At 39.0% G+C, this 230,686-nt stretch carries 207 protein-coding genes, 1 tRNA gene, 2 pseudogenes and 1 riboswitch (2 of these 211 only partly in view); of the genes and pseudogenes, 85 read left to right on the forward strand and 125 right to left on the reverse strand.

The window, feature by feature from the left end:
- Positions 1-305, forward strand: the 3' end of a protein-coding gene (locus J678_RS08415) for a helix-turn-helix domain-containing protein (RefSeq protein WP_032027252.1). It extends 598 nt beyond the left edge of the window; the window shows 305 of its 903 coding nt (coding positions 599-903); its start codon lies beyond the left edge, outside the window; its stop codon occupies positions 303-305.
- A 111-nt stretch (positions 306-416) separates the two neighbouring features.
- Positions 417-1,418: an aldo/keto reductase gene (locus J678_RS08420; RefSeq protein ID WP_006580866.1), complete on the forward strand. Its 1,002-nt coding sequence runs from the start codon at positions 417-419 to the stop codon at positions 1,416-1,418.
- A 47-nt stretch (positions 1,419-1,465) separates the two neighbouring features.
- Here J678_RS08420 and J678_RS08425 read toward each other — a convergent pair whose 3' ends face one another.
- Both J678_RS08425 and J678_RS08430 read right to left on the reverse strand, forming a co-directional pair.
- The gene (locus J678_RS08425; RefSeq protein WP_031955634.1) at positions 1,466-1,861 is read right to left on the reverse strand and encodes a hypothetical protein; all 396 of its coding nucleotides are present in this window, start codon (positions 1,859-1,861) and stop codon (positions 1,466-1,468) included.
- Between the two features lie 25 nt (positions 1,862-1,886).
- Positions 1,887-2,630, reverse strand: a complete 744-nt coding sequence (locus J678_RS08430; RefSeq protein ID WP_031955632.1) for a hypothetical protein — start codon at positions 2,628-2,630, stop codon at positions 1,887-1,889.
- A gap of 229 nt (positions 2,631-2,859) precedes the next feature.
- Here J678_RS08430 and J678_RS08435 point away from each other — a divergent pair, with 229 nt between their 5' ends.
- Positions 2,860-3,747 (forward strand): DMT family transporter, encoded by an 888-nt coding sequence (locus J678_RS08435; protein ID WP_031955631.1) that lies wholly within the window; start codon positions 2,860-2,862, stop codon positions 3,745-3,747.
- Here the strand turns inward: J678_RS08435 and sxtR are convergent.
- Positions 3,744-4,664, reverse strand: coding sequence for a multidrug efflux pump transcriptional activator SxtR (gene sxtR / locus J678_RS08440; protein WP_031955629.1), 921 nt, complete (start codon positions 4,662-4,664; stop codon positions 3,744-3,746). The two genes, J678_RS08435 and sxtR, sit on opposite strands and share 4 nt — an antisense overlap.
- Before the next feature lie 138 nt (positions 4,665-4,802).
- Here sxtR and sxtP point away from each other — a divergent pair, with 138 nt between their 5' ends.
- The 3 genes from sxtP to J678_RS08455 all read left to right on the forward strand — a co-directional run bounded on the left by sxtP (position 4,803) and on the right by J678_RS08455 (position 6,584).
- Positions 4,803-6,047 carry a multidrug efflux MFS transporter SxtP gene (gene sxtP / locus J678_RS08445; RefSeq protein ID WP_031955628.1) on the forward strand — a complete coding sequence of 415 codons (1,245 nt, stop codon included), beginning with the start codon at positions 4,803-4,805 and terminating at the stop codon, positions 6,045-6,047.
- 23 nt (positions 6,048-6,070) lie between these two features.
- Positions 6,071-6,397 carry a gamma-glutamylcyclotransferase family protein gene (locus J678_RS08450; RefSeq protein WP_004711548.1) on the forward strand — a complete coding sequence of 109 codons (327 nt, stop codon included), beginning with the start codon at positions 6,071-6,073 and terminating at the stop codon, positions 6,395-6,397.
- Positions 6,398-6,508: 111 nt separating this feature from the next.
- Positions 6,509-6,584: transfer RNA gene (locus tag J678_RS08455), tRNA-Thr, on the forward strand.
- Between the two features lie 641 nt (positions 6,585-7,225).
- On the opposite strand, the gene J678_RS08460 is transcribed toward J678_RS08455, so the two are convergent.
- The 4 genes from J678_RS08460 to J678_RS08475 form a co-directional block, all read right to left on the reverse strand.
- Positions 7,226-7,648 (reverse strand): GFA family protein, encoded by a 423-nt coding sequence (locus J678_RS08460; RefSeq protein ID WP_031955626.1) that lies wholly within the window; start codon positions 7,646-7,648, stop codon positions 7,226-7,228.
- 8 nt (positions 7,649-7,656) lie between these two features.
- Complete coding sequence (locus tag J678_RS08465) at positions 7,657-8,484, reverse strand: SAM-dependent methyltransferase (RefSeq protein ID WP_031955625.1); 828 nt, start codon at positions 8,482-8,484, stop codon at positions 7,657-7,659.
- Positions 8,485-8,488: 4 nt separating this feature from the next.
- Entirely contained in the window at positions 8,489-9,787 is a 1,299-nt protein-coding gene (locus tag J678_RS08470; protein ID WP_002052191.1) for an NAD(P)/FAD-dependent oxidoreductase, read from the reverse strand.
- A gap of 439 nt (positions 9,788-10,226) precedes the next feature.
- Positions 10,227-11,099 (reverse strand): pirin family protein, encoded by an 873-nt coding sequence (locus tag J678_RS08475; RefSeq protein WP_031955622.1) that lies wholly within the window; start codon positions 11,097-11,099, stop codon positions 10,227-10,229.
- A gap of 275 nt (positions 11,100-11,374) precedes the next feature.
- On the opposite strand from J678_RS08475, the gene ycaC reads away from it, so the two are divergent.
- Both ycaC and J678_RS08485 read left to right on the forward strand, forming a co-directional pair.
- Positions 11,375-12,001 carry an isochorismate family cysteine hydrolase YcaC gene (gene ycaC / locus J678_RS08480; RefSeq protein ID WP_031953499.1) on the forward strand — a complete coding sequence of 209 codons (627 nt, stop codon included), beginning with the start codon at positions 11,375-11,377 and terminating at the stop codon, positions 11,999-12,001.
- 20 nt (positions 12,002-12,021) lie between these two features.
- Positions 12,022-12,996: a LysR substrate-binding domain-containing protein gene (locus J678_RS08485; protein ID WP_031955620.1), complete on the forward strand. Its 975-nt coding sequence runs from the start codon at positions 12,022-12,024 to the stop codon at positions 12,994-12,996.
- Between the two features lie 105 nt (positions 12,997-13,101).
- Here the strand turns inward: J678_RS08485 and J678_RS08490 are convergent, their stop codons facing one another.
- Positions 13,102-14,550, reverse strand: coding sequence for an NAD-dependent succinate-semialdehyde dehydrogenase (locus tag J678_RS08490; protein ID WP_002052182.1), 1,449 nt, complete (start codon positions 14,548-14,550; stop codon positions 13,102-13,104).
- The gene (gabT, locus tag J678_RS08495; protein ID WP_031955618.1) at positions 14,547-15,839 is read right to left on the reverse strand and encodes a 4-aminobutyrate--2-oxoglutarate transaminase; all 1,293 of its coding nucleotides are present in this window, start codon (positions 15,837-15,839) and stop codon (positions 14,547-14,549) included. Before gabT ends, J678_RS08490 begins: the two co-directional genes overlap by 4 nt.
- Before the next feature lie 156 nt (positions 15,840-15,995).
- On the opposite strand from gabT, the gene J678_RS08500 reads away from it, so the two are divergent.
- Positions 15,996-17,495, forward strand: a complete 1,500-nt coding sequence (locus J678_RS08500) for a PLP-dependent aminotransferase family protein (protein WP_031953500.1) — start codon at positions 15,996-15,998, stop codon at positions 17,493-17,495.
- Between the two features lie 65 nt (positions 17,496-17,560).
- On the opposite strand, the gene J678_RS08505 is transcribed toward J678_RS08500, so the two are convergent.
- Both J678_RS08505 and J678_RS08510 read right to left on the reverse strand, forming a co-directional pair.
- Positions 17,561-19,003, reverse strand: a complete 1,443-nt coding sequence (locus tag J678_RS08505; protein WP_004884864.1) for an amino acid permease — start codon at positions 19,001-19,003, stop codon at positions 17,561-17,563.
- A gap of 305 nt (positions 19,004-19,308) precedes the next feature.
- Complete coding sequence (locus tag J678_RS08510) at positions 19,309-19,857, reverse strand: helix-turn-helix domain-containing protein (protein WP_002117406.1); 549 nt, start codon at positions 19,855-19,857, stop codon at positions 19,309-19,311.
- A 68-nt stretch (positions 19,858-19,925) separates the two neighbouring features.
- On the opposite strand from J678_RS08510, the gene J678_RS08515 reads away from it, so the two are divergent.
- Together J678_RS08515 and J678_RS08520 are read left to right on the forward strand one after the other, a co-directional pair.
- Positions 19,926-20,621 (forward strand): AzlC family ABC transporter permease, encoded by a 696-nt coding sequence (locus J678_RS08515; protein ID WP_031955615.1) that lies wholly within the window; start codon positions 19,926-19,928, stop codon positions 20,619-20,621.
- Positions 20,618-20,941 (forward strand): AzlD domain-containing protein, encoded by a 324-nt coding sequence (locus tag J678_RS08520; protein WP_031955613.1) that lies wholly within the window; start codon positions 20,618-20,620, stop codon positions 20,939-20,941. Before J678_RS08515 ends, J678_RS08520 begins: the two co-directional genes overlap by 4 nt.
- A gap of 127 nt (positions 20,942-21,068) precedes the next feature.
- Here J678_RS08520 and J678_RS0103985 read toward each other — a convergent pair whose 3' ends face one another.
- From J678_RS0103985 to J678_RS08555, 8 genes are all read right to left on the reverse strand, one after another.
- On the reverse strand, positions 21,069-21,434 hold the full coding sequence (locus J678_RS0103985) for a hypothetical protein (protein ID WP_031955612.1): 366 nt from the start codon (positions 21,432-21,434) through the stop codon (positions 21,069-21,071).
- A gap of 71 nt (positions 21,435-21,505) precedes the next feature.
- Complete coding sequence (locus tag J678_RS08525) at positions 21,506-21,787, reverse strand: hypothetical protein (protein ID WP_031955610.1); 282 nt, start codon at positions 21,785-21,787, stop codon at positions 21,506-21,508.
- Between the two features lie 47 nt (positions 21,788-21,834).
- Positions 21,835-22,998 (reverse strand): JmjC domain-containing protein, encoded by a 1,164-nt coding sequence (locus J678_RS08530; RefSeq protein WP_068791448.1) that lies wholly within the window; start codon positions 22,996-22,998, stop codon positions 21,835-21,837.
- Between the two features lie 49 nt (positions 22,999-23,047).
- Positions 23,048-25,162 carry a peptidase domain-containing ABC transporter gene (locus J678_RS08535; protein ID WP_031955606.1) on the reverse strand — a complete coding sequence of 705 codons (2,115 nt, stop codon included), beginning with the start codon at positions 25,160-25,162 and terminating at the stop codon, positions 23,048-23,050.
- 1 nt (position 25,163) lies between these two features.
- Positions 25,164-26,339 (reverse strand): HlyD family secretion protein, encoded by a 1,176-nt coding sequence (locus J678_RS08540; RefSeq protein WP_228132394.1) that lies wholly within the window; start codon positions 26,337-26,339, stop codon positions 25,164-25,166.
- Between the two features lie 797 nt (positions 26,340-27,136).
- Positions 27,137-28,069 (reverse strand): IS5-like element ISAba13 family transposase, encoded by a 933-nt coding sequence (locus J678_RS08545; RefSeq protein WP_031955603.1) that lies wholly within the window; start codon positions 28,067-28,069, stop codon positions 27,137-27,139.
- Between the two features lie 164 nt (positions 28,070-28,233).
- Positions 28,234-30,186, reverse strand: a complete 1,953-nt coding sequence (locus tag J678_RS08550; protein ID WP_031955602.1) for a phospholipase D-like domain-containing protein — start codon at positions 30,184-30,186, stop codon at positions 28,234-28,236.
- Positions 30,187-30,188: 2 nt separating this feature from the next.
- Complete coding sequence (locus tag J678_RS08555) at positions 30,189-33,755, reverse strand: AAA domain-containing protein (RefSeq protein ID WP_228130764.1); 3,567 nt, start codon at positions 33,753-33,755, stop codon at positions 30,189-30,191.
- A 304-nt stretch (positions 33,756-34,059) separates the two neighbouring features.
- On the opposite strand from J678_RS08555, the gene J678_RS08560 reads away from it, so the two are divergent.
- A complete protein-coding gene (locus J678_RS08560; protein ID WP_023188076.1) occupies positions 34,060-34,374 on the forward strand; it encodes a type II toxin-antitoxin system Phd/YefM family antitoxin in 315 nt (104 codons plus the stop codon).
- An 87-nt stretch (positions 34,375-34,461) separates the two neighbouring features.
- On the opposite strand, the gene J678_RS08565 is transcribed toward J678_RS08560, so the two are convergent.
- The 7 genes from J678_RS08565 to J678_RS08595 all read right to left on the reverse strand — a co-directional run bounded on the left by J678_RS08565 (position 34,462) and on the right by J678_RS08595 (position 43,159).
- A complete protein-coding gene (locus tag J678_RS08565) occupies positions 34,462-34,881 on the reverse strand; it encodes a hypothetical protein (RefSeq protein WP_031944190.1) in 420 nt (139 codons plus the stop codon).
- A gap of 1 nt (position 34,882) precedes the next feature.
- Positions 34,883-37,006: an integrase gene (locus J678_RS08570; RefSeq protein WP_031955598.1), complete on the reverse strand. Its 2,124-nt coding sequence runs from the start codon at positions 37,004-37,006 to the stop codon at positions 34,883-34,885.
- Positions 36,999-38,555 (reverse strand): site-specific integrase, encoded by a 1,557-nt coding sequence (locus J678_RS08575; RefSeq protein WP_031944189.1) that lies wholly within the window; start codon positions 38,553-38,555, stop codon positions 36,999-37,001. The genes J678_RS08570 and J678_RS08575 overlap by 8 nt, the downstream gene beginning before the upstream one ends.
- Positions 38,548-39,774 carry a site-specific integrase gene (locus J678_RS08580; RefSeq protein WP_023188070.1) on the reverse strand — a complete coding sequence of 409 codons (1,227 nt, stop codon included), beginning with the start codon at positions 39,772-39,774 and terminating at the stop codon, positions 38,548-38,550. Before J678_RS08580 ends, J678_RS08575 begins: the two co-directional genes overlap by 8 nt.
- A 155-nt stretch (positions 39,775-39,929) precedes the next feature.
- Positions 39,930-40,514 (reverse strand): single-stranded DNA-binding protein, encoded by a 585-nt coding sequence (gene ssb, locus J678_RS08585; protein WP_002053972.1) that lies wholly within the window; start codon positions 40,512-40,514, stop codon positions 39,930-39,932.
- Positions 40,515-40,565: 51 nt separating this feature from the next.
- A complete protein-coding gene (locus J678_RS08590) occupies positions 40,566-41,930 on the reverse strand; it encodes an MFS transporter (protein ID WP_032027255.1) in 1,365 nt (454 codons plus the stop codon).
- Between the two features lie 146 nt (positions 41,931-42,076).
- The gene (locus tag J678_RS08595; RefSeq protein WP_002054048.1) at positions 42,077-43,159 is read right to left on the reverse strand and encodes a DUF475 domain-containing protein; all 1,083 of its coding nucleotides are present in this window, start codon (positions 43,157-43,159) and stop codon (positions 42,077-42,079) included.
- Between the two features lie 262 nt (positions 43,160-43,421).
- Here J678_RS08595 and tenA point away from each other — a divergent pair, with 262 nt between their 5' ends.
- Positions 43,422-44,096 carry a thiaminase II gene (gene tenA / locus J678_RS08600; protein WP_023188069.1) on the forward strand — a complete coding sequence of 225 codons (675 nt, stop codon included), beginning with the start codon at positions 43,422-43,424 and terminating at the stop codon, positions 44,094-44,096.
- 50 nt (positions 44,097-44,146) lie between these two features.
- Here the strand turns inward: tenA and J678_RS08605 are convergent, their stop codons facing one another.
- From J678_RS08605 to J678_RS08620, 4 genes are all read right to left on the reverse strand, one after another.
- Complete coding sequence (locus J678_RS08605) at positions 44,147-44,488, reverse strand: GlpM family protein (RefSeq protein WP_002053924.1); 342 nt, start codon at positions 44,486-44,488, stop codon at positions 44,147-44,149.
- Between the two features lie 52 nt (positions 44,489-44,540).
- Positions 44,541-44,894: a DUF1304 domain-containing protein gene (locus J678_RS08610; protein WP_000580161.1), complete on the reverse strand. Its 354-nt coding sequence runs from the start codon at positions 44,892-44,894 to the stop codon at positions 44,541-44,543.
- A gap of 66 nt (positions 44,895-44,960) precedes the next feature.
- Positions 44,961-45,938: a zinc-binding dehydrogenase gene (locus J678_RS08615; RefSeq protein ID WP_017393053.1), complete on the reverse strand. Its 978-nt coding sequence runs from the start codon at positions 45,936-45,938 to the stop codon at positions 44,961-44,963.
- 3 nt (positions 45,939-45,941) lie between these two features.
- A complete protein-coding gene (locus J678_RS08620; protein WP_032027256.1) occupies positions 45,942-46,544 on the reverse strand; it encodes a TetR/AcrR family transcriptional regulator in 603 nt (200 codons plus the stop codon).
- Between the two features lie 294 nt (positions 46,545-46,838).
- Between J678_RS08620 and uvrA the strand changes: the two genes are divergently transcribed.
- Complete coding sequence (gene uvrA / locus J678_RS08625; protein ID WP_031955596.1) at positions 46,839-49,670, forward strand: excinuclease ABC subunit UvrA; 2,832 nt, start codon at positions 46,839-46,841, stop codon at positions 49,668-49,670.
- A 36-nt stretch (positions 49,671-49,706) separates the two neighbouring features.
- On the opposite strand, the gene J678_RS08630 is transcribed toward uvrA, so the two are convergent.
- A complete protein-coding gene (locus J678_RS08630; RefSeq protein WP_004711523.1) occupies positions 49,707-51,413 on the reverse strand; it encodes a GGDEF domain-containing protein in 1,707 nt (568 codons plus the stop codon).
- A gap of 992 nt (positions 51,414-52,405) precedes the next feature.
- On the opposite strand from J678_RS08630, the gene omp33-36 reads away from it, so the two are divergent.
- The gene (gene omp33-36, locus J678_RS08635) at positions 52,406-53,308 is read left to right on the forward strand and encodes a porin Omp33-36 (RefSeq protein ID WP_006582474.1); all 903 of its coding nucleotides are present in this window, start codon (positions 52,406-52,408) and stop codon (positions 53,306-53,308) included.
- A gap of 58 nt (positions 53,309-53,366) precedes the next feature.
- Here omp33-36 and J678_RS08640 read toward each other — a convergent pair.
- The 4 genes and pseudogenes from J678_RS08640 to J678_RS08655 form a co-directional block, all read right to left on the reverse strand.
- Positions 53,367-55,334: pseudogene (locus J678_RS08640) on the reverse strand (BCCT family transporter).
- Positions 55,335-55,500: 166 nt separating this feature from the next.
- Entirely contained in the window at positions 55,501-56,193 is a 693-nt protein-coding gene (locus tag J678_RS08645) for an ion channel (protein WP_004884878.1), read from the reverse strand.
- A gap of 169 nt (positions 56,194-56,362) precedes the next feature.
- Entirely contained in the window at positions 56,363-58,078 is a 1,716-nt protein-coding gene (locus tag J678_RS08650) for a cation acetate symporter (RefSeq protein WP_032027258.1), read from the reverse strand.
- Between the two features lies 1 nt (position 58,079).
- Positions 58,080-58,412, reverse strand: a complete 333-nt coding sequence (locus J678_RS08655; RefSeq protein WP_002053967.1) for a DUF485 domain-containing protein — start codon at positions 58,410-58,412, stop codon at positions 58,080-58,082.
- Between the two features lie 183 nt (positions 58,413-58,595).
- Between J678_RS08655 and J678_RS08660 the strand changes: the two genes are divergently transcribed.
- Positions 58,596-62,093, forward strand: a complete 3,498-nt coding sequence (locus J678_RS08660; RefSeq protein ID WP_031955591.1) for a PAS domain-containing hybrid sensor histidine kinase/response regulator — start codon at positions 58,596-58,598, stop codon at positions 62,091-62,093.
- A gap of 379 nt (positions 62,094-62,472) precedes the next feature.
- Positions 62,473-63,240, forward strand: a complete 768-nt coding sequence (locus J678_RS08665) for a hypothetical protein (protein ID WP_031955590.1) — start codon at positions 62,473-62,475, stop codon at positions 63,238-63,240.
- Between the two features lie 44 nt (positions 63,241-63,284).
- On the opposite strand, the gene J678_RS08670 is transcribed toward J678_RS08665, so the two are convergent.
- On the reverse strand, positions 63,285-63,935 hold the full coding sequence (locus J678_RS08670) for a response regulator (protein ID WP_031955588.1): 651 nt from the start codon (positions 63,933-63,935) through the stop codon (positions 63,285-63,287).
- A gap of 375 nt (positions 63,936-64,310) precedes the next feature.
- Here J678_RS08670 and msuE point away from each other — a divergent pair, with 375 nt between their 5' ends.
- Both msuE and sfnG read left to right on the forward strand, forming a co-directional pair.
- Positions 64,311-65,048 (forward strand): FMN reductase, encoded by a 738-nt coding sequence (msuE, locus tag J678_RS08675; RefSeq protein ID WP_031955587.1) that lies wholly within the window; start codon positions 64,311-64,313, stop codon positions 65,046-65,048.
- A 44-nt stretch (positions 65,049-65,092) separates the two neighbouring features.
- Positions 65,093-66,205: a dimethylsulfone monooxygenase SfnG gene (gene sfnG / locus J678_RS08680; RefSeq protein WP_031955585.1), complete on the forward strand. Its 1,113-nt coding sequence runs from the start codon at positions 65,093-65,095 to the stop codon at positions 66,203-66,205.
- Between the two features lie 92 nt (positions 66,206-66,297).
- Here sfnG and J678_RS08685 read toward each other — a convergent pair whose 3' ends face one another.
- Entirely contained in the window at positions 66,298-66,711 is a 414-nt protein-coding gene (locus J678_RS08685) for an Lrp/AsnC family transcriptional regulator (protein WP_022576051.1), read from the reverse strand.
- 105 nt (positions 66,712-66,816) lie between these two features.
- Here J678_RS08685 and J678_RS08690 point away from each other — a divergent pair, with 105 nt between their 5' ends.
- Positions 66,817-67,359 (forward strand): cysteine hydrolase family protein, encoded by a 543-nt coding sequence (locus tag J678_RS08690; protein ID WP_031955584.1) that lies wholly within the window; start codon positions 66,817-66,819, stop codon positions 67,357-67,359.
- A 43-nt stretch (positions 67,360-67,402) separates the two neighbouring features.
- Here the strand turns inward: J678_RS08690 and acs are convergent, their stop codons facing one another.
- Positions 67,403-69,352, reverse strand: a complete 1,950-nt coding sequence (gene acs / locus J678_RS08695) for an acetate--CoA ligase (RefSeq protein WP_031955583.1) — start codon at positions 69,350-69,352, stop codon at positions 67,403-67,405.
- 294 nt (positions 69,353-69,646) lie between these two features.
- Here acs and J678_RS08700 point away from each other — a divergent pair, with 294 nt between their 5' ends.
- Together J678_RS08700 and J678_RS08705 are read left to right on the forward strand one after the other, a co-directional pair.
- On the forward strand, positions 69,647-70,222 hold the full coding sequence (locus tag J678_RS08700; RefSeq protein WP_002053807.1) for a DUF805 domain-containing protein: 576 nt from the start codon (positions 69,647-69,649) through the stop codon (positions 70,220-70,222).
- 113 nt (positions 70,223-70,335) lie between these two features.
- Positions 70,336-71,307, forward strand: a complete 972-nt coding sequence (locus tag J678_RS08705; RefSeq protein ID WP_002053811.1) for a mechanosensitive ion channel family protein — start codon at positions 70,336-70,338, stop codon at positions 71,305-71,307.
- On the opposite strand, the gene J678_RS08710 is transcribed toward J678_RS08705, so the two are convergent.
- The 5 genes from J678_RS08710 to prfB form a co-directional block, all read right to left on the reverse strand.
- Entirely contained in the window at positions 71,296-72,003 is a 708-nt protein-coding gene (locus J678_RS08710; RefSeq protein WP_031955582.1) for a 16S rRNA (uracil(1498)-N(3))-methyltransferase, read from the reverse strand. The genes J678_RS08705 and J678_RS08710 overlap by 12 nt on opposite strands.
- The gene (locus J678_RS08715; protein ID WP_031955581.1) at positions 72,000-73,292 is read right to left on the reverse strand and encodes a 3-deoxy-D-manno-octulosonic acid transferase; all 1,293 of its coding nucleotides are present in this window, start codon (positions 73,290-73,292) and stop codon (positions 72,000-72,002) included. Before J678_RS08715 ends, J678_RS08710 begins: the two co-directional genes overlap by 4 nt.
- Before the next feature lie 168 nt (positions 73,293-73,460).
- Positions 73,461-74,519 carry an alkene reductase gene (locus J678_RS08720; protein WP_004711502.1) on the reverse strand — a complete coding sequence of 353 codons (1,059 nt, stop codon included), beginning with the start codon at positions 74,517-74,519 and terminating at the stop codon, positions 73,461-73,463.
- A 28-nt stretch (positions 74,520-74,547) separates the two neighbouring features.
- Positions 74,548-74,850 carry an ArsR/SmtB family transcription factor gene (locus J678_RS08725; RefSeq protein ID WP_002053977.1) on the reverse strand — a complete coding sequence of 101 codons (303 nt, stop codon included), beginning with the start codon at positions 74,848-74,850 and terminating at the stop codon, positions 74,548-74,550.
- A gap of 198 nt (positions 74,851-75,048) precedes the next feature.
- Positions 75,049-76,144, reverse strand: a protein-coding gene (gene prfB, locus J678_RS08730; RefSeq protein ID WP_099143691.1) for a peptide chain release factor 2 whose coding sequence is annotated in 2 segments (ribosomal slippage) — positions 75,049-76,071 and positions 76,073-76,144 — 1,095 coding nt in all. Because the reading frame shifts where the segments join, the coding sequence is not laid out codon by codon here.
- Positions 76,145-76,536: 392 nt separating this feature from the next.
- Between prfB and J678_RS08735 the strand changes: the two genes are divergently transcribed.
- Positions 76,537-77,304, forward strand: coding sequence for a putative porin (locus J678_RS08735; RefSeq protein WP_002053751.1), 768 nt, complete (start codon positions 76,537-76,539; stop codon positions 77,302-77,304).
- A 44-nt stretch (positions 77,305-77,348) separates the two neighbouring features.
- Here the strand turns inward: J678_RS08735 and recJ are convergent, their stop codons facing one another.
- The 11 genes from recJ to J678_RS08790 all read right to left on the reverse strand — a co-directional run bounded on the left by recJ (position 77,349) and on the right by J678_RS08790 (position 91,217).
- Positions 77,349-79,049 (reverse strand): single-stranded-DNA-specific exonuclease RecJ, encoded by a 1,701-nt coding sequence (gene recJ, locus J678_RS08740; protein WP_031955579.1) that lies wholly within the window; start codon positions 79,047-79,049, stop codon positions 77,349-77,351.
- The gene (gene pdxH, locus J678_RS08745) at positions 79,050-79,706 is read right to left on the reverse strand and encodes a pyridoxamine 5'-phosphate oxidase (RefSeq protein ID WP_031955578.1); all 657 of its coding nucleotides are present in this window, start codon (positions 79,704-79,706) and stop codon (positions 79,050-79,052) included.
- Positions 79,707-79,716: 10 nt separating this feature from the next.
- On the reverse strand, positions 79,717-81,054 hold the full coding sequence (gene glmM / locus J678_RS08750; protein WP_002053874.1) for a phosphoglucosamine mutase: 1,338 nt from the start codon (positions 81,052-81,054) through the stop codon (positions 79,717-79,719).
- 148 nt (positions 81,055-81,202) lie between these two features.
- Positions 81,203-82,669, reverse strand: a complete 1,467-nt coding sequence (gene guaB, locus J678_RS08755; RefSeq protein WP_002053986.1) for an IMP dehydrogenase — start codon at positions 82,667-82,669, stop codon at positions 81,203-81,205.
- A gap of 135 nt (positions 82,670-82,804) precedes the next feature.
- Positions 82,805-83,170: a YkgJ family cysteine cluster protein gene (locus J678_RS08760; RefSeq protein ID WP_002053785.1), complete on the reverse strand. Its 366-nt coding sequence runs from the start codon at positions 83,168-83,170 to the stop codon at positions 82,805-82,807.
- Between the two features lie 92 nt (positions 83,171-83,262).
- Positions 83,263-84,060, reverse strand: a complete 798-nt coding sequence (locus J678_RS08765) for an MBL fold metallo-hydrolase (protein ID WP_031953547.1) — start codon at positions 84,058-84,060, stop codon at positions 83,263-83,265.
- Between the two features lie 269 nt (positions 84,061-84,329).
- Complete coding sequence (locus tag J678_RS08770) at positions 84,330-84,905, reverse strand: TMEM165/GDT1 family protein (RefSeq protein WP_004711493.1); 576 nt, start codon at positions 84,903-84,905, stop codon at positions 84,330-84,332.
- A 15-nt stretch (positions 84,906-84,920) separates the two neighbouring features.
- A riboswitch (yybP-ykoY riboswitch) is annotated at positions 84,921-85,117 on the reverse strand.
- Between the two features lie 36 nt (positions 85,118-85,153).
- Positions 85,154-85,426, reverse strand: coding sequence for a hypothetical protein (locus J678_RS08775; protein ID WP_031955574.1), 273 nt, complete (start codon positions 85,424-85,426; stop codon positions 85,154-85,156).
- 148 nt (positions 85,427-85,574) lie between these two features.
- Entirely contained in the window at positions 85,575-87,554 is a 1,980-nt protein-coding gene (locus J678_RS08780; RefSeq protein ID WP_031955572.1) for a 2-oxo acid dehydrogenase subunit E2, read from the reverse strand.
- A gap of 2 nt (positions 87,555-87,556) precedes the next feature.
- A complete protein-coding gene (aceE, locus tag J678_RS08785; protein ID WP_002053926.1) occupies positions 87,557-90,274 on the reverse strand; it encodes a pyruvate dehydrogenase (acetyl-transferring), homodimeric type in 2,718 nt (905 codons plus the stop codon).
- 250 nt (positions 90,275-90,524) lie between these two features.
- A complete protein-coding gene (locus tag J678_RS08790; RefSeq protein WP_002053809.1) occupies positions 90,525-91,217 on the reverse strand; it encodes a M23 family metallopeptidase in 693 nt (230 codons plus the stop codon).
- A gap of 107 nt (positions 91,218-91,324) precedes the next feature.
- On the opposite strand from J678_RS08790, the gene J678_RS0103990 reads away from it, so the two are divergent.
- Positions 91,325-91,765 carry a DciA family protein gene (locus tag J678_RS0103990; RefSeq protein ID WP_004711488.1) on the forward strand — a complete coding sequence of 147 codons (441 nt, stop codon included), beginning with the start codon at positions 91,325-91,327 and terminating at the stop codon, positions 91,763-91,765.
- A gap of 97 nt (positions 91,766-91,862) precedes the next feature.
- Here the strand turns inward: J678_RS0103990 and lpxC are convergent, their stop codons facing one another.
- The 8 genes from lpxC to gshB all read right to left on the reverse strand — a co-directional run bounded on the left by lpxC (position 91,863) and on the right by gshB (position 101,099).
- On the reverse strand, positions 91,863-92,765 hold the full coding sequence (gene lpxC, locus J678_RS08795; RefSeq protein ID WP_002053908.1) for a UDP-3-O-acyl-N-acetylglucosamine deacetylase: 903 nt from the start codon (positions 92,763-92,765) through the stop codon (positions 91,863-91,865).
- A 110-nt stretch (positions 92,766-92,875) separates the two neighbouring features.
- Positions 92,876-94,051, reverse strand: coding sequence for a cell division protein FtsZ (ftsZ, locus tag J678_RS08800; protein ID WP_002053783.1), 1,176 nt, complete (start codon positions 94,049-94,051; stop codon positions 92,876-92,878).
- Between the two features lie 164 nt (positions 94,052-94,215).
- Positions 94,216-95,478, reverse strand: a complete 1,263-nt coding sequence (gene ftsA / locus J678_RS08805) for a cell division protein FtsA (protein ID WP_031955568.1) — start codon at positions 95,476-95,478, stop codon at positions 94,216-94,218.
- Between the two features lie 60 nt (positions 95,479-95,538).
- Positions 95,539-96,393, reverse strand: coding sequence for a cell division protein FtsQ/DivIB (locus tag J678_RS08810; RefSeq protein WP_031955566.1), 855 nt, complete (start codon positions 96,391-96,393; stop codon positions 95,539-95,541).
- Between the two features lie 2 nt (positions 96,394-96,395).
- Positions 96,396-97,322, reverse strand: coding sequence for a D-alanine--D-alanine ligase (locus J678_RS08815; RefSeq protein WP_031955565.1), 927 nt, complete (start codon positions 97,320-97,322; stop codon positions 96,396-96,398).
- A 37-nt stretch (positions 97,323-97,359) separates the two neighbouring features.
- Entirely contained in the window at positions 97,360-98,808 is a 1,449-nt protein-coding gene (gene murC / locus J678_RS08820; RefSeq protein ID WP_004884918.1) for a UDP-N-acetylmuramate--L-alanine ligase, read from the reverse strand.
- Positions 98,809-98,819: 11 nt separating this feature from the next.
- Positions 98,820-99,917: an undecaprenyldiphospho-muramoylpentapeptide beta-N-acetylglucosaminyltransferase gene (gene murG, locus J678_RS08825; RefSeq protein WP_000132437.1), complete on the reverse strand. Its 1,098-nt coding sequence runs from the start codon at positions 99,915-99,917 to the stop codon at positions 98,820-98,822.
- 234 nt (positions 99,918-100,151) lie between these two features.
- Positions 100,152-101,099, reverse strand: coding sequence for a glutathione synthase (gene gshB / locus J678_RS08830; RefSeq protein ID WP_017393064.1), 948 nt, complete (start codon positions 101,097-101,099; stop codon positions 100,152-100,154).
- A 161-nt stretch (positions 101,100-101,260) separates the two neighbouring features.
- On the opposite strand from gshB, the gene J678_RS08835 reads away from it, so the two are divergent.
- Positions 101,261-101,473, forward strand: a complete 213-nt coding sequence (locus J678_RS08835) for a DUF1737 domain-containing protein (protein WP_004711478.1) — start codon at positions 101,261-101,263, stop codon at positions 101,471-101,473.
- 226 nt (positions 101,474-101,699) lie between these two features.
- Positions 101,700-103,892, forward strand: coding sequence for a TonB-dependent receptor (locus J678_RS08840; protein ID WP_031955563.1), 2,193 nt, complete (start codon positions 101,700-101,702; stop codon positions 103,890-103,892).
- A gap of 52 nt (positions 103,893-103,944) precedes the next feature.
- On the opposite strand, the gene pyrE is transcribed toward J678_RS08840, so the two are convergent.
- Positions 103,945-104,595: an orotate phosphoribosyltransferase gene (gene pyrE, locus J678_RS08845; RefSeq protein WP_031955561.1), complete on the reverse strand. Its 651-nt coding sequence runs from the start codon at positions 104,593-104,595 to the stop codon at positions 103,945-103,947.
- 38 nt (positions 104,596-104,633) lie between these two features.
- Here pyrE and J678_RS08850 point away from each other — a divergent pair, with 38 nt between their 5' ends.
- Positions 104,634-105,458, forward strand: coding sequence for an exodeoxyribonuclease III (locus J678_RS08850; RefSeq protein WP_006582457.1), 825 nt, complete (start codon positions 104,634-104,636; stop codon positions 105,456-105,458).
- Between the two features lie 456 nt (positions 105,459-105,914).
- Positions 105,915-106,265, forward strand: a complete 351-nt coding sequence (locus J678_RS08855; RefSeq protein ID WP_002053925.1) for an arsenate reductase — start codon at positions 105,915-105,917, stop codon at positions 106,263-106,265.
- A gap of 38 nt (positions 106,266-106,303) precedes the next feature.
- Here J678_RS08855 and J678_RS08860 read toward each other — a convergent pair whose 3' ends face one another.
- The gene (locus J678_RS08860) at positions 106,304-106,741 is read right to left on the reverse strand and encodes a DUF2147 domain-containing protein (protein WP_002053814.1); all 438 of its coding nucleotides are present in this window, start codon (positions 106,739-106,741) and stop codon (positions 106,304-106,306) included.
- 149 nt (positions 106,742-106,890) lie between these two features.
- Between J678_RS08860 and J678_RS08865 the strand changes: the two genes are divergently transcribed.
- Together J678_RS08865 and J678_RS08870 are read left to right on the forward strand one after the other, a co-directional pair.
- Positions 106,891-107,802, forward strand: a complete 912-nt coding sequence (locus J678_RS08865) for an alpha/beta hydrolase (protein ID WP_002053915.1) — start codon at positions 106,891-106,893, stop codon at positions 107,800-107,802.
- Positions 107,803-107,980: 178 nt separating this feature from the next.
- Complete coding sequence (locus J678_RS08870; RefSeq protein ID WP_031955560.1) at positions 107,981-109,174, forward strand: GGDEF domain-containing protein; 1,194 nt, start codon at positions 107,981-107,983, stop codon at positions 109,172-109,174.
- On the opposite strand, the gene dsbD is transcribed toward J678_RS08870, so the two are convergent.
- The 4 genes from dsbD to J678_RS08890 all read right to left on the reverse strand — a co-directional run bounded on the left by dsbD (position 109,175) and on the right by J678_RS08890 (position 112,836).
- On the reverse strand, positions 109,175-110,983 hold the full coding sequence (gene dsbD, locus J678_RS08875) for a protein-disulfide reductase DsbD (protein ID WP_031955559.1): 1,809 nt from the start codon (positions 110,981-110,983) through the stop codon (positions 109,175-109,177). It abuts the gene before it with no gap.
- A gap of 18 nt (positions 110,984-111,001) precedes the next feature.
- Positions 111,002-111,769, reverse strand: a complete 768-nt coding sequence (locus J678_RS08880; RefSeq protein ID WP_002053755.1) for a transporter — start codon at positions 111,767-111,769, stop codon at positions 111,002-111,004.
- Between the two features lie 12 nt (positions 111,770-111,781).
- Positions 111,782-112,327 carry an ankyrin repeat domain-containing protein gene (locus J678_RS08885; protein WP_004711466.1) on the reverse strand — a complete coding sequence of 182 codons (546 nt, stop codon included), beginning with the start codon at positions 112,325-112,327 and terminating at the stop codon, positions 111,782-111,784.
- A 158-nt stretch (positions 112,328-112,485) separates the two neighbouring features.
- Positions 112,486-112,836, reverse strand: a complete 351-nt coding sequence (locus tag J678_RS08890; RefSeq protein WP_002053923.1) for an HPF/RaiA family ribosome-associated protein — start codon at positions 112,834-112,836, stop codon at positions 112,486-112,488.
- 252 nt (positions 112,837-113,088) lie between these two features.
- On the opposite strand from J678_RS08890, the gene puuE reads away from it, so the two are divergent.
- The 5 genes from puuE (at position 113,089) to J678_RS08915 (ending at position 117,216) form a co-directional block, all read left to right on the forward strand.
- The gene (gene puuE / locus J678_RS08895; RefSeq protein WP_032027263.1) at positions 113,089-114,054 is read left to right on the forward strand and encodes an allantoinase PuuE; all 966 of its coding nucleotides are present in this window, start codon (positions 113,089-113,091) and stop codon (positions 114,052-114,054) included.
- A 99-nt stretch (positions 114,055-114,153) separates the two neighbouring features.
- Positions 114,154-114,657, forward strand: a complete 504-nt coding sequence (gene uraD / locus J678_RS08900; RefSeq protein ID WP_004711460.1) for a 2-oxo-4-hydroxy-4-carboxy-5-ureidoimidazoline decarboxylase — start codon at positions 114,154-114,156, stop codon at positions 114,655-114,657.
- On the forward strand, positions 114,654-114,977 hold the full coding sequence (gene uraH, locus J678_RS08905; protein WP_031955557.1) for a hydroxyisourate hydrolase: 324 nt from the start codon (positions 114,654-114,656) through the stop codon (positions 114,975-114,977). Before uraD ends, uraH begins: the two co-directional genes overlap by 4 nt.
- 24 nt (positions 114,978-115,001) lie before the next feature.
- Positions 115,002-116,369, forward strand: a complete 1,368-nt coding sequence (locus J678_RS08910) for a nucleobase:cation symporter-2 family protein (protein ID WP_031955556.1) — start codon at positions 115,002-115,004, stop codon at positions 116,367-116,369.
- 121 nt (positions 116,370-116,490) lie between these two features.
- On the forward strand, positions 116,491-117,216 hold the full coding sequence (locus J678_RS08915; RefSeq protein ID WP_002053945.1) for an outer membrane protein OmpK: 726 nt from the start codon (positions 116,491-116,493) through the stop codon (positions 117,214-117,216).
- Between the two features lie 55 nt (positions 117,217-117,271).
- Here J678_RS08915 and hpxO read toward each other — a convergent pair whose 3' ends face one another.
- Entirely contained in the window at positions 117,272-118,429 is a 1,158-nt protein-coding gene (gene hpxO / locus J678_RS08920) for an FAD-dependent urate hydroxylase HpxO (RefSeq protein WP_009505337.1), read from the reverse strand.
- 199 nt (positions 118,430-118,628) lie between these two features.
- Here hpxO and alc point away from each other — a divergent pair, with 199 nt between their 5' ends.
- Entirely contained in the window at positions 118,629-119,639 is a 1,011-nt protein-coding gene (gene alc / locus J678_RS08925) for an allantoicase (RefSeq protein ID WP_032027264.1), read from the forward strand.
- Positions 119,636-120,139 (forward strand): ureidoglycolate lyase, encoded by a 504-nt coding sequence (locus J678_RS08930; protein ID WP_031955554.1) that lies wholly within the window; start codon positions 119,636-119,638, stop codon positions 120,137-120,139. Before alc ends, J678_RS08930 begins: the two co-directional genes overlap by 4 nt.
- Before the next feature lie 124 nt (positions 120,140-120,263).
- Here J678_RS08930 and parE read toward each other — a convergent pair whose 3' ends face one another.
- Both parE and J678_RS08940 read right to left on the reverse strand, forming a co-directional pair.
- Positions 120,264-122,147: a DNA topoisomerase IV subunit B gene (gene parE / locus J678_RS08935; RefSeq protein WP_032027266.1), complete on the reverse strand. Its 1,884-nt coding sequence runs from the start codon at positions 122,145-122,147 to the stop codon at positions 120,264-120,266.
- A 14-nt stretch (positions 122,148-122,161) separates the two neighbouring features.
- Entirely contained in the window at positions 122,162-122,743 is a 582-nt protein-coding gene (locus tag J678_RS08940) for a YqiA/YcfP family alpha/beta fold hydrolase (RefSeq protein WP_031955550.1), read from the reverse strand.
- 211 nt (positions 122,744-122,954) lie between these two features.
- Between J678_RS08940 and J678_RS08945 the strand changes: the two genes are divergently transcribed.
- Entirely contained in the window at positions 122,955-124,298 is a 1,344-nt protein-coding gene (locus J678_RS08945; protein WP_032027268.1) for an alpha/beta fold hydrolase, read from the forward strand.
- A gap of 96 nt (positions 124,299-124,394) precedes the next feature.
- Here J678_RS08945 and J678_RS08950 read toward each other — a convergent pair whose 3' ends face one another.
- The 13 genes from J678_RS08950 to gshA all read right to left on the reverse strand — a co-directional run bounded on the left by J678_RS08950 (position 124,395) and on the right by gshA (position 137,620).
- Positions 124,395-124,853 (reverse strand): hypothetical protein, encoded by a 459-nt coding sequence (locus J678_RS08950; RefSeq protein ID WP_228132395.1) that lies wholly within the window; start codon positions 124,851-124,853, stop codon positions 124,395-124,397.
- A 153-nt stretch (positions 124,854-125,006) separates the two neighbouring features.
- Complete coding sequence (locus J678_RS08955) at positions 125,007-125,630, reverse strand: hypothetical protein (protein WP_031955546.1); 624 nt, start codon at positions 125,628-125,630, stop codon at positions 125,007-125,009.
- A gap of 271 nt (positions 125,631-125,901) precedes the next feature.
- Positions 125,902-126,573, reverse strand: a complete 672-nt coding sequence (locus J678_RS22950; RefSeq protein ID WP_080754094.1) for a hypothetical protein — start codon at positions 126,571-126,573, stop codon at positions 125,902-125,904.
- A gap of 69 nt (positions 126,574-126,642) precedes the next feature.
- A complete protein-coding gene (locus tag J678_RS08960; RefSeq protein WP_031955545.1) occupies positions 126,643-127,368 on the reverse strand; it encodes an SH3 domain-containing protein in 726 nt (241 codons plus the stop codon).
- Positions 127,369-127,477: 109 nt separating this feature from the next.
- Positions 127,478-128,278 (reverse strand): hypothetical protein, encoded by an 801-nt coding sequence (locus tag J678_RS08965; protein WP_031955544.1) that lies wholly within the window; start codon positions 128,276-128,278, stop codon positions 127,478-127,480.
- A 124-nt stretch (positions 128,279-128,402) separates the two neighbouring features.
- A complete protein-coding gene (locus J678_RS08970) occupies positions 128,403-128,918 on the reverse strand; it encodes a hypothetical protein (protein ID WP_227555439.1) in 516 nt (171 codons plus the stop codon).
- A 26-nt stretch (positions 128,919-128,944) separates the two neighbouring features.
- Positions 128,945-129,298, reverse strand: a complete 354-nt coding sequence (locus J678_RS08975; RefSeq protein WP_031955542.1) for a hypothetical protein — start codon at positions 129,296-129,298, stop codon at positions 128,945-128,947.
- Positions 129,299-129,438: 140 nt separating this feature from the next.
- Entirely contained in the window at positions 129,439-129,795 is a 357-nt protein-coding gene (locus tag J678_RS0104005) for a hypothetical protein (protein WP_004711439.1), read from the reverse strand.
- A gap of 1 nt (position 129,796) precedes the next feature.
- Complete coding sequence (locus J678_RS08980) at positions 129,797-130,255, reverse strand: hypothetical protein (RefSeq protein ID WP_031955541.1); 459 nt, start codon at positions 130,253-130,255, stop codon at positions 129,797-129,799.
- 21 nt (positions 130,256-130,276) lie between these two features.
- Positions 130,277-132,028: a muramidase family protein gene (locus J678_RS08985; protein WP_031955540.1), complete on the reverse strand. Its 1,752-nt coding sequence runs from the start codon at positions 132,026-132,028 to the stop codon at positions 130,277-130,279.
- A gap of 11 nt (positions 132,029-132,039) precedes the next feature.
- Positions 132,040-135,345 carry a type VI secretion system Vgr family protein gene (locus tag J678_RS08990; RefSeq protein ID WP_031955538.1) on the reverse strand — a complete coding sequence of 1,102 codons (3,306 nt, stop codon included), beginning with the start codon at positions 135,343-135,345 and terminating at the stop codon, positions 132,040-132,042.
- A 167-nt stretch (positions 135,346-135,512) separates the two neighbouring features.
- A complete protein-coding gene (locus tag J678_RS08995; RefSeq protein ID WP_002053747.1) occupies positions 135,513-136,028 on the reverse strand; it encodes a disulfide bond formation protein B in 516 nt (171 codons plus the stop codon).
- A 14-nt stretch (positions 136,029-136,042) separates the two neighbouring features.
- Complete coding sequence (gshA, locus tag J678_RS09000) at positions 136,043-137,620, reverse strand: glutamate--cysteine ligase (RefSeq protein WP_031955537.1); 1,578 nt, start codon at positions 137,618-137,620, stop codon at positions 136,043-136,045.
- 168 nt (positions 137,621-137,788) lie between these two features.
- Between gshA and J678_RS09005 the strand changes: the two genes are divergently transcribed.
- The 5 genes from J678_RS09005 to J678_RS09025 all read left to right on the forward strand — a co-directional run bounded on the left by J678_RS09005 (position 137,789) and on the right by J678_RS09025 (position 142,929).
- Positions 137,789-138,328, forward strand: a complete 540-nt coding sequence (locus J678_RS09005) for a DUF924 family protein (RefSeq protein ID WP_009503942.1) — start codon at positions 137,789-137,791, stop codon at positions 138,326-138,328.
- Positions 138,329-138,386: 58 nt separating this feature from the next.
- Positions 138,387-138,950, forward strand: a complete 564-nt coding sequence (locus J678_RS09010) for a CC0125/CC1285 family lipoprotein (protein WP_004884951.1) — start codon at positions 138,387-138,389, stop codon at positions 138,948-138,950.
- A gap of 13 nt (positions 138,951-138,963) precedes the next feature.
- Positions 138,964-140,274: a DUF445 domain-containing protein gene (locus tag J678_RS09015; protein WP_031955536.1), complete on the forward strand. Its 1,311-nt coding sequence runs from the start codon at positions 138,964-138,966 to the stop codon at positions 140,272-140,274.
- A gap of 27 nt (positions 140,275-140,301) precedes the next feature.
- Entirely contained in the window at positions 140,302-141,456 is a 1,155-nt protein-coding gene (locus tag J678_RS09020) for a pyridoxal phosphate-dependent aminotransferase (protein WP_032027271.1), read from the forward strand.
- Positions 141,457-141,561: 105 nt separating this feature from the next.
- Positions 141,562-142,929, forward strand: a complete 1,368-nt coding sequence (locus tag J678_RS09025) for an MATE family efflux transporter (RefSeq protein ID WP_031955532.1) — start codon at positions 141,562-141,564, stop codon at positions 142,927-142,929.
- 56 nt (positions 142,930-142,985) lie between these two features.
- On the opposite strand, the gene J678_RS09030 is transcribed toward J678_RS09025, so the two are convergent.
- Positions 142,986-143,819 carry an SDR family NAD(P)-dependent oxidoreductase gene (locus J678_RS09030; protein WP_002053911.1) on the reverse strand — a complete coding sequence of 278 codons (834 nt, stop codon included), beginning with the start codon at positions 143,817-143,819 and terminating at the stop codon, positions 142,986-142,988.
- A 196-nt stretch (positions 143,820-144,015) separates the two neighbouring features.
- Here J678_RS09030 and J678_RS09035 point away from each other — a divergent pair, with 196 nt between their 5' ends.
- The 3 genes from J678_RS09035 to phoR all read left to right on the forward strand — a co-directional run bounded on the left by J678_RS09035 (position 144,016) and on the right by phoR (position 147,021).
- Positions 144,016-144,687, forward strand: coding sequence for a TetR/AcrR family transcriptional regulator (locus J678_RS09035; protein WP_002053829.1), 672 nt, complete (start codon positions 144,016-144,018; stop codon positions 144,685-144,687).
- A gap of 255 nt (positions 144,688-144,942) precedes the next feature.
- Positions 144,943-145,653 carry a phosphate regulon transcriptional regulator PhoB gene (phoB, locus tag J678_RS09040; protein ID WP_000650776.1) on the forward strand — a complete coding sequence of 237 codons (711 nt, stop codon included), beginning with the start codon at positions 144,943-144,945 and terminating at the stop codon, positions 145,651-145,653.
- Positions 145,654-145,662: 9 nt separating this feature from the next.
- On the forward strand, positions 145,663-147,021 hold the full coding sequence (phoR, locus tag J678_RS09045) for a phosphate regulon sensor histidine kinase PhoR (protein ID WP_002053999.1): 1,359 nt from the start codon (positions 145,663-145,665) through the stop codon (positions 147,019-147,021).
- A gap of 67 nt (positions 147,022-147,088) precedes the next feature.
- Here the strand turns inward: phoR and J678_RS09050 are convergent, their stop codons facing one another.
- The 5 genes from J678_RS09050 to pncB form a co-directional block, all read right to left on the reverse strand.
- Complete coding sequence (locus J678_RS09050) at positions 147,089-148,285, reverse strand: alpha/beta fold hydrolase (protein WP_031955530.1); 1,197 nt, start codon at positions 148,283-148,285, stop codon at positions 147,089-147,091.
- Between the two features lie 42 nt (positions 148,286-148,327).
- Complete coding sequence (locus J678_RS09055) at positions 148,328-148,747, reverse strand: hypothetical protein (protein ID WP_004711417.1); 420 nt, start codon at positions 148,745-148,747, stop codon at positions 148,328-148,330.
- Between the two features lie 137 nt (positions 148,748-148,884).
- Positions 148,885-149,736, reverse strand: a complete 852-nt coding sequence (gene asd, locus J678_RS09060) for an archaetidylserine decarboxylase (protein WP_004884964.1) — start codon at positions 149,734-149,736, stop codon at positions 148,885-148,887.
- On the reverse strand, positions 149,733-150,581 hold the full coding sequence (locus J678_RS09065) for a sulfurtransferase (protein ID WP_016805735.1): 849 nt from the start codon (positions 150,579-150,581) through the stop codon (positions 149,733-149,735). The genes asd and J678_RS09065 overlap by 4 nt, the downstream gene beginning before the upstream one ends.
- A gap of 150 nt (positions 150,582-150,731) precedes the next feature.
- A complete protein-coding gene (gene pncB, locus J678_RS09070; RefSeq protein WP_004711411.1) occupies positions 150,732-151,946 on the reverse strand; it encodes a nicotinate phosphoribosyltransferase in 1,215 nt (404 codons plus the stop codon).
- Positions 151,947-152,114: 168 nt separating this feature from the next.
- Between pncB and dtd the strand changes: the two genes are divergently transcribed.
- Complete coding sequence (dtd, locus tag J678_RS09075) at positions 152,115-152,558, forward strand: D-aminoacyl-tRNA deacylase (protein ID WP_001202028.1); 444 nt, start codon at positions 152,115-152,117, stop codon at positions 152,556-152,558.
- A gap of 40 nt (positions 152,559-152,598) precedes the next feature.
- On the opposite strand, the gene J678_RS09080 is transcribed toward dtd, so the two are convergent.
- The 3 genes from J678_RS09080 to serB all read right to left on the reverse strand — a co-directional run bounded on the left by J678_RS09080 (position 152,599) and on the right by serB (position 155,300).
- Positions 152,599-153,078, reverse strand: a complete 480-nt coding sequence (locus tag J678_RS09080) for a hypothetical protein (protein WP_002053983.1) — start codon at positions 153,076-153,078, stop codon at positions 152,599-152,601.
- Between the two features lie 253 nt (positions 153,079-153,331).
- Entirely contained in the window at positions 153,332-153,667 is a 336-nt protein-coding gene (gene aciT / locus J678_RS09085) for a ciprofloxacin tolerance protein AciT (RefSeq protein WP_002054010.1), read from the reverse strand.
- Between the two features lie 409 nt (positions 153,668-154,076).
- A complete protein-coding gene (gene serB / locus J678_RS09090; protein ID WP_004711408.1) occupies positions 154,077-155,300 on the reverse strand; it encodes a phosphoserine phosphatase SerB in 1,224 nt (407 codons plus the stop codon).
- 59 nt (positions 155,301-155,359) lie between these two features.
- On the opposite strand from serB, the gene J678_RS09095 reads away from it, so the two are divergent.
- The 8 genes from J678_RS09095 (at position 155,360) to glmS (ending at position 163,631) form a co-directional block, all read left to right on the forward strand.
- Complete coding sequence (locus J678_RS09095; protein WP_081402341.1) at positions 155,360-156,667, forward strand: hypothetical protein; 1,308 nt, start codon at positions 155,360-155,362, stop codon at positions 156,665-156,667.
- A gap of 239 nt (positions 156,668-156,906) precedes the next feature.
- Positions 156,907-158,028 (forward strand): bifunctional 3,4-dihydroxy-2-butanone-4-phosphate synthase/GTP cyclohydrolase II, encoded by a 1,122-nt coding sequence (gene ribBA, locus J678_RS09100; protein ID WP_002053756.1) that lies wholly within the window; start codon positions 156,907-156,909, stop codon positions 158,026-158,028.
- Between the two features lie 11 nt (positions 158,029-158,039).
- Positions 158,040-158,510: a 6,7-dimethyl-8-ribityllumazine synthase gene (gene ribE, locus J678_RS09105; RefSeq protein ID WP_001007829.1), complete on the forward strand. Its 471-nt coding sequence runs from the start codon at positions 158,040-158,042 to the stop codon at positions 158,508-158,510.
- Between the two features lie 3 nt (positions 158,511-158,513).
- On the forward strand, positions 158,514-158,963 hold the full coding sequence (nusB, locus tag J678_RS09110; RefSeq protein ID WP_002053850.1) for a transcription antitermination factor NusB: 450 nt from the start codon (positions 158,514-158,516) through the stop codon (positions 158,961-158,963).
- A 15-nt stretch (positions 158,964-158,978) separates the two neighbouring features.
- Complete coding sequence (gene thiL, locus J678_RS09115) at positions 158,979-159,896, forward strand: thiamine-phosphate kinase (protein WP_004711406.1); 918 nt, start codon at positions 158,979-158,981, stop codon at positions 159,894-159,896.
- Positions 159,874-160,407, forward strand: a complete 534-nt coding sequence (locus J678_RS0104015; protein ID WP_004711405.1) for a phosphatidylglycerophosphatase A — start codon at positions 159,874-159,876, stop codon at positions 160,405-160,407. Before thiL ends, J678_RS0104015 begins: the two co-directional genes overlap by 23 nt.
- An 8-nt stretch (positions 160,408-160,415) precedes the next feature.
- Positions 160,416-161,780 carry a bifunctional UDP-N-acetylglucosamine diphosphorylase/glucosamine-1-phosphate N-acetyltransferase GlmU gene (gene glmU / locus J678_RS09120; RefSeq protein WP_004711404.1) on the forward strand — a complete coding sequence of 455 codons (1,365 nt, stop codon included), beginning with the start codon at positions 160,416-160,418 and terminating at the stop codon, positions 161,778-161,780.
- Positions 161,781-161,792: 12 nt separating this feature from the next.
- A complete protein-coding gene (gene glmS / locus J678_RS09125) occupies positions 161,793-163,631 on the forward strand; it encodes a glutamine--fructose-6-phosphate transaminase (isomerizing) (RefSeq protein ID WP_002053990.1) in 1,839 nt (612 codons plus the stop codon).
- Between the two features lie 200 nt (positions 163,632-163,831).
- On the opposite strand, the pseudogene J678_RS09130 reads toward glmS, so the two are convergent.
- Positions 163,832-164,126: pseudogene (locus J678_RS09130) on the reverse strand (hypothetical protein).
- An 899-nt stretch (positions 164,127-165,025) separates the two neighbouring features.
- Here J678_RS09130 and J678_RS09135 point away from each other — a divergent pair.
- Positions 165,026-165,649, forward strand: coding sequence for a LysE family translocator (locus J678_RS09135; RefSeq protein WP_031955524.1), 624 nt, complete (start codon positions 165,026-165,028; stop codon positions 165,647-165,649).
- Here J678_RS09135 and murI read toward each other — a convergent pair.
- The 10 genes from murI to hutC form a co-directional block, all read right to left on the reverse strand.
- Positions 165,636-166,436 (reverse strand): glutamate racemase, encoded by an 801-nt coding sequence (gene murI / locus J678_RS09140; RefSeq protein WP_031955522.1) that lies wholly within the window; start codon positions 166,434-166,436, stop codon positions 165,636-165,638. The two genes, J678_RS09135 and murI, sit on opposite strands and share 14 nt — an antisense overlap.
- 23 nt (positions 166,437-166,459) lie before the next feature.
- Positions 166,460-167,098 carry an HAD family hydrolase gene (locus J678_RS09145; RefSeq protein ID WP_031955520.1) on the reverse strand — a complete coding sequence of 213 codons (639 nt, stop codon included), beginning with the start codon at positions 167,096-167,098 and terminating at the stop codon, positions 166,460-166,462.
- A 99-nt stretch (positions 167,099-167,197) separates the two neighbouring features.
- Complete coding sequence (locus J678_RS09150; RefSeq protein WP_031955517.1) at positions 167,198-169,024, reverse strand: DUF885 domain-containing protein; 1,827 nt, start codon at positions 169,022-169,024, stop codon at positions 167,198-167,200.
- 253 nt (positions 169,025-169,277) lie between these two features.
- A complete protein-coding gene (gene hutG, locus J678_RS09155; RefSeq protein WP_031955515.1) occupies positions 169,278-170,198 on the reverse strand; it encodes a formimidoylglutamase in 921 nt (306 codons plus the stop codon).
- A 10-nt stretch (positions 170,199-170,208) separates the two neighbouring features.
- Positions 170,209-171,414 carry an imidazolonepropionase gene (gene hutI, locus J678_RS09160; RefSeq protein WP_031955514.1) on the reverse strand — a complete coding sequence of 402 codons (1,206 nt, stop codon included), beginning with the start codon at positions 171,412-171,414 and terminating at the stop codon, positions 170,209-170,211.
- A 51-nt stretch (positions 171,415-171,465) separates the two neighbouring features.
- Positions 171,466-172,878, reverse strand: coding sequence for an amino acid permease (locus J678_RS09165; RefSeq protein ID WP_006581437.1), 1,413 nt, complete (start codon positions 172,876-172,878; stop codon positions 171,466-171,468).
- A 64-nt stretch (positions 172,879-172,942) separates the two neighbouring features.
- Positions 172,943-174,481, reverse strand: a complete 1,539-nt coding sequence (gene hutH, locus J678_RS09170) for a histidine ammonia-lyase (RefSeq protein WP_004704779.1) — start codon at positions 174,479-174,481, stop codon at positions 172,943-172,945.
- Positions 174,482-174,568: 87 nt separating this feature from the next.
- Positions 174,569-176,245, reverse strand: a complete 1,677-nt coding sequence (gene hutU / locus J678_RS09175) for a urocanate hydratase (RefSeq protein ID WP_006582422.1) — start codon at positions 176,243-176,245, stop codon at positions 174,569-174,571.
- A gap of 250 nt (positions 176,246-176,495) precedes the next feature.
- Positions 176,496-177,071 carry a HutD family protein gene (locus J678_RS09180; protein ID WP_002132439.1) on the reverse strand — a complete coding sequence of 192 codons (576 nt, stop codon included), beginning with the start codon at positions 177,069-177,071 and terminating at the stop codon, positions 176,496-176,498.
- Positions 177,068-177,820 carry a histidine utilization repressor gene (hutC, locus tag J678_RS09185; protein WP_002132315.1) on the reverse strand — a complete coding sequence of 251 codons (753 nt, stop codon included), beginning with the start codon at positions 177,818-177,820 and terminating at the stop codon, positions 177,068-177,070. The genes J678_RS09180 and hutC overlap by 4 nt, the downstream gene beginning before the upstream one ends.
- Positions 177,821-178,174: 354 nt before the next feature.
- Between hutC and J678_RS09190 the strand changes: the two genes are divergently transcribed.
- Entirely contained in the window at positions 178,175-179,287 is a 1,113-nt protein-coding gene (locus tag J678_RS09190; protein ID WP_031955509.1) for an acyltransferase family protein, read from the forward strand.
- Positions 179,288-179,321: 34 nt separating this feature from the next.
- Here the strand turns inward: J678_RS09190 and zigA are convergent, their stop codons facing one another.
- The 3 genes from zigA to J678_RS09205 all read right to left on the reverse strand — a co-directional run bounded on the left by zigA (position 179,322) and on the right by J678_RS09205 (position 182,963).
- A complete protein-coding gene (zigA, locus tag J678_RS09195) occupies positions 179,322-180,587 on the reverse strand; it encodes a zinc metallochaperone GTPase ZigA (protein WP_079377354.1) in 1,266 nt (421 codons plus the stop codon).
- 148 nt (positions 180,588-180,735) lie between these two features.
- A complete protein-coding gene (locus tag J678_RS09200) occupies positions 180,736-181,416 on the reverse strand; it encodes a YcbK family protein (protein WP_004711365.1) in 681 nt (226 codons plus the stop codon).
- Between the two features lie 158 nt (positions 181,417-181,574).
- The gene (locus J678_RS09205; RefSeq protein ID WP_031955502.1) at positions 181,575-182,963 is read right to left on the reverse strand and encodes an amino acid permease; all 1,389 of its coding nucleotides are present in this window, start codon (positions 182,961-182,963) and stop codon (positions 181,575-181,577) included.
- Between the two features lie 357 nt (positions 182,964-183,320).
- On the opposite strand from J678_RS09205, the gene fahA reads away from it, so the two are divergent.
- The 4 genes from fahA (at position 183,321) to J678_RS09225 (ending at position 186,890) form a co-directional block, all read left to right on the forward strand.
- Positions 183,321-184,628: a fumarylacetoacetase gene (gene fahA / locus J678_RS09210; protein ID WP_031955501.1), complete on the forward strand. Its 1,308-nt coding sequence runs from the start codon at positions 183,321-183,323 to the stop codon at positions 184,626-184,628.
- Positions 184,615-185,247: a maleylacetoacetate isomerase gene (gene maiA, locus J678_RS09215; protein ID WP_006581446.1), complete on the forward strand. Its 633-nt coding sequence runs from the start codon at positions 184,615-184,617 to the stop codon at positions 185,245-185,247. The genes fahA and maiA overlap by 14 nt, the downstream gene beginning before the upstream one ends.
- Before the next feature lie 16 nt (positions 185,248-185,263).
- A complete protein-coding gene (locus tag J678_RS09220) occupies positions 185,264-185,812 on the forward strand; it encodes a VOC family protein (protein ID WP_004711359.1) in 549 nt (182 codons plus the stop codon).
- 298 nt (positions 185,813-186,110) lie between these two features.
- A complete protein-coding gene (locus tag J678_RS09225; RefSeq protein WP_004885016.1) occupies positions 186,111-186,890 on the forward strand; it encodes an IclR family transcriptional regulator in 780 nt (259 codons plus the stop codon).
- Between the two features lie 65 nt (positions 186,891-186,955).
- Here the strand turns inward: J678_RS09225 and hppD are convergent, their stop codons facing one another.
- Positions 186,956-188,011 carry a 4-hydroxyphenylpyruvate dioxygenase gene (hppD, locus tag J678_RS09230; protein WP_002053927.1) on the reverse strand — a complete coding sequence of 352 codons (1,056 nt, stop codon included), beginning with the start codon at positions 188,009-188,011 and terminating at the stop codon, positions 186,956-186,958.
- 522 nt (positions 188,012-188,533) lie between these two features.
- Here hppD and J678_RS09235 point away from each other — a divergent pair.
- The gene (locus J678_RS09235) at positions 188,534-189,004 is read left to right on the forward strand and encodes a DUF523 domain-containing protein (protein ID WP_002053740.1); all 471 of its coding nucleotides are present in this window, start codon (positions 188,534-188,536) and stop codon (positions 189,002-189,004) included.
- A gap of 20 nt (positions 189,005-189,024) precedes the next feature.
- Here J678_RS09235 and J678_RS09240 read toward each other — a convergent pair whose 3' ends face one another.
- The 3 genes from J678_RS09240 to pncA all read right to left on the reverse strand — a co-directional run bounded on the left by J678_RS09240 (position 189,025) and on the right by pncA (position 192,180).
- Entirely contained in the window at positions 189,025-190,368 is a 1,344-nt protein-coding gene (locus J678_RS09240) for an MATE family efflux transporter (protein ID WP_031955500.1), read from the reverse strand.
- Positions 190,369-190,542: 174 nt separating this feature from the next.
- A complete protein-coding gene (locus J678_RS09245) occupies positions 190,543-191,481 on the reverse strand; it encodes a bile acid:sodium symporter family protein (protein WP_031955498.1) in 939 nt (312 codons plus the stop codon).
- 54 nt (positions 191,482-191,535) lie between these two features.
- A complete protein-coding gene (pncA, locus tag J678_RS09250; protein ID WP_006581544.1) occupies positions 191,536-192,180 on the reverse strand; it encodes a bifunctional nicotinamidase/pyrazinamidase in 645 nt (214 codons plus the stop codon).
- Positions 192,181-192,509: 329 nt separating this feature from the next.
- On the opposite strand from pncA, the gene dapA reads away from it, so the two are divergent.
- The 5 genes from dapA (at position 192,510) to J678_RS09275 (ending at position 196,306) form a co-directional block, all read left to right on the forward strand.
- Entirely contained in the window at positions 192,510-193,403 is an 894-nt protein-coding gene (dapA, locus tag J678_RS09255; RefSeq protein ID WP_031955497.1) for a 4-hydroxy-tetrahydrodipicolinate synthase, read from the forward strand.
- 15 nt (positions 193,404-193,418) lie between these two features.
- A complete protein-coding gene (locus J678_RS09260) occupies positions 193,419-194,018 on the forward strand; it encodes a hypothetical protein (RefSeq protein ID WP_002053789.1) in 600 nt (199 codons plus the stop codon).
- A gap of 36 nt (positions 194,019-194,054) precedes the next feature.
- Positions 194,055-194,774, forward strand: a complete 720-nt coding sequence (gene purC / locus J678_RS09265) for a phosphoribosylaminoimidazolesuccinocarboxamide synthase (RefSeq protein WP_000917863.1) — start codon at positions 194,055-194,057, stop codon at positions 194,772-194,774.
- Between the two features lie 193 nt (positions 194,775-194,967).
- Positions 194,968-195,171, forward strand: a complete 204-nt coding sequence (locus J678_RS09270; RefSeq protein WP_002053827.1) for a hypothetical protein — start codon at positions 194,968-194,970, stop codon at positions 195,169-195,171.
- A gap of 298 nt (positions 195,172-195,469) precedes the next feature.
- Positions 195,470-196,306, forward strand: coding sequence for a formate/nitrite transporter family protein (locus tag J678_RS09275; protein ID WP_031955495.1), 837 nt, complete (start codon positions 195,470-195,472; stop codon positions 196,304-196,306).
- Positions 196,307-196,323: 17 nt separating this feature from the next.
- Here the strand turns inward: J678_RS09275 and J678_RS09280 are convergent, their stop codons facing one another.
- The 3 genes from J678_RS09280 to J678_RS09290 form a co-directional block, all read right to left on the reverse strand.
- Positions 196,324-197,589 (reverse strand): replication-associated recombination protein A, encoded by a 1,266-nt coding sequence (locus J678_RS09280; protein ID WP_001285409.1) that lies wholly within the window; start codon positions 197,587-197,589, stop codon positions 196,324-196,326.
- Positions 197,590-197,694: 105 nt separating this feature from the next.
- Positions 197,695-198,867 carry a PQQ-dependent sugar dehydrogenase gene (locus tag J678_RS09285; protein WP_031955493.1) on the reverse strand — a complete coding sequence of 391 codons (1,173 nt, stop codon included), beginning with the start codon at positions 198,865-198,867 and terminating at the stop codon, positions 197,695-197,697.
- Positions 198,868-198,976: 109 nt separating this feature from the next.
- A complete protein-coding gene (locus J678_RS09290; RefSeq protein WP_006581539.1) occupies positions 198,977-199,435 on the reverse strand; it encodes a YcgN family cysteine cluster protein in 459 nt (152 codons plus the stop codon).
- Between the two features lie 193 nt (positions 199,436-199,628).
- Here J678_RS09290 and J678_RS09295 point away from each other — a divergent pair, with 193 nt between their 5' ends.
- The 8 genes from J678_RS09295 to ahr all read left to right on the forward strand — a co-directional run bounded on the left by J678_RS09295 (position 199,629) and on the right by ahr (position 204,918).
- A complete protein-coding gene (locus J678_RS09295; protein WP_002053759.1) occupies positions 199,629-199,787 on the forward strand; it encodes a DUF1328 domain-containing protein in 159 nt (52 codons plus the stop codon).
- A gap of 170 nt (positions 199,788-199,957) precedes the next feature.
- Positions 199,958-200,695, forward strand: coding sequence for a dienelactone hydrolase family protein (locus J678_RS09300; RefSeq protein ID WP_002053958.1), 738 nt, complete (start codon positions 199,958-199,960; stop codon positions 200,693-200,695).
- A 187-nt stretch (positions 200,696-200,882) separates the two neighbouring features.
- Complete coding sequence (locus tag J678_RS09305) at positions 200,883-201,245, forward strand: HIT family protein (protein WP_002053765.1); 363 nt, start codon at positions 200,883-200,885, stop codon at positions 201,243-201,245.
- Positions 201,246-201,386: 141 nt separating this feature from the next.
- Positions 201,387-202,421, forward strand: coding sequence for an A/G-specific adenine glycosylase (mutY, locus tag J678_RS09310; protein ID WP_006582411.1), 1,035 nt, complete (start codon positions 201,387-201,389; stop codon positions 202,419-202,421).
- Positions 202,422-202,468: 47 nt separating this feature from the next.
- Positions 202,469-203,005 carry a M23 family metallopeptidase gene (locus J678_RS09315; protein ID WP_004711329.1) on the forward strand — a complete coding sequence of 179 codons (537 nt, stop codon included), beginning with the start codon at positions 202,469-202,471 and terminating at the stop codon, positions 203,003-203,005.
- A 9-nt stretch (positions 203,006-203,014) separates the two neighbouring features.
- Positions 203,015-203,260, forward strand: a complete 246-nt coding sequence (locus J678_RS09320) for a hypothetical protein (RefSeq protein WP_001287365.1) — start codon at positions 203,015-203,017, stop codon at positions 203,258-203,260.
- 30 nt (positions 203,261-203,290) lie between these two features.
- On the forward strand, positions 203,291-203,851 hold the full coding sequence (locus tag J678_RS09325; protein WP_006581536.1) for a DNA-3-methyladenine glycosylase I: 561 nt from the start codon (positions 203,291-203,293) through the stop codon (positions 203,849-203,851).
- A gap of 38 nt (positions 203,852-203,889) precedes the next feature.
- Positions 203,890-204,918, forward strand: a complete 1,029-nt coding sequence (gene ahr, locus J678_RS09330; protein WP_004885048.1) for an NADPH-dependent aldehyde reductase Ahr — start codon at positions 203,890-203,892, stop codon at positions 204,916-204,918.
- 2 nt (positions 204,919-204,920) lie between these two features.
- Here the strand turns inward: ahr and J678_RS09335 are convergent, their stop codons facing one another.
- Entirely contained in the window at positions 204,921-206,345 is a 1,425-nt protein-coding gene (locus J678_RS09335; RefSeq protein WP_006582410.1) for a PLP-dependent aminotransferase family protein, read from the reverse strand.
- Positions 206,346-206,435: 90 nt separating this feature from the next.
- On the opposite strand from J678_RS09335, the gene J678_RS09340 reads away from it, so the two are divergent.
- Positions 206,436-206,810, forward strand: coding sequence for a hypothetical protein (locus tag J678_RS09340; RefSeq protein WP_006582409.1), 375 nt, complete (start codon positions 206,436-206,438; stop codon positions 206,808-206,810).
- Here J678_RS09340 and J678_RS09345 read toward each other — a convergent pair.
- Positions 206,794-207,696 (reverse strand): LysR family transcriptional regulator, encoded by a 903-nt coding sequence (locus tag J678_RS09345; RefSeq protein ID WP_006582408.1) that lies wholly within the window; start codon positions 207,694-207,696, stop codon positions 206,794-206,796. The two genes, J678_RS09340 and J678_RS09345, sit on opposite strands and share 17 nt — an antisense overlap.
- A gap of 120 nt (positions 207,697-207,816) precedes the next feature.
- On the opposite strand from J678_RS09345, the gene dkgB reads away from it, so the two are divergent.
- Both dkgB and J678_RS09355 read left to right on the forward strand, forming a co-directional pair.
- Positions 207,817-208,620, forward strand: coding sequence for a 2,5-didehydrogluconate reductase DkgB (gene dkgB, locus J678_RS09350; protein ID WP_031955490.1), 804 nt, complete (start codon positions 207,817-207,819; stop codon positions 208,618-208,620).
- 4 nt (positions 208,621-208,624) lie between these two features.
- The gene (locus J678_RS09355) at positions 208,625-209,815 is read left to right on the forward strand and encodes an MFS transporter (RefSeq protein WP_009504365.1); all 1,191 of its coding nucleotides are present in this window, start codon (positions 208,625-208,627) and stop codon (positions 209,813-209,815) included.
- Positions 209,816-209,855: 40 nt separating this feature from the next.
- On the opposite strand, the gene J678_RS09360 is transcribed toward J678_RS09355, so the two are convergent.
- On the reverse strand, positions 209,856-210,509 hold the full coding sequence (locus tag J678_RS09360; protein ID WP_006582406.1) for an START domain-containing protein: 654 nt from the start codon (positions 210,507-210,509) through the stop codon (positions 209,856-209,858).
- Between the two features lie 51 nt (positions 210,510-210,560).
- A complete protein-coding gene (gene dapB / locus J678_RS09365) occupies positions 210,561-211,382 on the reverse strand; it encodes a 4-hydroxy-tetrahydrodipicolinate reductase (protein ID WP_002053870.1) in 822 nt (273 codons plus the stop codon).
- A gap of 184 nt (positions 211,383-211,566) precedes the next feature.
- Between dapB and J678_RS09370 the strand changes: the two genes are divergently transcribed.
- On the forward strand, positions 211,567-211,932 hold the full coding sequence (locus J678_RS09370; RefSeq protein WP_031955488.1) for a hypothetical protein: 366 nt from the start codon (positions 211,567-211,569) through the stop codon (positions 211,930-211,932).
- 114 nt (positions 211,933-212,046) lie between these two features.
- Here J678_RS09370 and dnaJ read toward each other — a convergent pair whose 3' ends face one another.
- The 4 genes from dnaJ to J678_RS09390 all read right to left on the reverse strand — a co-directional run bounded on the left by dnaJ (position 212,047) and on the right by J678_RS09390 (position 218,009).
- Positions 212,047-213,159, reverse strand: a complete 1,113-nt coding sequence (dnaJ, locus tag J678_RS09375) for a molecular chaperone DnaJ (protein WP_001119029.1) — start codon at positions 213,157-213,159, stop codon at positions 212,047-212,049.
- A 104-nt stretch (positions 213,160-213,263) separates the two neighbouring features.
- Complete coding sequence (locus J678_RS09380) at positions 213,264-213,641, reverse strand: hypothetical protein (protein WP_002053984.1); 378 nt, start codon at positions 213,639-213,641, stop codon at positions 213,264-213,266.
- A gap of 139 nt (positions 213,642-213,780) precedes the next feature.
- Positions 213,781-216,906: an efflux RND transporter permease subunit gene (locus J678_RS09385; RefSeq protein ID WP_031955487.1), complete on the reverse strand. Its 3,126-nt coding sequence runs from the start codon at positions 216,904-216,906 to the stop codon at positions 213,781-213,783.
- On the reverse strand, positions 216,903-218,009 hold the full coding sequence (locus J678_RS09390) for an efflux RND transporter periplasmic adaptor subunit (protein WP_006582404.1): 1,107 nt from the start codon (positions 218,007-218,009) through the stop codon (positions 216,903-216,905). The genes J678_RS09385 and J678_RS09390 overlap by 4 nt, the downstream gene beginning before the upstream one ends.
- A gap of 148 nt (positions 218,010-218,157) precedes the next feature.
- On the opposite strand from J678_RS09390, the gene J678_RS09395 reads away from it, so the two are divergent.
- The 4 genes from J678_RS09395 (at position 218,158) to J678_RS09410 (ending at position 224,200) form a co-directional block, all read left to right on the forward strand.
- The gene (locus tag J678_RS09395) at positions 218,158-218,781 is read left to right on the forward strand and encodes a TetR/AcrR family transcriptional regulator (RefSeq protein WP_032027277.1); all 624 of its coding nucleotides are present in this window, start codon (positions 218,158-218,160) and stop codon (positions 218,779-218,781) included.
- Between the two features lie 170 nt (positions 218,782-218,951).
- A complete protein-coding gene (gene ppc, locus J678_RS09400) occupies positions 218,952-221,636 on the forward strand; it encodes a phosphoenolpyruvate carboxylase (RefSeq protein WP_002054002.1) in 2,685 nt (894 codons plus the stop codon).
- 298 nt (positions 221,637-221,934) lie between these two features.
- On the forward strand, positions 221,935-223,230 hold the full coding sequence (locus J678_RS09405; protein ID WP_006582402.1) for a solute carrier family 23 protein: 1,296 nt from the start codon (positions 221,935-221,937) through the stop codon (positions 223,228-223,230).
- Positions 223,231-223,309: 79 nt separating this feature from the next.
- The gene (locus J678_RS09410; protein WP_006582401.1) at positions 223,310-224,200 is read left to right on the forward strand and encodes a LysR family transcriptional regulator; all 891 of its coding nucleotides are present in this window, start codon (positions 223,310-223,312) and stop codon (positions 224,198-224,200) included.
- A gap of 9 nt (positions 224,201-224,209) precedes the next feature.
- Here J678_RS09410 and J678_RS09415 read toward each other — a convergent pair whose 3' ends face one another.
- The 3 genes from J678_RS09415 to ilvD form a co-directional block, all read right to left on the reverse strand.
- Positions 224,210-224,941 carry a sulfite exporter TauE/SafE family protein gene (locus tag J678_RS09415; RefSeq protein WP_006582400.1) on the reverse strand — a complete coding sequence of 244 codons (732 nt, stop codon included), beginning with the start codon at positions 224,939-224,941 and terminating at the stop codon, positions 224,210-224,212.
- Positions 224,942-225,019: 78 nt separating this feature from the next.
- Positions 225,020-226,309 (reverse strand): hypothetical protein, encoded by a 1,290-nt coding sequence (locus tag J678_RS09420; protein ID WP_006582399.1) that lies wholly within the window; start codon positions 226,307-226,309, stop codon positions 225,020-225,022.
- 313 nt (positions 226,310-226,622) lie between these two features.
- Positions 226,623-228,452 carry a dihydroxy-acid dehydratase gene (ilvD, locus tag J678_RS09425; RefSeq protein WP_004711295.1) on the reverse strand — a complete coding sequence of 610 codons (1,830 nt, stop codon included), beginning with the start codon at positions 228,450-228,452 and terminating at the stop codon, positions 226,623-226,625.
- 348 nt (positions 228,453-228,800) lie between these two features.
- On the opposite strand from ilvD, the gene fmt reads away from it, so the two are divergent.
- Positions 228,801-229,763: a methionyl-tRNA formyltransferase gene (gene fmt / locus J678_RS09430; RefSeq protein ID WP_006582398.1), complete on the forward strand. Its 963-nt coding sequence runs from the start codon at positions 228,801-228,803 to the stop codon at positions 229,761-229,763.
- Positions 229,760-230,686: the 5' portion of a 16S rRNA (cytosine(967)-C(5))-methyltransferase RsmB gene (gene rsmB, locus J678_RS09435; protein WP_006582397.1), read on the forward strand. 378 nt of this gene lie beyond the right edge of the window; only the first 927 of its 1,305 coding nucleotides appear in the window; the start codon lies at positions 229,760-229,762; the stop codon falls past the right edge of the window. The genes fmt and rsmB overlap by 4 nt, the downstream gene beginning before the upstream one ends.

Genomic DNA, 230,686 nt, shown 5'->3' on the forward strand with positions numbered 1-230,686 from the left:
AGTTCCCCATCGACTCGCCACATTTTCAGCTTAAACTAAAAACGGCAAATGACTATGCCTATGGCTTGTCGGTACATGTAAACCATTTAAACCGCGCTGTAAAAGAAGCCACAGGTAAAACTACGTCTGAGCATATTAGCTCGCGCATTACGCAAGAAGCCAAAGCGCTGCTACAACACACCAGTTGGAATATTTCCGAAATTGCCTATAGCTTAGGCTTTGAATATTCAGCGTATTTCACCAACTTCTTTAAGAAAAATACCGGCTTTTCGCCTAAAAAGTTCCGCGAAGACTGTGTAGCCTAAAATCAGATTGTTTGAATTTTATAATTATTGGTTTGAATGTTATACGTCAGTTTGAGCCAAAGCATTTTATAGTTTTTCTACTCAAGTGATTTTGCAAAAAGAGTGTGAAAAATGAAATATAGAACTTTAGGACAAACAGGCGAAAAAGTATCAGCACTTGGTTTAGGTTGCATGGGAATGAGCTTTGCCTATGGTGCCTCAGACGACACACAAAGCATTGCCACTCTAGAAAAAGCATTAGACCTCGGCATTAACTTTTGGGACACCGCCGACATGTACGGCAACGGCGCAAATGAAGTTTTGCTCTCAAAAGTTTTAGAAAAACACCGCGACAAAGTATTTTTGGCAACCAAATTTGGCTTTCGCTATAAAGAAGACAACCTTAACCCGCAAAACTCTTTAGAGTCTTATATCGACGGTTCTCCAGAGTGGATTAAAGTTGCGGTCGAAAACAGTTTAAGACGCTTAAATACAGACGTGATTGATTTGTATTATGCGCACCGCATAGACCCAAATGTTCCAGTTGAAGATACCATTGGCGCAATGGCGGACTTGGTCAAACAAGGTAAAGTTCGTTATTTAGGACTCAGTGAAGCGTCGGCTGAAACCATTCGTAAAGCACATGCAATTCATCCGATTGCAGCGGTTCAACATGAATACTCGCTACTTACTCGTGAGTTCGAGCAAACCCATTTGCAAACCATTCGTGAGTTAGGCATTAGCCTTGTACCGTATTCACCACTTTCGCGTGGTTTAATCACCAATACACTTGATGTGGGCAGCCTAGACGAAAACGATTTCCGTCGCCAGTTACCACGCTACCAAGGCGATAACTGGAAAAATAACCAAAGCTTGGCGCAAGCATTTAGCGAGTTTGCCCAAAGCAAAAATGCGACAGCGGCTCAACTGGCTTTGGCTTGGATTTTGGCGCAAGGTGACGACATTATTCCAATTCCGGGTACGCGTAAAATCGAACGTCTTGTGGAAAATGCTGGCGCTGTAGACCTTCATTTAACAGCGGCAGATTTAGCAGAAATTGAAGCCATTATTGCGAGATACCCAAATATGGGCGCACGCTATAACGCTCAGCAACTTGCTGCAGTGAACCACTAATATATAAGTCATAAAAAAAGTCCGACTTAGTGTCGGACTTTTTTAGTTTAGTCTTTGCTATATGTGCCTTGCTGGCGCCCACCCTGCCAGACTGCATCTAAGGATTTATCCGAAATCGTTAGGCTCTCAGGGAAAATACTTAAATCCTTTTTAAATTTAGCCTCTGGTTTTAAACCAATACAGTCACCGTTTTTCCACCACGTACCTTCGGCATATTGGTCTAACGCACCCACTGCAAGCATCCATTTAAACTTGCCATCTGGTTGAAGTAAAAGTTCCGAACCGACTTCCATCACGCCATGTAAATAATAGTGCCCACTCCACGCCTGATCGGCTTTTTGGAATTTCACTTCTTTACATGAGCTATTTGCCACCTCTGCATACACCTGTGCAGACAAAATAACCGTCGAAAGAAGTAGTAAACGTGCAAATATATTTTTCATTATTTAGTTCCTATAATTTTTAAGATTATTTTCCCGACTCAACTTTTAAATAAGTGCCATCGGCATAAACGTTATGTCCAAAGCCACAACCCGACTCACCTTCGCTTTGTTTGACCTGAATATAATTGCCTAATTTCGCGTTGGTTTTAAAGTCGAGTTGAATGCGACAGTCCTGATCTTTATAAATAGTTTGTTTGGCATTGGTCGGCATTTTGGTGTCAAACTCACCCATATTTGGGCCATAAATTAAACTTCTTATGCCCATATAGACACCCGAATAGCCAATGGCATATTGGCCCTGCTTACGACTTACCGTAATGTGATCCCACTCACCAAAACCTGAGTAACGTACATACTCACCCGACAGGTCATTTGAGGTTTTAGGTGCAGGCAATTGCTGAAGGTTAAACTGGCTAGATTTTGATTTTTCATCGAGCATAAACCATGCTCTTGCCCAAAGTGGCTGACCCAATTTGGCATAGGCCAAGCCTACGTTATTGTTGGCAACTTCAATATCACGGTCGGTAAATTTTACTGTGGTTTCATCTTCATTGGCTTTACAAAAAGCAGTCCAAGAGGCTTGGTTATGAAAGTTTTCGAGCGCTTTTTTATATTGTTTTTGGTCGTAGTTTTTCTTACCTAAGCTTGCGTATTGCTTCACTTTATTACAGCCTTGTTGTAATTCTTGTTCATAAGAAAACTCAGCATGAGTTACCGTTAAAGCCGAAAGTGTAAGAACCGCGCAACCTGTCATAATCGATTTAATCATTTTTAAAATTCTTTAATAATTAACTAATTATATAATATGAGTTAGCGCTATAAATCACAATTATTTGAAACAAAAGTCTATGAGAAGTGTTTAGTTTTTTTATAAAACTGGTTAAATCCATACAGAAGAAACCGTCGAAAATATTCAACCTTAACTGGTTATTTTAATTGAATATTCATCCAAAAAATCCTGTAGACTGCATGCGTAAAATTTAGGAAGAATTATAAGAGTGAATAATTTAATTATTGGAACCCTATTTGCACTGTGTGCAGCGGCTTTAAATGCATCGATTGGTGTAATTAGTAAATTACTCATGCACAGTGGTTTAAACCCACAAGACATTGCCTTTTTAAAAACCATTATCGCCTTTTTCTTTTTAAGTGTTTTTTTATTTAAAGTACCTGTCAGCCAAAAGATTGCGTACATTAGCAGCACTCCAAGTAAGCTCAGCGTTTTTACTCAAATTGCTATATGCGCTTTTTTAGGAATTTTCTCGCTATTCTTTTTTGAGACTATTGCCTATAACCACGGCGCTGCGGCCAATGTTGTGGTGGTACTCATGGCTTCAGCTGCTATTTCTGCCCTATTTTTTGGTCGGTTCATTTTAAAAGAAAGCATCTACATTCATTCGCTTATTGGAACATTATTGGCAGTTGCTGGGATTAGCATTATTTCGTGGAAAGGTGAAAATAGCCTTTTAATGCTGATTAATGCCTCAATTGCCGGTACGGGTTATGGCCTATTTTCAGTTTTAGTGAAAAAGTTCAAATTAAACGGCGGGCTGTTTCTAACTAAGTATTTATTGCTATTTGGTAGTGTTTATCTTGCAGTTCCGTTTTTAATAAATTTACACAGCATCAATTTTAATAGTGACATTGTTTTAGGTTTGATTGGTTTAGCTGTTCTACCAACCATACTCGGCTTTTTCTGCACCACCAAAGCGTTGTCTTATATGAGTGCCGCAAAGGTGCAAGTGACCGAGCTTTCCGAACCTATTTTTGCAGCGCTCATGGCTTGGGTTTTCATTCATGAACAGCCGACTTTATCCTTTTTATATGGCGCAATCTTCATTATTTCAGGCATCTTTTTAATGAATAAAGCACCGAAATCAAACTAGCCAATTTCATCAATTTCGTTGGCGTGGTGGCAAGCCACTTGCACCACACTGGCAAAGTTAATCGCCATTTGTGAAGGGGCATGTTTCTTATAGGCAAGCCCTAAACCCACCGTAGGGATAGGTGCTTTCAAAGAGCGATAAGCCACACCCTGTATTTGCAATTGTTTGGTCGACTCGGGAACCAAAGACACCCCTAAGTTTGCAGACACCAACGATAAAATTGACACAATTTGCGGGGCGTTTTGTCCAATTTTTGGTTCAAAGCCGCGCTCATGGCAGGCCTGTTTAATCGCATCAAAAAGCCCTGCACTTACTGACGGTGGCGAGACAATAAAATCAAGCTCACGCAGTACGGTTAAATCAATTTCTTGTGATGAATCATCGAGACTCAAAGACTCGGAAGGTAAAGCCGCAATGAGTGGTTCTGCTAATAATTCTTGAAGAATGAGGCTATCTGGAATGTTGCGGGGTGAGCGAATAATTGCTACATCTAATCGGTCTTCAAGCAATAGGTCGATGAGCAATAAGGTATTGGCTTCTTCAAGCTTTAAATCTACTTTCGGATATTGCTGCTGAAAATAGCGAACACATTTAGGAATGAGAGGGTTCAGCATTGAAGTACCTGTAAACCCTAATCGTAGTTGACCTACTTCTCCATTTGCCACTTGTTTAACAAGGTTGGCTGCATCTTCTACACGCTGCTGTACTGGCTGTATCGCATTTAAAAAGGCAAGCCCAGCTTCGGTCAGCTCCACTCCATGTGGTGACCGAATAAATAAATCTGCACCGAGTTCTTCTTCTAAGTCGCGTATTTGCATACTTAAAGGCGGCTGACTCATGTTTAAACGCTGCGCAGCTTTGGTAAAGTTTTTTTCTTCTGCTACTGCTAAAAAGTAGCGTATATGTCTGAGTTCCATCGCTATATATAAAACATATCATGACCTATTGTTAAATATATTAGAAAAATACCCTCTAAATTGCTAATTTTAATTTATCGAATTTTCTCGATGCAGCATGCCCAAAGCACTGCTCTTTCTTTCTGTCATGGTCATGATATGAACTCTTCATCTACACCCAGTACCTTAAACACTGAGGCAACGTCCGTTCTTTCCCGCGAGTGGATTCACAAAGGGACTAAAGCCTATAAACACGCAGGATTTGCTTTATTCCTCGTAGGTTTTGCCAGCTTCTCCCTCATTTATTGTGTACAGCCACTGTTACCTGCATTTAGCCAAAGTTTCCAGATTAGCCCTGCAAGTAGTTCTTTGGCACTGTCATTAACGACAGCCTTTTTAGCCATTTCGATTGTGCTATCGAGTGCCTTTTCACAAGCGATTGGCCGTCGCGGTGTGATCTTTACGTCCATGCTGTGTGCAGCAATTTTAAATATTGTCTCGATGTTTACACCGAACTGGCACAGTTTACTGATGGCACGTGCGTTAGAAGGTTTATTGCTTGGTGGTGTACCCGCAGTGACAATGGCTTGGATTGCCGAAGAAATTGCACCTGAGCACCTCGGTAAAACTATGGGGTTGTATATTGCAGGGACAGCCTTTGGTGGCATGATGGGCCGTGTCGGCATGGGTATTTTGGTTGAATATTTTTCATGGCGCACCGCTTTAGGCTTGCTTGGCGCAATCTGTTTTATTTGCTCAATTGCCTTTTTAAACTTTCTGCCTGCTTCGCGTAATTTTGTGCAGAAAAAAGGACTAAATTTAGGCTTTCACATGCAAATGTGGCGTGCTCATTTAAGCAATACTAAATTATTACGCCTTTTTGCGATTGGCTTCTTGCTCACCAGTGTGTTTGTGACCTTATTTAACTACGCGACTTTCCGTTTAAGCGGCGCGCCTTATTCACTGAGCCAAACACAAATTAGCCTTATTTTCTTGTCGTATAGCTTCGGTATGGTGTCTTCATCGTTGGCAGGTAGCTTAGCCGATCGCTTTGGTAAAAAAACCATGATGATGAGTGGTTTCGCGCTCATGATTGTGGGTAGTCTCATGACCCTGCTCAGCTCGCTTTTTGGCATTATTATTGGGATTGCCTTTATTACCACGGGTTTCTTTATTACCCACTCACTCACCAGTAGTTCAGTGGGTGCTGAAAGTAAACAAGCCAAAGCCCATGCGAGTTCTCTGTATTTACTTTTTTACTATATGGGTTCAAGTATTGTCGGTTCGGCAGGTGGTTGGTTCTGGTTACACGGTGGCTGGAGTGCGATTGTCACTTTGGCGGTTGTATTGTCATTATTGGGAATATTTTTAGTGGTTTATACCGCACACGCAAAAGCACATTAATGAGTAATTTAAAGGAAAATTACATGTCGAGTTTATTTGTTTATGGCACTTTAGGCCCTGGTCGCCCTAATGCCCATATACTTGAAAATATTGGCGGACAATGGTCGGAAGGCTGGGTAAACGGAACCCTACGTCATGAAGGTTGGGGAGCAGATTTAGGCTATCCGGGAATTGTACTCGATGATAGTGCTAACCAAGTGCAAGGTTTTGTTTTTAGCTCGGAACATCTAGATGCAAACTGGAAATTACTGGATGACTTTGAAGGCGAAGAGTACGAAAGAGTACCTGTTCGCGTCACTTTAAATAGTGGTGAACATGTTGATTCTTTTATTTATATGTTGAAGCCTTAGGCCATTTTTAACGCTCAAACGCATAAGCGCTTAAAAATTGATAGAAAAAATCCAAATGCTCATTTTTTGGCTTGTATTTTTTTTAAGAAACTGTAAAATTCACTCCACATCGCCGGCATAGCTCAGTTGGTAGAGCAACTGACTTGTAATCAGTAGGTCCACAGTTCGAATCCGTGTGCCGGCACCATCATTAAACCTCATGAATATTTGATTTATGGGGTTTTTTGTTGTCTGTAGGTTTTGAAATATAGCTTTTAGGTGTGTTGCCTTAGACGAAAAAGAGATTCATTAATAAGAAATGAAAAAAGCCCAACTTCCTGTTGGGCTTTTTTCGTATTTCGTTACTAGGTATACATCCTGTAATACCTCACGTCCTGGTGCTTAAACTTATTATTGTTGTTTTACGTTTTGGAACTTCCTGTTCCTGATGAGTTCATCATAGGCAATTCGTGAGGCCATAGAAAGACGTCAATTTCCTGAATGGATGTAGGAAAAAGCGTACATGGTTCTTTTAAATTTAAAACTTGATTTGCCCATTATGAAATAAAAAATATGAATTTATAAAGAATTTCTGTTCGTCAATTAAATAAGAAAACAATATAATGAGTTTATTACTTTATTTCTAAAATAAATTTAAAAACAACAAGGAACAAGATGTTTACTCTACCATCAAATGTTTTTCAACCTTTAGTGATCATACTTGCATGCCTTATTATCATTATAAGTAAAATGCCTCAGCTAAAATTTAGAAAAACCATATTATTTTTAGCTCTTGGCAGTTTTACTTTAATCTGTGCTTTGGCAATATTTGGCTTCTTTAATTAAGCCTTATTTCTTGCTCTTCTCTATCATTTTTTCAAAGTGTTTAAGGTTTGGGTTCAACATGTCCCAAGCATAGGCCTGACTCACAAAAACCTCCGCTTTAGGATGATAGAGACTTGGGTCATCCAAAGTACCTGCACGTATTGAAATCATTTCAGGAACAAGTTCAGGTAAGCCAAAAAGCTGAGAACCGCAAGTCGGGCAAAAAGCTCTTTTAATAGGACGGCCAGAAGAACCGACGGTCTCAAAATATTTAAGTTCGCCAGTTATTTTCAATTCAGATTGGTGAAAAAAAGCGATGGGCGCATAGGCCGAACCTGTGGCTTTTTGGCAATCTCGACAATGGCAATTAAAACTATAACGTGGCTCTGCATCGCTTTGATAGCTTACAGCTCCACATAAACATGATCCTTGATATTTAACTGACATGGCACATCCTATTTTTTTATTGCTGTTATTTGAATATAACGGACATATCCATATTGATAGAGTTGTTGGCACAACTTTGCAGTCATTTGAATTTTAAACTTTGCCAACCCTCGACTATGGCTTTGTCCTTGTTGATTTCGAATATATTGTGAAAAACCTAATAATACCTGTTCTGACAAGTCTTCGATTTTAATATCTGTAAAACCTTGTTGTTCCAAGGTAGTTTTCAGTATGTCTTCGGTTGGCACAGCATCCCAAGTGACATCGGCTGCCTTAAGTAAATAACGGTGCTTTTGTTCTTGAAAGGCTGTCATGTTCTGACATGAGTCGGCACGCATCAAGTAATGAAAACCTAATCGTCCTTTTGAATTTAAAACTGGCGTAACCGAATCAAGAAATGAATTTAAATGACTGTGATAAGCCGCATCAATACAGAGCACCACATCGAAAGGTTGTTTAAATTCAAATTGTTTTAAATTTAAAAATGAACCACAGAAAATCTGGCTTATTTCAGGAATAAGTTTTTGAATTTTATTAACACACGAGGCCTGTAGTTCGACTGCACTGAGGCTTTTGGGGTGATAGTACTGTAACCAGTGCAACAAACTTGCGCCCTGCCCACAGCCTAAATCAAGTAAATGATCTTTTGAATTTAAATTGACAGCTTGAGCCAAATGGTCGGCTAGTTGGCGACAAGCTTCACGGTAGGTTTGGGTATTTTTCCAAAAACCCAAATTTGTCCAAGCAAGCTCTTCACTATCCCCCAAACTTGATGCATCAATTGCATATTTATGGGGAACGAGGCGAGAAAGAGCTGCTCGAACTTTTGTTTTCACAATTTTAGTAACCGAGTTCTGGGGCAACTTCAACCTTAGGCTTTAATCCTACAAATGGTAAAGGTGCACCTAAGATTTCAGCAATATGCATTGCTGAAGTCACGGCTGATTCTAAAATTGGCAAACCATCACATGACCATGAACCACAGTAGAATACTTTACGATTTGGTTCTAAGTGACGTTGCTGTAGCTCTTTGTTTAAGGCAATGGTTTGTGAGTCTACAACTGCACGCGTTAAGGTCACTTTTGAAATGATTTTTTTAGGGTCAATATCAGTCACTGGACGCCAAGTCTGGAATACAGGATTTTTACCCACAAGCGATGGCTCTACCGCGTTCATCCAAACCGTAAACTGCTGACGAGTAAACTTACGGTCCATCATATAGCTGAGCACTGACCAGTCTTTACGGCGTGGCGGCATCACTGTTGCGTCTGTATGAATAACCAAATCACCTTGTTCGAAACGGAACTGTTTAAGCAGATTCATATCTTCTGCAAACTGTTCAGGATTTAAGAACTCTTCAAGTTTTGAAGTTGGTGTCGCCACAATAACGCGGTCAAATGTACCTTGGTCACCTTTCTCATTTTCGACCAGAACCTTTTCACCTTGTAGCTCAACTTTTTTAATTGCCGAACCGCTATGGATATCAATGCCTTTAATTAAGCTGTCTACAAATGCAGGTGTACCACCTTTCATACGCAACAACATGTCGCCATCAGTTAAATGACGCAAAAACTCAAGAAGGTTTTTCGCAGGCCAGTCACCAATTGTTTTTGGGTTACATGTACAAATGGTATAAAGCACCGGCATTACTACACCATGCCAGAATACTTCTTCAATATCGTTCTGATTAATAAATTCAGCGAGAGTAATATCTTGATTTTTAGATTTGAAAAACTGGTGAATCGCAGTTTTTAATTGCAACATTCCTTTAACAAGACGCCAGCCATATTGCTGAATGCCTTTACGGTTATTGATAATTGGGAAATTACCAATACGACTACGAGATGTGGTTAACCATGTTTCCGTACGATCTTCGAATAACCAGCTACAAGACATGTAGGTACGTACTGGAAAAGTTTTAATACCTAAGTGTGCAGCAAGGCTAAGTGTATTTTTCCATAGATGCGGGTTCATAACACGCAATGGTGCATCAATAATCCCACCATCGAACTCAATGCTATGACTGTCCATTCCCCGGCCAGGAAGTGCTTCAAATATCGTGATTGTATGTCCTGCATCTTTCAGGATTCTTGCTGCTGCAAGTCCTGCCATTCCACTGCCAATAATTGCGATATCCAAAATGATGTCCCATTTTTCGAGAATTTTTTTGATTATCACTCATACCCTAAAAAAACACCGTATTAAAAACTACCAGATTTTTATTTTTTGCATCAATTTATATAGAAGAATTTAAACGAATTAGAGAAGCTGTCATTCATAAAATTTTACAAAAGAAGATGAGTGCATAAAAACCTATATTTTTTAAAAATTTAAAAAAATTCTTTTAAATAAAATGAGATAATTTAACTATATTTATATCATTCGTTTTACAAGCAATCCTTTTTGCGATATCATGGCATCATAATAATGAGAACTAAATCACACAAAACAATGCCGACACAATAATGATATCCATCATAAAAATAGAAACTTTACAGCGAAAAAGCCCGCTATTCACACTTGATAGCGGGCTTTTTATTACTTTGCTTTTAAAGATTTTTAAGAACAGCTTAGCAATTTATGCTTCTTGCATGATTGAACCGAATTTTCCACGATTAAAATCATCAATCGCTTCCATAATCTCAGCTTTGGTATTCATCACAAATGGTCCATAGCCTTCGATTGGTTCATTCAGTGGTTGACCAGTTAACACTAAGAATTTAGTGTCTTCTTCAGCATTTAAGCTAAACTCAACTCCCTCACGAGATAAAATCGCAACAGTTTTACCTTCAAGACGGTTTGTATCATTAATGACAACCGCACCCTCTAATATCACCACAAGTGTGGTATGCCCTTCAGGCACATAAAGGGTGTGTTTTTGGCCTTTGACTAACTTACCATCCCATACGTTTAATGGACTAAACGTCGTTGCTGCACCTTTTGCCTCTGCATATTCACCTGCAATCACACGCAAATGGCTACCGTGCTCGTCTAGCGCAATGTCTGGAATATCTTTAGCTTCAATCGCTTGATATTTTCCAGGGGTCATTTTTGAATGTGAAGGTAAATTTACCCACAATTGCACCATTTCAAACAAGCCGCCATGCTCTGCAAATTCAGGAGAATGGAACTCTTCGTGTAACACTCCTGCACCCGCAGTCATCCATTGCACGTCACCGGTTTTAATGGTTCCACCACCACCACTTGAGTCTTTATGTGTCACTTCACCTTGGTAGGCAATCGTCACGGTTTCGAAGCCACGGTGAGGATGTGACCCTACACCTTGTTGTTCGGTGGTTGGTGAGAAGTTATAAGGCGCTGCATAATCCAGTAACAAAAATGGGCTTAGGGTTTGGCCTAAACGGTCATAAGAGAACAGGTTATATACAGGGAAACCATCACCAACCCAATGCATGTGGTTATTTTGATATGCACCAAGAAATTTCTTCATCTGATCTCTCCTATATATGTAGGATTTTCTTGAACTGAGATTGATTTTACGCCTCAATAATTGCAGTTTATAGATCAGGATTAGCAACACATTATTTCATATATGAGACAATCATAAAGTTTGCGGGATTCTTTAAAAGATCGTCCTATTTTTAAAATTCTTAATCCTATTTTTTAGACTTAATCACGACAATAAACTCAACTAGCATAATTTTAGGCACGAATGACCTACTTAATAATTTTGATTATTTATTTTGATAACATGAGGATATAAAAATGGCTCAAGATTACGCACGTTTAGACAAGGATAATGCTGCGGTTCTTTTAGTTGACCACCAAGCAGGTTTACTTTCTTTAGTTCGAGATATCGATCCTGATAAATTTAAAAATAATGTATTAGCGCTTGCAGATGCAGCAAAATATTTTAACTTACCGACTATTTTAACGACCAGTTTTGAAAATGGTCCAAACGGTCCTTTAGTTCCAGAACTAAAAGAACTTTTTCCAGATGCACCATTTATTCCACGCCCTGGTCAAATTAATGCATGGGACAATGAAGACTTCGTAAAAGCAGTTAAAGCGACAGGTAAAAAACAGCTAATTATTGCAGGTGTGGTGACCGAAGTTTGTGTGGCATTTCCTGCACTATCTGCACTCGCAGAAGGCTTCGAAGTATTTGTGATTACTGATGCTTCTGGTACTTTCAATGAATTAACCCGTGATGCTGCTTGGGACCGTATGTCAAAAGCAGGTGCTCAGCTGATGACTTGGTTTGGTATGGCATGTGAGTTACACCGTGACTGGCGTAATGATGTAGAAGGCTTAGGTGCTCTCTTCTCAAATCATATTCCAGATTACCGCAACCTAATGACAAGCTATAGCTTTAATACATCGCAAAAATAAGCTGAATTGATAAGATTAGAGTGCTTAAGCGCTCTAATCTTAAATTTAAATGGATTGATCTGAAATTGATAAGCTCTTTTGATGACTTTTATTATTTCTATTTAGTCGTAAAACACGGCGGCTTTAGTGCGGCCAGTGAAGCTGAAAATATAAGTAAATCCAAGCTCAGCCGACGCATTATTGACCTTGAAAATAAATTTAATGTCAGCCTGATTCAAAGAACAACCCGCCATTTTAAAGTGACCGATTTGGGCCAAGAATTTTATGAAGAATGCTGCAAAGTTATTGCTCAAGTTGAATGTGCAGAAAACGTGTTATTAAGGCAAAAAAGTGAGCCTCAGGGTCTGGTAAAAGTCAGCTGCCCGCCTTTAATGATGCATTTTCAAATTAGAAAAATTTTAAATCAGTTTCTAAAAACTTACCCTAAAGTTGAAATATCTCTTGAGCTAACGAGCCGCCGAGTTGATATCTTGCATGATGACATCGACCTCGCGATTCGGACCAATTTCGAACCGAATGAAGATTCGAATTTAATTGTTCGTGATGTGATTAAAACCGATCACTGTCTAGTGGCTTCGCCTGAATTACTACAAGGCCGCACTATTGAACATTATTCTGAATTACAAGAGTTTCCAAGTATTAGCTTAGGTACTCAAAAGCAAAACTATATTTGGCATTTATGCAATATTCGAAATGGTGAATCAGTTGATGTGCCTTATCAACCACGAATCAAAAGTAATGATTTGGCTGGTGTTTATTATTCTGTGATGGATGGTTTAGGTATTGCTGACCTGCCCTTTTTAACCGTTGAATCGGAAATTCGTAAAGGCACACTGGTTCATATTCTTCCTGAATGGAAGTCGAATATTGGCATGTTACAACTGGTTTATGTGTCCCGAAAAGGCCAACGTCTGGTGGTCGAAAAACTCATTGAAACGCTAATTGAAGAACTCAGACGTTTACCTGAAAGCCATGAAGGGTATTTGCCAACTTAAATAAAAAAACCGGTCATGAATGGGCATGTCCGGTTTTTTTGTGAAACATCACATACAGCATAGCTGCATGTTTTCGTTCAGAACAAAACGAACTTGTTTTGTTCCTTACTCAGATAAGTCTACGCAGAGATATTTCATTTCGACATATTCTTCGATGCCAAATTTTGAACCTTCACGGCCTAGACCTGACTGTTTTACGCCACCAAACGGAGCAACTTCGTTTGAAATCGCGCCCGTGTTAATGCCGACCATACCGTACTCAAGTGCCTCACCCACGCGCCATTGACGAGCTGTGCTTTGAGTAAATAAATAAGCAGCTAAACCGAACTCGGTATCGTTCGCCATTGCCACTGCTTCATCTTCAGTTTTAAAGCGGAACAGTGGTGCAAGCGGACCAAAAGTTTCTTCTTTAGACACTTTCATGTCTTGTGTTACGCCAGTTAACACAGTCGGTTCAAAGAATGTACCGCCAAGTGCTGAACGCTGCCCACCGATACGAACTGTTGCACCTTTCTCAGTTGCATCTGCAATATGAGACTGAACTTTTGCAACTGCATCTTCATCAATTAAAGGGCCTTGAGTTGAACCTTCTTGACGGCCATCACCAACTTTAAGCTTAGATACGGCTTCAACCAAACGCTCTGCTAACGCATCATAAATACCGTCTTGAACATAAATACGGTTAGCACACACACAGGTTTGACCACTGTTGCGATATTTACTTGCCATAATGCCCTGAACTGCTTGTTCAAGGTTAGCATCGTCAAATACCACAACTGGTGCATTACCACCGAGTTCAAGCGAAAGTTTCTTAATGGTTGGCGCACATTGTTGCATCAAGATACGGCCAACTTGTGTTGAACCTGTAAAGCTTAACTTACGAACAATATCGCTTTCGCATAGGGTTTTACCGACTTCAACCGCATCACCACTAATGTTAATTAAAACATCGGCTGGTAAGCCTGCCTGTAAAGCCAATACTTCAAGTGCATAAGCGGTTAACGGCGTTTGTTCTGCTGGTTTAACCAACATAGAACAGCCCGCAGCAATCGCTGGGCCTGCTTTACGCGTAATCATAGCAGCCGGGAAGTTCCACGGTGTAATCGCGGCAGTAACACCAATTGCTTGTTTAATTACGAGCAGACGTTGATTTGGTTGAGTAGGTGTTAACACTTCACCATCAATACGACGTGCTTGCTCGGCAAACCAGCGAATAAATGATGCTGCATAACCAATTTCCCCACGTGCTTCTGCCAACGGCTTACCTTGCTCAGCCGTTAAAATCTGTGCCAGATTTTCTTTGTGCTCAAGCATGAGGTTGTACCATGCCAATAACACATCAGCACGCGCCAAGGCAGTTTGCTTTTTCCAAGCAGCTTGCGCTTTTGCCGAACGGTTAATTGCAGCTTCAACCCCTGCGCGGTCATAGGTTTTTACCCATGCCAAAGTTTCACCTGTAGCAGCATCATTCACCTCGATATAGTCATTTGATGCAGGTGCTTCTAATGAAATATCAGGATGTTTTAATAAATACTGCAAATTATTTTGAATCATGCAGATTGCTCCATTGCTTTTGCACTACCTGCTTTTAGCATTGCAAAACCTTGTTTCAAGATATCAAGACCTTGACGGAATTGCTCAGCAGGAATGGTTAATGGATATAAGAAACGAATTACATTACCGTATTTACCACAAGTAAGAAGTAACAACCCGTTTTCCATTGCATAGTTTTGTACAACTTTTGCTTGTTCAGCAGTTTCAAGTTCTACTGCAACCATTGAACCTAATGCACGAATATCAGTGACCACGTCACCTGTTGCTTGCTGAATATCTTTAAGCGTAGCAACTAACTCAGCGCCTAATTCATTTGCACGGTCGCATAGGTTTTCTTCTTCAATCGCGTCAATCACAGCATGCGCAGCTGCAACTGCAATTGGGCTACCTGCATAAGTACCGCCTAGACCACCCGGGTTTGGCGCATCCATGACTTCTGCACGGCCCACAACACCCGAAATAGGGAAACCACCGCCCAAGCTTTTCGCCATCGTGATGAGGTCTGCTTTAGTTTCATAATGGTTCATCGCAAACAATTTACCAGTACGGGCAAAACCAGATTGAACTTCATCAGCAACAAGTAAAATACCGTGCTTGTCACAAATTGCGCGTAAACGTTTTAAGAACTCGGCTGGCACAACATTGAAACCGCCCTCACCTTGTACTGGCTCAAGTACAATTGCTGCAACGTCATGTGGTGCAATATCTTCACTGAAAATATCTTCAACGCTTTCAATTGCCGCATCTACTGAAATACCTTTAGCAGGTACAGGGTAACGTGCGTGGAACACACCCGCTGGCATAACACCGAAATCACGTTTGTAAGGTGCAGTTTTACCTGTCATTGCCATAGTCATAAATGAACGGCCGTGGAAACCGTTACCAAACGTGATAATGCCGTGACGACCTGTATAAGAACGGGCAATCTTCACAGCATTTTCAACTGCTTCTGCACCTGTTGTGAAAAAAGCTGCCTTCGCAGGACCTGCAATTGGCGCGCGTTCATTAATACGTTCAGCTAAAGCCACATAGCTTTCATATGGCGTAACTTGATAGGCAGTATGCGTAAATTTAGTGAGTTGTTCAGTCACCGCTGCAATTACTTTAGGGTGGCGATGGCCTGTATTTAAAACCGCGATACCACCAGCAAAGTCGATAAATTGGTTGCCTTCCTTGTCCCAAAGCGTGGCATTTTCAGCTTTTTCCGCATACCACTGACACATCACGCCTACACCACGTGGAGTTGCTTGCTGTTTACGTGCGTTAAGTGCAGAATGTTGATTATCCATTTGATTCCCTCATATTTTCATCATCAGTTGCAGCTTTGGTTTCTTGCATCCTGTGCTTAATTTTCAGGGTGCTTTACAACGACTGCCTATGCATGTAATTTCGCTCGTCTGACGCCAACTGACGAGAGCCACTTTTTAACTGTAGGAGAGAGCCAATTGCGTAGTTTACTTGGAGATCATTTGCTGCAACGACTCCAACAGGACACTGAAGGGAAACTACATCAACGCCTTTTCCGTTGCCTGCGTGGTGCCATTATTGATGGAGTCATCCAGCCGAAGACTCGTCTACCTGCATCACGCGACTTAGCCAGTGAAATTCATGTTTCAAGAAATACGGTGCTGAGCGCCTACGAACAACTACAGGCTGAAGGCTACTTAGAAGCACGGACAGGACATGGCACTTGGGTTGCCGAAAAGTTACCAGAGAGTTTTTTAAATACACAAAATAAGAAAAAAGTCGTTTCTAGTCCAAGTGTTCAAAGTTCTTATGCCCTCTCACAGCGTGGTTCAAACTTATTAGGCTATGCTGCGGCCTCACCACATCAATGGGGCGCTTTTGTTCCGGGTGCGCCCGATGTTACCGAGTTCCCTCATCATATTTTTAGCCGTATTCAAGCACGCTTAAGCCGCGAACCGGACATTAACCGCCTGATTTATAGCAACGCTGGTGGCTGTATAGAGCTTCGAAGTGCGTTGGCAGATTACTTACGTGTTGCACGTTCAGTTCAGTGCGATGCAGACCAGATTATTATTACCGAAGGCATTCATCAAGCGATTGATTTAGTCTCACGTGCACTCAGCGATATGGGAGATAAAGTCTGGATTGAAGATCCCGCTTATTGGGGAATGCGTAATACATTACGAATTAATGGCCTCGATATTCAGCCCATGCCTGTCGATGCTGAAGGTATTATTCCTGAAGAAAATCCGGCAAAGCCGCCTAAACTCATTTTTGTCACCCCTTCACACCAATATCCGCTTGGTTCTCATTTAAGCCTTGATCGACGCAGACAATTGATTCAAATCGCACGTCAGCACAATAGCTGGATTGTAGAAGATGACTATGACAGTGAGTTCCGTTTCTCGGGCCAGCCTTATCCATCTTTGCAAGGCTTAGAAAATAACGCACCTGTTTTATATATGGGCACGTTTAGTAAAACCATTTATCCATCTTTAAGAATTGGATATTTGGTCGTCCCTAAGCCGCTATTTTCACCGCTACGTATTGTCGCAGCTGAGCTTTACCGTGGTGGGCATTTGCTTGAGCAAAAGGCTCTCGCTGAATTTATTCGTGAAGGCCATTATGAAGCGCATATTCGCCGTATGCGCCTGCTCTATGGTAAACGCCGTGACTACTTGGTGAGTTTAATTCAACGCTACCTTGGCCCCGAATTTATTCATGAATATGACGAAGCAGCAGGGTTACATCTGGTTTTAAAACTGCCGAACACTTGTGATGATGTCGCGATTGCGGCGACTGCGCTTGAACGTGGCGTTAAAGTTCGTCCACTGTCTCAGTACTACATGCAGTCGCATGCACATGCCGAACGTGGACTGCTGATGGGCTTTGCCTGTGTAAATGAAAAAGACATGGTGATGGCTTTTGGCGTTTTGCTCCAATGCTTACGTGAAGCAGGCGTACCTACGCTGAATTAGTTGTTTTCTCGTACTAAGCCAAATAAAAAAGAGCCTCACAGTGAGGCTCTTTTTTATTTAAAAATTTAAACTAATTTTTCTTCATGGCTATGAGTTAAATGAGTCGCTCTACGCTCTTTACCCCAACCTAGCTTTTCAGACAACAATCCAAAGAACACAATAATGCCGAATAGCGCTGTAGTGTAAATCACTTCTTTAAAATAGGTGCCTTCAATCAACATGGTAAGAATTGCACCAATAATTGCAAAGATCACCACGTAAGTTAAGTAAGGGAACATCCACATTTTAAAGTCAATTTTCACGCCTTCAGCTTCTAACTTTTTACGCATACGAAGCTGAGAATAAGCAATGGTTAAGTACACATATAGTGTTGCTGCACCTGTTGTTAGCATGAAAAAGTCATACACATCCATACTCTTAGTTGCAGTTAAAACCACGGCAATTACAGAGAAGAAGCATGACACAATCACGCCCACCCACGGACTACTTTTACTGTTTACAGAGCCAAAACTTTTCGGTGCATCACCACGTTTAGACAACGAGAATAACATTCGTGAACATGTGTAAAGCGCCGAGTTAAAGCAGCTACATACCGACGTTAACACTACAAAATTTACGATATGGCGCGCGCCCGGAATACCAAGAGCAGACAACGTAACGCTATAAGTACCCCAAGTTGAATCTTTCAAAAGTTCATTGTTGTGAGGAATTAAACATACCGCAACGAACATTGAACCAACGTAGAATAAAATAATTCGCCAAACCACAGAGTTTGAAGCTTTACGAATTTCTTTAGATGGATTTGCCGACTCTGCTGCTGCTACAGTCACAATTTCAGCGCCAATATAGGCGAACATCACCCCAAGCAAGGCGGTAATCACTGATGAACCGCCATTTGGCATAAAGCCTTGAGAAGTTAAGTTACTAATACCAGATGCAGCCGGATTGCCCCAAGGCCATAAATGCATGATCGCTAAGCTACCAATCACAAGGAAAACAACAATCGCGATAACTTTGATGAGTGCAAACCAGAACTCGAATTCACCATAGTTCTTGACGTTTTGTAAATTAACAGCAACTAGTGCACCAATCACCACGGTCATATAGACCCAGATCGGTATAAACGGGAACCAGTTATTTAAAATTTTTCCTGCTACATAAGCTTCCCAGCCCATGAGCATTGCCAGCGTACACCAGTACAACCAACCAATTGAAAACCCTGCCCAACGACCAATCGCACGATCCGCATAAGTTGAAAAAGAGCCACTGTCGGGATTTAAAACGGCCATCTCGCCTAACATACGCATGATGAACCAAACGAGTAAACCACCTAAAGCATAAGTTAGAAAAACCACCGGACCGGTGTTGTAGATAATACTGCCTGAGCCAACAAAGAGAGAGCCACCAATAACCCCAGCAATCGAGATCATGGTTAAGTGGCGTGATTTAAGTCCATGTTTTAAACTTTGGGAGTGATTGGCTTCAGAACCATTTTGATGAGCTGCCATATCATTTTCCTTAATATATGGAGGATATCGGCTAGTCTCGGAAATCCTCCGAAGCCAAAAAATATCCCCTAAAAATTTAGCCGTTCTGCTCAACTCCTAAAACAGAAAATTCACTGAGCTTATCCGGCGCTTCCGTATGCATACTTCCAATGGCTTTAATTTGTCGTTTCGGCTCTCAAGAAACGAGAGCCATTTTTGTAATAAAAGAGAGAGCCAATTGCAAAATTTATACGCAAAATTGGCCCTTTTTGTATTAAGTGAGGCTAAATAGCTTTTAATTTTTATTTTAAGCAGTTTGAAATACTTTAGTTTTGTTCAGAAATTAATAACGCTTTTGTGCCTGTTTCCAAGGCTCTAAATATATGTTTTTGATCAGCTGGATAACAAATATAATCTCCGACGCCAAGCTCAACCGCTTCATCAATTAAACCCACCAAAGCTTTACCTTCAACCACGATAATATGTTCTACAGAACCGACCGGATGTGGTTCTGAAAGTCGATCTTCACCCGGTTCAACAATCAATAAATACACATCTCGGCGCGCATGAGGAGGACAGGTTGCCAACAAAATTGCTTTGTAATTGGCAATCTCAGAGCTGACAGTTGGTCCATCGCCACAGCGAATGACTTGCACTTGATTGCTCGGTTCTTCCATTAAACGTGCAAATGGAATATTGAGTGCAACACAAAGTGCCCATAAAGTTTCAATGCTAGGGTTACCTTGCCCTGCCTCTAATTGAGAAAGTGTAGATTTGGCAACCCCTGCACGGCGCGCAACCTCTGCCAATGAAAGACCTGCTCTTTGGCGTTCACGCGTTAAACCTTTGGCAATAATTTCAATTGGCTGAGACATTCACCACACCCGTTCTATAAAAAAAACGATCGTTCGTTTTGACAAAACAATCAGACTTATTCATTATAATGGAAAATCGTTCGTTATATCATGCTATGTCTACATACTCTCTGATTAAAAAACTTAGTAAAGACACTACTCGCTCGATTTTCTTTGTGTGTCTAGCAACCAGCGTGGTTGGTATGTCTTTAGGTTCACTCGCTGCAAGTTATGGCTTAGCACTCTGGATTCCACTTTGCCTGTCCGTATTTGTGCTCGCAGGAACTGCTGAATTTATCTTTATTGGATTCTTGGCGGTAGGTGGTAGTCCAATTGCGGCTGCAATTGCAGGACTACTCGTCAATTTAAGACATCTACCTTTTGGTATTGCGGTCAATGAACTAATCCGAGGCAAATTCTCTCAGTATTTTGGGTCTCACATCATGAACGATGAAAGCGTTTTGTTTGGCATGGCACAACCTGACTTCGAGACAAAAAAAGCTGCTTATTGGTTGTGTGGTATAGGCATTATGCTGACTTGGCCACTGGGTGTCACGGCTGGCTATTTTATTGGCAGTGCTATTCCAGACCCAAAAACATTTGGTTTAGATACCATTTTTCCTACCATTTTAATTGCTCTTACTTTTAATGCTTTAAAGAATAAATCGACTCGAAAAGCTGCATTTGCCGGATCAACTTTAGCACTGATGACTACACCTTTTTTGGCCTCAGGGCTTCCAATTCTGATTTCGCTTTTTGGCTTAATATGGGGTAGAAAAAAATGAGTCAACAGTTACTTATTATTGTAGGAATAGCCCTACTTGCACTTGGAACGTATGGTATTCGTTTTGCTGGCTTTCACTTAGGTGCCAAGTTTTCGTTTTCTGAAAAATACCAAGTTCTACTCTCAAATGGCGCAACCGTTTTGCTCTGTGCCATTGCGGTGACCACTACATTTTTTGAAGGCCAACATTTCGCAGGTTTCGCGCGTATATTTGGGGTGGCACTAGCACTGTTCTTGGTTTGGAAAAAAGTTCCGCTTTTATTGGTGATTTGTTTGGCCGCTGTTGGCACGGCACTTCTACGTTTGCTAGGAATTGAATAATAAAAAAGGCGAGATAAACTCGCCTTTTTGAAACTTTGATTAAAATGGATATATACAACAAAAACAAATAAATATTTAAAGTTAAGTGTTAGTGAACTCGATTATTTTAATAAATCTTAATTTCCTATTATTTCAAAAACTTGGTCTTAATAAAAAATATTAATGATCCAAGTTGCATTAAAAATAAATATAATAGTAAAGAGCGAAAAGCGCCTTTTAGATCAAAATAACCAAAAGCAACACAAATTATAATAAATATTGAAATTACTAAAAAAGATAAAAACAAAGAGTTTAAATATCTTAAACCCTTAGCATTTTTAGTATATATATATCCTAAATAGATAAAAAGTATATAAGTTAGATAAGTACCAATTTCTATTGAATTATTATTATCAAAACTAAAAACAAAGCGAAGTAAGAGAGAAAATAAACTAACTATTAGAAAAACAATAATAAATCTAGTAACACCAAAACCAAAATAATCCAAATTCATAATATAAATTCTCTATACAAAATACTTAACAACTACTCTATAAAAGAGTAGTTGCCTTATCCATTTATAAATTAACTGTAATCTGTACTACCACCACAATAATCAGTTCCTCCATTTAATGCTTCACCAATCATTGAAGTAGCACCAATTATTGCTTCAAATGCTGGAGTTTCAACAATTACGCTAGTCATCCCGCCTCTATCATAGGCATCGATATACTCTTGTGTTTTATCAGCCATTTCACCGATAGCCCATCCAACAACACCATCAGTAATAGTCCCTTTTGCAGAAGAACCAGATTCACCTGCACCGCCACCAATAGTTTCAAGTTCTTCTATATTTAAAGTTCGCATTTAAAGCCTCATTTTAGAATAAAATTATAATTTAAAAGTATAAAATATTATTCAAAGCGAATAATATCAAAACAAGCTAATTTAAAAAGCATATTTTTGATATACTTTTTGTCAAGATTTGGCATTTTTTTAAGCAATGTATAAGTAGAAATACCTGGATGATCAAGTATACATTGTAAAACTTTTCCCATTTCAGGCCTACTTTCAATTTTTAAAAAAGTACCATTAGCAATAATATCTTTTTCTAAATCCTCCACGCAATGAAATAAATTAATATATAGTGATTTTTCTTCAGGTATTTCTTCAATATTAGGATCACATAAACTATTTAAATTTAATGTATCATTAGTTCTATAGTGCTCAACAGCATGTAAGCGATGAAAATTTCTTAATAATTCCGGATCAGTTAATTTCTCATGAATAAGATTTGCATATGCAGTCAAGTCATCAATAGAATTATATGAATCTAAATGCATTCTAGCTTCAGAATAACTTGGCAAGATATTTTGAATAATCCAATGTAAATAATCGTTTCTATAAATGGCATATGTACCTACACTTAAATGAACTGTGCGCTCTCCACATGGTACTGGATCATGCCACCATCCTCTAGGAACATATAATAAATCACCTTCCTCTAAAATAACTTCCATATAAGGTTCAGTTGTTGGACATTTTACCACGTGTTCCATATCTTTACTTTGTTGGCTTGGTAAAGGATATTCAAAATTTGGCTCATGTAATATCCATTTTTTTCGCCCTACTAATTGTAAAACAAATACATCACGTGTATCCCAATGAGCACGGAAGGAGCTATCATCTTCATTCCCATAACTGATATATAGGCTTGATAATGCAGGTCGATTTGCTATTTCTTCAATTTGTTTATGATAATTATATATTAAAGGCTCATTATATAATTTATTAGCAATAAGAGTCGCACCACGTCTCATATAATCAACTAGTGCTGCTTTTATAAACCGATGCCGTACTTTTCCTACATCTTGAAAACTTTCAACATATTTATTTTTTGGTAGAACTTTTCCTTCAAAATTAAGTTTAAAGTCATCTTGAATAATATCTGCGCGCAGCACTATTTCATCAATTTGTCGATCTGTTATTTGAGAGACAAAAGATTTTCTAACAAGAAATGGTTTTTTACTTTGGAATTCATTCCGAAATTTATTAAGTGAGATATCAAGTTTAATCATAAAAATAATTCTTAAAAGTATAAAGTTTCAAAGCTTAAAATTTGAGAGATCATTTGATCTTATCAAAGCATATTTTTCCCTCCTTAAGTGAAATTATACGATCAGCAGACATAATTGTTTCTTTTCTATGGGCAATAATAACTCTGGTAATTTTTAACTCAGAAATCATTTGATTAATTTCTTTTTCTTTTCGTATATCTAAATGACTTGTGGCTTCATCCATAAAGAGTATTTTAGGTTTTTGATAAAGAGCACGTGCAATTAGTATTCTTTGTTTCTGCCCTCCCGACAAACTACTTCCCATATCACCCACCAAACTCCAATATCCCATAGGCATCTTAATTATTTCATTATGAATACCTGCCATTTCAGCACATCGCTCAACCCATTCAAGATTTACATTAGAATCAAAAAAACTAATATTCTCAATAATATTACCAGCAAATAAAGTATCATTTTGGTCGACACAGGCTATTAACGACCTTAAGTTTTTTGTACCTAATTGTGAAAATGGAATATTATCAAGAAAGATTTCACCCGAGGTTGGTTCTAAAGATGCATTAAGTAAATTTAAAAATGTTGTTTTTCCACATCCGCTCGGTCCTGTAAGTGCAATACTCTGACCTGCGTCAATTGTTAAATTCAGCTCTTGAATAATTTCAGCTTCGAAATCTCCATATTTAAAACTAATATTCTCTGCTTTAATCTGACCTTTAATTTCCTGTTTTACATTTGGCGTTAATTCAAAAGCTGTTACATCTTCTTGATCTGTTAAAACGATATCACTCAATCTTTCACCATGAAGACTCAACATTTTTATCTGAAAATAGCTATCAATAAGGCTTGAAAACCTAGTTGAAAACTGAGTTTTATATGCAATAAATGCTGTAAGAAAACCAATAGTAAATGTTTTATCAATTACAAGATTTGCACCAAACCATATAATTAATAAATTCTCAACTCCAAATATAAATTTATTAATTATTGAAATTACTATACTTAATTTTTGACTTGATAAGGAGTTATTTGTCTGATTAACAAACAAACTAAGCCAATTGTTAGAGCGCTCATCTTGTTTATTATATTGCTTTATTGCTCTGATTCCACGTATAGTTTCCATTAAATAACTATTTTGTGAAGCACCCAGAATAATTCCTTTTTCAGCCAAACTTCGCAAAGGTAAGTATGTGATTATTTTTAATAATAGATAAAGTACCATTGCAATTAAAGTTATTAGTGCTAATTGAGCACTAAAATAAAACATTAAGCAAAGTGTAAATATCGCTAAACAAGCATTTAAAAGTGTTATTATAAAAGTTGAAGTTAGAGTAGATTGTATAGGATCAATTGAATTAAATCGACTAATAATGTCCCCTAAATGCCTTTTAAAAAAGTATTCATTAGGAATATTAACTAAATGATTAAGTACATTTGATTTCCACTGTACATTTAATGTGGTAGAAACAAACATACCTATTAGTGTTTGTGTTGTGGTAATAATTATATTAAAAATCATTAACATAAAAAAAGCTATTGTCAGAGTTAACAATAACTGTCTATCACCTTCCGGAATAACATTATCTAGAACAAATTGCATATATAGAGGTGAAACTAAACCTAAAATCTCTAAAACAACTGCCAGTATTAATATGTAACTAAATGAAGGTAATAAACTTTTTAAATCATGTAAAAGGTGGAAAAAATTAAATATTTCTTTTTTTTCATTCTTCTCAAATTTTGAATTTGGCCATATTTCTAAAGCAATACCCGTAAAGATATCAGAAAATTCATCGATTGAATAAAACCTTTTCCCCAAAGAGGGATCAATCACTTCAATTTTTTTATTAACAGAAACTAATACAACAAAATGATCCATGTTAATATGAGTAATACAAGGAAGTCTAAGCTTAGAGAGCTCATCCATCTCTAATCTTAAAGGTCTTGAATTTAAATTTATTTGTCCAGCAATTTTAATTAAATCACTTAAACTACTACCTTTTATTGAAACGGAATATTTTTGCCTTAAAGTAAAGATTGTTTCATAATGGCCATAATAGCTTGAAATCATTGCTAAACAAGCTAAGCCACATTCACTGCTTTCCGTTTGTAGGATTACTGGGACCTTTGATCTAAATGTAAATACCAAGTTTTGAATATAAGACATTTTAAATATTACCAGTTACTGTATACAAAGGTTCAAGTATCCATTCATAAATTTTTCTTTTCTCAAGCTTTATATCTGCTTCAAGTAACATTCCTATCTTTAAGTTTACTTCTTCTCCATAAGCGGTAATAGTCTGCTTATCTAATGAGGCTTTTATAATATATACAGGTTCATTTGAAGTAATGCCTTGCATAGGTATCAGTCCTAATGAATTTAAATCTTGATAAGGAATTGGAGTTTCAGATATGCTCAATACTTTTGCTTTAGCTAATCCGAATTTTTGATATGGAAATGCAAAATATCTAATTGAAACTTCTGTGTTAGGTTTTATAAAACCTATAGCATTAGATGGAACATATAAAAAGCATACTAACTTAGTGTTTGTTGGTACTATAGACATCAGTATTTTATTGAGTTCGATCGTTTGTCCCTTCTCTATATTAATAATTGAAATTTTTCCATCAATTGGGCTCTTTAATATTTGATCACTATTCGACTGACTCTGAATTTTTTCTTGATTAATTTCAGATTCTTCTCTTTTCAATTGTGTCAAATGTTTAAGATGTTCTTGTTCTAAAAATAAGATTTCAAATTTTTTATTTCTTAAATTTTCTTTTAAACTGTCTAGTTCACTCTCAATTTGTTTAAGTTGATTCTTAAGATCCAAAGTTTGACTTTCTTTTATTTGGACTTCATCCAAACTAGCCGCATTATTTCTATGGGCTATTTTATAACGTGCGTATACATCATTAGCTACACTTAACTTATATTTTGTAGTATAAAAAAGTTGATTTGCATTACTTATTTCTTTATTTATATAATCTAGCTCCTTAATCGTATTTTGTTTTTTATTTTCATAAATTGTTTTCTCTTTAGCAATTTCTTTTGAAAACAACTCTGTTCGCTGATTAGATTCGTAATTAATTGAATCATACAAGTCTTTATTATCTTCTAAGAAAAATGAATTATTTATATGTAAAAGATTCTGTCCAACTTTTACAAAATCATTTTCTTTGACATAAATATCCTTCACAATACTAGTTCTTGTACTATATATTTTTACAAACCCATCATTCGGCATAATTTGGCCTGAAACTCTAACTTTTTTAGTAAATTCACCTGAAAAAATAAAAATGAGCAAAGCAAGTCCCATTAAACCAAAAATAAGAGCTAACATCTTAAATGTGATTGGAACTGAAACAATTACATTCCCAACGAATCTGTTTTTCCGTGAATCAAAGACTTCTTTTCGGAAAAGTCCATTATTTTTAAGCATGATAGTTAAATTTACACTAGAAACTTAGGCTGAAATTATTTTAAAGTTAACTCACTTTTATCTTAATATGAGTTTTTAAGCGGCGTAATTTATAACATTTTTCTTTTATTGTCGATATTTTTGTAAGGAATGACTAAAAAATGAAATAGTAGTTTTTCTTATTTGGCTAATAAAATCCACAAATAAGTCATATAAAGAGATTATGAAAACCATGAAGACTTATTTATGTAAACTAAAAAATAGATCCAAAATAATTATCAATAAACTTTATAATATTAATTATTAAAGTCAACTAAATATTAATAACATTTTGAATATAGCGTATTTATTACTATAGTAATAAATAGTCTTTCTATAAATACATTGTGAATATTATTAAGAATTTTCTTTATATTTCAAAACCTAGTTAAATTTATTTATTAAGTTTTATAATAATCTTCCTTATGTGTGAGTATTTTACATTCACTAGGAATTGAATAATAAAAAAGGCGAGATAAACTCGCCTTTTTTGAAACTTTGATTAAAACGGATATATACATCAAAAAATAAAAAAAGATTAAAATACAATAAGTTAAAATATTATGTTAAGTATTTTGTTAAATTACAACTTATAATTTAACAAAATTCATGTTTTTGTCTTTTAACCGGCTTTGTTGCACAAAGATTTAAAAGTTAAGACTTCTCATATCTACTCAAATTTAAGTGACAACTCGGGTATGTGGTCTGCCTAAGTCCGTAAATTTATTTAATACTGCCATACGTGCATGAATCTCATTGACTTGGCTTTGAAAATTTCTCGCACTGAGTTTATCCCCTAATAATTTGATGCAATGCATCTTGGTTTCAACCAAACTTCGCCGATGATAGCCTGACCATTTCTTCCAAATAGTTCTTCCTAAACATTTAACTGTTCGAAGCAACTCATTGCGTTCTAGCGAGCCCATCTTTTTATCTTTCCATGGCTTCGCATTTTTTCTTGGTGGAATCACTGCATGTGCTTGCCGATCCGCAATGACCTGTCGGCACTGTTTGGTATCATAAGCTCCATCGGTATAGACGGAGTCAACTCTCTCATCTTGTGGAATCTGATCGAGTAAATCACCAAGTACCTGTGAATCACTCACATTGTTGGTTGTGAGCTGAACAGCGCGTATTTGTAAGGTTTTAGCATCTATACCCATATGTAATTTACGCCATTGGCGACGATATTCAGGCTGATGTTTTTTACGCTTCCATTCACCCTCACCTAAGAATTTCAGACCTGTAGAGTCAACGATTAGATACAGTCCATCACAACTTTTTTGATAGCTAATCACAATATCAATATGCTGTTGTCGTCTACAAATTGTAGTGTAGTCTGGCGCTATCCAATTTAACCCACAAAGATGGATGAGACTTTGAACAAAGCCAGTGACCATGCGTAAAGACAATCGAAAGAGAGATTTAATCATTAGGCAGCATTGGATAGCTGCGTCGGAGTAAGTTTGATTTCGTCCTTGTTTGCCTTTTGATGGGGCATACCATTGCGTAGCAGGATCAAACCAAATGGCAATATTTCCACGATTAATGAGAGCTCGGTTATATGAAGACCAATTGATTGTGCGATAAATTTTAGGTGTCGACTTATTCATTTGAAAATTATATTGTGGAATAAGCCTTTAGAGATAGGTTTGTGCAACAAAGCCCTTTTAACCCAATACTTTCATCTACACGTGAGTCAACCTATAAGCAGATGAAAATCTGCTCCATAAACACATAAATAAATTTCTTAGCTATAATTTCATTTAAATAAATATTATTTTAATGAATCTTGAAAAGCTATTTGGAAATCTTCGGCTATATTGTCCGCCTGAATATAAATACCAATTTCATGGTAAGGATCTGCTGCATTATTAGGCGAAGCATTAGATGACAACCAATTAAGGCTAGTAATAACAATATCATCTTTATCCCAAGCTAAAACCTTAGAATGATTTTTTTTTCGAGGATTAGTCTTAGGAGTATGTAACTGGATATCAATTTTATATTCTGCCTGTTTAAGTAATTTCCTTAATTCCAACTCATCTTTATGAGTAAAGATTTCAGATTTCTCTGAAAAGAATACAGTCTTTTTAGCATTTTGATTATTTTTAATAGCCTCAAAAACTGGCTTTCTGGAAATATTGCTTAGCTTATCACTTGTGATCAGAATTAATTTTCTGGCATTTACTTTAGCTTTGTCAATTAAACTATAATGCTGATTTTTAAAAACAATTGCTAAATTAACAAACCTAGAACTACTATCAAACTCTTTATTTCTTAATAAAGTTTCTTTTGCTAAATCAGAAAAATAGTTATATAAATCGTTAGAATGAAAGTCCTTAGCACTACACAAAATACTTGATATCTTTAGAAAGTCATGCACTATTTGATTACTGTTAATTATTACAGAAGCTTCAAATCTATCGAAATTACTATAGAAAAAATTACATGAACCTATCAGAACGGTTGGCCCCCATTCAGAATGATGAGTAATTATATATTTAGAATGGGAACCTGTTTTTTTATGGTCGTTTAATTGTAGAGGTGTGATATTTTCTAAAATACATTCTTCATTAAATTTATCAAATAATTTTTCAATCTTATAAATTTCATCTAATGATTTAACTAGTCTATTCTTGACTTTTTCATCCTCATCTTCCGCCAAATCATCAGGATCTGGCTTATCTTTACCAAATAAAATTGTAATTTCTACTCCTCTTTTAAGCGCTGCCTTCAATTCTAAAGTAATCTCTGACCATTTATCTAAATTCTTATTATATAATGCACGTTCAGATATAAATGTAGAGTGAATTATTAAATATTTAGTAGAATTTCTTATTAAATTTAATAAAGATTGCCTATGATCAAGTCCACCATATATAGTTTTAATATTTTCGGCAGGAATCTTGTAAAAATTTAACAATGGCTCTTTAGAGTTCAAAATAAACTGATTTATATTTGAATCAGCACTAGAAATAATATTTTTCTCTTTATTATTTTCTAAATCTTCAAGAACTTGATCAACTAAAAAATTAAACTTATGCTTTACTGCATTTAATAACTCAACAGTTAAAACATTAGAATAATCTTCATTAAATTCAATACTTTTTTTCTTTGTATCTAAAACAGTATCTAATAAAATATATCTAGTTTCATTTAGTGAAATATTCCCATTAATAAATTCTATATCTTCAATATGTTCATCAAAATAAGCCACACACTTTTTGATCTCTTCTGTATTAGGAATATATGATTTATTAGAAATATTCATAACTTTAATTCTAACACCATCTTTCATTAATTCTTGAATTCTTAAATAAGATTCAACCTTTAATGGATTGTTTTTAAGTAATCCATAATATCTACCACCAACAGGATCAAATACATAATCTCTAGTTCTAAAATAAGATTCAGAAAACTGAGGAATACTATCAAATTCAGAAATATATTGACCTAACGCAGTAATCGAAAACACATACGTATTTTCAACAGGTAAAATTTCAACCCAATTATTTGAGACAAAAGGAAGAACAATTTGAATCACTATTTGGCGTTTTAGATTAGAATAGTTTTCTAATTTTTCCATTGATATTGGTAATTCAACAATTTTTCTTAAAAATAATAAATCTAATACCGACCATTCAGATTTCCTTGTAATAGTAAATTTGTTCTTCCCATAAAAAAAAGGAACAGCTATTTTTAAATCATAATATCTTTTAGTTCCCATTATTAATTCCCTTTATTACTTAAAAAATCTTCCATGCTTACAAAATCACAATAAGCTGGACGAAAACTGTTTAATAAATTACTAAATCTTTTAATAAATTTTTTATCTTCAAGACTGGTATCAGTAGATAACTTTTCTTGTACTTCTGATTCTGTATATTCAATATTATCAGCCCAACTTTTAAATAACCCAAAAGTTCCAACAATTATTAATTTAAATTTAGCCCTACTTAACAATACATTCATCCTTCTTTGATCAAGTAAAAAGCCTAAACTTTCTCTAATAGTGGGAGCATTATTATGTCTTACCAAACTTACAATAATTATATCAGCCTCATCCCCTTGAAAAGAATCAACAGACTTACAAATTTCATCAGAATTTTTTAATTCAAAACCTTCAGGTAATATATTTTTAGGAATCCTTGCATTAATAAAATTCACTTGTTTCAAATATGGACTTAAAATTTGAATAGTTAAGTTCTTTTCTTTATATTTTTCAATATCGTTATTCTTTTTTAAAACTGAAAAAATTACCTTTATTATATTTACCTCTTGCAAATTTATATAATCTTTATCAAATTGTCCCTCTAATTTTTGATGATCATTTTTATATGGTACATCTAACCAGACAACACCTTTAGTACTATTGGATAGATCGAACTCACTTGAATATTCAAAATAAAAAGGAGTAGGTTCCAAAAATTTAGATTGGACCTCATGATATGTACTTAATTCAGAATTATAAATAGTTTTTGAAACAATATTTGCAATATCAGGGTGCATTCTATGCTGCATACTTATTCTTTTACCAAAGCTGGGTTGATTTCTATTATTTAATTCTTCAGCTTTTATTGAAAGAAACTTGAATAAGCTAAAATAGTCTCTAGAATTTTTTTGAAGCTTTAATTTTAAATCTCCAATCACATCTTGATCTTGATTAATATCACCTAATATCTGATTAAATAAAGGAAATTTAAATTCACCATTTCTAATTTCATCAACAACGTTTCTAATATTTGAAGTATCAGAATTCAAAATTTTATTTATGGATCTTTCTAAGAAGGGAGGAAGTTGCATATGATCACCAATTAATATTCTTCTATGTGATAGCATTAGTGGACTAATAATTTCTAATCCAGATGACTTGCCTGCTTCTTCAAGAATAGTAAAATCGAACTGTAGGTTATTATCTAATAGATTTTCAACGATTTTAGAATTTGAAGTAGTAAATAAAATATTAGCAGACTTTAAAATTTGTTCAAAAAAGCTTCCCCAATCACCACTTTCATTTATAAAATTATTTAATTTTTCATTAATTTCATCAGAGTATTTTTCTATACCATGCTTAAACATTTGACTATTCTTAAAATCATTAATATAAGGTTTAGTTACACGCTGTCTAATTTTAAGATCCTCATCCTCCTGATTGACTTTTTTATTATTAAAAGCATCAATTATAATTAATTCCTTTTCAAATTTAAGTTTACTAACTTCATTATATAGAACACTAACTGTTGAATGACTTTGGGCAGTTAATAATATTTTACTATATGCTTCATCTTTAAAAATTTGATTAATTAATGCAGTAACAAGATATGTTTTTCCAACCCCAGGTGGTCCTTGAACTAGAAAATTTGGTTGTGTTTCCAATATTCTTTTAAATATTTCTTTCTTTATATAGTCAAGCTCTTCAAAAGAATTATGAAACTCATGTGTATAATTGATTTTAGTAAGACTATTAATAGGATTTACAAGACTATTAACTAGAAGAGTTTGATCTATAAGTTTTACTAATGCCTTACTTTTTCTTTTAAAGTTTACTTTATCACCATGAATATCTCCAGCCATAAGAGTCATTGAACCTGACAAAATATTTTTAAGATTATAAGAATTTTTAGCCCGAAATATATAAGCCTTCGTACTATAGTCGATTTTTATAAATTCCAGCTCAATCGGTGTTGATAGATCATCTATAGTTTGATCTTTTTTATTTTTCACTAAGATCCATTTTTGAATCTTTTCATCCTTAATCAGATCTTTAAATCTATCTTGGTATGGTTTAATTTTCAGTTTCTTAGATAAGATTTTATTATTAGTATCTTCATTTAATTTTATGAGTATATCTATATAACCTGATTTACTATCTTTTATACTTTCAGATCTGACTTGAAATAAATTAGATTTATATAAACCAACCTCAACAGCATATGTAAATAATAGTCCTTGATAGAGTTCATTTAAATTATCTGAATATTTCTCTTTACTAGCGAAAAGTTCAATAATATTTATCCATGACTCTGCATTCTCAAAATTTGCTCTTCTTGAGTAGAAACCATTTCCCACTTCAACCTTTATATTTACAAAAACTTCTAGCCTATCATCTTTTACGAAATGAGGAAGTACCGGAAAAACATTTTCTATATATGCATAATCCCATGTAAAATTTTCTTCCTCATTTGCAAAGAATCTAAACTTACCTACTTGATATATTAGTTTTTTTCCAACTATTAAATAAAAATTATTGTTATTATTACATCTATAAACGATCAAGTTTTTTAAATTTAAATCATTTCTTACAAAAGTTAAAATTTCATCTTTACTTGGCTCATAATTAAACTCACTTATTATATGTTCTCTGATAATTTTATCTTTAGAATTTTCATTTTCAAATTGAAGTAATAATATATAATCTTTATTTTTTGTTATACTTTTATCTAAGGAGGACAATTCTTTAATTATTGAAGCTATAATAGTTTCAACTCTTCCTATGCTAAAAAGATTTTCATTCGACTGATTATTTATTAAAAGATTTATAAAATTTTTCTCTTTACTAATAAGGTAACTTTCCTCAACCTTATCAATACCGATATATAATAGTTTACAAATAAGATATCCTAATTCCAACCAATCCGATCTAAAACTTGCAAATGGAGAAAGCTCTTTCCCAAATAGTAATGGTTCTTGTTTTTTGAATTGATACAAACATAAGGTCCATTCAAAACCCGAAAGTTTAAAACGCTCCGAATCATTCTGCGCACTTAAATCATAAATTATACTTTCAAGAGTAATATTCCGATGAATAATATTTTGATCATGTAATATTTGTATAGCTCTTGATATTCTTAGTATATTTTTCCAGAATATTATCCTATTATGATTGGACTTTAAGCTTGTTTGATGTAACCAATGTTTATTTCTTGATATTTGCCTAATATCATGATTTATAAAGTTTACTTTACTTTTTAAATATTCAGATAAAACTCTTGAAGTATTTGCATCTTCATAGTAGATATAAAAAGCTTTATCATCATAATGTGCACTTTGTAATAATTCTAAATAATTATTAGCTTTCGGATAGTTCTGTATTTTTAAGATTTGTCTAATTTCATGAAGCCACATATCTCTTAAGGCATCACTTTTTCCATTTTTTAATTCCCATTTTTTCACCCTTTTGACTTCATCACCATCCATGTATTCTATTAGGCTTACTCTTCCCGCTTGAGTATCACTTGAATAAATTTCAAATTTATCTTCTATGTTATGCAATCCCATAATATTTTGATTATCCAAAAAAATTATAAATCTCTATGAATTTAATTCTAAGAAATTATTTTCCATCAAGCAACTTTATATGTTCATTTCAACTAATACTTTAGCGTAAAGCACTATATTTAATTTTTAAAATACTTGCATATTCCCTATATAATCCTATCACTGACTCATGTACACACTCTAATACCTATATCTATTCCAAGTCGGCCATCAAGAATTAATTTACATCCCTAATGCTTAGCGAATATTTGAAATATGGTTAAACTGTACTGCATAGCAAAAATAATATAATTTTATTACTCTATACTATAAGGTCTTAGATATGGACAAATTAACTTTTATAAACGGTGCAATTGTTTCTGCGACTGACATTCGCAAATCTTGGAGCAAAATTGTTCAATGTATCAAAGATAGCCATAAACCTGTTTTTGTTTGTACGGACAATATGCCCGAAGCTGTTGTTTTGAGCTTTGAAGAATTTCAAAACATGCAGAAAATCATTGAAGCTGCTCGGCGTGAACAGTTAGGGCAACAAATGACTTGTGATCTTTTGTATATTGCTCAGTTAACTGGTCAACCGATCAAACAGATGCTTTTAAACCCCAAAGGTGTGTTTGAAGAAGCAAAAGAGCAATAAATATGGCTACTGATGATATTTATCGTATTTTTGTAAGATTTGGTTCAGGTACCACTTGTAAGCGGTGTAATAATTTACTTTTTAAAATCAATCTGAACTTTTTTTGTTCATCGGCTCATTCAATTTAGCAATACTTAGCCCATACTTATGAGCATTGTATTGCCACACTACAAACTGTTCCAACAACATAGCGTTTTCTTTTTCCAATCTGGCATTCTTGGCTTCCAAACTCTCAATTCTAGCTTGAGCAATTTTCAAGCTTGCAGGAAGCTTTTGCTGTTTTGATTTCAATATTCTTAAAGCTGTTGGAGATTTTTTTCCTAGATCATAAGCGGTCTTAATTCTTGCAAATTTCTGTAATGTTTGACGAGTTGGTGCAGGTATAAGTTCTAGTTGCACTTCAATCGCTTTGCATAATCGTTCCCACGTTAACTTTTCATTTGGTGACCAATAATCCAGAATTTCAACAATATCTTGTACATTCTGGTCTGTTAGATGCTGTGCCATTTTAACTCCATAAATCCAACGATAAAGAGTCATGCAAAACTTGCTGCTCTTTATGCTTTTTACGTTGGGTATTCTCAATAGTAGGAAGACGCTTATGACCTGCTTTTTGATATGCCAAATCAAGATGCGTCACATCTTCAAAAGGAGGGAGGCTCAAAGGTGTACCATCAGGAATGTTTGGATCGTTCAATAGTGCAATCATCTGTTCACAACGTTTAATCGTTAATTCTCTCATCTCCAGCCAGACTGTTGCACCAGTAACATTCTTACTAACTGCCTCCTTATCCTTGACTCGTAGGATTTTTTCTTTTTTTAGTCGATCTTGAAGCCGCTTTTTCTTTTCTGCATCACCTTTGATACATACATGTTCGGTACAGTTGAGACAGTTTCTATACTTTAGGCAGGGTTCATCAATATAAGAATGTGTACAAAGCCCAAACTCAGTAGTATGCATGGACAACGTAGTTTTGGTATTTAACTCCTGTAGGGTACGAGGTATAGCAATTTGGAATGTAAACGTACTATCAGCATCTACGCTACCGACCTCATTTTTCTGCATCTCAATTAAGCCATAATTACGATCTTCAACCGTGGTATGGTCATATACTCGATTTTGCTTCATATCAGCTCGTCCCGACCATTTAGCAAGTAACAAGCTATCCATTCCATTCGTATTTGCTATGGTATTCAATAAATGTCGGAATTGATGAGTTGTCATACTATAATTACCATGTCCCCACCGCTGAAAAATAGATTTCATATTACATAATTGGCGTTTTCCTTTTAAATTTCTTCTTGTGGGCGATAAATCTTCATTTAAGTTATTAATTGTTGGAATCCATAATTCTGAAAAGATAGTTATCTTATTTGAATGAAATTGATTATGAAAAGATGCAAATAGAGCTTCTGACCACTTAATCTGAACTCCATTACCAGTTCTAAAAGGTATATAAGGAAAGCCCTGAGGCAGTCTATTACGCAGAATAATATTTAAATCATTCAGGCAGACTGCGTAATCACTAATAGGAATCTCACGAGTTATTAAAAAACTTTTGCCACTATTTTTTTCTTTACTAGTCTCATCATATAGCGACACATCAAATCCCATTGCCGACAATACTTCACTACGTTTTAATAATTGATCATCAGGCACTTTAGGACAGAACTTATGTCTCGGAAACTTATCGCTTGTCTCAAGCAAATATGCTAAATGTCTAGGCTGTTCTGATATCTTAATCAAACGTTCAATAGCCCGTTTAACCGTTGGAATCATGACACTCGGAATATATTTAATATCATACCCATAATTTTTCTGTGCATACCATCTAATACCTAATACTTTCTCAATATTCGAACCATCTTCTGCAAGCTCTAAACTGCTCTTAGAACGCCTTGGGACTTCTTCCTCGTAGATACAATTATGCTTTAAGAAAAACAGCTCTGATGCACGTTCAGGCGCAGCTAGAAGCAAACTCACAGCACTGGTGACAAAAATATCTCTATTTGACAACTCTGAATCTTTTCGTGAGAAAATATCAGCCAATGCAAAAATAGCATCTTCATCTGGAAGCTTAGATGATCTATATTCTTCTGACTCTTTATCTAGCAGAATTACCTTATCAGCAGGCTTTTTAATTGGATTTTTCCACTCTGGTAAATTCACTATTTTTAATTGGCGAATAAAATCCAAGAGAATCTTTAATTGTCTTCCCACATGATAAGCAGAACTTGCTTTATAACTTTTCTTTGCATTCTCAGCCGCTAAATCAAAATCAGCAATAACTAATTTAGATAAATCCACTTCACCATATCGATCTAAGCATATTTGTTCTATTGCCCGAATTGAAAGAATTGTATCTTGGGTTTTTAACTTGCTATTAATTCTTTGATACTTAACATACGCCTTAGCAAACTCCAGAATTGAATGATGCAACAGATTTTCTGGTAATCTATCTTTGGATGAAATACCAGTTTTGATAAAGTTTACTTCGCCTTTCCAATAATTCTCATCAAATCTAATATCTTCATTTAATTCTGATAACTGTTTAACAAAATCAATAAACCGCTTTATTTCGGAGTAAGGAGATTGGATTTTGTCAGATGGAAAATATATTAAATTATCCATGATTGAACTCCTTACAAGCATCAATAACTTGCTGAACGGCAATAATTGTTCGGTCATTCACGGCAGCGACTTCAAGACTACAACCCATCGTAATTAGATCATCTCGTTCTTTAATTAATTGCTCTAGAACTAGATGATGAGGGGCATTTGCCCAAGGCATAAACTTGCTACACAGATAACATGCGATTGGTGCATAATCGTTACAGTATTGATGTGTACCACATGAGCCGACATCACAATTCTGTTCTACACAAGAAATTCGATTAGCATCTTTAATTTGTGATTGAGCCTCAATCTCATCCTTTACAACTTTTCCCTGAAAAGCATCTGCATATTTGCGTAAGCTTTCATCCATGATGGATGAAATTTGTTGTGCAATTTCAGGAACACTTTGTACATAGCAATGGGCATTCTGGGTGTCATGATGATCTAACAGCTTTGCAATGACATTTACGCCTGCTTTCTGGCGAGCAGCATTTGTTCCAAGCGTGTAACGAAACCGATATGCATTAATGTATATTGGTTGACCAGTTTCCCTAGAGCGGATACCAAGCTTGCTTACCGCCCCTTTTAATAACTGGGTTAATTCATTGGTCGGCATATGAATGATTTCATTTGTCAAAATTTCTAAAATTTCATTTTGATTTCCCCAATCCAGATTAGTTAATTTCTCAAAATCATAGAATAGGGGTAGCTCTGCAAGCTCCTGTTCAGATAACTCTCGCTTTATCTGTTTAGTTAGTCTCTGCTTTAGAATTTGAATATGCTCAAATAAAATTTTCGCAATACTTTCACGAATTCCTACTTCACTAAAAGTAAATCGGAAGCCACTAGCGCCTCTAACTTTAGCTTTTGGGATATTAAGTATATGAACTTCTTTTTTATCACTAAAATTATACTTATCAGTCATGTATAGGTCTTTAACCTTTAATCCAGCAATTTGGATTGGTCGTCTACCAGTCGCACAGAAAATACGAATTAAAGCAGCCTCATAATAAGAAATCTTTTTTTCTGCTAAATATTCGTTGGTTCTAGTGATAATTGCTTGAAATTCAAATGGACTAAATGGGCCTTCATCTGGATCAAGGGAAAGAACTGCTGCTCCTTTTTCATTGCCACTTAATCTCCATGAATCCATTAAATCGTAAATTTCATCATCTACTGAGGAATAACCCAAATCATATAGTTTTTTCAAAAAAACTCGTAGCATTGCTACTTTGTACTCATCTTTTTTTGACGAATAAAAATTTTTATAATTTAAAAGGCCTTCAACTGAGAAATGATCTTGCTGTGTAATCTCAACATACTTTGCAATATATTTATTCATATTAGCAGTATGAAAACTTGAGGAATACTGAGCAAAATTACTTAGAGTTAATAGAACATCGTATTTCACATCTTCTTTCAAGAAGTTTACATAATTTAAGTTTAAAGTTGCATTAATATCTAAAAACCATTTGTTATCAAAAATATGAAATTCATATCCTTTGAATGAGATAAAGGTATTTTTTGATTTATCGAAACTATCGACTAGAAGTGATTTATTCATTTCCATCCTCAAATTTTTCTTGGATAATTAAACCAACTTCTATAGCTCTTTTATTTTCTGCACGTCTAGAATATCTTCTCGCACTTTGAGAATTTGGTATCCAACCCATCAGATAAGCACGATCATTTTCAACTTGAGATTCAGTAGTTCTACCTGATGACACTAGATTTTGCGATTTCTCAGAAAATTTATCATTCCAAGTATGTCTAAATGCATGTGCATGTACATTAAATAAAACGGTTCTCGAAATTTGAGAGAAAATTTTATCTAGAGCAGTGATCGAGAGTGGCTGTGCTTTGTGTGATAAGATCAAATAGTCCGTAAGTTCTGCATTCGACACGGTTGATCTATAACTTAAAATATAAGTTTCTAATTTCTTCTTTAGGTTTTGATTAACTGCAATTGACCTACTTCTAGTTTTAACCAATGGTTGATACAATCTAGAATCACTCTCATCGTGAGCATTACGTCTTATAGTAAGATATACAGTGCCATCTTGATGAGATGTTATATCTGTAATTTTTAAATTCAATAATTCACCTTTACGGCATCCAAGATATAAAAATAAATAGATAATCAGCTCATTTCTATAATTAATGTAATCTGAAACCCAAATGCGATTCTGAGTATTAGGATCAACTGCCTTTAAAATTTTATGTAATTGCTCACTATCAAAGGACTTATATTCAGACTGAGTATCCATGGACTTTTGAGGTCTACGAGATGTTAAAAAACGTTTTGTACTTGTTATTGCTGATGAATGAAAATACGTCTCTAACCATCCAATATATTCAGCAAAATTAGTTAAACGCCTATATATTAATTGTTTGGACACATAATCCTGAGTAACAACCAGTTTTGCTCTAGATCGCTCTCTGTTATTACTTTTGCGAAAATTTATAATTTTTTTATTTGAAGCCATTCCATCTAATCGACTACGACTGAAACTAGCTAAATTTGCTATAGTTTCGATTTCATTTAATTTCAAAAAATCTTTACTTTTTACCCTTTGTTCCAAGTCAATTCCTAAATTATCTAACAACTGGATAAGCAACTTAATATCTTCTAAAAGAGCTGAAATTGTATTGATTGATTGACCACGATTTCTTAAATGAATGATCGTATATAAATTTGGGTAAGTCATAGGAACACCATTGCTATCCAAAAGAACAGCAAATCGCTCACCACTACTCATTACAAATCTTTTAACAAACATCATGGTTAAATTTAACAAAAAGTCTAAGTATTAAATATAATAAATTAGAAGTAAAAAAATTTACAGAACCATTTCTAGTATCTGTAAATTTCCTTCATAACCATCTATTAATAAAGAATAATTTTATAAAATTTACAAAACTATATCTCTAGTGTATCTCAGAACGGTAAATCGTCGTCTAAATCAGCTGGTGCAGACGCTGGTTGTTGCGGCGCTTTAGGAGCAAAACCACCACCTTGCGGGCTGTTGCCACCATTACCGAAACCACCTTGGCCACCATAACCACCGCCATTGTTTTGACCGTAGCCGCCACCTTGGTTGTTATTTTGATAACCGCCACCTTGTTGAGGTGCGTTAAAACGTGGTTGGTTAAAATCATTACCGCCAGCGAAACCTTGTTCACCTTGTTGACGAGCATCTAACATTTGCATCTGGTCGCCACGGATTTCTGTAGTGTAACGTTCCTGACCATTTTGGTCTGTCCACTGACGCGTACGTAATGAACCTTCGATATAAACCTTAGAACCTTTACGTAAAAACTGCTGAGCAATTTCCCCTAAACGGTTATGCAAAACAATACGGTGCCATTCTGTTTGTTCTTTACGTTCACCTGACGTTTTATCGGTCCAAACTTCACTTGTCGCGATTGAAAACTGGGTTAACGAGCCCCCATTTGGAAAAGTTTTTGTTTCAGGATCACGACCCAAAGTACCAACCAAAATAACCTTATTTACACCACGCATTAGCTGTCTTCATCCTATTCATTTCTATGTTTTACTTTATAAGAGTTATGCTTAAATGGCTACCTCTTTACCAAACAACTGCGTTAAATCACGTCGTGCAGCATCATCAAGAGACTGTTTATCGACTTTAATATAAGCAACTTGCTGGTCAGGCATCACCACAACTTCTTCAATACCACGAATTGCCAATAGCTGTGTGGTCCACTCATTCACCTGTTGCACTTGCGGCAATGGCAACACAATCGATGACAAATACCGCGGCTGAGCTAAACCAAAACTAATTAGCAGCCATATTATAGCAATCCCTGCTAAGACACTCCATCCAATCGCAGTATTATGTAACATCAATAATTGACCACCTAGTGTGCCACCAAAAAAAGCACCTAAGAACTGGCTACTGGCATTTACACCCATAGCGGTGGCTTTCGACTGAATTGGAGCAGACTTTGATAACCAAGATGGTAATAATGCTTCCATCACATTAAAAGCGATAAAGAAAATACCTAAGCCTGCAAGCAAGACATATTTGGACTGATAACCAAATATCAGTAATAGTAAACCTGCAATAATGCCTGTAATTGCGGTTAAGAAAATGCCGCGCATTTTGCGGTATTTCTCAGCGATGATAATGCTCGGAAATGCAAAAAATAAACTAATCACCAAGAGTGGCAAATACACTAAACCATGGCTCGCCAAAGGAATATGCGCAAACTCGATAAGCTGTGAAGGCACATAAATAAACATGGCTGTCAGTAATAAATGCAATGCGAAAACTGACACATGTAAACGGTTTAAATCACCCATTTGAATGACTTGTTTAAGCTGTGCCATATAGCCTTGCTGATAATTACGATGATGGCGGGGCACTTTAGGCACCAGCAATAACATCAAAATCGCAATTAAGCCCATAATGGTTGTCACAAAGAACAAACCAGAAATACCAACAAGACTGGTGAGCCAAGGCCCTAGACTAAATGCCACCACAAAAGACAGACCAATACTCATGCCCATGGCAGCCATGGCTTTAGTACGCTGCTCTTCACGTGTCACATCGGCTAAAAGCGCCATGACCACTGCCGAAACTGCACCCGCCCCAGCGATAGCACGGCCAATAATTACGCCATAGATGGTGTCTGATAAACCCGCAATTGCTCCACCAATAGCAAAGAGTAGCAGACCAAATACTACAAGTGGTTTACGGCTAAAACGGTCAGCTAGTAAGCTAAAAGGAATTTGTAAAATAGCCTGACTTAAGCCATATATACCCACAGCCAAACCTATGAGTGCTGGAGTCGCATATTGATATGACTGCCCGACTACAGAAAAAACCGGAATAATCATGAACAGACCCAACATGCGTAGTGCAAAAATACTACTTAAAGCAAAAGTTGAGCGGCGTTCCAAAGCATTCATCATATCAATACACGTTATCAAACTAGGCAAATTATAAGCCGATTCGTTTCTAAAAATACGGGAGAGATGATTTAAAATAACGATTTCGGCTTAAAAAAATAAAGAGGCATTTAGCCTCTTTATTCTATCGAACTTTACTGAAAATTAGCTTAAGACGATTCTTGTTCACGTTTTGCATATTGGATAGATGCAATTACTGCCCATGCAATAAATGCAACACCAATGAGGCCTGTCACGACTTCTGGTATATGTAAACCTGTACCACTTGCAATCATAATGAAAGCCAATGCACCAATCGCATAATGTGCACCATGTTCTAAAAACACATAAGCGTCTAATGTGCCCTTTTCAACAAGATAAACCGTCATTGAACGAACGAACATTGCACCAATTGCAAGACCTAGCATAATCACGACAACGTCGCTGGTAATGGCAAATGCACCAATTACACCATCGAAACTGAATGATGCATCTAACACTTCAAGGTATAAGAAACCACCCAAACCGGCTTTAATCACACCAGAAGCAGCGCCTGAACCGTCTTGCATGACTGCATTACCATCTTCATCAATTTCAGGTTCGCCGCCCAATAAATGACTAAGAACTTGTACACCAATGTAAACCACAATGCCCCAAACCCCAGCCATTGTTACAGCTAAACGCTCATGATCTTCAACATAGCCCGCCATTACAATTAATGCGATGAGTGCAATAAAAACCGACATTGCTGGTACATTGGCTAGGTCAGATAATTTAACTTCAAGCCATCTAAACCAATGGGTTTCTTTCTCTTCATCAAAGAAGAAGTTTAAGAAAACCAACAATAAGAATGTTCCACCAAATGCAGAAATTTCCGCATGGTGAGCCATTAAACGTTCAGAATAGGTTTTTGGATCATTGAGTGCCATTTTAGCAACTTCAATAAAGCCCATGTCGGCAGTCATAGAAACAATCAAGACAGGGAAAATCAATCGCATACCAAAAACGGCGATGAGAATACCGACTGTCAAAAAGATCATTTTCCAAAAATGATCCCATCCACGAAGTACCGATGCATTTACGACAGCATTGTCAAAAGATAATGAAACCTCCATTACAGCTAAAATTGCAGTAATAGTTAAAGCTTTAAACATGGTCGACACGCCAGCTTCAGGTCCATGGGTAAAACCCCAGTAAGCGGCGAGTGCTAAACACACCACCGTAAAAAATATCGAAAATCGGAAATGCTTCATGGATCAGACCTATACCAAGAACTAAATGTAATCTTTCTTAAAACCACGGCTATTATATCGATAATTAACCACAAAACGATGTTGTTTTATGCCGTTATTACCTTTACTTTATCTTCATGTTTAATAAAGAAATTTATAATATTTAATTAACTTGTTAATCGTATTAAATATTTTCTTGCGATATATCTATCATTATTATTTTTGTATTTTAAAATTGATTTAAAATCGAGGTTAGCTATCTTATTTTAAATGGAATGATTTTATGCTTTTTTCTCAAGAACTCTGGCAACGTAATTTAAATTTATATCAAAAAATTCTCGACCTGCCTTTTAATCAGGAACTTGCTAACGGTACTTTAGATAAAGAAGCTTTTTGTCATTATGTCATTCAAGATGCTCAATACTTAGTGGCCTATGGTCGCGTACTGGCTGTTGCAGCAGCAAAAGCCTTTGATGCTGACGATATTATGCAGTTTTCAGATGCAGCTAAAATTGCAATTGTGGTTGAGCGCAGTTTGCATGATGACTTTATGAAAAATTTTGGTGTCACCAAAGAAGAATTTCAAAATACACCACTGACCTTGGCAGGCCATCATTACACTTCATTTTTAACAGCAACGGCTTGGTCTGAAAGCTACCCTGTTGTACTTGCTGCACTTTTACCTTGCTTCTGGATTTATGCCGAAGTCGGTAAAGACATTGTGAATAAGTCTGTCCCGAACAATCCTTATCAGGCATGGATTGATACCTACGCAGGTGAAGAATTCCATACCGCCGTTCGTAATGTGATTGCCACTATAGACAAAGTTGCTGCACGTTGTGATGCAGATACTTTAGAGAAAATGCATGCTGCTTACACAATGGGTGCAAAACTTGAATGGTTATTTTGGGATAGTGCCTACCATCAAAGACAATGGTTAGGTTTAGATCAGATCTAAAATAAGATGAGGCTCTGACCATTTACTTCGTTAAATGGTCAGTCTTTCATTTAACTTTGGAACAACTGCCAACCATAAATTAACCCTGCCGCAGCGACCACCCAACATAAGGTTGCCAAGCCCAGACACGACCACATCGACACGCGTGTTGCCAGCATGTAAACCGCAACTAAATAAATGGCATAAGGAATAAGTGACCATAGACCAAACAGAGCCGTTTTTTGTAACGCTTCGGCTCCTTTTTGCTGAAAAACAATCACATGAGCAATTAAAGCAAAGGTAGGAAAAAGCGGGACTAAACCTGCAATATAAAATGCCTTACTTTTCGATAAAATCGAAATAATAAGGACAACCCCAGCCCCCAACATACACTTTAAAAATAACGCCCACATGCGCTGATCCTATTTGGTCATTTCCATTTCAAAACGCTGTATTTTGCGCTTTTTAAAGAAAATTAACAGCGGCTAATGCAATCAATGCAGGAACTGCCTGAATATAAATAATCTTTTTACTTGCAGTCAGCCCACCATAAATACCCGCAATCAGTACACAGCCTAAAAAGAAGTTAGCAATTGATGTGGCAAATGGCGCATCAGCCAATAAAGACCAGAATAAACCTGCTGCTAAAAAGCCATTATAAAGACCTTGGTTCTGTGCCATGACTTTGGTGAGTTTTGCTTTTTCGGCATTATTTCCAAAGGCTTTCATGCCATAAGGTTTGTCCCACAAAAACATCTCTAACACTAAAATATAGACATGTAATATTGCGATAAGCGCAATGAATATTTGTCCGATCATACGTTTTTCCTTTTTATTTTAAAGATATGAAAAAAGATCAGTCTCTCGACTGATCTTTTTTATGTTTTACGGCTTTAGTAATACCTTGCCTTGACGAGCACCCTGCGTTGCTTTTTGAGCGGCAGTTTTAATCTCATCAAAACTAAATACACCTTCTACAGGCAAGATTAATTTTTTCTGAGTCGCTAATGTTAGCAGCTCAACAATCAGTTCCTTTTTACGCGCGGCTGGCATTTCTTTATTGACCACACTCGCCCAGAAACCTTTTACTGTCGCTTGTTTAAAAATCAAATCGCCCGATGAAATCTGCATGGTTTCGCCAGTCATACTACCAAACGAAACGAGTAGGCTATTTTCACTAAGTAAATTCAGCATTTCACCACTTGCGCTACCACCAATCGAGTCCACACCAGCAATAAGAGGTTGGTCACCATGAATCTGTTTAACTTGCTCTTTCCAATTCGGCTGATCAGTCGCAACCACATGTTGGATGCCTAATGCTTGCATCTCGGCAATTGCATCAGTACGACGAACCAGATTAATCACAGGTAAACCACGTGCCTGTGCAATCATCGCAACCGTTTTACCTACTGCACCATTTGCCGTGTTTTGGATTAACCATTGACCCGGTTGAACGTTAACAAAGTCTAATAGCATGAGAGCACTAATTGGCATACCAATCAGTTGCGCTGCTGTTTCATCATCAATTTCATTATTTAAAGGAATAAGGCCTTGAGCTGGTGCAATAAAGTATTCAGCCCAACTTCCATGCACAGCTGCCACAGCAATACGCTGGCCTACCTGTACATGAGTAACGCCTTCGCCCAAGGCATCAACAATACCAACACCTTCACTACCACCAATCGCAGGTAGAGTTGGCTTATAGCCATAGCTTCCGCGTACTGTCCATACATCATGATTATGGATAGGAGACATAATGGTTTTAATACGCACTTCGCCTGCTTTCGGCTCTGGCTTTGGCATATCCGCCTGCTCTAAAACGTCTACAGGTTCGCCAAAATTACGATGGATAATACTTCGCATGCTTTATTCCTCTATCGGTTTTAAGAGTTGTTGGGTGGTTTCTAAGGCTAGGTATAAATGTGCTTTGTCTTGCGACAGTTTTGTGAGTAAAGCAGCACCTAACCATAACTGATACATGACTTGCGCAGTTTTTAAAGGCTCAATATGTTTTGGAATTGAACCTTCTTGTTGACCTTCTTTAATTAGCAAAGCCAAACGTTGCGTTAGTTTGTGTACGCCTTCATTGAGAATCTGGCGCATATCTTCTGATAAGTCCGAAACCTCGGCTGCCAGTTTCACAATTAGACAGTTTTCAGCCCAGCTACCATTTACTGGATCATCAATCCACGCCTGCCATAAGGCCATTAAACGGGCATGGGCGCTTTGCTCACTGTGCTGCCAAAGTTGTTCCATACGAACTTTATAGTCCGCCATGTATTGCTCGAGCAACGCACAGCCGAAAGCCTCTTTCGAAGCAAAGTAGTGATAGAACGACCCTTTAGGTACGTCACAAGCCTTTAAGATTTCTTGCAAACCAACACCGACGAACCCTTTACGTAGTACTAGCTCAAAGCTGGTATCTAGAATGTGTTGTCGTGTAGTTTCGCTTTTGTTTAATCGTTTCATACATTCATCATAAATAACTATTAGACCAGTCGTCTAGTAAAATTATGTTGCTTGTGAAAATAGGCTAAGAGTAGAAATGTAGAGTGAGGAATGTTAAAAATACAATCTGCTTATTTAAACAAATTTTGTCGATTGTCGTTTAACCGTCACAATTTGTCGCTTTAAATCATTTTGTAGCACTTGAACAATTTTAAATCGTTATCATATAGGGTCTGTTGTTTATAAATAGCCATATCTCCCTGTGACTAATCAAACAACACCTAAATTTTCATCAATACATAATTGAGATGTTTTATGAGCCAAAGTCATATCCGTATTCGAGGCGCACGTACCCATAACTTAAAAAATGTGTCTCTCGATATTCCACGCGACAAATTTGTGGTGATTACGGGGCTATCAGGTTCAGGAAAATCTTCTCTTGCCTTTGATACCTTGTATGCTGAAGGACAGCGCCGTTACGTCGAATCACTTTCGGCCTATGCCCGTCAGTTTTTATCGCAAATGGAAAAACCTGAAGTTGACTCGATTGAAGGTTTATCACCAGCGATTGCAATTGAGCAAAAGTCTACCAGTCATAACCCACGTTCAACCGTCGGTACCATTACCGAAATTTATGACTATTTACGTTTGCTTTATGCCCGTGTCGGTACGCCTTATTGCCCTGAACACGACTTGCCTATGGTTGCGCAAACCGTTTCTGAAATGGTCGATGCGGTAAAAACGCTTGAGGAAGGTACAGCACTTATGTTGCTTGCCCCAGTGGTACGTGAGCGTAAAGGTGAATACAGCAACCTGTTCGAACAACTGCAAGGTCAAGGTTTTGTTCGTGCCCGTGTAGATGGCGAAATTATTGATATTGATACGCCACCGGAACTCGACAAAAAGAAAAAACATACCATTGAAGTCGTTGTTGACCGCTTCAAAGTACGTGATGACTTAGGCAACCGTATTGCTGAATCATTTGAGACCGCACTACGTTTAGGTGGTGATATTGCAGTTTTATCGTGGATGAATGGCGAACACCCAGATCGCATTTTTTCTGCAAAACACTCATGCCCTGAGTGTGATCGCGCAGTTGCTGAACTTGAGCCACGTTTATTTTCATTTAACAATCCGTTCGGTGCCTGCCCTGTTTGTGATGGCTTAGGTACACGTAGCCATTTTAGTTCTGAGAAACTGATTCCAAATCCTGATCTTGCGATTAGCGAAGGTGCGATCCGTGGTTGGGATCGTCAACGTCCTTATTACTATTCAATGCTACAAAAAGTTGCCGACCACTTCGGTTTTCAACTTGATACGCCTTGGAACCAGTTAGATAAAGACACGCAAAAGAAATTTCTACAAGGTACTGGCAAAGAAAAAATCGACTTAAGTTATATCGATGAACGCGGCCGCAAACATACACGCGTACAACCTTTTGAAGGAATTTTGCCACACCTTGAGCGTCGCTACCGTGAAACTGAAAGTAACTATGTACGTGATGATTTAGCACAGTATTTATCTAATGCAGCATGTGATGCATGTGGTGGTTCACGTCTAAATGAAATTTCACGTCATGTTCGTGTAAAAGATAAAACCATTGCAGACATTACCCGCATGTCGATTGGCGATGCAGAAAGCTATTATCAAGATTTAAATCTTGAAGGTGCTAAAGGCGAAATTGCCGATAAAATCTTTAAAGAGATTCGTGAGCGTCTGCACTTCTTGGTGAGTGTTGGTCTGAACTATTTAAGTCTGGCTCGTTCTGCCGAAACACTATCGGGTGGTGAAGCTCAGCGTATCCGTTTAGCCTCGCAAATTGGTGCAGGTTTAATGGGTGTCATGTATGTCCTTGATGAACCATCAATTGGTCTCCATCAACGCGATAATGATCGTTTATTACAAACGCTAATTCGCTTACGTGATTTAGGTAACACGGTATTAGTCGTTGAACACGATGAAGATGCAATCCGTGCAGCTGACCATATTATTGATATCGGCCCGGGTGCTGGGGTACATGGTGGCGTTGTCATTGCTGAAGGAACTTATGAGGAGCTGGCTAAACATGCCGACTCTCTTACAGGTCAATACCTTTCAGGCAAGCTTAAAATTGAGGTGCCAAAAAAACGTACTCAATCGCCACGTCCAGATGAATTCATCAAGCTTTCAGGTGCATCAGGCCATAACTTAAAAAATGTCGATTTGACTATTCCACTTGGCATTATGACTTGTGTGACTGGGGTTTCAGGTTCGGGTAAATCAACACTGATTAACCGTACGTTACTTCCACTGGCTGCAACACAGCTTAATGGTGCAACAACCTTAACAGCTGAAAAGTTCGACTCGATTGATGGTCTACAACACCTTGATAAAGTCGTTGATATTGACCAAAGCCCGATTGGACGTACACCACGTTCTAACCCAGCAACGTACACAGGGCTATTTACACCAATCCGTGAGTTATTTGCTCAAACTCCAGAGGCGAAAGCCCGTGGTTATAGTGCAGGTCGTTTCTCGTTTAACGTGAAAGGCGGACGCTGCGAAGCATGCGAAGGCGACGGCATGATTAAAGTCGCAATGCACTTCTTACCAGACATGTATGTACCTTGCGATGCTTGTCATGGTAAACGCTATAACCGTGAAACACTTGAAGTCGGTTATAAAGGCAAAAACATTTCTGATGTTTTAGAAATGACGGTTGAAGATGCTGCTGAGTTCTTTAGTGCTATTCCAGTCATTCACCGCCGCTTAGAAACCTTAACTCAGGTTGGCTTAGGCTATATTCGTTTAGGTCAGGCGGCTACTACACTCTCTGGTGGTGAAGCTCAACGTGTAAAACTGGCGCGTGAGTTAGCAAAACGTGATACGGGTAAAACACTTTATATCTTGGATGAACCGACAACAGGTCTGCACTTCCATGATATTGCTAAGTTACTCGATATTTTGCATGAGCTACGTAACAAGGGTAATACCATTGTGGTGATTGAACATAACCTTGACGTTATTAAAACAGCGGACTGGGTTGTGGACTTAGGCCCTGAAGGTGGCTCAGGTGGTGGGCAAATTATTGCTGAAGGTACACCTGAACAAGTCGCTGAGGTCAAGATTTCCCATACGGGTCGTTTCTTGAAACCAATGTTGAAGTAATAAAACAAAAAAGCCGGAAAGTGATTTCCGGCTTTTTTATCCCTCTACAACATTTCGTCCCCGAGCTTTAGCTCTTAAGAGTGAACGATCTGCTTTTTCTAACAACTCCATCCAGCTGGTCGCTCCAATCGCAAACCCTATACTGACTGATACATGTAATTTTTCATTTGAGCCAGATAAATTAATTTCTTCTAAAGCAATCGCAATACGAATTTTTTCCGCCAATAGACGCGCATCTAAAAACGGCACCTGTTCTAATAAAATTAAAAACTCATCACCACCATAACGTACAATTAGATCAGAAGCGCGTACATTCGCTTTCAATTGATCGGTAATACGCTTAATCACTTGGTCACCAACAATATGACCATATTGATCATTCACATCTTTAAAGCGATCTATATCAATAATCATTAAACAAGTTTGTGAAAACTTTTGAGGATAGCTCTCAACAATTTTTAAATACTCAGATAAAGCTAAACGGTTGGATACACCAGTTAACGGGTCTGTATTGGCAATATTTTTAAGTTGGAATTCAAACGCATCTCGCTGCTTAAGCATTCTTTGCAAACGGTCAATCGCTTCAAACAGTGAAATGAACTCACCTTTTTTAGGGTTCAATTCATCTACTGGATAATCTTTGCTATGAGACAAATCAAGAATTAAGGTACGGGCCTGAATAAGAGGCTCAAATACCCGCCTCTTTGCATAAATTAAGGTAAGTAAAGCAGCTGCTAACGATATGCTAGAAATAAGCAAAGTAAGAAAGAATTTCTTTTTTGCCAAATAGTTTTCTTGAGATGCAATCAAGACACTTTTATTAAGTAGAAAATTTTGTAAATCAATAACTGTTGTAAATTTATCAACGATTTGGTCTGTAAGTTCAGTTCCATTTAAATGGTAAGCCTCATGCTTCTGGCTTTCTTCTAAAAGTTGGCCAACAATAGGCACACCTTTATCTAAAAATTCAGTTTTAACTCTTGCATAAAGGCGATGATATTCAGGAGTTTTGGCCTGCTCAGACTGTAGCGTATCTACAAGTGCCCATAAGTACCGAGCTTGTTGCTGAGTCTGCAAAGAGCGCGCCCGATTATCATTGGGTATGGTTTCTTTAAACGTCACTGGCGCAATAACATTAGATGCGGTACGACCGGCCTGATCACGCATGTCAGTTAAAACCACAATCAAAGTAAAATAGTTATTAATTTGGCTATCTTTACTTTTTAGCTGCAACATAAGCTTTTGCAAAATTTCCCGACAACTATCCCAAGCACCAAACATACCCAAAATGGCATTATCAAATTGCACAGAGGTTCTTGCCTGTTCAGGTGTTGCGGCATAATAGTCGACTACAGCCCGCGCCTGTTTCAAATCATCTTTAAATTTAGTATCTAAAATACGTGCTAAATCGGAATAACCCTCTTCTTCTAAAATACGAATAGTTTCATTAATTTGCTGATCGACAGTAAGCCGATACTCTAATAACTTCTTCTGATTTTTTAAAAAGTCGGCAGCGTTACTCGACATTAATTTATTTGCTGGCGCACGTTCTTTAGATACCTTATTTGCAACTTCAGCAATCGACCTTAAGCTTTTGATTTCAACCAACGCTTGTTTAGTTTTTAAATATTCTTGATAACTGCTGACAATAAGAGGCACAGCCATAAACAGTAAGGACAGAATAATGACCAACATAAAGAAAAATAGTCGATTACTGATATGTTCTGAACGTAATCCTGACATTTCTAGCTGGTACTCCGTAAATGCCCTACCATCATCACTACTATAAAATGAAGTAATTAACCCGCATCCTAGCACTTTAATGAGCAGAAGTTCAGCAACAAAGTTTGAATAACGCAATATAGGTCTTCATCGTTTGTATTTCATGAAAATCTGATCGAAAGAGCAAATGATGGCTATAGCAAAACTCCATTTTACAGCTGAAGTAAATTTCGCAATTCTATAGTTAGCTTCTTTTTCCTCTTGGATGCCTCTCCCAGCATCCGAAACCCAGCGCTAAGCTGGGTTCTTTTTTATACAGATCAAAAAGAAGAAATTTCATGTAATTTTTTTAATAAATGTTAATGTTTTCTTATAGATAAAAAAAAGCTCAACCTTGGGGAAAGCTGAGCTCGTAAAGTCTGATGTGATAACACATCGTATCTGGGAAAGTACTACCAACTATAAAAATGTTAGATAGTGAACTTTGCAATTGAATTGTGTGACTTATCTCTAATTTTGTAAAGTTGATTAAATTGATCAGAATTAATTTTTTAATCGTTTTTTTGATTTAAAAATGTTTTTTTTTAGCCTTATTCAATTATATAATTATTTTAAATAGATGGATTATTTAGATAAACTTATCAAAATAATGATAACTATTCCTCAAAATATATGAAAATTGAAACAGGAATAATATTCGAACGACTATTTATTAAACGAATCGACAAATTTATGAACGTTAAATCCGATCAATAAAATCATTTTTTCCAATTATAAATGTAATTATTTTGAAACTATTTCAAGCCAAATCCCTATGAATCTTAAGGTTTAGCTTCTTGTTAATGTTCATTTTTTTAGCAGGTTGACATAAGACACTCTGATTGTTTATTTTTTAAACATTTTTAACATAAGTGTCAAATTTCCTTAACATTACGTTTCATCTATTATTGACTTCATAAATTGTTACAATACAATGACCCCAGCTTTATCTCTTGTTAATGCTGGAAATGATTATGAAAAAACTTGGTTTAGCCACTGCTGTATTATTAGCCATGACCGGTGCTCATGCTTATCAATTTGAAGTTCAAGGTCAATCTGAATATGTTGACACAACTGCAAACGATAAGAACTACACTGGTGACGTTGCTGGTACATTCTATTTGAAAAATGTTGATACAGCTAAGGGTCCTTTAGCTGAAGCAGCTTTCTTAAACCAAGCTTCTAGCGTGTCTTTAGGTTACAGCTATCAACAATATGACCAAAACAACGGTTTAAACTACCGTGTAGGTACATACGGCGTTAAAGGTGAGGCTTACGTTCCAACTCCTTACCTTCCTGTATACGCTAGCGCTACTTATAACCACACTGACGTTGACGGTAAAAACGCGATTTCTCGTGATGACCAAGGCGACCGTTATGCTTTAGAAGTTGGTGCAATGTTGTTACCTAACTTCTTGATGGCTGTTGGTTATACAAGCGTAGCTAACCAATTTGCTTTAGATAACTTCGGTATCATGAGCAACGGTATCTACTCTGCTGTTAACCAAACTGCTGCAATCCAAAACGATCAAGATGCTGTTACAGCTCGTGCTAAATATGTAGGTCCAATCGACGGAACTAACATGGCAATCGGTTTTGAAGCTGCTGGTGCTTTCGGTCAAGAAAACCAATACGGTTTAAAAACTGACCTTTACTTAACTCCTAAGTTAAGCGTTGGTGCTGCATTCATCGGTAACGACGGCGTAGCAAACATCAAAGGTAATGACCTTGGTGAATTCCGCCAAGCTTGGGGTGGTAACGTAAACTACTTCATCACTCCTGCTCTTGCAGTTGGTGCGTCTTACATGAAAGCTGACGTTAAAAAGTCTAGCTACGACACACAAACTATCGGCTTAAATGCTAAATTCCGTTTCTAATTTAATTTAGAAATTGAATTAAAAAAAAGGACTCAATTGAGTCCTTTTTTTATGGCTATTAACTCCGTACGATATTTAAGAAATGTAAATGACGTTCGTACTGATCAATAATATCCTGAATCAAATCTTCCTGAGTCCAGTCCATTACATCGTAATTCTGCCCACCCTCTCTCAAAAATACTTCGGCTTGGAAATATTGGCCATCTTCTGCTTCTGTACGACCAATTAAAAAACTTGGTGGTACTGTTTCACGTGAAACAACTTTATAAATAAAATTAATTTCATGATGATGATCGACTCGAAGCTGCATACCATCTTCAACTTCACTAATTGAAACTTCAAGATGACGACGTCTAAACTCATGCTGAATATTTTCAAAAGCTCGTGAAACCTGCTTTTCAATATATTGCTTCACCTCTTCTTCACTATGAGGTTAATGCATGATCAAACCTAATCGTTGTTGCCAACTTCTCGGGTTATGAATGGCACGTGGGGTAATACGAGCTTCCTGAATTGCTTGCATTTTCGTGACATCAAGATGCAAAGCTTTTATTAACCCCCAACTCATCAAGAGCATGACTACAGTAAACGGCAACGCACTCATAATAATTGAAGACTGGAGTGCAGCAAGACCGCCAACCAAGAGTAAAATAATAGCCAGCACTGCCATCAATACTGTCCAGAACAGACGCTGCCAAGTTGGTGAATTTTCAGTTTTTGCTGTTAAGTAGTCAGTAACGAGTGCTCCTGAGTCCGCTGAAGTCACAAAAAATAAAACCACCAAAATAGTCGCCAGAATATTCATGACACCTGACCATGGCAAGTGTCCTAAAAACTCAAATAGAGCAACTGACGAGTCTTGCTGGACAGCCTGAATGAGAGTGGTTTGATGTTCATGAATAATGCTAAATAAAGCGGCATTTCCTAAAAAGCCCATCCAAATGATGGTAAAGCCTGTCGGAATAAGAAGAACACCTACAATAAACTCTCGAATGGTACGACCACGGGAAACCCTTGCGATAAACATACCCACAAATGGTGACCATGAAATCCACCAAGCCCAATATAAAATGGTCCATCCCCCAATCCATCCATTTGGCTGATAAGCATATAAATTGAATGTCATGGTGAAAAGGTTAGATATATATTGCCCAGTATTTTGAATAGTGGTCTGAAGTAAATAAATACTAGGGCCAGCGATAAAAACAAATACTAATAATATTAAAGCTAAGACTAAGTTTAGCTCTGATAAGCGTTTAACCCCTTTATCTAAACCTAAGAACACAGATAATGAGGCTAAAATACTCACAAAAATAATAAGTAGAACTTGAATATTGGTACTTTGCTCGACACCAAATAAATAATGTAAACCAGAGTTAATTTGGGTAACACCAAATCCCAGAGAAGTCGCTACACCAAATACCGTACCAATGGTCGCAAATATATCGATACTGTCGCCCCACGGCCCATAAATCTTTTTACCAATGAGCGGGTAAAGGGCTGAGCGGGTCTTTAACGGTAAATTATGACGATAAGCAAAATAAGCTAATGCTAAACCGACCACAGCATAAATTGCCCATGCGTGTAAGCCCCAGTGGAAAAAAGTCACACGTAGAGCTTGCTGAGCTGCATCAATTGTCTGCGCATCTCCACTTGGTGGATTGACATAGTGCATGACAGGTTCAGCAACACCGAAGAACATTAAGCCGATACCCATACCGGCAGTAAACAGCATGGCAAACCATGAACCGTTACTATATTCGGGCTGGCTATGGTCAGGACCTAATTTAATCCGACCTATCGCAGAACAGGCAATATAAATGAGTAAAATAAGAAAGAATGCAACTGATAGAACATAGAACCAGCTAAATGAATCGGTGATCCACTGCTTTAACTGTTGCGTTAAAAGTTCAAAAGAACTCGGAGCGATCACGACAACTGCTAGGAACAAAGCAATAATAATGACCGTACCCAAAAAGACATTGGGATTAACATTTGCGAACCAACTCGTTTGTTTGGAAGGCATAAATCCTCCATGTTATTTTAATGAAAAGTGACAGGCATGAAGCCAATAAAGACATTCAGGAATGAACAAAGTTATATCTTTCAATAGAGAAAGCCGATCATACTGTAAACAAACTTAATTAATATTGCAGTTACAAAGGTGTAAATAAATTAAAACACCTCCTTCTTTATTTATCAGAATTCTTTTTAGGGGCGTGTGAAATATACTGTAAAGCGATCAAACGCGTAACAATTAATGCCAAGTACATAACACCACAAAACATTTGTAACATCGCTAGAACACGTGCTGGTGGACTAAGGGGCATGAGGTCAGACAACCCTGTCGCTGACTGCAAACTAAAGCTTAAAAATAATAAATCTAGCCAAGTTTGTAAGTGATAAATATGGTTTGGATTTTGGAAGCTATTTGGAATTAACAACTGACAAATGTTGTATAAAAAAGCAAATCCCCAAGCAATTAAGGTAAAAACAGCTGCTGCTGCAAACAGCTCATCTCGTGTCAAATATCGGTCAGCAAACATATAACGAAATAACCCATAAGCTGCCGAGAAGTAAGCTAAAGCTTCACAGCTGTGAGCAAAAATCTGGATGGTTAAATTGCTGTAGCCTAATAAAATAAACACTGACGATATAATTGCGCCACTTACAAAGGTAAGTCCTAAAAAGGTAAACATAGGTGTTTGACGAATCACTTTAGCAATAATGAGTAAAGCAAGTACTCCTAATGCCCAAGTTAAGGTTCTATAAACCTCATTATCAAAAGTCAGCATAGCCAGAATAAGTAAAATGAATTGCACAAACAGCAACCATGCAGAAGGCAATAATCGAAAGCTCGCCCAGAACTCGATAATAGATCGCATTTAATTATTTTCCATTTTTTCATTATGTTTTGAATTATAGAAAATCATACTGTACAAAAAATAGGATAAACAAGTTGTTCTTTATTAAGGAGCTTCTTTTCAATAACCTTTAGGAGAAAAACAAAAAAAGCCCCGTAGGGCTTTTTATGACATGTTTAATACATTCTGATTAGTGGTCTGATGCACCAGAAGCACCAATACCTGTCATTGAACGTACATATTGTGCGTCGAAAGCAGCACGTTCTTTTTTCGCACGTGCTGAGTTATCAGTCACTGAGAAGAACCAACAGCAAAGGAACGACAATGGCATCGCAAACAATGCAGGACCATTGAACGGGTTAATTGGTGTATCTGAGATTTTTAAAGTATCAACCCATACCGCTTTAGATAAGATGATCAGTACAACAGCTGTTACCAAACCAACCACCCCACCAATCACAGCGCCACGTGTGGTTAAACCCTTCCAGAACATTGAAAGAACAAGTACCGGGAAGTTCGCACAACAAGCTACAGAGAACGCTAAACCTACCATGAATGCTACGTTTTGCTTTTCAAACAAAATACCCAAGATCATGGCAAAAACTGCTAAACCAAGCGTCGCGATTTTTGACATACGAAGTTCAGAAGCTGGAGTCGTTTGACCCTTTTTAAATACGTTAGCGTATAAGTCGTGTGAAATTGCAGATGCACCTGAAAGTGTTAAACCAGCAACAACAGCAAGAATCGTTGCGAACGCTACTGCTGAAATGAAGCCCATGAACAAGTCACCGCCTAAAGCGTCACTTAAATGCACAGCTGCCATGTTGTTACCGCCAACCAGCTCAAGCTTTCCTGTCATTGCCATTTTCGCAACATCAAGGAATTGCGGGTTGTTTGATACAAAAAGGATCGCACCGAAACCAATAATGAAAGTTAAAAGGTAGAAGTAACCAATAAAACCTGTTGCAACGACTACAGATTTACGTGCTTCTTTTGCGTCTTTTACAGTGAAGAAACGCATAAGAATGTGTGGAAGACCCGCTGTACCAAACATGAGTGCTAAACCAAGAGATAAAGCATCAATTGGGTTTGCAGCAAGTTTACCAGGACCCATAATTTTTGCAGCGTCGGCAAGGCTTATGTTATGGACTTTACTGAACACTTCAATAGATTGGGTGAACATATTGCTGAAACTGAAACCTACAGCTTTCATGACCATAAATGCCATAAAGGTTGCACCGCTCAGTAACATGACCGCTTTAATGATTTGTACCCATGTGGTTGCCAACATGCCACCAAAAATTACGTATGCCATCATTAATAGACCAACGATGACTACAGCAATATTGTAGTTCAAACCAAATAGCAATTTAATCAGCTGACCTGCACCCACCATTTGCGCAATTAAATAAAATGCAACAACTACAAGTGAGCTAAAAGCAGCTAAAGTACGAACTGGTTTTTCTTCAAGACGGAATGACACTACGTCGGAAAGGTTATATTTACCGAGGTTACGTAAACGCTCTGCTACCAAGAATAAAACGATTGGCCAACCGACCATGAACCCCAGAGAATAAAGTAAGCCATCAAAACCAGAGCTAAACACCATTGCAGAAATACCAAGGAATGACGCCGCTGACATAAAGTCACCCGCAATTGCCAAACCATTTTGGAAACCACTAATTCCGCCACCAGCCGTATAGAAATCTTGTGCTGATTGAGTTTGTTTTGCAGCCCATTTAGTAATAAACAATGTAAAACCAACAAAGATGACAAACATGATGATGGCATGCCAGTTGGTTGCTTGCTGCTCAGCTTCACCTAAATCCGGGCCTGCCATAGCAACTGTTGAATATAGCGATGCTACCGCCAATAAGGCTTTCGCTTTTAATGAATTCCATTTCATATTAGTGTAATCCTTTCTCGTGCGTGATGGCCTCGACTTCCTTCAACGCTTCTTCACTCAACTGATCAAGGGTGTTATTCGCGATGTAGGAATACACGCCACAAAGTACGAAAGATAAAATGATAATTCCTATTCCAAGAGGAATCCCCCATGTAGTTACACCGCCACTAAATGAACTCATCAAAAATTCTTTGTTGTAGCCTACAAGTAGCATAAAGCCCACGTAGAGGATTAACATGATGATGGTGAGGGTCCAACTTAATGCACTTTTTGTCTTGACCATTTTTTGAAACTTTGGATTGCGTAGAATCTGTTCCACTTGGCTTTGATCCATAACCAAACTCCTTACATAGTGCCCAACCTTGGTCACTTTTTTTTAATGTATTTTTTCATTATTAAAGTTAGCAAGATTACCTCTAAGTCGTAACTTAGACTTTGGTCGTTAAAATTTAATCAATTTATAGCTTTGTATCGGCATAGGTTATGATAGACACACGGTTTCACTTATGTAGGTCATATGAACAGCTGGCTGATTATTGGGGTGCTCACTCTTTATATTGCGCTTTTATTTGTCTGTGCTTTTTTTGGTGAGAAGCATGCCAGTCGTCTTGGCACACGTGGCCGCATGTTTTTATTTAGTTTAACTTTAGGTGTCTATTGCTCATCATGGACATTTTATGGGGCAACCGGTGCAGCCGTACGTGAAGGCGTCATTTTCTTGCCTATTTATTTAGGCCCACTGCTATTTGTCTGGTTTGGTTACGACATCTGGCGGCGTTTAGGTCGAGTACGTCAGCATCATGCGATTTCATCAATCGCTGACTTCGTCGCAGCGCGCTATGGTAAAAGTGGTGTGCTGGCCTCTCTAGTCACTATTCTTGCCGTTATCGCGATTATCCCCTACCTCGCGTTACAGCTCCGTGCAATCGCTTTAAGTACCTCGGTCATTATGGAGCAAAGCTCGCATATTCATACAACGACCAACAGTGTGTTATTGCTCACCAGTGTGCTTGCGATTTTAGCCATGATCTTTGGCACCAGACAGATCGCAAACACGGAACAGCACGGCGGCCTCATGCTTGCAGTTGCATTTGAGTCATTTGTGAAGTTATTTGCCTTACTTTGCGTTGCTTTATTTTTTATTTTTGAATCACCAGCTAACCTCAGCCAAATGACCTCTGATGTAAACCAGACTTTTCAGGAGGTTCAGCTCTTTGGTGTACCTGAAACTTTCTGGATTCAAACTTTACTGGCAGGCTTAGCTATTATTTGTTTACCACGCCAGTTCCACGTGGCGGTAGTCGAGCTACGCGATGAAAAGCATATTCGCGGTGCCCGTAAATGGTTCGCGGTTTATCTCATTTTAACTATTTTAGCTATTATCCCAATCGCAAGCTGGGCTTTGCATGCCGCACCGAAATTCCTAACTGTACCCGATGTGGCTGTACTGTCACTGCCGTTAAGTTACAACCAAGAATGGCTCGCTTTACTAGCCTTTTTAGGTGGCTTTTCAGCTTCGACAGGTATGTTACTGGTTTCATCAGTTGCATTGTCTATCATGCTCAGTAACGACTTGATTATGCCTGCCTTATGGCGTTTTAAATTGCTGTCGCGTCATGATAAACATTTACCTAAAGTTCTTAAATTTAGCCGTCGTATCAGTATTGTTGCGGTGATGCTACTTGGCTTTTTATTTTTCCACTTCTTTAATGATATTAACCAACTTTCAGTATTTGGATTATTAGCGTTTAGTGCGGTAGCTCAATTTGCACCTGCACTTATTGGGGGGTTGTATTGGCGAGGTGGAAGCCGCCAAGGTGTTTATGCAGGACTCATCATTGGATTTTTAATGTGGAGTTATACTTTACTATTTCCAACGATTTTACGTAGCTTGCCTGAAGCCTATCAGGATGCTGCTCAAAGTATTTTGCTTTTTGGTCCTTTTGGCATTAATGCCTTACGTCCAGAGTCTCTATTTGGTTTTGAGTCATTTGCACCTTTAACACACGGAGTGATTTGGTCGCTCGGTTTAAATATTCTTTTATATATCTGGATTTCTAAGCTTTACCGACCAAGTGTGGCCGAACAAATTCAGGCAGAAAGCTTTTTCTATTATGAAACCAAGCCTCTACCTTCACCACATACATCTACCGATTTAACCTACCTCCCCCATGACGCGGCTCGCTTAAAAGTAGGTGATTTATTTGCCTTAGCCAAAAGAATTACGGGTGAGCAACCCACTACACAAGCGTTCGAAAACTTTTGTGAGCAAAACCACCTCACCCTTAACCCGAATAGTATTGCCAACGGCATGTGGTGGCGTTTTACCGAGCAATATCTGGCAGGTATTATTGGTGCCGCTTCTGCACGTACATTGCTGACTACAGCAATGATTAATAACGGTCTCGCTTTGGGTCAAGTCGCTAATATTTTAGACCAAGCCTCGCAGTGGCAACGTTTTAATCAGAACCTGCTCATGACCATGATTGACCACATGACCCAAGGGGTAAGTGTGGTTGATAAAAATATGTGTCTGGTCGCATGGAACAATCAATATTTAAAATTGTTTGGCTATCCAAAAGACTTAGTTTATGTCGGCTGCCCAATTGCCGACCTGATTCGTTATAACGCTGAACGTGGCGAATGCGGTCCCGGTTCAGTCGAAGAGCATGTACGCAAACGTCTTCACTGGATGAAAGTCGGAAGCGCCCACGAATTTGAACGTATTCGTAAAGATGGTCGTGTGATTCAAATGCGAGGCAACCCTATTTCTGGGGGTGGCTTTGTGACGACATTTGCTGACATTACCGCTTTCCGTGCGAACGAGGCCGTACTGGAAGCTCGTGTAAAAGATCGAACTCAACAGCTTGCCGATGCCTTAACAGAACAACAGCTTGCACGTGAACAAGCTGATATGGCCAATATGTCTAAGAGCCGATTTATTGCCGCGGCAAGTCACGACTTATTGCAACCTATGCATGCGGCTCGTCTGTTTAGTACTGTGCTTGAGCAAAGTATTTCGACAGAAGAAGACCGCCAAACCTTACAACAACTTGACCGAGCACTCTATGGTGCCGAAAGTATGCTGTCTGCCCTACTCGATATCGCTCGTTTAGAAGGCGGCAGTATTCAACCGAAAAGACAGCCTTATCCTCTACACGATTTATTAAGCGATCTCGAACTACAGTTTAAGTCGATCGCTGCTCAGCGAAATATCTCACTAAAAGTTCATGATGTGTCATTCTGGATTGATACCGACCCACAGTGGATTCGTCGTATTATTCAAAACTTTGTCAGCAATGCTTTACGCTATACCGCCAAAGGTCGAGTGGTGGTTGGTGTACTCCGTTCCGCACAACAGCCGAATCATATTCGAATTGGCGTTTGGGATACCGGACCAGGTATTGCTGAAGAACAACGAATTAAGCTTTTCCAAGAATTTGAACGTTGTGGGCATTTATCACCTTGGGGTGAACAAGGTTTAGGGTTAGGACTTGCCATCGTCCAACGTATGACAGGTTTGCTCAATTACCCTGTTCATGTGTACTCAGAGTTGGGCAAAGGCTCATGCTTTATGATTGAAGTGCCTATTGTCGAGCCACCAAAAGTTGCAACTCCGACTGTACAAGCAGTGCCTTTAAAAACTAAAGCGTACCGTATTTTGTGCTTAGACAATGACGAAACCATTTTAGAGGGTATGAGTAGTTTATTAGGCCGATGGGGTTATCAGGTGTTCAAAGCTACCGAACCTGAGCAGGCTTTAGAAATTATTCAAAAAGAAAATATTCAGGTTTGGCTCATTGACCAACACTTGAATAACAACCAGCTAGGCGTTGATTTTATTAATCAAAATCGTCAAGAAGATGTTCCAGTTGCTTTAATTACAGCAGACTCTCACCCAGAATTACCGCAGCAACTCAAAGAGCTAAATATTGTTTTACTTAAAAAACCGCTTAAACCTGCCTCATTAAGAGCTTGGTTATCTGGGCTTAAAATTGCCAGCACAGCAGACTAATCTTTTTTCGCTCCTCAACCTTTTATAGGTTTGGGAGCGATTCTTGGCAAAAACGTTTGGCTAAATTTAAGCCAATAGGCAGAACTGCTCAAAAAGTCTACTTTTACCCAATAAATTATTGACCAAAATTTCCAAAGACTCTTTTTCTATGGCAAAGCCCACCTTTTTTGTAAGTGAACACGTGTACACCTAGTTACAATTTAATAAACCATTGTTTTTATAATCATTTATTTACTAAAAACCACCATATACGACTTTAGTCGTATTCTACTTGCTTTCTGCATGACACATAAATATTCAAAACGCATTTTATTTGTCTGAAAATTTATTTTGCCTTATCGCACCCCCTGCTCATGAATTAACGCAAAGGACCACTGCCATGAATATTTCGGATAACAACCCGCAAGGGCAACTTTCATCTCAACAATTTTATCGTCAATACAGTGCCAATGCCTTACTTCCAGAATTAGATTGGCAGAGTATTTTCCCACATAGCAAGCTAAGCGAAGCACATATGAAAGCACATAACACAATTTATCAGTGTGCAGTCCCACTCGCGCTTAATGTATTTCACGATCTAAATTTTGATGTATTTGCACCTGCTGCTTATCATCCACAAGGCTTGGGCTTATTCGACAAGTTAGCGCAACAAGAAGAAAACTTCTTAAAAGTCCTTACTGCTGAGAGTGAAAATCTTGATCACGACACACGCCATCAAATCTGGAGCATGCTACTCCGTGGCGGCGCTGTTCTGGTTTTCAAAGCTTGGCTTGGCCATGTCAAACTTGGAGAAAATCATTTAGATATGACTCAGTTTGATGAGCTTTCTGACTTGCTCTTTATTAAGACACCTCCGCATCAACTTGCTGAACGTTTGCATGTAGATGAAAAAGCAAAACTTGACCATATCTTCTTAATGTATGGCAATGACATTTTCCTTGATCGCTTCAACAGTCTGGAAACTGCTGCTCTGTTCGTTGATTTAGGTGTTTATGATGCAGCTTTCTTAAGCTTGCGTGATGACCGTGTGGCTGAATATTTAAAAAGCAAAGGCTATGTGACTCAAGAACAAATTGATGATTTGCAATGTGCGCTTAACCCACTGTACTGCGACAGCCTAACACCAAAGCAAGATTGCCTTGCCTAAGTGGAACATATAAAAAAGACCTCAATTGAGGTCTTTTTTTATTTTTAGATTTTCTTATCTTCAATATTTAATGCACTAATTGCCAATACAGCCTGAGTACGATTTTGCACACCTAATTTTCTAAAAATGGCAGTTACATGCGCTTTAATGGTGGCTTCTGAAACATCAAGCTCATAAGCGATTTGTTTATTTAACAGACCTTCTGCAACCATCATCAAAACACGGAATTGCTGAGGCGTTAAAGACTGAATACGTTCAGCCAAAGCAGTTTCATCTGCCGCTCGCGGGTCAAGATTAATATTTGATGGTAGGTTTGGTGGTAACCAGATTTCGCCATCTAGAACTTGACGAATCGCTTCACCAATATGACTTGGATGAGCCGATTTAGGAATATAACCCATTGCACCATGTGCAATTGCACGTTGAATAATTGAAGCTTCTTCGTGTGCAGAAACCACAATAATAGGAATAGCTGGATATTGTGCTCTTACATAGACCAGAGCCGAAAAGCCTGAAGCACCCGGTAAATTTAAATCGAGTAATACCAGATCAGGTTCTGCCCCATTTTCCAAACGCTCATAAAACTCATCAACCGAAGCTGTTTCATGAATTTGTGCCTGTGGCAGGCTATAACGTACTGCTTGAATTAAAGCATGACGAAACAAAGGATGATCATCAACGATTAAAATATTCATAAGCGATTAAAGTAATCTTGAGCATAAGTATGGCCTATTGTAACCCTACTATTTAGATGAAAGATATGCTCATCTTATCCATTTTTATGCAAAATGTTGATAAATGCTGAACTTAGCCTCAATTTTTAGATGTTTTTACCTTTTAATCAAAATTAATCTGTTTTTTATATAAGCTTACTTTTTATTATAAAAAATATATCACCTATAATTATATGAAATAAAAACAGCAACTTAAACAAATTACAAAGTATAAAAATCAACTATTTAGGTTTTATATTTAAAACTGATAAGGTTGACCAATTTCGTTATTTTACAGTTTGCCGTCATTGTTGATTAATAAGTCCAATGTTGTTTTTTAGGCTTAGGAACCAAATCATGACTGGTATCGCATCATCAAAACCTTTAAATATTGTTGCCGTTTCTGGTGGTTTGAATACGCCATCTAAAACCGAAAGTCTGGTTCAGGCCATTCTTGATGAGTTATCTGAAGCAATTGATATTAAAGTTCACTTTATTAAATTAAGTGAAATTGGACCATTATTAGGCGGTGCATTTTATCGCAACCAACTTCCACAGCGTGTACAAGATGACCTTGCAGCAGTTGAAGCAGCAGATGCCTTAATTGTTGGTACACCTGTCTATCGTGCTTCTTTCACAGGTCTTTTCAAACACTTTTTCGACTTTGTTGAACAAACTGCATTAGTTGATGTGCCTGTACTTTTAGCTGCATCAGGCGGTAGTGATCGTCATGCACTAGTACTCGAGCACCAACTCCGCCCATTGTTTAGCTTCTTCCAAGCGCAAACTTTACCAATTGGCGTATACGCGACAGATCGTGACTTTACCCCTGAATATACAGTGAAAAGTGAGCAATTAGCTGACCGTATCACCCTAGCAGTAGCTCGTGCATTACCAATTTTAGAATGGGCGCCAGCAAAAGGTAAACGTGCCGAGGTGATCAAATCTAAGACCCAGCAAGCGAATCAAGAGCTAGGTATTAACAAGCAAATTGAGCAAGAAGAAGTATTACCTTCAGCGGCTGTACCAAACCTTGATGCAGCAGAGTCTCGTTTGCATCACAAGTCTGGCAAATCATTAACGCATGTTGCCTAAGTTCAACATGGCTAAATAAAAATAACGAATGGGGAGAGCGCACCATGACGCAATTACAACAACCGATTAAATTTGCTTATTGGGTACCAAATGTAAGCGGTGGCCTTGTCGTAAGTAACATCGAACAGCGTACAGACTGGAGTTATGACTACAATGTTCGACTTGCACAGGCAGCCGAAAACAATGGTTTTGAATATGCGCTCACTCAAATTCGTTTTACGGCGGGCTATGGGGCAGAAAACCAGCATGAATCTGTGAGTTTCAGTCATGCATTACTGGCAAAAACTGAGAAACTTAAAGTGATTGCAGCTATTCTGCCCGGCCCTTGGAAACCGGCACTTGCGGCTAAACAGCTGGCTACAATTGACTATTTAACTCAAGGCCGTATTGCAATTAACGTGGTGAGTGGCTGGTTCAGAGGCGAGTTTGATGCGATTGGTGAAGAGTGGCCTGAGCATGATGAACGTTATGTCCGCTCCGAAGAATTTATTCGCACGCTAAAAGGCATCTGGACCACCGACAACTATAGTTTCGATGGTAAATACTACCAGTTCCAAAACTACACGCTTAAACCGAAACCTTTGCAAAAGCCTTATATTGAAATTTTCCAAGGTGGTAGCTCACGTGCTGCACGTGATATGGCTTCTCGCGTTTCTGACTGGTATTTCACTAACGGCAATACCGTCGAAGAAATTCAAAAACAAGTAGAAGACATTCGTACCAAAGCAAAAGCCAATAACCATCAAGTTAAAATTGGGGTGAACGCTTTCATTATTGCTAGAGATACCGAAGAAGAAGCAAAAGCGGTACTGCAAGAAATTATTGATAAAGCCAACACTGAAGCCGTAAATGCCTTTGGCGATGCAACTCGTGAAGCAGGTGCAGCTTCTCCAGAGCAACAAGGTAACTGGGCAAAATCAACTTTTGAAGATTTAGTGCAATACAACGATGGCTTTAAAACCAATTTAATTGGTACACCTCAGCAAATTGCAGAGCGTATTGTGGCGCTTAAAAATGTAGGTGTCGATTTGGTACTTTCCGGATTCTTACACTTTATTGAAGAGGTGGAATATTTCGGAGAAAAAGTGCTGCCGCTCGTTCGTCAGTTAGAACTTCAACAGGAAAAGGAGGTAGAAATCCAAGCGAAATCAGCCTAAAAAACTCCAGTTAAAACAGCGCAAGATAATAAAAACAACAAATTAAAATAAAGTTTTATTGGCTCCAAGACTCGGCTTGGAGCTTTTATTTTTTAAGGTTTCTCAACTTCTCGAACGACTGTTTCAACCGAATATCGGCACCATTTTGAAAGAACCTCAATAAATTCATTTAATGCTGCAGGTTCAAAATGACTGACAATCATATAACAAGCATTGCCCATGACTTTAAAGCATTCATCGATTTGTTCGTATTGCTTCACTAAATTTTCAATTTCTTCAAAAGCGCGTTGTTCATTTAAATGTAAATGAATAAATTGTTTATACGAATATTGCACGGCAATCGTATAATTTTTGATGACACCAGCATCCATTAACTGAGCAATTCGAGCACCCACTGCCTGCCCCGTCCGGTGAACACGCTGCCCGATTTCTTTATTTGTCAGACGAGAATCCTGTTTAAGCAATGCAATAATTTTTAGATCAATCGGGTCTAATTCAATATTCATTTTTCATGGCGAAAGAAAACTGGCGGTAATGCTTTCATCTGACTATAGCCGATTTTACTGACAGAGAATAACCTTGTTTTATCTTATATGAACAAGAGTGTTCTCATGAAACAAGCACTGTTAGTTATCGATGTTCAAAATGATTATTTTAAAAATGGCAAAATGGAATTGGTTGGGCCAGATCAAGCGCTCGATAAAATAAAGCAGCTTGAACAATATTTTAACGAGAAAAATTTACCGATTATTTATGTGCAACATATTAACCCACCACAAGCGAGTTTCTTCCAAGAAAATACAGATGGGGTTTTACTTCATCCTGAACTTAGTGTCGGTAGTGATTCATTAATCGTAACAAAGCACTATCCAAACAGTTTTTTAGAAACCAATTTAGATGAACGTTTAAAAGCACATCAAATTGAGCAACTCGTGATTACAGGCATGATGACTCATATGTGTATTGATTCAGGCACACGCGCAGCCAAAGAACTGGGCTATCAACCCATCTTAATTGCAGATGCAACGGCAACTCGTGATTTAAGCTATGCTGGGAAGACTGCAAAAGCAGAAGACGTACAAACAGCTTTTTTAACTGCGCTGAGTACATTCGCGAATGTACAAAATACTGCTGACTTTTTAGCAAGCTCTTAATCGAGCTCAATAGAAAAGCCCCAAATGGGGCTTTTCTTAGAGATTATTTTTGCTTATCAGGATAAACCGTTGCAATTAACTGATCTACTACAGCAGGTTCAGCCAAAGTTGAAGTGTCACCTAAACTATCCAGCTCATTGGCCGCAATCTTTCTTAAAATACGGCGCATGATTTTACCAGAACGCGTTTTCGGTAATGCTGGTGCCCAATGCAGTGCATCGGGTGAAGCCACTGGACCAAGCACTTTACGTACCCAGTTAATTAACTCTTTACGCAGTTCTTCCGACTCTGGAACACCCGCCTGTAAGGTCACAAAAGTACAAATACCTTGCCCTTTAATATCATGCGGCATACCCACCACCGCAGCTTCTGCCACCGATTCATGTGAAACAAGAGCACTTTCAATTTCAGCCGTACCTAAACGGTGACCTGAAACGTTTAAGACATCGTCAACACGACCTGTAATCCAGTAATAACCATCTTGATCACGGCGAGCACCATCACCTGTAAAATAAGTATTTTTAAAGGTTGAGAAGTACGCCTCGATAAAGCGATCAGGATCGCCCCAAATGGTACGCATCTGACCCGGCCATGAATCTTTAATGACTAGATTACCTTCAGCGGCACCTTCTAGCTCATTGCCCTCGCCATCTACAATTGCGGGTTGAATACCAAATAACGGACGCGTTGCCGAACCCGGTTTTAATGCTGTTGCACCCGGTAATGGAGCAATCAAAATACCGCCTGTTTCGGTTTGCCACCATGTATCAACAATCGGACAGCGGCCTTCACCAACAACGTTGTAGTACCAGTTCCAAGCCTCAGGGTTAATAGGTTCACCGACCGAACCGAGTAAACGTAAACTGCTACGATTACTTTCGCGTACATACGAATCGCCTTCTCGCATCATGGCACGAATCGCGGTTGGCGCTGTATACAAGATAGAAACTTTATGTTTATCGACCACATGACCAAGACGTGCCCATGTTGGATATTGAGGTACACCTTCGAACATTAAGGTGGTCGTACCATTTGCCAACGGACCATAAATCAGATAACTATGCCCTGTAATCCAACCAATATCGGCTGTACACCAATACACATCGTCTTGTTTTAAATCGAAGACTTCTTTGAAAGTACTGGTTACATAGACCAGATAACCGCCTGTGGTATGCAACACACCTTTGGGTTTACCTGTTGAGCCTGAGGTATAAAGAATAAATAAAGGGTCTTCTGCCTTCATTGGTTCTGGAGGACAGTCAGCATCCACCTCCATAATAATAAGGTGATACCACAAATCACGGCCTGGCTTCATTTCGATTGGGTTTGCATTACGGTAAACCACAATCACATTTTCAACACATTCGGTACCCGGCAATGCTAAAGCCAAATCGACATTTTCTTTAAGTGGTAACAGCTTACCGGCACGTAGGCTTGAGTCTGCGGTAATTACAAGTTTAGCTTGGCTGTCTTCAATACGGCTTGCCAAAGAGTCTGGCGAGAAGCCACCAAATACCACACAGTGAACTGCACCAATACGGGCACAGGCTAACATGGCAATTGCAGCCTCAGTCACCATTGGCATATACAGCACAACGCGGTCACCTTTACCAATGCCATATTTCTTCAAAACGTTGGCAAAGCGGCAGACTTCATCGTGTAATTCTTTATAAGAAACGATTTTATGACGAGAAGGATGGTCACCTTCCCAAATAATGGCAGGGTTATGTGGATGTTCTTTAAGATGCCTGTCCAAACAGTTTGCTGAAACGTTCAACTCACCATCAGCAAACCACTCAATTTTGAAATTGTCTTTGTCAAAACTGGTATTTTTAACTTGGGTAAATGGCTTTATCCAATCGACAATTTTAGCTTGCTCTGCCCAGAATTCATCTGGGTTCTCGATAGAGTGTTGATAACGTTTAAAGTAGTCTGCTTCAACAGTACGAGCTGTTTTTTTAAATTCCTCTGGTACTGGATAGATCTCATTCATACGCAACTTCCTTGATCTTGTGCATCCCATCTCGAGACTGTGGCTATTATTTTACTGGATCTTATTTGTATGCCTTTTCAGTATGATGACTCTCTCAAAGTCAAAACAATCCGACTTTGGTCATATATTAACCACTTACTCAAACATACGAAATTGTGAACATTTTTATAAAATTAAGTTGATTTAAAACATTTGTCTATAGCTTTTACTTTTATAATTTTTTTAAGTTTTGATGGTTTTGACCATCAACAAAGTTTATTTTAGCTTTTAGAAGCAGTGCAGGAATAAAATAAGATGTTTGCCGAAACTCCCTCTTCACGACCACCAGAGCTTCCGTTTAAAGATAGTCCTTTTTCAATTCATGGTCGCTTTAACCGCATGAGTTATTTAGGTGGATATGGCCTAATTTATTTAATTACACTTATAGGTTATTTCATTTTAGCTTCCTTTCTTGGAAGTTTTCAGCTTTCAAGCGATCTATTTAATTTTGAGTTTTATAGCTCTCTTTCCGGCGTAAGTGCCTTAGTAGTATGGGCTTTTTGGCTATTTTTGATCTACCTCAATATTATTCTGGTCGTTCGGCGCTTACACGATTTAAATAAAAGTGGCTGGATGGGCCTGTTGTTATTTATTCCGGTGGTTCAGTTCTTTTTTATGATCTATTTATTACTTGCTTCTGGTACTGCAGGCCCAAATCAGTATGGCCCTGTTCGGCCTTCAACCTTTATCGAGAAACTGATGGCTTGGCTTATTTTAATCGCTATTTTAATTAGCCTTATTTCTACCGCAGGCTTTTTTTACTACTTCTCTGGTACCGATACTATCCAAACCCCAACACAAATTTTACAAAAAGGAACGCAATACTTTTAATTAAAAAACACTTTATTATTTAGATGAACTCATTATAGTAGGCGCACATTTTATCTCCTACTATGATGAAAGCTAAAAAGGCTTTCATGAATTTATTTAATTAGAGACTTGTCGTGGCTGATGAACAAAAATCCTTAACGGATGTTGCAAAAAATACAGGCGAACTTTTGCAAGAAGCAGGTACTAAAACCACACAAACGGTTTTAGCACATACCGAGAAATACCATGATGCCTATACTACTATCGACAAAATCGTAGATAGTTTTTGGGAACGTGTACCTTATATCTGTATTGCGATTACCGTTTTTATTATTTTTTGGCTACTGACCAAATTATTTAAATTCTTCGTGCGTAAAACTTTAGAAAATCGTTCTTATACTCGCCAAAATTTGGTTCTTGTTTTAAACCGTGTCGGTAGTACAGCAATCTTATTCTTTGGTTTCTTAATTGCTTTAGTCATTATGATTCCAGGGTTTACGCCAGGCCAACTCATGAGTGCATTGGGTATTGGTTCGGTCGCAATTGGTTTTGCATTTAAAGATATTTTCCAAAACCTGCTTTCAGGTATTTTGATTTTATTGAGCGAGCCATTCCGTATTGGCGATTCGATTGTAGTGAATTCACTTGAAGGAACTGTAGAAGATATTCAGATTCGTGCAACGTTCCTGCGCTCACCGGATGGCCGTCGTATCGTTATTCCAAATGCAACCGTTTATACGAGTGCTTTAACGGTAAATACGGCTTACCAACAACGTCGCTGTGAGTTCGTAGTCGGTATTGGTTATGATGACGATGAGCAAAAAGCGAAACAAATTATTTTAGATATTCTCAATAATGACCGTAATGTACTCAGCCAACCTGCTTTCTCGGTTAACGTGACAGCTCTAGCAGACTTCTCGGTTAACCTTACGGTACGTTGGTGGATTAATACCACTGAGACAGATATTTCGTCATCTACAAGCACTATTCAAGCTGAAGTAAAACAAGCCTTCAATGCAAATGGCATTAATATTCCTTACCCTATTCAGGAATTAAAAATGGCCGCTAATCATTCGCCATTGAATGCTGAGAACTCAGCTAAATAAACGCCCTAAAATATAAGAAATAGACGTTTCGGTTCTTAAAATACGGTTGCCTAAGCTCATCGCTTGGCAGCCGTTTTTTATAAGTAAATCAACTTCATAGGGAATAAATCCCCCTTCCGGCCCGACCACTACACTACAAGCATGGCTAATATTAATTGGCATACTCTGCTCGGCATAAGGGTGAGCCACGTAGGCAGGAGATTCTTCTGAAATTAGGGTTGGCAAAACGTCTTCAACAAAAGGTTTAAAACGTTTATACATTTGAATTTCAGGAACAATTGTGTCGCCTGCTTGCTCAAGTCCAAGCGTAACGTATTGATCAATTTGCTGTAAAAATGGCGTTTGCCAATAGCTTTTATCAACGCGATAACTATGAATTAGGCTTATCTTTTCAACACCTAAAGTCACACTGTCCATAATTAGGCGACGTAAGACTTTAGGCCGTGGCAAAGCCACAATTAAATGAACCGGAAGTTTTGCTGGTACTGCTTCTTCACGAATAGGCCGTATACGGACTTCGTGCTCATTCATTGAAACAATTTCAGTGATATAACGGACGCCGTTGCGAATACCAACTTTTAGGTTCTGGCCGACCGTGATATCAAGATGTTCACGTAAATGCTGTAATTGACGTTTTGAATGGATAGACCATGTATCCGATTGAACATCTTCAGGCTCTAGTAAAACAATATTCATGATTTTTCGGCCAGATAGCGATTAATCACCCCAATATGTTTTTGTAATGAACCTTGATTACGATGCAATACTTTATGCGCCTGTGCCACTAGCTGTTCAGTCGCCTCAGGTTCTGCCAGACACGCTAGCCAGATATCAACGACCTGCTGTGCATCTTGAGCGATAAGCACAGCATTTTCATCAATAAATTCATCAACAATCGTTTGAAAGTTAAAGTAACGGGGTCCAACCACTGTAGGTACATTTAAAACCATCGGTTCTAAAATATTATGTCCGCCACCCGGCTCATTTAAAGAACCACCTACAAAGCACACCTGACTTAAGGCATACCATAACCAAAGCTCCCCCATGCTGTCGGCTAAATAAACCTGTGTGCTCGCATGGATACTCTGTCCCATACTTCTACGATGCGTAACTAAATTTAAATTTTGGCAAATTTCAAACACTTCGTCGAAACGTTCAGGATGACGAGGCACCACAATACACACCAAATCACGGTCTGAATTTAAATGAGGCGCAAGTGCTTCTAAAATTTGTTGTTCTTCAGGTGCATGTGTACTGGCAATCGTCACAACCTGACGGTTTTCCAAATACCACTGCTGATGCAATTGGGCAGCTTGCTTAATAAAAGCCTCAGGTGCATGAATATCAAATTTAATATTTCCAACAACCTGACTTTTATGCTCGTCTAAACCAAGTTCGACATAACGCTGACGGGTTGCACTATCTTGTGCTAATACCCAATCGATTTGCTTTAACATACCGGCAGTTAAACTTGAGACTTTACTATAGCCTTTTGCTGACTTTTCAGATAAACGAGCATTAAGTAATAAACATGGTACATGCTGTAATTTGGCTTGATCAATTAAATTTGGCCAAAGCTCAGTTTCAACTAATGCTAAAAGTCTCGGTTTGTATGATTCGAAGAATTGTTTTAAAAGAGGCTTTTGATCTACAGGCAAATAAACTGCTTGGAATAAATCTAGATATGGCTCTTTTAAAAAAAGTGACTTAGCGCGTGCCTGACCAGTTTTTGTAGTATTGGTCACTAAAACTGGCTGGCCTAGTTTGAGATAGTGCTCAATAAGTGGCTGCGCAGCATTGGTTTCTCCAACTGAAACCGCATGAAACCAGATGGCTTTTATATTTTTCGGATCTTCAAACGGCCCAAATCGTTCCAGACATTCCTGATGATATAATTCCAGACTTTCTGCACGTCTTTTTATCCGCCAACGATAAAACGGTTTTAATAAATGGAGTGCTGTGTTGTACCAAAAAGGGGTCGCCAAGCGGTTTGCCTCAAATAGTCAAAATTTAAAAACTGGGGAAAATATAACATAGATAAAAAAAATGGCAGAGTTTCGATACCTAAACTCTACCATATACAAGAAAAGTCATTGACTGAACTCACAAAAGAGCAAGTTCAGTAAATAGTAAATCTAAATAAAATAATGATTTTAAGAAGCTTCTAAAGCAGGATAGTCCGTATAACCTTCAGCGCCTTTAGCATATAAAGTCGTTGGTTGAAGCTCATTTAATGGCAGACCTTGCTCTAAACGTTGTAATAGATCAGGGTTAGCAATATAAGCCTTACCAAAAGATACAGCATCTGCCTGACCTTCACGCAAAATACGTTTTGCTGACTCTGGTGTCAGGTTTTCATTGGCAATCCACACGCCATTAAATTTTTGACGTAATTGTGGACCGATACTATCGGCTGCTTCATATTCACGAGAGAAAATGAAAGCAACATTACGTTGACTTAATTGTTCAACCACATAACCGAATGTCGCTAGCGGATTTTCATCACCCATATCATGAGAGTCGCCACGCGGTGCAATATGTACACCTACTCGGCCAGCGCCCCACACCTCAATAAATGCATCAACCACTTCCAATAACAAGCGGGCGCGGTTTTCAACTGGACCGCCATACTCATCATCACGTTGGTTGGTATTACTTTGAAGGAACTGGTCAATTAAATAACCATTTGCAGCATGTAATTCAACACCATCAAAACCTGCTGCTTTAGCTAGTTCTGCTGAATGTTTATATTGAGCAACAACTTCTTTAATTTCTTCAATCGAAAGCGCACGTGGTTTTACATATGGGCGTTTAGGGCGTAATAAACTCACTTCACCCGCAGGTTGAATTGCACTTGGAGCAACAGGAATATCACCATCCAAGAGTTCAGGATCGGAAATACGACCCACATGCCAAAGTTGAACTACAATTTTTGAACCTTGTGCATGAACTGCTTCAATAATCTTATTCCACGCTTGTGCCTGCTCTTGTGACCATAGTCCAGGGGTGTCTGCATAACCCACAGTTTTTGAACCAATCACTGTTGCTTCAGTGAGAATGAGACCAGCATTTGCACGTTGCTGATAATATTCCACCATTAAGTCGTTTGGAACACGACTTTCTCCACTACGTGCACGTGTTAATGGGGCCATTACCAGTCGATTTTTAATTTCAAAATCACCAACTGTTAAGGGAGTATTGAGTTCAGCCATGATCGCCTCGACTTACACTTTATTTGTTTTAAAGTGTTTGTTTTAAATGTTCGATATATTGCTGAATCAAAGCTTCGTTACGTGAAAAATAAGACCATTGTCCATATTTTTGGACCTGAATGAGACCAGCCTGCTGTAATACAGACAAATGATTGGACATTGTAGACTGAGCTACTTTACCCAAACGTTCAATATGACCTGCGCAAACCCCTTTTTCAAAACTACCACCACATTCTTCTACCGGTAAATAATGCGCAGGTTCCTTTAACCATTGCAGAATCTGCCGACGAAGAGGATTGGCTAGGGCTTTGCTAATTGCATCAATATCCATAGGCTCAACACGTCTTTTAAACGAACAAAGCTTTGTTCAGCATTTCGAAAACATAATATCGCATTTTTTCGATATTCATATCCATTTTTTTCGATATTCATATCGTATTTTTCCGATTAACTTCCGATCACTGAACTGCTTTGCCGTTTTAATCGCTAAAAATTTAAGAGTTTAAAGAACTAAAAGTTCAAAAGACTCTTATAACCCCTGCTTTAAACTCGCTTCAATGAAGCGATCAAGATCACCGTCAAGAACTGCACCAGTATTTGAGTTTTCAACACCTGTACGTAAGTCCTTAATACGAGAGTCATCAAGTACATAAGAACGAATTTGGCTACCCCAACCAATATCAGACTTCGAGTCTTCAAGTGCTTGAGCTGCTTCATTACGTTTTTGCATTTCTAGTTCATACAATTTTGCACGTAACTGTTTCCATGCATGATCACGGTTCGCATGTTGTGAACGTTGGTTCTGACATGCAACCACAATACCTGATGGAATGTGCGTCAAACGAACTGCTGAATCTGTTTTGTTAATGTGCTGACCACCTGCACCAGATGCACGGTAAGTATCGGTACGAACATCAGAAGGATTAATATCGATTTCGATATTGTCATCAACTTCTGGTGAAATAAATACCGCAGAGAATGACGTATGACGGCGGTTACCACTGTCAAATGGTGACTTACGCACTAAACGGTGTACACCAGATTCTGTACGTAACCAGCCATATGCATATTCACCTTCAACGCGAATCGTTGCAGATTTGATACCTGCTACATCACCATCAGATACTTCCATAAGTTCTGCTTTAAAACCGTGACGTTCAATCCAGCGCATATACATACGTAATAACATTGAAGCCCAATCTTGTGCTTCTGTACCGCCTGAACCTGCTTGAATCTCGACATAGCAAGGATTCGGATCCATTGGGTTGCTAAACATACGGCGGAATTCAAGTTTTGCTAATTCTTCTTCGGCAGCGCCAAGCTCAGATTGTACATCTACCAGCAAGCTTTCATCATCAGCTTCAACAGCTAAATCCAGCATTGCTTTTGCATCTTCAAGCTGTGTAGATAAACCATCTAAAACGTTAATAACGTTTTCTAGTTCGCCCTTTTCTTTTGCCATTGCCTGAGCACGGTTTTGATCATTCCAGATCGCAGGGTCTTCTAACTCACGTAAAACTTCTTCTAAACGTTCTTTTTTCAGATCGTAGTCAAAGATACCCCCGTAGTGTTTGGCTACGATCAGTTAAGTCTTTCAATTGGTTTAGATAAGGATTAATTTCCACGCGAGTGTTCCCATAAAAACAGATAAACAATCGAATATTTTATCATAGCTATGGTTATCTTCGAACCTGCTTTAATTTATAACTGTCATTTCAATTTATAAATTTTTTAATTTTCTTTCAGAAGATTTTAAGCTTAATTCGTAACATCCCCATACAAAATTGGGTACTTTTCCAGCACTTTTGAATTTCTACACAAAATCTCCTCAATTTTAATAAAATAAAACATTATGTTTTTATTTTTTAAAATCAATATCTTAAATTAAATATAGTTACAGAAAAAGCACATGGTTACAGTCCGGTTACTTGCCCAAGATTGACGGTAAATGATTTTGCTCTAGACTAAAAGTTGTAACAAAACATTTATAAAATCGTTTTTAGAGGGGAGAGATTCCATGAAAAAACTAGCAATTGCATCAGCTCTTTTATCTGCACTTGCAGTAAGTGGCGCAGCAAACGCTTACCAAGCTGAAGTTGGTGGTTCTTACACTTATCTTGATCCAGATAACGGCAGCAGCGTAAGTAAATTTGGTGTTGATGGGACTTATTATTTCAACCCTGTTCAAACACGTAATGCACCGCTTGCTGAAGCAGCATTCTTAAACCGTGCAAGCAACGTTAACGCACACGTTAACTATGGCGATAACAGCGGTACTAAAGATACTCAATATGGCGTAGGCGTTGAATACTATGTTCCTAACACTGACTTCTACCTTAGCGGTGATGTAGGCAGAAATGAACGTGAAATCGACAACACAAACTACGACCAAAAAGTTACAACTTATGCTGCTGAAGTAGGTTACTTACCAGCACCAGGTTTGTTACTTGCTTTGGGTGTTAAAGGTTATGACGAAAAAGACGGTAAAGACGGCGCAGATCCTACCGTTCGTGCGAAATACGTAACTCAAGTTGGTCAACATGACGTAAACCTTGAAGCGTATGGTGCGTTTGGTGACCTTGACGAATATAAAGTGCGTGGTGACTACTACATCGATAAAACTTTAAGTTTAGGTGTGGACTACTACAACAATGACTTAACTGATAAAGACGAATGGGGCATTAATGCTAAAAAATTCTTAAATCAGCAAGTAAGTCTTGAAGGTCGTATTGGTTTCGGTGATAACGACAACACTTATGGTGTTCGTGCAGCATACCGCTTCTAATCTTACCTAGATTTAAAAAATCCGCTCAATTGAGCGGATTTTTTTTATTGATTTAAATGCACAATTCGTAGCTGTAAGCTCACATTGCCATTAAAAACATTACGGTCTATTTCATAAACTAAATGTACATGGTCACGCATTGGATCAAACTCGAAGCGGCCTGCTGCGTTAAAAGCAATCGCATCGAAACTGTATTGATCTATCGCTAGTCTAAGTTTCAGGTGTGTCTCTTTGAGCCAACGGAAATCGATAACTTTAAAATTTCCCTCAAATTGAGGCAGTGGAAATTTTTGTCCCCATGGCCCTAACTGCTCAATCCAGTTCAAGGTATCTAACTGCAAAGCAGAGACAGGTAACTCACCATCAGTCCATAATGTCGCTTGAAAGATTGATTCATCCATCGCAGCGACACAATCATTAAATACTGTCTTAAAAGCTTCAAAGTTTTCTTTACGAATCGTAAGGCCGGCTGCCGCAGCATGTCCACCAAAATGGCTGACCAACTCAGGATGTTGTTCAGCAACTTGCTCAATAGTATCTCGAATGTGAACACCATCGATTGAACGTGCTGAGCCCTTAATATGAATGCCATCCTCATCGGGTGCAAAAACAATCGTTGGCCGATGGAATTGCTCTTTCAAACGCCCCGCGACAATCCCGATGACACCTTGGTGCCAGTTTTCTTCAAACAGAACAAGCGCTGCTGGGATATCTTGCTGTGAAAGCTGCAAATTATCTAAAGCCGATAAAGCTTGTTGCTTCATCTCCCCTTCAACTTGACGGCGATCTATATTTAGCTGATTTAATTGTTGAGCAATTGGATAAGCAGTTTCCATCGAATCTGCTAATAAACACTCGATCCCAATGCGCATGCTCTCCATACGTCCAGCAGCATTAATGCGTGGTCCAAGCACAAAACCTAAGTCTTGCGCACGTATTGAAGTTGCTTCCCGACCAGCAATATCGAGTAAAGCTAAAATCCCTACTCGACAATGATGTTGCTGAATACGTTTTACACCGGCATCAACCAAAATACGGTTGTTATAATCCAAAACAGCAACATCGGCATAAGTTCCCAAAGCGACTAAATCTAAATATTGAGTCACCTTACTTGTGCTTTTGCCTTGTCTATTGCGTAGACTCGCCAAATTGGCAAGTACATAAAAAGCAACGCCAACACCGGCAAGCGCCTTACTTGGAAACTCACATCCTAATTGGTTCGGGTTTACTACCGCCTCAGCAAGCGGGGTTTCTTTGGTCGTTAAATGATGATCGGTAATAATTACTTGCATGCCTAAGGCATGTGCTGCATCAACACCAGCATGGCTGGAAATTCCATTATCTACCGTAATTAATAGATCGGGTTTATAAGTTTGATAAGCAAGCTCAGCAATGGCTGGAGTAAGGCCATAACCATATTTGAAACGATCTGGTACCAGATAGTCGACTTTTGCTCCCATATCGCGAAGCACGAGCATCATTAAAGCAGTGCTAGTTGCACCATCAGCATCATAGTCCCCTACAATAACTATTTTTTTCTGCTCATCGATGGCTTGGTCCATTAATGCGACAGCAGCGTCCAACCCTTTGAGCTCTGGAGCAAGCAGGTTCTTAAGTTTTAGCTCTAATTCTTGTTCAGATTGCACCCCACGTCTTGCCAAAATCTCGGCAATAAACGGAGGCACGCCCTGAAACTGTTCAGGGCGCGTCAATAAAGGTCTTTGTTTAATTTGTATTTTTGTCATTTAAGGCATCAGTCGGTGCAATGTCCATTGACCGTCGATTTTTTCATAACTCAAGCGGTCATGTAAACGATTTGGTCGTCCTTGCCAGAATTCATAATAGTCCGGTTGCAGACGATATCCGCCCCAAAACTCTGGCTTATCGAGTACTTCACGGCTTTGAACTTGTTGTTGCAAATCTAGAAAACGCTGTTGCAACAACTCTCGGCTTTCTATCTTACCGCTTTGAGGTGTACTGATATGAGCTGCAATCTGGCTATCACGTGGACGCTTATGGTAATAGTCCGTAGATTCCTGTTCAGGAATTTTGACGACATAACCACCTACTCGCACCTGACGCTCTAAACTAGGCCAATAAAATAACAGTTCAGCATATGGATTTTCTGCCAAATCTGCCCCTTTCTGGCTGTCATAGTTGGTATAAAAATCATAACCTGCTTCTGTCGCACCGCGTAACAATACAGTTCTGACATGCGGACGACCGCTAGCGCTCGCAGTTGCTAAAGACATCGCATATGGTTCGTGCAAGTTGGCGGCTAAGGCATGATTAAACCAACCTAAGAATTGTTCATGCGGATGACTCGCGACTTGTGTTTCGTACAATTCACCTTGTTCATAGCTTAAACGTAATTCGCTTAAGTCTTTAATGACATCACTCATGCCATACACCTTATGCAACTTGCGCTTGTGAACGGACTGCATTTGCCAAATGTTCAGCCAAAGCATTCACTTCTTGTTCGTCATCACCTTCAACCATGACACGAATGACTGGCTCAGTTCCAGACTTACGAACTAAAATACGTCCACGTCCTTTAAGCTGTTCTTCTGCTTTATTGAACTCAGTCACTAATGCTGGAATAGAGTATGGATCAAGCATTTGTTCTAAACGTATATTTACAAGCACTTGTGGGAATAATTTAAAGTCCTGAACCAATTCATGGAGCGCTTTATTTTGCTCAACCATTACAGTTAACACTTGAAGTGCTGCAATAATCGCATCACCTGTTGTGCTCTTATCTAACGTTAAAATATGTCCAGATGGTTCTCCACCTGTGACCCATCCATTTTCATCTAATGCTTGTAATACATAGCGGTCACCAACTTTTGCACGAACAAAGCCAACGTTTGCTTTTTCAAGTGCAATTTCAAGCGCCATATTACTCATAACAGTACCAACAATACCTACTGGCTTGTTTTTCGCTTGAGTCGCCAAAATATATAAGATGTGGTCACCATCAATTAAGTTCCCAAACTTATCAACCATCACGACACGGTCGGCATCGCCATCAAAGGCAATTCCTAGATCAGCTTCTTGCTCAACTACTGCTTTTTGTAAACTTTCTGGGTGAGTCGAACCACAGTTTTCATTAATATTTAAACCATCTGGTTCGTTGTACAGAGCAACAACTTTGGCACCTAACTCACGGAAAACTGATGGACCAACGCTATAAGCTGCACCATGTGCACAATCCACAACAATTTTTAAATTATTTAAATCGAAGTGATATGGAAATGTAGACTTACAAAATTCAATGTAACGACCATTTGCATCATTTACACGAACACTTTTACCTAAGTTCGCAGTGTCATCAATAAATAACTCTTTTTCTAATTCTTTATTAATTTCTTCCTGTAATGAATCTGGTAATTTTTTACCTTCACTTGAGAAAAATTTAATTCCGTTATCAAAATAAGGATTATGTGATGCAGAAATAACAATACCTGCATGCGCATGTAAGGCACGGGTAAGATGTGCAATAGCCGGTGTCGGCAATGGTCCAAGTAAGTGAACATATACGCCAGCAGCGTTTAATCCCGCCTGCAAAGCAGACTCTAAAATATAGCCAGATAAACGTGTATCTTTTCCTAATACCACAAGCGGTTTATTTTTTGGACTCGTTCGTTTTAATACCTTCCCTGCGGCGAACCCGAGTTTTAAAGCAAACTCTGGTGTAATCGGCATTTGCCCAAATTTTCCACGAATACCATCCGTTCCAAAATAACTCATAGCTTATCTCATTTTACGCCACTTCAGCCGTGGCTCATTTCATATATGGCTATTCTGCCATATCTATTTTCATCAGATTTACTTTACACCAAAAACAAAAAGCCGTCAGTGTACTGACGGCTTTCTTATTTGATTTGGTTACTAAAATCTAACCAACACGATAGTTCGGAGCTTCTTTAGTAATCGTTACATCATGAACATGTGACTCAGACATACCCGCTGAAGTAATTTTCACAAATTTTGCATTTTGGCGAAGGTCTTCAATCACTGATGAACCTGTATAACCCATAGATGAACGTAAACCACCCATCATTTGATGAACGATGTTACCCATTGGGCCTTTATATGGAACACGACCTTCAATTCCTTCTGGTACTAACTTTTCAGCACCTGCTTTTGAATCCTGGAAGTAGCGGTCAGCAGAACCTGTCGCTCCAGCCATTGCACCTAATGAGCCCATACCACGATATGCTTTGTAGTAACGGCCTTGGAAGAATTCAACCTCACCAGGTGCTTCTTCTGTACCTGCTAGAAGTGAACCAACCATGATTGTGCTTGCACCCGCACCGATCGCTTTTGCCATATCGCCAGAGAAACGGATACCGCCATCTGCAATTAGAGGAATTTGATCTTTCAATGCATTAGCAACGCTGTCAATCGCAGAAATTTGCGGCATACCAATACCTGCCACAATACGTGTCGTACAGATAGAACCAGGACCAATACCTACTTTTACAGCATCTGCACCTGCATCTAATAATGCCAATGCCGCATCACCAGTTGCGATATTACCGCCAATCACTTGGACTTGAGGGAAGTTTTGTTTTACCCAACGTACACGTTCAATAACTCCAGCAGAGTGGCCGTGTGCTGTATCAACAACAATGACGTCAACACCAGCTTCAACCAATGCTTCTACACGACTTGGTGTTTCAACGCCTGTACCTACCGCAGCACCAACACGTAAACGACCAAGATCATCTTTACAACTATTTGGATAACTCTCAGCTTTACGGAAGTCAGTTACCGTAATTAAACCTTTAAGTTCGTTGTTTTCGCCAACAACCAAAACTTTTTCAATACGATGCTTTTGCAATAATGCTTGAATATTTTCTTTAGACTCGCCTTCACGCACAGTCACCAAACGATCTTGGCCTGTCATGATGTTGCTAACAGGTTGTTCCAAGTTAGTTTCAAAACGTGTATCACGGCCTGTCACAATACCAACAACCTTGCCGTCTTTAACAACAGGTACACCGCTAATGTTATTAGCGCTGGTAATTGCAATAAGTTCACGTACTGTGGTTTCTGGGGTTACAGTGATTGGATCTTTCACCATACCCGCTTCGAATTTTTTCACACGGCGTACTTCTGCAGCTTGAGCAGCAATATCCATGTTTTTGTGCAAAATCCCGATACCACCATTTTGCGCCATTGCAATCGCCATACGTGACTCAGTCACCGTATCCATTGCAGCTGAAACTAATGGGATATTTAAATGAATGCCGCGAGTTAAACGTGTCTTTAAAGAGACATCTTTTGGGAGAACAGTAGAGTAGGCAGGAAGTAATAAGACATCATCGAAGGTTAGCGCTTCTTGAACGATGGTCAGCATAACAATCTCACTGGTAAATTCCGTGAGCTATTATAAACAAATTTCAATGCAATTTTCATATTATCTTTGCCTTTTTCAGCAATAGATATTTACCTACTCTAAATATTTCTCACTTATTATCGTGTTAGCTCATATTTAACTCACCTGATCATAATCATGATCATTTTCTGAATCTGCTGGGCTTACCTCAATCAAAGGAATCAATTGGTGCGCCAAGCGTGCTTTATTACACTGTTCATCTGCAATCTGTACTTCTTTACAGGTAGAACTACGCACAGCATAAATAGAACAACCTACCTCTTTACCAATTTCACCTGTTAAAGCCTGACATCGTGGCTGAGCTTGATTGGTTCCACGCATACACGAATAAACGGGTGTTAAAGGTTCAACGAGATGTTCATCCATTAACTCGGCCTCAGCCCAATAAAATGAAACCCGAAAATGTGCACAACACGCCCCACAGCGTAGGCACTCATCTGGAGTCGCAACTTGAGATAACATTTTTATTCAAATTCTCGTCATCAAAAATTTTTTCTATGGCGCAAAATCCTAAAAAAATTTCAAATTGGACTCAAGATATTGAAGATAACTTTTTATGTCGGACAGCTAAAAATTTGCTCAGTCATTAAATCTACGCCGCATGGTAAGGTCTCAATCCAGTCTAAAAACTGATTAATTATTTCTTTACCAATAAATGGAGTACCATGCTGAGGTACAATCATCTCAATATCCATTTGACGGACCATGTTGACCCATAAACGAATAACTTTATTGGAGCACATATAGCGCTGATGAAAAGCCTTCATTTTCATCACATGGGCATCAAAATCTTTCAGAGGCTGACTTGCATCCTCCACAATAGAAGCCCCCATATCACCAGAAAATAAAATCTTGGCAACTGGATCATAAAACTGAAAATTACCTACCGAATGTAGGAAATGGGCCGGAACCATGACAAGCTTTGATTCGCCTAGTTGAATCACTTGACCACGATCTGGTAGCTCAATCAGACGATCTTCCCAATTTCCTTTCATACGCTCACTCATAAATGATGAATTTAAGTGAGGTAAAAATCGTGCCCACAATTTAGAGGCCACCACCTTAGCATCGGTATAAACCAGCCAACGAGGCATTGAAGTAATAATATCTGGGTCCTGATGTGAAGCGATTACATAGTCCAAATTTTTAAGACGAGTATATTTATTAAGTTCCATCGTCAATGGAACGTAGGTCAAGTCACCACCTGGGTCAATAACGGCTGCTCGTTCATGATCAATAATTAAAAATTGATTGGCTTGTATGCCTTCCCCTTTGACCAAACTGGTAAAACTAATACATTTATGTACGCCATTATCAAATAATATCTGTGATGTTGTTTTTTCAAACCCCATACAATTCCCCAAAAAAATTTTAAATATTAGATATTTTTATATCCCTACTAAAATAAAGGGATTCTAAAATGCTTGCAATGAATTAATTGATATTTCTCATAATATTTTAAAATAGATTTTACTTTTCTTATTCTAGAAATGAATCATCAAGAAATTGAGTAATCCTCTAACATTTTCTTAAATAAGCTATATCGTAAAGTTTAACTTCTTCAAAGCTTAAAAAAAAACGCACTCTTCATGAATGCGTTTTTATACAAATTGAAAATAACTTAGAAGAAATAATGTTGTACTAGCGTAGAAACACCTACAATGAAGAAAATAGCTGCACCAATTTTATGAATCAGTGAGATAGAGAGACGTTCAGCTAATTTATTACCAATAAATACAGCTGGTGCATTGGCAATCATCATACCTAATGTTGTACCTAGCATCACCCAGAAAATACTGTCATAGCGTGCAGCTAAAGCGACTGTCGCAATTTGGGTTTTATCACCAATTTCTGCTAAGAAAAATAAAATAAAGGTTGCCCCAAAAACACCAAATTTTTGCCATTTATTAATACTATCGGTTTCATCATCGAGCTTATCCGGAATAAGCATCCAGAATGCCATACCAATGAAACCAACAGCGAGTACCCAGACTAAAATTTCAGGGCTTAGAACTGTGGTAATCCACTGTCCAAGCACAGCAGAAATACCATGATTAATAAGTGTTGCTAAAAGAATCGCAATTAAAATAGGAATTGGCTTACGGAAACGCGCAGATAGTAAAAGTGCCAACAATTGAGTTTTATCGCCCATTTCAGCAAGGGCAACAATCGAAGTAGAAATCAGAAATTCTTGCATGTCGGTTCTCTGGCTAGCATAAATGCCTATGACCTACCCCTCCTGCTAGCCAAATATCATAAAATGATTGCAGAGTGGTAAATCAAAGGTCTTGCCAACTCAGAAACGATGAGACGTTTAAGCTATGATGACCATGTTCTGTTGAACAATTATGTTGACCATCACCTATTCACCTTTGCTGTGAATAGCGGCTACTCCCCAATGAAGTATGCGTTTATTATATTCAAGTCACTCGATTTTTCAAACTTTCAAGTAACAAATTTTACCCACGCCCACACGACTAATCGTGCAATACCTAATATCACTGCAAAATAAGCACTTATATGAATAAAACCAATAAGGCTACTGCTCGTTCCAGCCTGATATTCAAAGGGCAAAATCAAAGTAGCAACAAACACCTCAAAACCCATCACCACATAAGTCATCCATTCCCATGGGAAGTGTAAAATACTGACCCATATTCCCATCAATAAAAACACAATCAATAGTAAGGGCAACATAATTTTCAGAAAACCTAACATTTACTATTTCTCCTTTATGTAATAACGAGAAATTTCTCCTCACTCTCGATAAATCCTGCTTAATCTGTAGATTAACCTAAAAATTAAGTCAAATAGACATTAAAACAAACCCCCGCCGAAGCGAGGTTTAGTATGTTCTTTCAAAGCATTAGATTAATAAAGTACGAATATCTTTAAGAAGTTTCGTAAGTTTATTTGTAAAGCGAGCTGCATCCGCACCATTAATTACGCGGTGGTCATAAGACAATGACAACGGCAACATTAAGCGTGGATCAAAGTCTTTACCATTCCATACAGGCTGCATCGTTGCAGGTGAAATACCCAAAATTGCAACTTGTGGCCAGTTAACTAGTGGGGTAAATGCTGTACCGCCAATTGAACCTAAGCTTGTAATCGTGAAGTTAGCACCTTGTAAATCTTTCGGTGTTAATTTCTTATCACGCGCTTTTTTACTGAGCTCACCCAATTCAACAGCAATTTGCTTAATTGATTTTTGGTCAGGATTACGTAGTACAGGCACTGTCAAACCATCTGGAGTTGCAACAGCAATACCCATATGGATTTCATTACGGAGCAATACAGATTTCTGATCATCTGCCAAGTGACCCGCGAAATAAGGCTCTTCTTTCAACAAGTGTGCTACAGCTTTTGCAATAAATGCCAAAATTGTTAGGCTTACACCTTGTTTCTTAAAGCCGTCTTTCAACTCACCACGCCAAGCTTCTAACTCAGTAATATCCGCAAGGTCAAACTGAGTTACTTGTGGAATGTAGTTGTTTAAAGACAACTGCGGAATTGATACTTGCTGCAAACGCGTCAGTACTTTTTCTTCCACGCCACCAAATGCAGTAAAGTCAGGAAGCTTTGGTAAACCCGAAACTGCTGGTGCAGCCGCAGCAACTGGTGCCGCTTGTGGTGCCGTTAAACGACTCTTCACATAAGCAAAGATATCTTCTTTAACAACACGGCCATGCTCACCAGAAGTTTTAACTTGTGACAAAATCACGCCAAGTTCACGAGCAAGCTTACGAACAGCAGGACCTGCATATACTTTAGCGTTTTCTGCTTCTTGCTCTTTCGTTAACTTATCAGTGCCAGATGTAGGCGCCGCAGGTGCAGACTTTGTTGTAGCAGGAGCAGCTGCTTTAGGTGCTGCTGCCTGTGGAGCTGGGGCTGCTTCTGCTTTTGCCGCTGGTGCAGCAGCAGGTGCTTGGCCTTCAGCTTCAATTGTTGCAAGCAATATACCTTGTGAAACTTGTTGGCCTGCTTGCAAGTGAATTGCTTTTACAACACCAGCAACGGTACTTGGAACTTCCACAGTTGCTTTATCTGATTCAACTACAACAAGGCTTTGGTCTACATCAACTTTATCGCCAACTTGAACCAAGATTTCAGCAACAACTGCTTTATCTACGCCCAAGTCAGGAACATTGATATCAACTGGACCAGATTGAGTAGCAGCTGCCGCAACAGTTTCTTGCTTTGCAGCAACCGGTTCAGCTGCCGCAGCTGGAGCTGGTGTAGTAGCAGGAGCTTCTGCTTGCGCATTAGATGCAGCTGCTGTTTTCACTTGAATAAGAACAACACCTTCTTTAACGGTATCGCCTTCTTTCACTTGAATACTTTCTACAGTACCAGCAACGCTACTTGGAACTTCCACAGTTGCTTTATCTGACTCTACAACAACAATACTTTGTTCAACATCGATCTGGTCACCCACTTTAACGAGGATTTCACCAACCAATGCTTTTTCAACGCCAATGTCAGGTACAGTCACGTCAACAGTTGCAGTTGATGTAGCAGCAGGTTGAGCTGAAGCTTGAGTTTGCTGTGCAGGTGCTGGAGCAGCTGGCTTTTCAGCCGCAGGAGCTGGTGTTGGTTCCGGAGCTGCTTGTGCCGCACCTTCTGCTTCGATTTCAATCAAAGCAACACCTTCAGTCACGTCATCACCTTGATTAATCAAGATGCTTTTTACGACACCTGCTGAAGTGCTAGGCACTTCAACAGTTGCTTTATCAGACTCAAGCACAACGATACTGTCGTCAACTTCAACACGGTCGCCAACTTTTACTAAAATTTCAGCGACGTTTGCTTTATCTACACCAATATCAGGGGTCTTAATTTGCATGCTTAGTTCCCCTCACCTGTTTGCGTTTCATTGTATTCAGCAACTGGCTGAACTTCCGGATGTGCTTGTGGAGCCCATGCAACCGGACGGTCAGTATCTAACTCAAAGTTAGAAATTGCATCTTTCACTAAACGTGCGTCTACTTCACCTTCGTCAGCTAATTTTTTCAAAGTAGCAACAACAATGTGTGCAGCATCAACACCAAAGAAACTACGTAAGTTCGCGCGTGTATCTGAACGGCCGTAACCATCTGTACCTAATGCAACAAATGGGCGACCATCTGGAAGATACGCACGGATTTGTTCGCTATAAGCACGCATATGGTCGGTAGCAGAAACTACGATACCTTCCGTACCACGTAATTGTTTAGATACCCATGATTCTTTAACTTCTTCAGCAAGTGGGTGTAGACGGTTGTATTCTTCACATGCCATACCATCACGTGCCAATTCATTAAAGCTTGTTACACTCCAAACGTTTGAATGGATTTGGTATTCATCACGTAAGATTTTCGCAGCTTTAATCACTTCGCGAAGGATTACACCTGAACCAAGTAACTGGACAGTTGCTTTTTCATCTTTCTCGAATAAATACATACCACGTTTAATGCCTTCTTCAACGCCCTCTGGCATTTCAGGATGCTCGTAGTTCTCATTCATTACTGTTAAGTAATAGAACACACGCTCTTGGTTCACATACATGCGTTGTAAGCCATCATGTACGATTACCGCTAACTCATAACCAAAACATGGGTCATAAGACACGCAGTTTGGAATCGTGTTTGCCAAGATATGTGAATGACCGTCTTGGTGCTGTAAACCTTCACCGTTCAATGTCGTACGGCCTGCAGTCGCGCCTAACAAGAAACCTTGAGCTTGTGCGTCACCCGCAGCCCATGCAATATCACCAATACGTTGGAAACCAAACATTGAGTAATACATGTACATTGGAATCATTGGCAAGTTATTAGTTGAATAACTTGTCGCTAACGCAGCCCATGCACTCATCGCACCTGCTTCGTTGATCCCTTCTTGTAACATGTGACCGTCTTTTGCTTCACGGTAATGCATTAACTGTTCTTGGTCTTCTGGCGTGTATTTTTGGCCGTGAGCAGCATAAATACCAAGCTGACGGAACATACCTTCTAAACCAAAAGTACGTGCTTCATCTGGAACGATTGGCACTACGCGGTCTTTAATCGCTTTTTCTTTAAGTAAAGCAGCAATTAAACGAACCATCACCATAGTAGTTGATTGCTCTTTGCCACCCGAACCTTTCAACACTGCATCAAATACAGATAATTCAGGAATTGCTAAAGATTCACTCTCACGACGACGTGCAGGCAGGTATCCACCTAAAGCTTCACGACGTGCTTTCATATATTTCATTTCTGGAGAGTTTTCACTTGGGCGATAGAATGGAAGCTCTTCTAATTGCTCATCTGAAAATGGAAGATTGAAACGGTCACGTACATATCTTAAAGAGTCAATTTGCATCTTTTTGATTTGGTGTGTTTTGTTTACCGCTTCAATTTCTTCAGACAAACCATAACCTTTAATGGTTTTCGCCAAGATCACTGTTGGTTGGCCTTTCGCTTTCATCGCTTCTGCATATGCAGCAAAAACTTTGTAAGGGTCATGACCACCACGGTTTAACGCATCAATATCTTCATCGCTTAAATCTTTTACAAGTTCCGCAGCTTCTGGGTACTTACCAAAGAATTTTTCACGTGTATACGCGCCACCTTTTACTTGATAACGCTGATAGTCACCATCAACAGCTTCTTCCATACGTGCTTTTAATGCACCGCTTGTATCTTTAGCAAGTAGTGGATCCCAATGACGGCCCCATACTACTTTAATGACACGCCAGCCTGCGCCACGGAAGATCGATTCAAGTTCTTGAATAATTTTACCGTTACCACGTACAGGGCCATCTAGACGCTGTAAGTTACAGTTAACTACCCAAATTAAGTTATCAAGCTTCTCACGACCAGCAAGTGAGATCGCACCTAAGCTTTCTGGCTCATCCATCTCGCCATCGCCGAGGTATGCCCAAACTTTACGATCTTCTTCTTTGATCAGGCCACGGTTCATCAAATATTTTTGAATGTGCGCTTGATAAATCGACATGATTGGACCAAGACCCATTGATACAGTTGGGAACTGCCAATAGTCCGGCATTAAATACGGATGTGGATAGCTTGGTAAACCGTTACCGCCAACTTCACGGCGGAAATTACTTAACTGTTCTTCAGTTAAACGTCCTTCAAGGAATGAACGTGCATAAATACCAGGAGCACAGTGTCCTTGGTAATAAATCATATCTCCGCCAAAGTTATCGCTGTTTGCGCGGAAGAAATGGTTAAAACCTACGTCATATAATGTTGCACTTGATGCGAAGCTCGCCAAGTGACCACCTAAATCATCACCTGTTTTATTCGCGCGAAGTACCATTGCTAAGGCATTCCAACGAATCAATGCACGAATACGGCGTTCCATATCTTGGTCGCCTGGCATTGCAGGTTGTTCTTCAACAGAAATTGTATTTAAGTAAGGTGTATTGAGACGTTGAATTGGAACATGCTTAGCAATTGCTTGTTGGTAAAGTTTTTCCAACAAGAATGCCGCTCGCTCAGTTCCCATATGTTGTAAAACTGAATCGAATGCATCTTGCCATTCTTGGGTTTCTTGTGCGTCGGAGTCACCGTAAAACGCCATAATTCACCTGTTCCTTGTTCTCTAATCTACTTTGTATTTTTACCACGTTTTGCCCCTCTCAAGTTATTGCCACGGGTGAATGTGAGGGGGCTCTATTATTTTCTGAATGAATAGTCATTGACCGAGCAGTAAACAAAATAACAAAAAAACGCCAATATTGGCGTTTTTTTATACGATCATTGCGTTAAGAAAGGTTTATGTTCATTTCAGATTCATAAATTTAATAACCTTGAACTTTTATGAAACTCTATTAAGGCAACATTGCTAAGTAAGTTGATGGATTCTTACGTTGACCATCTTTAACTACTTCATAATGTAAATGTGGTCCTGTACAACGACCTGTACAGCCCACGTTAGCAATATGATCACCAGCAGAAACCTGGTCACCTACACGAACTAATAAACGTGAAGCGTGTGCATAGCGTGTTAAATAACCATTACCGTGGTTGATTTCAACATATTGTCCATAACCTGTACCCCAACCTGATTTAGTTACAATACCAGGGCCAGTTGCATAGATCGGTGTACCACTTGGTGCCGACATGTCTAAACCACCATGATGCTCTGCACGACCACCCATGGTACGACCACCAAAGTTAGAAGAAACACGTACGCTATCTGGAAGAGGATGAGAAACTAACCAAGAATAAGGATTTGAAGAAGAGGCATTAAAAGAATTTTTTGCAGTCGTATGGCCATATTTTTTTGCCAGTGAGTCATTATTGAGCTCAACTGTTTTAGGACGTAAAGTGACTGAAACTTTAGCACTCGCCGGAAGATCTAAATCATCAGGATGTGTATATGAACCTTGAGATAATGTTTTTGATAACTGTTCCAATCGATCTGAATCAGTAGATTGGTTAATATTTTGATAATCTGCAAAAGCAACCGATGCAGCCGAAGCGGCAAGTGAAAACGCTAATAAAATACGACGCGTGTGCATAAAAACCTCTTGAAACTGTTCTTACTCAAGTTCCTTATGATCTCTTCCTTGATATCAGTTGAAATGAACGCTTAAGATTAGGACAAGAAATCATTCGAGAACGATCAATGTCTAAACCCGATAACGTTTTTCAACAATCCGGAAAACACATAAAAACAGGAAACCTTACGTTTCTAACAACGCAAGTCGCGCAATGGCAAAGACTTACGAAAATAATCCAACCCTTATTGCCCCAACCGGAACAATGGCAGGTTGTGTGTTATCAAAATGGCACTTTAATTATTACTGGTGAAAATCAGGCAATGATTAGTCAACTCAGCTATTTACAGAGCCAATATATATCTAAATTATCTCAACTCGAAGGACTAAAAGACCTACAAAGAATTCAAGTTCGCTTAAGAAATAAAACTATTCCTACAGCGCCCCCATCTGAGCCTTCTAAATCCATCCCCCCGGAAACACAAGAAATGTTACGTAGTGCTGCCGACTTCGTGAGCGACCCTAAGCTTAGCCAAGCTTTACTACGTTTGGCAAGCAATAAAAAATGATGAGCTTTCTATTCCTTAATTAGAATCGTTCTTATTATGTGATTAAAATCACAGTTTTTATTGTTACATTATAACATAGCTAAATAAAGACAATGACTTATGTCACACTCACGTATGGAATTGGACAGTCTTTCTCGTCATTAAATGTTACAATTTCATAATTACTCGGATCACTTTGAACATTGCGTAATAGCTGATTATTTAAAGCATGTCCTGATTTATAGCCATCGAACTTGGCAATAATTTGATGACCAAGTAAATACAAATCACCTACTGCATCTAATATTTTATGTCGAACAAACTCATCGGCAAATCGTAGGCCTTCTTCGTTCACAACACCTGTATCATCTACACCAATGGCATTGTCTAGACTTGCCCCTAAAGCTAAATTATTTGCTTTGAGGTAATCTAAATCCTTCATAAAACCAAAAGTACGTGCCTCACTGACTTCATACACAAAGGTTTCAGTAGAAAAATCGATAGTCGCAGATTGATATTCTTTTGCAAAGGCAGGATGATCAAAATCAATCGTAAAGTTGAGTTGAAAACCATTATGTGGTCTAAAAATCGCTTTTTTATCATCAATTAAAGCTTCAACTGGCTTTAATATTCTTATAAATTTTTTCGGTGCATCTTGTTCACGCAAGCCACCTTGCATTAACAAATAAATAAATGGTCCAGCACTACCATCCATAATGGGGACTTCAGATGCTGACACTTCTACAATTAAATTATCAATTCCTAAACCCGCAATCGCACTCATCACATGCTCAATTGTCCCTACCTTAATATCACCAGTGACAAGGTTTGAACACATAAATGCTTCTTGAATGAGCAATGCATTGGCAGGAATATCGACAGGTGGATTTAAATCGATACGGCGAAATACAATACCTCCATCCACGGTATGTGGAATGAAATTGATCATCACTTTTTGACCGCTATGAAGACCTATTCCACTCGCTTTTACCACACGACTGAGAGTACGTTGTTTCACCATGCTTTGTAACTTCTTTTTTAAAACCGCTATACGTTAGCATATTTAGTCATTGATCAAAAATAAAAAAAGGCAGTGTTTATACACTGCCTTTTAATAGATTGAACGCTATATTACTTACGTTGCTGATTTTTCAAGTAATCTTGAATGCTCATTGGAGAAGAACGCGGTGATGAACTTGGTGCATTATTCACATCATTTTCAGCATTTTGACGCTTATTAATTGCTGGAACGTCATCTTCATCTACAGATTGTGCAGATTGAGTTGCTGTATGACTTACAGTATTACGCTTTCTTGGTTCTGCATCAGCTGCATTACGTGTTAAACCAGTTGCAATCACAGTTACACGTAATTCATCACGCGCATCTGGATCAAATACTGTACCGTAGAAAATCTCGCCTTCATCAAGGTCAACAATTTGGTTAACCACATCAGTAATGATTTCAGTTTCACGTAACGTAATGTCATCACCACCTGTAATGTTAATTAACACGCCTTTTGCATTAATAATATTCACATTATCAAGTAGTGGACTACGGATGGCTTGTTCAGCAGCTTGACGAGCACGGTCTTCACCACGGCCTAAACCAGCACCCATCATTGCATAACCGCGAGTACTCATTGCAGTTTTCAAATCGGCGAAGTCAAGGTTAATGTGACCACGGTTAACCACAAGGTCAAAGATACTACGTACAGCGTTTAACAATACATCATCTGCCTTTTTATAGGCATCTTTCATTGAAATATCACCATACACGCTTAATAAGCGTTGATTAGGAATAATAATCAATGAATCAACATGTGCTTCAAGCGCTTCAATACCACGCTCAGCAGATTTTTGACGACGACGACCTTCAAAGTTAAATGGCGTTGTTACAACACCAACAGTCAAAATCCCCATTTCTTTAGCAACTTCGGCAACAACCGGAGCTGCACCAGTACCTGTACCACCACCCATACCAGCGGTTACAAATACCATGTCAGTTCCTTCAAGGTGCTGACGAATAATTTCACGGCTTTCTTCTGCGGCAACCTGACCTACTTCAGGGTTAGCACCAGCACCTAGACCACGTGTACTTTGCTCACCTAACTGAATTTTGAAAGGGGCATTCATACAGTCAAGTGCTTGTTTATCTGTATTGGCACAAACGAATTTAACACCCTGAATATCAGACTGTACCATGTGCTGAACGGCATTACCGCCACCGCCACCTACACCAAATACAGTGAAACGGGCTTGACCGTTGCCATCGTTTAGTTCATCTTCTATAAATTCAAATGAGGCCATGACCTTTAGGGTTCCTAATACATTATGGCAGTCACTTCAGCCCGTATACTGCCTTGATTTTCAAAAATAACTAATTTTAAGAATGCTGTGCAATACAAACCTTGTCAAGTACAGTGGTTTTCTCTTACAACTTCCTAACAATTCTACCAATAAATCCATACATCCTAAAAAATGGCTTTAAGTTTGCTATTAAACGCATTCCAGCCATTCACCATTCGTTCCCATACCGAACGGTCATTCCCCTCTTCAGGTTCCTCAACAGCTTCTTGTAATTCGCTTTGGCTAAACATAAGCAAACCAGCTGCTGTCGCATACATTGATCGGCGTAATGCAGCCTGATGCTGATCATCAGCATACACCTGTAATGGTGGATTACCTAAATGAGCAGACACACCCAGCATACGACGAGCCAAACTTACCATACCTTCGATTTGACAAGCATCGCCTGTCAACACTACACCATGATACAGACCATGGATTGCACCGCTTTGTTCGAGTTCTTCACGAATCTGGCTGAAAATCTCTTCATAACGAGCAATAATAATTTCCGCTAACTCAATTCGGCTAATCGTTTGCGGACCATCAATACCCTGTACTTGAATCATATGGTCAGGCTTAACAGCACTTAGATCAACACAGCCATGCAGAATTTTAATGCGTTCAGCTTCTTCAGTAGTTGTTTGCAACACAGCAGCAATGTCACGTGTCACATGCTCACCACCACGTTGTAATGTACGTGCTAAAGCCAAACGGCCATCTAAATAAACTGCCAGATTGGTAATACCTGCACCAATATCAACTAAACAAACGCCATATTCTTTTTCATCTTTCAGCAAACTTGCTTCAGCCGTAGCCAAGCAAGAGACCACCATTTTCTCAACACCAATGTTCGCACCTTTCATAGCACGATCAAGGTTTTGCATAGTGGCAATCGGCATCATCATGAGCTGATAGTGGCCAGTCATGCTGTGAGCAGTCATATTGATTGGGTTTTGGACCCATTCTGCAGAATCACCTAACTCAAACCCGAGTGGCACTGCACTCGCTAGATAGTAGTCTGAAGTCACATGACTTGCTTTTGCTAACTCTAATGCACGGACAACTTCATTGGTTGTAATCACATGTGCTGGGTTAGCAACAGGTGTGCGTCCAGAAGCATAGAAACTTTGCAACTCGGTACTCGGAATAGATACCCACGCACTATGAATGCGACATTCGGCCATATTTTCCGCTTCAGCAACGGCGTTTTTAATCGCAGCAATGACTTTATCGAGACTTACAATTTTTCCTTTGTTCATGCCTCGATTGCGAGCAGTTGCCATACCGATAACCTGAATGTTATCCGGCGCATGAATTTTTCCAATCAAAACTGAAACTTTATGCGTCCCAATGTCAATCGCAACAACTGAGGGAACAGCTTCACTCATCACTCATACCATTTCTTTGTTGTCTAATACCAGGCAAATTGCCTATTTTAAAGCCACGTATTATGGCTTTGCTTTTGCACCACCTGCAATGCTTGTGTCATCACTCGTTACAACAAACTGACCATTCACAATTTTAGGTGGGGTTGCATTCTTCCATTGAATAGATAATCCATTACGATATCGCAAATCAATGGCTGAGATTTTCGTCCACACAGGTTTTACGTCAGATTGTGCCAAATGACTTAAACGTTGCAATTTATTCATTGTTTGATCTTGGTCAACAATAATTCGTAAACCAGAATCAAACTGCATAAACCAAGTCATTCGCTCTGTTAGATATAACTCTTTTAAACGCAAATTAACAGGATGGAATAACTGATTAATTTCATTATAGCGTCGCATCATCATTTTAGACTGGCTTACCGGACCATGTAACAGCGGAAGCTCAGGATGAAGTCTCGGTTCTGCCTCACTAAATACGTCACCACCATCGCTTAATAAGCGACCTGTTCCCCAACGGGCGATCGCATGGCGAGGCATCACACGAACACGAATACCATTTGGCCAGGCACGAGATACGACAACTCGGTCTACCCATGAAATTTCTAATGCTTTATCACGAATCTGCTCTAAGTCAGACGTAAAGTAATTATCTTTTACAATCGGCTGCACATATCGCATCACTTGCTGATTCTCAACCGGAGTTGTTGAACCTACCACCTCAAGCTTTGCGACAGTTGCATCAGTAATAACTTTATATAGACCGTAAATTCCGACCGCCAAGACTAAAAAGGCAATAACCAACAGCACCCATCCGCCAGCATTGGCAAGCTTTTGCTTGCGCGTAGGCGGTTTTTCATGAATGGAGGTAATCGCCGCACGTTTACGGCGCATGGAAGCCGGAAGTTGTGCCATATTTAAGCCGTACCTTCCAATGTTTGCTCAAGAATTGCAACACACAATTCATCAAAGCTATAGCCCACGGCTTTAGCAGCTTTTGGCACAAGTGAATGGCTGGTCATACCCGGCACAGTATTTACTTCTAGAAGCCAGAAATTACCTTGCTCATCCTGCATTGCATCAATACGGCCCCAACCTTCTGCACCTACAGCCTGAAAAGCGCGTAAGCATAAGGCTTGTAGTTTTTTCTCTTCGGTTTCGCTAAGACCGCAAGGAATGCCATATTCGACATCATTGCGTTGATATTTTGCTTCATAATCATAAAAAGCAACATCTGCTGGTGGCTGCAAACGAATAACAGGTAACGGCTGGCCATTTAAGAATGAAATCGTAAATTCGCGTCCCGTAATCCATTTTTCTGCCATGACAACAGCGTCGTGCTGAGTTGCCTTTTCAATTGCTGCTGCAAAGTCTTCAGCCTTTTCAACCTTACTCATGCCTACACTTGAACCTTCATGTACAGGCTTGATAATGACAGGTAAACCTAATTCAGCAATGACTGAGCCTAGATCTGTTTCTTTAGTAATAATGCGATACGGTGCAGTTGGTAAGTCACTACCTTGCCAGATTTGCTTGGTTTTGACCTTATCCATGCCTATTGCAGAACCTTGTACACCCGTTCCTGTATAAGGGATGTTTAACCACTCAAGCACACCTTGGATTTGACCGTCTTCGCCACCACGACCATGCAATACAATAAATGCACGGTCATAGTTTACAAGTTCAGTCACGCTACGGTCTTGCGGATCAAATGCCTCAGCCTGAACACCTGAACGTAACAAAGCGTCCAGAACTGCCTGACCACTATCTAAAGACACAGCACGCTCAGCCGATTTCCCACCAAGTAACACAGCAACTTTGCCGAATTTTGTAGCATTTGACACGTTTAAATCCTTAACCCGATAATTCAATACTTTTTGTTTATTTCACATACAAATGGTGCTGTGCAAGTTCTACTGAAATTGCTCCCACGTTACCTGCACCTTGCGTTAATAACAAGTCATTTGGTTGTAACACATTTTGCATGATGTTTTGCAAATTACCTTCAACCGGATCAATTAAAATCGGCTCAACCTGACCACGCAAGCGAATACTACGCGCCAAAGTACGGCTATCTGCGCCAACAATTGGTTTTTCTCCAGCCGGATAAACTTCTAGTAATAATAATTGGTCGACTTGAGATAAAACTTCAATAAAGTCATCAAAACAATCACGAGTACGAGAGTAACGATGTGGTTGGAAAAGCATCACTAAACGACGGTCAGGATGACTTTGACGAGCAGCTTTAATCGTAGCTTCCACTTCTTTAGGGTGATGTCCATAGTCATCGACTAATTTCACATTACCTTCACCAAGCTCAAATTCACCTTGTACTTGGAAGCGACGTCCAACACCACTAAAGCCTTTTAATGCACGGCTAATTGCTTCATCGGAAACACCTTCATCAGTTGCAACACCAATCGCAGCCAAAGCATTTAAAACATTATGCAAACCAGGCTGATTAATGGTTAAACGCAACGGCTCACGGCCTTTACGCAATACCGTAAAGTGCGAACGCATGCCATCTTGTTCTACATCAATTGCACGGATGTCATTATCTTCGTTAAAACCATAAGTAATAACTGGACGGCCTACACGCGGCAAAATCTCACGAATATTTGCGTCATCACCACAAACTACAGCTAAGCCATAGAATGGCAAGTTATGAAGGAACTGTACGAAAGTATCTTTTAATTTATCAAAACTGCCTTCATAGGTGTCCATATGGTCAGCATCGATGTTGGTCACAATCGCTGCCATTGGCTGCAAATAAAGGAAAGATGCATCCGATTCGTCAGCCTCAGCAACAATAAAACGGCTTTCACCAAGTGCCGCATTTACGCCTGTACTGTTAAGTAAACCACCAATCACATAAGTTGGATCAAGATTTTCTTCAGCCAACATTGTAGTTAACAAACTCGTTGTCGTGGTTTTACCGTGTGTGCCTGCTACCGCAATACCATGACGGTAACGCATAAGCTCACCGAGCATTTCTGCACGGCGTACGATTGGGGTACGTTGCTCAATTGCGGCTTTCACTTCCGGGTTTTCTGGATCAATAGCCGTTGACACAACAAGCACATTGGCGTTTTTAATATTTTCTGCTTCGTGTCCAATATAGACCTTAATGCCATTTTCTTCTAATTGTTGTGTGGTTTTTGAAGCTTTAATATCTGAACCGGAAATTTTATATCCTTGGTTAGCTAACACCTCAGCAATACCACACATACCTGCACCGCCAATACCCACAAAATGAATATGTTTGATACGGCGCATTTCAGGCACTTTAATCAATTTTTTTGCTTGGTTTGCAGCTGTTGTTGGAGACATAGTAAATCCGATTACATTTTTTGAATAAGATCAACCACATGCTGAGTTGCATTTGGTTGGGCATGTTGACGCGCTTTCACTGCCATTTCTGTAAGCAATTGGCGGTTCATCAACGTAGTAAACAATTGATTTAAAACTTCTGGTGTCATGGTCGATTGCTGGCAAATTTTTGCAGCTCCGACATCGGCCAGAAATTTGGCATTTGCAGTTTGGTGGTCATCTACCGCAATTGGAAGCGGCACAAAAACTGCTGCAACTCCAGCGGTAGCAACTTCTGTCACAGTTAAAGCGCCCGCACGGCAAATAATCAGGTCTGCTTCGCTATAGGCTTTTGCCATATCTTCAATAAAAGGCAAAACCTGTACAGTTAAATTTGCTGGCGCATCTGCGTACAAAGCTTGAGTTGCCTCAACCTGTTGCTGACCACATTGATGGAAAATATTCAGTGGCACTTGAAGTTGTTTTAATGCCGGAGGTAAACGTTCATTAAGTGCTTTTGCACCTAAAGACCCACCCACAATTAAAATATTTAACGGCTTACCCGCTTGCTCACGCTCATCGTAGCGCCATTTGGGGCTTAAAATATCTGTAATTTCGCGGCGTACCGGATTTCCGGTAGTGACCACTTTTTCGCTCGCAGGAAAAGTATTTGGGAATGCTTCGCATACTACTTTAGCTACACGTGACAACTGTGCATTGGTAAAACCGGCAACTGCATTTTGCTCATGAATGAGAACAGGAATACCTAATAAGCGAGCAGCCAGACCACCCGGTCCTGCAACATAGCCACCAAAGCCAGCTACTGCATCAACTTTAAGCTGTTTCATATAGCGCATCGCGCTAAAAGTTGCTTTTAAAATTTTAAAAGGCGCAGCAAGTTTACGGATGACCCCGTTGCCACGTACACCTTGAATATCAATTTGATATATTGGAATATTTTGATCTTTTAATAACCGATTTTCCATACCTGTTGGCGTGGCTAACCATGAAACTTGACAACCTTGCTGTTGAAGTTGTTTGGCTACGGCGAGGGCTGGAAAAACATGTCCACCAGTACCGGCAGCCATCATCATGACATGTTTAGGTTTGCTTTGCTGTGAATCTGTCACGGTCTAATTCTTCAACTCAAAAAACAATGGAAATTGTCATCTATTTTTGTAGCCGTTTATTTTAATCCTAAAGCTTCATTAACGAAAAGCGAATTTCACTCGTTTATAACAGAAAGATGTGCTTTTTTGAAAATATGCCTACAAAGCGCTAGCGTATTTCATATTGTGGTTTTATTAATTGATATATTTTTAGGTGATTTCCCAGCATTCGCTTAGGAAATCACTCAAACTGGATTATTGAGCAGGACGACCCGCTTCTAATACGTCAAATAGATCATCGGCAATTGATGTACCAAATTGAGCATCAATTTCACGAATACAGGTTGGGCTAGTCACATTAATTTCAGTCACATAATTACCAATCACATCAAGCCCAACAAATACCAATCCTTTTTCACGTAAGAAAGGCCCGATTTTCGCTGCAATGAGTTTGTCATTTTCAGTAAGTGGACGCGCTTGGCCTAAACCACCTGCTGCCAAGTTACCGCGCACTTCACCATTTTGTGGAATACGAGCTAGACAGTACGGAACAGGTTCACCATTCACCATTAGAATTCGTTTATCCCCTTCTACAATTTCAGGAATATAACGCTGAGCCATAATTGGACGAGTGCCTAATTCTGTCAACATTTCCAATGTAGAACCAATATTTACACCGTCTTGGTATAAACGGAAAATACCCATCCCGCCCATACCATCAAGTGGCTTAACAATCACATCGCCATGTTCTTTAATAAATTCACGAATCAGGCTCTGCTGTGATGTCACAAGTGTAGGCACTTGTAGCTCTGGAAACTGCGTAGCAAAAAGTTTTTCATTGCAATCACGCAGTGATTGAGGCTTGTTAATAATCCATGCGCCTTCACGCTCAGCTTGCTCAAGCACATAAGTCGTGTAGACAAAGTTCATGTCAAAAGGCGGATCTTTACGCATGAGTACAACATCATAAGCCGCGATTGATTCTTTTTTCTTTTCGCCTAACTCATAATAATGGCTGTAATCTTCAAAAACTTTTAACGGAGAGATGAGACCGTAAGCCTTACCTTGATCGATATATAAATCTTGTTGTAATGCATAACCTAACTCATGTCCACGACGGCTCGCCGCCCACAACATTGCCATGGTTGAATCCTTTTTCAGATTTACGGTTTCAATCGGATCCATGACGACAAGTACACGCATGCTCAAGCTCTTCTTAAAATTTAAATTAGCATGAGTATAGCTGAGATTTTTCACTCGTTTTTCTTAATTTTAGTAAAACCTTATCGGTTATTTCTTTATCTTGAATTCAGATAAATTCAGTTAAACTAAGGTCATAAAATATTATTTTTTAAAGGCTAAAGATGAAACTTTATCGCTATTTAACAGGCCCTGATGACTCTGCTTTTTGCGCACGAGTGACTAAAGCGCTCAATCATGGCTGGGAATTATATGAAGCACCCACCATGACCTTTAATGGCACTCAAGTGATAGTGGGCCAAGCAATTTGCAAAACGATTGATGAAAACTATGATCCAGAAATGGATATTGTAGATGTGCTCAAAAACAATGCTTAACTCTAAGGGTGTTTTTTAATAATGAAGCACCCTCTTCAAACCTCTATTCATAAATAAAACTAATCATTTCAATCAAGCAATTATTCATCACATAAATTATTTTTTTAAAATCAACAATTAAAAATCTATCACGATAATTTTATAAGCAATAGTTCTTTTATTCTAAACAATTAAATGATTATAATTATCATTTATACTTTTATTTTTGTTAATTGACTTTATTTTTATGTTAAAAATTTCTATCTCATCTCCCCAAATTAAAAGCTCGTTCCCACTTAGCCTACTCAGTTTAATGATCTTGAATATTCAAGGTGCCTACGTAGAGGAATTAGCTGACTCAGCTTCAAAAGTTGCAGCAGTCATGCCAACTATAAAAATTGAAGCGATGAGTGAACTCGATCCCATCAAAAGTTATATCGACTACGACAAAGCCAATGTCACTCGTAATGGTTTAGATAAAAAAGATATTCCGCAAACCGTTGATACCATTGATGTTCAGAAATATAAAATTTATGGATCAAATGATTTAAGCGTCATGCTGCAAGGTACACCAGGCGTATCAACCAGTTACGATATGCGCGGCGATGGGATCACGATTCGTGGTTTTGGTGCAGACACAGGCGATATTTACCGCGACGGTATACGTGAAAGCGGACAAGTACGCCGCAGTACAGCCAATATTGAACGTATTGAAATTTTAAAAGGCCCTGCTTCGGTTTTGTATGGACGTAGCGCTGGTGGTGGGGTTGTGAATATGGTGAGTAAGTTTGCCAATTTTGACTCTAAAAGTTCAGTTGGTGCATATGCGGGTTCATACGATAATTACGGTACAACGGCTGACATCAACCAAGTACTTAATGACAATTTAGCAGTACGTTTGACTGGAGAATATGGCGAGTCAGGCAGCTTCCGCTCAGGTATTAAAAATAAAATTGAGATGTTTTCCCCAAGCTTTACCTATAAAAATGACGATGGAACACTCACTTGGACCACACAATATACCTATGACAAATTAGGTCGAGTTCCTGACCGTGGGCCAACGCGTGACAATCTACCTGCAGGTACATCTATCAAAACAGGATTTGCCCAAGATGGCGATTATGTTGATGATATTTTGCAAGTGGTCCGTACCGATGTAAATTATGAATATGCACCTGACTGGAACTTCCACTGGGCAGCGAGTTACCGTCAAGCAGAACAGAACTTTGACCACTTTTATTTTGGGACTTATTGTGGGTTAGATGGCAAAGATTTAAAAGGCAAAATCTGTACAACAAAAAAAGGCTATATCAATCAAATTTACTATTGGCAACAAACTAGCAATAAGACCACAACCAATACCTTTGATATTAAGGGTAAATTCAAAACAGGCTCGCTTGAGCACCAAATTATGGTCGGTACAGACTGGACCTATGAGCAACGAGAACCACGTCTAGCCAATAAGACTCAAAACGGTTCAGCCATTTATGGTTATGTTAATCCGCTCACTGGTGAACGTGAATATAGTCGTGGCAATGGCCCTCTTTTAATTAGCCAACATAACTACAATGAAGGTACCACTTATGGTGTATTTGTTCAGGATTTAATTGGTCTAAATGACCAACTTAAACTCATGATGGGCCTACGTTATGATTACTTTGACTTTTCAACTACCAATAAACTTAATAATGATCATCGTAATGTAAAAGACAGTAGTCTTAGTCCAAATTTGGGTTTAGTCTGGCAACCCGTTCCAGAACATAGCTTTTATACGTCTTACTCTAAGAGTTTTGCACCATTTGGCGGACAAATGGGTGTTAACCAAGTTACTGGGAGCACCGATGTCACAAAAATGGATAAAGAGCCTCAATATAATGAGCAATATGAAGTGGGTGTAAAAAGTGAATGGTTAGATAATCGGTTAAATACTCAATTTTCTGTCTTTGATATTCGTAAAAATAATATTCGCTATAAACCAAACCCAGACAGTGAGCCAGATGTATGGGCAACTGCCGGTCAGCATCAATCTCGTGGTCTCGAATTTAGCTTTATTGGGCGTGTACTTGATAATGTCTTTGTTCGCGGTGGGTATGGCTACACAGATGCAAAAGTAAAAGAAGACAAGCAAAATCCTGAACGTGAAGGCAACTATTTAGCAAACACATCTAAGAACACAGGTAATTTATTTGTTCGTTATTTACCAACCGAGCAGTGGTATACCGAAGTGGGCGTGACCTATGTCGGTTCTTATTATCCAAATATTAATAATCAAGTAAAAATGGAAGGCTTCAATCGTGTTGATGCAGCAATTGGCTATAGTGCCGACCCTTGGAATGTCACACTTGCGGTGAACAATTTAACCAATAAAGAGTACTGGCGTTCAGACAGCATGCCAGGCACACCACGTAATGTGTTATTGCGTTTAAATTATCAGTTTTAAGTAAAAATATTAAAAAGGCACACCCCTACTTTAGAGGTATGCCTTTTTATTTTTAGATACCGTATTTTTCACGGTAAGCTTGCATATTAGCTAGCGCTTCTTTTTCGCCTTTCGCTTCTAAATAATCCATTAAGTCCTTCATAGTAATCAGTGCATGCACAGGAATTTCTAATTCTTTTTGAACTTCTTGAATTGCAGAAAGTTCACCTTGACCACGTTCTTGACGATCTAGCGCAACCAAAACACCCGCAATAGTTGCACCGGCACTTTTCAAAATCGTTACCACTTCGCGAATCGCTGTACCTGCGGTAATCACGTCATCAATAATCCAGACTTTTTTACCTTCAACCGCAGCACCAACTAAAACACCACCTTCGCCATGATCTTTCGCTTCTTTACGGTTAAAACCCCATGGCACGCTCTTGTTATGTGTTTGCGACAAAGCAACAGCAGTCGCAGCTACAAATGGAATACCTTTGTAAGCTGGGCCAAAAATCACATCAACATTTTCGCATTGTGTTAATTTATCGGCATAGCCTTGCGCTAAAAGAGATAAAGCTTCACCATCGTTGAGTAGGCCTGCATTAAAAAAATAAGGACTCACGCGTCCAGATTTTAAAGTAAACTCACCAAATTTAAGCACACCGCGTGATAATGCGAGTTCGATAAATGCTTGCGGGTGAAATGACACAGGCGTTGTCATGAGGTGCTCCAAATTCACAATTGAGGTTAAATTTTCGCATGATACCAAAGGATCAGTATCCAAGTGATGTAAAAATTCTTCGAGTCGTTTCCATTAACGTAAATGGCTTACGTTCTTCAGTGACGAAAGGCTTACTTGAATGGTTAGAACAATCCGATGCCGATGTCGTATGCATGCAGGAAAGCCGCATTACCCATGAACAATGGACTGAGAAATTTAGACCCGAGGGATGGCATACCCATCTCTTTCCAGCAGAGCGTGCAGGCTACGCAGGTACTGCAATTTATAGCCGCTTACCCTTTGTCTCTATTAAAGATGGTTTAGGGTTTGAATTGGCCGATAGTCAAGGCCGCTTCATTTCTGCCGAATTTGATTTGGGTTTGTCACATCCCGTACATATTGCATCATTATACTTACCTTCGGGCTCAAGTGGTGAAGAAGCGCAGGCACGTAAAGATTTATTTTTGGGTGAATACGCAAAAATCTTAAAACAATGGCGTGATGAGAATAAGTCCATCATTATTTGTGGCGATTACAACATTGTTCATAAACGAATTGATATTAAAAACTGGTCGGGCAACCAGAAGTCGTCTGGCTGTTTACCACATGAGCGTGCTTGGCTTGATCATATTTATGATGAACTTGGCTATGTAGACACCTTCCGTGTGGTAAGAACAGAAGCCGAATTGTACTCATGGTGGTCAAATCGCGGACAAGCTCGTGCGAAAAACGTAGGGTGGCGTATTGACTACCAAGCATGTTCACCAGACTGGAAAGCACGCACAGTAAATGCATGGGTTTATAAAGATCAATGGTTTAGCGATCATGCTCCAGTTATTATCGACTATAAAATTCAAGATTAAGTGAACAAGTGTTCACTTGCATTGTCGTTTTTGCTTACAACACATGTCGTTTTTGAGTATTTTTCTTACACACGTTTAACGGCATTATAGCCCCACGGCACAGGGAAGCAGTCAGGATGACGCAAAAGGATAGGACGCCGTAGGAAGATAAAATAAACTTAAGATAAGTTTATTTGCAAGGATGTGACAATGGACGTTGAAATGAGACCCGCATGATCAGGATGATTAAATGCGGGTTTTCTCTTTTCTATCTCTTATTTTTTGCGCTAAGTTCTTTTAGTTTTCTAGATTCTTCTTATTGAGTTCATTATTACCTTGTCTTATGACAATAACATGACATTCTTTATTGTTTTAATCATTATTTTTCATTTGTTTTAAAAGTATCGGTATAAAGTAGTGCCCAAATGCATTTTGGGTTAGGCTGTGTGTTCTTTCTTTTTGACATGGTCCGATAAAATGTTAAAAATTTATGGTATTAAAAACTGTAATTCAATGAAAAAAGCATTTGATGCCTTACAAGCAAAAGGTTTGAGTTACGAATTTCACGATTATAAAAAACAAGGAATTGATGCCGATACCTTGAAAATCTGGTTAAAAGAAATTGGACAAGATACCGTTCTCAACAAGAAAGGTACTACGTGGAAAAAACTATCTGAAGATGAACAAACTCGTGCTTTAAGCAGCGAAGATCATCTTATTGAAGCGCTAATTGCTCAGCCAAGCTTAATCAAGCGCCCAGTTCTACAGACCTCTAAAGGTTTTCTGGTCGGTTTTGATGAAACTGCCTATCAAAACTTAAATGCATAAAAAAACGAGCCAAATGGCTCGTTTTTTTATTCACAGATTTAGTTGGCACGAATCCACGTTTGGTTACGGCCCAATGCTGAAACACCAATATAGCCGCGTAATTTAAGCTTTTTACCACCCTCAGCCAACTCACCTTTTAATTTGTAAGTTTTGCCAGATTTAGGGTCTAAAATTGTACCGTTTTCATAACTGGTACCACCTACATTTTTTAGATTATGTACAATGGTGACACCTTTAAGCGGTTTGTTTTTATACGGACCTTCACATTTTGTACAAGAGTTTTCTTCACCTGGTGTCAAAATGCTTTGAATGGTTGCAGTTAAGGTTCCATCCTTCTGTTCCGTAAACTTTACTACGGCTTTGGGCTTATTGGTTTGGTCATCAATCGTTTTCCATACCGTTCCGTTTAGTGGGTCAGCCGCATTGGCAAATGCAGCCATACCAACAAGTCCTAAAGCTAAAGCAATCTTTTTCATTTTTGTAATATCCTTGGGTCTTTCAAGACTTCAGTATTCAAAACTCGCAACGATATTGCAATTTTTGAATGTGACTGTTTCGTGTAACCTTGTAACCTTGAAAAATAAAATTTATAGGGAAACAAGTTATTAACATAAGCGGATACTATATGAATATACCAAACGTTTTAAAATATTATTTAACAGAAACATTTCTTAAAACAGCAATTCGCAAACCAAGTCAGTTGAATTTACCTCCAACTGCTTTACGCCCTATGCTTGAACAACTTTGCCGAGCATTTCCAAAACAAAAAAATGTAACTGTTCGTCCGATTCGGCTTGCTGGTGTAAAAGGTGAGGAAATTAAAGCTCAGGATTCAGCAACCCAGCTTATTTTTCATATTCACGGCGGCGCTTTTTTTCTGGGTAGTGTAAAAACCCATCATGCATTTATGACGGATTTAGCTGCCCGCACCCAAATGCAAATCATTCATGTGGACTATCCACTTGCTCCGGAACATCCATATCCTGAAGCGATTGAAGCATTATATGACGTATATCAATCATTATTAGTTCAAGGTATTCAGCCCAAAGATATTATTTTATCGGGCGATTCATGCGGGGCTAATTTAGCTTTAGCACTTTGCTTGCGTTTAAAAGAACAACCCGAACTCATGCCAAGTGGTCTAATTTTATTGTCACCTTTCTTAGATTTGACCTTAACCAGTGAATCTTTAAGATTTAACCAAAAACATGATGCATTGCTTTCTCTTGAAGCCCTGCAAATAGGTATTCAACATTATATTGGCAACCATATTGCAGCAGATGACCCACGTGTTTCGCCTATTTTTGATAACTTAGAAGGTTTGCCACCGACTTTAGTACAGGTGGGTTCTAAAGAAATTTTATTAGACGATGCAAAACGCTTTAGAGAAAAAGCTGAAGAAGCAGGTGTCAAAGTACATTTTAAACTTTATACAGGCATGTGGCATAACTTCCAGATGTTTAATGCTTGGTTCGACGAAGCAAAACATGCGATGGCAGATATTGCCGAATTTGCTCATGAACTTGATAAAACTTAATTAAAATGAATGAAGTGATGAGCTTGAAATACCTCTCACTTCATCTTATTTATAAAAACTTTAATCTTAAGGTTTAATGAGTGAATCATGGTATGTTTAGGTTATGAATCATTCAAACTCTCCCATTTTAGGATGATCTGAAGAAGAGATATCTCTATTTAGGAGTTCCTTTATTATTATGAAAATTCGTTTAATCACTCATCCTATAAATAAAATAAAACAGGTGATTCTCGAATTCATCCATAACAATCATATTATTAATTGGACCCCGTTACAAAAAAGTGCACTGATGCTGACCCTCGCCTGTGCAATGAATTTCAGTTGGATTTTATGGAAAGGCTATATCTTAATAACGCCTGGTGTCTGGCAATGGTCAAATTTACCTTTAGTCGAATCACAGCTCTGGCTCAACTTATTGACCTTATTTTTATTAGCTTTGCTGATTATTCCGTGTTACCGCTATAAAGACCAAGACTGGGCTCAAAAAATTGTTCCTCTTATTAGCGTGCAAGCCTTTATGCTCATGCTGTGTCACGATGGTTATTTAATAGGAAGTATCAGCCCAGCCACAATGGTCGGTTATGTAGGTACGATTGGCGTAGGTTTAGTTTTATTTGAAAGAAAAATTGTTTATAGCGCTTTTATACCAGCAACAATTATTTTAGCCGTGTGTACTTATTTAAGTATGAATGGGGTTATACCCTACGCTCCACTATTTAACTTCACGGCTATCCGACATGCTCAAACCAATCCATTTTGGTTAGGGAGTATGCTGTTTTTTATTATGCCGATTTTAGTGGCGTGCTTTATTTTATTTGAAATTCTACTAACTCAATGGCGCCAAAGAGAAACTTATATTCAACGCTTAAGCCAGATCGACCCATTAACTAATGTATTAAATAGACGCAGTTTAAATGCACATCTTGAAACACTGCACGAACAACAATTCGATTATGCTTTAGTCCTTCTCGACATAGACCATTTTAAAAAAATTAATGATGTATATGGACATCATCAGGGCGATCAGGTCCTGATTAAAATTGCTCAATGTCTTTCTGAAAATTTACGTAATGAAGACATCATTGGTCGATTTGGTGGAGAAGAATTTATTTTATTACTCCCTCATACCGACATTATTCAAGCGGAAAAAATTGCGGAACGTTGCCGACTTGCCTTACAAGGGTTATCTATTTTCAATAATCAGAATATTCAGATTCATGTAAGTGCAAGCTTTGGAATTAGCTGTTCCGCTTTTGCAAACGATCCCTACCTTGTCATTCGGCAGGCAGATGAAGCACTTTATGCAGTAAAGGCTTCAGGGCGTAATCAAGTCCGCACTTTTCAACAAATACCACATATAAAATCAATTTGACTATTTAACTTTCGATAAGCTTGCAAGCTGTTGCAAAAGCTCTTGCTGACTAAAGGCACCTGTTAAACGCAAAGAACGAATTTCTTGTTGTTGCTTATTTAAAAAGAGATACGTTGGTGGCCCAAGAATATTCCACTGCTTGAGTAGAGCTTCATGTGAATGATCATAATGGCTTAAATCAAGCTTAATGAGATAGTAAGGCGCAAGAGCTGACTGAACTTCTGGCGCTTTTAAAATACGATGTTCAATAGGCTGACAAGCCACACACCAGTCTGCATAGACATCAACGACAATAGCCCGATCAGCAGGCGCTGCTGCTAAAATTTTCTGAAAGTCTGCGGCTGTAGTTGCAACATGCCATTCAGCCATATGGTCGGAACTTTGCAAACTTCGATTTTGAAAATGCTGATACTGGTTATAAGCAACAAATGGCGTTACCAATAAAAGTAGTAAGGCATATAGCCACTGTAACTGCCCTTTTTTCCAAAAGAACTGATACAGCGCATAAATAATAAAAGCCAGCCCTAGCAATAAACTAAGCACTTGCATGCCCCAATCTGGCAATAAAGGGCGAATAAAATAAAGACTTAATCCTAACATCAGAAAAGCAAAAATTACTTTAATCTGATGCATCCAGTCACCTGCTTTAGGTAAGAACTTTGCACCTAAAACACTGGCAATGAGTAAAGGAATTCCCATCCCAAAACCTAGACAGAATAAAAGCAAAGCACCTTGCCATTGGTTCTGGGTTTGAGAAATAAATAATAAGGTTCCAGCTAAAGGTGCAGTCATACATGGACCAACCAAGAGCGCAGAAACTACGCCCATGACCCCGGCACCAACCAAAGTACCACCTTGTTGCATAGACTGAATACGATCAAGCCGATTTAACCACGTTTGCGGTAAACGAAGCTCAAACAATCCAAATAGATTCAGCGCAAAAACTACAAACAGTAAACTAAACGCGATAAGCGTAGCAGGCTGTTGTAACCAGCGTTGGAAATTTAGCCCTGCTGAAGAAGCAATTAAACCTAGACCTGCATAAACCAATGCCATACTACACACAAAGGTAAGCGCAATGGTCCAAGCCTTTAAACCCTTATGCTCTCGAATAATCAGTGAGGTTAAAATTGGCAACATTGGTAAAGAACATGGCGTAAATGCAAGCAGCATGCCTAAACCTAAAAACAATAAAACACCATACCAAAGTGAGTGTTCAATTAATTTAGCTGACCAAATCTGGTCTTGTGCAATTTGGGGAGCGGCCGCTTCAGCTTTATTTTCTGAACTTGTCGGATCTTCTAAAGGTTCTTGAAATACTGGTTTATTTGCCAAATCTAATAAGCGTTTCTGTGCTGTTCCTGCTTGATTTTGTACACCAACCAGACCATCTGCATCGGTTTGAAACTCAATAGTTTGTGGTGGATAACAAATACGGTCTTTGGCACAGCCTTGCCAAGTTACAGTGTAGTGCTCTGAAGGTTTAGTCTTAATCTGGAAGTTGACTTGATGGTAATAAACCTGACTTTGCCCATAGTTCTCATCATATTGAGAAACGGCTTTAGGCAAATTTAAAGCTAAAGGTTGATTACCCTGCTGGACAGTAAATTTATGCTGATACAAATAATAATTTGGCTGAATCTGCCACGATAACTTTGCGGTATGCGATTGTGGCGATTCAACCGAAAATGAAAAAGCCTGTTCGGGTGAAAGTAGCTTATCTTCTGCAAAAACAAACTGGCTCAATACAAAACTAGCAGCTGCTAGAAAATAAATAATTCCCTGAGAAATAAGCTTTTTCATTAACATCAATTCAAGTTGGTTTTATCAAAATAAGAATGCCATGCCCAAGCCACCATGGTAGCCTTTATCTTGACCCTCTAAATCGACACCTACACTTGCATCAAGTTGAGTACGTTTATTAACTGCATACACTAAGCCTGTACCTAAACCATATTGGTAGTCTTGGCTTTCAGCTTTACGGTAAACAAATTCAGAATAGCCAGAAAGTTTGCCAGCAATTTTATAATTGATTGTTGGAATAGCTGTTACAGCCCAGTTGCTGTTTTGCACTTCGTAACGCATCGTAATTGCAGTATTGATTAAATCATTATACTGATAAGCCACTGCCGAACTTAAACTATAAATATCGTCATGTTCAGTAAACTCATCATTACCCGTTGCAATAAGCGCTTGAGCCAACACAGCCATTGTTAAATTTTCATCATTTAAATCAATCGCTTTTTTTAAGCCGATGCTTACATCACCTAAACCAGAAGTATCTGTCTTTTTACCAGCGCGCTTGGTTTGAGTCCAACCCGGACCTTGCCAACCCAATTGTAATTCTAAGTCTTTCGCCAAACCTGTACGGAATAACATATCGCCATGTACAGTTACGGTTTTTTCTTTCACGCCATCAACAGTTGCTTCTGTATAAGTTGCACTTGGCAAACCTTGTTCCCAAGCTAACTGCCCCACTGGAGTGATACCTGTCCCGAAGCCCGAACCTGGACGGTCAAACGAGAACTCTGCGGCAAAACTACTTCCTGCGGCAACAGTGGTCAGAGCAAAAGTTAAAATTTGAAATGTTCTCATTCTATATTCCAATCAAGTAGTTAGTTCTTTTGACATTTTTGCTCCATGATGGCGCAATAACTCTAGTGTTTCACGCTCTTCTTGAAGCGCTTCTGACCAATCTATTTCATCAAAATCACAATCAAAGAACAACTGACTGATTGAAGATAAAATGGTGAGTCCTTCTTCATCACGTGTGTTTGGATCAACTTTTTCATCAAGTAAACGTTGAACCGCTGGTGCGCATGCCGAACTTGCTGCATCCCATAGTGGACCATAAAATTCTTCTGCATCCCAAAGATGAACATTTGCCTTTGCCTGAATTAAGGCTTCAAGGATATCGAGATAAACTTGTAATGCTTGATCTTTTTCTTCTTTTGATAAGGGAGTGCCTGCTTCATACGCTTCCGAAACATCTTCCCACCATTTAAAAATTCCATCACAAATAATTGATACAGGTGGCCCTTGTTCCGGATCAATGAAATTCGGATCAAGCCCCTCAGCAAGTAATTTTTGTACTTGCGTAAGTTCTAATTCTTCTATGGCTTTAATTAAAGCCTGCTGCTGGGTGGTTAACATGACCATCTCTCAAAAATATATTAGGGCTATTATGCCTAATCTCTGATGAAGATTTTAGAGGTCAATGCTATTGCATTGCAAACCAAAAGTTGTGAAGAGTTTTTATCCGTCTTTTTTATTTTTCATAAAAAAAGCCCCGAAGGGCTTTTTAGCAATTTTTAAACTTCATCATCAATGAATTCTGGTTGACCACCTCTCGGGTGTTCCTTTTTCTCAAAAGTATGTTCAAGGCTACGTTTTAGTTTTTCAATCGCACCGTGAATTGAGGCATCAATATTTCCTGCTTTATGGTGCACTGCCACTGGTTTCAAGCCAGCAGGACGTGCTTCGATCATACAGTGGATATCTTTATCGCCACCTTTGTCCCCATTTTCATCACTAAAATGAACCGAGAAATGTGTAATACGTTCGCTATGACGTTGGAATTCTTGAGTAAGTTCTGCACGTACATAAGTAATTAAACGTTCACTATTATGGATGTTTTTATCTGTGCGGATTTCAATATTCATAAATACCATCCTCTCTTTCTTACTGTGGATCTTTTCTATGCAAAACTTTTTTATGTTGGCATGTTTTAAGCATGCATGAACTGACTTTAATTGTACATTTTGATGGTGTAATGGTTTGTTATCTCCTGACTTAAACGTACTGCTTTTAATTTATTTTGAAGATCTTCATACCTTCAATATCAGTCCATCTATGAAAATATGCAAGCTGATTTTTTAAATTTTTATGAAAAATTGAACAAAAGGAGAGCAATTGTGACCGAATCTTATCTATCTGGAGCAGAACTCATTGAGCAGATTCAAAAGTCTCCTTATTCACGTGATTTAATCGGTTATCACGGACAGCCTCCAGAGGTGAAATGGCCCAACAATGCTAAGATTGCCGTGCAATTTGTGTTGAATTATGAAGAAGGTGGCGAAAAGCATATTGAACACGGCGACGCAGGTTCGGAGCAATTTTTATCAGAAATTATTGGTGCTGCAAGCTATCCAGCTAAGCATATGTCGATGGACTCTATGTACGAATATGGTTCACGTGCTGGTTTTTGGCGCATCCATAGTGAGTTCCAACGGCGCAAGCTTCCAATGACTATCTTCGGCGTTGCCATGGCGCTGGCCCGTAACCCTTATATTGTCGAAGCCATTAAAGAAGCTGATTATGATGTCGTTTCTCATGGCTACCGCTGGCTTCACTATCAAGATACCGACATTGAAGTCGAAAAACAGCACATAGAACAAGCCTTATCAGTTTTAGAAAACTTGTTTGGAAATAAGACTATAGGTTGGTATACCGGACGTGATAGTCCTAATACCCGTCAGTTACTCGCAGAGTTTCCACAAATACAATACGACTCTGATTATTATGGTGATGACCTGCCTTTTTGGACCACACTAACCGATACGGCTGGGGCATCACGTCCTCATCTCCTTATTCCTTATACGCTCGAATGTAACGACATGAAATTCTGCTCACCGGGCGGATTTAATAGCTCAGAGCAGTTTTTCCAATATTTAAAAGATAGTTTTGATGTGCTGTATGCAGAAGGTGAAACTGCACCAAAAATGATGTCTATTGGAATGCACTGCCGTATTTTAGGGCGTCCGGGTCGCTTTAAAGCCTTACAAAGATTCCTCGACTATATTCAAATGCACGATCGTGTCTGGGTGTGTCGTCGTCAGGATATTGCAGAATATTGGTTTAAAAATCACATAACTCGTTAGTTGATTATTAATTTTCCAAATTCATTAGTGAAAGATTAACCACTCTTGGCACTGTTATTGCTAAAACTCTATATCATGATAACGAGTTTAGGAATAACAGTGTTTTTAGCCGAGTTTAATCAAGCCCCATCCGAGCAACTCAAGACTCTGTTAAACAACTGCGTCCATATTCCTGCTTGGGCCGAAAAAATTATTTCAGAACGTCCCTACTCTTCAACATCAGTTCTTTTAGGGTATGCAGAACAATTAAGCCACACATGGTCATGGCAAGAAATTCAGGCCGCTTTAGCAACCCATCCAAAAATTGGGGAACGACAGGCAAAAAAACAACTCAATGCAAAAGAGCAAGATTTTTCAGCTAAAGAACAAGCTGGTATCTCGTTGGATGAACAAACACAACAAGCTCTGCTGCAAGGTAATCTTGAGTATGAACAGAAGTTTGGTTTTATTTTTTTAATTAAAGCAGCCGGCCTCAGTAGCGAAGATATTTTAAAAAAACTTCATCAACGTCTTCAAAACAACTTAGCTATAGAAAAAGTCATTGTGCATGAGCAACTCGCAGCAATTGCTCTATTACGTCTATCACAGGAAGTACAAACATGATCAGCACTCATATTTTAGATACGAATTTAGGTAAACCGGCTGCACAGGTCGAAGTGAAATTGTTTCATGCAGCAACTCACGAACTAATTGCGACCGCAACCACTAAACAAGATGGGCGAGTGAGTGATTTTGAAATAAACGACTTGAGTGAAGGTGCTTATCAACTTGAATTTGAAATTGCTCCTTATTTTGCCTCCCAAGAAGTCAAAACTTTTTTCCCGCGTGTTTGTATTCAATTTTTTATAGAAGACATCAATCAGCATTATCACATTCCATTACTAATCAGCCCCTTCGCCTACTCCACTTATCGCGGCAGCTAATTCAAATATAAATAGGAGAAAAATATGAATCATCGACAAAAGAATGCGATTTCTCCAGAGCATGAGTATTTAGGAATTTCGAAAAGTTTTGCTTATGGCTTACAGCATGTACTCACCATGTATGGCGGCATTGTAGCACCGCCACTTATTATTGGAATGTCAGCTGGTTTAAGCTCGGCACAAGTCGGAATGCTCATTGCAGCAGCGCTATTTGTAGGCGGATTGGCAACTCTCATACAAACCATGGGAACAAAATATCTAGGGGCAAAACTACCTTTAGTTCAGGGGGTGTCTTTTGCAGGTGTGGCGACCATGGTTGCCATTATCACCACAGGCGGTGGTCTACCTGCAGTTTACGGGGCAGTCATTGTAGCCTCTCTAGTTGGGCTTTGCCTTGCGCCCTACTTTTCAAAAATCATTCGTTTTTTCCCACCTGTTGTAACCGGATGCGTCATCACGATTATTGGGCTATCTCTATTACCTGTTGCAATTCGTTGGATGATGGGTGGTAACGAGAAAGCACCCAACTGGGGAAGTGTAGAAAATATTTCTTTGGCACTACTGACCTTAGGTATTGTGATTGTTCTGAATATGCTACCTCAAGCCGGTATTCGTCGCTTATCCATATTATTGGCGATCATGGCTGGTAGTATATTGGCCTACTTCATGGGTTTTGGTGATTTTAGTCACGTGAGCTCAGGTGCATGGCTGCAATTCCCTCATCTATTTGCATTTGGTTTACCGACTTTTGAGCTCAGTGCGATCTTATCGATGCTGATTGTTACCTTAGTAATTATGACGGAAACCACTGCTGATATTATTGCGGTCGGAGACATTGTAGGAACTGAAGTCGATTCAAAACGTATTGCCAATGGCGTTCGTGCAGATATGTTCTCGAGTGCTATTGCACCTATTTTTGGTTCATTCATGCAAAGTGCTTTTGCACAAAATGTAGGATTGGTAGCAATTACAGGGATTAAGAGCCGTTTTGTCGTAGCGGCTGGGGGGGTTATTCTCATCATTTTAGGTCTATTGCCTGTTATGGGTCGCCTTATTGCAGCAATTCCTATGCCTGTACTTGGTGGTGCAGGTCTGGTCTTGTTTGGATCAGTTGCAGCGAGCGGAATCCGTACTTTGGCAAAAATTAATTATAACGATCAGAAAAATTTGATTATTGTCGCGACTGCTTTATCAGCAGGGATGATTCCTATTATTAACCATGAATTCTATGCTCACTTTCCAGTTTGGGTACAAACTTTGTTCCATTCGGGTATTAGTTCAACTTGTATCTTTGCTATCTTATTGAATTTGTTATTTAATCATTTACCTTCATTTCGTAGCTCATCCGCCCCTCAATTGAGCCAAACCATAAATACACGAAATACACATTAATGAATTCGTTTTTAGCGCCCCACTTCGGTGGGCTTTTTTTTAACCGTTGATCAAATTTGGCTTCATTTTTGCTTAAGACCCTGTATCCTTAGCGTGCTTTATTTGGGGGGAGATCATTTAAATGCAATTAAAGCAACTTGCGGCTACTTGTGCCTTGTTATCTGCAACAGCCATGGTTCAGGCAAAACCAATTTGGCAAGATTTTAGCGTGACTGGTCTTTATGGTGAAAACTATGAAGTTGTAGACGCAAAAGAAACCACCATCACTTTGGAATATGCAGCAAAAGTTAAATATGCTGATGTGTTCTTCTTCATGGACCGTATGCGCGGTGAAGATGATCATAAAAGTACATATTTTGAGTTATCACCACGTTTAAGCTTAGGTGAAATATCTGGCAAAAAATTGGCTTATGGCCCAATTAAAGATGTGCTCATTAGTACCACTTGGGAAAGTAACAGCGAAAACGGCAACAATTTCGATAACTTCTTATATGGTTTTGCTGTTGATTTAGATATTCCATATTTTAAATATGCGAATTTAAACTTCTACCGTGCAAACAACGAGAAAACTGATGACGATTATCAAATGACATTCGTCTATGGAATTCCATTTAATATTGCATCTGAAGAATTTTTGGTTGATGGTTTCCTAGATTGGTCAACTGCTGAAGGCGACCATGCCAGTGAGCTGAACTGGACAACTCAATGGAAATGGAATGTAGGTAAACACATTTCTCCTGACACACGCCTATACCTTGGTATTGAGCATTCTGTGTGGAATAATAAATTTGGTCTACAAGGCCGAGACGAAAATAACGTCAGTGCTTTGGTTAAATACCACTTCTAAAATTTTTTATTTAGAAGCATAAAACAGCAAGGAAAAATTCCTTGCTGTTTTTGTTTTAGTCGAGTGGATTACCGACAATATTACTAATAATACCCTGCATAATATGTCCGCCTTGTTCACGGCGTAATTCTGCATACCAAGCTTGGGTAACCGTTTCATCTTTCATATGGGTTACATCACAACGTTTGCGTGCACGAAGCACCAATTCATTGGCACGTTCATTACGTTTGTTTTGATAGCGGCGTAAAGCATCTTCTAGTCCCAAAGTATTAATTTGCAAAGAGCGCGCTAGATAAATCGCATCTTCCATGGCTTGGCAACCGCCCTGTCCAATATCAGGTGTGGTGCTATGAGCGGCATCACCTAAAATTACCACGCGACCTTTATAAAATTGGCTAAACGGTTCAATATCATGTATTTCTACCCGATTGGTCTTTTGCGGGTCTAAGCGTTCAATGAGCTGCTGTACAGGCTGGCACCAATCAGCAAAATATAGTTTTAAGAGCTTTTTATATTCATCACGATTATTTTCTAAGCCTGCTGGCAAAGGTACATCTAAAAAGAAATAAAAACGTCCATCCGCAACTGGCATCAGAGATGCACGTTTACCCTCTCCTACATAAGTCGTCCATTGTTGAGCTGGCGCTAAATCTTCAGAGATTTCAACCAAACCATTCCAGTTCACATAACCTGCATAACGGCGCTGTACCTGCTGACCTAACACATAGGCACGAGTCATTGAATGCGTACCATCGGCCCCAATTAGTAAGTCAGCTTGTGTTGAACTACCATCTGCAAAATGCACTTCAACATAATCAGCTTTATCCTCAAGGCTTACCATTTTTTTGCCTAAATAAATCTGATCTCGACCAAATTCATCCATCAGCATATTTTGTAAATCGGCACGTGCGACCGGATAAGGGCGTTGTCCCACTTCTTCAATTAATGGCCGTAAACTGAATTGTGTCATCACATCTCCAGTTAAACCATCTACATAGGCCAAGTCATCCATTTGCCCACCAAGTTTGGCGATTTTCTCTGTTAATCCCAGATAATTTAGACATTTCACACCATTCGACCACAGCGAAATTGCAGCGCCGACTGGAAGAATCTTTTCAGTTTGCTCAAAAATACGAACTTGGTGACCAAATTTCTTTAATGCAATGCCTGTGGTTAGACCTCCCATTCCCGCACCAATAATCACCACATTCATAACACGCTCCTATAGATATTCACCTATAGGGTGCTTATGCTAAAAACATGCCATCGTTCAAAATTTATTAAGCTTTTCCACCAAACTGGCATGCACCATGCTTATATATTTAAGTATAGAACTGGTCTCAACACGCTCAGTGTGAGTGCAGTTTTAAATGAAAAATCATGTTTTTAACAAGAAATACGGATACTCCATTATGGCAACATTGCACGCTCCAGCTTTTGAACTTCCTGAGATTTTGAATACTAAAACTAATTTGGCGGATGCCCGAATTGGTGCACAAGTGATTGAGTGTTCAGATGATTTCTTTGCAGAAGCAAAGCGTATGCTGCAATTTGAAGCACCTATTTTTGTTGAAGATAAATTCGATGATAACGGCAAATGGATGGACGGTTGGGAGACCCGCCGTAAGCGTCATGCAGGCTATGACTGGTGTATTGTGAAGTTAGGAGTGAGTGGAAAAATCAGTGCACTTGATATCGACACCACGTTTTTCACAGGAAATTATCCTGCATCTGCCTCATTAGAAGCATGTTATGCACCAAATGGTGACCTTGCTGGGGCAAAGTGGCAGAGTATTTTGAAAAATACAGAGCTAGGGCCGAGTCAACATCATATTTTCATGGTCAATAATGATGCAATTTTCACGCATATACGTCTCAATATTTTCCCAGACGGTGGTATTGCCCGTTTACGTGTTTATGGTGATGTTCATATTCAAGTGTCTGATACAGAGCAGACTCTCGATTTATTGGCCTTAGAAAATGGCGGTCGTGTAATTGCTTATAGCGATGCGCACTTTGGACACCCGCGTAATTTGATTAACCCCGGCCGTGGCGTCAATATGGGCGATGGATGGGAAACCAAACGCCGCCGCGCACCAGGTTATGACTGGTGTATTCTTGCATTGGGTAAAAGCGGAAAAATTGAAAAAATTGAAATTGATACGGCGCATTTTAAAGGTAACTTTCCTGCTGAAGTTTCTATTCAGGCGGTCTACCTTGAAAATGCAACCGATGCACAGCTGATTCCACAAAGTATGTTTTGGTCTTACTTACTTGAAGCCCAACCTATGCAAATGGACCATATTCATGAATATGTGAATGAGATTTTACAGCATGAAAAAATCTCACATATCCGTATTAATATGATTCCGGATGGTGGTATTAGCCGTGTCCGTTTATGGGGGAAAATTGCTAAGTCATGATCGTAGATACTGTTCAAATTCAGCCCTTAACTATTGAGAACTTTCAGCCCTTCGGAGAAGTTATTTGTTGTGATGGGCATGATTTTTTTCATATTAATGATGCACACACCGAGCGCTACCATGCGCTCGTTGAAACTGAAATTGAAGGTGAAGCAAAAGCAGGGATCAGTATTTTCCGTAACATCAAGGCCAGTGTCTTGCCTATGGAAATTTCCATGCTAGAGCGACATCCGAAAGGTTCTCAAGCATTTATTCCATTACAGCAACAAAAGTTTTTAATTATTGTCGCACCCGCTTTAGATGAAAATACTCCCGATATTTCCAAGCTCTGTGCTTTCATCTCGAATGGTAAGCAAAGTATTAATTATCGGGCAGGCACATGGCATCATCCGTTGCTTACCTTTGAAGCGCCGAGTGATTTTGCAGTGGTGGATCGAATTGGAGGTGGTGCAAATTGCGATGTTTTTCAATTTCCCCATCCGATAAAAATTACTTTTTAAATTAAAATATACAGATCTGTCTATTTTTTTTAATTTAATAGTAGAACCCGTTGTGGTGATTTCCAACAATTTAAGTCTACATAAAAAATCCCCGCCAATTGAGCGGGGATTTTTTCATTCATTTTTAAACCGTAATATCAGCTAAGTTACCCTTCTGCTCAAGCCATTGCTTACGGTCTGCTGCACGTTTTTTTGAAAGAAGCTTGTCGAGTAACCCTGCCGTTAAATGTGCATCATCTAGATCGAGCTGAACCAAACGACGGGTGTTCGGATCCATTGTTGTTTCACGTAGTTGAATTGCATTCATCTCGCCCAACCCTTTGAATCGGGTAATTTGCGGGTTCTTATTACCTTTAACATTTTTCAAAATGGTTTCAAGCTCTTCATCATCTAGTGCGTAATGAACATCTTTACCAATGTCGATACGGAACAATGGTGGCATTGCTACATACAAATGCCCTTCTTCAACCAATGCTGGAAAATGTTTAACGAATAAAGCGCAAAGCAAAGTCGCAATGTGTAAACCGTCCGAGTCGGCATCGGCCAAAATACAGATTTTGCCATAGCGCAGTTCTGATAAATCATCACTGCCCGGATCTACACCAATCGCAATGGCAATATCGTGAACTTCCTGAGAAGCAAGTACTTCATCTGAAGAAACTTCCCATGTATTTAAGATTTTTCCACGAATTGGCATGATAGCCTGAAAGTTCTTGTCGCGCGCCTGTTTGGCACTACCACCAGCCGAGTCACCCTCGACAATAAATAACTCACTTTCTTCACGTGTTTGGCCCACGCAGTCTGCCAATTTACCCGGTAAAGCCGGACCAGAAACAATCTTTTTACGCTCAACTTTTTTCGCAGCTTTTAAACGTCGACCTGCTTTAGAAATTGCCATTTCGGCAAGTTGCATAGCAATTTCAGCATGTTGGTTGAGCCAGAGCGCAAAGGCATCTTTAGCAATATTTAAAACAATATTTGATGCTTCACGACTTGAAAGACGCTCTTTGGTTTGACCAGAAAATTGTGGCTCTTGGAACTTGAGCGATAAAATGTAATTCACGCCATCCCAAACATCTTCAGCCGAAAGTTTAAGATTACGTGGTAATAAATTACGTAACTCACAGAATTCACGTAATGCCTCGGTCACTCCCGAACGTAATCCATTTACATGTGTGCCGCCTTGTGCAGTCGGAATCAGGTTGACGTAGCTTTCTTGAACCTGTTCGCCACCCTCTACATTCCAGCAAATCGCAAACTCACACGCGGCACGGTCTGCTTGTCCACTGCTTACAAATGCAGGATTTGGCAAAATTTCACGATCTTGTAATTCATCCATCAAATAATCGACAAGGCCATTTTCAAATTGCCATTCGATTTTTTCATCATTAATTTGATCGATATAAGTAATTTTTAAACCAGCTGCTAAAACAGCTTTGGCTTTTAAATTATGTTTGAGTGCTTTTAACGCAAATTTTGGACTATCAAAATATTTAGCTTCAGGCCAGAAACGTACCGTCGTTCCTGTCGCACGTTTTGGTGCTTTACCTTCTAACACCGCTAAAGGAGCAACAGGTTCACCTTGCTCAAATGCCATCTGGTATAAATTACCCTGACGCTGAACTTCTACCTCAACACGTGTAGATAAAGCGTTTACAACTGAAATCCCCACACCATGTAAACCACCTGAAAACTGATAGTTATCAGTACTAAACTTACCACCAGCATGCAGCTTGGTTAAAATGATTTCGATACCACTTTGGCCATATTCAGGATGAATATCAACTGGCATACCACGGCCATTATCTTCAACTGACAATGAACCATCTTTATAAACCGTGACACAGATTTTGTCGGCATGACCGGCTAATGCTTCATCGACAGCATTATCAATAACTTCTTGGGCTAAATGGTTAGGACGAGAAGTATCGGTATACATCCCCGGACGACGACGAACAGGGTCTAAACCGGAAAGAACTTCAAGCGATTGAGCCGTATATTGTGTCACGTTGTACGTTTTCCTTATTTGATGGTGTGCGCAAAGAATTCGATCACTAAGGGTAATTTTTCTTCAAAATCTTCCATGGCATGATTGCCATGAGCATCCGTCAAAATCAATGAGGATGGTGTTGCAGCACTATAATAGCGTTGTGCTTGACGATAATCCAAAATTTCGTCGCCTTGTTGCAATAAGACGAGTATTTTGTCAGCATTTTCAGGTTGTTTCAGTTCCAGTTGTTCTAACTGTCGTAACTGAACATGATCAATTGACCATTGATCATTCACCTTATAAGGCATGCTTTCAACTTGGAAGAGCTCATCAAACAGCTTCCATGGTTGCATAGCAGGGTTAATCAGTACAGCCGGAACATTATATTTCGCGACAAAATATGTCGCAAAAAACCCGCCGAGGCTACTGCCGACTAACGCCACATCTTGTAAAGACTCTATCAGCTCTGAAACTTGTGCTACGACCTGATCTGGAGATCTATTTAAATCTGGTAAATGCACATTTATGCCCAATTCGCTACAATATTGCTTAAGGCTCAGCCCTTTAATCGAAGAAGAGCTGCTATTAAAGCCATGGAGGTAGATAATATTCATATATTTCCCTCTTAAATTGAGAATAAACTCACATTTTTGTTCTCAGTTTGTATATAAAAACCCTGTTGTCAGACAAGAAAAACGTCTCAACTTACCATTCATCAGTATTTTAAAAACATGTGTTATTTAAACTACTAAGATGGAAACGTTAGCTGCCGTTCATAAAAAGTACAGCTTAAAACGTCGGTTATAACGTAAATGGGGAAAAGATATGCCGAGCTTAACACCGTTACATGAAACTTATTGTAAATGGGATCGTACGCCACCAAGTCAGGCCGACGTACTAGAGGGTTTAGCTCAACTGTTCAGCACCAGCTTAAATGGTGTACATGAATTAATACAAGTCATTAATATTGAAGTGTTAAAAAATGCTTTTGGTATTAGTGCTCAAAATGCTAATAATTTTCAAAAACGCCCATCTGTGCAAAAGGTCTACCAGTTTTCCTATGGGGCCTTACAAAAATATGGTCGTTATTTTTTAGCGCCGGGTTTACGTCGTATTATTGAAAAATTTCCGACCCTTCATGAAAAGCCATTAACACCCACACTTCATTTTTTGGTGGGTGTTTTAAATGGTATTTTTGGAGACTATTTACTTAAACAACATAGTCCACTTGCTTTGCCGATGGTGCTATACGACCACTACGGTGCAATCCAACAAGGCGAACTTGCAGGGCGTATCGTAATTTTAGTTCATGGTTTGTGTATGAACCATCTTACTTGGTCAAATGCACACTATGGTGGCATTGGTGAGCGTCTGTTAGCACAGCGTGACCATAACACCATGCTATATTTAAATTACAACACAGGTCGCCGCATTTCAGCCAATGGGCGCAGTTTTTCAAACTTATTAGAAGATTTAGTACAGCGCAATCCAAGAATTACTAGCATTGATCTAATTGGTCACAGTATGGGTGGCCTGGTTTCCCGTAGCGCACTGTTTTACGGTAAACAAAATATGTACCAATGGATTCATATGGTCGAAAACTTCGTCTGTATTGGTTCTCCGCACCATGGGGCAGTACTTGAGCGTTTTGGATTTGCTATACAAGATAAGCTCGGAGCTTTCCCATTTGTTGGGTTACTGGGTCAGCTAGTTAATATCCGTAGTAATGGCATTCTAGACTTACGCCATGGCAGCGTTCGTGATGATGACTGGGAATATATGGATGCCCGTATCGGCATGATGGATGACAACCGTGCGCCAGCTCCACTACCCTCCCATATCAATACCTTTTTAGTGGCAGGAACACTCGAGTTTGAAAAGGTGCGTAATAAAGCACTTACCGTAATTGGCGATTACTTAGTGAGTGTGAAAAGCGCACTTGGCGAACATCCAAATCCACGTTTTCAGCTTAAAGTTCCAGACTCACATAAAGCCGTTTTTTATGGCTTAAACCATTTTGAAATTCAGTATCACTCAAGTGTTGCTGAACAGATTACTCGCTGGCTATATCCTCATGTGAATGATTATGTGCAAGACGGTATTCAAACCCATATTATTGATATGCCGAACTATACGCTAGAAGATTTAGAAGGAATTGTAGAGACGTAAAAGAAGCCCAATTTATGAATATAAAAACTATTTAAAATAATCTATCACTAATTTGTACCTGATCTTATCAACACATAAAATCAGGTATAAGTAATATTACTCACAATCAGATAGATCAAATCCTTTTTTCCCTAAATGTATTCCTTGTATTTTCCCATGTACAACATCAAAAATTAAACTATTATTTTTCTGTAAATTATCAGTCACTATGTAAGTATAGTCATCTTGTGAATCTCCAGCTCCATCACTTTTCATTTTTTTAATATTATAACCCTTATAGTTTTTGTATATATTTTCAACACCCATACCATTTCGTATATTTTTTGATGTATATATAATTTTATTTTCACTTCCAATTAATACTTCAACCAACTTCTGATTATTAAGAGTATATGAAATACTATTATTAAAATCTGAAAAAGTTGTACAGCTTCCCATTTGATCTTTTGCTATACCTTCTGACGAAAAATTAATATCAGAGTATTTATTATCAATAATATAAGATTTATCTTTTAAATTTATTGAGTTAAAGTCTAAATAATTATTTCTATCCAAATTTACAGCACAATAACTGTACATACTTATACAGCCGAATATAATGATAAATGTTAGTTTCATATCAAAAGCTTATATTATCTAATTTACAAAGGCTAAAACTTATGACTCTTGACATAGAGTTAAAGAATTAATATTACAGAAAAATCTAAATTATAATCCTGGAATTTCTTTAAAATAAACTTTTTCCTTATCGGAACATACTCCATAAAAAACTCCATAAGATTCATTCTTTACAGATGGATTACTCAAATAACTATTACAGTCCAACACTAAATCTCCAGTATTTCTCTTAAAACCTATTTTTTGTTTTTGATAATATGGAGCACCCGTATAATTATCAGCTAAATAATAGATTCCCGATTTAAAATTCTTTGATTCAGCCTGTTTAGTTGCATATCCATTTTTTATAAAATCAATCCCACCCAAGGCTAGGTTAACTTTATCAATATTTAAACTCAACTCACTACTATTATTTTTATCCGCTTTAGCTTCTGCCCATCCAACTTGAACATCTTCACTATAAACATTTTTATAATATAAGGTAAAATTACCATTATTATCTTTTATATAAAATTCATCATATGCAGGATCAAGTCTTTTAAAGAGATAATTATCCACCTTTTTTGTAGGTGTAAAATTCTTACACTTTCCTGACTTTTCACAGATTCGATATGAAAAATAAAGTTTTGTGTTACTTGATTTAGGCTGATCCGCCTCAGTTGTACATGCATACATTAAACTAATTACAAATAAAAGAAATAATCTGCTCATCATTGTATAATCTCTATATAGTTTTTCAATCAATACATTAGCTTAAATAAGTTCTAAAAACTTCGATATTTTAAATTTCATGGAAATAAAAAATCAAATGGGCTCTATAGTTTCTAGGGTTAACACCCTTTACATAAGAAGTTCAACAACAGGACAAATAAAAATATTATAAAATCAATTAAATAAAACTAATATAGGCACTTTTAGTAATAAAAGTACCTATACTATCTAAATTAAATTTTCATTTATCGTGAATATTATCAGATACTTTTCATTAATTTTCTCTATATTTATTTCTCAAATCCAACAAACCTTTACTATATATTTCTTCATTTTCAGTACATGAGGCTTGTAAGTTCATATCTAGGTAAGTATAACGATGTAACAATTTTTCTTCATTATTATACCCTCCAAAAATATTAAAATGTGCACCTTGATTTGAAAAACATTCAGTCATAATATTGGGAATTCCATCCTCTATCAAATCAATTCCTCTAATTTTATTATTTTTATATAGAATCTGATCCTTATTTAATTCAAAACCATAACCACGAACTAACTCCTTACTTTTTTTATTAATATTATAAAAATAATTAGGCTCATCTGTAACAAAAGCTAATTCTGAAACACAATCACTACTATCTTTTTTCAATATTGGATTCACAATATCATATTTAAATTTTTCGTCCTCTTTATAGATAATTACGATATCCTTATTAAGAGGTTTTTCACTTACTATACAGCCCTCATCAGAATCTAATAATAAATAAATTTTATTATCTAAACTCTTTTTTATTTTTCTAATTTTTTCATTAGATTCAATAAATTGGCTATTATTTACTTTCTTTATTTCAAAAGAATTTGCATAAGCTCCTTCAATCAGATATTGAATAGTACATACGTTTAAACCTAATAAACATACAAAAATTAATTTTTTATAAATCACTCGTATTTTCTCGCATCACTAATAAAATTAATATTTATAGCCATTCATAACTTTACTATATGAATTTTATCAAACTTCAACCTTCCAAGCTTTATTGGCAATTACTTTTCCATTTTTTATATTTAAAACAATATTGTAAGCTGCTGCACCACCATTATTAAAAGTATTTAAAATATAAATATTATTATTTAAATAATATATTTTAAAATCAGCAAGCTCGTTCTTGTCACCATCTATACCATTTTTAGGAAAAAAGTATTGCTCTATATCATTTTTACCAATTTCTATTTTCTTATCTTTATTATTAATTATGATTTTATCAAGTTGTAAAAAATCATTATTAGGTAAAGTACCATCCGTACCAAAGAATTGTTTATTATTAAAATACTTATATTCACCTTTAAAAGTTTTATAAAATTTAGGATCTAAAATAGCTTTTTTTGCATACACTTCTACTATTATGTTTTTATCATTATAAACAGCTTTTTCTCTAGAATATTGAGATAGCTTAATAGAAGTGTAACCACTAAAATTATTTATTCTATTTTTATAGATAAATCCAGTTACACCATTGCTTGCATTAACTAAACAAAAATTATTTGTCCCTTCATTCATCACACAAGAAACAATTTCATTATTATTTAATTTGGACGTAACTTTAGAATTTAAACTTGAATTTCCTCGTACATTAACGTACCCATCCTTATCTTGAATAAAACCAAAATCAGCATATGAAGTCTCAATAAATCCAATCATGAAAGAGGTAAAAACTATAAATTTAAGATATTTAGTCATTCGATATTAACCTTTATTAATAAGAAAATATTTTCAATATTACCAATTACTTATAAGCATTAAAAAATTATATTAATGCTTATAAAAATACATTTATATTAAAATATTTCTATTTTAAAAAATATGAATACATATCATTATTTTCAATTTTCGAAACAATATTTTTATCACCCTTTCTCTTTTCAATAATATCTTTAATTAAAAAAGGTTTATTTTTATCAGGAATCAAGGAAAAAGAATATTGAATTGGAAACTTCTCATAATTAACTTTTCCAGTTGAAGTAAAATCTTCAGTTACTTCTTGAAAGTCATATACTATTTGATAGGACTTATCGTTTTTATTATACTTTATTGATGATAATTTTGTAAATTTCATTGAAGCATCGTTTAAACTTCTTAATTTAACATTTATTGATAAAAATGATGGATTATATATTCCTAAATTTTTTTTATTAAATACATATATATCACTTTTAAATTTTTTTGAATTATTATTGGACACAGGATTTGTATAACTTTCAATTGTAAAAATAGAAATATTATTATCATTATAAATAATACTAGTACCAATTGCTCCAACATCTGAAATAACAAATGGAAGCCTATACTGACTTCCCCCTAATAGAATTTTAGGTTGATAGCTTATAAAGTAATAATCCTTTCCTTTTATCTCATTATTATTATTCAAAACTGGATTTAGTAATAGTGTAACTTCGCCATATGGAACAGTAACGATATTTTTTTTCAAATCTACATTTTTGCTGACATCAGTATATATAGAGGAAGAATTTAAAACACTCCGATACCCTAATTTGATATTTACTGGCTGATCTTGATTATTTTCTATATTAAACTCAGCATTAGCAGCATTAGTCCAAGCTAACATACCAATTAAAAAAAATTTAAACATGCAGTTTTCTCAGTCTAAAAAAAATATTAGGTTTTAAATTTAAAATTTACATCAGTCAACTGAATATACTAGTTTCATCTCTTTAAGATTATTATCTGCTGTATAATTAATTGCTCTATTTATTTTAGAATGGTTTTTTTGACTCTAATATCTCACCCTTCTCACTTACTTTAAAGTATTTATAAAAAATATTTTTTCCATGATAATACTTTACTTTTATATTATATTTTTCATCAATCCAAAACTCTGAACCAGTTCCAAAATTGACAGACTTCCCTGCACCATTCTTAAATACATTTAAAGCATAATTAATATTCTCCCCCTCATCTACAAAATAACTAATAAATACGACTTTATCGCAAATATTTGGTAATTTTATAATTACACCTGATTCTGTTACATCACCACCTTTTCTATCAATATATTCAAAAAAATTACTAGAAAAACTAGAAATAGCTTTACTATTTATATTTTTCACCTTACTTTTTGATGAAAAAGGTAACTGAACTGCACTAACTTTATTTAACTCATTTGATACGATCTCATTTTTTATATAGCATTTATCAGCTATATTATTAGCTGCATAAGCAGCACTAATATTAAAACATACAATTATTAATAAAATTATTTTCTTAATCACAAACATACTCACAAAAATTTAATTAATTAAAGACATTTTCTTATATAATCTTTTTTATCCAAAAGATTCATTGGAATATTATTTTCTTCATCATATGTAATGTCATATAATTTATTATACTTCCTATCAATTCTTATCCAACCAAAAGTCACACCACCATTAACTCCACTTTTACTGTTAACAAAAATTTTTATAAAATCTTTTTCAGAATAATCAAAAATTATATCATCCTTATTAATCTTATTAAAATCAAAATTCTTAGATGCTATTAACATCAGATCATTCTTACATTGCTTTTTTTGATCATAAGCAATTTTAGAAATTTCTGCATTACATCCCGAAATTAGAAATAATGTAAATAAAAAGCAACCAACTCTCACTATACAACCTCTATAAAATCAAGAAAATCACTATTATTATTTTAAATTTCTAATAAAATATTAAAATTAAATAAGCCCAAAAGTAAGTTAGGCTTATTTGATACAACTAAAAATATTTAATAAAGATCAAATAATAACCATTACTTATCCTTAAAGAAAAAGTTTTTTCTACCATCTATAACATAATGGGAATAAAGATAATAATTTCCTTTTCTAAAGATAATTTTTCCAAATTTCTCATGGCTATTAGCATCAAATATGTATAGAACATTATTTTTTTCTTCTACCTTACATGAATAAGTTTTATCCATTTGAAAACCAAAAATAGAGAAAACACAATTTTCTGATGTTAGTGTTAAAATCACCTCCCTAGTTGCAACATTATCTCCTAAAAGTTTTTCTGAGCCATAATAATGATAGGTACCATTCCATATATCTGTATTTGCAAATGTATGGTTAGCAAATAGTAAAATTAAGAATAATATTGAATATTTCATATTATTTCCGCAGCATTTTAATTAAATCACTTCTATCATCATATTTTATATTTCCTATTTTTTTACAAGAAGATTCTTTATTAATAACAAAGTTAATAAATTCTGAGTATTGATGATATTCAACTTTAACTGTTACTAAATTATCCGTATCCTGTAATATCTTATATTTATTGGGTGTATCTTGAGAATGAATTAAAATATTAAAATCAATATTACAAACCCCATTATTTCTTTTACTACATTCTTGATCTTTTATAAGTAAATTTGTAAGATTTTTATCAAAAAAATTACTTAAGGTTTTTCTATTTTTATTTTCAACAACCTCATCGCCATTAATAGGAAATTTATCATATAAATCTGTAATTAGAGCTTTTGAAGTATTGTAACATTCAGCTTCTTTTGCGGAAACACAACCAGATAAAAGGCTTAAACATAAAAGTTCTAAAATTAAAATTTTCATTAAAATCTCCTATTTAACACATTATATTCTAAAATATCTGTAGTTAACATGATCGCTATAAATCCTATGACTTTTTTGTTTAAAATCAGAAATCCATTGGCTACCATCATAGCCTGCAATATGGCCATATTTATGCTTATCCGTTTTTGTGATGATATAAATATCACCTAATTGGGGCTTACTAAACTCTTCAGGTATTTCTTTATAACCTATTTTTTTGAGAGTTGGCCCCCAATCTGATGCAGGGACAGGATGTCCTGAAGTATCTGCTCCCCCTGCCTCTAATGCAATTCTTACATATTTTGCGCATTCATGTTGGCTTTCTTTTTTAGCCCTCTTTCTTAAAATTTCAGCAAATTTTTCCAAATTAATTTTCTGATTATTTTTTATCTCAGCATTATTTATGTATGCACAGGTATAATTTTTCTCTAAATTTTGACTTTTTATACCTTCGGTTAAATGTTTTTTAATTTCTTGTTCAACCTCCCAAACTTTAGTTGAACCATTTTTAAATCCTTGTCTAATAACTTTTTTGCCATCCCGTTTATATTCATCATTCTCTTTCATAAAACTAGGATTTTGATGATATGGGCTTTCTAAAAATTTTTTAGAAGTTACTTCTGCATCTTTGGGTGCTGCATACACAATATCTTCATCTTCTAATCGATTTTCTTTGACATTTTTAGGATAATTAACCCATAAATATAATCCAGTTAGAGTTTTAATCTTTGTATGAGCAGAGTTTAGTTTATAGTATTTTTCCACATAATCTAATTGTTGTACGGCTGACATTTTTGCTAAATCAGATCTTTTAACTTTTAAATCAATTGAAGCAAATTTTCCGAATTGGATAAGACCAACATAACCACCTTTAGCATCATCTGTTAATTTTTTGCTGACAAAAGTTCCAATTTTTGGGCTAAAAGTTCCGGCAGACTCTAAATGCATAACAGCCATTAATTGGCTTGCCATATTCTCTGAGTCATTAGGCCACAAATTTTGTGCTATTTTTATAACTCTTTTCCTAAATTCACAACTAACTTTAGATCCCCAAGCCAAATTATATTGTTTACAAATACATGGAGACGTTGCATTAGTAGCAACTTTCATTGGTTTTCCTGACTCTTTTGTATATTCATCAGTTATATCTTTTGACTCTATTCTTTTTTGTGGTTTATCTGAAGTATTTTTATTATTATTATTTTCATGTGAATTTACTTTCTGAGGAGAAGATGATTTATTACTTTCATGCTTAGATTGATTGTTATCATGATTTTTTTTAGTATTACTCGACGCACTTTTATATGGAACTTTAATAATTTGTCCAATATCAATATGATCAGGATTTTTTAATTTATTTAAATGTACAATTTCATTAATTTTACAATTAAATTGATGAGAAATTGAAGATAAACTTTCTCCTTTTTTTACTTTATGCGTTAAATATCTATAATTACCAGGTTTATTCGTTGATTTTGCCAAGGTAATATTATCTAATAAGATTTTTGATGATGTTACTCTTACTATCTCTTTTTTATAAATAACAGTGTGTCTAACTTTTTCTTTCAAATCTCCTGTTATAATATTTTTTAAATATACATAAAGAGTATCACCTACATCTCTACTTATCATTACTGTTAAGCCATTACTATTCGTCATTCCGGAAGCAATAGTTGTGCCCTTTTCATTCTTAATAACATGATATAAATTAGGTATATTATTACCAGTAAATAATTCAACAAACCTAAACTGAATTAAACCTTTCTTATTCATTTTCTTTCCCCTTAATTAAAATTATTATTTAAATTAGAATCATTATGGGTTTCATAGTCTTCAAAATCCTCAAACTCTTCTGTTTCTTTATGCCATTTATCAGCACTATATCCCACTAAAACCTTCATTTTGTCAGGGGTACTACTCTTGAATCTTTCTGTTCTTCCTAATTCATCTAAATTACCTTGCGTAACTCTTTGATTTTCAAAAATTGCACTATATTTAACATTTTCGAAATCACTCCATTGAAACATCTTATATAAATCAATTCTATTACTATAATCAAAAGAACTAGGCATCTTAGGAACCTCATAAGAAACCTTAGCTCCACTCGTAAACAAATGCTGCCCAGCTTTACTTTCAAACTTACCACCTGTTGTTGAAAATACACCATTGGCATTAATTTTGAGCTGTGACCCACCTGCGGTTAATACAATTTCTTTTGGACTGGTAAGCTCGATTTTATCTTCAGTAGAAATTAGCTTAATCACCTTCTTCGCAATTGCTTCAATAGCATCATCTTGTGCTTGTAGTTCGAGCTTTCCTTTTGCTGCATAAGCACGCAAACCTTTTTGAGCAGCAAACAAACTGATTTTGTCTTGTGCATGCCCAATAATATTTTTCTGTGCACTTAAATTAATTGAACCGCTGGCACTTTCAGCAATATCTTGCGATGCTTGCAGGATAATATTTTCAGGTGTGGTCAAGGCAATGCCATTTGGTGAAGCTAATAGCATTAAGGCTTGTCTAAAGATTTTGCCTTGTTCTTGCTGTTTAGTATCGGAACTGCTTTCTAAACCTTGGGTATAACCCTCCATAAAGCCTTGTAAAGAACTCAATGCTTTAGAAGGTGACACTTCCAATTTACTGCCTTTACTAAAAGTGCCACATACACTCATCATGTCAAAGTCTTTAGTCTCAACATTGGCTAAGACCTTTCCAACCTCTTTAATACTCTCAAATGGATTTTTATGAATACGATCTTTAATGCTTGCAAGTTTACCTTTAACGAGGTCGGCACCATGTTCTTCAACATTTTCGATGAATGCTTTTAAGTTTTCCACCGCATCTTTGGCATCGCTAAAGAAAGCATTAAATTCATCTACAACGCCTTTTGCATTACCGCCTAGAGCACCAATATCCTCAATAAAGCCGCCACAGCTTTTGAGTGCATGTATAGGGTCGTTATTAATGCCTTCCTTAAACAGATTTACCGTACTATTTAATGCTTGTCCTGTGGTTTTTAGCTCAAGCGACTGGATGAATTTGGGTAAGCGATTAATCACGTTTAAAGCATCAGTTTGTTGCTTGGCTGCAACTTCACTGAGCATTTTCATACTTTCATAGCCTTGTGAAAGTAAAGATTGTGCTTGTGCAGCCTCTAAATGGTCGGCAATCGCCTGCTCTTGTGCATAGGTACTAATGAGCATGCCTTTACCCGCACGCACAGCTCCCCAAGCATCTGTTCTGAGCTCAAAGCCTTCACCACGGCCTTGGCTCGTCTCTTGTTCTTTTGGATGACTTAAATTACCTAAATTCAGCTGTGTTGCTGCATGACTACTTTGGAGTTGGGTACTGATTTGCCCGGTTGTGTCATCAAAACGTAATTGGTTAAAGCCACTGCCATTGATTTCCTGACTGCGAATCCCGCTCAGTTTTTTAGTTGCAGGAAGTTGCCCTTTTACATCGAACTTAGTGGGTGAACGCTGCGCTTCATGGATGCGCCCAGTCACAAATGGACGGTCAATATTGCCGTCAAAGAAGTCAATGACAACCACTTCACCAATACGCGGCAAGAAACGTGCCCCATAGCCTTCTCCTGCCCAAGGAGTCAGTACATCCACCCATGCCGAGTCGGTATCATTGTCATTGCTTCCAGCACCACCGTCATGGCCATGATCATCACTACGGGTAAATAGAAAACGTACTTTAATGCGTCCCCATTCATCGACATGAATGGTTTCTCCCTCTGGTCCCACGACTTTTGCTCGTTGTGGATAGGCAATTGGGCGATGCTGTTCTGGATTATATTCAGGCGCAGTTTTGATTTGACGGCGTATGAGAGTCAGCTCATTAGCTTGACGTTCGATGTCATCATAACCATGTTGATCCCAACGACTTTGGGTTAATAACTGGCTAACCTGCTGGTGTAAATCTTTAGGTAAGTTATTTTGATTATAGAAGTTTTTAGCAATGATTAAGAACTCTTGATCTGCCCCTTCATGCTGATCAATTTCAGGGTGCTCGCGTAGATTAAACCAATACCCGACTTGGCTATCGCGGACACTACTATAGGCTTTAAAGTATTTAGCCCGACTCGCATACATATCGGTGAAGTGCTGATTTAGTTTTTCTAATTGACTACTGCCTGAAGCCGTTGCCTGATCTTCACCTTTTAAATCTTGCATCCAAGCAGGGCTTACGTGCCAAGCCTGCTCAAGACTTAAAGTGGCTGAGTCGAAGTTGTCTGAATGTGTATGCGTGGTAATAACCGAACCATTACCCTCTTCTTGTGCAAGGGCATCGGGTTGCCAGCGCTGCACATGTACCGCTGTCGGTTGCAAACTCCGTACTGCAACAAAGCCAGTAATACTATCTTGATATTCAGTTGCGCTACTTCTGTGATAGCGAATACTACGACGCTCTAAAGCCTGATACTGGCTATTGTCATCAATTAATCTTAGTTTTTGAGTTTGTATTGGCGCAGTAAAATGCGGAACAAAAAGCTCTGTTTCATCAATGAGCCAACTAATACCTTCACTTCGCCATAAGCGTGTAAGAAAGTCATAGTCAGACTCATTATGCTGCATAGTAAAAGGTCGAATATCATAGTTTTGACCTAAGCCGCTCAAGTCAAGACTTAAACTCGCAGCAAACAGTGGACTTTTTTCTTGCCACTCTTTAAATAAAACTTCGGTAATTTCTACGATACTTTTATTCATAAAAACACGACTATTACGGCGTTTGTGCCATAAATTTGTCGCATCTTCTATAGTCAGCTTATAAAGTGTTAAAGCACCATCACTTTGTCCATAACTGGCTTCAGTCACAATACCTGTGGTTCGGAACAATTGGCCCGAATCTGTGACTTGATCAACAGCGACCTGAACACCAATAAATTGCTTCAATGCAATTTGAGCATTGGTTGAAAGGCAGATCAATTCCGCCATTAGGCCACCATTCAGCTGATGTTGGCCTTCTATACGTTGTAAGAATATTTGGTTATTGAGTAGTTCATTAGAAAATTGTACATGGATAGCACGTTTCTGAGCATTTAGCCCTATTTTTTCCAAGACACTAAATATATTAAAAACCATTTTTTTATAATCATTAGGATATATAAACGGCTGCACTTTATAAAAAACAGAACTATCTGTCTACAAAATTATGCGTTATTTCTATCAATTTTTCTTATATTTTCACTTGTTCGAATATGATTAAAAAAAGCCCAACTTAAGTTGGGCTTTTTTTAATCATATTAAATTCACTTTTTAGCAGTCTTAAATGCCGGATAAAAACGGAATAACTGCCATAAACAGACCAGTAAAAGTAAAAGGAAATAAACCAAAGACCATACTGGTAAAGACTGACCTAAAAAAGTCCAGTCAATTGCAGCACACTCACCTGAACCAGAAAGCACTTCTTGTAAAACTGCTTTCATGGGTAATGCATCGATTAAATAATTTAAACCTGGTCCACAACTTGGTACTTGGTCTGGTGGTAAATGCTGTAGCCAAACATGACGGCCTGCCACGCCCACTGACCATAAAATTGCAATGCCTGCTAAAAATGCATAGAAGCGTTTAATCGCATTAGAAACTGGGTTATGCAAAAATGCAATGAGCGCCACAAACCCCATTGCCATTAAGCCAACACGTTGAAAAATACAGAGCGGACATGGCTCTAACCCTTTTACATGTTCCAAATATAACGCAAAAGACATGCCGACAATGCTTGCCAGTACAAGCAGTCCACTCACCAAACGGTAACTTAATCGCATGTAAAACCTCATTTTTATCTATATTGTTCAAGATATTGATCAAAACTGATCTGACTATCTTGTTCAAGTTGTTCTTGCTGCTGTAAAGATTGTGCAGCCAATTGTTCAAAATATTGCAAAGTCTCTGCACTGATTTCATGCTTTTCATAACTTTCAGCATGCATCTGTGCCATATGACTGCCAAAGCTCCAGGTTCCACCATGCTTTAACGTGTCATCAATCACATGCGCAGATAGTGTTTCATCTACTTCATCAATACGTTCTTGCATCACGGCCAAAGCCGAGCTGTACAGATCTGTCGCATAGGTCTGATCAAGTAACTTGGCACAATCCTGCATATTAGAAATGTGCTGACGTGCCCAATCTTCAATATGGTAAGACCCGTTTAAATCAATAATCGTCGCATTTGGCGCTCGGCCACGATTGACCACTTCTGTCTGGTTCTTCTCAATCAAATCTTGCTCGGGACATAACAACTCAGGGCTATCACTGAGTAAGCAATAAAGCGCCAGTGCCTCAAGGAAACCAGCCGTTGTTTCATTTACACCAATTGGCGAATATGGATTTACATCCACTGCACGAAGTTCAACATAACCCACTCCTCGATTTTGCAAGGCTTGAGAAGGTGTTTCTCCCGCGTGTGGGACCTGTTTTGGACGCACGAGACTGTAATATTCATTCTCGATCTGTAAAACATGATCATTAATTTGCAACGGTTCACCAGAGGCATCATTTAACCCTAAACGGCTAAATGGCGGGTAAGGAGAATGTACTGCTTTTTGTAAACCAGCCAGATAACCAGATAAGTTGTTGTAATGGATACCTAAACTTTTTTGTGCCGAGTTCTGGTAGCCTAAACGTCCCATCCGTAATGCTGTAGCATACGGTAAATAGTATGACCCTTTGATTAAAGGCAACAAATGATGTTCATGTCCGGTCAAGAAACAACGACAAACCGATGGACTCGCCCCGACTAAGAACATAACCAGTGGGGTCAGACGAATAAAGTTACGAATAAGCCCAAAATAGCGATGGCTACGATAATCTTGCAGACTGAGTGCTTTTAATTTTTCGTCAGTTTCATGTTCCTGCAAGGCAGAAAAAAGAGAATCGGGAAAAGATAAATTATAGTGGACGCCTGAAATGGTCTGCATACGGCGACCATAACGAATACCCAAACCACGGCGATAAAGTGTCTTAAAACGACCAATATTAGAAGTACCGTATTGAGCTAATCGAATTCGTTCTTCATTGTCATCTAGCATACATGGCATAGACAAGGGCCAAAGCTTTTCGCCATTTTCTAAATGACGATGCACAACTGCATGAATATCGGTGAGCTCATGTAGGGCATCCTCAATGGTTGGCTGTGGTGAGGTAATAAACTCCATTAACGCTTCAGAATAATCTGTGGTGATTTTCGGATGTGTTAAAGCTGAACCTAAAGCCTTTGGATGTAACTCTTGTGATAAGAACCCATTACTTTGCATACGTAGGCTTTCACGTTCTATTCCACGTAACATGCCTTGTAGTAGCGACGAATCCACCCAAGCAGGAATAACTGATTGAGATGGTGTAGTGGGTTGACTCATGCATTTGCTCGCTTATAAAAGATCACTATATACAAAATCGTGACATGATATGGATATTGATATGATCACATCATTTCGGTTTGGCAATTTTTATCACAATCTTGTTATTTAAGACACGAAAGAATTGTGATTTTATTGAAGAATAATTGCTAAAGAGTTGTCAATATCATGAACGATCAAGACATTTTAAACTTCTGGTTTTCACCTGAACACCGTTCACTTTGGTTTGCAAAAAGTGATGATTTTGACAAAAAAATCCGTGATCAATTTGCAGATATTCATCAGCAGGCAACTCGAGCAGAACTTTGGTCTTGGCGGAAAACCCCAGAAGGTCGTCTTGCAGAGATTATTGTGCTAGATCAGTTTTCTCGCAACATTTATCGTGATCAACCTGAATCTTTTGCATATGACAGCCTCGCTTTAGCTCTGTCACAAGAAGCAATTAGCTTACAACTCGATGCACAGCTTAATCCTGACCAGCGCTCATTTTTGTATATGCCATTTATGCATAGTGAATCAAAATTGATCCATGAGTTTGCTTTAAAGTTATTTCAACGCCTCGGCAATGAAATTAATTTAAGCTTTGAGAAAAAGCATAAAGTGATTATTGATCGCTTTGGACGTTATCCTCATCGCAATGCCATCCTTGGACGTGTTTCAACACCAGAGGAAACCGAATTTTTACTAGAACCGAACAGTAGTTTTTAAGACTTCTCTTTTTTAATGCTGAGTCATCCATTCTTCCATGCTCAGCTGGGAGTTCACCATGAAATATCTCTCTCTTTGTTTAGCTTTAGGCACTGCCTTAACTCTAAGTGCTTGTTCAACTATACCAAGCAAACCAAAAACCTTCGATCAGCTTGGCCAGTTTTCAGCCTATCCGTTAAATGCTCAAACGTTTCGAATCAGTTTTCAAGCTGACTCAAACATGAGCTATGGAACAGCTGAAGAAATTACCTTGGTGAAATCAGCACAAACGACCGTACAAAAAGGTTTCCGCTTTTTTAAAGTACAAAATGACCCAAGTAATCAAAGCCAAAAACCACCTCGTCAGGCTGTGGTTTATCCAGCTGCACCGAGTTTTTATCCGTATGGTTATGGGCGTCGTTATCCGGGTTTCTGGCATGATCCGTTCTATGATTTCCCACAAGTGGTCAATATCGACCCTGTTCAAGTGTCGTATACTATTGAATGTTATCGGGATCAAAAGCAGGCTCCACAGGACGCTTTTGATGCAACGTTAATTCTCAAATCTATCGGACAAAAATATGGCTTAAGTCCGACAGGAGAGTTGTTGCCACCGCCTGAGCCGCCAGTAAAACAAAAATGAATAGGATGACTGTATGAATATGGCAGAAGAAGTACACCATGCACCCAATCTGAAGCGCAGCAAATATTTCGCTACCATGGCGCTTGTTATTGTAGTAGTGCTGTGGATTGGGTTATTGATTGCCAATCGCTTTCTGCCTGAGTATACAAACTTAATTCATATTTTGATGTTAGGTGCGGAAGCTGGCGTAGTGGGTGGACTAGCAGACTGGTATGCGATTACCGTTTTGTTTCGAAACCCATTTGGTAAGCTTCCTATCCCTAAATTTTTGCGTGATCATACCGAAATTATTCCACGTAATAAGGCCCGTATTGCAGAATCAATGGGCCGATTTGTGCAGGAAAACTTCCTGTCGCCTCAGGTGGTCGAACGAAGCCTAGAAAAAACCGATTTAAGTCTTGCGATTGGCCAATGGCTTGCCAGTCCACAAAACAATACGCAAGTGGTACAACTCATTCAGCAAACTGTACCTAAAGTTTTTGAATTTGTTAGCCAAGAACAAATTGCCAATTTCGTGCAAAACAACAGTGTGCAGTGGGTGCGTAACACTCAAGTCAATAAACTTGCGAGTGAAATGCTGCGTGCAGTATTGGAAAATGATTTCCACCAAGATGTACTGCAACGTGGCCTCGATATCGCGCATGAGTGGGTGGTACAAAACCCAGATAAAACTCGTGAATTAACCAGAAAAATGTTTAAAGCGCTGGGCGTCTGGTCTCTTGCAAAAGGTGCAAGCTGGATTGGTATTGATGTTCAGCAGCGCACCATCGATTCACTGGTTGAAAAAGTAGAATCCATGCTGGCTGACCATGAACACCCTTGGCGACAGGAAATTGAAACTATTGCACACTCGCTCATGCTGGAGTTAGCAAACCCTGAGAGTATTGCCAGTCAACGTCTAAATAGTGGCAAAGATGCACTGCTAGATAGTCCTCAAGTCCTAAATTTCATTAGTGGTGCTGTCACTATTTTATGTGATGCCATTAAAGAAGATTTAATGAAAGAAGACTCTGGTATTGCAATGAACCTCAGAGCTGCGATTCAGCAGTTGGGTGAAAACCTTGTCCAAAATGTAAAAGTACGTGAAGTTCTCAACAAAGAAATGACAGGACTTGCCATGAACTTTACGGACCAATATAGCCATAAAATCATACGCTATGTGAGTGAGCGCATTCATGAATGGGACTCACGTGAAATGATTGGAAAAATTGAAAACGAAGTCGGTGGTGACTTACACATGATTCGTGTCAACGGTGTTGTGGTCGGTGCATTTATCGGTTTAACTCTAGGTGTAATTCGCGCAGCGATTGAATCGATTTTATAACGTTAATAATTATCTTAAGAGAATAACATGCTACAGCTTCAGTCAAAATTGCCCGCACAAGGGGTAACTATTTTTAGTACCATGACGGCAATGGCACAGCGCTTAGGTGCACTTAACCTTTCACAAGGTTTCCCGGATTTTCCTGCACCGCCTGCTTTGCTCGAAGCTTTAGCTCAGGCAACTTTGGCTGGACATAACCAGTACCCACCTGGTGATGGCATTCTCGCGCTACGTGAACAGCTCGCTTTACAGTTTCAGCAACGTGATCAAATTCAACTTGACCCTATCACAGAAATCACAATCACCCCTGGCGCGACCATAGCAATTTTCTGTGCCATACAAGCCTGCATCAATGCAGGTGATGAAGTCATTATTTTTGATCCGAGTTATGACAGCTATGGACCTTCTGTCGAGTTAGCAGGCGGTAAAGCTGTTCGTATTGCTCTACAAGCACCTGACTTTAAAGTGAACTGGCAACAAGTTAAAGATTTGATTAACGATAAAACCCGTATGATTGTGGTGAATACACCCCACAATCCAACTGGCACCATTTGGGAAAAACAGGACTGGTTAGAACTCATTGAACTGATTCAAGATAAAAATATTTTGGTTTTATCCGACGAAGTCTATGAACACTTAGTTTTTGATGGTCAACAGCACTTTAGCGCGTTGCATTTTCCAGAGCTTAGAGAACGTAGTTTTGTGATTGGCTCTTTTGGAAAAACCTTTCATGTGACAGGCTGGAAAACCGGTTACTGTGTTGCTGCACCTGAATTAATGCTTCTATTCCGGCAAATTTATCAATATGCAAATTTCTGTGGTACGACCCCTTGTCAGATTGCGCTTGCGCAATATATGCAGCAACATCCAGAACATATTCAGGAACTTTCACAGTTTTATCAGACTAAACGAGATCGTTTTAATCAGGCAATTCACAATAGTCGTTTTTTATTTAAACCATCTCAAGGGACTTATTTCCAAAACCTTGATTACAGTCAGATTAGACCCGACTTAAACGATGTTGAAATGTGCCAGTTTCTTGCCGAGCAACATAAAATTGTGGCTATTCCTGTTTCAGTGTTTTACCAACAAGCACCTGAGTCTTTACGTCTGATTCGTTTCTGCTTTGCTAAAAATGATGAAACATTGCAAAAAGCAGGAGAAATCTTGAATGAATGTTAATAAATTTAGAAACTTAGCATAGTAAAACACTACAAGAAATTTCAACTAAATATGCTAAGTTGAATGTCCGCCCCGCTCATCAAAGAGATGGGCGATGGAGAACACATGCCACCAAGACAGTCTTTAATACATCAGCAAAATCTATGGAAAACATTTTTTGTTTTCTTATTGCCGCTCATTGCTACCAATATCTTGCAAAATTTATCTGGCACCATTAATACCATCTTCGTTGGACAAATGATGGGTGTCGATGCAATTGCCGCAGTCTCTGTTTTTTTCCCTATTTTATTCTTGCTGCTCGCTTTTATTATCGGAATTTCGACAGGTACCACCGTTTTAGTAGGGCAAGCATGGGGTGCTCAAAATATTGAAAAAGTTCAAAGTGTGGTGGGTTCTACTCTTTTTATGACCATCATTGGTGGAATCATTACAGCGATTATTGGTGTATTTTTTGCCCATGATATTTTAGAGCTTTTAGGCACTGATCCAAAGGTAATGCATCTGTCTTTACCTTATGTGCAATGGATGCTCGCAGGTAGTCCACTTCTATTTGTTTATATTATCTATACCTCAATTTTACGTGGTGTAGGTGACAGCACTACCCCTTTACTGGCGCTGGCTTTAACCAGTGTAATTGGTTTAGTGATTACACCGATCTTACTTAAAGGTTATTTTGGTTTACCCGCTCTAGGAATTATTGCTCCAGCAATCGCAACAATTACAGGTTATGTAGCTATCTTAATTTTTCTTGCGATTTATCTAAATAAGAAAAAGCACCCACTTCGACCAAACCGCCAGCTTTTGCAGCATATCCGCCACAACCCAGAACTGAGCAAAATCATTTTACGTCTGGGTGTGCCAACTGGTATTCAAATGATTACCACCTCTATGGCGGGACTCGTGATTGTAGGTTTAGTTAACCGCTTTGGCGCTCATGCCACAGCTGCCTATGGTGCCGTTAACCAAGTACTCAACTATATTCAGTTCCCTGCTTTGTCTATCTCAATTGCAGCTTCAATTTTTGCAGCTCAAGCAATTGGTGCGGGTAAGTCAGACTTACTCGCACGTGTTACCCGCACAGCTTTAGGCATGAACTTTTTATTCACAGGTGTGTTAATTGCACTTGGCTATCTATTTTCAAAATATTTGATGGCCTTATTCATTACCGACCCAACTGTGGTGGTATTAGGACAGCAGCTCTTATTTATTGTACTTTGGGCAATTTTATTTTTTGGTGCAGGTGCTATTTTTGCATCAATCATGCGGGCCAGCGGTACAGTTACCGTCCCAATGCTGTTAAATATCTCGGCTATTTTGTTAATTGAAATCCCATGCGCTTACTGGTTTAGCTTCATGTGGGGGCTTAAAGGGATCTGGATTGCTTATGCCTTGGCATTTGTGAGCCTTTGTATCGTTCAAGGCTTGTATTACCAGTTTATCTGGAAGAAAAAGAAGATCAAAGTTCTTATTTAAAACAGCTTAAGCCTTATAAAAAAAGCCATCAATTGATGGCTTTTTTTATTTAAATCTTATTTCATCCATTTGGTTACAACGGTTGAAGCACGTTGATATCCAGTTGGGAACAAACGCTGAAGTGCATCAAGAAATTTTGCATCACTACCAATCAATAAACGGCGTTTATTTTTCAAAACGGCATCTAGAATTTGACGAGCTGCTTCTTCTGGTGGAGTACGTAGGAATTTATCAAAGTTTTGAATAGATTTAGCTGGGTCCATACCCAAACTACTCAAACTGTCATTCATTTTTGCAGCTTTAGCAATATTGGTGCGAATGCCGCCAGGATGTACACATAGCGAACTTACGCCACATTTTTCAATGTCTAACTCTTGGCGTAACGATTCGGTAAATCCACGCACCGCAAATTTGGTTGCATTATAGCCAGACTGAGTTGGCTGAGCTGTTAAACCAAATAAGCTCGAAATGTTAATAATGTGCCCATCTTGAGTTTGCTTAATGAACGGTAAAAATTCTTTGGTACCGTAAACCACGCCCCAAAAATTAATTCCAACAATCCACTCTAAATCTTCGTAGCTTGCGCCTTCTACAGTTGAACCTAAAGCGACACCAGCATTGTTAAAAATGAGATTAACAGAGCCATGATCTTGAACGGTTTCCTGTGCCCACTGCTTTACCGCTTCACGATCAGAAACATCCAACTTTTTAGTTGTTACAGTAATATTACTGTACGGTTTTAATAGCTCAACAGTTTTCTCTAAACCCTTTTCATTAATATCACTTAATGAAAGATGGCAGCCTTGTTTCGCCAACAGAATTGCTAATTGTTGCCCAATGCCAGAACCTGCACCTGTGATTGCAGCGACTTTGTTTTTAAAATTTTTCATTGTCCATCCTTTGTTTTTCGATTTGCACAACCGGTTCATTGCATGTGCACTTTAGACTCTTTTAATATAATTTTGACAATATTCATTGTCAATATAGTACACTGTAATTTCAGATAGATTGGCACAATTCTGCTGACGGCTTTATCATAAGCCTCGTACTTGCTGAAAAACCGATAAATCAGGAAACCATTTATTTATGGCGACAAACGACTCAACCAATAAAAAGAAAACAAAAACTGCGGGTAAAGAACGCCAGTTCAAAGGATTATCTCTTTCTGAACGTAAAGAGGCACGCCGCGAAAAACTCATTGAAGCCGGTATTGCGACTTATGGAACCCTTGGCTTTTTTTCAGTGACGGTAAAAGATGTCTGCCAAGAAGCAAAACTCACTGAACGTTATTTTTATGAATCATTTAAAAAGAGTGAGGATTTATTCCAAACTATCTTTTTAAAAATGATTGAAGAATTACAGCAAAACTTAATGCAAGCTGTGATTAAGGCTGCACCCGATCCAGAAAAAATGGTCGATGCAGGGTTAAGAGCGCTACTGACGACCTTAAAAGATGACCCTCGTTTAGCTCGTATCGTCTACGTTGATGCCGTTTTGGTTCAGGAATTACATAATCAGGCAACGATTCAAGAAACCCTTGCCCAGTTTGACCGTATGATTCAAGCGTTCGTTATGCTGACCATGCCGCAAATACAGCACAAGGAAAATGAACTCTCTTTAATTGCAACGGGCTTAAACGGATATGTGACTCAAATTGCGATTCGATGGGTCATGGGTGGCTTTGAGCAGTCTCTTGAACAAGTTTTAACAGCCTGCCGTATTGTTTTCTTGTCTTTGTTGGCACAAGTTTCAAAATAATATTAAAGTTTTTTGACACTGCTTTAAGGCTAAAAACCTAGCTGGAAGCAAACTGTTAACATATTGAATGGCTTTAAGAAAATTTATGCATCCCTGTCATCATTCGGTCATGTGCTTGCCGTATTTTTGTCACAAATTATTGCTAAATTCGATTTTATAGACTTTTCTGCAATGAAATTGTCATAATTAATCTTTGTAATAAGCCTGTCATAACTACAAAACGGTTCACCGTTAAAATCTACAAGGTATTACGCTGTGAAAGATGACTATATTTTAATTGTCGATGATGAGCTTCCTATTCGTGAAATGATCCATACTTCTTTGGATATGGCAGGCTTTCAATGTTTACAGGCTGAAGATGCCAAACAGGCCCATCAAATTATCGTCGACCAACGTCCAGCACTTATCTTGCTTGATTGGATGTTACCTGGAGGCGTAAGTGGTGTGGATTTATGCCGCCGCTTAAAACGCGATGAAAACCTAGCAGAAATTCCAGTCATTATGCTGACTGCACGCGGTGAGGAAGACCACAAGGTACAAGGTCTAGATGCCGGTGCAGACGATTATATGACTAAGCCATTTTCAACACGTGAACTGGTTTCTCGTATTAAAGCTGTTTTACGCCGTGCAAATGCGCTAAGCGGTGAAAAAACAATTGATGCCAATGGTTTAATTCTTGATCCTGTAAGCCAACGCGTAAGCTTTGGTAACAGCATTTTAGATATGGGACCAACAGAATATCGCTTGCTTGCATTTTTTATGACCCATCCAGAACGTGCATATACACGTGCCCAGTTGCTCGATCAGGTGTGGGGCGGTAATGTATACATCGAAGACCGTACCATCGATGTACATATCCGTCGTTTGCGTAAAGTGTTAGAACCTTTTGGTGTTGACCGATTTGTTCAAACCGTACGTGGTACAGGTTATCGTTTCTCTACACGTGCAGATTTAGCCGCAGGTTAACCAAAATTTATGTATGAACCCTACCCCGTCCCTGAACAGGTACGTGAACAAAAGCTTTCCCGTTACAGTAGTTTGTGGACGTTTGCTAAACAAGATTTACGACTTTTATTATTTTTCCTGATTATTGCAGGTTTAGTCGGTTTAGGGGTTGGGTATTTCTGGAGCTGTATTTTTATCGCCTTCGTGGTGTTTTTTGCGCTCCAGTTACGTTCTTTATATTTGGTGAATGACTGGATTGCCAACAATCCTTACGATGTTCCTCCCAACCTAAGTGGTATTTGGGGGGCATTATTATTTAATGTGTATCGTGCTCAGCGTCAGGAACGAATTGTTCAGGCCGAAATGGTTGGGCTGATTGACCGTGCCCAATCTTCTTTAGTTGCCCTAGCTGAGGCAGTTGTTTTAATTGATGATCAACATCAAATCGAATGGTGGAACCCAGCCGCAGAGCGTTTACTGGGAATTAGTCCACTTGACCGTGGTCGCAACTTATTAACTATTTTGCGTCAGCCTACTTTTATTGAATATTTTAACAATATTGATCAAGCGCCCGATGGGATTAAACTCCATTCGAATCTTGATGATGACCGTTATGTGCAAGTCAAACTCACACGGTTTGGTGGTGAAAGCCGCTTACTTGTCGCTTATGACGTGACTCGTATGCATAACCTTGAGCAAATGCGTAAAGACTTCGTCGACAATATTTCGCATGAACTACGTACCCCCTTAACTGTACTGAGCGGCTACATCGAAACATTTACCGATCAAGAAGATATTAGTCCACGCTGGAAACGTGCATTTGACCAAATGCAATCACAAACAAAACGTATGAATGCGTTAGTGAATGATTTATTGCTGTTATCAAATTTAGAAAACAACAAAAAAATTGCAAAAAATCAGATTATTGAAATGCCGAGCTTAATGAATCAACTGTTTGATGATGCTCAGGCCTACAATGCCGATTATGGACACACACTCAATTTACATATTGATAGCCACTGTGACCTGATTGGTTCCGACATGGAAATTGCCAGCGCATTTAGTAATTTAATTACCAATGCCATTAAATACACACCCAAAGGTGGAACCATTACCATTGGCTGGCATGATGACGGTGAACATGCTTACTTTAGCGTACAAGATACCGGTATCGGGATTAACCCAAAACATTTACCGCGTCTGACCGAACGCTTTTATCGCGTAGATAGTGACCGTAGTCGCCAAACAGGTGGAACGGGTTTAGGCCTTGCGATTGTAAAACATGTACTGATGCAGCACGGTGCTTATTTAGATGTGCAATCTAAAGAAAATGAAGGGTCAACCTTTACCGCAGTTTTTCCAAAAGAAAGACTATATAACATGACCTAAAGTTGCCTTCTCACATATAAAAAGCCGACTCTTGAAAAGTCGGCTTTTTTGTCACATTTCAAACTATTTATTTAAAATTAGAGCAATAAGATTTAGTCTGATTTTTCTCTATAACATTTAAAAAGTTGGTGACAAAAGTACTACTCTGACGCAGTGCATCGCGATGATCTCCCCCATCAATTGTTTGATAAATAGTTGGCTTTTTTGATTTGCATAGCTGTTGGTAATAAGCATATGTCCCTCTCGGGTCAACCAAATGATCTTTAGAACCTTGTACGATCATTAATGGTACGGTAGGCACCATATTTTCAATGGACTGCTGCTTCAGATAAGTCAAAAGAGGTCTTAAATCTGCATTAGCTTTAAATATGCTCGAAGGTGATTTCTTCAAGTCAGATTGAAGTTCAGATAAACAGCGGCTACGTGCTTGCGTTAGCACAGTGTTCATTTCTGGACTGACTAAGTTTTCAGGAACAATGCTTGGTTCTGCTGCTTGCGCTCCCAATAACACAATCGGGAAGAAAGCTGCCACACTAGGTTCTGGGTTCGGATTAGTTTTCACATATTCTGCAATACCTTCATATTGATAACCGCCTGGCGCAAGCGCAATCGCTCCTTTTAAATCTAGTTCAGGTGCATCTTTTTGCCCATAAGCCGCCACGGCAATAGCAGCAGCTCCGCCTTGGCTATGGCCCATCACTAGCCATTGTTTATTAAAATCTTTTGGCTTAACTGCATGTAACGCTCGTACGGCATCTACCACCGTGTGCAGTTGGCTCTTGGCATTCATATAAGGATGTGCACCTAGCGTACCTAATCCCTGATAATCGGGCGCAACGACCGCATAGCCGCGTGCGAGCCAAGAATCTAAAGCTTTGGAAGCAACTTCTTGATAAGAATGAACAGGACCACCTACATAGTCACTAGAAGGTGCACAGGTGTCAGCAACTCCGGTCGTGCCATGCGCCCAAGCCAGTATAGGCCAGCCATTTTTTGGAGGCGTTCCTTTTGGTAATAAAATAAATGCTGAGGCAACGATAGGTTCACCATTCACACCTCGACTACGATAATTGACCAGCAAACGTTGATCTGCATGAGGAAATAAACTCGTCACATCTTGTTGTTCGATGGACAGTATAGAACCCGGTTTTTCACTCACTATTTGCTTACTCAAATCTGTCATTGGAGTAGCCATAGCAGAACCGGATGCCAAAAAAATACTGCTCAATAAAAATTTTAATAAAGAATTACTTTTTTTAATCAAGGGATTACTCCTCTACTTTCTAATCATCATTTCAAATTGAATTTATAAAAAATATGCCCCTATTGCATATAACGAACCCAACAAGAGGCAAATGAAAGAACTCACATACCAAAATAGATCACTATTTCCACTAAATCTAGCCTTTAACCATGGAAATGCCAAACCACGCAAAATAAATGGAATGGCAACTAGAGAAATAATCATTTTTTCAAATGGTAAATTCATAAAACGAGTTGCTGCGCAAAAAGCGTAAAAAGAAAAAATACAAAGAATAAAACCTACAGCTATAGCCATAAAATTCGGGTACCAATGCCCTTTTTCGACCATCTGAACAATACTTTTCCCAGCCCCTAAAAACCGAAAACCATTTGCTCCCCAAAACACACAAATAAAATGAAGTAATGCGGCCACAAAAGTCAAAACCGAAGCAAAATATAGGCTAATGATAGGAGTTGGGGACATTTTATTCTCTTAGTAAGTATTTATAATGAGTTGAAAGTTTATTTACTGATAAACATTATATTTAAAAATAGAGTTAATTATAAAAATGTGAATAAAAAAAGAGAGCAAATGCTCTCTTTTTTAATATTATTTATGGGTTAAATCGTGTGGCCCATACGTTCACCCATGACAACAACTGACTCGGCTTTAAAACGTTTTTCCCACTCGATTTTATCTTTTTCAAATAAAATAATAGCAGTAGAACCTAAATAAAAACGACCAAGCTCCGCACCTTTCTCTAGCTTCAACTGATGATGTTGTAATTCGATACGACCCGATGGTTTTACTTTACCTGTTGCCACAGTTTCAATACCTGCAACAATCATAGCGCCTACTAAAACAACGGCCATACGACCAAGCTCAGTATCAAACAAGCAAACCATACGCTCATTACGGGCAAATAAACCCGGTACATTTTCAGCAGTCACCTGATTTACTGAAAATAACTCACCCGGTACATATAAAGTTTCAGTTAATGTGCCTGAAAATGGCATATGAACACGGTGATAATCACGTGGAGACAAATAAACCGTTGCAAACTCGCCTTCTTGGAAAGGTTGAGCAAGTTGTGGGTCACCAATTAATTTTTCTACAGAGAAACTTTGGCCTTTTGCCTGAAAAACTTCGCCAGCAGTAATTTTACCAATTTGAGAAATTGCGCCATCTGCTGGTGAAACAATACTATCTGGGTTTTCATCAACCAGTCGTACGCCATCTTTCAATGCACGAGTAAAGAAATCATTAAAAGATTTATATTTAAGTGCATTGCCTTGTTCAGCAATCGACAAGTCAATACCGTATTTGGTTTTAAATGCATGAATAACCGCAGCTTTTAATACCGGATTTTCACTTGCAGCAACTTTACCCACCACACGGCTTAACTGATGCTGAGGAACAAGATTTTGTGCCTTAATAAATAATTCTTTTTTTAAGCGAGATGTAAAACTCAAGACGGCGATTCTCCAGTAATGATAGGACTATCGAGGCGATTGCCCCATTCACTCCACGCACCATCATAGGCTTTTGCTTCCCAACCCAAAAGTCTAGCCAAAATATAGGCCAAACCAGAACGGTGATGTGACTGGCAGTATACGACTACAGGTTGTTTTAAATCGAACCCAAGTTGTTCAAGACGCTGCCGCGTGCGTTCAAGCGGATGCAATTTTAGATGATTTTGTCGATTAAGTGCAGTACTCCATTCAAAATGGAGTGCATTTGGGATGTGACCACCGCGTCGCGCTGCTAAACGAACACCGCTGTACTCATCAATCGTTCTGCAATCCCACAATTGAATGCTTTCTTGTTCAACCTGTTTACGTAATTCTTCATAGTTCACTCGGAACTGTGCAGCATGTGATAAATCAATCTGGATTAAATCATCAACTCGAGGCAGTTCTTCAACCTCAGCTGTAGTCGGTAAACCTGCCCCAAGCCATGCATGAATACCGCCATTAATTAAACTCGTACGTGTAAATCCTAAGCAATGCAAATTCCAGATTAAACGCCCAGCCCATGCTCCACCTTCATCATCGTAGACCACCACATGGTGATTTGGTGAAATATTTAATTTTTCAATGAGAGCTTGTAAACCTGCTTCATCTGGCAAAATACCAGTGGCTTCTTCATGCTGAGCGACCAACCATTTAGGCTGTAAATGAATTGCATGTGGAATATGGAGCTGCTCATAAACTGATGCACGACTCAAATCTACAATACGGATATATTCATTGCCTAAATAAGGCACTAACTCTTCTGCTTCTATTAATAAATCGAGTTTAAAATCAGGGAGTGTCATCGTCATGGTTACTTTTTATACCAGCTTAATTTCATCTTAGCATAAGCTTATATCTATCAAACTCTGATTTTCTGCTACCGTTTAGCAGAAAATCAGATATAAACATTCACAAGCGTTAAGTAGCTGCCAAACTGTCAGACTACATTGTGATTAAACAGCTTCATCAAGTTCTTCAATTTGGAAAACCTGACGTAAATAAGCCAAGAACGTATCGTTATCAGTCATGGTTTTGCCAGGGCTATCCGAAATTTTGGCAACCGACTGACCATTACACTCAACCAGTTTCAATACAATATTGAGCGGTGTTTGGCCCATGTCATTGGTCAAATTAGTACCAATACCGAAACTCACCTGAAAACGGTCTTTGAAATATTGATGTAGCTCCCAAGCCTTTGGCAAATTAAGGCCATCACTAAAGGTCAACATTTTGGTTTTAGTGTCAATTTTTAATTTACGGTAGTGCGCATAAGCCTTATCACCCCATTCATATGGGTCACCACTATCATGACGTAAGCCATCAAATAGTTTGGCAAAATACAGGTCAAAATCTCTTAAGAAAGCGTCCATACCAACAACGTCAGTCAAAGCAATTCCCAAGTCTCCACGATATTCTTGAACCCATGTTTCTAAAGCAGCTTTTTGAAAATCACGTAAACGGACATCAAGCGCCTGAAACGCCTGCAAGAATTCATGTGCCATGGTTCCAATTGGCGTGATATTTAATTCTTTAGCCAGCAAAACATTACTTGTTCCACGAAATACATTTGGCACAGTTTTATGAAATGCAGCAACTACATGTTTTTGCCATTCAAAACTATAGCGACGGCGTGTACCAAAATCAGAAACTAAAAATGGAGGGTCATTCGGCTGTTGAGATTTTTCGTACTGCTGAATCAATTCAAGCTTTGCTTGTAAACGTCGTTCGCCTTCCGCCCAAACTTCGTCTGTTTTAATGCGGCTAAAATATAATTCATTTACAATCGCTAGGACAAAAATCTCGAACATCATGGCCTGAACCATTGGCCCTTCAATCCGAATATCTAGTCGACCTTCATTATCAATACTGGCCTGAATAAAACGTCGTTTAAGTTGGAATAATTCTAAATAATCGACAAAGTCGCTTTTAATAAAACGTAACTTTCTTAAATATTGTAGTTCGTCTTCTTTATATTTGAGATTACATAAATGGTCGAGTTGCTCGTTTAAGTCATCCAAAATATCCACTAATGGATAAACAGTATCTTCTAAATTTCTGCAACGAAAATGGTAGACACTATGTGTTTGCGGGAATTTATGCAAAACCACTTGTAGCATCGTAAATTTGTACAAGTCTGTATCAAGTAAAGAATGGATAATTGGAGACATAGTCAATGATTATTCGCTTGCTTCTTAGCATTAAAGCATATTTTTATAGATGAATTATGAGCTTTTATACCATTGTTGCAACTCCATGAAATTTCCTTTTAAAAATCATTTAAATTAATTTCTGCTAAACTGCATCAATTCAAATAATTGTAGAAACTCTCTCTAACAATGCGCGCTTTAATACAACGAGTTCTTGAAGCTAAAGTGGTGGTAGACGGTGAAACGACCGGTGAAATCCAGAATGGCTTATTGGTTTTTTTAGGAATTGGCCGAGACGATACTTTAGCCATAGGTCAGAAGCTTATCGATAAGATTTTGAAATATCGTATTTTTGATGATGAGCAAGGCAAAATGGGCTGGAATGTATCTCAAGCAAATGGCGGAGTCCTGCTTGTATCTCAGTTCACGCTCATGGCACAAACCCAAAAAGGCTTACGTCCAGACTTTGGTCCAGCCATGCCACCGAGCGACGCAAAAGCGCTCTATGAACAGTTGGTTGAATATACCCGTTCACAGTTTGAAAATGTTCAAACAGGTATTTTTGCTGCTGATATGAAAGTACACCTCATTAATGATGGGCCAGTCACTTTCAATTTAGAAGTTGAAGCATAGATATAAAAAAAACTCCCGATCGGGAGTTTTTTATTAGGTCTTAACGACCAGTCTTTTCTTTAATAAAGGCACGTGCCTGACGTACTTTATCTTTTACTGGTTTAGGTAATTTTGGTGGAATCAATTTAGCTGCCTGATTAAACCAAACAAGTAGGCTGAAATCACCTTCCATTTTGATACTACCCTCTTGCATACCCGTCATGAATGCAGTTGGGTCGCCTTTGAGTAAGGTTTTTACACCTTGTTCACTATCTGCAAACTGCAAAATAAAGTCAGCTTTTTCAGGTGAACCAGCGACTGTATCGATATGGCCATGGTTAATAATAATTTGGCGAGCCACACCTAAATCAGTACCAATTTGAATGCGGAATGCGCGGTCATGCACTAGCTCAATAAACTTAGGACTTGTACGTGCCAACTGTTTCATACGCAGTGCCAAACCTGCTACCAATAAATCTAACGGGTCTGTACTGACATCAACAAGTGGTAACTTGACTACAGGTATAGAAGAAAGTTTCATGAACATTCACGCCTATTGTATTTTTATGAAAACCTTGGGGCAAAACTCAGCAAGGGCTCCCCATTGCCTGTTTTGTGCATCGACTGATGATATTCTAATTGGCAACGCAATCTATATATGAAACGTCAACAGACCAGCCTATCGTAGCATAACTGGCTATTTTTTAATAAATGCTTTGTATAATAAAAATCATGTTTTCGTAAATAAAAAAGGCATGCTGTGCATACCTTTTTACCGTTAGATAACAATTTAATTATCGGCTAGAACATTGCTGCTGATCATCTTCATATACTGGCGTATGTTCTATATATTGGCGATTTGCCAAAGCCTTCTGTGCCTGTTTATCCTCACGTAATAAAATAAATGTGACCATTACCATCGCTAGACTTAGTGCAGTTAAATAACTATATGTGACTGGCATTTCAAAAGTGACTTGAACTCCAAAACGGACCACTTCCAATAGCCCCCAAAAAAACATCCCTGCAAGCATAAAACCAAGCCAACGACGGTAAGGAGAAAAGAACACAGCAACAAGCGCGACAGCAATTAAGCTGAGTCCGGCGATAGCGGCAAAATTCGCTGTTACCATAGAAACCTCCGTCTTAATGAAAACGTCTAAAAACATTCGGTCTGAACACCAGACCTCATTCCAAAAACAACTTTAATTCATGATTTGTGTTGAAGCTTAGAAAGCATTATGGATGTTTTTTTTTAGAAAAAAAGACCTGTTATTTGTCGAAGCGACATACTTTGTCGCAACATTCTTTTGTCATTACATTTTTGCAAATTTAAAAAAGTTCTACTTCCTATATGGCGTCAATTCTGGCGTGTCATTACAAAAAACTATGCTGTTTTTTTGCCTCAAAATAAGTTTTTTTCAGTTTTTTTTATTGCCTTTTTTCTGTGCATCATTTTGTCATAACTTGCTTGTTTTTATGACTATTCTGCATAAAAAAAGCGCTACTCTTGAGCAGCGCTTAATGATTGTTCAGTATTATTTAGGCACGGCTTAAATCTTTGTCATGCATACCGAGTAAATACAAGACACCATCTAAACCAACGCTTGAAATCGCCTGATTGGCATTTTGACGAACAAGCGGTTTAGCACGATATGCGACACCAAGACCCGCAATCGCAAGCATCGGTAAATCATTTGCGCCATCGCCGACAGCCATTGCCTGTTCTAGTGAAATACCAAGTTTGTTGGCAAGCTCACGCAGCAACTCTGCTTTACGCGCACCATCAACAATTACACCTTTTACTTCACCTGTTACAACGCCATCTTGAACATCTAAAACGTTGGCATGAACTTCATCAATACCTAATTTAGCTTGTAAGTATTCAGCAAAATACTGGAAACCACCAGATAAAATTGCCGTTTTATATCCAAGTGCTTTTAAAGTCGAAATAAGGCGTTCCGCACCTTCGGTAATGGTCAAACGCTCAGCAATTTTAGGTAAAACAGATGCATCAAGACCTTTTAATAATGCAACACGTGCACGGAAACTTTGTTGGAAGTCCAACTCACCTTGCATTGCTCTTTCAGTAATTTCAGCTACTTGCGCGCCTACCCCTGCTTCAAGCGCCAATTCATCAATCACTTCTTGTTCAATTAAAGTTGAATCCATATCGAAACACACTAAACGGCGATTACGTCGATAAGCGTTGTCTTCTTGAACAGCGACATCAATATTTAATTCGCTTGAAAGAAGTAAACAAGCAGCACGCATCGCTTGTGCATCTAAAGTTGGACCACTACTTAAACCAAACTGAACACAGGCACGACGAGGCAAGGTACTGTCTTTTTCAAGGTCTACACGGCCCGATAAACGGGTGACAGTTTCAATGTTAAAGCCTTGTGTAGACACAATTTGTGTAACTGCTTGTAAATGTGCAGCAGTCAGTTCTGGCGCTAAAGCAGTGACGATATAACGGGTTCGCCCACCTTCGCTTACCCATTGATCGTATTCTGTGCCCGAGATTGGTTTAAAGCGCACTGTTAAGCCAATATCATGTGCTAAAATCAAAATCTCTTTCATTGCCAACGCTGTCGCAGTTTCATTTTCAGAGGCGACCACGATGCCCAATGTCAGTTGATTATGAATAACGGCCTGACCTACATCCAGTATTTGCAATGAATGTACGGATAGTACTTGCATTAATCGGGTAAACTGGTTTGGTTGGTCCGGTCCTAAAAAGGATATAAGAATGATTTCTCGCATGAATTGACTCTAGTCTGAGTGACAACTATTGTAAGAATCATAATCGAATTTCAATATAATTGCCTTGGAAGTTTAACTTGATTGCGCCTAGACAAGGGCTATTTGCTAGCCTACTGATCATTAGTTTTGCATTGCATACCTTTTTATTGGTGATTGCAACGACACACCAGCTCAATGAAAACCGTGCGAGTCAAGGTCAGCTCATGACCAGTCAACTCGTAGCAGACAGCTTATCTGAGCTTGAGCCTGCCAATACGGTATCTTTGGCGCTTATTGCCAATCGCTATGCGACCAATCCAAGTGTGGCATCTATCCGTATTCTTGATGCCAATAAACAAGTTTTGGCAACAAGCGGCATGTCAAAAACTCGCGAAGGTGAAATTTTTGTTCGTGATGCTCTTCAAAACGAGAAGAAAGTCGGTTCTATTGAAATTACGCTTATTCAACCAAGTATTGGGGAAATTCTTCGTACCCAATGGCTTGCGATTTTAGCTTCACTGTTCCTACATATTTTATTATGGCTTGCTTACCGTGCTATCGCTCGTCCAACCCGTAGCGAATACTTGGCCCGTATTAACGAAGAAAATCGTTTAAAACATGAGATTCAAGAGTTAACTCAAGCACTCGCACTAGAAAAGCAAAATACAGTGACCTTGGTCGCACAAGCTCAGCAGCAAGCTAAAGCTAAACCACTGGTTCGTACACAACCAGAAAAAAGCGCTGAGTCTCCAGATCAAGATACCTTAGCACTTAATATTCAGTTTTATGACCCTAAACAGTTGTTAAGTAGCGTTAACCAGTCTGTTTCTGTTCCTTACTTTAAACTTTGTCAGCTCTTTTTAAATAAAAGTATTGAGCTATGCACGAAGCATTATCATTTAAAGTCTACAGTTATTGAGGTAGTAGATGAGTTCCATGCCGAAGGCGCAACACTCGCAATCTCAACTTCACATGCACACGCTGTAGAGTGCCTACTTATGGTAGGTACAGTGTTCCAATTACTGTCAGACGTTTTATATAAGCGTTACCGTGAAGATAAACGCTTTGCACTGCAAACCCGTAGTGCCGTGTGTCATGCTGTAGAAGCAATGCAAATTGACGCCAAAGAAGCTGCTCAGCGTTTAGCACAACATCTTCACGCGAAAGAATCTGCACTTTATCTTGATAATGATCAGCTTAAAGCGATTCAAGACAGCTATCAGCTTGTTGCTATGCCAAACCCAAGTAATGTTATGACTCGCCATGCATTTATGATTAACGGCATGAATGCTGAATGTGCAGAGCTTGCGCAAAATATTCGAACTGAAATTTTGATGGGCAAAAAATCAATTCCACAAAATGATAGCCCAAGTAGTGCAGCTTCTTAAAAGTCTTTGTGCGCATTTAAACCTAGCCTTTTGGCTAGGTTTTTTTTATTTAAATTCATGGTATTTAGTTTAAATAATTTTATTCTCTTATGATTTATTCAGATAAATAAATCCAGATCTATTATGTCTCGTTATAAATTTGGATAAATCAGAATCATAGGCAAAATTCTATAAACAGCGTAAACTATGCGAAATTTATTCAATAGAAATTGTCTTACGACAAAAAAAGGTGAAAGCGAATGCCGCTGAGTCGTGTTGAAGATCTTGTCGCCGATATTCGTGCAGGCAAAATGGTTATTTTGATGGATGACGAAGATCGCGAAAATGAAGGTGATCTTGTCATGGCAGCAACGCATGTTCGTCCTGAAGATATTAACTTCATGATTACACATGCACGTGGTCTAGTTTGCCTAACGTTAAGCCGTGAGCGCTGTAAACAGTTAAATCTTCCTTTGATGGTTGATCAGAATGGTGCTCAGCATAGTACAAACTTTACGTTATCGATCGAAGCAGCTGAAGGTATTACAACGGGTATTTCAGCAGCAGAGCGTGCACATACAATTCAAACGGCTGTCGCAGCGCATGCAAAACCAAGCGATATCGTACAACCGGGCCACATTTTCCCACTCATGGCTCAGCCAGGTGGTGTTTTACACCGTGCAGGTCATACCGAAGCAGGCTGTGATTTAACACGTCTAGCGGGCTTTGAACCTGCATCTGTGATTTGTGAAATCATCAATGAAGATGGCACAATGGCACGCCGTGCAGATTTAGAAATTTTTGCCGAGAAGCATGGCCTAAAAATTGGTACAATTGCCGACTTAATTCACTACCGTATGACGAATGAGCAAACTGTAGAACGTCTGGATCAAAAAACGATTCAAACAGAATACGGATCATTTGAGCTCTATCGCTATCGCGAGATCGGTAACCCGGACATTCATTTGGCTTTAGTTAAAGGCGAGCCAAAAGAAGGGGTTACAACGGTACGTGTACACGGTTTCAGCCCAATTCGTGATTTGCTTAAGCTGAATAAGGCTGACGGCGAACCTGCTTGGAATCTTGACCGTGCACTACAGACGATCGCAGCAAGTGACCGCGGCGTTTTAGTCTGGATCGGGCAAGATCATTTGCAAGACTTGGGACCAGCGTTGGATGATTTAAACAAGCCAAAACCGGTGAAATCCAATGCAGCACTTTCACATCAATATCAAACGATTGGTGTAGGTGCTCAAATTTTGCGTGATTTAGGTGTTGAAAAAATGAAGCTTCTTAGCTCACCATTACGTTTCAATGCCTTATCTGGCTTTAATTTAGAAGTAGTGGAATATGTCACTGCTGATCAAATCACAACGAAATAATCGAGGTTGCTATGGCAATTCGCCGTATTGAAGGTTTATTACATCTCGCAAGCGAAGGTCGTTATGCGATTTTAGTGGGTCGTTTCAACAGCTTTGTTGTTGAACACTTATTGGAAGGCGCGATCGACACATTAAAACGTCACGGCGTAAATGAAGATAACATTACTGTTATTCACGCTCCTGGCGCTTGGGAACTCCCGATCGTTGCTAAAAAATTAGCTACATCAAACCAGTTTGACGCCATCATTGCTCTTGGTGCAGTGATTCGCGGTAGCACGCCTCACTTTGACTTTGTTGCTGGTGAATGTGCAAAAGGTTTAGGTGTAGTTGCGTTAGAAAGCAGCTTGCCTGTTATCAATGGTGTATTAACTACTGACAGCATCGAGCAAGCAATCGAACGCTCAGGTACAAAAGCAGGAAACAAAGGTAGCGAAGCTGCTTTAACTGCAATTGAAATGGTTAATTTATTAAAGGCAATTTAAAGCATGTCTCAAACACTGCAAGCCGCTTATGCAGCAAAACGCAAAGCACGTCGTTTTGCTGTACAAGGTATTTATGAATGGCAAATGAGTCACAACCCTGTACACGAAATTGAAGCACGTACCCGTGCTGAAAATGCAATGCACAAGGTCGACTTAAGCTATTATCACGAACTACTTACTCAAGTCATCGCTCAACACGAAGACCTTGATGCGTTACTTATTCCGGTACTTGACCGTGAAATTGACGCACTTGATGGTGTAGAGCTTGCGACTTTACGTTTAGGTGCTTACGAGTTACGTGATCATTTAGAAATTCCATATCGTGTGGTACTTGATGAAGCAATCGAACTCGCTAAACATTTTGGCGGAGCAGACAGTCATAAATACATCAATGGTGTATTAGACCGCCTAAGTTCGACACTGCGTAGCGCAGAAAAACAACAAGCAAACTAATAGGCTTGGTGTTCTATGGCTGAGTTTTCAATTATTGACCAGTACTTTAATCGGCAGTCAAACTCCGATGTCGCGCTTGGTATTGGTGATGACTCAGCCTTAATTACTCCCCCTCCAAATCAACAACTGGTGATCTGTGCAGATACACTTGTTGCTGGACGTCATTTCCCTCTTGAAACCTCACCTCATGCGATTGGCTGGAAAAGTGTTGCTGTAAATCTTTCAGATATTGCCGCAATGGGTGCCAAACCGCACAGTATTTTACTAGCAATCAGCTTGCCTCAAGTTGACCATGAGTGGCTTAAAGGGTTTAGTCAGGGAATCTATGACTGTTGTAATCAATTTGGTGTTGCCTTAATTGGTGGAGATACCACTCAAGGCCCACATCTCACCATTACCGTTACCGCAATGGGCTGGATTGAAACCGGAAAAGCCGTGTTACGTTCAGGCGCAAAAGTTGGTGATTATGTATGTGTGAGCGGACAGGTAGGTGATGCAGCCTACGGTTTACAGCACTTGGGCCATCCTCTACAGCAAAGACTCGACTATCCGACACCACGCTGTCAGCTTGGACAAGAGCTAAAAGGCCTTGCCTCTAGCATGATTGATGTGTCAGATGGCTTAGCGCAAGATTTAGGACATATTTTAAAAGCATCCAAGGTTGGAGCCCGACTCGTCTTGGAAGAATTACCTGTTGACCCTGTATTGCAACAACTAAAAGAACAACAACGTTGGCAATATGCGCTTGCAGGTGGTGATGACTACGAATTATGTTTTACAATAACACCGCAAAATTATGAAAAACTTTTGCAAAAACAACTGGACGTTAAGATTACAATGATCGGACAGATCGTTGAGCAAACAAAACTAACTTTTGAGCATTTGGGTTCAGATTACCCATTGCAAATTCATGGATACCAACACTTTGCATAAACCGCCGATTCATTTTAAGAACATGTCTTGGTTCAACCGCTGCATCGTTTTCTGTGGGGTTGGTTTTGGATCTGGTCTCGCTCCTAAAGCACCCGGTACTTTTGGTTCTGCTTTTGCCTTACTTTTCATTCCTATCTGGTTATCTCTCGGATTTACCTTAAGTTTAATCGCTATTCTCATCATGTCCTTGGTGGGAATTTATATTTGTGGTCAAACGGCAAAAGTCCTTGATGTTCATGATGATGGGCGAATTGTTTGGGATGAATTTGCAGGACAATCAATTACTCTTCTGCCTTTAATATTTTTTAATATAATGTCGTTACAATGGGCACTAATTGGTTTTTGCTTATTCCGCCTGTTTGATGTTTGGAAACCTTGGCCAATCCGTGTTGCCGACCAGAAAGTTGCTGGCGGTTTCGGAATTATGCTGGACGACATCATTGCAGGGCTTTGGGCGGCACTCTGTATCATCATATTTATTACTTTCTGGGGCGTAACGCCATTTAAGTAGGTTTACTCATGTCAACTACCGTCATTATCCTAGCTGCAGGCAAAGGAACGCGAATGCGTTCACAACTACCTAAAGTATTGCAACCTTTAGCTGGTCGCCCACTCCTAGGACATGTTATTAAGACAGCAAAACAACTATTAGCAGAAAATATCATTACCATTTATGGACATGGCGGCGATCACGTAAAACAGACGTTTGCACAAGAAAACATTCAATGGGTTGAACAAGCAGAACAATTAGGTACAGGTCATGCTGTACAAATGACTTTACCGGTACTTCCTAAAGACGGTATTTCATTAATTTTATACGGTGATGTTCCTTTAGTCCGTCAAACAACGCTAGAGCAACTTGTTGAAGTATCAAGTAAAACCGGTATTGGGATGATTACTTTACATGTCGACAACCCAACAGGTTATGGCCGTATTGTTCGCCAAGACGGAAAAATTCAAGCGATTGTTGAACATAAAGATGCAACTGATGCTCAGCGCCAAATTCAAGAAATCAACACAGGTATTTACTGTGTAAGCAATGCAAAACTTCATGAATGGTTACCTAAGCTTTCTAATGAAAACGCACAAGGCGAATACTATTTAACTGATATCGTTGCGATGGCGGTTGCAGATGGCTTAGAAATTGCCTCTATTCAGCCAGAACTTGCTTTTGAAGTTGAAGGGGTTAATGACCGCTTACAACTTGCGGCACTTGAGCGCGATTTTCAGCAACAGCAAGCAAAAGAACTTATGCAACAAGGCGTAACTTTTGCCGACCCTGCTCGTTTCGATTTACGTGGTTCTATAAAAGTTGGACACGATGTCCGTATTGACGTAAATGTCATTATTGAAGGTGACTGTGAACTCGGTGACTTTGTAGAAATCGGTGCTGGTTGTATTTTGAAAAATACAAAAATTGCAGCGGGAACCAAAGTTCAGCCTTATAGTGTTTTTGATGGTGCAATTGTTGGTGAAAACACCCAAATTGGTCCATTTGCACGCTTACGCCCAGGCGCTAAATTGGCAAACGAAGTCCACATTGGTAACTTCGTTGAAGTCAAAAACACAACCATTGGTCTTGGCAGTAAAGCCAATCATTTCACCTACTTAGGTGATGCCGAGATCGGTGCCGATTCAAATATTGGGGCAGGTACAATTACCTGCAATTATGATGGTGCAAATAAACACAAAACCACTATTGGCGATGCAGTCTTTATCGGTTCTAATAGCTCGCTGGTTGCGCCTGTGACTATTGGAAATGGAGCAACAGTCGGTGCGGGTTCTGTGATTACGAAAGATGTGGCTGAACAAAGTCTCTCCTTTGAACGTGCTCAACAAATTTCTAAAGCAAATTATCAACGTCCCCAAAAGGTTAAAAAATAAGAGGATTGAATTATGTGTGGTATCGTCGGAGGCGTTGCAGAACGTTGTGTAACCGAAATTTTAATTGAAGGTTTAAAACGTCTTGAATATCGCGGTTATGATTCAGCAGGCGTTGCTGTACTGAATAATGAAGAAGTTTTACGTGAGCGTCGTGTAGGTAAGGTGATTAATCTTGCCGATGCAGTTGCTGATCAGCAGCTCACTGGGGTAGTTGGTATTGCTCATACACGTTGGGCAACACATGGTAAACCAACTGAAAATAATGCTCACCCTCACATGTCGGGTAAAGTGGCAGTCGTACACAACGGTATTATCGAAAACTATCAAGAGCTTAAAGATGACCTTCAAGCTTTAGGATATGTATTTACCTCTCAAACAGATACAGAAGTTGTCGCTCACTTAGTTGCAGAAGCACTAAAAAGCACTGACAGCTTACTTGAAGCAGTACAATCAGTTGTTCCTCAGCTTAAAGGTGCATATGCACTGGGTATTATTCATAGCGATTACCCAGATGAGTTAATCACTGTACGCGAAGGTTCACCACTTGTGATTGGTGTAGGTATTGGTGAGAACTTTATTAGTTCAGACCAACTTGCGCTTTTACCTGTAACTAACCGTTTTATGTATTTAGAAGAAGGTGATATTGCTCGCCTGACTCGTACTTCAATTGAAGTATTTGCAAACGGTGAACTTGTTGAACGTCCAGTGAAAGAGCTTGACGCAACGGTAAGCAATGCTTCAAAAGGTGAATACAAGCACTACATGCTCAAAGAGATTTATGAGCAACCAGAAGCAATTAAACAAACGATTTCTCAAGCACTGGATGGCAACAGCTTACGCGAAGACTTCTTGCAAAATGCTGAAGCAGACTTTAGCAAAGTTCAAAGCGTACAGATTATTGCATGTGGTACAAGCTATCACTCAGGCATGATCGCGAAATATTGGTTTGAACAACTGATTGGCGTGCCTTGCCAAGTTGAAATCGCAAGTGAATTTCGCTATCGCACACCTGTGATTGTTGAAAATACGCTCTATATCTGTATTTCTCAATCAGGTGAAACAGCCGATACTTTAGCTGCATTACGTGAAACTCAAAAACGTGCCAAAGCAAACAATATCGATATTCAAACTTTGACTATCTGTAACGTTGCGACGTCTTCAATGGTACGTGAAACTGATCACCACTTATTGACCCTTGCTGGGCCTGAAATTGGTGTTGCATCAACTAAAGCGTTCACGACTCAGCTTGCTGCACTTATGCTACTCGTCTTAAAAATTGGACAAGTAAAACAGCGTATTAGCAATGTCATGATTGAAGAGATTGCTCGCGAATTGTGGCACAGCCCGAAAGTAATTCTTGATACGCTTAAGAATGATGCTGAAATTTTACGTTTATCAGAATTGTTTGTTGAAAAACAACACTGTTTATTCTTAGGCCGTGGCACACACTATCCAATCGCTTTGGAAGGTGCGTTAAAGCTTAAAGAAATTTCATATATTCACGCAGAAGGTTATGCGGCTGGTGAGTTAAAACATGGGCCATTGGCACTTGTTGATACTGAAATGCCAATCGTGATTCTTGCGCCAAACGATGAAATGCTTGATAAGCTTAAGTCAAATATGGAAGAAGTTCAGGCGCGTGGCGGTGAATTATTCGTATTCGCTGATGAAAATAGCGGCGTAGTTGAAAAAGATCGTCAACACGTTGTACAAATTCCGGCAGTAAACGAATGGCTTGCTCCAATCATTTATAGCGTACCAGTTCAGTTGTTGTCTTATCACGTTGCTGTATTACGTGGTACAGACGTTGACCAGCCGCGTAACTTGGCGAAGTCAGTAACTGTAGAGTAATTCAAAAAAGATCATTATTAAGGCATCACTTGCTTTAACAACTGATTGATTAAGCCCGATATGTAACGCATATCGGGCTTTTTTATTGCGTTCATACCAGAACATAAAGGACACTCCCCTAGGCCCCCATGCCACAACAGACTTTTACTTTTGCGCTGATTTAAAGTTTGAGAGGTCATTGCGACACAGAGATAAAGGAGCTAAGCGAACTTAGCCCATTTCAGTTTTGTTGCAGTGTTGAATACTGCTAAACAAGTTAGGGGCAAAGTCCTGTGGGAGAACAGGACTTTGCAAACTGGTGTGTTTTAAACGTTGTACAGTCTGAGGCGAATACACCTGTGCAAGCTGCTGGCAAACACAATTACAACTGGCTTGCATGTGTTTACCTGACAAACAAATTCTTTTAAATTCCTGCTGAGCATTGGCATCATCATTGGTAATACTGTAAGCACCGACCACAAGGTTTAAAATCAATATAAATTTATGAAGTTTCATATTATTCTCATGATTATTTATATCTTTAAATAAAATAAAAATATAATTCGATTAAATATTAAAATAATTTTTTAAATAATAACTAACCCTCCCACAAACACGGGAAAATAAAATAATTAAAATTTTAAAATAGAAATAATTTATAAATTTAAAAAATCAGGTCGCAAAAAACCCAAATTTTAAATAAATAAAATAATTAATTGAGAGAGAAAATGAGTTTGAATAATGGCATGGCCAACTCCTTAAAAATGGAGTTCTACCACCAAATCACCGCGAACTAATTTAGGGTGGTAGAACGAAAGAGGGTTAGCAGACTGACCTAGCGACCAGCACGCGCGAACGCGTCCCCCTTCCGCCCTACCATAGAGAAAAAGGGGGCACAAAGGTTCCACACGAGAAATACTGAGGAAGTATAACCCGCTACGCTAGGGTCGGTCTGCTAAAACCGGCTGGCAATGTAGGCCAGCAACGAGATAATAATTGGTGATTTTAATTACGTCAATTTATTTTAATGAAAAACTTTAAATATAATTATTTTATTCATATTTAAATAATATTATTTTCTTTATCATATTTAGAACTTTTAATTAAATTTAAAATATAAACTTGGGTTATATATACTTAGTTAATAAAATAGATTAATCTTTAATTTTAATTTAATAGTCTATATAAAAATATAAGATAAGAAAATTTAAGTATAAAAGAATTTAATCAAGGTGCTCTGAGCTTAGAATTTTGTGATTAAGATTTTTTGACAATGACTCTAAAGGTTAGAGCAAGCTATTTTGAGTTTTTTTATAGTCATAAATCTGATTATAAAATTGAAATATTTATAAATTTCATATACTTTAAATTGTTTAAAATTCACTCAAAAATAGTAACAATAAGATAGGTAAAACATGATTTCTTTAGAGCTTTTCATTACATTTTTAATTACTACAATTATTTTTGCTTATATTCCGGGTCCAGCAATGCTGTATACCGCTGCACAGACACTTTCCCGCGGTAGAAAATCTGGTTTAATGGCTGCATTTGGAATTTTCTTAGGAGGCTGTTTTCATATCATAGCGGCGTCTTTGGGCCTAACCACCATCTTTCAAATTATTCCAAAACTCTATGATATTATTAAAATTTTAGGTGCTTTGTATTTAGTTTGGTTAGGCATTAAATTAATTAGATCTGCCTCGTCCCCTACTATTCAGCAAAATGTTGAAAATGGTCAGTTATCTTTGAAGCAGAGCATTCTGGTCGAATTTTTAAATCCTAAAACCGCTATTTTTTATATCGCATTTTTACCTCAATTTATTAATACCTCATTAGATTTTCCAGTTTGGTCTCAATTCATCATTTTAGGACTGATTGTGAATCTAATCTTCGTTTCTGCTGATGTGGTTTGTGTGTTTTTAGCCAATTACATTAGTCAGAAATTAACTAAATCAAAGAAGCCCCAAAAATCTATGTCAGTTATGGGTGGTCTCATTTTTATGGGGCTAGGCGTTTTTCTTGGTTTTAAAAACCAGTAGTTTCTACGGGTAATCGCGTACCTAACAAAGAAAAAGTAACGTCCGCAACTTCCAACGGGTCTGAACTGGTCCAAATAATATGGTTCCCTTCATTTGGACTTTCAGAACTTAAATGATACTGATTGAGCTGCCGTATTAATTGGGCTGTTACAGCTTCGGAAGGCTCAATAATTTGAATATCACGCCCTACAATTTCCTGAATCGTGTCTGAAACAAACGGATAATGTGTGCATCCTAAAATAATTGTATCAACTTTTTGCTCGACCAACGGTGCCAAAATATTTTTTAAATAATCCTTAACCTCCGCTGTATGTGCTTTGCCCGTTTCAATTTTTTCAGCCAAACCAATACACGGCACCAAAGACACTTTAATATCTTGCGCATACGTTTCAATTAAACTTTTTAAATTTTTGCCCTTCACCGTGGTTGCCGTTGCCAAAACAGCAATATGCTTGCTCATGGTCATGCCCACAGCAGGTTTTACCGCTGGTTCTATCGCAATAAGTGGGACATTAATTTGCGCTCTAATCGTTTCAACCGCTACAGCTGTCATAGTATTACAAGCAATCACGATCGCTTTGCACTTACCTTGAGCCACTAAGTTTGAAATTAAATGCGTGGTTCGTGAAACAATCCAGTCGCTTTCTCTGTCTCCATAAGGGACATATTTCGAGTCGGCGAAATAGATAATGTCTTCATTCGGAAGAGCCTGCCGAATATGCTTAAAGAGAGACAACCCACCTAAACCAGAGTCAATCATTCCAATCGGGTTGTTCTTGTTATTCATGGTTTGTCCTGCATTTCATATATTTAGAAAAATTCTTTCATGGTTGCCAAGTCTGTTAGCACGACTTTGGGCTGGATGGTTTTTAATTTTTCGGCCGATGTATAACCCCAACCTACCGCAGCAAAATCAATACCTACTTTATGTGCAGCTTCGCCATCGGTGGTTTGGTCGCCGACATAAATGGCATGGTTTTTACTTACATCCAAAATGTTGAGAACACGCGTTATCCGCTTCGCTTTGCCAAATATAGACGAGCCGCCATCAATATGACTAAAAAGCTCACAGAGTTCTTTACCGAGTACATTTTGACAGTTTTCTTTAGAGTTTGAAGTAATAATTGCGAGCGTATATCCACGCTTATGCAGTTCAATTAAGTGGTCCCGCATACCTTCAAACAAATGAATTTCTTCATCTCTTTCTTTCATTAACTGAATAAAATCTTTCGCAATCCAAGGCAGTTTCCATCGAGAGACATTCATCTCTTTCATAATTTCTCTAGGCGTAAGTTGTTTGTAGTACTCGACTTCGTGAAGGCTTACCGATTTAAACTTATACTTTGCGGAAAGTTGATTTAAAACGCTTAGAAAAAAATGAAAGGAGTCGGCTAAAGTGCCATCTAAATCAAAAATAATAGCCTGATATTGTTTTAGGTTTTTTTCCATTTCTAGTTTCGAAAATATATTTTTTATTATTATATTCTGTTTTCTATTGGTTTTTAAATCAGGCCCAACGAGGACCTGACCTAAATTTCAAATTTTATTTTAAGCTGCCGCTTTTTGTTCCTTTATCCAATTTTTAATACGGGCATCAAGTATATTTAAAGGCAGTGTACCTGCATTTAAGATCATGTCATGGAAGACTTTGATATCAAAACGGTCGCCAAGCTCATGTTTGGCGAGCTCTCGTAGCTCTAAAATTTTGAGTTGGCCCATTTTGTATGCCAATGCTTGTGCAGGAATAGCAATATAGCGGTCTGCCTCTGCCTGAATATCTGGTTCATCTAAAGCAGAGTGTTCTCGCATAAAATCAATCATTTGCTGACGGGTCCATTTTTTATAATGCACACCAGTGTCAACCACTAAACGACAAGCACGGAACAACTCACTCGATAGTCGTCCATAGTCTGAAAGTGGGTCTTTATAGAAACCAACATCTTTACCTAGTTGCTCTGCGTAAAGTGCCCATCCTTCTATATAGGCAGTATGGTTAGGTTGCTTTCGAAACATCGGCAAGTTTGGCAGGTTTTGGGCAATATCAATCTGCATATGGTGGCCGGGAATTGCCTCATGGTAAGCGGTTGCTTCCATTGATATTTTGGAACGTTCAGAGAAGTCCCCCGTATTTACATAAACTTGTCCGGGACGTGAACCATCAGGTGTTCCTTGGTGATACTCCGCTCCTGCCGCTTCTTTTTCTCGATATAGCTCTACAGGTAAAACTTCGACTTTATTTTTAGGTAATAAACCAAAGAGCTTCGGCAACTCCGGTTGCATTTGGGCAATATACCCGCGATAAATCTCTAAAATTTCTTCACGAGATTTTGGGAAAACAGCGGGATTTGTTTTTAAGGATTGTTGGAAACTTTTTAAGTCATTAAAACCTTGTGCTTTCGCAATTTTCAGCATTTCCGCTTCTATACGAGCAACTTCTTTTAACCCGAGCTGATGAATATTTTCAGGGCTCTCTAGCGTAGTCGTATTGTTTTCTACATAAAAACGATAAAGCTCGTCACCATTTGGCAAGCTCCATATACCCTCATGTTGTCGTCCATGGGGTAAGTAATCTTTCTGAATAAATGTACCGAGTTTTTGATAAGCAGGCCGAACATTTTGATCTATGGCCTGTAGTATTTCACGGCTTAAACGCTCTTGTTCTGCTTTAGAAATGTTGTTTGGAAATTGCTTTAATGGAGAAGCAAACACACTATCTTTCCCTGCTGGAACTGCAATGCTATCAATCTGCTTTGCCACCTTTTCAATTAAATACTTGGGTGGCATCAACCCGTCTTTTTGCCCTTGTTTCGCTAACTGAATACCTTGATCAAGAATAAGAGGAATTTGTTTTAAACGAGCAATATAGTCTTGATATTGTTTAGTATTATTAAATGGAATCGAACTAATAAATCCCGGAAATTGTAAATGTAGCCCCCACATTTGATTAAAAGGCATCTCATACAATTTCAAATCATAATTTTTAAGAGTTTCTTTCAACTGATAAATCATTAAATCTTTATTTAATTGATCAGTTGCTGAAAACCCTGTGCTATCAATCGCTTCAAAACGTTTTAAAAAATTTTGAGTAGTTTTTTTATCTTTCTCAATCTGATTTTTTGAAGACTCGGTCCATCGATCGTTGTAGCGTAAATCGCCTAAAGTCGTTGCAGTTTCAGGATTATTTTTCAAAGTATATTCCCATTGTTCTTGTAAAAGCTGATTTAAAGCTTTCACCCGAACAGAGACATTAGTGTTTTGCTTAGATTGTGATTTTTCGATGGTATTTGTATTTATTTCGGGGGTTGTAGCATTAGACGAATGAGACATCCAAAATAAAACACTGATACAAGCAAAATGTAAGGTTCTGTTTTTCATTTAATTATCCAAACATATTTAACGAAGTTTAAAATATAGACAAAACAAATTACGTGCCAAGCAGCCTATAAAATAGTGTAAAAATCGAGTATTTTTTTAACTCAATGATTTTATAAATTAATTTTCTTTTTAATTAAATTATTTATAGTTGCTATCTATATTCCCTATTTGACTTTAATTTACCAGAAAGTCAAAAAAAGCGCACATGAGCGATCTCAGTGCACTTTTTCATTTCTACATTAAAAATTGTTTCTCAAGAAAACAAATATTGATAAACAATATACGCAGCCAGTTTTGCTGTTCGATTGTCCAAATCAAATTTTGGATTGCACTCGGCAATATCCAAAAGTTTGATTTTGCCAGTCTCTTGAATATGCTTAAAAATTGCTTCAAAAGTGGCTAAATCAATTCCTTTTACGGCTGGCGCACTGACCCCCGGTGCAACCGCAGCCGCGAAGACATCTAAATCAATCGTAACGTACAAGCAGTCTACTTTTTCAATAAAAGCGTCAACCGCTGCAAGCACGTTTGGTAGGTTAAAAATATTAACCTCATGATCGCGTAAATATGAACAATTTAACGCATCGGCTGTATCAAACAAAACTTTAGTATTGGCATGGTTGGCAACTCCAATACATAAATAATTAAATTGTTTTTGATGCTGTTCTGAAAGCCTTGCTGCTTGTAAAAAAGGTGTTCCAGAGGTGGCATGCTCTGCTTCACGCAAATCAAAATGGGCATCAAAATTAATGATGCCTATTTTTTTATCTGGCGCGTGGGCTTGTACATATTGGAATAACCCACTAAAGCTGCCAAATGCAACTTCATGTCCACCGCCCAATACAACAGGTTTTAAGCCATGTTCTAGGCTATTTGCGACTTGTTCAGCTAACTCGCTTTGTGCTTGCTCTAAATTCTCATATTCGCAAGTCACCGTACCCAAATCGACCAGACTCACTGGACGATGAATCGGTAAGTTAGCCAGTTGCGTGCGGATTGCATCTGGCGCATCGGCAGCACCGACGCGGCCTTTGTTACGTTTCACGCCTTCATCAGAGCTAAAACCAATCAGGGCAAATTCGGCATGTTGATTTTTGTTCACAATATGGTGAATACGTTGATGTGCCTCACCCTCGCCATCATGTCGGCCTTGCCATTTAAATGTGTGATTCATGTGACACCGTTTAAAAAATAACTTCTTGTCCATGCTGAATGACTCGCTTAGGCAAATCTCCGCCAAGCCAGTAAACAATTTCAGATGGATGTTCAATATCCCAAGCTACAAAGTCAGCGACTTTACCCTGCTCCAAACTGCCGTGTGTTTGCTCTAAACCGAGCGCTTGTGCAGCATGAATGGTGACACCCGCTAAAGCTTGCTCAGGTGTTAAACGGAATAATGTACTGCCCATATTCAGCATTAAACGTACAGAAAGTGCTGGAGATGTACCCGGATTTAAATCACTCGATAGCGCAATACGCACGCCATGCTTAATCAGACTTTCAATTGGTGGGTATTGTGTTTCACGCAATAAATAAAAGGCACCCGGCAATAACACAGCAACCGTACCCGACTCTGCCATGGCTTTAACATCATCTTCGGTCATATACTCTAAATGGTCAGCCGACAAAGCATGATAACGTGCTGCCAAGCTTGAGCCGCCTAGTGATGAAAGCTGTTCAGCATGAAGCTTAACGGGTAGACCCAATGATTGTGCCGTTTTAAAAACACGTTCGACCTGAGCGGGTGAAAAGGCTAAATGCTCGCAAAACGCATCTACTGCATCGACTAAACCTTCAGCATGTAGTTTAGGCAACATTTCTGTACAGATATGCTCGATATAAGCATCGCTTTGATCTTTGTACTCTGGCGGTAACGCATGGGCAGCCAAACAGGTACTTTTGACCGTCATCGGTAATTTTTCACCAATTTGACGGATTACACGCAGCATTTTGCGCTCGTTTTCGTAGTTGAGTCCGTAACCAGACTTAATTTCAATGGTGGTGACACCGTCTTGCTGCATACAGCGAATACGTTTCAGTGCTGAGTTTAATAGCTGTTCTTCGCTTGCTTCACGTGTTGCGCGTACTGTACTTGCAATACCGCCACCGCTTGCTGCAATTTCAGCATAACTTACGCCTTGTAAGCGCTTTTCAAACTCAACACTACGGTTGCCACCAAAAACACTATGCGTATGACAGTCGATGAACCCTGGAGTTACCCAAGCACCATTTAAGTCAACTGTTTCGGAATAAGTGTCGGCAGGAAGTTGTTGTTGTTTTCCAATCCAGTGGATGAGATGCCCTTCGGTAACAATTGCAGCATCTTCGATATAAGAATATTGCCCATTTTGCATGGTCGCAATATGGCAGTTTTGCCAAAGTTTTTTCATTAGCCTATCCTCGAAACTGCCCAACAGTAAAACTATTGGGCAGTTGATTTGTTAGCTTTCCATTTCTATGTTTTGCTGGACAGGCTCACTTTCCTTTCCCAAGCTTTGCTCCGGTTTTACCCAAATGCGATACGCAATGGTTAACAGAACAAGCCAAGTGATTCCTACATAAATTGCAGGACGCGAGTCTGGGAAGTAGCCCATCATGACTAAAATGAACACCATAAAACCGATTGCAAAAGCAGGTGCATATGGCCAGCCAAATACAGGGAAATCTAGTGCCTTAATTTCAGCAGTAGATAATTTACGGCGCATCGCCACTTGCGAAAGCAAGATCATGAGCCATACCCAAACAGTTGCAAACGTTGCAATTGAAGCAATGATGACAAATACATTTTCAGGAATCAGGTAGTTCAGCACCACACCAATTAACAGCACGCCAGCCATAACCACAACAGTCATCCAAGGCACACCATTACGTGAAAGTTTCTTGAACACTTGCGGTGCTTGACCACGATTTGCCATACCGTACAACATACGGCCTGCACCAAATACATCACTATTAATTGCTGAAATTGCTGCTGTCACCACCACAATATTTAAAATATTTGCAGCAGATTTAATGCCTAAGTTTTCAAAAATTTGTACAAACGGGCTGCCTTGGCTACCAATCTGGTTCCATGGGAAAATCGACATCAGTACAAAAATAGTCAGTACATAGAACAGTAAGATACGGACTGGAACGGCATTAATTGCTTTTGGTAGAGTCGTTTTCGGGTCTTGTGACTCACCTGCGGTTAAACCAATAATTTCGATCCCGCCAAAAGCGAATACCACTACAGATAAACATGCCACTAAACCTGCAATACCATGTGGCATGAAGCCATCATAAATCCATAGGTTTTGAAGCCCCGGTACAACATTGCTGTGGTCAACATGGAAACCGTAGAACATTAAACCCAAGCCACCTAAAATCATGGCAACAATGGCACTGACTTTAACAATAGAAAGCCAAAATTCGAGTTCACCAAAGACTTTTACATGAATCAGGTTAATTGCGCCTAGAAACATGATGAGAGACAAAATCCAGATCCACCGTGGTACATCGGGATACCAGAACCCCATATAAATACCAAATGCAGTGACATCGGCAATTGCAACAATCACCATCTCAAAAACATAGGTCCACCCTGTGGTAAACCCCGCCAATGGACCAATGTACTGAGATGCATAGTGGCTGAATGAGCCAGAAACAGGGTTATGGACAGCCATCTCACCCAGCGCGCGCATAACGATATAAATTGCAATCCCTGCAACGATATACGCGAGTAATACTGAAGGCCCTGCCATTTTGATGGCAGTCGCCGAACCATAGAAAAGCCCAGTTCCAATTGCTGAGCCCAATGCCAAGAAACGAATATGGCGGGTGTTTAAACCCCGCTGTAGTGTGGAGTTTTGTGACATTATAATCTCCAATCCTTGAGGAAATTTAGTTGGATTCGGCCACTCCATGTGACCGTTTTATCAATCACACTTCAGATAAACTAGGGAGTAGTTTTGGAATGAGTAACTTGTTTAGGCAACCACTCGCAAGCAATTCACTAGCCTGTTCGATATCCGGAGCAAAGAAACGATCTTCGCTGTAGTAAGGAACTTGATCGCGCAAGATTTTACGAGCTTGTTCAAGTTTAGGCGAGCTTTTTAAACCTTCACGGAAGTCTAAACCCTGACAAGCGCCTAACCATTCAACAGCTAAAATGCCACGAACGTTGTCAGCCATGTACCAAAGACGCTTACCAGCATTCGGAGCCATCGATACGTGGTCTTCCTGATTGGCAGACGTTGGTAAACTATCAACGCTTGCAGGATGTGCAAGTGCTTTATTATCGCTCGCGAGTGCAGCAGCTGTCACTTGTGCAATCATAAAGCCTGAGTTAACACCGCCATTTGCAACCAAGAATGGTGGAAGTTGTGACATGTGGCGGTCCATCATCATCGAAATACGACGTTCAGACAGTGAGCCAATTTCAGCAATCGCCAATGCTAAATTATCTGCCGCCATTGCAACAGGCTCTGCATGGAAGTTACCACCAGAAATCACGTCACCTTGTTCAGCAAAAACAAGCGGGTTATCTGATACAGCATTTGCTTCAATTTCTAATACTTCAGCAGCCTGACGGATTTGGGTTAAACATGCACCCATGACCTGTGGCTGGCAACGTAAAGAGTATGGGTCTTGAACTTTGCTACAGTCTTCATGTGAATGTGCAATTTCACTTGAGTCAGTTAATAGGTCACGATAAGCCGCAGCTACATCAATTTGACCACGTTGGCCACGTACTTCGTGAATACGCGCATCAAATGGTGCACGTGAACCCAACATTGCTTCAACACTTAAGCCACCACAAACCGTTGCAGCAGCAAACAAGTCTTCAGCTTCAAACAAGCCACGTAACGCATAAGCAGTTGACACTTGTGTACCGTTTAAAAGTGCCAAACCTTCTTTAGCAGCTAAAGAAATTGGTTCTAAACCTGCAACTTTTAAAGCTTCAACAGCTGGTAACCATTCGCCCTTATAGCGTGCCTTACCTTCGCCCAGTAAAACTAAAGACATGTGTGCAAGTGGTGCCAAGTCACCTGAAGCACCTACTGAACCTTTCAGTGGAATGTGTGGGTAAACTTCAGCATTAATTAAGGCCAACAAAGCATCAATGACTTTACGACGGATACCTGAGAAACCACGCGCCAAGCTATTTGCTTTTAACAGAATAATTAAACGAACCATTGCATCATCAAGTGCTTCACCTACACCTGCTGCATGTGACAGAACCAATGAACGTTGTAACTTTTCTAAATCTTCAGGAGCAATTTTGGTTGACGCGAGTAAGCCAAAGCCTGTGTTAATACCGTAAGCTGTACGCCCTTCATTTACAATTTTCTCAACGCAAGCCACGCTTGCATCAATTGCAGATGAAGCACTTTCATCCAATTTAACTTTGATCGGGTTGAGGTACGCTTGACGTAAATCGGCTAAGGTCAGTTTTCCCGGTTGGATAAGTAATTCCATGTTGGCTTCCTAATTTTTTGCACTATATTCTGCTGAGACGGTGCTTTTCACAATTGCAAAAAGCACCGCTAGTTCTTCCATGTATTTTTATTGCGTGATCATTGGCAAGTGTAAGCCTTGCTCTTTGGCACAGTTAATCGCAATTTCATAACCTGCATCGGCATGACGCATAACACCTGTTGCAGGGTCATTAGTCAGTACGCGAGCAATACGTGCAGCAGCTTCATCTGTACCATCACACACAATCACAACGCCTGAGTGTTGAGAGAAGCCCATACCTACACCACCACCGTGATGTAAAGACACCCAAGTTGCGCCGCCTGCTGTATTTAACAACGCATTTAATAAAGGCCAGTCTGATACTGCGTCTGAACCGTCTTGCATTGCTTCAGTTTCACGGTTAGGACTTGCAACCGAACCTGAGTCCAAGTGGTCACGACCAATCACAACTGGTGCAGACAATTCACCGCTACGAACCATTTCGTTAAATGCCAAACCAAGTTTTGCACGTAAGCCCAAACCTACCCAGCAAATACGCGCTGGTAAGCCTTGGAAGCTAATGCGTTCACGAGCCATGTCTAACCAGTGATGTAAATGTTCATCATCAGGAATTAACTCTTTAACTTTGGCATCTGTTTTATAAATGTCTTCTGGGTCACCAGAAAGCGCAGCCCAACGGAATGGACCAATACCACGGCAGAACAATGGACGGATGTAAGCAGGTACGAAGCCTGGGAAATCAAAAGCGTTTGCTACGCCTTCATCTTTCGCCATTTGACGGATGTTATTGCCATAGTCAAATGTTGGAACACCCATTTTCTGGAAATCAAGCATCGCTTGTACGTGCTTCGCCATCGACTGTTTTGCAGCTTTTACCACAGCTTCTGGTTCAGTTTTCGCACGTGCACGATATTCGTCCCAAGTCCAACCTACTGGTAAGTAGCCATTAAGTGGATCGTGTGCACTTGTTTGGTCTGTCACCATGTCTGGACGCACACCACGGCGAACAAGCTCAGGTAAAATTTCAGCAGCATTACCATGAAGCGCAATGGAAATTGCTTTACCTTCTTTTGTATAGCGGTCAATACGCGCTAAAGCATCATCTAAATCAGTCGCTTGTTCGTCTACATAACGGGTACGTAAACGGAAATCGATACTTGCTTGTTGGCATTCAATGTTTAAAGAACACGCACCTGCAAGTGTTGCAGCTAGAGGCTGAGCACCACCCATACCACCTAAACCAGCAGTAAGAACCCAACGACCTTTTAAGTCACCGTTGTAGTGTTGGCGGCCTGCCTCAACGAAAGTTTCATAAGTACCCTGCACAATGCCTTGGCTACCAATGTAGATCCATGAACCTGCTGTCATTTGACCATACATTGCCAAAGCTTTAGCGTCTAATTCGTTAAAGTGTTCCCAGTTTGCCCAGTGCGGTACAAGGTTTGAGTTTGCAATTAAAACGCGTGGTGCATCTTTATGAGTTTTAAACACACCAACTGGTTTGCCTGATTGAACCAATAAAGTTTCGTCAGTTTCAAGATTTTTTAGCGTATCTACAATTTTGTCGAAACATTCCCAGTTTCGTGCTGCACGACCAATACCACCGTATACAACTAACTCTTTCGGGTTTTCTGCAACGTCCGGATCAAGGTTATTCATCAACATACGTAATGGGGCTTCAGTTAACCAACTCTTAGCCGTTAATTCAGTGCCGCGTGGTGCACGAATTTCTACATCACGAAATTTTGTTGTCGTTGTTGTCACAGTCGGACTCCTTCCTTTGAGCTTACATCAGCAGAACATCACTTGTTTCTGCATTTGTATAGTAATGTATTAACTTGTATATACATCCATATACTACACAAATATTTTTCGGCGTGAAGAGGGTGACTCATATTTTTTTAAAAAAATTAAATAAGTTTATGAATTAAATTAATTTATTTTTATATTGAGCATAAAAAAGTACATATCCTCTAAGAAGACATGTACTTTTTAAGACGTAAATGATGTCTTTTTATAGCTGAATTAACTCAATGACATAGCAGCTTTTGAGTTGTTTTTTAGGAAAGTTGATCGATGTCACGCCAGATTTTTTCTCAATTTTTAATGTCTCATGAGCAGCAATCTGAACGGAATGATCATTCACATTTACTTGTGTTTCACTACCCTGATTAAAAATGAAAATCAGATCTGCCGAACTTATAAATGCCTGCTCCGCTGCATCATTCAACCACTGAAAACGGGCATGAAACTTTGCAGGATCATAAATTAAATTTAAATCTCGAATTGCCCCATTTACAAGTTCACTTTGAACCTGACTCTCACCATGAAAAGCAAAAATATCGCCTTGGTTTAGCGTTTTGGCAGGAAGCTCATCGACATACAGTACTATGCCCTGTCCATCGAGGACGCTAATAATGCGCTGCTTATTGGGAAATAACGAAAATGGTCCGGAAGTGGTTACATCTGCCATCGAAATGCGCCAATCGAAATCGGCTTCACCTTGGCTTCTGGCAATTTCTAAAGTGAAACCCGCACCGTTTTTCCAAAGCATTTTTGTATATTGATCGGCCCTGATCAATTCAATCATGGATTAAATTTCCCTTCGAGATAATAACGGCTACCTGGATAAATCAGACGTGCACTTGAAATGAGTTGTTTGTTTGACCATGTACGGCGACGGATCAGTAAACACGGTTCAGCTTTAGTAATCTTCAACCATTTACACTCTTGAGCAGATGCTAAAACCGCCTCAACAATGTGTTCACCTTCCGTCACTGGCGCTTTCGCCATGAGATAAGCATTCGGCGTAATGGTTTTAAAATCTTGTTCTAAATAATCTGGAATCAGCGCTGCATCGACTAAACGATCTTCGACCTGAACAGGTACATCATTTTCATAATGCACAATAATCGAGTGAAATAATCTTTGACCTTCGCGAGTTTGCATTAACACGCTTTGCTCTGCATTTGCATAAATTTGTTCTAAGACTAAAACTTCAGCGTGGTGCTTATGGTTTCGTGCGATAATCTCATCGGCGATATTATTAATTTGAAAAAGTGCAGTTCGGCCTTGCCCTTCAGCAACGAAAGAACCAACGCCCTGAATTCGAACGAGCAAACCCTCAGTCGTTAATTCACGTAGCGCACGGTTTACCGTCATACGGCTACAACCGAGTTGATTAACGAGTTCACTTTCCGAAGGAATTTTTTTATTTACAGCCCAAGTACCTTCATAAATCTTTTGTGAAATCAGCTGTTTTACGCGTTGATATAAAGGAACTGGACTATCAGCTTCAATTGAAAGCTCAGTATGTTCTTGTTTTGATGTTCTGGGCATAACTAATTACTCAAAAAAGGCAGCAGGCAAAAAGGTATTTTAGTTGACATGCTATGTATATACAACCACATACAACATGTTAATTTATGAATTAAATATATTTTAAGAAGTCTAAAAAATAAACATAGTTCGGTAAAAGCTAATTTAAAGTTTTATGTAGAGAAATTCAAATATATAAAGGCTTTATCAATATTTATTTAATAGTTATTTCTGCTATGCCTTAGCTCAATTCAAAGAAGCAAAAATGTAGTCTTTTTTAGTTTACGAAATGATGCGTAAAATTTTTATTTAAAATAACTGATCAATAGTATTCTGCTGCCACACAGTATATTAATAAAGCTGGAAGCACATCGAATGCGTAATTATAAAATAGATATTCTTCGAGGAATGTCTATCCTATTGGTTCTTTTACATCATTTTAATATTCCCTATAAACTCAAAGATACATGGTTAGGTTTTGATTTTTTAGGTGAAGCATTTAGCACAGTCATCGCAAGAAATGGAAACTATGGTGTCACCATGTTTTTTGTGATTTCGGGTTTTTTAATTACCCATCACACTTTAAAACGAGACAAAAAATTTTCTGCAATTAACCTCAAGCATTTTTATATCCGACGGGCAGCGCGTATTTTACCGTGTCTGGTATTACTCATTTTAGGTGTAAGCATACTCGGTTCATTTGACTTAAAACCCTTTATGAACCAAGCACCGAATGGCATTGAAGTCTCTTATCCTTTAACCATATTTGCAGCTTTAACCTTCTGGATGAATATCCTGATTATTAAATTCGGTTGGGTAAACTACGCTTTGGGCGTGCTGTGGTCGCTCTCTGTGGAAGAAGTTTTTTATTTTGTTTTTCCATTATTGTGTCTACTCACGCGCAGTAATAAGGTCTTTATTGCTGTGCTAATTGGAGTCATTTTATATGGGCCTTATTTTAGATCTCTGCATTTTGGAGAAGAAAGCGGCGCTTATTTATATCATTATTTTTCAAGTTTTGATGGTATAGCGGTGGGCTGTTTAACTGCCATTTTTTCTCATACATATCGACCAAACTGGACTTATAAAAAACTTCTTTCATGGCTAATTATTTTAGGTATGACCGCTCTATATTTATATGCGCCAATTAAAGAAGTGAGTACATGGGGTATTAGTTTATTTGCTTTTGCTACAGGCTTACTGATTTTGTGTTTTCAACATCCTTCCGAAACGCAAGCACATAACCTATTGACCAAAGTGATGGTCTGGTTGGGACAACGAAGTTATGAGACTTATCTGTTCCATCTGGTAGTACTAGGTCTTATGAAAGTTGCTTTTGTTCCGGCTCAAACCGACGCTAGCATCAAAATTATGCTTTTAATTGGCTATCTAGTTCTAACTTTTGTTATTAGCGCTGCGATTGAAAAATATTATTCGACACCGCTTAACAGCTATATTCGAAGGATTTTTATTAAAGATAAATCATAAAATAAAGCCCCTTTAAAATAGGGGCTTTATTTTATTAAGCAATCAACATAGTTTCATCATCTTGCTTAAAAGGGTTCGACCAGTTCTGCCAAGCTTGTGGTCCTAAAGCCATTTCTTCATCGTTTAGCAAGCAACGATCTAAGCGTTCTATTAAGGCTTGCTCATCCATTTGTATACCAATTAAAACCAGTTCCTGACGCGCATCACCTGTGCGAGCGTCCCAGTTTTTCTTAATTTGTTCAATACTGGCGAGGTCACTCGGCCAGTCTTCTTCCGCAACCGCTGCCCACCAATAACCTGCTAAACCGTGTCGAGCCATTGCACCCGCTTGTGACCATGAATAAGCCAAGGTAGGGTCAGCAGCCAACCAGAAAAAGCCTTTTGAACGCACGACTCCCGGCCATTCAGCCTGCACCAAATCATAAAAACGCTCTGGATGGAAAGGTCGACGCGCACGATAAACAAAGCTACTGATTCCGTACTCTTCAGTTTCAGGTGTATGCTCGCCGCGTAACTCTTTTAACCAGCCCGGTGCTTGCGCGGCTTCATCAAAATCAAATAGCTGTGTATTTAAGATTTTATCTAAGGCAATTTTTCCAAATTGAGCAATTTCAATTCGAGCACGCGGGTTTAGAGTTTTTAAAATGGCGATAAGCTGGTCTTGCTGCGCCTGATCAATCAAATCAACTTTATTCAGCACAATCACATCACAAAACTCAATCTGATCAATAAGCAAATCGACCACAGTTCTCTCATCTTGCTCGCCTAATGACTCACCACGTTGTTGCAGTGAATCAACTGAACTGTAATCTTTAAGAAAGTTAAAAGCATCGACTACCGTGACCATAGTATCAAGTCGAGCAAACTCATTGAGAGAGTTTCCATCTTCATCTTCAAAGGTAAAAGTTTCTGCTACTGGTAATGGTTCTGAAATACCCGTTGACTCAATCACCAATTGGTCAAAGCGCCCTTCATCGGCTAAGCGTCTCACCTCAACCAGTAAATCTTCTCGTAGCGTGCAACAGATACAGCCGTTACTCATTTCAACCAGTTTTTCATCTGTTCTTGAAAGCTCTGCCCCACCTTCACGTACTAATGCTGCATCAATATTTACCTCAGACATATCATTAACAATCACGGCAATACGGCGGCCTTCACGATTATTTAAAATATGATTGAGTAATGTGGTCTTTCCTGCACCCAAAAAGCCAGATAAAACGGTAACAGGAAGCTTGGCAAATGAGTTGGCGATTGCAGTGTGCATGGCTTGATCTCTTTGAATAATATTTAAACTGATCATGGCTGGCCAATTAAATATGGCCAGATCACAGGCGTAACCTATTTCTAAACCCTATTAATGTTATGTTATAACATAACTATTGATCAAGTTTTTATTCCAGTTTTATCTAAGCCAATTTACTTAGTCTTTGAAAAAATTGCTTTTATAGTCACTGACAAATCGAGGTTCTGTAGTGATGGTCAGGTCCCCATGAACGGAATCCTTGGCTATCAATATGAATTTGTCCCGAGGCATAAACACCAAGACCCATGTTAAGTGCTTGTCCTTTGGTTTCCCAGAACTGACAAAGTTTAGTTTTGGTTTGTTGAATATTGAACTGGTCTAAGTCGCTAGGCTGTTCTGGTCCAATTCGAAAATCAAGCGCTGCATTAAAGACATGTCGGGAAGCATCCGCCCCACCTGCACAGCGGTTTAAAGATAAAGCTCGATAGGCCGATGTCACTTCAAAATCGTTAATTACACCATCGTCAACCAATGCTTTTAAGATACTAAGCGTTGGTACAATATTGGACCAAATCTCGCGTGGTGGCACTGCATAAGGCTCCACTCCACATTTTTGCCAGTCACGAGCTGAACGCAATAACTCATAATCTGGAACTAAATTGGCAAGCCCTTTTTGCTTAAGAAATTGCTTATAAGCTTGTACAGACTGCGCATGATCTGCGGTTGCAATCCAAGCAATATAATCTTCGGGTTGTTGTTTTATTCTTACCACTGTTTTAGATGGCTGAGGCAAAGAGTGAGGATGCTTAGAAACCGTTGGCTTAGGTGTTTGAGTCGTACACGCGGTAAGAGAAAGTAAGATTAAACCTAAATAGGAATATTTCATAAATATGTTGTTCCTCCCTCAACATCGGGAAGCCTTAGTTATTCATTCAACAGATGTTATAATATAACAATTACAAAGTCCTTTAATTTCTGTTGTAAATTTTAGAAACTAAAAAGGACGTATTAATACGTCCTTTTTAGTTTCTAACTCAGACCTGATTACATATCTGCTTCTAAAGCATGTACAGGCTGATCAGCTTTTAACTTACGGCGTTTAAATTGATAAGCCACCATTAAGCACAAAATCCATCCTGGAATCATCATCACAGCCACACGCATATCTGGCGTTAGCGACATGACAACTAAAATTCCAAGCATAAATACCATGCAGAGATAGTTGCTAAATGGATACATGAAGCTTGGGAATTTCGTAGTTTGACCTTGGCGCATCATAAACTTACGGAATTTTAAATGTGTCCATGAAATTACCACCCAGTTAATCACAATCGCTGCAACCACAAGCATCATGAGCAAACCAAATGCTTTTTCAGGGAAAATGTAATTTAACAACACACATAAAATAGTGACTGCCGCAGAAAGGATCACTGCATTGGTTGGGATACCGCGTTTATTAATACGTGCAAATACTTTTGGTGCATTTCCTTGCTGAGCAAGGCCTAACAACATACGGCTACTGCAATAGCTTGTACCGTTATAAACTGAAACCGCAGCAGTCAAAATCACGAAGTTAAGTAAAGTCGCAACACCTTGGCTGTCTAAAGAAGCAAACACCATTACAAAAGGACTGCCACCTTGTGCCATTTGATTCCAAGGGAATAATGAGAATAAAACAAGAAGCGTTGCAATATAGAAAATCAAAATACGATAGATAATCTGATTTACCGCTTTAGGTAAGGTTTTATCTGGGTCTCGTGCTTCTGCCGCAGTAATACCAAAAAGCTCGATACCACCAAAAGCAAAAATAATCACCGCCATTGCCATGACCAAACCTTTAATGCCAAATGGGAAGAAACCACCCAATGCCCAAAGGTTTGAAATGCTGGCCTGTGGCCCTGCTGTACCGGTTGCAAGTAAATACGAGCCGAAACCGATCATAGCTAAAATAGCTAAGATTTTGACAATGGAAAACCAAAATTCCATTTCGCCAAAAAACTTAACATGCAGCAAATTAATACCATTAATGAGAATAAAGAACGTTAGAGCGGATGCCCACGTTGGGATTTGCGGCCACCAATATTGAATATAAAGACCAATTGCACTTAACTCTGCCATACATACCAGTACGTTGAGTACCCAGTAGTTCCATCCTGACATGAAGCCTGCAAAAGGTCCCCAATATTTATAAGCAAAATGACTAAACGAACCACTTACTGGCTCTTCGACCACCATTTCACCGAGCTGGCGCATCATTAAAAAAGCAATAAATCCGGCAATCGCATAACCCAAGATTACCGATGGACCTGCCAATTTAATCGATTGTGATATACCAAGAAACAGCCCTGTACCAATCGCTCCACCCAATGCAATCAGCTGGATGTGACGATTACTCAAACCGTGTTTCAGGTTTCCTTGCTCTTGTGTTGACATATGATTATTCTCATCCTTGTCACGTAATTTTTTTCCAATAAATTACGTATATCATAAATTGATCAGATTTTCATAGGGATTGATGAAAAAATAATTGCGTTACTTTTCTCACAACCGCGCATGAAAACAGAAAATGCAAGAAATAACAATTATTATGCAATGTGTAATCAAATTATGTATTGCGTAATTTTATGAATTCAGTATTATAAGAACCATGAAGTAATTGGTTGTTCTCGGTCTCTATCAAACTCATAAGTAAAAAATGACCTCAATAAAGGTTAAAACTTACTGAGTAGCTCAGTCCCTAGACCGAACTTTTATTTGTATAAGACGCGAGATGAAGACAAGGAAGCGAAAATGGAACAAAAACTAAACTCTTTTATTGAAGTTTCACCTCAATCTGATTTCACTATTCATAATTTGCCTTATGGTATTTTTAGTAGAACAGCCGAAGGCGAGCGTCAGGTCGGTGTAGCTATCGGTGATTGGGTGATTGATCTCGCTGCTCTTGAAAAGCATGGTCTTTTAAAACTTTCAGATCAAGACACATACTTTAACCAATCTACACTCAATAAATTTATTGAATCTGGCAAAGCCAACTGGTCTAAAGTTCGTAAAACGCTACAGTCTCTTCTTTCAGTTGAAAACTCAACGCTTCAAGAAAATGAAGTATTACGTCAGGAAGTTTTAGTTAAGCAAGACAGCGTGACTTTACATTTGCCTGTCCAAGTTCCTGGCTATACCGATTTTTATTCTTCTAAAGAACATGCAACTAATGTGGGCTGTATGTTCCGTGACCCTAAAAATGCTTTGCTTCCAAACTGGAGCGAGTTGCCTGTTGGTTATAACGGCCGTGCTAGCTCTGTTGTGGTCAGTGGAACTCACGTCGTACGCCCTTCTGGTCAGATTAAGCTTCCAAATGAAGAACGTCCGGTTTTCTCAGCAACTCGCAAACTCGATTTTGAACTTGAGACTGCATTTATTGTGGGCAAACCAACTCAATTAGGCCAGCCAATTGCAATTGAAGATGCATGGGATCATATTTTTGGCATGGTTTTGCTAAATGACTGGTCAGCACGTGATATCCAACAATGGGAATATGTTCCACTTGGCCCTTTCAACGCTAAAACATTTGCAAGTTCGATTTCTCCTTGGGTCGTCACACTTGAAGCTCTTGAGCCATTTAAAGTTGAAGGTCCGAAACAAGAACCGAAGCCACTTGCTTATTTACAAGAAAATATCGCCAATACTTACGATATTAATTTAAGTGTTGAAATCCAAAGCCCGAAATCAGCACAACCTGATGTGATCTGCCGTACTAATTTTAAATATATGTATTGGTCTATGGCTCAGCAGTTGACTCACCACACCATTGGAGGCTGTAACGTTCAGGTCGGTGATTTAATGGGTTCAGGTACCATTTCAGGTTCTACACCTGACTCTTATGGTAGCTTGCTTGAGCTGACTTGGAACACCACTAAACCTTTGACCCTTGCCAATGGTGAAACTCGTGGTTTCTTACAAGACGGCGATACGCTCATTATGAAAGGACACTGTGAGAAAAATGGTATTCGTGTTGGCTTTGGTGAAGTTCGGAATACGGTACTTCCTGCATTAAATTTCGATTTTGCAGAAACTTCGGAGCCAGACTATGAAGCTGTATAGTTACTTTCGTAGCTCTGCAGCTTACAGAGTACGGATTGGCCTCAACCTTAAAAATCTCGCTTATGAAACTGCACCAGTTCATTTGGTTAAAAACGAGCAGCAAAGTGAAGACTATTTAAAGTTAAATCGCAGTGCCTTAGTGCCAACTTTAGTAGATGGCGATTTAACTTTGTCACAGTCATTAAGTATTTTGGAATATCTAGATGAACAATATCCGGAAACCAAATTACTCCCAAATGATGTGAAAGAGAGAGCCAAAATCCGTGCTTTTGCACAGGCAATTGCCTGTGATATTCATCCGTTAAATAACTTACGTGTGCTGAAATATTTAAAAAATGACTTAAATGTTTCGGACGAACAAAAAAATTACTGGTATCAGCACTGGATTCTTGAAGGTTTTCAAACGCTCGAACAGCAACTTCAAGATTCAAATGGACAGTTTTGCTTTGGGCACGAAGCAACGATTGCCGATTGCTGCCTCATTCCACAGGTCTATAACGCGAAACGCTTCAAGATAGATTTATCTGCGTTTCCCAAAATTGAATCAATTTATCAACATTGTTTGTCTATCCCAGCCTTCTATAACGCGGCGCCAGAACAACAACCAGATTGGGAATAGTAAAAGGAGTTTCAACATGACATTTGCCATTAAAAAAATACATCACGTTGCATATCGCTGTAAGGATGCGAAAGAAACTGTTGAGTGGTATAAAAAAATGCTCAACATGGACTTTATCTTAGCTTTTGCTGAAGACCATGTACCTTCAACGAAAGCCTTCGATCCTTATATGCATTTATTCCTAGATGCTGGTCAGGGCAATGTGTTGGCATTTTTTGAATTACCAACCCAACCAGAAATGGGCCGAGATGAAAACACGCCTCAATGGGTACAACATATTGCCTTTGAAGTTGAAGATTTAAATGCCCTTTTAGCTGCCAAAAAACATTTAGAAGACAACGGCGTTAAAGTGCTAGGTATTACCAACCATGGTATCTTCCATTCAATTTATTTCTTTGACCCAAATGGCCATCGTTTAGAACTGACTTATAACGATGTACATGCTGAAGAGAAAATTGCAAAAATTACTGAAGAAATGAAAACTGAAATGTTAGATGAATGGAGCAAAACCAAACGTGCGCCACACCATACTCATTTCTTGCATGAAGAAGAATTAGGCGCATAATTCTTTCAAAGCAATCGTTTTAAAAGTCGGCATTGGTGGGAATAGTTTGAATGAACTGTTCTATATCAATGCCGATTTATATTGTTTAAATCTACTAAACTTCTATCAATTTACGCTATAAATGAAAGATGAAGTTGTTTGTAAGAATTGTTGATTATTAAACATGTGAATTTCGCTAATAGAAAAAGGTGATTTCTATTTTTCTATAGGCTCAGGCATGATGTAAATCGCATCAATTCCAATTTATGTTTATACGTAACTGTTTAACTGCTGAAGTAAATCAATTAAGGGTATTTAAATGATTGAAGAAAAAATATCTGGGGGGGTTCAATCACTTGAAGTTGGCTTATCCGTACTAAATGCCCTTTTAGAGCACAATCAACCGATTATTCTCAAAGACTTATCGAGTAAGCTTGAGATGCATCCTGCCAAAGTACACCGTTATTTGGTGAGCTTAATTCGCATGGATTACGCCAAACAGCTTGAAGACGGTCAATATGCTCTAGGCGATCAGGCATGGCGTTTAGGCTTAAACTGCATTCAGCACAGTGACACTTTACAGTTGGTACAACATCTAATTTACGACCTACAAAGCAAAATTGGCTGTGGCATTCAAATTAGTAAGTGGTCGCCAAAAGGCCCTGTGGTGGTTCAATCTATTGAATCTAATCACCCTATTTCGATTGTGACCAAAGTCGGTTCAATTATGCCTTTAGTCAATTCTGCTGCAGGACGTTTATTTGCTTCTTACCTTCCGGAGCATTTTATTCGTCCATTGCTAGAAGCTGAATGGCAAAAACATCAAGAACTTGGGCTAAACATTGCCCCACATAATTGGGAAGAGTTTTTAGAACTTAAAGAGACGATTCGCCAGCAACAAATGTCTGCGGCTAAAGGTGATTTACTTACGGGTATTAACGCTGTAGGTCTGCCGGTATTTAACTCAAACCAAGGGATTGAGTTTTGTATTGTGGCGCTTGATAGCGAAATGTTTTTACCCGTTGACCCACAAAGTAAAATTATTGAAACTCTTAAAAATGAGATTAATTCGATTAATCAATACATTAAAAGCCGCTAAATCAATAGCTATAAAAAAACCAAGAGCATTGCTCTTGGTTTTTTAGATTAGAGACAAAGCAAAACTTATTTTGCTTCGAGAACACCACGGCGGATTTGGTCACGTTCAATCGATTCAAACAATGCCTTGAAGTTACCTTCACCAAAACCATCGTCATCTTTACGTTGAATAAATTCGAAGAAAACTGGCCCAATCATATTTTGAGAGAAGATTTGCAATAAAAGCTTCTTCTGACCATCTTTAGTATTACCATCAAGCAAAATACCGCGCTGTTTTAATTCATCAGTCGGCTCGCCATGCTCAGGTAAGCGATCTTCCAACATTTCATAATACGTGTTTGGCGGTGGAGTCATAAATTGCAGACCCAAGCCTTTTAACTTATCCCAAGTCGAAATTAAGTCATCACAAATAAATGCAATATGCTGAATACCTTCGCCATTAAAATCAGCTAAGAATTCTGCAATTTGGCCGTTACCTTTGTCTGAATCTTCATTTAAAGGAATACGGATCATGCCATCTGGAGCAGTTAATGCTTTAGATGTTAAACCTGTATATTCACCTTTAATGTCGAAGTAACGAATTTCTTGGAAGTTAAAAATCTTCTCGTAGAAGTTCGCCCAGTACTCCATACGGCCTTTGTAGACGTTATGAGTTAAGTGGTCAATTTCTTTTAAGCCCGCACCTTCAGGATTACGCTGGGTATCATCAAAGAAAATAAAGTCATTTTCATAAATGTCGCGGTCAACTAAGAAGATTGGCATACCACCAATACCTTTAATTGCCGGAATGTTAAGCTCCATTGGCCCAACATTCGAATACATTGGTTCTGCACCAAGTTCAACAGCCTTTTTAAAAGCTTTTGCCGCATCACGAGTTTTGAATCCCATTGCGCAAGCAGATGGACCATGCTCATTAAAAAAGAATGAAGCATAAGATTCTGGCTGATAATTCAGGATAATATTGATATTTCCTTGACGCCATAAGTACGCTTTTTTCGATTTATGCTTGGCTACTTTTGAAAAGCCGATTGTTTCAAAAATTGGATCTAATTCATTTTCTTTTGAAACAAACTCAATAAATGCAAAACCGCATAATTCTAATGGGTTCTCTAAAATATCCATCTAGTTTCCCTCTGGTAATTACCTGATCCGTTTACTTCTCATGCTGATCTGGTCAGCTCCTTTCTCTATAGAATACGTATTTGCTGGGAGAGTGTTTGAACCGTCAAAATGCCTTAGCCCAACGCATCCTATGAGAAAAAAACCAATAACTAAAACGAAGATTGAATGAGCGCAAAGCCGATGATTAATTTCCCTTCTATATGGTCTTTGTTTTCCATACACACTGTCCTTTCTTATCTAAAAGTACGATTGAGATTTTTCAATAATCCTTTAAAAATCGTCTTTTCCTAAAGTTATTCCTAGATTTATGGAGGCCAACATCCTTGTTGGTCCTCCAATGGCCATTTACCTTAAAACAGATGCTACTAAAAACAATTAAATTATGCAATACATAATTTAATTATGAATTGTGTAATTTATTAATCAAATTACGCCATTTGTTTGTACTTGTTTTAGATTTCATATTTTATAAATCATTGGGTACACTCACATGGCTTTTAAAGTTCTAATGACGGAAAACCCATGCTTTTAATCAGTGCCTGTTTAATTGGGGAGCCTGTACGCTACGATGGGCGCTCTTGCTTGCACACTACGCTTCAGCAGTTATTTTTAAATAAAAAAGCCCATGCACTTTGCCCAGAGTTATTAGGTGGATTTAGCACCCCTCGTCTACCCGCAGAAATTGTGGGAGGAACAGGTCAAGATGTACTTGATGGCAAGGCAAAAATCGCGGATTCATCTGGTTTAGATGTAACCGAGCTATATTTAAAAGGCGCCTACCGTACTTTAGAAATTGCACGGCAAATACAAGCAACTTGCGTGGTTTTAAAAGAAAATAGTCCGTCTTGCGGTAGCCAAAAAATTTATAACGGTACTTTTCAAGGTGAGAGAATTACAGGTGTGGGGATTACCACAGCACTGTTACAGCGCCATGGCTTTGAAGTAATTTCTGAAAATGAGATTGAAGAATGGTTAACAACACATCCTCTTTAAGGTTGTGTTGATTTACCTAATCAAAAACCTCTTAATTGCTTTCTAAAACGGAAACAGAAAGCACTCAATACACAAGCTACTAAATAGCTTATGACTGCCATACTCCAAAAACCATAAATTCCCATTGCAGAAATCGAGTGACTCCCCCAGTGCAGCCCTTTATAAGCCATCCACCAACCACCACCCAATCCGAAAAATAGCACCACGACTAAAAAAATCAGCATGGGTAAAATCGACACATCCCAACAACGCAGCAAAGAGGTTAGTAAAGACATTAAGCCATCTAGAAAATGAGACATGCAGACAATCAACAGCAGTGATGCTGCCAAAATCTGTACAGCCAAATCATCTGAATAGAACGTGACAATTAAGTCCCGTTCCAACCATAAACACAGGGACAGACTGCCACTCACTGCCATAATTACCCATATACTTTGTCTGGCAATTTTGTTTGCTTCGTCCATGTTCCCGCTGCCCATAGACCTCGACACCAAAATGCTATAAGCCGAGGCAATTGAGGAAGGAAAAATAAACATGAAGCCGCCCGTACTCGCGACAATTTGATGGGCTGCAGACACCACACTCCCGAAAGGCAAAATTAAAATAGCAACCGAACAAAATGCAACAACATCCATCAACGCCATGATCGCGGTAGGTATCCCTATTTTTAAAATCATACGCAGACTTTGTCGGCTATCTTCAACTGACCGCTCTGGATGTTCAATAAAGATGTATCCTTTCTCCAAGAAAAACAGGTAATAAACAGCCAACATAAACCACCGAACAATAATAGTGGCTAATAAAGCTCCTATCGCACCGAGTGGCGGAATTGAAAATGAAGCAACACCATAAATTAAAAGATAGGACAAAATAATTTTAAGAATGAAGAAAAGACTATCTGATAATAAAACCTTGTGTGCATTTTCAGTAACCTGAGACAAAGCTGTAAATAAACGCATCAGTAAATGCGCAGGTAAAATAAATACCAAAGCCCAAATACAGTTTTTAGTAATTGAAACCACATGTTCAGATGCACCAAATAATTTTGGTAAATCACGGAATACGTAAAGCAGGCCAATACTGATCAATGCCGAACATAACATTAGCCAAATGCCTTGAATAAAAATCTGACGTATACGCGGTAAATCATGGCAACCATAGGCTTCTGAAAGCTTGAGTATCACACCTTGCAGAATCCCCATCCCAATGACATAAATCACTGTATATAAAGATAAGGTTACCGATAATGCGGCGACATGATCATTGCTAAAATGCCCTACATACGCAATATCAACCAATCCACTTAAAACTACAATTAAATTGCTAGAAAGCATGGGTATAAATAATTTAAAAATCTGGTTCATCAAAAAAAGCCTTATCTTTTTCTTTGCGATTTATGTTGATATTCACGTTATTTTTAATGCATCAATTCAAAGCAAAAGACATACCAGTTCTAAATTCAGCTCTCCCTAAAATGTTCTTTAAATAAAAAAGCCAAACTATTCGTTTGGCCTTTTTTTAATGTGTGTTGTATACAGTTATTCCTGTTTGTGTTTACTTGCCCAATAAGTTGCAAGCGCCGGGCCCGAAATATTATGCCAAAGACTGAAAATAGCACTCGGTACTGCTGTAATCGGAGAAGCCGCAAAATGTACTGCCGCAAGCGCTACGCCTAAGCCTGAGTTTTGCATACCGACTTCTACCGCAATTGCTTTACTGTCTGCATAAGGCAATTTGAAGAAACGCGCTGCGGTAAAACCTAATAAATAACCAAGCCCGTTATGTAATACCACTACCGCCAAAATGAGCAAACCCGATTGAAAAATAGCTGCTTTACTGCCGCCAATAATGGCTGCCACAATAGCAACAATTGCAATCACTGAAACTAAAGGCATGACTTGAATATACGATTCGACTTGACGTTTAAGCCATGTTCTTAAAATCAGACCAACCACAATAGGAAGCAACACCACCTGTAAAATCGAAATAAACATCGAAGCTGCATCTATCTTTAACCATTGGCTAGCAAGTAGATAGAAAATAGCAGGTGTTAATACAGGTGCTAAAAGTATTGATACCGATGTACAAGCGACCGATAAAGCCACATTACCTTTGGCCATGTAGGTAATCACGTTTGAAGCTGTTCCGCCTGGGCAACACCCCACCAAAATAACCCCAACTGCGATTTCAGGAGGTAAATTAAATAATTTACACAGAACAAATGCCAAACCCGGCATCACCACAAACTGTGCTACCACCCCAATCAACACCGCTTTAGGGCTTTGTAATACCCCTTTAAAGTCGTCTACGGTCATGGTCATTCCCATGCCGAGCATAATAATGCCCAAGATCCATGGAATATAAGCTTTAAGCCAGACAAAAAATTCAGGTTGCCAGAGTGCCAATGCCGCAAAAACGATGACCCATAAAGCAAACGTTTTTTGAACAAATTGAGTAAAACGTAATAATGCAGACATGCTGTTCATCCATATCAAATCGCAATTAAAGCCCAAACATCATGGGCACTATCTCTAGCATTCACTTAACAAGTCAGTCGATTGAATACGGATAACCCCTTGTTGCTGCATGGTTTGCCATGCCTGTTCTAACGAACCGTTGAGATTAATACCTTTGCACGCATCTTCAATCACTAGAGTTTTAAAGCCGAGTTGAATTGCATCTAAAGCAGTCCATGCGACACAAAAGTCCGTGGCAATACCAACCACATAAACCGTATCAATGCCACGCTCTTTTAAGTAACCCGTTAAACCCGTCATTGTGGTGTGGTCTGCTTCCATAAAAGCCGAGTAGCTATCAATATGAGCATGAAAACCTTTTCGGATAATCAGCTGAGCTGTCGGAATATTTAAATCTGGATGAAACTCAGCATCATGCGTGCCTTGTACACAATGCTTAGGCCAAAGCACTTGTAGTCCATACTCGAGTTCAATGGTTTCAAATGGCTGCTTGCCCACATGGTTGACTGCAAAAGAAATATGATTATCTGGATGCCAGTCCTGAGTCAGGACGACATTTTCAAAACAACCAGCAAGTTGGTTAATGGTTGGAATAATAGTATCGGCGTCGACAACTGCCAGGTTTCCGCCCGGCGTAAAACCATTTTGTACATCAACTACGACTAAAGCCGAATTTTGTGGTTGTTTCTTCATTTTCATGCCATCTTAAGTCCCATTCGGGAAAAATATGCATTTTATCTTGCCATAAAAAAGACTGTATCAAGTAGGGATTCGCAGAATTGCACCATATTGTCATATTTACTGTCTTTTACTTGAAATGATCAAATTGGCATTCTATGTTTTGCTCAAGTTTACATAGGGTTTATCAGTTAAGCATATTGTTCTTATGCGTCTGATCAGTCATAATTTGCATAATTGTCATTCAACAATCTGTTATTGTTAGAACTGGACAATCAAAATACTGCAACCATCCCACATTTTGTTTTTCTTACCTCAGATTCGGATGGATAAATAGGATATTTTTTAAAATGACTCAGCAAGCACAGACCATTCAAGGCTCAATCGTCGCAATTGTCACTCCCATGTTGAAAGATGGCGGTGTAGATTGGAAGAGTCTTGAGAAGCTGGTTGAGTGGCACATAGAACAAGGTACAAACAGTATTGTAGCCGTCGGTACAACCGGCGAAGCCTCAACATTGAGCATGGAAGAGCACACACAGGTTATTAAAGAAATTATTCGTGTAGCCAATAAACGTATTCCAATTATTGCCGGTACTGGTGCAAACTCAACCCGTGAAGCAATCGAATTAACTAAAGCAGCTAAAGACCTCGGTGCTGATGCAGCTTTACTTGTAACACCATACTATAACAAACCAACCCAAGAAGGCCTTTACCAGCACTACAAGGCAGTTGCTGAAGCTGTTGAATTACCTCTTATTCTCTATAACGTACCTGGTCGCACAGGCGTAGACTTGTCAAACGATACAGCAGTACGTTTAGCAGAGATTCCTAACATTGTGGGTATTAAAGACGCTACAGGTGACGTACCTCGTGGTAAAGCCTTAATTGAAGCTTTAAACGGCAAAATGGCTGTTTACTCAGGTGACGATGAAACTGCATGGGAACTTATGCTTCTTGGCGCAGACGGTAATATCTCGGTTACTGCAAACATTGCACCTAAGGCAATGAGTGAAGTATGCGCGGTTGCAATTGCTAAAGATGAGCCACAAGCGAAGACGCTTAACAATAAGATTGCAAATTTACACAATATTCTATTTTGCGAATCAAACCCAATTCCTGTGAAATGGGCACTACATGAGATGGGACTGATTGATACTGGTATTCGTTTACCACTCACTCCTCTCGCTGAGCAATATCGCGAACCTCTCCGCAATGCCCTAAAAGATGCGGGAATTATTTAATAAGAGCAATTTATGATGCAATTACGTCTTGGTTTAGTCCTTGCAGTTTCAGCCTTAAGTTTAGCTGGCTGTGGTCGCTTCGCACTCAATAATCACTCTTTAGATTATAAAAAAGCAAAGCAACTCGCCCCGCTTGAGTACCCTGCCGATGCAACTGTACGACCAGCGACTCCTTTGTATCCTGCACCAACAGTAGACCAGCTCGCTATCGATCATGCGCCGAAGTTTGAAAACAAGCGTGGCAACCGTTTTGCATTGCCACGTCCTGAACAAACCCAAGCTGATACAGCAGATACATCTGCTCAATCAGGTAGTGCGCTTAGTCGCCCTCAACTTGTAACAGATGGTAATAAGAATCCACTGTTAAAAATTGATGGAAGTACTGCCGAGATTTGGCAATACACCAAAGCAACCCTAAGCACGTTAAATTACAATGTTATCGCTCAAGGCAGTAATCAAGCGACGATTAAAGTAAATGACAAAACTTATGTGCTTAAACTGACTGGTGTTGGCTCTAGTCATAGCCTTGCTCTCTTTAATCCAGACAACACTTTTGCAAGCCCTGATGTTGCTGCGGAAGTGTTAAACCAGATTTACCAAAATTGGCCAGCCTAGTCGTTTACTAGGCATTTTTTTTTAAAAGGTTCCCTCATGTTAAAACAAACCTTGCTCTATACTGGTAAAGCAAAATCTGTATATGAAACAGACAATGCCGACCATCTGATTTTAGTCTTTCGTGATGATGCCTCTGCGTTCAATGGCGAAAAAATCGAACAACTAGATCGTAAAGGCAAGGTGAACAACCGTTTTAACGCCTTCATCATGGAAAAGCTTGCTGAAGCGGGTATCGAAACGCATTTTGAAAAATTGCTTTCTCCAACTGAAGTTCTTGTTAAAAAACTTCAAATGATTCCTGTTGAATGTGTAATCCGTAACTACGCAGCTGGTTCTTTATGCCGTCGTTTAGGTGTAGAAGAAGGTAAAGAGCTTACTCCTCCTACATTTGAATTGTTCTACAAAGATGATGGCCTAGGCGATCCAATGGTTAACGAATCTCAAGCGATTGCTTTAGGTTGGGCGACTGCTGAACAGTTAGAACAAATGAAAGTGTTAACTTATAAAGTAAATGATGTATTAAAAGCATTATTTGCTGAAGGCAACATGATTTTGGTGGACTTCAAACTTGAATTTGGTGTTTTCCATGACCGTATCGTACTTGGTGATGAATTCTCTCCAGACGGTTGCCGTTTATGGGATAAAGACACTAAGAAGAAACTCGACAAAGACCGTTTCCGTCAAGGTTTAGGCGGTGTTGTTGAAGCTTATGAAGAAGTTGCTGCTCGTTTAGGCGTAGATTTATCTGACATCTAATTCGTCAGCTTCATTAAAAAAACCGGGCATTTCAGCTCGGTTTTTTTATTTCCAGCACCCAAGAATTTAAGGAAAGTAGACAGATTTGTATATTTAATTAAATTATGACTTGCACAATCTAAAAACAAAGCACTAAAATCTAAAAAAACATTAATTGCATCACAATAATTAAATTTAAAGTATGGTGAATCCAATGAAACTATTTAAGCCTGAAAAGAAATTAATGAATCACTCGATACATTTTGGTGAAAACCCATTAGTGATTTTATCTAATTTTAGCGATTCTGCTTTGAAACAAGGTTGGAGCCAAGCTGAAGTAGAAACCGTTATTTCTGAAGCTTCTCAAGGTGACTATATGAAACTCATACGTACATTGAGAACATATACATTACTTTAATTCTCTGCGTTGCTGTAAGCGCTCAATCTCAAACCTAACTAGTTTATAGAGAACGCTCGCTTTTCACTCGGGCGGTAAATAGTCTTGCCATACGATACTCTCAATCTCTTTTTATACTTAATGGTCTTATCTGGTTAATTACGTTCATCCGTATATTATTTTGCTTACTGCCGTACCCTTCAATTTATAAAAAGACACATAAAGCTGGTAGGAATAAACTGGATTTATCCCGAATGCTGCCTTAACAATGAATAAAAATAATAAGTAAAAAATATTTATTCAGTGAGGAGCAAATCTGATGGATCATGAAATAGAGGAAAAAAAGGTCGAGCAAACCTTAAGCTGGCGTGAAAAAATGGCAGTAGAAGAACACGAGAAACTGTCACCCCGTTTAGTCTATGAAATTATCCGCCGTGATGGTGCGGAAGAACTGGATCGCCCAACAGCTGCACTGATCTTTTCAGGAATTGCTGCTGGTTTGGTCATTAGCTTCTCATTTGTATTTAAAGCGATTATTGCTTCTTATATCCCAACTGATGCCATCTGGACCGATTTAATCACCAATTTTGGTTATACCATTGGATTCCTGATTGCTATTTTGGGCCACATGCAACTCTTTACCGAAAATACCATTACTACAGTTGTACCCTTATTTAAACCTTTTAGTTTGGACAAATTACGAGCTGTAGGGCGTTTATGGGGGATTGTGATTCTATGCAATATCATTGGAACAGCTTTGGCGAGTTTATTTTTCCTGACCACAGACCTGTTTACTCCAGACATTGATAAAGCACTAGATGAGCTGGCGCATCATGTTGCATCTTTTTCTGCAATCCAGAACCTGCTTAAAGGGGTTATGTCGGGACTTTTAATTGCCGCATTGGTGTGGATGCTACCTTCAGTCAGCAATAAATTTCTAGTCATCTTTTTTATGACTTATCTGATAGGACTAGGCGACTTTACCCACGTTGTGGTTGGTTCTACCGAAATGTCCTATCTGGTCTGGCAAGGAGAGGCTTCTGTTGGTGAATATCTGTTTAATTTCCTGATTCCAACTACCATTGGAAATATTATTGGTGGTACAGGTGTGTTTACCCTACTGATTTACGGTCAGGTCACTGAAGAATTGGAATAGCAAGAAGCAATAGAGAACTATTGCTCCTGTTGCCATCTGCGTTGCTGTAAGCGCTCGCCTTCAACTTCACGCTTGTTTCTCGCCGACTCATAAAGTTTGGTTCCCTTTAACTCAGGAGGCAAATAGTCTTGCAACACAAAGTGCTCTGGGTAGTCATGAGGATAGAGATAATTAATTCCATAACCTTGCTGTTTCATCAGCTTGGTTGGCGCATTTCTCAAGTGTAAAGGCACTGGTAAATTTGCCGTTTTCTCAGCAAGTTCTAAGGCCTTATTAATCGCGAGATAAGTACTATTACTTTTTGCGCTGGTTGCTAGGTAAACCGCGGTTTGACCCAGAATAATTCGCGCCTCAGGCATTCCCACTGCCTGTACCGAACGGAAACATTCACCAGCAAGCAATAGTGCATTTGGATTCGAGTTTCCAATATCTTCTGAAGCGGCAATCAACATACGTCTTGCAATAAAAACCGGATCTTCCCCACCTTTAAGCATCCGCGCCATCCAGTACAAAGCCGCATCCGGATCACTACCACGAATCGATTTGATAAAGGCAGAAACGAGGTCGTAATGCTGTTCACCCGATTTGTCATAACGCGCAATATTTTGCTGAGCGACTTTTACTACAACCGCATTGGTAATCGTATTTTCAACTTCTGGCTCAAAAGTACTTGCAATTAAGTCTAGTAAATTGAGTGCTTTACGGGCATCACCTGCTGCAAACTGTAAAAGAGCATCATACTCTTCAATATGAATATAGCGTTCTTTTAAGAATTTATCGTTTTGAAGTGCATTGTTAAGTAAAGTCTGAATTGCCTCACTATCTAAACTGTTTAAGGTATAGACCTGACAGCGCGATAAAAGTGCACTATTGACTTCAAAAGACGGGTTTTCAGTGGTCGCGCCAATTAAGGTGATTTTTCCTTTTTCCACGGCACCTAATAATGCATCTTGTTGTGATTTATTAAAGCGATGGATTTCGTCAATAAAAACTACAGGTGTGAGTAAATCACCACTTTCTGCAATCACTTCACGTAATTCTTTTACGCCCGTATTCAGCGCAGATAAGCTCACAAACGGACGATCTATTGCCTGAGCTAAAAGCAAAGCAATTGTCGTTTTACCAACGCCTGGAGGCCCCCAAAAAATAATAGAAGGCAAATGTCCCTGATCAATCATTTGACGTAAGGGTGCATGTTCACCTAACAAATGATCTTGCCCAATAATTTCAGACAAGTCTCTCGGGCGCAGGCGTTCAGGAAGTGGAATATGGGTGTCTGACATCTCAAATAGCTTTATCGTCTTTTCACTATAGTCTATTGTGTCTCACAGAAATCTACAATTTGAATCTATGAGACCCATCCGTTATTTATAGGCTAACTCAAGGCCTTAAGAGAGTTTCTTACTCAGCTTGAGTAAACGAGCATTCGGGCCATCTTCAATTACCCAAATTGAGCCATCTTGTGCTTCATGTAACCCACGAATACGTTGCTTCATCTCTAATCTTTGCACTTCTTTTACGGGCTTATGCTCTAAATCTACAACTACAATGGTTTGTGAAGACAACCCACCAATTAAGGCTTTATTTTGCCATGCCGGAAATTGTTGCCCGCGATAAATAATTAAGCTCGACGGTGAGATTACAGGAGTCCAGTCTATCTCGGGTGCTTTAAACTCTGGGCGAGTGTTATGATCTGGAATAGGCTGACCTGAATAATGGTCGCCATTTGAAACAACCGGATACCCATAGTTTTCACCTTTAACGATGATATTAAGCTCATCACCACCTTTAGGCCCCATCTCAACCACCCATAGCTGTCCTTGGCGGTCAAAGGCCATGCCTAAGGGATTACGGTGTCCAAGTGACCATATTTCAGCAGTAACACCGCCTTGCTTATAAAAAGGGTTACCTACAGCTGCTGAACCGTCATCATTTAAACGTAGAATTTTACCCAAATTACTTTTCATGTCTTGGGCAGGGTCAAACTTTTGGCGCTCACCTGAACTGACCCAAAGCTTACCATCTGCGCCAAAAAGCATACGATGCCCATAATGGCCCTGTCCTGAAACTTTAGGTACTTGCTGCCAAATCTGCTTTATATACTTAAGTTTTGGCTGATTAGGGTTAGATAAATCTAATTTTGCACGTGAAATCACCGCACCAGATCCGCCTTGCCCTTTGGCCGCATAACTGAGATATATCCAGTGATTTTCGGCAAAATCTGGATGCAAAGCGACATCTCCTAAACCACCTTGGCCACCATAGTTCACCACTGGAACACCCTGAACATCTTGTACTTGTTTATTTTGGGGATTAAAAATTTTTAATTTACCTTGCCGTTCAGTGACTAATAAACGTTGGTCCGGCAAAGTGGTAATTGCCCAAGGCTCATTAAAATGTGCGACTGCCTCGACCTGATAAACTTGTTTGGCACCACTAGTTTGCTCTGTTTTTGCAGTTGTATTTTGTTCAGGACTTTTTGAATTAGTATTGTTAGAACCACAAGCCATTAACAAGAAAAAGCTACTACATAATAAGGGGGCTGCTAGTCGTTTCATCATTTTTATCTCCTTCTCTTTTATTTTTTATATAACGGAGATAATTAAAAAATTTACGATAAAAATGTTACTTTATTATACGCTGTAATTAAAAATGCCCATCGGGAGCGTATTAACGCACCCAACGCACCACATAATCTTCTAAGTCATCTTCATGTACATCAGTTTCAGGAATACATCGTCCTGCAACCGACTTTTTCGCCTTAACCACGCTTTGTCTCGTACCCGTATTTAAATAGTGCCAAGAAGGTAAATTCTTACCTTCATTCAACCGTTTATAGGCACAGCTCGATGGTAACCAGTGTATGGTTTTTAAGCTTTCCGGCGTCAACTGTAAACAGTCAGGAACTTGCTGCTGACGATTTGAATAGTCTGAACAACGTCCGGTAGAACAATCCAGCAATTTACACGCTACCTTGGTGTAAGCTACTTCATGTGTATCTTCATCTTCTAGCTTGACCAGACAACATAAACCACACCCATCACACAAAGCTTCCCACTCAGGCTGTGTAAGCTGCTCAAGCGTATAATTTTTCCAAAACAATGGACGAAGTGAGGTCTCGGTAGACATAGGTTTTAACAGCTATATACATAAAGCAAACTCAGATTATAGCATTGAAGTAATCTCTGCTTAAGGAAAGAAACCGTATTTTTAGCATCACAAAATGATTGTTTAATATACATTTCAACCACATAAACGACACATTCCGTGTAAAAAACACGCTATATAGTAAAAACACAATGAAAAATAAGGAGGACAGCATATGTTCCGTTGGGCAATAATTTTTGCAGTGATTGCACTCATTGCCAGTCTATTAGGGTTTGGTGGTGTTGCAGGGTTATCTAAAGACTTTGCCGTGATTTTATTAGTTGTGGCTGTAATTCTCGCTGTTATTGGTTTTATTTCGCGAGGCCGAACCTAATTTAATTATGACCATATAAAAAAGAAGGAACCTGTTCCTTCTTTTTTATTACCCAAATGTTTCTATGTTTTTCTTTTGATGTAGATTTTTACATAGTTATTTATATAGCTTTTATTTTTTATGCTTTAATCAAGTGTATTTAAACCAAGTTAAATTTCAGGATTAATGTCATGAGTACAGCAATTAAAACCCGTGAAATTCAATACACTGCACCAGATGGCAGCCATTTAATTGGTTACTTTGCAGCTCCAGAAAGTGAGACCCCTGTACCTGGTGTCATTATTGGTCCTGAGTGGTGGGGACGTAACGAATACACTGAACAACGTGCGCGTGAACTTGCTGAACACGGCTATGCTGCACTTGCAATTGATATGTATGGCGATAAAAAAGTGACGACGACTGCTGCTCAAGCTTACGAATGGATGATGCAGACATTTGAAGAGTTAGACACAGTGACTGATCGTGCTAGTGCGGGGCTTCAAACTTTGGCTGCTCAACCAGAAGTAAATAGTGAAAAACTTGCAGCAGTAGGTTTTTGCTATGGCGGCAAAGTGGTACTCGATTTAGCTCGCTCAGGTGCTCCCCTCAAAGCAACAGCGACATTCCATGGTACATTAACTCCTAAGGCACCTGCTCAAAAGGGCAACATTCAAGGTGAGGTATTGGTTCTACATGGTGAACTAGACAGCATGGTCACCTTAGAAGATGTTGCTAATTTTGAAAAAGAGATGCAAGCTGCTGAGGTTAAACATGAGGTAGTGGTTTTAAAAGATGCTAAACATGGCTTTAGTAACCCGCTTGCAGATGAAAGAGCTAAAGCGAACGGCGTAGATCTTGGCTACAACAGCGAAGCGGAAAAACAAGGCCTTGCTAAAATGTACGCTTTATTAGAACGTACTTTAAAATAAAAGAAGCAAATTTGGAGCAAATGGTTCTTTTTTCGCATTTGCTCCCTTAAATCTTTATGACTTTGCAATATTTTTCCTGTATTTTTTAAACCATACTTCAATAACTATACTCCCGTTGAGCTAGAGCAAAGCCTAGTCTTATTTCCCGCACTCGGGGTTTAATGGAATAACATGAGAGGATACAACAATGACTGACAAGAAATGTCCGTATTGCAATTTTGATGAATATGACATCATTGATAAGAATGAATTTGCTGTAATTTTACCTGACCCAAATCCGTTGTCTAAAGGCCACTGTGTAGTGACTCCACTGCGCCATGTAAGTTCGTTTTTTGACATTACCTCTAAAGAGCATGAAAGCTTACTGACACTTCTTGAAATTGCCCGTCATGAAACTCAGCTTCGTCATCAACCAGCTGGTTTCCATATTGGCTTTAATGATGGTGAAGTGTTTGGACAAACTTCTGACCATTTCCATATTCATGTCATTCCTTACTATAAAAACCAACCGTTGAAACTTGATCAACGTTGGGGCGTAAAAGAGGATTAATCCTTTTTATGCTTGAAGCAGAGACTACTCGTTTTAAAGTAGTCTCTATTTTAGCAGGCTCGTTCTGATTGCTTGCTTTAAACAAAACTTAACCCAAATTTCAGCTATAATTTAACCCTTACTTTTCTTCTATAGCTGTTCATGCCTGAATTTTCTTTTTCTGATGCCCTCTTAAACTGGTTCGATCAACATGGTCGTCATGATTTGCCTTGGCAAGTCGCAGATGATCCATACAAAGTCTGGGTTTCTGAAATTATGTTACAGCAAACTCAGGTAAAAACAGTTCTTCAATATTTTGACCGCTTTATGGAGCGCTTCCCAACTGTAGAAGCTTTAGGCCATGCAACTTGGGATGAAGTAGCCCCTTATTGGGCAGGTCTTGGCTATTACGCTCGTGCACGCAATTTGCATAAAGCTGCTGGCCTGGTAGCACAGCAAGGCAAATTTCCTGAAACCTTAGAAGAATGGATTGCACTACCCGGCATTGGTCGCTCGACTGCAGGCGCGCTTATGTCTTTAGGTTTGCGTCAGTACGGCGTAATTATGGACGGCAACGTGAAGCGCGTTTTAGCTCGTTTCTTTGCCATTGAGGATGACTTAAGCAAGCCACAACACGAACGTGAAATGTGGAAACTCGCTGAAGAGCTATGCCCAACCCAACGCAACCATGACTACACTCAAGCAATTATGGACTTGGGTGCAACCATCTGTACACCTAAAAAGCCTCTTTGTTTATATTGCCCAATGCAATCTCATTGTCAGGCTTATCAGCAAGGTTTAGAACAAGAATTACCTTTAAAAAAACCGAAAAAAACACCGCCTGTTAAAACGGCAGATGTTCTTATTATTCAGTGCGAAGATGAATGGTTCTGGCAGCAACGCCAAGCTCATGGTCTATGGGGCGGTTTATTTTGTTTACCTATTTTAGAAAATGAACATGAACGTCTGAACATAAGCCAGCAATTTAAACTACAACCTCAAGCACAAACTTTTCAGATCAGTCATAGCTTCACTCACTTCACATGGTTACTTAATGCTCATGCGTTCCACGTGGAACCTGATCAAAAAGAACATCTGGCGATTGAACTTGAAGGCCAATGGTTAAGCCCGGAACAAGCTATTGCTAAAGGTGTTCCAACCGCTATGAAAAAATTGATCTCGACAAGCCGTTCATGACATAGTGGGCAAAATAATTTTGACATGGCTATGACAGGGAGTATTTTGTGCGACGTTTAGTTTCCCATCTCTCACTTGGTTTTCTCATTATTCTCTTGGCAGCCTGTGCCAGTGCACCTAAAAAGCCTGCTCCGCTTTCACCAACTCAAGTCAGCAAACTCAAGAGTATGCAGCTTCCAAGTCGACTTCCCGTTCCGGTAAAAGGAGTCGATCGAGATGAGTTAAAAGACACATGGGGCGCTGCTCGGAGTCAGGGTCGTAGCCACGAAGGAATTGATATTTTGGCTCCACGTGGAACCAAAGTGTACAGTACAACCGAAGGACTAGTGGCTGATCTTCGTAATAATAACCTCGGTGGCAAAGTCATCTGGATTTTAGGCCCGGCAGGAACATGGCATTATTATGCTCATCTTGATGGACATAAACGTGGCTTAAACGTGGGTGACTATGTCAAAAAAGGCGATCTGATTGGCTATGTCGGCAATACGGGAAATGCACGTTATACTTCACCTCATCTTCATTATGGTCTTTACTTAGATGGTAAAGGTCGTGGTGCTGTTAATCCTTATTCATATTTACGCTAGGAACATTTTATGTCGGAAGCGCTGATCAATCGCTTAGTAGAGTTTGCCGAGTCTGGCAACCAGCAAAAGATCATTCTAAATGGCAATAGCTATCAAGGCTGGATCATGGAAATCAGCGATGATGCCCTACTGATCAGTACCGGTTTTTCAGATAAAGTCGGCAAAGATTTTTGGCTCAAGTTTGAAGACTTAACCCAAGCCGAACTATATTATTGGGATACTCGCCCAAATGAATGGGTACCATTCAAACTCTAAAATACCAAGATAAATATAAGGAGCATCATCATGAAAATTCAACGCTGCGGATGGTGTTCCAACGATCCACTCTATATTGCTTACCATGATGAAGAATGGGGCAAACCAGAACACGACGAAGCCCGATTATTTGAAATGCTTTGTCTTGAAGGCCAACAAGCTGGCTTATCGTGGATTACCGTACTCAAAAAAAGAGAAAGCTACCGCCAGCACTTTTTTAATCATTCTATTGCTGACATTGCCGCATTTACAGATGACTTTTTAGAAACAAAACTATCCGATGCAGGCTTAATTCGTCACTTAGGCAAACTCAAAGCCATTCGCGATAATGCGATTGCTTGGCAAGCCCTTAAAGCCCAAGTTGGTGATGTTTCTAAATGGCTTTGGCAGTTTGTAGATGCCACTCCTCAGCACAATGATGTTATAGATTATCGTAAGGCCCCTGCTCAAACTGAGCTCAGTGTAAAGCTATCTAAAACGCTTAAAAAAAATGGTTTCAAATTTGTTGGTCCAACCACCTGCTATGCGTTTATGCAGGCAGTGGGTATGGTCAATGATCATGAAAACGATTGTCAATTTAAAGCTTCATAACCCACCAGAACGGTTCAAATCCGCTTAAGGAGTTTCCGATGAGCAATAATACGATTCAGGCTTATGCAGCAATGCAGGCAGGTGAAAAACTGGTTCCTTACCAATTTGATGCAGGTGAATTACAACCGCATCAAGTTGAGGTAAAAGTTGAATATTGTGGTTTGTGTCATTCTGATATTTCAGTTCTGAACAATGAGTGGCGCTCAACAGTCTACCCCGTAGTTGCAGGTCATGAAATTATTGGAAGAATTGTAGCTTTGGGTTCAGAAGCCAAAGGTTTACAAATTGGACAACGTGTCGGTATTGGCTGGACTGCTGAAAGTTGCCAAGCGTGTGATGAATGTATTGGTGGTCAGCAAGTACTTTGTACGGGCGAAAATGTCGCAACAATCGTGGGTCATGCAGGTGGCTTTGCCGATAAAGTCCGTGCAGGCTGGCAATGGGCCATTCCCCTTCCAGATGATTTAGACGCTGAAAGTGCTGGTCCCCTACTTTGCGGCGGAATTACCGTTTTTGACCCATTACTCAAACACAAAATACAAGCAACGCATCATGTGGGTGTGATTGGTATTGGCGGTTTAGGTCATATCGCCATTAAGCTACTCAAAGCCTGGGGCTGTGAAATCACTGCTTTTAGTTCTAACCCAGATAAAACCGAAGAACTCAAAGCAATGGGAGCCGACCATGTAGTAAATAGTCGCGATACAGAAGCGGTAAAAGCTCAAAAAGGTAAATTTGATTTATTGCTGAGTACCGTAAATGTGACTTTAAATTGGCGAGCTTTTATTTCTACGCTAGCACCAAACGGTTCGTTGCACTTCTTAGGGCTGACCTTAGAACCTGTTCCTGTTTCTGTCGGCTCACTTATTGATGGTGCCAAATCAGTAACAGGCTCACCTACTGGTTCACCTGCTGCTCTACGCCAACTTTTAAAGTTTGCCGCACGCAAAAAAATTGCACCTCAAATTGAGCTATTTCCAATGTCACAGCTCAATGAAGCAATTGAACGTCTACACTCAGGTCAGGCACGCTATCGCATTGTGCTTAAGGCAGACTTTGCAGAATAAAACTAACTCACCGTTTTCATCTGTTGTCGCGACCAGTCTGCCAAGCTCATAATTGCTTGGCGGACATCGGCAGTTAACTCATGGCCTGCGTTTAAACGAATGAAATGTCGATAGCGTTCATCCTCACCAAAAACATGACCCGGTACCACCGTAATTCCCTGAGCTTGAGCAGTGTAATAGAGCGCTAAACTATCTACACTCTTAGGTAACTGTATCCATAATGCATATCCGCCTTCGGGCTGGCTCAATGCAATTGGTATACCTTCAAAAGCTTTTAAAATACAGCTACGGTATTCTTCGACTTGTCGCATTAAATTTGGTCTTAACTGCTCTAAATGCTCTCGATAACCACGACTATAAATAAAATCAGCTAGACCTAACTGCAAGGGTGTATTCACGCCAATATTACTTACCAGCAGTTCAAGTTTTAAATGTTCTAGCTTTGTTGTTAAACAAAACCATCCTACTCGATACGCACTCGACAAAGACTTAGAAACCGAACCACACCAAACCACATAACCTTCGCGGTCCCAATATCGAATGGGTAATGGTCGCTCACTACTGTAGCCACATTCACCAAAAATATCGTCTTCAATAATAAAACACTGATACTTTGCAGCTAATTCAGCAATCTTCTGTTTCTCTGCATTACTAAAACAATATCCCAATGGATTTTGATAATTGGCTGTCATTAAGCAAACTTTTGCTAAACCTTGCTGCATTAAAGACTCTAAGCGCTCAAGATCAATGCCACGATGATCTGCCGGAATCTCAACAATTTGTCGTTTTAAACTTGCTAATAACTGTAAATGACCATTGTAGGTGGGTGTAGGAATAAGAATACTATCGCCCACTTCAGTGAGTTTCTGAATTACTAAAGACAAAGCCGGCATACAGCCATTGGTAATAAAAATATCTTCTGGAGCGATATAAATACCATCTTCACGCCAATGATCAGATAGCGCTTTTCTTAATTGTTCATGGCCTTGTTTATTACAATAAAGAAAATCTTGAGGCTGACAATTTTTTAAAGCCCGTTGAATAGAACGACGTAAACCCTCTACAGGAATAAAGTGCGGCGTTAACTGAATCGATCCCAAAGGTACAAGGTGGCTTTGTAAGGCAGCTTCCTGAATTTGGTTATGCAATTCCAGATTTGAGACATGCCGAGGCAAAGATAAGAAATCTGGACTATCCGGAATAGGGCTAGATGGGGTGCGAGCAACCACAAAATAACCTGACTTCGGCTTTACATAAATAAGCCCCCTCGCCTCAAGTAATTCATAGCAACTTTTTGCTGTACTTAAACTAATACCATGTTGACGGGCAAAATCTCGTAAGGAAATAAGCTTCTGATGAGGTTTCAGTTCATCTTGATAAATACGGTGTGCTAACTGATTGGCAAGAACCTGATATTGGAAAGTCATTCTGTGCTGCTTTTTTAAAAATTTCTGTATCTGTACTGGTTTATAGAACACCTTTAGGCTATGAAAATCAACTCAGAGAGTAGCAAACCAATGAAATTAAAAGCTATATTGTTATTTACTATTGTTTTAGCAGGTTGCCAACCACAGCCCAAAAATGAGCAGCACAGACACACGGTTTGCCAAAGTTTGATTGAAGGTTATTTAAAAATGACCAACCAACAAGACTACAAAATGGAACAGCGAACTGATGAAGAGACCAGTGAGATTTCTCATTATCAATATAAACGAAATAGCTCAAATGAAGTTGTCATGGTGAATTCAGTTTATTCAAACTTATATTTTAGCTGCCGAGACCAGCAAAAAAGCTATTTTCTTTCCCAACATTCAGCAGAAGGACAAACAATTCCCATTTTAGAAGTTCATTTTCCAAGTGATATCTATGGAACTTTTAGAGACAGGTTTTAAAACCATCTTTTAACTGTTCTGCCAAAAACTCAATAAATAAACGTATTCGTTTTGGTAGATGCTCTTGTTGATAATACACAGCATGGATGCTTTGATATTGATGTTCAATTTGATCTTCAAATAATGCAATCAATCTCCCTTCTTCCATATCTTTCCAAATTTCAAATTCAGATAGCCGTGCAATACCATGTCCCCTAATTGTCAGCTGGCGCACAGTCTCACCACTAGAAGCTTTAATGTTTGCTTGTGCGAAAAAATATTCGTCACCGATTTTAATTGGCCAGCTATTGATATATGTCGGTCTGGTAAAACCAATCAAATCATGCTGCTTAAGTTCTTCAGGTTGTGTTGGTGTTCCCTTAAAAGCTAGATAGTCAGGACTTGCCACAATATATAAACGGCTCTTACATACCAATTTGGCGTGCAGACTAGAGTCATTAAGCTCCCCAAATCGAAATGCGACATCGGTTTTATGCTGAAGTAAGTCAATCACCTGATCATTACTATTTAACTCGATTTCAATATCGGGGTAATACTCACGGAACTTATGCATTAATGGTGCAATCACGTGCAAAACAAACGGTGTGGCAGAATCAACCCGAATAAGACCGGCAGTACCTTGATCAGACTTTTGTAGTTCTTCTTCGGCCGCATTCAGTTCATTTAAAATTTTTCGAGCCTTCGTAAGGAACTGTTGCCCTTCTTGAGTGAGTTTCAGTTTACGCGTTGTTCTCTCTATCAAAGTCACATCTAACTTCGCTTCCAAACGTGTAAGAGATCGACTCACCCCTGAAGGTGTTTGCTTTAAATGTTCTGCTGCCGCCACAAATGAACCTGTATCAACAATTGTGATAAAGGCAATAAGTTCTTCAATTGTTGATTTCATGGTTTATTCTATTATTGACTAAACTTCAAAGATATTTTGCTTATTCATCTATTTTTTCGCAACAATAAAAAAAGCAAAATGCACCTCAAGTTAAACAATTATTTAATTTCAGGTGAATACATGAATATCCCACGTTTTGGTCTAGGAACTTTCCGCCTTAAAGAACAAGCTGTGATTGATTCTGTTAAAAATGCGCTAGATGTCGGTTATCGTGCAATTGATACTGCTCAAATTTATGAAAATGAAGCAGCAATTGGTCAAGCGATTGCTGAAAGTGGCGTATCACGTCAGGACTTATTTTTAACTACAAAAATCTGGGTAGATAATTTTGCCCAAGAGAAGTTTATTCCAAGCTTAAAAGAGAGCTTACAAAAGCTTCGTACTGAACATGTCGATTTAACTTTGATTCACTGGCCAGCACCGGACTTAGGTGTTTCGATTCCTGAAATCATGCAGCTTTTACTTGAAGCAAAACAACAAGGCTTAACCAAACAAATTGGTATTTCGAACTTCAATATTGCACTTACCCAACAAACAATTGACACAATTGGTGTAGAGCATATTGCAACGAACCAGATTGAGCTGAGTCCTTATCTTCAAAACCATAAACTTGTAAATTTCTTACAAGAGAAGAATATTGATGTCACTTCATACATGACGCTTGCATACGGCAAAGTGCTTCACGACCCTGTTTTAGCTGAAATTGCGGCAGCAAATAAAGCGTCAACAGCACAAATTGCACTGGCATGGGCATTGCAACGTGGTTTTGCAGTTATTCCATCTTCGACTAAACGTGAAAACCTGATTAGCAACTTAAAAGCACAGGATATCGAGTTAACTGCGGCTGAAATGCAAATGATTGCTGAGCTCGACCGTAATGGCCGTGAAGTTAGCCCAGAGCCATGGGCACCTGTTTGGGACTAAACTCATGAACACTCAATCAAATACAGCGTTCTCGTTATTGGCCTTGGCAATTGGTGCCTTTGCTATTGGTACCACGGAATTTTCTCCAATGGGATTGCTACCGAATATCGCTCATGATTTAGGTATTTCAATTCCAACAGCCGGAATGTTAATTACAGGCTATGCACTTGGTGTAATGCTCGGTGCCCCCTTCATGACCCTATGGTTTGGTGGTTTTGCACGACGTAATGCGCTTATTTTTTTGATGGCGATCTTTACGGTGGGTAACCTGATTGCAGCGTTTTCACCAAGCTATATGAGCTTATTAGGTGCACGTCTCATTACAAGCCTGAACCACGGTGCCTTTTTCGGGATTGGCTCTGTTGTGGCAGCGAGTATTGTACCTGCGCACAAACAAGCCAGTGCTGTAGCAACCATGTTTATGGGTTTAACCATTGCCAATATTGGTGGTGTACCTTTGGCAACATGGGTTGGGCAAAATATTGGCTGGCGTATGTCTTTCCTTGCAATCTCCGTGCTCGGCGTTATTACTATGCTCGCTTTATGGAAAGCACTACCGCAAGGTATGGTTGCCCAAAAACCTAATGTAAAGGCCGAGTTGAAGGTATTAACGCGTACTCCTGTGGTGCTTGCATTACTCACAACCGTACTTGGTGCAGGAGCAATGTTTACGCTCTATACCTATATTGCGCCAAGTTTGACTGAGTTTACCCATGCTTCACCGACCTTCATTACGTTCATGTTGGTGTTGATTGGTGTCGGTTTCTCGATTGGTAACCATTTAGGTGGCCGTTTTGCAGACTTGTCCATCAACAAAACTCTGATTGGTTTCCTGGTACTGTTGATTGTGATGATGGTATCTTTCCCAATTCTTGCTCAAAGCCAGATTGGAGCAGCCATTGCGTTGGTGATATGGGGTGCAGCAACCTTTGCTTTGGTACCGCCCTTACAAATGCGTGTCATGTCAGTGGCTCACGAAGCTCCAGGGCTTGCCTCTTCAGTAAATATCGGTGCGTTTAACCTAGGTAACGCAGTCGGTGCAGCAGCAGGTGCGTTAGTACTCGATTTAGGTTGGGGTTATAGCGCAGTATCATTTGCTGGTGCATTATTGGCAGGGTTAGGTTTGTCATTGGTTCTATTCCAAATCAAACGTGAAAGCAGCCCGACACAAGCTTTGCAACAGTGTTCAGATTAATAAAAAAAGCGCCTGAGATCAGGCGCTTTTTTTCACTTACTTATTTTAAAATATCGGGTAATTTAGGTTTCTCATAAATCGGGTTCATTACTTCCCGCTTCATTTTAAGCAGCATCTGATACGGTTGCTGCTGAACAAACATATTTACGAAGCTTAAAGGAATTGAACCAGCTGGGTCAGCGTAGCCACTGGTGGTTACTTTAACTTTGTTATTCGCTAATTTCTGGAACGTCCATTCACCTTCATAACGGGTTAAACGAACCACATCGGGTTGAGTCGGATAATTACTATTAATCGCTGTGTTCTTAATCGTAATAACACCATTAGCGGCTTTACTCATTTTTCCTTTAACAACTACATCGCGATCTTTTAGGGGAAAAGGAAAATCTAATACCATATATAAAGTAAATTCACCCTTCTTCTCATCTTGAGAGAGCATTTCAACTTTACCCATATAAGGAACCCATTGCGCTGCGCGATTTACATCTAAAATTACTGCAACAGCACGCTCAATGGGTACATCAAAGGTTGTTTCAGCTTTGTATTGAAAGACTGGATTATCGGCCTTTTGATAGGTCCAGACTTTAATATGATTACGGTCAAGGCTGAGTTTCGCCTTGTCTGTAGAGGCAGCCCCTGCACAGAGGCTGCTTAAGCAAAGAAGAGTGGTTAAAGCAATTTGTTTTTTATTCATGTTCTGCTCTATCTTGTTTTTCTCGCCACATATAGGACGTGTACAGATGGTTTACACCTGTACGTCGTTCAACCCTAACACATCTTTCATGTCGTATTTGTGCGCTTCACGACCTACAACCCATGCAGCAGCACGTACTGCACCAGCAGCAAAGTTCATACGGTTAGTCGCTTTATGAGTTACTTCAACGCGCTCACCCTCACCAATAAACATGACAGTATGTTCACCAACAATATCGCCACCACGGATGGTCTCAAAACCAATGGTTTGGCGATCACGTGGACCGGTATGCCCTTCACGACCATAAACAGCAACTTCTTTTAAGTTACGGCCTAAAGTATCAGCAATCGCTTCACCCATCATGAGTGCTGTACCAGATGGTGCATCTACTTTATGACGGTGATGAGCCTCAATCACTTCAATATCTACTGTATCGCCAAATACTTTTGCTGCAAGCTCAAGTAACTTGATTGATACATTTACGCCAACAGAATAGTTTGCCGCATATACAACAGGTATGTGTTTTGCCGTTTCATCAAGCTCAGCTTTTTGTTCATCGGACATACCCGTTGTTCCAATCACTATAGCTACCCCAGCTTCACGACATAACTTTAGATGCTCAGATGTCGCAGCAGGAGTCGAAAAGTCAATTACAACGTCACAGTCTTTAAGAACCTCAGCCAAGCTTCCGGTAAGCTTCACTCCAATTGAACCAATTCCTGCAAGTTCACCAGCATCAGCACCGATTAAAGTACTTTCTGGGCGTACAACAGCAGCTCCCAATTGATAACCTGCTTGTTGAACTGCCTGAATAAGTATACGACCCATACGGCCGCCTGCACCCAAAATACCAATGCGTGGAGCTGCTGACATAATCCTTCCCAATCTTGTGTTTTACGTAATTGGCTTACTATATCAAAACTCTTTGCTCCCAATAAAAAGTAAAAAATATTTTTTAAGATGAACCGAAATTTAAACAGTTTTCACAAAAGTTAAAGAATTGATCTGCACACTACTGAGCCACGAATGAAAAAAAGATGACTATAAGGAGTTCAGCATGCATTCGAAAATTATGGGCTTAATAGCCGTTATGGGGATGATGAGTTCAATGGCATTTGCAGAGCCTGCAATCCAACCAGGGGACACACTAGAAAGCTTATCTAAAGCACGTATTACCACAAATGTAAATTCTCAGGCAGCAACACCTACACCTCAAACAAGTGTGGCAAGCAATACTAATGCTGAAGTTAAAGTCGAGGATATCGACCCGATCATTGAAGAAAAAACCGCAGAAGTAGAAGCAGTAAAAGTAGCTGTACAACCAGTGACTCAAGCTACTGTCGAGGCTGTAGTAGCTCCAGTTGCATCAAACGAACTTATTGTAAGTGTTGACGATATTGATGTCGCTCATCCTACAGAGTAATCGCTAGTCATTTTCTTTTAAGCAGAATAACAATAATAAGATAAATCAGCGCAATAAAAAGGCAGATATTTTTTGAATATCCGCCTTCTTTTTAATTTACGATCTAATCAATCATTAATCAAATAAGCGATCAAAGAATGATTTTTTCTTTGGTGAAGAAGCACTGTCTTCGCCATCGAAAGATGCTTGTAATTCTTTAAGCAATTCACGTTGACGAGAGGTTAAGTTGACTGGTGTTTCTACCACGATACGGCAAAGTAAATCACCCACCATACTGCTACGTACAGGGCGCACACCTTTACCACGTAAACGGAATAATTTACCTGTTTGAGTTCCCTCAGGAATCTTCAAGCTAACGCGACCTTCCAACGTTGGAATTTCAATTTCTTTACCAAGTGCAGCATCCGCAATGCTTACTGGTACGTCCATATATAAATCGGCGCCATCACGTTGGAAAATTTCGTGTTCACGAACCACCACTTCAACGTATAAGTCACCAGCTTGACCATCACGGATCGCCTCGCCTTTACCACTTAAACGAACGCGGTCACCGTTGTCGACACCCGCTGGAATAGTGACTTCTAATGTTTGCTGACGATCAGCTACACCTGAACCATGACATGCATGGCATGGGTTCTTAATAATTTTGCCTTGGCCACGACATGTGCCGCAAGTTTGTTGTACAGAGAAGAAACCTTGCTGCATACGCACTTGTCCTGAACCGTGACAAGTTTTACAAGTTTCCACATCTTTTGGATTTTTAGAGCCTTTACCATCACACACGTCACATGGTGCCGGAGCAGTAAAGGTAATTGTTTTCTTAACCCCTTTTACAGCTTCCTCAAGGGTAAGTTCCATTACATAGCGTAAATCTGAACCGCGACGTTGGCGTTGCTGACGTCCACCGCCACCAAACGCTCCACCAAAGATATCACCGAACTGGCTAAAAATATCTTCTGCACTGAAACCGCCAAAGCCACCACCAGCGCCACCAAAGCCACCTTCAAACGCATTATGTCCCATACGGTCATACATGCTGCGTTTTTCGCTGTCCGATAAAATCTCATAAGCTTCTGAAGCTTCTTTAAATTTTTCTTCTGCTTCGGCATTGTCAGGGTTTCTGTCAGGATGATATTTCATCGCCAATTTACGATAGGCTTTTTTGATCTCATCATCACTTGCGGTTTTTGAAACGCCTAAAACCTCATAATAATCACGTTTAGCCATGTTTGGCGGTGCTCCTCACGGAAATTTTATCAATACTCTATTGCCGACTAAATGGGGGGCTTTAGCCGAATTTACAAGGGGAAAACTTTCAAAAAACAGATATATTAAAAAACTGCCTTATTTTTTAAATATTTAGACAAGCCTTTTAACCATGCATTTAATAAAAATAACCAAGCAATAGCGCTAAAAACAACACCAGCAACTGTTGATGCCGTTACCCAAAGGTTACTGTTCCATGCAAAAAAGAAAAGAGGAATAAACCAAACAACAGCAAAAACTGACATGAAGAGGAATAGAATACCATTGCGCATAATCCAGAGCGCATGAGCATGAATCCAAACTTCCGCATCATCCACAACAGCTACTTTACGAGCGACCAGATAAGCAAAGGCCGCAAAAATAACCGTAAACAATGCAAGAAACATGAACGCATAAGAAATCACAATATAACGGCGATGCTGTTCGATATGGTCTTGCCCCATCTGTATTTCACCTCAATTCACTGCACTGTGCCTATTTTTTATGCAGTGAAATAATCCTGTATTTTTTGTGTAAAGACAGGTGCTACTATATTGGAGTTTTCAATATTTCGCACCTTTATTCACAAAAAATTTATGTATTTTATGCTGTTTTTTTCACCTTAAACCACGCAGCATACAATGCAGGCAGGAAAAATAATGTCAGCAAGGTGGCTACAATCAGTCCACCCATAATTGCAACGGCCATTGGACCGAAGAAAATACTTCGTGAAAGTGGGATCATTGCTAATACCGCTGCCAAGGCTGTCAGAATAATTGGACGGAAACGGCGTACGGTTGCGTCAATAATCGCTTCCCATGTTGGATGCCCTGCTTGCCGGTCTTGTTCAATCTGATCAATCAAAATGAGCGAGTTACGCATAATCATTCCGGATAAAGCAATGGTTCCCAGCATAGCCACAAAACCAAATGGCTTATTAAATAAAAGTAAGAACAGAACTACTCCTATTAAGCCTAATGGTGCAGTCAAAAATACAATAGTTGCTCTCGATAGACTCTTAAGCTGAATCATGAGTAATGTCATGACCACTGCCAAAAATAATGGCATACCAGCATTGACCGAACTTTGTCCTCGTGCTGACTCTTCGACAGTTCCCCCCACTTCAATGAGGTAACCACTTGGTAACTCAGCACGTAACTTATCCATTGATTCGGCTAACTCGCCAACAACAGTCGCTGGCTGCAATTTGGTACGAATATCTGCACGTACGGTAATTGTTGGTAAGCGGTTACGATGCCAGATCAGACCATCTTCAAATTTATATTCAATTTTAGCAATTTGAGCTAAAGGGACTGTCGTACCATTTGCGGTTGGGACTGCTAAACTTGCAAGAGAAGCGACTTCAACACGCTCAGCTTGATCACCACGTAAACGGATTTCGATCAGCTCACGCTTTTCACGATACTGTTCAATCGCACTACCTGTAATTGAAGCATTCAGGAAGTTTGCCAAATCCACACTTGAGACACCCATTTGTCGAGCACGATCTTGATCAATCTGAATCGCAATGATTTTGCTCGGCTCACCCCAGTCCAAATGTACATTGGTAGTATTTGGGTTTTCACCAATCACCTTCGCAACCTGCTGTGCTTCTTTACGTACCAGATTGAGATCTTCACCTGACACACGATACTGCAATGGATAACCTACAGGCGGACCATTTTCCAGTAATGACACACGGGTACGAACTTGTGGGAGCAACTGTTTAATTTGAGTTTCTAGCGAGCGACGAATTTCATCACGGTCATCAAGTGAGGTCGCTAAAACAACAAACTGTGCAAAGCTCGCTTGTGGTAATTGCTGGTCTAACGGTAAATAAAAACGTGGTGAGCCTGTACCCACATAGGCCACATAGTTATCAATACCTTTTTGCTTAGACAGGAACTGTTCAACCTTTTTCACCGCTTGTTCTGTAGCAGTTAAAGAAGCGCCTTCTTCAAGTTTTAAATCGACTAAAATCTCGGTACGGTTTGATGGTGGGAAGAACTGCTGAGGAACCATTTTAAACATCAGTACAGAGAGCACGAATATCCCAACCGTTGTCGCAATTACAGTCTTACGATAGGTCACACAAAACTCAACCATTTTCCTAAAACGTAAATAGAAACTAGATTGATAAGGATCGTAATGATGGTCCTGTGAAATCTCGATCGTTTGTGGTTGCGGTTTTTTCGTTAATCTTGCCCATAAACGAACATACCAAAGTGCTTGATGCCCAGTCTTGGTAAAATCAGGCAGTAGTTTTTCACCCAAATAAGGTACAAATAAAACTGCGGCAACCCAAGACACCAATAAGGCAATGGTCACTACCTGAAAGATTGAACGTGTATATTCACCCGTACTGGACTGTGCCGTAGCGATAGGTAAAAAACCTGCCGCGGTAATCAATGTTCCTGTCAGCATTGGAAAGGCCGTTGTTTTCCATGCAAATCCAGCAGCCTTAATTCGGCTATAGCCCTGTTCCATCTTAATTGCCATCATCTCGACTGCAATAATGGCGTCATCAACCAGTAGACCTAAAGCTAAAATCAGAGCACCGAGAGAAATTTTATGTAACCCGACATCGAATACATTCATGCCGGCAAAAGTCATTGCTAAAACTAAAGGAATGGAAAAAGCGACTACCAATCCGGTACGGAAACCTAAAGAGAAAAAGCTTACTAACAAGACAATAATGATTGCTTCAGCGAGTACTTTTACAAATTCATGAATACTACGTTGTACTGCTACAGGTTGATCAGATACCTTCTGTAGTTTCATGCCTAAAGGTAAGGTTTTTTGGAGCTGGGCAAATTCGGACTCTAGATTTTTGCCCAAGGCAATAATATCCCCGCCTTTACGCATAGACACGGCGAGACCAATACCATTTTCCCCCATAAAACGCATACGTGGCTGAGCCGGTTGACTAAAACCACGGTAGACATCAGCAACATCACCAAGCTGGATGGTTTTATTGCCGACTAATAAAGGAATTTTTTTAATTTCATCAACGCTGTTTAAATGCCCACTTACACGTATTTGAATACGGTCTGTACCGGTTTCAAAGAAACCTGCGCTTGCCATACTATTTTGCTTTTGTAAGGCTTCTTGAATTGCAGAAAGAGGAATACCGAGTTGGACTGCTTTTGTATTTGAAATCTCAATCCAGATTTTTTGATCTTGTAAGCCAATCAATTCAACTTTACTAACATCCTTGACTCTTTGTAGTTGTAATTGCAAACGATCTGCATATTCTTTGAGAAGTGCATAGTCAAAGTCTTTGCCTGTCAGTACATAAATATTACCGAAAGTATCCCCGAACTCATCATTGAAAAAAGGACCCTGTACACCACTTGGCAGTTCAGTACGAATGTCATTGACCTTTTTACGAACGTTGTACCAAACATCAGGAATTTGTGCAGAAGTGAGCGAGTCCTTAGCAACAAATGTAACCATCGACTCACCTGGACGGGAGTAAGCCATAATCTTTTCATACTGCCCAGTTGTCATCAGTTCCTTTTCAATACGATCAGTCACTAACGTTGAAACTTCTTTGGCAGTCGCTCCAGGCCAGAATGTTTTGACAACCATCACTTTAAAGGTAAATGGCGGATCTTCACTTTGAGATAATTTGGAATAGGAAATTGCACCGATAATGGCAAGCAACAATATAAAATAAAGGACGATACCTTTATTGTTCAGTGCCCATTCCGAGAGATTGAATTTCATGGCTTTGTTGCCCCCTGAATTTTCACCGCGCGGTTTTCACGGTCAATCGGATGGATCTTCTGCTTATCACGTAGTAAATGGACACCACCAATCACAACCCAATCATTTGGTGTCAACCCCGTTAATACAGGCACACTGTCTCGGCCATAAGCTCCCACGGTTACAGGTACTTTGCGTAAGGTTTGATTTGCATTTACGACCCATACATAGGGCTGATTATCTGTGGCAGAAACACTCGAAAGTGGCACACTCATGACATTGGTTTGAGTCGAGCTAAAAAATACCCGTGCACTTTGTCCAAGCTGAATAGCAGATTGGCCTTCTTTGAGTGCTACTTTGACTGTAAAAGTACGAGACTGGTCAGCCGCTGGAGAAACTTCACGTACATATCCAGCAAATTTTTCATTCGGTTTAGACCACAAGGTAATCCAAGCTGCTTGACCAACCTTGATCTCGGAAACTGCTTGTTCTGGTACGCCTATAACTACTTCACGTTCGCCATCAATAGCCAATTGATAAGCTGCTTGTCCTGCTGAAACGACTTGTCCAATTTCAATATTACGCGCGGTAATCACTCCGTTTTTATTAGAAATAAGTTGGTTATAACCAGTTTGATTTGCAGAAACTTCATAGTTAGAGCGGGCTTGTTGTAACGCTGCTTGCGCTGCGTCGTATTGATTTTTTACCGTATCAAATTGTGAACGGCTAACTGCATTTACAGGTAATAATTGTTGGAAACGTTTAAGTTCATCTGATGCTGTTTTCGCTGCTGCCTGTGCATTTTGTAATTGAGCTTTGGCCGCATTTAATTGTAACTGTGCATCTGCTACATCGAGTTTCGCTAATACTTGACCAACTTTAACTCGGTCACCTACATCGACATAGCGAGCCGTAACTTGTCCACCTACTCGAAATGCCAAGGCAGTTTGTTGTCGAGCCTGTACATCTCCTGCATAGCTTTTTAATTCGTTTAGTGTGGTCGAAGGCTGCGTTACCATCACGTAGGGTATTTCTTCTGTTTTGGGCGCCTCTTTACTACACCCCATTAATGTGACCGTGCAAACAATCACCATACTCATGATGAGAGGTTTTAACAGATTCATATCTTATCGCTCTTATTCAAACTGATTTTTTAAGGCACAATATGCTTGCATCATAGTTTGTTTGTTTTTTAATTAATATACCCATGGGTACATTAATTAAAAAAAACTTATAAATATTTATTTTTTTAATCTTTTATTAGAGGGTTTTGTGCAAACAGTTAATCAAAGTGGTCGCCCCAAAGATCTAGAAAAGCGTGCTCGTATCCTAAAAGCCGCTAAAGCTATTTTTTTAAAATCTGGTTATCACGGTACCAGCATGAACCAGATTGCGCAGGAAGCAGGCGTTACCAAACTTACGGTTTATAACCACTTTCAAGACAAAGCCAATCTATTTATCTGTGCGATTACAGAAACATGTGAAGAGACACTCGGCACTAAACAATTTGAATTAGATGCATCCGTAGACTTTTATCAAGCACTGTTTATTGTGTGTTCACGCGCCTTACAAATTATTTATTCACCTGAGGCACTAAAACTTGAACATGTATTATTTGAACTCGCAGCGGAACAAAGCCCATTAGCTGAACAATTTTTTACGGCATCTCATACTCGACTGCAAAATGAGTTAGCCGCGTTCTTCCAAAAGGCAGCCGAATTAGGCTTTATTCAATCTGATGATCCGATTTATCAAACAGAACTTCTTTTAACTTTATTGCTTGGTGTACGCCACCATAAGGTTTTACTTGGAATTATTACTGTACCCAATGCTCAAGAACTAAATCAGATTATTCGAGATGCTCTTGACTTATTTTTCCTCAAATATCGGAATTAAACCAAAGTCCGATTGCCAAAATTTGCATCAGGTGCATGCCATCTTTTGAAGCGTTATAAGCGATTTAAATGTTATTTTTTAAGCAAAAATTCACATTTTCTTACGCTCAAAGCTTGGAATGTTCGTTAATCGCGCTATATTCGATAAGAATAAGAACAGGAGAAAATAGCATGGTTCAGCAAATCGATGCGCCACTGCGTGAGGATGTCCGTTTACTTGGCAATTTGTTAGGTGAAACCCTAAAACAACATGCAGGACAAGAACTGTTTAATCAGATCGAGCAAATCCGTGCTCTTGCCAAAGGCGCACGTGATGGTCAAGCTGAAGCCGAAAAGCAATTAGAACAATTATTTTTAGAACTGCCCGATGAAGAGCTATTACCTCTTACCCGAGCTTTCTCTCATTTTCTGAATTTTGCCAATATTGCCGAGCAATATCATGTGGTACGTAGCCGCAGACAGGCAGAGTTTGATTCGGAGGCTAATTCTCCAAATCCACTTGTTCACTTATTTCAAAAGTTTAAAGATAAAAGTATTTCGACAGAAAAACTATTCCAGCAAATTTGTGATCTTAAGATCGAATTGGTACTTACAGCACACCCAACCGAAGTAAGCCGTCGTACCCTGATTCAAAAATATGACGATATTAATGCTTGTCTTTCACAACTCGATCAGCAAAAACTTACTCCACGCGAACGTCAAAATGCTCTTGCCAACTTAAAACAACAAATTAGTTCAGCTTGGCAGACAGATGAAATCAGACAGCACCGCCCGACTCCTGTCGATGAAGCAAAATGGGGCTTTGCAACCATTGAGCAAACGCTTTGGAATGCCGTACCTAAGTTTATTCGTGAATTAAATGAGTTAGTTCAAGACAATTGCCAACAAAACTTACCACTCAATATTGCACCAGTCCGCTTCGCATCTTGGATGGGCGGCGACCGTGATGGTAACCCGAACGTTACTCATCAAATTACCCAAGAAGTTTTATGGTTATCACGTTGGCAAGCTGCCGACCTTTACCTAAGAGATATTGAAAACTTACGTTGGGAGCTTTCAATTCAGGCTTGTTCTGAAGAGATGATTCAAGCGATTGGTAGTCCACACCCAGAACCTTATCGCGAGTATTTACGTGCAACACGAGAGCGTTTAAAAGCAACTCGTCATTGGTTAGCCCAGCGCCTACAAGGTTTAGAAGCAGACGATAGCAATGTCATTAAAAGTAAAGATGAGCTATTACAACCATTATTGCTGTGCTATCGCTCTTTAATTGATAGTAATCTGCCTGAAATCGCAAATGGTCAACTTCTCGACTTTATCTACCGTGTGAACTGTTTTGGTATTGAACTACTTAAACTTGATATTCGCCAAGAATCAGGCCGTCATCGCCAAGCCATTTCAGCCATTACCGAATACTTAGGTTTGGGTAATTTTGAGTCATGGACTGAACAAGCCCGTCAAAACTTCCTGATTCAGGAGCTCCAAAGCAAACGCCCGTTGCTACCCAAATATATTAATGAGCCTGAAGGTAGTTTGATTGGCCACCCAGATGTACAGGAAGTATTTGCAACTATGCGTACTTTGGCAGACCAACCACCAGAGTCGTTAGGAGCTTATATTATTTCGATGGCTGAATATCCGAGTGATGTTTTAGCTGTATTGTTATTGCAAAAAGAAGCAGGTATTCAGCACCCTTTACGTGTGGTGCCTCTATTTGAAACTTTAAAAGATTTAGATGGCGCTGCAACTACCATGAATACGCTGTTCAATATGCATTGGTATAAGCAGCACATTCAGGGCAAACACGAAGTTATGATCGGTTACTCTGACTCTGCAAAAGATGCTGGCTTCATGTCTGCCAACTGGGCGCAATATCGTGCTCAAGAAGAGCTGACTGCAATTGCTCGTAAACACGGCGTACAGTTGACTCTGTTCCACGGTCGTGGCGGCTCAATTAGCCGTGGTGGTGCTCCAACCCAACAGGCACTCTTTTCGCAACCACCGGGTTCGATCTCTGGTGCAATTCGTGTAACAGAACAAGGTGAAATGATCCGCTTCAAATTCGGTCTAGAAGGTATTGCCATGCAAAACCTTGAAATCTATACCGCAGCAACACTTGAAGCGACATTATTGCCACCACCAGAGCCTAAGGCCGAATGGCGTGAACTCATGAACCGTATGACAGATCATTCCGTGAAGGTTTATCGTCAAACAGTGCGTGAAAACCCACATTTTGTGAAGTATTTACGTACCGTCACGCCTGAGCTTGAGTTACAAATGTTGCCACTAGGCTCGCGTCCGGCAAAACGTAAAGTGAGTGGTGGCATCGAATCTTTACGTGCTATTCCATGGGTATTTGCGTGGACTCAAATCCGCTTGATGTTACCAGCATGGTTAGGTACAGGCGCTGCCATTAATGAAGTAATTGCCGATCAGCAAAAAGCAACACTTGATGAAATGCTCCAGCAATGGCCTTATTTCCAAACGCTCATTGATATGTTGGAAATGGTATTGTCTAAAGCCGATGCCAACATTGCTCTCTATTACGAGTCTCATTTAACTGAAGATGAAGATTTAAAAGTACTCGGCAACCAATTACGTCAGCGCCTAAAAGATGCTGTTGAAACGTTACTTAAATTGAAAGATGAATCAAAGCTTCTGAGCAACAACGAGGTTCTTGACCAATCTATGCAAGTGCGTAAACCGTACTTACTTCCTTTGCATCTTTTACAAGCTGAACTCATGAAACGCCGCCGTGATTATCTCGCGGAGCGTCAGGCAGAACATACCCCTGTTGACCATGCACTGATGGTGAGTATTGCAGGTATTGCTGCTGGTTTACGTAATACGGGCTAAGCTGTTTTTACCAATTGTTTGACAAAGCAGTACATCGGTGATGTGCTGCTTTTTACTTGCAAAGTTCCCCATTTTTTATAAATTTTCCACGATTTTTTATTTTTTTAAATATTTTTTAAAAATCATAAAATTAATTTTTATGATAAAAAAATAACTAATTCCTTATATTTAGAATTCTTAAAATTATACCAATCGTTAAAAAATAATTACTTTTCACTCACATACTGCTCTCTAGAGATTAAATGCATTCCCAAGAAAGAGTATCATTGCACCAATTAAAGAATAACGAGCTCATTTTATGTCCAACTGGTTTCCAAAATGGCAGCCTTACCAAGGTGATGTTGACCATCGACCGGTCTCTACCAATGAATATCTCCCCCCAGTTCAAAGTGCCATTTTAGGCATCCAACATGCATTTGCAATGTTTGGAGCCACCGTTTTAGCACCATTACTCATGGGCTTTAATCCTAACCTTGCTATTTTAATGTCTGGTATCTGTACCATACTGTTCTTCTTAATTACAGGTGGTCGTGTTCCAAGTTATTTAGGATCAAGTTTTGCCTTTATTGGTGTTGTTGCAGCAGCTACGGGGCATATCACAGGTTCAGGGGCCAATCCAAATCTTTCAATTGCGTTAGGCGGAATCGTAGCCTGCGGTATCTTTTACGCACTCATCGGTTTTATTGTGATGCTTACTGGTACACGCTGGATTGAAAAACTTATGCCACCTGTGGTGACTGGCGCAATCGTGATGATTATTGGTCTAAACCTTGCACCTGTCACCATTAAAGGTGTTGCAGGCCAACCCTTTGAAATGTGGATGGCTTTAATTACCGTACTTTGTATGGGCAGTATTGCGGTCTTTACGCGTGGTTTATTACAACGTTTACTTCTATTAGTTGGTTTGATTTTGGCTTATGCAATTTATGCCATTACGACTAATGGGTTAGGTTTAGGTAAACCAATCGATTTTAGCCAGATCTCACAGGCTGCATGGTTCGGTATTCCAAGCTTTTCACATCCTACTTTTGATACCAAGGCTATTTTAATTATCGCGCCGGTTGCACTCATTTTAGTGGCAGAAAACTTAGGCCATATTAAAGCAGTAGGTGCAATGACTGGTGAAAACCTGACGCCACAATTAGGCAAAGCATTTGTTGCAGATGGTTTAGCGACTACACTTTCTGGTAGTGTTGGCGCACCAGGCATGACCACTTACGGTGAAAACATTGGTGTGATGGCGGTTACTCGTGTGTACTCAACGATTGTATTTGTGATTGCAGGTATCTTCGCTATTTTCTTAGGACTATCCCCAAAATTTGGTGCTATTATTAGCACTATTCCAAGTGCAGTCCTCACAGGTGCATCTATTGTGGTATTTGGTTTAATTACCATTGCTGGTGCAAAAATCTGGATCGAAAACAAAGTTGATTTTTCTAACAATAAAAATCTGATTGTGGCTTCAGTAACCATTATTTTGGGTGCTGGTAATTTTGAATTATTGTTCGGTAATTTCAATTTAGGCGGTATTGGCACCGCAACATTTGCAGCCATTATTCTAAACTGGTTGTTTAGTTTAAAAGATAAAACTTAAATTCAAAAAGGCAGCGTAAGCTGCCTTTTTTCATTGCGATTTAGTATGATGAATTTTTGCATTTCAATACGTTCCTATCATGCGTTTTGATTTTTTTGATTTACAGCTAGTTCTTCATATTGTCTCGACTGGTAGTCTAACCAAAGGCGCTGACCGTTCTGCAATTTCATTACAAGCAGCAAGTGAGCGTATAAAAAAACTTGAACAGTATTTTGAAACACCCTTATTTATTCGCCAAACTACAGGCGTAGAGCTCACGACAGCTGGACATGCATTTGTAGAGCATGCTCGTCAGCTTTTAGCTCAAAAAGATCAACTCGAACAAGAAATGCAGCGCTTTAAGTCCTCTACAACTCAAGCATTAACACTTTGGTGTAACTCTTCTGCTCAAAGCGAATATTTGCCTCCGTTATTACCGCAATACTTAGTGCTTCATCCTGAAATGAATATCGATTTGCACGAAGCAGAAAGCTCAGAAATTGTAGATGCATTAACCCAAGGAATTGCGAGCCTTGGCTTGGTCTCAAGCTTTTTTGATACTCGACATTTGCAAACAAAAGAATTTGCGAGTGATCCTTTAGTTTTGATTTGTCCTGCTACACATAAGTTAGCTCAATATCAAAAGCTAAATTTGGTAGAGGCTTTAAGCTATGGTTTTATTGGCCTTAAAGCCCACCACTCTTTGCAACAGTCCATTGAAACTCAAGCTAAATTATTAGGCTTTAACATACAGTACCGTTTGCGCTTACCTAACTTTAGCGCAATTGCTGAAGTCGTTGCCAAAGGCGTGGGTATTGCGATTATGCCTGCCCGTGCGGCGCAGCGCCTGCAATCGGACTATGATTTCCACTCCATCCAATTACTCGGCGCATGGGCAAACCGAAAACTACTTTTGGCAACACAAAATTTCAGCCAGCTGCCTAGCAGTTATAAGCAATTTGCAGATTTTCTATTAGAGCATCGCCCTTAGAAATTTGGCTTAGTGCAAAATCATATAAAGCCCTAATGACACTAAACCTATAAAAAAGATACGGCGAAATAACTGCTCATTGAGTCGATAACGAATTTTTTTACCGATCCACATTCCAACGAGTGCAGCCAACAAAGCAGCAAAAGATAAACGATAGTCCAGTGTTACTCCCGACATCGGGTTATGATGTAAAAACACTGCAAGGCAAATGGTAGAGACGGTAAACGTTAATCCTAAAGCCTGTACCAACTCATCACGTTTTAAATGTAAAGACTGCAAATATGGCACGATAGGAATAATAATAACGCCTGTTGCTACTGTCACTGCCCCACCAATATATCCAATAATCGGCGATAACCAGCGCTCATGTTTACCTAAGTGTGGAAGTTTCTTGACGCATAATCCATAAAGCCCATATAAGGCCAACATACTTCCTAATAAAATCTCACTACTGTGCCCATGGCTTTGACTTAAAGTCGGCAAAAAGCTCCATATTGAACCAGCAACAATGCCTATAAGCAAAGTCCAGAAACGGCGAATAAAAGTCCAAACATGCCCCTCAGCAAAAAGTTGCCAGACATTGGTGACCATTGAAGGAACAATGAGTAGGGATGCTGCCTGAAAAGGGCTCATTGCGATGGTAAGTAAGCCCATTGAGACCGCGGGCAAACCTAGGCCAATCATGCCTTTGATCATGCCCGCAAAGACAAATACCATCATAATAATAGCTAGAAATGTCACTGTTTATCTCCGATTCCCTACATGGTTATGCTACGGAAAAAACAGGTTTTGCCCTATTCTTGTTTTTTGGAGTAGGCCTCAATTAGAAGTTGAGGCTGTTTTATATTTTTCTTCTAAAACATTGCTAAAAATGCTTTCAATCATCCAAACCCGATACAAGCTATTAAATACATAACTTTGCCCATCAATACGCAACTCTAAAACTGGTAAATCAGGCTGATGTTTATTCTTGCAAAGCGCATCATTTTGCTCCAAAACAGACGGTACATCCTGTTCGGTTAAATGCTCAATGCCAAGTTGTTGCTGTAACTGTTGGAAATGCTTCTGGAAAGATGGATCTTTTCCTTTAGTCCAAACGGCCTGCAAAATAGTAAAAATTGTATCAAGTTGCTGATTTTCCGGCACACTATAGAAAAGTTTCGCCATCTCAAGTGTACTTTCTTCTGTAGGACGGCAAAAAGGTGTAAAAGCAACCTCTGTACGTTTAGACACACGTGTTGCCAAGCTCCAGTCAAACCAGTCTCGGCCTCGATAACTCAGCGGATAAACTTTTAGCTGAATATCATAATAGTCAGCAAGCTCTTCTTTAATATAGGCAAGCAGCAACCAGCTCATCGGGTCTTCTAAAGCGATAAATACATCAAGTTCAGGATGAAGAGCCTGAATTTCATTAAGTGCTTCAGCATCATTAATCAAATGTTCACGCCATTCGATATGATTAATTAAAAAAATCGGAATACCTGTCAGTAACTTTTGTTGTTTTAAACGACGGGTTAGACGTAATAAATCATCCACTGCGTGATATTTACGTCCACCAAATTCAAAGTACGCTGCCTGTACGGGCTCATCTGTAAAAATACGTTCTGGGAAGTGCTGTGGCATCTGATGCTTCACCGCCATGGCATGTAAAGTACGTAACTTTCCATATTGCTGTTGCCAAAGCATGTGAAAGATATCTTCAAGTAAATGGAAGAAGTTCTGACCTTGTAATGGGGTTCTTTTTAGTATGACAGCGGCTTGTTTTAAAGCTTCTTGGCTTGGGATTTCTGGGAACTCATCAAAAGCAAAACGATGCTGATTTGCTAAAATCTTGGCATCATTTAAACAATAATGCTGCCACTCCTCTTGCGTCATGCTGTTCGGAGGTTCAGAAGATGTATGAGAAATAATAATTTTTAAAGGTTTAAGCTCATCACTTAAAATTTCATCTAGCTGAGACAATTGCTGAACAGCCAGATAGCTATACACATCATCAAGTCGTAAATAAATACTTAAACCATTTTCCGTGGGTAACACCGCTTGACGAGAAGGCTTTTGGTAAAACCAGCTCGATCGGATAGGGTCAAACCAACGGCGTAGCAATGACATGAGTAGTGCCTCTAAAAATAAATCCTAAGCGAGATCAAAAGTTATTTTGATCATAGTGCAAGGTGAAACAGTAGTCGAGATGGAAAAATGACTACCTAAGTTCGCGCAGAAAATATGTCATGTTATTTCGCGAGTTTCTGCGTAGGTGAAGATTTTATCACCATTTTATGGGAAACCCATAGAATGATCTGAAAACACCTTTTCCTACAAGCGGATTTTTTTTACCAGACATAAAAAATGCACCCTTAACATGATATCAATTCATCGTGTTAATGGGTGCATGTTTCCTATTCAATTATTAAAATTGAATATTTTATAGAACGCGTACAGCTCCTTTTGCCGCACTTGTAGTATGCATTGCATAAACTTTTAACGCTTTTGATACTTTACGTTTACGTTCTTCTTTCGGATGCCAGCCTTTCGCTTCTTGAACTGTACGACGGTGCGCCATAGTCGCATCATCAATATTCAAATGAATCGTACGGTTTGGAATATCAATTTCGATGGTATCGCCATCTTCAACTAAACCAATTGCACCGCCTTCAGCAGCTTCTGGCGAAACGTGACCAATTGAAAGACCTGATGAACCACCAGAGAAACGACCATCTGTAACCAAGGCACAGTCTTTTCCTAAACCTTTAGATTTAAGATAGCTGGTTGGGTAAAGCATTTCTTGCATGCCCGGACCACCACGTGGACCTTCGTAGCGAATAACAACAACATCGCCAGCTTTAATCTCATTACCTAAAATTGCTTCTACAGCTGCATCTTGGCTCTCAAAAACGCGTGCTGTACCAGTGAATTTTAAAATAGATTCATCTACACCCGCAGTTTTTACGATACAACCATCAAGTGCGATGTTGCCGTATAAAACAGCTAAACCACCATCTTTAGAAAATGCATGTTCTGCATTACGAATTACGCCCTTTTCACGGTCGCCATCTAAAGTTGAGTAGTAACGGTTTTGTGAGAATGCAACTTGAGTCGGAACACCACCCGGAGATGAACGATAGAACTCATAAACCTCTGCATTTTCAGTACGGATAATATCCCACTTATCTAAAGCATCTTTTAAAGTTTTTTCATGTACTGTCGGTACAGATACATCCAATAAATTGGCACGATCAAGCTCGCCTAAAATGGCCATGATACCGCCTGCACGATGTACATCTTCCATATGTACGTCTTGTTTTGCTGGCGCTACTTTTGAAAGCACTGGTACTCGACGTGACAACTCATCAATGTCGTCCATCGTAAAATCAACTTCAGCTTCATTTGCCGCAGCTAACAAGTGGAGAACTGTATTGGTTGATCCACCCATTGCAATATCAAGAGTCATCGCATTTTTAAAGGCAGCTTTAGTGGCAATTGAACGAGGCAAAATACTTGCATCTTCTTGTTCGTAATAGCGCTTAGCCAATTCAACAATAAGCTGACCTGCTTTTAAGAATAATTTTTTACGGTTTGCATGCGTTGCAACGATAGAACCATTGCCCGGTAAAGATAAACCTAAAGCTTCGGTTAAACAGTTCATTGAGTTTGCAGTAAACATACCTGAACATGAACCACAAGTTGGACATGCTGAACGTTCAAACTCTGCAACTTCTTCGTCGGTATAACTATCATCAGCAGCAACAACCATCGCATCTACAAGGTCAATGGCCTTTTCATCACCACGGAATTTAACCTTACCTGCTTCCATTGGTCCGCCAGACACAAACACCACAGGAATATTTAGACGCATAGCGGCCATCAACATTCCCGGAGTAATTTTGTCACAGTTCGAAATACATACCATCGCATCGGCGCAATGAGCATTCACCATATATTCAACTGAATCCGCAATTAAATCACGTGATGGTAATGAATAAAGCATGCCGTCATGCCCCATCGCGATACCATCATCCACCGCAATTGTATTGAACTCTTTAGCAACACCACCTGCTGCCTGAATTTCTGCTGCGACAAGCTGCCCTAAATCTTTTAGATGGACATGGCCCGGAACAAATTGAGTAAATGAATTGACCACAGCAATAATTGGTTTGCCGAAATCTTCATCTTTCATTCCTGTTGCACGCCATAAGCCACGTGCGCCAGCCATATTTCTTCCGTGTGTCGATGTTTTTGAACGATAGTCAGGCATTTGTATTTCCAACAAGTTGTGCTTGAGTGAAATGACTTCCACTCTGGCTGAATGATACTGATATAGCGTTAGATCAGTCGGAATATTGACTCATCATCATAATTTGATCATTCTCCATTCTATAGAAGCAAATAATATAGGGAAAGCCAAGAACGATAATACTCAGTCAATATTTAGCAAAACTTACATGAATAATTTTTTATTTTTTTATAACCTTTTTTTATCAATAAAATTTTTTCAATAATTTTTTGTTCACTATTTAAAAACTAAAATGCTCAATCACCATGAGTTTAGGGCTTCAATCGTTTTTCACGTATACTACGTATAAACTCTTTTTGGATTGCATCTGTGAAAATTATTTTTGCTGGCACCCCCGAATTTGCTGCAACAGCATTGGCGGCTTTATTAAAAACTTCCCATGAAATTATCGCGGTTTATACTCAACCAGACCGTAAAGCAGGCCGTGGACAAAAACTAACACCGTCTCCTGTAAAACAGCTTGCACTGGAACATAATATTCCTGTTTATCAACCGCTTCACTTCAAAGCTTCAACTGAAGAAGGCTTGGCTGCTCAACAAGAACTGGCTGCTTTAGGCGCTGATGTCATGGTGGTTGCAGCATATGGTTTAATTCTTCCACAAGCTGTGCTCGATACACCTAAATATGGCTGTTTAAATATTCACGGCTCACTATTACCACGTTGGCGTGGTGCAGCGCCAATTCAACGCGCGATTGCAACAGGTGATGAAGAAACCGGCATTACCATCATGCAAATGGCGGCAGGTTTAGATACAGGCGATATGATGTATAAAACCTATTGTCCGATCACTGCCGAAGATACTTCTGCGACTTTACATGACAAGTTAGCAGCACAAGGAGCAACAGCAATTTGTGCTGTACTCGAGTCAGAAGCAACACTACAAAAATATTTGGCAGAACGCGAAGTCCAAGACGAAAGTTTAACGGTCTATGCTCATAAACTCGTAAAGTCAGAAGCTCGTATTGATTGGTCTATGAATGCAGTTCAAGTAGATCGCAATATCCGTGCATTTAACCCTTGGCCAGTCGCTTTTGTTCAACTTGATGAAAATAATGCACTGCGTGTTTGGAATTCTCTAGTTTCTAGCCAAAGCAAAGCACATGCTCAAGCTGGTGAAATTATTGCAATTGATAAACAAGGCGTACATGTTGCTTGCGGTGAAAATACATTTATTTGTCTAACGAGCGTACAGTGGCCAGGTGGTAAAGCATTAAATGCTCAACAAATTGCACAAACTCAAAAACTTCATGTAGGACAGATTCTGCCATGAGTCAGGTTACTTCAAACTCATCACGTTTTAACCTGCGCGCTCAAGTCGTCCAAACGTTACTCAAAGTTCAGCAGGGCCAATCATTGGCTAGTATTTTAAATACACAGCTGAATCAAGTCGCAGAGCGTGATCGTGCGTTATTTCATGAACTTGTTCTAGGTACTTTACGCCAATGGTTCGCACTTAAGTCAATTAGTCTGCCTTTGCTCAGCAAACCTTTAAACAATGAGACAGTAGAAACTTGTTTATACGTTGGTCTTTATCAAGTTTTATGCACGCGTATTGCAGCGCACGCTGCCATCTCAGAAACAGTAGATGCGACTAAACAACTTGGTTTCCCTGCACTCAGCGGTATTGTGAATGCAATTTTGCGCCGAGCAACTCGCGAAACTGAGGACTTTCAACAAGGTTTACAGCAAGCCCATGGCTTACCAAGTTGGCTTTTTAAGCGTTTAAAGAAGGATTGGGGAGAACAAACAGAAGCTCTCTGCCAATCGTTAAAGCAAGCCGCACCTTTAACTTTACGAGTAAACCAACGCCATATCGGTCGCGATGCTTATTTAGCAAAACTACAAAGTTTAGACATTCAGGCACGTGCGTGTACTCTATCTGACGCGGGTATTATTCTTGAACAATCTGTACAAATTACACAGTTACCAGGTTTTGAACAGGGCTGGTTTTCTGTACAAGATGAACATGCACAGCTATGTGTAACCTTATTGCCTGATTTAAACAATAAAACAGTTATTGATGCGTGTGCGGCTCCAGGTGGAAAAACGGCTCATTTGCTTGAAAAATTTAAACCAGCACAGTTAATCGCCATTGATCAGGATCCAAGTCGTTTAGTCCGTGTAACTGAAAACCTAAACCGACTAGCACTAGATCAAAGCCATACTGAAATTCTGGCAGCAGATGCAACCAAG

The organism is Acinetobacter sp. 1424608 (assembly GCF_000588255.1).
Taxonomy (GTDB): Bacteria; Pseudomonadota; Gammaproteobacteria; order Pseudomonadales; family Moraxellaceae; genus Acinetobacter; species Acinetobacter nosocomialis.

What these genes read in the sequence shown, in the direction of transcription:
- dkgB (WP_031955490.1), top strand. Translation starts at nt 207,817, where the DNA reads ATGAATATCCCACGTTTTGGTCTAGGAACTTTCCGCCTTAAAGAACAA.
- J678_RS09335 (WP_006582410.1), bottom strand. Translation starts at nt 206,345, where the DNA reads ATGACTTTCCAATATCAGGTTCTTGCCAATCAGTTAGCACACCGTATT.
- J678_RS08620 (WP_032027256.1), bottom strand. Translation starts at nt 46,544, where the DNA reads ATGAAACGATTAAACAAAAGCGAAACTACACGACAACACATTCTAGAT.
- J678_RS09055 (WP_004711417.1), bottom strand. Translation starts at nt 148,747, where the DNA reads ATGTCCCCAACTCCTATCATTAGCCTATATTTTGCTTCGGTTTTGACT.
- ppc (WP_002054002.1), top strand. Translation starts at nt 218,952, where the DNA reads ATGGTTCAGCAAATCGATGCGCCACTGCGTGAGGATGTCCGTTTACTT.
- J678_RS08615 (WP_017393053.1), bottom strand. Translation starts at nt 45,938, where the DNA reads ATGCGAAGTATTATCCATCGTAATTTTGGCGAACCTGTAGACGTTTTA.
- J678_RS08960 (WP_031955545.1), bottom strand. Translation starts at nt 127,368, where the DNA reads ATGACTAAATATCTTAAATTTATAGTTTTTACCTCTTTCATGATTGGA.
- purC (WP_000917863.1), top strand. Translation starts at nt 194,055, where the DNA reads ATGTTAAAACAAACCTTGCTCTATACTGGTAAAGCAAAATCTGTATAT.
- J678_RS09300 (WP_002053958.1), top strand. Translation starts at nt 199,958, where the DNA reads ATGAGTACAGCAATTAAAACCCGTGAAATTCAATACACTGCACCAGAT.
- J678_RS09030 (WP_002053911.1), bottom strand. Translation starts at nt 143,819, where the DNA reads ATGAAAAATTTTAAAAACAAAGTCGCTGCAATCACAGGTGCAGGTTCT.
- J678_RS08810 (WP_031955566.1), bottom strand. Translation starts at nt 96,393, where the DNA reads ATGGCACAACTTCCGGCTTCCATGCGCCGTAAACGTGCGGCGATTACC.
- J678_RS08525 (WP_031955610.1), bottom strand. Translation starts at nt 21,787, where the DNA reads ATGCGAACTTTAAATATAGAAGAACTTGAAACTATTGGTGGCGGTGCA.
- ribBA (WP_002053756.1), top strand. Translation starts at nt 156,907, where the DNA reads ATGCCGCTGAGTCGTGTTGAAGATCTTGTCGCCGATATTCGTGCAGGC.
- J678_RS08665 (WP_031955590.1), top strand. Translation starts at nt 62,473, where the DNA reads ATGAATATTTCGGATAACAACCCGCAAGGGCAACTTTCATCTCAACAA.
- J678_RS08885 (WP_004711466.1), bottom strand. Translation starts at nt 112,327, where the DNA reads ATGTTAACCACCCAGCAGCAGGCTTTAATTAAAGCCATAGAAGAATTA.
- J678_RS08995 (WP_002053747.1), bottom strand. Translation starts at nt 136,028, where the DNA reads ATGCGATTAAGTTACCGTTTGGTGAGTGGACTGCTTGTACTGGCAAGC.
- dtd (WP_001202028.1), top strand. Translation starts at nt 152,115, where the DNA reads ATGCGCGCTTTAATACAACGAGTTCTTGAAGCTAAAGTGGTGGTAGAC.
- phoR (WP_002053999.1), top strand. Translation starts at nt 145,663, where the DNA reads ATGTATGAACCCTACCCCGTCCCTGAACAGGTACGTGAACAAAAGCTT.
- J678_RS08630 (WP_004711523.1), bottom strand. Translation starts at nt 51,413, where the DNA reads ATGTCAGGATTACGTTCAGAACATATCAGTAATCGACTATTTTTCTTT.
- maiA (WP_006581446.1), top strand. Translation starts at nt 184,615, where the DNA reads ATGAAGCTGTATAGTTACTTTCGTAGCTCTGCAGCTTACAGAGTACGG.
- J678_RS08890 (WP_002053923.1), bottom strand. Translation starts at nt 112,836, where the DNA reads ATGAATATTGAAATCCGCACAGATAAAAACATCCATAATAGTGAACGT.
- ahr (WP_004885048.1), top strand. Translation starts at nt 203,890, where the DNA reads ATGAGCAATAATACGATTCAGGCTTATGCAGCAATGCAGGCAGGTGAA.
- pyrE (WP_031955561.1), bottom strand. Translation starts at nt 104,595, where the DNA reads ATGACAACGCCTGTGTCATTTCACCCGCAAGCATTTATCGAACTCGCA.
- J678_RS0103985 (WP_031955612.1), bottom strand. Translation starts at nt 21,434, where the DNA reads ATGAATTTGGATTATTTTGGTTTTGGTGTTACTAGATTTATTATTGTT.
- J678_RS08700 (WP_002053807.1), top strand. Translation starts at nt 69,647, where the DNA reads ATGTTTGCCGAAACTCCCTCTTCACGACCACCAGAGCTTCCGTTTAAA.
- J678_RS08980 (WP_031955541.1), bottom strand. Translation starts at nt 130,255, where the DNA reads ATGAAAATTTTAATTTTAGAACTTTTATGTTTAAGCCTTTTATCTGGT.
- guaB (WP_002053986.1), bottom strand. Translation starts at nt 82,669, where the DNA reads ATGCTGACCATCGTTCAAGAAGCGCTAACCTTCGATGATGTCTTATTA.
- J678_RS08775 (WP_031955574.1), bottom strand. Translation starts at nt 85,426, where the DNA reads ATGTTAGGTTTTCTGAAAATTATGTTGCCCTTACTATTGATTGTGTTT.
- J678_RS09020 (WP_032027271.1), top strand. Translation starts at nt 140,302, where the DNA reads ATGCTACAGCTTCAGTCAAAATTGCCCGCACAAGGGGTAACTATTTTT.
- J678_RS08505 (WP_004884864.1), bottom strand. Translation starts at nt 19,003, where the DNA reads ATGGCAGCTCATCAAAATGGTTCTGAAGCCAATCACTCCCAAAGTTTA.
- J678_RS09260 (WP_002053789.1), top strand. Translation starts at nt 193,419, where the DNA reads ATGCAATTACGTCTTGGTTTAGTCCTTGCAGTTTCAGCCTTAAGTTTA.
- J678_RS08710 (WP_031955582.1), bottom strand. Translation starts at nt 72,003, where the DNA reads ATGAATATTGTTTTACTAGAGCCTGAAGATGTTCAATCGGATACATGG.
- J678_RS08565 (WP_031944190.1), bottom strand. Translation starts at nt 34,881, where the DNA reads ATGGCACAGCATCTAACAGACCAGAATGTACAAGATATTGTTGAAATT.
- J678_RS08430 (WP_031955632.1), bottom strand. Translation starts at nt 2,630, where the DNA reads ATGATTAAATCGATTATGACAGGTTGCGCGGTTCTTACACTTTCGGCT.
- J678_RS09385 (WP_031955487.1), bottom strand. Translation starts at nt 216,906, where the DNA reads ATGAAATTCAATCTCTCGGAATGGGCACTGAACAATAAAGGTATCGTC.
- J678_RS09235 (WP_002053740.1), top strand. Translation starts at nt 188,534, where the DNA reads ATGCTTTTAATCAGTGCCTGTTTAATTGGGGAGCCTGTACGCTACGAT.
- ssb (WP_002053972.1), bottom strand. Translation starts at nt 40,514, where the DNA reads ATGCGTGGTGTAAATAAGGTTATTTTGGTTGGTACTTTGGGTCGTGAT.
- dnaJ (WP_001119029.1), bottom strand. Translation starts at nt 213,159, where the DNA reads ATGGCTAAACGTGATTATTATGAGGTTTTAGGCGTTTCAAAAACCGCA.
- J678_RS08880 (WP_002053755.1), bottom strand. Translation starts at nt 111,769, where the DNA reads ATGAGAACATTTCAAATTTTAACTTTTGCTCTGACCACTGTTGCCGCA.
- J678_RS09010 (WP_004884951.1), top strand. Translation starts at nt 138,387, where the DNA reads ATGAAATATCTCTCTCTTTGTTTAGCTTTAGGCACTGCCTTAACTCTA.
- J678_RS08540 (WP_228132394.1), bottom strand. Translation starts at nt 26,339, where the DNA reads ATGTTAGCTCTTATTTTTGGTTTAATGGGACTTGCTTTGCTCATTTTT.
- sxtP (WP_031955628.1), top strand. Translation starts at nt 4,803, where the DNA reads ATGAACTCTTCATCTACACCCAGTACCTTAAACACTGAGGCAACGTCC.
- J678_RS08790 (WP_002053809.1), bottom strand. Translation starts at nt 91,217, where the DNA reads ATGCACACGCGTCGTATTTTATTAGCGTTTTCACTTGCCGCTTCGGCT.
- J678_RS08760 (WP_002053785.1), bottom strand. Translation starts at nt 83,170, where the DNA reads ATGTTATCTCAAGTTGCGACTCCAGATGAGTGCCTACGCTGTGGGGCG.
- J678_RS09065 (WP_016805735.1), bottom strand. Translation starts at nt 150,581, where the DNA reads ATGACACTCCCTGATTTTAAACTCGATTTATTAATAGAAGCAGAAGAG.
- J678_RS09360 (WP_006582406.1), bottom strand. Translation starts at nt 210,509, where the DNA reads ATGAATAAAAAACAAATTGCTTTAACCACTCTTCTTTGCTTAAGCAGC.
- J678_RS08510 (WP_002117406.1), bottom strand. Translation starts at nt 19,857, where the DNA reads ATGTCTCAGCCAATTGAAATTATTGCCAAAGGTTTAACGCGTGAACGC.
- J678_RS08965 (WP_031955544.1), bottom strand. Translation starts at nt 128,278, where the DNA reads ATGTTTAAATTTTTTTTAATTGGTATGTTAGCTTGGACTAATGCTGCT.
- J678_RS09165 (WP_006581437.1), bottom strand. Translation starts at nt 172,878, where the DNA reads ATGTCACAAAACTCCACACTACAGCGGGGTTTAAACACCCGCCATATT.
- J678_RS0103990 (WP_004711488.1), top strand. Translation starts at nt 91,325, where the DNA reads ATGTCTAAACCCGATAACGTTTTTCAACAATCCGGAAAACACATAAAA.
- glmS (WP_002053990.1), top strand. Translation starts at nt 161,793, where the DNA reads ATGTGTGGTATCGTCGGAGGCGTTGCAGAACGTTGTGTAACCGAAATT.
- J678_RS09285 (WP_031955493.1), bottom strand. Translation starts at nt 198,867, where the DNA reads ATGATGAAACGACTAGCAGCCCCCTTATTATGTAGTAGCTTTTTCTTG.
- J678_RS09025 (WP_031955532.1), top strand. Translation starts at nt 141,562, where the DNA reads ATGCCACCAAGACAGTCTTTAATACATCAGCAAAATCTATGGAAAACA.
- pncA (WP_006581544.1), bottom strand. Translation starts at nt 192,180, where the DNA reads ATGAAAATGAAGAAACAACCACAAAATTCGGCTTTAGTCGTAGTTGAT.
- J678_RS08765 (WP_031953547.1), bottom strand. Translation starts at nt 84,060, where the DNA reads ATGGGGTTTGAAAAAACAACATCACAGATATTATTTGATAATGGCGTA.
- recJ (WP_031955579.1), bottom strand. Translation starts at nt 79,049, where the DNA reads ATGACAAAAATACAAATTAAACAAAGACCTTTATTGACGCGCCCTGAA.
- J678_RS0104015 (WP_004711405.1), top strand. Translation starts at nt 159,874, where the DNA reads ATGGATACCAACACTTTGCATAAACCGCCGATTCATTTTAAGAACATG.
- J678_RS08650 (WP_032027258.1), bottom strand. Translation starts at nt 58,078, where the DNA reads ATGAAATGGAATTCATTAAAAGCGAAAGCCTTATTGGCGGTAGCATCG.
- J678_RS09150 (WP_031955517.1), bottom strand. Translation starts at nt 169,024, where the DNA reads ATGAAAAACAGAACCTTACATTTTGCTTGTATCAGTGTTTTATTTTGG.
- J678_RS09420 (WP_006582399.1), bottom strand. Translation starts at nt 226,309, where the DNA reads ATGTCATTGCTACGCCGTTGGTTTGACCCTATCCGATCGAGCTGGTTT.
- mutY (WP_006582411.1), top strand. Translation starts at nt 201,387, where the DNA reads ATGCCTGAATTTTCTTTTTCTGATGCCCTCTTAAACTGGTTCGATCAA.
- nusB (WP_002053850.1), top strand. Translation starts at nt 158,514, where the DNA reads ATGTCTCAAACACTGCAAGCCGCTTATGCAGCAAAACGCAAAGCACGT.
- fahA (WP_031955501.1), top strand. Translation starts at nt 183,321, where the DNA reads ATGGAACAAAAACTAAACTCTTTTATTGAAGTTTCACCTCAATCTGAT.
- J678_RS08930 (WP_031955554.1), top strand. Translation starts at nt 119,636, where the DNA reads ATGATCGTAGATACTGTTCAAATTCAGCCCTTAACTATTGAGAACTTT.
- J678_RS08850 (WP_006582457.1), top strand. Translation starts at nt 104,634, where the DNA reads ATGATACCAAAGGATCAGTATCCAAGTGATGTAAAAATTCTTCGAGTC.
- J678_RS08720 (WP_004711502.1), bottom strand. Translation starts at nt 74,519, where the DNA reads ATGGCTGAACTCAATACTCCCTTAACAGTTGGTGATTTTGAAATTAAA.
- alc (WP_032027264.1), top strand. Translation starts at nt 118,629, where the DNA reads ATGGCAACATTGCACGCTCCAGCTTTTGAACTTCCTGAGATTTTGAAT.
- J678_RS09345 (WP_006582408.1), bottom strand. Translation starts at nt 207,696, where the DNA reads ATGAAATCAACAATTGAAGAACTTATTGCCTTTATCACAATTGTTGAT.
- J678_RS09190 (WP_031955509.1), top strand. Translation starts at nt 178,175, where the DNA reads ATGCGTAATTATAAAATAGATATTCTTCGAGGAATGTCTATCCTATTG.
- zigA (WP_079377354.1), bottom strand. Translation starts at nt 180,587, where the DNA reads ATGATCAGTTTAAATATTATTCAAAGAGATCAAGCCATGCACACTGCA.
- J678_RS08770 (WP_004711493.1), bottom strand. Translation starts at nt 84,905, where the DNA reads ATGCAAGAATTTCTGATTTCTACTTCGATTGTTGCCCTTGCTGAAATG.
- J678_RS09205 (WP_031955502.1), bottom strand. Translation starts at nt 182,963, where the DNA reads ATGTCAACACAAGAGCAAGGAAACCTGAAACACGGTTTGAGTAATCGT.
- J678_RS08605 (WP_002053924.1), bottom strand. Translation starts at nt 44,488, where the DNA reads ATGTGGGCGTTATTTTTAAAGTGTATGTTGGGGGCTGGGGTTGTCCTT.
- pncB (WP_004711411.1), bottom strand. Translation starts at nt 151,946, where the DNA reads ATGTCTCCAATTATCCATTCTTTACTTGATACAGACTTGTACAAATTT.
- J678_RS08645 (WP_004884878.1), bottom strand. Translation starts at nt 56,193, where the DNA reads ATGCGATCTATTATCGAGTTCTGGGCGAGCTTTCGATTATTGCCTTCT.
- uraH (WP_031955557.1), top strand. Translation starts at nt 114,654, where the DNA reads ATGATCAGCACTCATATTTTAGATACGAATTTAGGTAAACCGGCTGCA.
- J678_RS09035 (WP_002053829.1), top strand. Translation starts at nt 144,016, where the DNA reads ATGGCGACAAACGACTCAACCAATAAAAAGAAAACAAAAACTGCGGGT.
- J678_RS08735 (WP_002053751.1), top strand. Translation starts at nt 76,537, where the DNA reads ATGAAAAAACTAGCAATTGCATCAGCTCTTTTATCTGCACTTGCAGTA.
- J678_RS09290 (WP_006581539.1), bottom strand. Translation starts at nt 199,435, where the DNA reads ATGTCTACCGAGACCTCACTTCGTCCATTGTTTTGGAAAAATTATACG.
- glmU (WP_004711404.1), top strand. Translation starts at nt 160,416, where the DNA reads ATGTCAACTACCGTCATTATCCTAGCTGCAGGCAAAGGAACGCGAATG.
- J678_RS08460 (WP_031955626.1), bottom strand. Translation starts at nt 7,648, where the DNA reads ATGTCAGTTAAATATCAAGGATCATGTTTATGTGGAGCTGTAAGCTAT.
- J678_RS08475 (WP_031955622.1), bottom strand. Translation starts at nt 11,099, where the DNA reads ATGAAGAAATTTCTTGGTGCATATCAAAATAACCACATGCATTGGGTT.
- ribE (WP_001007829.1), top strand. Translation starts at nt 158,040, where the DNA reads ATGGCAATTCGCCGTATTGAAGGTTTATTACATCTCGCAAGCGAAGGT.
- murC (WP_004884918.1), bottom strand. Translation starts at nt 98,808, where the DNA reads ATGTCTCCAACAACAGCTGCAAACCAAGCAAAAAAATTGATTAAAGTG.
- J678_RS08420 (WP_006580866.1), top strand. Translation starts at nt 417, where the DNA reads ATGAAATATAGAACTTTAGGACAAACAGGCGAAAAAGTATCAGCACTT.
- J678_RS08660 (WP_031955591.1), top strand. Translation starts at nt 58,596, where the DNA reads ATGAACAGCTGGCTGATTATTGGGGTGCTCACTCTTTATATTGCGCTT.
- acs (WP_031955583.1), bottom strand. Translation starts at nt 69,352, where the DNA reads ATGAATGAGATCTATCCAGTACCAGAGGAATTTAAAAAAACAGCTCGT.
- J678_RS08915 (WP_002053945.1), top strand. Translation starts at nt 116,491, where the DNA reads ATGCAATTAAAGCAACTTGCGGCTACTTGTGCCTTGTTATCTGCAACA.
- msuE (WP_031955587.1), top strand. Translation starts at nt 64,311, where the DNA reads ATGACTGGTATCGCATCATCAAAACCTTTAAATATTGTTGCCGTTTCT.
- hutG (WP_031955515.1), bottom strand. Translation starts at nt 170,198, where the DNA reads ATGAATCACACATTTAAATGGCAAGGCCGACATGATGGCGAGGGTGAG.
- J678_RS08545 (WP_031955603.1), bottom strand. Translation starts at nt 28,069, where the DNA reads ATGAATAAGTCGACACCTAAAATTTATCGCACAATCAATTGGTCTTCA.
- aciT (WP_002054010.1), bottom strand. Translation starts at nt 153,667, where the DNA reads ATGGTAACAGCGAATTTTGCCGCTATCGCCGGACTCAGCTTAATTGCT.
- J678_RS09005 (WP_009503942.1), top strand. Translation starts at nt 137,789, where the DNA reads ATGAACGATCAAGACATTTTAAACTTCTGGTTTTCACCTGAACACCGT.
- dsbD (WP_031955559.1), bottom strand. Translation starts at nt 110,983, where the DNA reads ATGTTAATGAAAAAGCTTATTTCTCAGGGAATTATTTATTTTCTAGCA.
- J678_RS09245 (WP_031955498.1), bottom strand. Translation starts at nt 191,481, where the DNA reads ATGTCTGCATTATTACGTTTTACTCAATTTGTTCAAAAAACGTTTGCT.
- J678_RS08860 (WP_002053814.1), bottom strand. Translation starts at nt 106,741, where the DNA reads ATGAAAAAGATTGCTTTAGCTTTAGGACTTGTTGGTATGGCTGCATTT.
- ftsA (WP_031955568.1), bottom strand. Translation starts at nt 95,478, where the DNA reads ATGAGTGAAGCTGTTCCCTCAGTTGTTGCGATTGACATTGGGACGCAT.
- pdxH (WP_031955578.1), bottom strand. Translation starts at nt 79,706, where the DNA reads ATGAGTGATGTCATTAAAGACTTAAGCGAATTACGTTTAAGCTATGAA.
- J678_RS09015 (WP_031955536.1), top strand. Translation starts at nt 138,964, where the DNA reads ATGAATATGGCAGAAGAAGTACACCATGCACCCAATCTGAAGCGCAGC.
- J678_RS09220 (WP_004711359.1), top strand. Translation starts at nt 185,264, where the DNA reads ATGACATTTGCCATTAAAAAAATACATCACGTTGCATATCGCTGTAAG.
- sfnG (WP_031955585.1), top strand. Translation starts at nt 65,093, where the DNA reads ATGACGCAATTACAACAACCGATTAAATTTGCTTATTGGGTACCAAAT.
- J678_RS0104005 (WP_004711439.1), bottom strand. Translation starts at nt 129,795, where the DNA reads ATGAAATATTCAATATTATTCTTAATTTTACTATTTGCTAACCATACA.
- J678_RS08590 (WP_032027255.1), bottom strand. Translation starts at nt 41,930, where the DNA reads ATGATGAATGCTTTGGAACGCCGCTCAACTTTTGCTTTAAGTAGTATT.
- uvrA (WP_031955596.1), top strand. Translation starts at nt 46,839, where the DNA reads ATGAGCCAAAGTCATATCCGTATTCGAGGCGCACGTACCCATAACTTA.
- J678_RS08955 (WP_031955546.1), bottom strand. Translation starts at nt 125,630, where the DNA reads ATGATGAGCAGATTATTTCTTTTATTTGTAATTAGTTTAATGTATGCA.
- omp33-36 (WP_006582474.1), top strand. Translation starts at nt 52,406, where the DNA reads ATGAAAAAACTTGGTTTAGCCACTGCTGTATTATTAGCCATGACCGGT.
- J678_RS09240 (WP_031955500.1), bottom strand. Translation starts at nt 190,368, where the DNA reads ATGAACCAGATTTTTAAATTATTTATACCCATGCTTTCTAGCAATTTA.
- J678_RS08550 (WP_031955602.1), bottom strand. Translation starts at nt 30,186, where the DNA reads ATGGGAACTAAAAGATATTATGATTTAAAAATAGCTGTTCCTTTTTTT.
- hpxO (WP_009505337.1), bottom strand. Translation starts at nt 118,429, where the DNA reads ATGAATGTGGTGATTATTGGTGCGGGAATGGGAGGTCTAACCACAGGC.
- tenA (WP_023188069.1), top strand. Translation starts at nt 43,422, where the DNA reads ATGCTTTTTTCTCAAGAACTCTGGCAACGTAATTTAAATTTATATCAA.
- J678_RS09305 (WP_002053765.1), top strand. Translation starts at nt 200,883, where the DNA reads ATGACTGACAAGAAATGTCCGTATTGCAATTTTGATGAATATGACATC.
- serB (WP_004711408.1), bottom strand. Translation starts at nt 155,300, where the DNA reads ATGCGAGAAATCATTCTTATATCCTTTTTAGGACCGGACCAACCAAAC.
- J678_RS08865 (WP_002053915.1), top strand. Translation starts at nt 106,891, where the DNA reads ATGAATATACCAAACGTTTTAAAATATTATTTAACAGAAACATTTCTT.
- J678_RS08685 (WP_022576051.1), bottom strand. Translation starts at nt 66,711, where the DNA reads ATGAATATTGAATTAGACCCGATTGATCTAAAAATTATTGCATTGCTT.
- murI (WP_031955522.1), bottom strand. Translation starts at nt 166,436, where the DNA reads ATGAATAACAAGAACAACCCGATTGGAATGATTGACTCTGGTTTAGGT.
- dapA (WP_031955497.1), top strand. Translation starts at nt 192,510, where the DNA reads ATGACTCAGCAAGCACAGACCATTCAAGGCTCAATCGTCGCAATTGTC.
- J678_RS09145 (WP_031955520.1), bottom strand. Translation starts at nt 167,098, where the DNA reads ATGGAAAAAAACCTAAAACAATATCAGGCTATTATTTTTGATTTAGAT.
- J678_RS08570 (WP_031955598.1), bottom strand. Translation starts at nt 37,006, where the DNA reads ATGGATAATTTAATATATTTTCCATCTGACAAAATCCAATCTCCTTAC.
- J678_RS09410 (WP_006582401.1), top strand. Translation starts at nt 223,310, where the DNA reads ATGCGTTTTGATTTTTTTGATTTACAGCTAGTTCTTCATATTGTCTCG.
- J678_RS08690 (WP_031955584.1), top strand. Translation starts at nt 66,817, where the DNA reads ATGAAACAAGCACTGTTAGTTATCGATGTTCAAAATGATTATTTTAAA.
- J678_RS09180 (WP_002132439.1), bottom strand. Translation starts at nt 177,071, where the DNA reads ATGATTGAATTGATCAGGGCCGATCAATATACAAAAATGCTTTGGAAA.
- glmM (WP_002053874.1), bottom strand. Translation starts at nt 81,054, where the DNA reads ATGAGTTATTTTGGAACGGATGGTATTCGTGGAAAATTTGGGCAAATG.
- J678_RS08530 (WP_068791448.1), bottom strand. Translation starts at nt 22,998, where the DNA reads ATGATTAAACTTGATATCTCACTTAATAAATTTCGGAATGAATTCCAA.
- J678_RS08945 (WP_032027268.1), top strand. Translation starts at nt 122,955, where the DNA reads ATGCCGAGCTTAACACCGTTACATGAAACTTATTGTAAATGGGATCGT.
- J678_RS09380 (WP_002053984.1), bottom strand. Translation starts at nt 213,641, where the DNA reads ATGGGGCAAGACCATATCGAACAGCATCGCCGTTATATTGTGATTTCT.
- J678_RS08515 (WP_031955615.1), top strand. Translation starts at nt 19,926, where the DNA reads ATGGAAAATCGTTCGTTATATCATGCTATGTCTACATACTCTCTGATT.
- J678_RS09355 (WP_009504365.1), top strand. Translation starts at nt 208,625, where the DNA reads ATGAACACTCAATCAAATACAGCGTTCTCGTTATTGGCCTTGGCAATT.
- hppD (WP_002053927.1), bottom strand. Translation starts at nt 188,011, where the DNA reads ATGGATATTTTAGAGAACCCATTAGAATTATGCGGTTTTGCATTTATT.
- J678_RS08535 (WP_031955606.1), bottom strand. Translation starts at nt 25,162, where the DNA reads ATGTCTTATATTCAAAACTTGGTATTTACATTTAGATCAAAGGTCCCA.
- J678_RS08520 (WP_031955613.1), top strand. Translation starts at nt 20,618, where the DNA reads ATGAGTCAACAGTTACTTATTATTGTAGGAATAGCCCTACTTGCACTT.
- sxtR (WP_031955629.1), bottom strand. Translation starts at nt 4,664, where the DNA reads ATGGAACTCAGACATATACGCTACTTTTTAGCAGTAGCAGAAGAAAAA.
- hutC (WP_002132315.1), bottom strand. Translation starts at nt 177,820, where the DNA reads ATGCCCAGAACATCAAAACAAGAACATACTGAGCTTTCAATTGAAGCT.
- thiL (WP_004711406.1), top strand. Translation starts at nt 158,979, where the DNA reads ATGGCTGAGTTTTCAATTATTGACCAGTACTTTAATCGGCAGTCAAAC.
- J678_RS08940 (WP_031955550.1), bottom strand. Translation starts at nt 122,743, where the DNA reads ATGAATATTATCTACCTCCATGGCTTTAATAGCAGCTCTTCTTCGATT.
- gabT (WP_031955618.1), bottom strand. Translation starts at nt 15,839, where the DNA reads ATGGATAATCAACATTCTGCACTTAACGCACGTAAACAGCAAGCAACT.
- ycaC (WP_031953499.1), top strand. Translation starts at nt 11,375, where the DNA reads ATGGCTCAAGATTACGCACGTTTAGACAAGGATAATGCTGCGGTTCTT.
- J678_RS08610 (WP_000580161.1), bottom strand. Translation starts at nt 44,894, where the DNA reads ATGATCGGACAAATATTCATTGCGCTTATCGCAATATTACATGTCTAT.
- J678_RS09135 (WP_031955524.1), top strand. Translation starts at nt 165,026, where the DNA reads ATGATTTCTTTAGAGCTTTTCATTACATTTTTAATTACTACAATTATT.
- J678_RS09325 (WP_006581536.1), top strand. Translation starts at nt 203,291, where the DNA reads ATGAAAATTCAACGCTGCGGATGGTGTTCCAACGATCCACTCTATATT.
- aceE (WP_002053926.1), bottom strand. Translation starts at nt 90,274, where the DNA reads ATGGCGTTTTACGGTGACTCCGACGCACAAGAAACCCAAGAATGGCAA.
- J678_RS09225 (WP_004885016.1), top strand. Translation starts at nt 186,111, where the DNA reads ATGATTGAAGAAAAAATATCTGGGGGGGTTCAATCACTTGAAGTTGGC.
- gshB (WP_017393064.1), bottom strand. Translation starts at nt 101,099, where the DNA reads ATGCGTGTACTTGTCGTCATGGATCCGATTGAAACCGTAAATCTGAAA.
- dapB (WP_002053870.1), bottom strand. Translation starts at nt 211,382, where the DNA reads ATGTCAGCAGCTCCACGCATTGGTATTTTGGGTGCAGGCGGCCGTATG.
- J678_RS08840 (WP_031955563.1), top strand. Translation starts at nt 101,700, where the DNA reads ATGTTAAAAATTTCTATCTCATCTCCCCAAATTAAAAGCTCGTTCCCA.
- gshA (WP_031955537.1), bottom strand. Translation starts at nt 137,620, where the DNA reads ATGAGTCAACCCACTACACCATCTCAATCAGTTATTCCTGCTTGGGTG.
- J678_RS09295 (WP_002053759.1), top strand. Translation starts at nt 199,629, where the DNA reads ATGTTCCGTTGGGCAATAATTTTTGCAGTGATTGCACTCATTGCCAGT.
- hutH (WP_004704779.1), bottom strand. Translation starts at nt 174,481, where the DNA reads ATGGAATTACTTATCCAACCGGGAAAACTGACCTTAGCCGATTTACGT.
- J678_RS08580 (WP_023188070.1), bottom strand. Translation starts at nt 39,774, where the DNA reads ATGATGTTTGTTAAAAGATTTGTAATGAGTAGTGGTGAGCGATTTGCT.
- ftsZ (WP_002053783.1), bottom strand. Translation starts at nt 94,051, where the DNA reads ATGGCCTCATTTGAATTTATAGAAGATGAACTAAACGATGGCAACGGT.
- J678_RS09390 (WP_006582404.1), bottom strand. Translation starts at nt 218,009, where the DNA reads ATGAATCTGTTAAAACCTCTCATCATGAGTATGGTGATTGTTTGCACG.
- J678_RS08870 (WP_031955560.1), top strand. Translation starts at nt 107,981, where the DNA reads ATGAAAATTCGTTTAATCACTCATCCTATAAATAAAATAAAACAGGTG.
- J678_RS08990 (WP_031955538.1), bottom strand. Translation starts at nt 135,345, where the DNA reads ATGGTTTTTAATATATTTAGTGTCTTGGAAAAAATAGGGCTAAATGCT.
- J678_RS08985 (WP_031955540.1), bottom strand. Translation starts at nt 132,028, where the DNA reads ATGAATAAGAAAGGTTTAATTCAGTTTAGGTTTGTTGAATTATTTACT.
- J678_RS09340 (WP_006582409.1), top strand. Translation starts at nt 206,436, where the DNA reads ATGAAATTAAAAGCTATATTGTTATTTACTATTGTTTTAGCAGGTTGC.
- J678_RS09320 (WP_001287365.1), top strand. Translation starts at nt 203,015, where the DNA reads ATGTCGGAAGCGCTGATCAATCGCTTAGTAGAGTTTGCCGAGTCTGGC.
- J678_RS09370 (WP_031955488.1), top strand. Translation starts at nt 211,567, where the DNA reads ATGCATTCGAAAATTATGGGCTTAATAGCCGTTATGGGGATGATGAGT.
- J678_RS08725 (WP_002053977.1), bottom strand. Translation starts at nt 74,850, where the DNA reads ATGGATATTGATGCAATTAGCAAAGCCCTAGCCAATCCTCTTCGTCGG.
- J678_RS08450 (WP_004711548.1), top strand. Translation starts at nt 6,071, where the DNA reads ATGTCGAGTTTATTTGTTTATGGCACTTTAGGCCCTGGTCGCCCTAAT.
- J678_RS08910 (WP_031955556.1), top strand. Translation starts at nt 115,002, where the DNA reads ATGAATCATCGACAAAAGAATGCGATTTCTCCAGAGCATGAGTATTTA.
- J678_RS08575 (WP_031944189.1), bottom strand. Translation starts at nt 38,555, where the DNA reads ATGAATAAATCACTTCTAGTCGATAGTTTCGATAAATCAAAAAATACC.
- J678_RS08655 (WP_002053967.1), bottom strand. Translation starts at nt 58,412, where the DNA reads ATGGATCAAAGCCAAGTGGAACAGATTCTACGCAATCCAAAGTTTCAA.
- lpxC (WP_002053908.1), bottom strand. Translation starts at nt 92,765, where the DNA reads ATGGTGAAACAACGTACTCTCAGTCGTGTGGTAAAAGCGAGTGGAATA.
- J678_RS09275 (WP_031955495.1), top strand. Translation starts at nt 195,470, where the DNA reads ATGGATCATGAAATAGAGGAAAAAAAGGTCGAGCAAACCTTAAGCTGG.
- hutI (WP_031955514.1), bottom strand. Translation starts at nt 171,414, where the DNA reads ATGAAAAAACTTTGGCAAAACTGCCATATTGCGACCATGCAAAATGGG.
- J678_RS08425 (WP_031955634.1), bottom strand. Translation starts at nt 1,861, where the DNA reads ATGAAAAATATATTTGCACGTTTACTACTTCTTTCGACGGTTATTTTG.
- J678_RS09270 (WP_002053827.1), top strand. Translation starts at nt 194,968, where the DNA reads ATGAAACTATTTAAGCCTGAAAAGAAATTAATGAATCACTCGATACAT.
- J678_RS09280 (WP_001285409.1), bottom strand. Translation starts at nt 197,589, where the DNA reads ATGTCAGACACCCATATTCCACTTCCTGAACGCCTGCGCCCGAGAGAC.
- J678_RS08490 (WP_002052182.1), bottom strand. Translation starts at nt 14,550, where the DNA reads ATGATTCAAAATAATTTGCAGTATTTATTAAAACATCCTGATATTTCA.
- J678_RS08780 (WP_031955572.1), bottom strand. Translation starts at nt 87,554, where the DNA reads ATGCAAATTAAGACCCCTGATATTGGTGTAGATAAAGCAAACGTCGCT.
- J678_RS08835 (WP_004711478.1), top strand. Translation starts at nt 101,261, where the DNA reads ATGAAACTTTATCGCTATTTAACAGGCCCTGATGACTCTGCTTTTTGC.
- J678_RS09080 (WP_002053983.1), bottom strand. Translation starts at nt 153,078, where the DNA reads ATGAAACTTTCTTCTATACCTGTAGTCAAGTTACCACTTGTTGATGTC.
- J678_RS09200 (WP_004711365.1), bottom strand. Translation starts at nt 181,416, where the DNA reads ATGAAATATTCCTATTTAGGTTTAATCTTACTTTCTCTTACCGCGTGT.
- J678_RS09405 (WP_006582402.1), top strand. Translation starts at nt 221,935, where the DNA reads ATGTCCAACTGGTTTCCAAAATGGCAGCCTTACCAAGGTGATGTTGAC.
- J678_RS08855 (WP_002053925.1), top strand. Translation starts at nt 105,915, where the DNA reads ATGTTAAAAATTTATGGTATTAAAAACTGTAATTCAATGAAAAAAGCA.
- J678_RS08595 (WP_002054048.1), bottom strand. Translation starts at nt 43,159, where the DNA reads ATGAAGCATTTCCGATTTTCGATATTTTTTACGGTGGTGTGTTTAGCA.
- J678_RS08670 (WP_031955588.1), bottom strand. Translation starts at nt 63,935, where the DNA reads ATGAATATTTTAATCGTTGATGATCATCCTTTGTTTCGTCATGCTTTA.
- ilvD (WP_004711295.1), bottom strand. Translation starts at nt 228,452, where the DNA reads ATGCCTGACTATCGTTCAAAAACATCGACACACGGAAGAAATATGGCT.
- J678_RS08560 (WP_023188076.1), top strand. Translation starts at nt 34,060, where the DNA reads ATGGACAAATTAACTTTTATAAACGGTGCAATTGTTTCTGCGACTGAC.